Raw genomic sequence first — 227,402 nt, 5'->3', positions numbered from 1 at the left:
GGCGCCGAGATCGAACGCGATCCCGTGCGGCGAGGCCGCCGGCGGGGGCGCGGCGAGCGCGGCGGGCGAGGCGCCCGCGGGTCGGCGGTGATCCGTCACGGTCCTGGCGAACGTAGATCGGCGGGCGGGGCAGGCACAATCGCGGCCGCGCACGGCCGTCGACCGCACCGGTCGGCGATCACCCCGCCGCGCGGCCCACCGCGGCGTCGAGCGCGTCGCGCACCGCGCGCGCGAGGGCGTCGGGAGAGATCGGCTTCTCGAGCATGGTGCCCCCGAGCTTCTCGCCCGCGGCCGCTTCGGGGTAACCCGACATGAGGAGGGTGGGACGCCCGGGGCAGCGCGCCTGGAACGCGCGGACGAGCTCCGGGCCGCGCATCCCCGGCATCGAGACGTCGGTCAGGAGCAGGTCGACGCCGCCGCGGCCCGCCAGGATCCCGAGCGCCTCCTCCGCGGAGGCGGCCGGGACGACGACGTAGCCGCGCCCCTCGAGGACCCGGCCGAGAGCGCGCCGGACGAGCGGCTCGTCGTCGACGAGGAGCACGGTCTCGCCGCGGCCCCGCTCTGCGCGCGCCGGCTCGGGCGCCGACGCGCGTGCGGCGGGCTCGGCGGCCGGGGGCGGCGCGAGGCCGGGCTCCGCGCGGCGCTGCTCGAGCGCGGCGCTCGCCCTCCGGAGCGCATCCTCGAGCGCGACGAGGTCGAGGCGCCCGACGACGATCTCGGCAGCGCGCTCGAGGACCGCCGCGGCCTGGACGAGGCGCGCCTCGCCGCGTTCGTCCGCGAGCACGAAGACGCCGGCCCCGAAGGCGCGGCACTGGAACGGCAGGAGGAGCACGGCCCTCGGCGCGACGCCGCCCGGCAGCGCGCCCGCGCCCAGGCCCGCGTCGGCGCACGCCTCCGCGCCGGACAGTGGCACGACGACGCCCTCTCCGAGCGCGGTGAGGACCTCGGCCGCCGGCGTGAGGGCGACCTCGCCCGCCACCGGATCGCCCGACGCGACGTGGACGGCACGCGCCACGAGCCGGTCGCCTTCTCGCGCGCAGGCGAGCGTGAGCGACAGGTCCTTCAGGACGCTCATCCGCTCGAGGCCGGCGCGGAGGATGCCGTCCGGCTCCGACTCCGCCCTCACGTGCTCGGCGAGGAAGCCGAGGAGGACGGCGTCCGTCTGCGCCTCGGCGAGGCGATCGTTCTCGTCGTGCAGCGCGCGGAGCTCGGCCTCGAGCGCCTGGATCCGCGCGCGCAGATGGTCAGGCGCGGGCGCGTCCATGATGGCGATGCGACTCGGTCATCGTTTCCCCCCGCGCGTGGCGCGGCGCTGCATCGCTACCATGCTCCGTCGACGGTGCGTAGGGGTCGCGCGGGCTCTCCCCCGTGGTCATGCGACGCAGCGATAGTCCCGGAGCTCCGCGAACCCCGCGCGCGAGAGCGCATCCCGGATGAGGTCTCGCGCGCCCGGAGCGCCCACCGCCACGAGGAGCGGCAGCCCGCGGACCACGGCGACGTCCTCATGCGAGATCACCCGCGCGCCCCGGATGGTCCGTCCAATCTTCGCGCGGTCCACCTCGACGAAGAGCGAGGTGGCGATGCCGCGCTCGCGGAGCGCGTCGGAGAAGGCCTTGCCGGTCTCCCCGGCACCCCAGAGCGCCACCTCGGACACGCCGGCGAGCACGTGCTCCGCGAGGTGGGCGCACTTGAGCGCCACGTGACGGGCGAGCGCGTAGCGCGGGTCGGTGCGCGTCGCGCGGCCCGCCGACTCGCGCCAGTCGAGGACCAGCTCCGGGACGTTGGTGAGCCGGCCGCCGGCCGCCGAGAGGCGCAGCCAGAGATCGTAGTCCTCCGGGAACGCGCCGTCGCGCCAGCCTCCTGCCGCCGCGAGCGCGGCGCTCCGGATCGCCGTCGCGGGGTGGACGAGTGGCGCCTCGACGAGGAGGTCCCGCGCGACGAGCGCGGGCGTGACGAGCCCGTTCAGCCACGCCGCGTACCGCCGCATGCCGCCGCGCACCGTGGCGCGGGGGAAGAGGCGCACCCGCCCGCCGACCGCGACCAGCGCCGGATCCGCCTCGAGCGCAGCGCGCGTCAGCGCGAGGCGCCGCGGGTGGGCCACGTCGTCCGCGTCCATCCGCGCGATCACGTCGGCGTCGCACGCCGCGAGCCCGCGGTTCAGCGCGCGCGCGATGCCCTCGCCGGGGCCCCGCACCACGGACACGCGGCGATCGCGGGCGGCGAGCCGATCCAGGACCTCCGCGGTGCCGTCGCTGGAGCCGTCGTCGACGCAGACGAGCGCGAGGTCGCGCTCCGTCTGGCGAAGGATCGACGCGGCCGCCGCCCGCACCGTGGCGGCGGCGTTCCGGACCGGCATGAGGACCGCGACGCGCGGCATGGGCGCGCCCGGCGACGCTACGTCGTCCGGGCCTTCCGCTCCGCCTGCTCGCGCGGGAGCGCGCCGATCTCGGCGCACAGCCACTCGGCGGCGAGGATGTAGCCGCGCGGCCCGAGCCCGGCGATCACGCCTCGGCACGCGGGCGCCGTGAGGCTCGTGTGGCGGAAGCCCTCGCGCGCGTGGATGTTCGAGATGTGCACCTCGACGGCCGGGACCGAGAGCGCCTTCAGGCAGTCGTGCAGCGCGTAGCTCGTGTGCGTGAGCGCGCCGAGGTTCAGGATGAGGCCCCGCGCCTTCGCCCGGTGCTCCTGGATGAAGTCGAGGAGCGCGCCCTCGTGGTTCGACTGGAAGGCCTTCACCTGGACGGCCCAGCCGGCGCACGCGTCCACGACCATCTGCTCGATGTCGGCGAGCGTCGTGCGCCCGTAGATCTCCGGCTCGCGCTCGCCGAGCAGGTTCAGGTTCGGACCGTTCACGAGGAGGATCATCGCGCCGCCTTTCTCCGCGCCTTCGCGCGGCTCCGCGAGCCCGGACGGGCCGCCGAGCGCCCGGGCGCCGCCACGATCTCCGCGACCGTCGCCTCCACCGCGCCCGGCTCGACCCGGACGTCCCACTCCACCACCCAGCTCCCCGCGTCCGCCCGCGGCAGGACCCAGAGGAGCCCATCCTCCCCCCTCTTCTTGTCGAACGCCATGAGCTTCGTGCCGGCGCGGGCGATCGCGGCGGGGACGCGGGTCGGGAGGCCGACGCCGGAGAGCGCCGCCTCGACGGCGGCGACCGCGTCGTCGCCGACGCGCCCGAGCTGGCGGGCGAGGCGGAAGGCGAAGGCGAGGCCGATGGAGACCGCCTCGCCGTGCGTGTAGCGGGAGAGCTTGCCGGCCGCCTCCACGCCGTGGCCGAAGGTGTGCCCGAGGTTCAGGAGCTTGCGCGGTCCCTTCTCGCGCGGGTCCGCCTCGACCACGTCGACCTTCATCCGCGCGCAGGCGGCGATCACGGCGGGGTCGGGGATCGCGCCGCCGCTCCGCTCGGCGAAGGAGGCGAGGAGCGCGGGCTGGAGCGCGCCGTACTTCATGACCTCGCCCTTCCCGCTCGCGAGCTCGCGGGCGGGGAGCGTCGCGAGCGTCGCCGGATCGGCGAGCACCGCCTCGGGCGGGTGGAACGCGCCGACCGCGTTCTTCGCCAGCGGCAGGTTCACCGCGGTCTTCCCGCCGATCGCCGCGTCGACCATCGCGAGGAGCGTCGTCGGGACCGCCACCCAGGGGAGGCCCCGCATGTACGTGGCGGCGAGGAAGCCCGCGGCGTCGGTGACGGCGCCGCCGCCGAGGGCGACGACGAGCGAGCGGCGCGTCAGCCCGGCGCGGAGGAGCGCCGTCGCGGCGCGCTCGAGCTCGCCGAGCGTCTTCCCGCGCTCGCCGTCCGGCAGGACGTGGACGAGCCCGAGCCGGCCGGTGGCGGCGAGCCGCTCCCGGACCGCCTTGCCGTGGCGGGTCCGGAGCACGGGCGCGGAGCTGACGAGCGCGAGGCGATCGTGCTCCTCGGCGAACCCGGCGAGGAGCTCGGCCACGCCCCCGCCCACGCGGACCGGGTACTCGTGCCCGCCCTGGCGTGCGGGGATCAGCTCGACGACCTCGGGGCCGGCGCCGGTCTCCTCGGGGAGCGGCGGGTTCGAGCGGGTCACAGGGCCTCCACGATGCGGCGCGCGATGGCGTCGGGCGCGAGCCCGTCCACCCGGATGGTGAGGTGGGCGCGGCGGTACAGCGGGAGCCGCCGCGCCAGGAGCGCCTCCCAGGTCGCGGCGAGGGGCCGGCCGTCGCCGGCGCCGATCCGGCGCGCCGCCTCGGCCGGCGAGACGTCGAGGAACACCACCCGCCCCATGGCGAGGAGCCGCGCCGCGCTCGCGGGATCGCAGAACGCGCCGCCGCCGAGGTCGACCACCGCGCCGGGCGGGACCGCGCTCACGGCGTGCCGCTCCAGCGCCCGGAAGGCGGGCTCGCCGTCCTCGGCGAAGATGGCCGGGATCGACTTCCCCGCGCGGGCGGCGATCTCCGCGTCGAGCGAGACGACGGGCCGCCCGAGGAGCCGCCCGAGGGCGCGGGCGACCGTGGACTTCCCGGCGCCCATCATCCCCGTGACTGCGACGGTCTCACCGGATCCGAGCGGCATACGCCTCCACGGCCTTCTCCACGTCGGCGATCGCGTCCCCGCCGAACTTCTCGAGGAACGCGTTCGCGAGCTCCCACGCCACCACGGCCTCGCCCACGATCGCCGCGGCCGGGACCGCGCAGACGTCGCTGCGCTCATAGCGGGCCTGGGTCGCCTCGCGGGTCGCGAGGTCCACGGTGTCGAGCGGGTGGAGCATGGTCGGGATGGGCTTCATGTACGCGCGGACCCGGAGCGGCATCCCGTCGGTCATGCCACCCTCGAGGCCGCCGGCACGGTTCGACGGACGGTGGAACCCGCGCGCCGGGTCGTAGTGGATGGGATCGTGGAACTCGTACCCGGGGCGGCCCACCTGCGTGCCGTCGCCGACCTCCGCGGCGCGGATCGCCTGGATCCCGCACAGCGCGCCGACGAGGCGCGAGTCGAGGCGGCGGTCGGGGTGCACGTGGCTGCCGAGGCCGATGGGGAGCCCCTCGGCGTACACGTCGAACGCGCCGCCGATGGAGCCGCCGCGCGCCTTCTCGGCGTCGATGAGGGCCCGCCACTCCGCCGCGACCGCCTCGTCGTCGACGTGCAGATCCGAGGCCTCGATGGCGAGCTTCTGCGCGCCGTCGGGCGGCGCGTCGGCGAGCCGCGCCCTCGGCCCGATGGCGACGACGCGCGACGAGACCTGGATCCCGAAGCGCCCGAGCAGCGCCTTCGCGAGGGCGCCGAGCGCGACGATGGTGGCCGTGGAGCGGGCGCTCGCGCGCTCGAGCACGTCGCGCGCGTCGTCGAGGTCGTACTTGAGCGCGCCGGCGAGGTCGGCGTGGCCCGGGCGGACCTGCGTGAACTTCCGTCCGCCGCGCGCGTAGGGCGAGACGAGCTCCTTCCAGTTCTCGTGATCCTTGTTCCAGACCACGAGCGCGATGGGCGCGCCGGTGGTCACGCCGCCGCGGAGGCCGGCGAGGAACTGCGCCTGGTCGGTCTCGATCTTCATCCGGCCGCCGCGGCCGTAGCCCTTCTGGCGGCGGCGGAGATCGCGATCCACCGCCTCGAAGGCGACGGTGAGGCCGGCGGGGAAGCCCTCCGCGATGGCGACGAGGCCGGGGCCGTGCGACTCGCCGGCGGTGAGGTAGCGGAGGGTCATCGCTTCGCTCCAGATGATCCGGCCGCGGCGCTGCGCGCGGGGGCGGACGCGAGGGAGGGCGCGGCGGGGCGCGCGAGCGCGGCCGTCATGACCGCCTCGGGCGCGCCGCGCCCCGTCCAGAGGGTGAAGGCGAGCGCGCCCTGGCGGACCAGGATCTGCTCGCCGGTGACGAGCCGGGCGCCCGCGTCGGACGCGGAGCGGACGAACTCGGTCTCCCCGTACACGAAGTCGAGGGCGACCTGGCCCGGGCGGAACCGGAGGGCGGGGAGGCGCGTCGCGTGCCCGGCCAGGCCGACGCTGGTCCCGTTCACCACCACGTCGGCCGCGTCCGCCTCGGCGGCGAGCTCGCCCCAGGCGACGGCCTGGGCGCGACCCCCGTTCCGCGCCGGCGCCGAGCCGAGCGCGTGCACGAGGTCGGCGGCCGCCTCGAGCCGCCGCGCCACGACGCGGACCTCGGCGCCGAGCCGGAGCAGCGCCCACCCCGCGGCCCGCGCCGCGCCGCCCGCGCCGACGAGGAGCGCCCGCGCGCCCGCGCCGATGCCCGACGCCTCGAGGAGCCCGAGGCACGCCGGCGCATCGGTGTTGAAGCCCTCCCACCCGACGGCGGTGCGCCGCAGCGTGTTCACCGCGCCCACCTCCTCGGCGACCGCGTCGAGCGCGACGCACGCCGAGGCCGCGCGCTGCTTGTGCGGCACGGTGACGTTCAGCCCCTGGAACCCGAGCGCGTGGGCGCCGCGGAGCGCGTCGCCGAGCCCGTCCGGCGGCACCGGGAGCGCGACGTACACCGCGTCGAGGCCGGCGTCGGCGAACGCCGCGTTCTGCATCTCGGGCGAGCGGCTGTGCGCGACGGGGTGCCCGACGACGCCGTAGAGCGCGGTGCGGCCGGTGATCACGGCGCTGCCCCCGCGGCGACCTGATCGAGCAGCCGGAAGAACGAGGGGAAGCTCGTCGCGACGCACGCCACGTCGTCGAGCACGACCTCGTCGCCGCCGGTGAGGAGCTGGGCGATCGCCATCGACATGGCGATCCGGTGGTCGAGCCGCGTCTGGACCGGGACGCCCCGGAGCGGCGTCGGGCCGTCGATGGCGCAGCCGTCGTCGTACAGCTCGATCTTCGCGCCGGCGCGGGCGAGCGTCTCGCCCATGGCGGCGAGCCGGTCGGACTCCTTCACCCTGAGCTCCCGCGCGTCGCGGATCACCGTCCGGCCCCGCGCCTGCGTCGCCATCACCATCACGACCGGCAGCTCGTCGATGAGCCGCGGGATGACCGCGCCGCGGATCTCGGTGCCGCGGAGCTCCGCCGCCTCGACCGTCACGTCGGCGCGGGGCTCCCCCGCGATCTCGCGGGCGCCCTCGAGCGTGACCTTCGCGCCCATCGCCCGGAGCACGTCGAGGAGCCCGGTCCGGGTCTCGTTGACGCCGAGGTTGCGGACCGTGACCTTCGAGCCGGGGAGCGCCGCCGCACCGCAGAGGAAGAACGCAGCCGAGGAGATGTCGCCGGGCACGTCGACCCGGGTACCGCGCGGCCGCGCGGCCGAGACGGCCACCTCCAGCCCGTTCACCCGGACCGGCACGCCCATCCCGCGGAGCATCCGCTCCGTGTGGTCGCGCGAGCGCTCCGGCTCGACCACCGACGTCTCGCCCTCGGCGAACAGGCCGGCGAGGAGGATCGCGCTCTTCACCTGCGCGCTCGCGACCTCCATGACGTGGCGGGCGCCCCGGAGCGGGCCGCCGCGGATCACCACCGGCGGCAGCCGGTCGCCGTCGCGCGCGGACAGGTTCGCGCCCATCTTCCGGAGCGGGTCGATGACGCGCCGGACCGGGCGCTTGCGGAGCGAGGCGTCGCCGGTGAGGACGGCGAGCCCGGGGATCCCGGAGAGGACGCCGGTGAGGAGGCGCAGGCTGGTCCCGGAGTTCCCGCAGTCGATGACGTCGCCCGGCTCGCGGAGCTTCTCCGGGCCGACGACCACGATCTCGTCGCCCTCCTCGCGGACGGTCGCCCCGAGGGCCACCACCGCCTTGCGCGTCGAGTGGACGTCCTCCGCGTCGAGGAGCCCGCGGACGCGGGTCTCGCCGGAGGCGAGGGCACCGAAGAGGAGGCTCCGGTGCGAGATCGACTTGTCGCCGGGGACCTCGATGGTGCCGCGGAGGGGGCCCTTGCGGCGGCAGGCGAGCGGGCCGTTCGTGTGGGTCGTCAAAAGAGCTCCTCCCGTGCGGCGCGGGCGGCCTCGAGGGCGTTCCGGGCCGCCTCTGGCGAGTCCTGGATGGCGGCGAGGATCCGGGCGAGGTGGCCCTGGAGCCGGCGCGCCGCCTCGGGGACGTGGGCGTTCCGGCGCGCGACCTCGCCCTGGACGTCGAAGGGGAACTGCGCGAGCCGGGTCATGTCCTTGAGCCCCGGGCCGGCGAGCTCGCGCGCGAGCGGGCCGGCCTCCCTCGCCGCGGTCGCGAGCGCGGAGGCGACGAGGTACGGGAGGTGCGAGACCATCGCGACGGCGCCGTCGTGCTCCGCGGCGGTGCAGCGGACGACGCGCGCGCCGAGGGCCTCGTGGAACGCGGCCACGGCGTCGACCGCGGCGGGAGGCGCGTCGGTGATGACCGCCACCGCCCCGCCCTTCCACTTCTCCGCGGCGGCCGCGCCTCCTGCGTACCCGCCGTGCCCCCCGAACATCGGGTGCGCGCCGACGAACGCGACGGCGGACCGGACGCGCTCCCTGGCGAGGAGCACGATCCGCTCCTTCGCGCCGCCCACGTCCGTGAGCACCGCCCCGTCGGCGAGCAGCGCGGAGACCGGCGCGAGGAGCGCCTCGATGGCCGCGACCGGCGTGCAGAGGAAGACGAGCCCGGCGCGGGCGAGGGCGGCGTCGGGAGCGGCGGTCGCGACCTGCGCCACGCCGTCCGCGAGCGCCTGGGCGCGGACGTCCGCCCGCGGCTCCACCGCGACGACGCGGACGTCGGGCCGGACGGCGCGCGCCGCGCGGGCGAGCGAGGCGCCCATGAGCCCGAGCCCGACGACGCCGATCTCGGCGGGGACGCTCACGCGGACCGTCCCACCGCGGCCGCCACCGCGCGGACGCGCGCCATGAGGTCCACGAGCCCGTCCGGCGTGAGCGACTGCGGGCCGTCGGAGAGGGCGTGCGCGGGGTCGGGGTGGACCTCGACGAGGAGGCCGTCCGCCCCCGCGGCCACCGCGGCGAGCGCCATCGGCGTGACCAGGGAGCGCTTCCCGGTGCCGTGCGAGGGGTCGACCATCACCGGCAGGTGCGAGAGCTCCTTCAGCGCCGGCACCGCGGAGAGGTCGAGCGTGTTCCGCGTCGCCTTCTCGTACGTGCGGATGCCGCGCTCGCAGAGGATCACCCGGGCGTTCCCGCCGGCGAGCACGTACTCCGCCGCCATGAGCAGCTCCTCGAGCGTGGCGGAGAGCCCGCGCTTGAGCAGCACCGGCTTCCGCGCCTTCCCGCAGGCGCGGAGCAGGTCGAAGTTCTGCATGTTGCGCGCGCCGACCTGGAGCGCGTCGGCGTGCTCCTCGACGAGCGGCACCATCTCCGCGGTCATCACCTCGGTGACGACGGGGAGGCCGGTCTCGCCGCGCGCCCGCGCGAGCAGCCGGAGCCCCTCCTCCCCGAGCCCCTGGAACGCGTACGGCGACGTCCGCGGCTTGAACGCGCCGCCGCGCAGCAGCCGCGCCCCGGCGGCCTTCGCCGCGCGCGCGACGGCCTCCAGCTGCGCCCAGCTCTCCACCGCGCACGGCCCGGCGATCACGGCGACCGCGTCCGCCCCGACCCGCACCGCGCCCTCCCCTTCCCCGATCGTCACGACGGTCCGCGACGGGTGGGAGTCCCGCGAGGCGAGCTTGTACGGCGCGAGGACGCGGACGCACCCGGACACGCCGGGGAGCGCCTCGAGGGTCCCGGCGTCCGCGAGCCGGTCGTCGCCGATCACGCCGACGACCGTCCGCTCCTCGCCGCGCGAGACGCTGGGCCGCAGCCCGAGCGCCTCGATCCGCGCGGCGACGCCCGCGACCTCCAAGTCGGTGCAGCCCCTCTTCATGACGACGATCACCGGTGACTCTCTTCTGCAGGCGCGCGCGGGCGGGCTCAAGGCTTCCTGTGCAGGTCGGGCCGGAGCGCCTGGGCGCCGCGGAGGTAGACGTGGTTCCGCGGGCCGTCCGAGTCGACGTGGAGGAGCACGCGGATCACGCGGGCCATCGAGCCCGGCACCGGGATCTCCTGCGAGCAGATCATCGGGACGTCGTTCCAGCCCTGCACGCGCGCCGCCCGCGCCGGGAAGTCGGCGTCGAGGTCGTGCGTGACCGTGAAGATCGCCCAGACGATCTGGGAGGGCTGGAGGTCGTTCCGGCGGGTGATCTCCGCGCACAGCTCGACGACGGCGTCCTCGATGGCGTCGACGGTGTTCGCGGCGACCTGTGTCGCCCCACGGAGCCCGCGCATAGGGAGGGGGAGTCTATGGAATGGACCTACCCCTGTCCACCGAGGCGGGGGCTGCTCGGACGCGACGCCCGGCGACCCCGCGCGGGTCCAGAGGCGGGCGCTCGCAGCGCGGGCGGGCGGGCGCGATCCCGCCGGCGCCGGGCACCGGGAGGGCCGGCCGCGGGCACGGCCGCGACGGTCTTCGTGCAGCGGCGAGCCGACCTGCGCAACGTGCAGCGTGGGCGGGCGCCCCGGCGGCGCGTCCGCCCGGGCCGGCCACGGGGGACGTCGCGTGGCGAGGAGAGGGCTGCTCCGGCTCGAGTGGGACGCCATCGCGGGCGTGGTCGCGGCGGTGGTGGCGATCGTCCTCGAGCTGCTCCACGTCGCGGAGCCCTCGGTGCTCGCCGCCGTGGTCGTGGCGATCCTGGCGCTCATCCTGGTGCGGGATCTACGCCGCGAGCCGCGCGAGGAGCGCCTCCTCGAGGCCGTGCAGCGCGTCGAGAGCGACGTCGCGCGCGTGGTGTCGGCCCTCGTCCCGCCGGACGCGCTCCTCATCGGCCCGGGGCACCTCCGCGACGAGAGCGAGCGGTTCGCCCGGCAGGCGCGCGGCGAGGTCACCTACTTCAACGTGTGCCTGCTGATGTTCCGCCCCCAGTCGCTCTTCGACAAGCTGCTCGGGCCGGCGATCGAGAACGAGTCCGTCGCCGCGATCCAGTTCATCCTCGACCACGGCGAGCGCGAGAACTGGGCGCAGCACGTCGCGCCGAAGGTGGCCTCGTGCCGCGGGGGCTGGAAGGTGCGCGAGCCGCACTGGTGCACGCTCCGCGAGAGCGTGTCCTTCATCCTGGCCGGCATCGGCCCCGAGGCCCGGACGGAGGCGCTCCTCAGCTTCTGGGGAGAGCCGTTCATGTCGCGAACGGTGGAGCTGCAGGTGCCGCGGTACATCTTCCGGGTGCAGCGGCACTCGGAGCTCGTGGCGCGTCTCTCCGAGCTCGAGCGGCAGTACCGGATGCGCCGCGATCCGGCCGCGCCCGGGTGACGAGCCTCGCACGCGGCGGGCCGCCCGTCCTAGAGCGCCCGCCCGACCTGCATGAGCGCCGAGGAGAACGCGGGGGCGCCTCCGGCGACGTCGAAGAGCACCGCGCCGGTGAGGCTCGTCGCCTCGCTCAGCGCGATCTTCACCGTCGGTCCCACTCCGAGGGAGCCGCCGTGGGCGCGAACGTCGGCGACCGCCTCGGCGAGCAACCGCACGCGCACGCCGGCCTGGACCGCGGCGGAGACGCCGGCGTGGGCGTGCGGATCCCAGCGGCCGGCGTCGGTCATGCCCCAGACGGCGGCGCGCACCGTCACGCCGGCGAGCGGCCGCGCCGCGCCGAGCCCGACGCCGACCTCGCTGTGGCTCCACGCGTCGGGCGTCCCGATGAGGTCGAGGCTCGCGGCGAGCGCGGTCCGGTCCGGTCCGGCGTCCCGGAGCAGCAGCTTGAGGGAGGCGGTCGGGGTCGCGAGCGCCGGGCGCGCGGCGCCGACGGCGAGGCCGGCGTCGACGGTGAACCCCGTCCGCGGCCCGAGCGCCCAGGCGATCTGCAGCCGCGGGACCGCGTCGACGCCGCCGCCGTCCTCGGCCGGGGACATGCCGAGGGAGAGGTTCAGGTCGTGCCCGCCCGGCGGCAGGGTGTCCTCGAGGAAGGTCGCCTCCGCGACGAGATCGTCCGGCCTCGCGACGAGCGGCGCCGCCGCGGCGGCCGCGAGGAGCAGGAGGACGATCACCCAGCGCACCCGCCGGACGGCGCGCGACGCGCACCCGCACTCCCGATCGCATGCGTTGCGATTGCGACTCACTCTCAGCATGGCCGGCACGGTACCGGCCCCCGCGGGCGCAGATCAAGCCACGCCAGCGCGATTTTCGCGCCGAACCGGAGATGCCCGAGAACACTCGTCTTGAGACTTGATCGCGGTCAGTCGTGGCCGGCGGCGACGGCCTCGGCGAGCGCCACGGTCCGGCGCGCCGCCTCGACGTGCAGCGCCTCCACGAGCCGCCCATCGACCACGGTGACGCCCTTCCCCTCCGCCTCGGCCTCCGCGTGGGCGGCGATGATCCGGCGCGCCGCCTCCACCTCCGCGCTGGTCGGCGCGAAGATCCGGTTCGCCGCCGCGAGCTGCTTCGGATGGATGAGCGTCTTGCCATCGAAGCCGAGATCGCGGCCCTGCCGGCAGGCCGCCTCGAACCCGGCCTCGTCCGAGAGGTCGAGGTGGACGCCGTCGAGCGCGGCGAGCCCGCTGGCGCGCGCCGCGAGCAGGATGAGGCCGAGGCTCGGGAGCACCTCCGCGCGCCCGGGCGTGTGGCGCGCGCCGAGGTCCTTCACGAGGTCGCTCGTGCCGGCGACGAGGGCCGCGACACGCGGGCTCGCGGCGGCGATGTCGGCGACCGCGAGGACGCCGCGCGGCGTCTCGATCATGCACCAGAGGTCGAGGTCGGGCGCTCCGGCGGCGGCGAGCGCCCGCTCGGCGGCGTGCACGTCGTCCGGGCGCTCGACCTTCGGCAGACAGACGGCGTCCGCGCCCGCCCCGGCGACCGCGGCGAGGTCGGCCGCCCCCCAGGGCGTCGCGCCGCCGTTCACGCGCACGATCACCTCCCGGCCCCCGAAGCCGCCCGCCGACACCGCCGCGATCACCTGGGCGCGTGCCTCGTCCTTCGCGGCGGGCGCCACCGCGTCCTCGAGATCGAGGATGAGCGCGTCGGCATCGAGGGTGCGGGCCTTCTCGAGCGCGCGGGCGTTCGAGCCGGGGAGGTAGAGGACGCTGCGGCGCGGGCGGATGGCGGGCATCGGGAGACCTCCTCGGGATCGGGCGCCCGGCAGCCTGCCAGAGCGCACGGCGCCTGCGAAGCCCGCTTGTCGGTCGGCCCCGTCGAACGGATCGTCACATCATGCTCTCCGCCCTCGCCCTCGCGCTGCCCCTCGCGCTCGCCCAGTCGCCCGCCGGCCCCACGGATGCCAGCACGAGCGGCGACGCCGGACCGATCGGGCCGACCTCTCCCGCGCCGACCGTGGGGGCATCGCCCACGCCGCAGCCCGCGCCGACCCAGGGAGCGGCACCGACACAGCGGGAGGTGGAGAGCGCGGCGGGGGGGAGCGCGAGCGGAGGGAACGCTCCGAACGCCAGCGCGGCGCCGAGCGCGACGGCGAACGCGAGCGCGGGCGGGACGGGGAGCTCGTCCGCGACCCCGAACGGCGCCCCGAACGCGGCCGCGAGCGCCACGCCGACGCCGTCCCCGGCCGAGGGCGGCGGCGGGGCCGCCTCCAGCTCCACGGCGCGGCGCCGGGCGCCGAACGCGACGCGCCCGTCGACCGCGGACGAGGACCGCGCCGCGGCGATCCGGGACGAGCAGGCGCGGCTCGACGAGCAGGCCCGGACCGACGGCGCCGCGCGCGCCGAGATGGATCAGCTCCGCCAGCAGGTGAGCTCGCTGCAGACGGAGGTCTCGGGGCTGCAGCAGGGCGCGGCCGCCGATCGCGCGCGGGCCGATCAGCTCGAGGCGCAGCTCCAGCAGGAGCGCGCGCAGCGGGCGGCCGAGGCGGACGCGGCGGCGCGGTCGCCTGCGCAGCGCGCCGAGACCACCGGCGCGGCGCTCGGGGACATGGACGGCGCGCTGCAGTCGCTCGCCGCGGGCGACGCGTCCGGCCTCCAGACGGTGCTCGACCAGAACGCCGCGGCGCTCGAGGCGGCGCGCGCGGAGGCAGGGCAGCGCGGCGCGCAGGCCGAGGCCTCCCAGGCCGGCGCCGGCGCGGCGTACCTGCAGACGGCGCGCGACGCCCTCGCGCGCGGGGACCTGTACCAGGCGCGGCTCGCGCTCGGCATGGCGGCCCGGGCCGCAGCGAGCGCGAACGCGCTCGCGCGGGAGGGCGCGCAGGGCCAGGCCGGCGCGGGGCCGGCCCCGGCGCAGGCGAGCGGCACCGGGAGCGGCGCCATGGGCAGCGGCTACTGACGCCGCTACCCGGGCGGCCAGGTCATCGCCCGGCCACCGAGGACGTGCAGGTGGAGGTGGAAGACGGTCTGCCCGGCGAGGCGGTTCGCGTTCATCACCGCGCGCCACCCCGGCGCCGCGATGCCGCGCTCCTCGGCGAGCCTCGCGCCCACGCGGAAGAGCTTCCCCACGAGCGCCTCGTCCGCCTCGCCGATGTCGTTCATCGTCGGGATGTGCTTCCGCGGGACGACGAGCAGGTGCGTGGGCGCCTGCGGGTTGATGTCCTGGAAGGCCACCGTGTCGGCGTCCTCGTGGACCTTCTTCGCGGGGATCTCGCCCTTCACGATCTTGCAGAACAGGCAGTCGGACATTCGTTCACCTCGCGTCAAAAGAGCCGCTTCGTATCGAGCAGGATCGTCACCGGGCCGTCGTTCACGAGCTCCACGTCCATGTGGGCGCGGAAGACGCCGGTCGCGACCGGCAGCCCCTTCTCGCGCACGAGGGCGCAGCACCGCTCGTAGAGCGCGTTCGCGGCCTCGGGCGCCGCCGCGTCGATGAAGCTCGGGCGGTTCCCCTTCCGGCCGTCGCCGAGGAGGGTGAACTGCGACACCAGGAGAACGCCGCCCGAGATCTCGCCGACGGCGAGGTTCATCTTGCCGGCGGCGTCCTCGAAGATCCGGAGGTTCGCCACCTTGTCGGCGAGGAGCCGCGCGTCCTCGTCCCCGTCGTCGCGCGACACGCCGACGAGCACGAGCAGCCCCCGGCCGATCGAGCCGGTGACCCTTCCCTCGACGCGCACCTCGGCGCGCGACACGCGCTGCACGACCGCTCGCACGGCGTCCTTCATTGGCACGGGGTCGCCGCCGTTTCAACGGAGTTCGCGGCCGCCACGCACGGTGACAGCCCCAGGGGGCCGTGCTACAGACCCTCGCCGGCTCGTCCTCGCCCCCGCCCGACGCTGGCCGGGGCTCCATCGAGCGTCGGCCTGAGGCCTGGAGCCTCCTCGAGACCGCGCCATGCTGCTCCTCCGGGACGCCCAGAAGTCGGACCTCGCGAGCCTCGCCGCGCTCGCGAAGGTGCTGAACACGGTGAACCTCCCGCACGACGAGCGGGCGCTGGTCGAGATCATCGACCGGTCGGTCCGGAGCTTCGCGGGCAAGATCCGCGACCCGCTCGAGCGGACGTACGTCTTCGTCGCGGAGGAGCCTCGGTCGCGCCGGATCGTCGGCACGTCGATGGTGATCGCGCAGCACGGCACGCGCGAGTCGCCTTGCACCTTCTTCGACGTGTCGGAGCGCGAGCACTACTCGTCGACGCTCGACCGGCACTTCAAGCACCAGGTCCTGTCGCTCGGGTTCCACTTCGACGGGCCCACCGAGATCGGCGGGCTGGTCGTCGATCCGCACGAGCGCGGCGGCGAGGAGCGGCCCGGGAAGCAGCTCGCGTTCGTGCGCTTCCTCTACATGGCGATCTTCCGCGAGCGATTCCGGGAGACCGTGCTCGCGGAGCTGATGCCGCCGCTGTCGCGCGACGGGCGCAGCCAGTTCTGGGAGGCGTTCGGCGCGCGGTTCACCGGCCTCGACTACCAGGAGGCCGACAAGAAGAGCCGCGAGAACAAGGAGTTCATCCAGCAGCTCTTCCCGCCGGTCGACGTCTACGCGACCCTCTTCCCGCCCGCGGTCCGCCGGGCGCTCGGGAAGGTCGGTCCGGAGACGGAGCCGGTCCGCCACCTCCTCGAGAAGATCGGCTTCCGCTACGTGAGCCGGATCGACCCGTTCGACGGCGGACCGCACTACGAGGCGCCGCTCGCCGACGTGACGCTCGTCCGTGCGTATCGCCGGGCGAAGCTCCTCCCGGAGCCGCTCGAGCGCGACGGCGAGGAGCGCCTCGTCGGAGTCACCCGCAGCGAGGGAAAGGTGCGCTTCCGGGCGGTCCGTTGCGCGGTGCGTCTCGACGGCGAGAGCGTCCGGATTCCCGAGAAAGCGCGCGAAGTTCTGGGTGCCGAGCCGGGTGAGCGGGTGCACCTCGTCCCGTTCGAGTAGCGACCGACGAATCAGCACCCTTTCGGAGCGTCAGAAGGGTGGGCTAGAAGGCGGGCCCATGACCCTTCGTTCCATCCTCCGCGCCAGCCTCCTCGCGCTCGTGCTCGCCGCCCCCGCGGCGCGCGCCGGCGGCTTCTCGACCACGAACGTCCAGCTCCTGCAGGGCTACAGCTTCGACGACAACTGGATCGGTCATCCCGAGCACGGGAAGATCACCACGCTCACCCTCAACACGTTCTCGACCTGGGAGTACGGCGACAGCTTCGCCTTCGCCGACCTCATGCGTCGCGACGACGCCGGAGCCGAGACCTCGTCGGTCTACCTCGAGTGGCACCCGCGCCTCTTCGTGAACCAGCTCCTCGGGCAGAAGGAGCCGGCCCTCGGCTTCATCAGGAACTGGGGCGTCGCGGGCGAGGTGAACCAGGGGAACAACTTCTACGCCTACCTCGGCGGCGTCGGGTTCGACTTCGTCGCCCCCCAGTTCTGGGTCCTCGGCCTGAACGTCTACTACCGCTACGATCAGTACGCTCACCAGCAGTGGCAGATCAGCCCGTTCTGGACGGTGCCCTTCTCGGTCGGCCCGGTGCCGTTCCTCTTCACCGGCTTCGTCGACGTGAACGGGACCAAGTCGTTCACGGGCAAGAGCGGCGTCGAGATCTGGGCGCAGCCCGAGCTGCTCGTCGACGTCCTCGCGCCGTTCGGCGGCCCGAAGGGCAAGCTCTACGCCGGTACGGAGATCTACATCCACCGGGGCTTCGCGACCCAGGGCGACGTGAACGAGGTCGTGGACACCGCCGTCCCGCAGGCGATGGTGCAGTGGACGATCTTCTAGGACCCGCGTAGCTCGGCGGTGCCACGGGCCGCGTCCTCGAGAGAGGGCGCGGCCCGTCTCCGTTCCGGGGCTCCCGCGCGTCAGATCTTCACGAGCGTCGCGAGCCAGGCCTTCGCCGGACCGCCCTCGAACCGGTGCTCGAACAGCGCCGGCCGGATCCGGGTCGGCGCGAAGATCCCACGGAACGCGTCGCGGATCTCGTACTCGGAGATCCGCTTCGGGCCGTAGCCGGGCGGCTCCTCGTCCGAGAAGCAGAGGACGTGGAGGGTCGAGCCGGGCGACAGCACCTCCGTGAGCGACTCGGCGTAGGCCCGCCGCTCCTCCCGCTCGAACACGTGGAAGAGGCCGCAGTCGATGGCGGTCTCGAACCGGCGCCGGAGCGTCTCGAGGTGCTTCGCGTCGGCGACGCGGAACTGGGCCGGGAGGGCGCGCGCGGCGGCCTTCTCCTGCGCCTGCAGGATCGCCGTGGGCGAGGCGTCGACGCCGAGGACGCGGTGGCCGATCGACGCGAGGTGGAGCGCGTTCTCGCCGGTGCCGCAGCCCACGTCGAGGACGTCCCCGACGATCTCGCCCTCCTCCGCGAGCCGGACGATCTCCGGCTGCGGCCGCCCGATGTCCCACGGCGGGGTGCCCTCGCGGTAACGGCTCTCGAAGTCGCGGCGCGGCGTCTCGCTCACGACCCCTTCTTGTCCCGGCCGCCGCCCGCGCGCAAGATCCGCGTGCATGCCGTTCGACCCCGACTTCATGTCCCGCCCGGACGAGTTCGAGCGCGCGCTCGCCCTGGTCCGCTCCGTCCCGGACTGGCTCGCGTTCAAGGCGCGCTTCTTCCACGATCAGCCCTGGCCGCGGAGATCCGCCGAGGCGCTCGCCGCGGCGCGCGGCGACGGGAGCCCCGTGGTGGCCGGGGGCCGCACGTTTCACCGCGCGCCCCTCCCCGACGACCTCTCGCCCGACGCGCGCTACGCGTACTTCCGGGCGCTCGGCGTGGGCCTCGCCGCGACGTATCCGCCGAACGCGCCTCCGCCCTCGGACGCGCACGTCCGCTGGACCTGCCCGGCCTGCGAGGTCTGGACGGACGCGCCCGGCGAAGCGGCGTGCCCGCTCTGCGGACGGCCGCTCCTCGCGATGCGGCTCCCTCCGCCGCGGTGACCTGGCGGCCGTGGACTCGACCGGGCGCGGGCGTCGTGCTCTGCTGGTCGCGGAGACCTCGATGCCCCGCGCTCGACCCGTCCTCGTCACCCTGGCCGCGGCGGCCGCCCTCGCCGCGTGCGCGACCTCGGACCCGACCTGGCGCTACCGCGCCGAGGGCACGTTCGGGGACGGCGCGGCACCGGTCCACGTCGAGCCGCTCGCGGGCGGGCAGGTCGAGTACCGGGTGGAGAGCGCCTCGGTCGCCGATCCCGAGGCGAGCGTGGTCCGGGTCGTCCGCGCAGTCGGCGACGCGCCCGTCCGCGTGGATCTCGGGCGCGTCCGGCTCCGCGCCGGCGCCGGCGCCGACGTCCCCGTCGCGCGCGTCTGCCTCCTCGACACCCCGCCGCGCTGCTCCGACGGCGGCGCCGCCCGCGGGCAGGTGCAGGCCGTGACCCGGGGCGAGGCCGTGCGCGTGCGCGTGGACTTCGGCCCGCTCGAGGCGCTCGCCCCCGGCGGCGCGCCGAACCCCGAGCTCGCGCGGCTCACCCTCGTGGAAGAGGGCGTGTACGTCTCCGGCCGCGCCGTCCCGGTGTCGGTCCCGCTCGAGCGGATCCCGCGGCGCTGACGCGCCCTTGGGCGGCGACCGGCGGCCCGCCTGGGCGCTGCCGCGCGAGCCGCTTCCCGGCGCGCGCGGGCCGTGGTTACCTCCGCCCCCATGACCATCACGCGCGACGCCGGTTTCGGGACCCTCGCCATCCACGCCGGGCAGGCGCCCGACCCCACCACCGGCGCGGTGATGACGCCGGTGTACCTCACGTCCACGTATGCGCAGGAGTCGCCCGGGAAGCACCGCGGGTTCGAGTACTCCCGGACCCAGAACCCGACGCGGTTCGCGCTCCAGGACTGCGTCGCCGCGCTCGAGGGCGGCACCCACGGCTTCGCCTTCGCGTCCGGGTGCGCCGCGCTCTCGACGCTGCTGCACGTGCTCCGGTCGGGCGATCACGTCCTCTGCTCGGACGACCTCTACGGCGGAACCTTCCGGATCTTCGACAAGGTCTTCCGGCAGCTCGGCCTCGAGTTCTCGTACGTGGACATGACGGACCTGGGCGCCACGGAGGCCGCGCTCCGGCCGGCCACGCGGCTCGTCTGGATCGAGACGCCGACGAACCCGATGCTGAAGGTGGTGGACGTCCGCGCCGTCGCCGCGCTCGCGCACGCGCACGCGCGCGGCGCGAAGGTCGGCGTCGACAACACCTTCATGAGCCCGTACTTCCAGCGCCCGCTCGCGCTCGGCGCGGACGTCGTGCTCCACTCCGGGACGAAGTACCTGAACGGCCACAGCGACGTGGTCTGCGGGCTCCTCGTCACGAGCGACGGCGCGCTCGCGGAGCGGCTCGCGTTCTTCCAGAACGCCGTCGGCGCGGTGCTGCCGCCCATGGACTCGTTCCTCGTGCTCCGGGGCCTCAAGACGCTGCACGTCCGGATGCAGCGCCACGCGGAGAACGCGACCGCGCTCGCGCGCTGGCTCGAGCGGCACCCGAAGGTCGAGCGGGTGATCTACCCCGGCCTCGAGTCGCACCCGCAGCACGCGCTCGCCGCACGGCAGACGAGCGGGCCCGGCGGCATGATCACGTTCTTCCCGCGGGGCGATCTCGCCGCCTGCCGCCGCTTCCTCGAGGCCTGCCGGGTGTTCACCCTCGCGGAGAGCCTCGGCGGCGTCGAGTCGCTCGTCGACCACCCCGCGATCATGACGCACGCCTCCATCCCGGCGGAGACCCGCGCGGCGCTCGGGATCACCGACAACCTGGTCCGGCTCTCGGTGGGGATCGAGGACCTCCGCGACCTGCAGGCGGACCTCGAGCGGGCGCTCTCGGCGGTGTAGTCACAGCGCCGAGCGCGACCGCGAACCCGCCGCCCGTCCCCGTGGCCCGCGTCCGCGTGGACCCGGCCCGAGGCGCGACTACTCCGCGACGAGCACCGTCCCCGCCGCGCCGGGCGAGAGGACCGCGCGCGCGAGGTCGCCGGGGGCGAGCTTCCCGATGATGACGACCGAGCGGGCGCCGCCCTTCAGCACGTCGAAGGACTCCTCGAGCTTCGGGATCATGCCGCCCGAGATCGTCCCGTCGGCGACCATGCGCTCGAACTCGGAGCGGGTGATCCGCGGGATGCGGCTCGCGGGGTCCTTCACGTCGCGGAGCACGCCCGGCGTGGAGGTGACGAGGACGAGCGCGTCGGCGCGGAGCGCGCCCGCGAGCTGGCTCGCGACGGTGTCGCCGTTGATGTTCAGCGCCTGCCCGCGGTCGTCGCAGCCGAGGCAGGCGAGCACCGGGACGTAGCGCCGCTCGAACAGGTCGCCGAGGAGCGGCAGGTTGAAGCCGATCACGTCGCCGACGAGGCCGAGGTCCACCGGCTCCGGCCCCGCGCCCTGCATGACGCGGGGCGGCCGCCTTCGCGCCTGGACCATCCAGCCGCTCGCGCCGTGCAGGCCGACGCCCATGACGCCGTTCGCGAGGAGCCGGCCGCAGAGATCGACGTTGAGCTGGCCCGCGACGACGTACTTCATCACCTCGAGGGTCTTCTCGTCGGTGAAGCGGCGGCCGGCGACCATCCGCGTCTCGAGGCCGAGCGTCTTCTGGAGCGCGGTGGCCTGCGGCCCGCCGCCGTGGACGATCGCGACCCGGTTGAAGCCGTCGACGAGCGCGCGGAGATCCTTCGCGATGACGTCGAGCTCGGGGGAGTGGACGAGCTCGCCGCCGAGCTTCAGGACGATGGTGTGGGTCATGGGGGCCACGGGCCGGGGTCGGCGAGCGAGGCCTTCTCGTCGAGCCCGAGCATGAGGTTCATGTTCTCGATCGCCTGCCCCGCCCCGCCCTTCACGAGGTTGTCGGTCGCGCCGAACAGGGTCACGGTGCGGCGGCCGTTCCGCGGCGCGCCGGCCGCGACGCCGACCTCGGCGTGGTTCGAGCCGGAGACCGCCGCCACCTCGGGGAGGCGCTTCCGCGGCACGCGCACGAACGGCTCGCCCGCGTAGGTCTCGCGGTAGAGCGCCTCGAGGCGCGCCGGCGTCCACTCCTCCGGCAGCTCGACGAACGCGGTCGCGAGGATGCCGCGGACGAGTGGCGCCGAGACCGGGACGAACCGGAGCTGGAGGTCGCGCGCGCCGGCCAGGGCGAGCGTCTCGGTGATCTCCGGCACGTGCTGGTGCTCGAGCGGCTTGTAGGTGCGGAGGTTGCCGGCCCGGACCGGGTGGTGCGTACCCGCGGACGGCGCGACCCCGGAGCCCGACGACCCGGTGATCCCCTGGACGTGGACGACGCCCTCGAGGAGGCCGGCCCGCGCGAGCGGCAGGAGCGCGAGCTCGATCGTGGTCGCGAAGCAGCCCGGCGACGCGACGAAGCGGGCCTTGCGGATCGCCTCGCGGTTCAGCTCGGGCAGCCCGTACACGAAGTCCTTCAGCCGCTCCGGGCACGGATGCGTGTGCTTGTACCAGCGCTCGTACGACGCGACGTCCTTCAGCCGGAAGTCGCCGCTCATGTCGACGACCTTGACCGTCGGCGACGCCGCGGCGATCTCGGCGAGCTTCGACGCGGCGACCGTGTGCGGGAGCCCGAGGAGCACCACGTCCACGCCCTGCGCGGCCTCGCCCGGCGGGATCCCCTCGAACACGAGGTCCGTCACCTGCTCGAGCGCCGGGTCCGCCGCGGCGAGCGGCTCGCCCACGAAGTCGATGGAAGCGACCCGCACCAGCTCGACGTCGGGGTGCACGAGCAGACGCCGGATCATCTCGGCGCCGCCGTAGCCCGATCCCCCGACGACCGCGGCCTTGAAGCGCTTGCCCGTTGCCATGCCGGGCCCTTATACCCGGGGCGACCGCGCCCGGCCAGCGACCGTGACGGCGCGGCGGGGCGCACGCCCCCGTGATGAATGGAGAGCCGATGGCGTCTCGCATGGAGGACGCGCTCGCCTGGCTGGCGGGGCAGCGGGGGCCGATGGAGGCGCTCCTCGAGCGCCTCGTCTCCCAGAACTCGTTCACGCAGCACCGCGCCGGCGTCGAGGCGGTGGCGAACCTCGCGGCGGGCCAGCTCCGGACGCTCGGACTCGAGGTGAAGCTCCACTCGTCGCAGCGGTTCGGGCCGCACGTGCTCTTCGCGGACCGCGCACCCGGTGCGTCGGTGTTCCTGCTCGGGCACACCGACACGGTGTACGCGCCCGGCACGTTCGACGGGTTCCGCAAGGACGGCGACCGCGCCTTCGGCCCCGGCGTGTTCGACATGAAGGGCGGCATCGTCGTGATGCTCTTCGGGCTCGCCGCCGCGAAGCGGGCAGGGCTGCTCGAGAGGGTCCCGGTGAAGGGCATCCTCGTCTCCGACGAGGAGGTCGGCTCGCCGGAGTCGCAGCCCGTCACCCGGGCCCACGCCGCCGGCGCCGCCTGCGCCCTGTGCTTCGAGTCGGGCCGCCCAGGCGACCTGCTCGTCACCCGGCGGAAGGGCGTCGGGTCCGTCGTCGCGCAGGCGCGCGGCGTCGCCGCCCACGCCGGGAACGAGCACGAGAAGGGGCGGAACGCGATCTGGGCCATCGCCCGGTTCGTGGATCGGGTCCAGTCGCTCACCGACTACGGGCGCGGCCTCACGGTGAGCGTCGGGCTCGTCTCCGGCGGCACGACCAAGAACACCGTCCCCGCGGCGGCGCGCTGCGAGGTGGACCTCCGGTTCGAGACGGTGGCCGACGGCGAGGCGCTGCTCGCCGCGATCCGCGAGGCGGCCGCGGAGGCGGCGGTCCCGGGGACGTCCATCGAGATCTCGCAGGGCGGCTGGCGCGATCCCCTCGAGCGCACCCGCGAGTCGTCCGCGCTCGCGAAGGCTTACGGCGACTGCCAGCGCGAGAGCGGCCTCGGGCTCGGCGAGGCGCCGCTCGTCGGCGGCGGCTCCGACGCCTGCACGACCGGCGCCGCGGGCATCCCGTCCATCGACGGGCTCGGCCCCCGCGGGAAGGGCTTCCACACGACGGCCGAGGAGGTCGACCTCGGATCGCTCGTGCCGAAGGCGACGGCGCTGCTGCGGTTCCTCGCGACGCGGGCGTGACGGGATCGCCGACTCGGCGCCGCCGCGGTCCTCGGACGGAGCGTCCTCACCGCGCCGGGACGGGCGCCCCCGCCCTCGGCCGCGCGCGGCGCGGCCGGAACGCGGCGTCCGCGGCGCGGACCCGGTGCCGCTCGAGGGCCTCGCGGTGCGCCTTCGCCCGCTCCTCGAGCGCCTCGAAGCCGAACCCGGCGAGCCGGTGATCCTTCCGGCCGACCTTGCCGAGGAGCTTCCACAGGCCGCGCCGCGAGTCCGATCCGGCGAGGAGCGCCTCGAGCTCCCACACCCGCGACAGCTCCGAGTACCGGAGGAACCGCCCGTTCAGCTTGAACCGCCCCGCCCACTCCCCGGCGGCGGCGGCGAGGTCCTTCCAGGCGCTCGCGCCGGCGCCGAGCGCGTGCGCGACGTCCCGCAGGACGGCGCGGTCCTCCTCGAGCTCCGGCACGAGCCGCTCGAGGAACGCGCCCAGCTCGCCGTCGCGGTTCTCGTCCCGGCAGCGCCGCGCGAGGCGGATGCCGGCGAGCGAGAGCGCGAGGTGATCCTCGACGTAGATCGCGATGAGGTTCACGACTCACAAGATGGCCGCGGCGCGGCGCGACGGCCACTGGCGCCTGGCTACCCGCGGAGCCAGCGCCAGAGCGTCCGGGGGCCCGGCACGAGCCGCACCGCGAGCCGCCGGGCGGCGGACCGCGTCCGCCCTCCGCTCCGCTCGGCGAGCCCGTCGAGGAGCCGGATCGCGTCCCCGCGCCGCCCCGTGCCGGCGAGGGCGCGCGCGAGCGTGAGGGTCGTCTCGGCGTGCCAGGGCTCGAGCTGCCCGGCCCGCCGGAGCACCCGCTCCGCGGAGGCGTGCGCCTTGCGCGCGACGAGCCGGGCGCCGCCGCGGGACAGCGCCGCGACCGCGTCCGCCCGCCGGCCGCGCGAGACCTGCAGCCGCGCGACGTCCTCCCAGAGCGGCTCCTCGTCCGGGTACGCCTCCGTCGCCTGGGCGAGGACGGCGAGCGCGCGGTCGGTGAAGCCGGCGGCGAGGTGGCCCGACACCGCGGCGCGGAAGCTCGCGAGGGCGCTCGCGCGCTCGCCGCTCGCGGCGAGGAGCGGCGCGAGCTTCCCGTGCACGGTGGCGTCGTCCGGCCGCGCCTGGAGCACCGCCCGGTAGAGCGCGATCGCCTTCCGGCGCCGGCCACTGGCGCGGGCCCGGTCGGCGGCGATCACGGTCTCGGTGCGATCGAACGGCTTCGGCGCGGCCACGTCCGCATCCTACCGGAGCGCCCGACCGTCCGGGCGACGTCGCGCGGCGCGGGCACCGCGGGTGCGTGCGGAACCTACTCGACGCGCGCGGCGCCCCAGCAGGCGAGGATCCGCCGCCCGGCGGCGTCCCGGGCGGCGGCGTCGTCCGGGCGGTAGCGCGCGACCGTGAAGCGCGGCGCGCGCGCCGGCGCCTCGCGGAACGCCGGGTCGACGGCGATCCATGCCGCCCCGTCGCGGACCTCCGCCCAGGCGTGCCAGACGAAGCCGGCGCCGTCGTGCGCGACGCCCACCGCGACGCGCGCATCGAGCCCGCGGGCGCGGGCGAGCGCGACCCACGCCGCGGCCTGCTCCCGGCAGCTCGCGCCCGGCGCGCGCGGCTCCGGGGCCGCCGCCGGAGCCCGCGGGGCCGGCGGATCGACCTCGAGCCCGCAGAAGCGGCGCGCGAGCCGCGGATCCGCCGGGCCGGGCACGCGGACCTCGAGCCGGAGCGGCGAGGCCGGGAGCGCCGCGTGCTCGTCGCGGACGTACCGGGCGCGCTGCGCCGGGATCGCGATCTCCGCGGGCCATCCGTCCGCGCCCGGGACGATCCGCTCCACGACGCCGAGCACCTCCACGACGGCGACCTCGCCGTCCCGGCGCGCACAGGCGGGGGCCGCCGCGCCGCTCTCCTCGTCGAAGACCTCCGCGCACGGGTCGCCGCCCGCGCGGAGCCGATCGAGGAGGACCACCTCGGCGAGGGCCGCCGGGACCGCGCCCGGCACGACGCGCGCGGGCACCGGCGCGCCGTCCACCTCGACCGCGACCGGTCCGGCGACCCGTCCCGCGCCGTCGACCTCGACGTGCGTCGTCCGCGCGGCGATGCGGCCGCCGGCGGCCTCCCCGTGCGCGAGCCGGGACGCGAACCGGGCCCGGCACCGCGCACCCTCGCACCGGACCTCCAGCTCCGCGACGCCGACGTGGACGCCGCCGATCTCGACGCGGTACCGCGCGCTCCCGGCCGGCAGCGCGGCGAGGAGCGCGGCGGCGAGGACCGCCGTCACCGCCCCTCCGGCGCCGGCCGCCCGTCGCGGCCGGCCCGGGCCGCGGCGCGGCGCCGCCAGAGCACGACCGCGGCGGCGACGACCACGACGCCCCCCAGCACCACCCACGCCGCGCGGGTGTAGCGGTCGACGATCAGCACCAGCTCGTCGACGTTCCGGGCGGCGAGTCCGCCCAGCGCGAGGAGGAGGGCGTTCCAGAGCGCGGCGGAGATCCCGCCGAAGACGAGGACGGTCCGGAGCGGGATCCCGCACGCGCCCGCGGCGAGGAAGATGAAGGCGCGGACGCCGGGCAGGAACCGGTTCGCGACGAGCAGCGCCGGCCCCCAGCGCCGGTAGCTCACCTCGAAGCGGGCGAGCCGCTCCGAGGAGAGCGCCCCGCGCCGCGCGGCGCGCGCGTCGAGGCGCCGCCCGATCGACGCGCCGATCTGGTGATCGACGAACGCGCCCACCACGGCGCCCGCGGTGACGGAGAGGAAGGCGACCGGCCACGAGAGCTCGCCGTGGACGGCGTACCAGGCCCCGAGGACCACCACGAGGTCCCCGGGGAACGGCGGGAAGACGTACTCGATGAAGCTCGCGACGAACAGGATCGCCGGCGACGCCGGGCCCGTCCGCGAGACGGCCTCGCCGAAGGCGGCGGTCAGTCGCTGGAGCGTGCTCACCCGACCCGGATGTTAGCCGAGCGCCGCGCCGGCCGCTCGCGCCGGCGCGCCGCCCGGCGTCGTCAGACGGTCGCGCGGCCCGTCCGACCGCGGAAGAACCCGATGATGTAGAGCGCGATCGCCGCGATGAGGAGCAGGTGGATGGCACCGACGGTGACCTTGAACGCGAGGGCGACGATCCAGGCGACGATGAGGATGGTCGCGAGCAGCATGAGCATGTCCGGCCTCCCTTTCTCTCTGAAATCTCGAACCGCCGCCGCGGCACGGCTCGCCCGCCGCGCCGGGGCCCCTCCGCCGTGGCGGCCGGGCGCGCTGCATCCGTGCTAGCGTGCGCCCTCCGTGGACCACGCCGCCCGTGCCCGCTCGGCCCGTCGCCTCGTCCTCGCGCTCGCGGGGCTGTGGCTCGCGCTCGGGTACGTGAACGTGGCCCGCGGTGCCGCCCACGCCGGGGCGCGGTACCGGTTCTGGTCCTTCGAGCACCTCTGCTACTCCGACGTCATCGCGCTGCACGGCGACCGCTATCTCGGCGGCGGCCGCCCGGTGCCGTACCTCGAGGACCGCATCGAGTACCCGGTGCTGCTCGGGGCGGCGCTGTGGCTGCCGTCGTTCGTCCCGGGCGGCGCGCTGGTCCACTTCACGGTGACGTACGCCGCGCTCGCCGCGTGCCTCCTGGCGGCGCTCCTCGCGCTCGACCGGATCCCCGGGGCGCGCCCGGGGTGGCTCGGAGCGACCCCGGCGCTGGTCCTCTACGCGGGGCTGAACTGGGACCTCCTCCCCATCGCCCTCCTCGCGCTCGCGGCGCTCGCCCTCGCCCGCGCGCGGCCGGGCGGCGCGGGCGCGCTCGCGGCGCTCGGCGTGTCCGCGAAGCTCTTCCCGGGCGTGCTCGTCCCGCCCGCGCTCGTCGCCCTCGCCGCGCGCCCGCCCCGCGCGCCGCTCCTCCGGTTCGCCGGTGCGCTCGCCGTCACGCTCCTCGCCGTGAACCTCCCCGTCTATCTCGCCGCGCCGGACGGGTTCCTGTGGTTCTTCCGGTTCAACGCCGGCCGCGGCGCGGAGAACTCGATCTGGGACGCGCTCCACGTGCAGCGCGGTCCGCTGCTGGAGCTCCTCTCGACGGGGCCGCTCCTCGCCGCGACCGCCGCCGCCTGCGCCGCGACGCTCGCGACGGCCCGCGCCGGGCGGGACGCGCACCGCGCGGTCCGCCTCGGGGCCGCGCTCGCCCTGGTGGCCTGGATCGCGACGAACAAGATCTGGAGCCCGCAGTACGCGCTCTACGGCTTCCTCGCCGGCGCGCTCGCGGCCGCGCCGCTCCGCCTCTTCCTGATCCTCTCGGCGGTGTCGCTCTGGGACTTCTACGTCGCGTTCCACGTGCGGGCGCTCCGGTGGGAGCCGGCGTTCCGGGATCACGTCTTCCACCCGACCGGCGTCGTCCGGACGATCCTCTGGCTCGTCCTCGCCGCGTGGATCGGGCGAGAGCTGTGGCGTGCCGCCCGCCCCGCGCGCGGCGACGCGCGGCCGCGCCTCGCGAGCGTGAAGTCCGGGGCCTGAGGGCCGCCGGGCCCGCTCACGCGCCCGGCCGCTCCCGCTCCCCGGCCTTCTCCTCCGCCCGCTCGATCCGGTCGAGCACCCGCTCGGGATCGACGTCGCGCTCGAGCTCCGGCAGATCCGGGCTGCGCGACTCGTCCACGCCGAGCCGCTCCGCGATCGCGGCGACCAGCCGGATGAGGCGCGTGACCTCGTGCTCCGCGAGCAGGCTCACCTGCAGGTCGAGATCGGCGCGCTTGTCCGCCTGCGTGGCCATCCGGTTCTGCATCACGAGCACGAACGTCGAGATGAAGATCGCCTCCGCCGACGCGAACGTCGCGAGCTTCACGAAGTCCGGGTCGAAGCGCGGCACCGGGAGCACGCCGGCGTTCGCGAGCACCCAGGCGCCGAAGACCGCGAGGTGCAGGTAGACGAACGTCATGGACCCCGCGAAGCGCCCGATGGCCGCCGCGACCCGATCCGTCCGCGACTGCCGGCGCTCCTCCGCGCGGCGCCGGGCGAGGAGCGCCTCGATGTTCCTCTCGAGGACGTTCGCGAGCTCCTCGTCCGCTCGCCCGCCGCCCCGGCCTGCGTCCGCCATCCGGCCTCCGGTCCCGAATCTGGGCATCGGTCGGCGAACGGCCCCGCGCTCCGGCTTACCCCCCGGCTCGCCGGGCCCGGTCGAAGGCCGACCGGCGCGCCCATTCGTGGTTCGACGGGCTCACCACGAACGGCGCCGCCGTCAGTCAGTAGTCCTTCGACCAGATCAGGCTGCCGCTGCCGGACTGCGCGTTGCCGTAGCGAACCTCGAACGACCAGCGCGGCGTGATCTGGTACTCGACGCGGACCTCGTCCGCATTCTGGCCCTGGTCCGTCCGCGCGTCGAACCGGTGGGTGTAGCCGACGTAGATCCGATCCGTCACGTACTTGCCGGCGCGGAGCGCCGAGGCGTCGAGCGACACCGTGTCGAGCGGCAGCCGGTCCTGGATCACGTCGCGGAAGAGCTGCGTCGCGACGAGGGCGCCCGCCGTCGCCCAGCCGGTCTGCTCCTGGCCGAACGCCTGGACGCCGCCCGTCCCGGGCTTGAGCTCGAGGCGGCCCGTCGCGATGAGGAGCGCGATCTGCGAGTCGTCCATCGGCGGCTGGGAGCTGAGGCGGATCTCAGGATCCCCCACCGGTCCCGCGACGTTCACGGTGACCGTCGCGTCCGGGTTGTCGTACACCGCCTCGACGTCGAGGAGCGCGGCCTTGGGCGGGCCACCGGTGAACGTGACCTTCCCCCGCCGGATCGCGAAGCGGCGGCCGGAGATGGGCTCCACGTCCCCGCGCACCACCTCCACGGTGCCGGACATGTAGTCGTCCGAGCCGACCCGCTCGTACGTGACGTCGGCCTTGAGGTCGATCCGGACGAACGGGTTGTCGCCCTGCACCTGCACGCGCCCGGGCGCGACGACGCGCACGGTGAGCGAGAACGGGTTCGTCGCGACCGCCGGTCGCGGCGGCGTCGCGCGGCCGGGCCGCTCCTTCCGGCGCGGGCCGACGACGATGTCCGCGCGCTTGTCGAGCGGCTGGAGCGTCCGCGGCACGCGCTTCGGGAGCCGCACCAGCGCGCCGCGCGCCGCCGTGAGCTTCACGTCGAGCGCGTCCGGCTTCCAGGTCCCGTCGGCGTCGAGCTGCATCGTGAACGTCGCGATGTCGCTCCCGGAGCTGGACACGGTGAGGTTGGTGCTCTCGATGCTCCCCTGGAGCTTCCCGACGCCGGAGGACATCCCCCGGAGCGCGACGTGCGCCTCGACCTTGCCCTTGCCGCGGTGCGCGACGAAGGTCGGGACCTCCACCGCGTCGTCGGTCACGGTCGCGTCGAGCTCGATGCCGGTCCAGTCGCCGAACTCGGAGATCGCGAGCCGCCCGCCCTGGATCCGCGCCTTGCCGCGCGGCGAGAGCCGCTGGAGCGGGCCCTTCGCTGAGACGTCCGCGTCGAGGCGGCCGCTCGCGGCGCGGAAGACCGTCGGCGCCACCGCGGGCAGGAACCCGAGCTGGAGCGCGTCGGCCTTCAAGGTGAGCTCCGCCGGCGCGGTGCGCAGGGCGCCGGCGGGCATGTCGATGGAGAGCGGGGCCGCGAGCGACAACGCGGCGCGCAGCGTCCCGCCCGGCGCCGCCGCGAGCTCGATCGAGGCGTGCGCGCTCCCGCCGGCGGCGTCGAGGAGTGCGTGCGCGTCGCCGACCGGCGTCCCGGAGAGGGCGAGGGCGGTCCCCGCGAGATCGGCGGCGAGCCGCGGCGCCGCGAGCGTCCCGCGAGCGGTCACGGTCCCGCGCACCTTCCCCGAGACGGGTCCGTCCGGCCCGCCGGCGCGCGCGAGCGCGGCGCCGGGGATCTCCGCGTCGAGCGCGAGCGCGGCGGCGCGCAGGCCGTCGCGCGTGGCGAGCCGCTCGAGCGGCGCGCCGAGCGACGCCGTGAGCCGGACGACCTGCTCGCCCTGGAGCGCCACCTGGCCGGCGAGCGCGAGGCGCGCCGCGTCCGCGCGCGCCTCCACGTGGCCGTCGATCCCGGTCCACCGCTGGTACCGGCCGCCGGCGACGTCGACGGAGACCGCGCCGCGCGGCGCCGCGAGCGTCCCCTCCACGCGCGCGGTCGCGCTCAGCCGTCCCGCGAGCCGCTCCGGGATCCCGAGCCGGCCGGACAGCTCCTCGAGCAGGAGCCCGGGGACGGTCGCGTCGGCCGTGAACGGCGACGTGCGGAGGGCCGCGACCACGGGCGCGGGCCGGATGAGGAGCTCGGACAGGTCGAGCGGCAGCTCGCCGTGGCCCTCCACCGCCGGGCGGCCATCCAGCGTGGAGCGGACCGAGAGATCGAGCTTCTCGCCCGGTGCGTCGGCCGTGACGGTGATGCCGATCGCCGAGAGGTCGTCCCAGCTGCCTTCGGAGAGCGTCGCCTCCGCGCGGAGCGCGGGCGTCGCGACGGCCCCCTCCAGGCGCGCGTCGAGGGCGAGCTTCCCGGACGCCGGTACGTCCTCCACGCCGAGGGCGCGCAGCAGGTCCTCCACCGGGAGCGCCGCGGCGCGGAGGCGGACCGAGAGCCTCTCGCCCGGGCGGCCCGCGAGCGGCACCGGGAGCTCGAGCGCCACGTCGGCGGCGCCTCCGGCGGCGCGGCCGACCGCGAGCGACGCCGCGGCGCGCCGGGTGCCGCCGTCCCAGCGCAGGTCGCCCGAGGCGTGGAGGCCGGCGAGGTTCCGCCACGTCCCGTCCTCCAGCCCGACCGTCCCGGCCAGCACCGGCTTCCGGGTCGTCCCGGTCGCGCGGACGTCCGCCGTCACCGCGCCGGAGAGATCGAGGCCGACGGGGAGCAGCCCGGCCGGGAGGCCCTCGAGGCGGACCGCCGAGAGCCGGACCCGCGCGTCGAGCGCGCCGCGCGCGCCGAGGCCACCCGCGACGGCGATGTGCTGGGGCCCCGCCGCGAGCTCCAGCCAGTCGACGCGCGGCCCGGCGAGCTGGAGCGTGGCGGGCCGGACGAGCGCGTACCGCGTGCCGGGGTAGCCGACGATCAGCTCGTCGAGGAGGAGCGCCTCGCCGCGCGGTCCCTCGCGCCGGGCCCGCACGTCGAGCGTGACGGGATCTCGCCCGAGCCGCGGGACCGAGGCCGACGCCGCGAGGCGCGCCTCGCCGGCCGACACCGTGCCGCGGACGAAGAGCGCGCGGGCGACCTCGTCGCCGCCGGCGCGGAGCCGCTCCACCGTGGCGTCCACGGTCCCCGCTGGCGCGCGGAGCGGTCCGGTGACGTGCACCTCCGCGCGGGCGACGACGAGGCGGACACCGTCCGTGGCGAGCGCCGGCGCGTCCACCGTCGCGTCGAGCACCGGCGCGGCGGCGGTCCCGCCGAGCCGCGCCTCGATCCGGGCGCGGCCCTCGAGCGGCGTCAGCTTCGCCCCGAGGAGCGCCTCCACGTTCCGGAGCGCCGCCGCGAGATCCTTCCCGTCCGCGGTCACCTTCCCGCCCACGGCGCCGCCGGCGCGCCAGGTGCCGCTGCCGTCCAGCGCGAGCCCGGGCGCCGCGAGGGTGAGCCGCCGCACCGTCCAGGTCCCCGCGTCCACGGAAACGTCCGCCTCGCCGGGGCCGAGGGTCCCGCCGCGCAGGCGCGAGCGAGCGAGGGCGAGCGAGACGCGGCCGCGGAGGGCCTCGAGCGACGTCCCCGCCACCGCGCCGTGCGCGCGGACCGTGATCTCGCCGGCCGGCGCCGCCCCGTGAACGCGTGCGGGGTCGACGTGATCGAGGTCCACGTCGAAGCCGAGGGCGCGGGCGCCGTCCACCCGTGCCGCGGCCGCGACGTCGCCCCGGCCGGTCGGTCCCGGCGCGCGGGGCGCGAAGTTCACCGCCGCGGTGGCGACCCGACCGTCGGACTCGGCGTAGGCGGCGAGGGCGAGATCCGCGCCCTGCCCCGCGGCGGGGACGACGGCGCGCACCTCGGCGCGATCGACGGCGACCTGCAGGAGCGCGGCGCGGCCGGCGCCCGTCGCGAGATCGAGCTGGCCGAGCCCTTCGAGCACGGTGTCCCCGACGCGCGCCCGGAGCACGGTGACGCGCGCGGCCTGGCCGTCGCTCCCGCCGCGCAGCTCGAGGGAGAGCGGGCCGGAGATCGGAGAGGCGAGCGCGCCGCGGAGCGCGACGTCCACCCGGGTCCGGTCCGGGCCGACGAGGCCGCGGCCGTCCACCTCGAGCCCGCTCGCCTCGAGCCGCGTGTCGCCCGCGCGATCGACCCACCAGACCACGCCGTCGCGAATCTTGAGGCTGGCGATGCGGGCGGTCCAGCCGGGCCCGGCCTCGCGCGGCTGCTCCGCTCCGGGCGGCCGCGGCGGCCGCGGCGGCGACGGGTGCGCCGGCGCGAACGCGCGCGCGAGCGAGATGCCGCCGTCGGGCTCCTCCTCGACGAGCACCGCCGGCCCGTCGAGCTCGATCTGGAGCCCGATGGACCGGTTGCGGAGGTGGGTCACGTCGGCGAAGACCTGCACGCGGTCCACGTCGAGGACGAGGTGCCCGTCCGGATCGAACGCGCGGAAGTTCCGCAGCCCGATGCCCCCGCGCGAGAGCACGTCGACACCGCCCAGCTCGAGCCGCCCCGCGACCGCCGCGTCCGCGTAAGAGACGAGGAATCGCGCCACGAGCGGGCGGCCCGCGCCAGAGCCCGCGACGGCGACCACGAGCGAGAGCGCGACGCCGGCGACGGCGAGGATCGTGAGGACCAACCAGGCCACGGCCCGCACCGCCCAGAGCAGGGCACGGACCGCCCGCACTAGAACGCCTCCCCGAGCGAGAGGTGGATGGCGATCCACGGCTCGCGGTGCTCCAGCGGCACGGTGCCGATCACCGCGCCTGTGCTGTCCTTGATGGGCTCGCCCGCGTTCTCCACGCTCGGCACCGTCGGGAACCGGTGCGGGAACGAGACGCCCGGGGCCCAGTCGACCGGGACCTGCACGCCGACGTCGAGGCGGACCGGACCGAACGGCGTGCGGTAGCGCACTCCGAACCCGGTCGCCCACTGGAGCAGGGTCGGGTCGAGCACGGTGCGCCACTCCGAGGGGACGCCGGTGGGCTTCGAGACATTACCCGCGTCGAGGAAGACCGCGCCGCCGATCGGCCCGCTGATGTCGAAGCGGAGCTCGAGCGAGCCGTCGGCGAGCCCGTTGCCGCCGACCGGGATCCAGTCGCCGTTCAGCAGCATCATCGGCGAGAGCCGGTTCGTGTAGTACCCGCGCATGGACTGGGGGCCGCCCGCCATGAACCGAGCGACGATGGGCGGTGCACCCGACTGCGTGAGCGGGATGAGGGCGCCGACGCGCGCGCGGGCGGCGAGCACCACGCCCTCGCTGAGCGGCACGAAGAAGCGCCCCTCGGGTACGACGCGGAGGTAGCGATACCCGTAGCGCCCCAACCGGAAGCCCTCCTGGAAGGAGGTGAGGACGAACACGCCCTTCCGCGTGTTGATGGGATCGTTTCGCCCGTCCCACCCGACGCGCTGCTCGAGGTACGAGAGCAGGCAGACCGTCCCCTGGCAGTTCTGCAGCTGCGGTCCCGTCTGCCCCGGCACGGACGGCGTGGGGTTCTCCGCGACGTTGAAGAGCTGGTAGACCTCCAGGTTGTACGAGGGGACGAGCGTCCAGCGCCGCTGGATCCGCAGCGGGAACGAGAACCGGAGCCGCTCCGAATAGAAGTCGTACCCCTGCTCGAGCCCCCGCTCGAGCTCGAGCCGGACCGCGGCGTCGATGTGACGGCTCACCGCGCCGGGCTGGGAAAACTCGGTCGTCGCGAGCCCGACCGGGCCCTGCTTCGCGTTGGCCCTGAAGATCCAGGCGTACCCGACGCGCAGGTCGAGCTGGAGGCGGCGGAGGTCGCCGTAGAAGTTCCGGTTCGTCCAGCCCGCCGTGCCATGCACGTCCCACCGCGTGTTCGCCTCGACGCCCACGCCCGGTCCGGCGCGGATGGTGCGGAACGGCGCCTCGCGGACCGCGACCACGACGGGGATGACGCCGCGCTGGACGTCGGGCGTCCCGCGCGTGACGCGGACGCCGCCGAAGACGCCGAGGTCGAACACCCGCGTCTGCGCCTTCGCGAGCGCCTCGTCGGAGTACCAGTCGCCGGGCTTCACCGCGTCGAGCGCCTGGTCCCGGATCCGGTCCCGCGGGATCGCGGCCGTGCCCGCCACGAAGATGGGGCCGAACTTGAAGCGCTGCCCGGGCTTCACGGCGTAGCGCACCTCGGCGCCGTGCTCCGGCGGGTAGACGTGCGCTTCCTGCGTCACCTCCGCGTTGGCCCACCCGGAGTTCCGCAGCGTCCGGAGGATCTGCGCCTTCACCGCGTCGTACCCGCCGACGGTGAACACGTCCCCGACCGAGAGCGGCAGCTTCCCGAGCCGCGCGCGCGCGTCGGGCGTGTCGTCGAGCCCGGTCACGTCGAGCGCGGTGACGCGCACCGGCGCGCCCTCGTCGACCTCGATCACGACCTTCACGCGCCCCTTGCCGTCCGGCACGAGCCGGACGTCCTTCACCTCTGCGTCGTAGTAGCCGTTCGCGTGGTACAGCGCCTCGACGCGCCGCCGGTCCACCGAGAGCGCGTCGGGGTCGAGACGGATCGCCTGGTCCCAGGCATAGCGGCCCGACGCCTGCGTCGCGAGGCGCTTCCTGATGGTGTCCGGGGCGAGCGCCTTGGCGCCGCGGATCTCGAGCGCGGTGACGACCGGCTCGTCGGGCGTGCCCCGCGCGCGCATGCACCCGCTCCCGAGGGCGAGGACGAGGGCGAGGGCGAGCAGCGCGAGGTGCGGACGGGCCATCGGGGCCGCCCGATGATGGCACAGCGTCGCGGACCGCGCCGGTCCGAAACGGCGCGCGCCGGATGGGGCTCCGGAGCGGCGCGGGGGCCGCGGCCAGAGCGCGTCACGCCGGCGACGAGAGGAGCAGGCCGAGGTTCCGCTCCTCCCACGCCTTCGCGCGCCCGTAGTCGGGGTACGCCCGTTCGCGGCGGCGGAAGTCCGCGCCGTGCACGATGCGCCGCCCGTCCACCTCGCGCGCGGGCACCGCCTGGTGGAGCATCTCGTGGAAGACCACCGTCGCGACGTAGAACTCCGGCACCTCGGGGCGGTCCAGCGTCGGGTGGATCCGGATGATGCGCGCGTCCTGGACGTAGACGCCGGTCTTCACGGTCCGCCGGCGGCGGCCGCTGCGAACCGGCCCCCACCCGATACGGGCCTCGATGGCGCCGCCGAAGTGCTCGGCGTTGAGCCGGTCGTAGATCGCCTGGAGATCGTGCGTGCGGCCGCGCGGCTGCAGGCGATCGGCTCGCGGCACTGCGATGCGCTCGCGGTGCTGGCGGACGAACGCGTCGATGCGGCTTCCCGCGGCGCGCCGCCGCGCCGCGGCCCCGCCGCGCCCCGGTCCCGCGAACGCCGCGAGCGCGGTCACGACGTCCCCCGGCGCCTCGAGGAACATGTGGTGCACGCGGTAGTGGATCTCGCCCGGCGCGCGCCGGAACGAGACCATGGTCGAGCGGTTGTCGTGCACGGTGAGGCGCACGCGCTCGGAGAGGTGGACGGAGAGCTCGTCCGCGAGCCGGTGGGCGGCGGCGACGCGCGCCTCCCGCGGCTGCTGGACGAGCGTGAGCTGACGGTTCGACTCCGCGGGGCGCAAGCGGGAGCGATCCTACGGAAGGGGGCGCCCGCCCATCAAGGGCCGGCTGTGCGCACGCGCCACCAGCCCCCTGGTCGATCGGTAGCCGCCCCTCGTGCCCGTGCCCGTTCCCGTCAACGTGCCGGGCCTCTCCGTGCCCGTGACCCGAGGTCCCGTGGCCCGTGGCCCTTGTGTTCCCGACCTGTCGGCGTCAGCCCGCCTGCTCCCCCTCCTCCTCGGCGAGCAGGCGCTCGATCCGCGCGGTCTCGATCCGGAGCCCGATGACCTTCTCCTGGCTGTACGAGACCGCGCCCGGCGCGGCGCCCTTCGGCTTCTTCACGTACTTCGCGCGGGTGTACGCGACGTCCACCTGCGGCTCGCCGCGCGCGTCCGAGAAGTGCGCCGCGAGGTGCGCCGCGTCGAGCAGGGTCTCGCCGTCGGGCGGCCTCCCCTTCTCGATCCGGACCACCACGTGCGCGCCCTTGTGGCCGCGGGCGTGGAGCCAGACGTCGTTCCCCTTGGCGACGCGGACCGTCAGCCGGTCGTTCTCGGCGGCGCCCTTCCCCACCAGGATCGCGAGCCCGGCGAGCGAACGGAACGTCCGGTAGGGCGCGGCGGGCTCGTCGTCGCGCCGGCGGGCCGCGGGCGCCGGGCGCGGTCCGGCGCCCTGCTTGCGCGCGTCCTTCTCGAGCCGCGGGAGGTCGGCGAGCGCGGCCGCGTCGATCGCGGCGAGCAGCGCGCGCAGCCGCTCGATGCGCGTCCGGACCTCGGCGTCTCGCGCGGCGACCCGGGCGGCGCTGTCGACGATGCGGCGGTAGCGCCGGTAGTAGCGCTCCATGTTCGCCAGCGGCGTGAGCGCAGGGTCGATGGCGACCCTCACCTCGCGCGGGCCCTCCTCCGTCCACTCCGTGACGGTCACCTCGCGCGCGCCGCGCCGGACGAGCCGGAGGTTCGCCTTGAGGAGGTCGGCCGCGCGGCGGTCGCCCTCCGCTGCGGGTACGCGCGCCGCCTCGTCGGCGAGCTTCACGAGCGCACGCCCCGCGCGGGCGATCGCCGCGCGGACCGGCTCGCGGAGGCGGCGTCGTCCCTCCGCGACGAGCCGCTCCTCCTCGCGAGCGCGGTACTCGGCGTCGATCGCGGCGGAGAGAGGAAACGGCGCGCCCTCGACGGGGGTGAAGCGCTGCCGCGCCTGGGCGGCCTCGCCGCCGCCCGGGAGCGTGGGCGGGACGTAGGGCTGACCGCGGACGAGGCGGCGGCGCTCGGAGAGGTTCCGGCCCGCGCTCGCGCGGATGATGCCGTCGTCGCCGACGAGGAAGACGTTGCCGTGCCGGCCGGTCAGCTCTGCGACGAGCCGGATCGGCCCGGCGGAGCGGTCGAAGCGGAGGGCGACCACGCGGTCGCCCGGCCAGGCCTCGATCCCGGCGAGGCGCGCGCCCTCGAGCTCCCTCCGGAGGACCGCCTGGAACGCGAACGGCGTCTCCGGCGCGGTGGGGCGGCGCGCCACGACGTGGAGACGGGTGAGGTCCGGCTCGGCGGAGAGGAGGAGGCGCGCCTCTCCGCCCGCGCCGAAGAGCTCGAGCGTGAGCGCTCGCTCGGCGTGCACGCGGACCTGATCGACGCGGGCGCCGACGAGGGGCCCGAGCTCGGAGACGACGTCGGCGATCTCGCGGGCGGTGAGCGACACGGGAGAGAGGTAGCCGGAAAAAGCAGCGGCCGCCCGGAGGCGGCCGCGGCGCTACGCAGTTACTCGAAGAGCGGCAGTTACTTCTTGGCCTTCTTCGTGGCCTTCTTCTTCGCAGCCGGCTTCTTCGCAGCGGTCTTCTTCACGGCCTTCTTCTTCGCGGGCATCTTGTTCCCTCCTCGGAACGTCCATTCGATGTCGATGGACACTCTGGAATGGACAATGTTGAGCGGAGGTTAGCGCGGCGGGATCTTGCACGTCAAGGAAGCGACGCGTGTTTTTCTTGCTTCCGCGCGCGACCTGCGACGCTCCGCACCCGGATGGATCGCGATGCGCGCCGCGCGACGCGGATCGTCATTTCACCTTCCGTCACCAACCATTCACCAATCGTGATTGCGGCGCGCGCCCCCGGACCACGCCTTGACACCCCGCGGCGCCGGGGCTTCACTACCGGCGTCCCCACGCGGGAAAGGCCTCGAAAACATGCTCTCCCAGAAGCTCCTCGCCCTCACGAACCTCGGCGCCGAGTGGGTGCTTTGGCTGCTCGTGATCCTGTCGTTCGGCTCCGTCGCCATCATGATCGAGCGCACCGTGTTCTTCGTCGCGCGGCGGCCGCGGGACGTCGACGGGCTCGCGCGGCTGCTGCTCTCCGGGGATCTCGCGGGAGCCGCCGCCGCGGTCGGAAAGCAGGCGGGCATGGAGGCCGACGTGGTGCGCGCGGTCGTGTCGCACGCGGCGAAGGGCGCCGACGCGCTCCGCGAGGTGGTCGCCGCGACGATCGAGCAGGGTCGCATCCCGTACGAGCGGCGGCTCGCGTTCCTCGGGACGCTCGGGAACAACGCCCCCTTCATCGGCCTTTTCGGGACGGTGCTCGGCATCATCCGCGCGTTCGTGGACCTCTCCCGGAACCCGGGCGCAGCGGGCGCCGGGACGGTGATGGCGGGCATCAGCGAGGCGCTCGTCGCCACCGCGGTGGGGCTCATCGTGGCGCTCCCCGCGGTCGTCTCGTACAACCTCTTCCAGCGCGCGCTCCGCCGCACCACCCAGCGCGCGAGCGCGCTCGGGCACGCGGCGGTCGCCTCCCTCGAGGCGCGGCCGACCGGAGGGCGTTAGTCGTGGCGGGCACCAACGGCGGCGACGATGACGACCTCATCAGCGGCATCAACGTGACGCCGCTGGTCGATATCGTCCTCGTCCTCCTCATCATCTTCATGGTGACCGCGTCGTACATCGTGCGCGCCGCGATCCGCGTCGAGCTCCCCCGCGTCGCCCACGGCGGCGAGTCCGCCGGGACGCTCCTCACCGTGGTCCTCGCGAAGGACGGCACCACGTACCTCGACGGCGTCCGGCTCACCGACGAGGAGCTCGTCCGGCGCACGCGGGACGCGGTGGCGAAGGACCAGGACGCCCGGGTGCTCATCTCGGCGGACAAGGGCGCGCTCCACGGCTCCGTCGTGCACGTCCTCGACCTCGTGCGGGGCGCCGGCGCGACCCGGTTCGCGATCCACGTCGAGCGGGAGCGCTAGGTGACCGTCCGGGGTCCGGCGGCGGTGGTCCTCTCCGCGGCGCTGCACGGCGGCCTCGCGCTCGCGATCCTGCGCCTTCCGGCGGCGCCGCGGTCCGAGGAGGTCCCGGTTGAGCTCGTGGCGGTGGCGCAGCCGGAGCCGCCCGCTCCGCCGCCACCGGCGCCCGCTCCACCGGCCGCTCCCGCCGCACCCGCGCCCCGACTCGCGGCCCGCCCCCGCGTCCCGGCCGCGCCGCCGCCGCGCGCCGCGCCTGCCCCCCCGCCGCCGAACGCGCCGCCCCCGCCCGACGCCGCCCCGCCGTCTCGCGCGCCGCCGAGGATCGGCATCTCGATGGAGGCGACCACGACCGCCACCGGCATGGCGGCGCCCGCCGGGAACACGCTCTACGGCGCGATGCCGCGGACCGCGCCGGACCCGAAGGAGGTCCGGCCCTACCAGGCGGAGCGGTACGCGGCACCGGACGAGGTGACGACGCCGGCGCGGCCGTCGGGCGGCTGCAGCCCGCCCGACGACGAGTATCCCGCCGAGGCGCGTCGCGCCGGCGTCGAGGGGCGCGTCGTCCTGCGGCTCCTGGTCGACGAGCACGGCGCCGTGGCGGACGCCGTCGTCGTCGAGGATCCAGGGCACGGGTTCGGCGCAGCCGCGGTGGCATCGGTCCGGCGCCACTGCCGGTTCCAGCCCGCCCGGCGCGGCGACACGCCGGTCGCGAGCTGGATCCGGTATTCGTTCCGGTACGAGCTGCGGTAGCGAGCGGCTACGCCAGCACCGCCGCGCCGATCACGCCCGCGTCGTCGCCGAGCCAGGCGCGCTCGACCGAGAGGCCGCGCGCCGACGCCCGGAGCACCTGCTCCTCGAAGTGGCGTGTGACGAGGCGGGCGAGGTTCGGGCAGCCGAGGATCACGCCGCCGCCGAGGATCACGCGGGCCGGGTTCAGGATCGTGACGAGGTTCGCGATCGCGGTGCCGAGCAGCTCGCCGTTCTCCTCCCAGCGCGCGATCGCGTAGGGGTCGCCCGCGGAGAACGCGTCGTCGATGGCGCTCGCGTTGACCCGCGAAAGATCGCCCTTCACCCGCTCGCCGACGAGCGTCGGGACACCCGCCGCGAGGTCCTCGCGGACGCGCGCCGCGACGTTCACGCCGGAGACGTAGGCCTCGAGGCAGGAGAGCTGGCCGCAGCCGCAGCGGCGGATCGCGGTCTCGGGGCGGAGCGGGCGGACCTTCACGTGACCGAACTCGCCCGCGACGCCCTGCGCCCCGGAGTGGAGGCGGCCGCCGAGGATGAGGCCGGAGCCGACGCCGGAGCCGACGAAGACGAGGACGACGTCCTCGAGCCCCTTCGCCGCGCCGAAGCGCTTCTCGCCCCACGCCGCGACGGAGAGGTCGTTGGCGACCGTGACCGGGATCCCGAGGGCGCCCTCGAGCAGCCGGCCGAACGGCACGTCGCGCCAGCCGAGGTTCGGCGCGTTGATGACGACGCCGGTCGATCCCAGCACCTGGCCGGCCACCCCCACGCCGACGCCGCCGCACGCGTCGGGCGAGATCCCCGCCGCCCCGGTCGCCTCGCGGATCGCGTGGACCACGATCGCGACGACCGCCTCCGGCGCGCGATCCCGCAGGGGCTCCTTGTGCGACGCGACGATCTCGCCGCTGTCGCGGTCGACCACCGCGGCGCGCGCGTTCGTGCCCCCGAGGTCCACGCCGAGCGCAAGGGCGCGCACGGGATCAGGCCCCCACTTCGCGGAGCAGCTCGTCGACCTTGCCGCGGACGAGCGACTGGATCTCGGCGAGGCGCTCCGGCGTCTTCGCCTCGAACCGGAGCACGAGGAGCGGCTGGGTGTTGGACGCGCGCACGAGCCCCCAGCCGTCGGGGAACACGACCCGGACGCCGTCGACGGTCACCGCGTCGTACCGCGACTTGAAGTACTCCTGGGCGCGGCGGACCACCTCGAACTTCTTCTCCTCGGGGCAGTCGGCGCGCAGCTCCGGCGTCGAGTACGTCCTCGGCACGTCCGCGAGGAGCGCGGACATCGGCTGGTCGGTGTGGGTGAGGAGCTCGAGGAGCCGCGCCGAGGAGTAGATGCCGTCGTCGAACCCGAACCAGCGGTGCGCGAAGAAGATGTGGCCGCTCATCTCGCCGGCCAGGAGGGCGTGCTGCTCCTTCATCTTCGCCTTGATGAGGCTGTGCCCGGCCTTCCACATGATCGGCCGGCCGCCGTGCCTCGCGATGTCGTCGTAGAGGGTGAACGAGCACTTCACCTCGCCCACGATGGCGGCGCCGGGCTCCTCGGCGAGGAGCGCGCGAGCGAAGAGGATCATGATCTGGTCGCCCCAGAGCACGTTCCCCTTCTCGTCGACGGCGCCGACCCGGTCCGCGTCGCCGTCGTACGCGATGCCGACGTCGGCCTTCACCTCGAGGACCTTCTTCCTGAGCTGCTCCAGGTTCTTCTCGACGGTCGGGTCCGGGTGGTGGTTCGGGAAGCGCCCGTCCATCTCGAGGAACAGCGGGATCACCTCGAAGCCGAGCGCCTGGAAGAGCGGGACCGCGACCACGCCGCCGGTGCCGTTCCCGGCGTCGACGACGACCTTGAGCTTCCGCTTCCCGAGGCGGAGGTTCTGCCGGACGTACTCGCGGTAGGGCGTCACGAGGTCGTGCGCCGTCACCTTCCCCTGCCCGACCGCGAACTTCCCGGACTCCGCGAAGCGGCGGAGATCCTGGATCTCCTCGCCGTGGAACGTCGCGGAGCCGAGGCCGACCTTGAGGCCGTTGTACTCCGGCGGGTTGTGGGACCCGGTGATCATGCAGATCCCGTCCACGTCGAGCGTGTGGGCGGCGAAGTACGTGAGCGGCGTCGGGACGACGCCGAGATCCACCACGTCGACGCCCGTCGAGACGAGCGCGTCGATCATCGCCTTCGCGAACTTCGGGCCGGAGAGGCGGCAGTCTCGGCCGACGGCCGCGCGCTTGCCGCCCTTCTCCCGGATCCTGGTCCCGAGCGCCTTCCCGACGAGGCTCACGGCCTCCTCGGTGAGGTCCCGATCGACGAGCCCGCGGATGTCGTACTCGCGGAAGATGGTCGGCGACAGCTTCGGCATGAGGGTGGTCTCCGTCTCGAATGTCCGTCCCGCACCGTGACGGGGGCAGCAGCCCGAAACGGCACCGCCCGGCCACGGGACGGCGACCGCGCGGACGTATAACACCTCCCCGGGCGCGTGGCCGCTGGTTCCACGGCGGCCTGACGCCGCGCTCGAGCGTCACGGACGTGACGACGCGACGCGCCCGGAGGAGCTCTTCCCACCCCGGGCGGCCCGGCGCTCGAAGGCCGCGATCAGAGCAGCTCTTCTCGCCCGCGCCGCCCCAGCTCCTCGACCGCCTTCCGGACGTCCTGCGCGCGGTCGCGCCGGCAGACGAGGATCGCGTCGCCCGCGTCCACCACGATCACGTCCTCGAGGCCGATCACCGCGACCGGCCGGGCCTTCGTGGCGAGCACGACGTTGTTCCGGCCGTCGATCACCATCGCGTCGCCCTCGGCGACGTTGCCGAGGTGGTCCTGCTCCCGGACGTCCGAGAGGGCGGCGAAGCTGCCCACGTCGCTCCAGCCGAACTCCGCGGGGACGACCGCGATCCGGTGGCTCTTCTCCATCACGCCGTAGTCGATGGAGATGGAGGGGCAGTCGGGGAAGACGCGCTTCAGCGTCTTCGCGTAGGCCGGGGTGCCGAGCGAGGCGCGGATCACCTCGAGCTGCTCGCGGAGCACCGGCATCGCGCGGGCGATCTCCTCGAGGATGACGTCGGCGCGGAACACGAAGATGCCCGAGTTCCAGAGGTAGTTCCCGTCGGCGAGGTAGCGCGCCGCGGTCACCACGTCCGGCTTCTCGACGAACCGCTCCACCTTGTGGGCCTGGAAGCGCGCCTTGCCCTTCGCCCGCGCGGCGAGCCGGGGCCCGAGCTTCAGGTAGCCGTAGCCGGTCTCCGGGCGCGACGGGTGGATGCCGATCGTGGCGATGGACCCCGCCTCGGCGAGCTGGGCGGCCGCCGAGAGCGCGTCGCGGAACGCGTCGGGCCGCGCGATGTGGTGATCGGCGGGGAGCATCGCGATGACGCCCTTCGGGTCCTTCGCCGCGACGTGGAGCGCGGCGAGGCCGACGCACGGCGCGGTGTTCCGCGCGCAGGGCTCCACGATGAAGTTCTCCTTCGGCAGCGAAGGCACCATCCGCCTGGCAGCGGCCGCGTGCTGCGGCCCGCACACGACGTAGGTCTCCTTCGGCTTCGCGAGGGGCGGGAGCCGCCCGATCGTCGAGGCGAGGAGCGGCCCGTCGCCGGCGAGCGCGAGGAACTGCTTCGGGCGGCTCTTGCGCGACAGCGGCCAGAACCGCGTCCCCGAGCCGCCGGCCATGATCACCGGGTAGATCTTCACGAGTTCCTCCAGAGCGTGAGCAGCTCGGCGAGGACGCGCCCCGTGGCGCCCCAGATCACGTCCCCGCCGACCGAGAAGAAGTGCACGTCGAGCCTCAGGCCGTAGACCTCGCGCGGCTCGACCCGGTGCGCGCCGGGACGGGCGAGCGCCGCGAGGGGCACGTGCAGGATCTCCTCAACCTCCCCCGCCGCCGCCGCGTAGGGATACGGATATGGCACCGAAGCCACCCACGGCGTCAAGCGGAAGGCCGACTGGAGGACGAGGGTCTCGCTGAGGCGGCCCATCACGTCGGCGCGGGAGGGCTCGAGCCCGATCTCCTCGTGCGCCTCGCGGAGCGCGGCGGCGAGGGTCTCCTCCCCCGGCTCGAGGCGGCCGCCGGGGAAGCTCATCTGCCCGGCGTGGCGCCGCATCGCGGCCGGGCGGCGCGTGAGCAGCACGTGCACCTGGCCGTCCCGCTCGTGGAGCGGGACCAGAACCGCCGCGCGCGCGAACCCGGCCCGCGGGAGGTGGTCCGGCGGGATCCGATCCACCGGCGCCTCGCGCGCCTCGAACGTCGCGAGGGCAGCGGCGAGGTCGGCGAGGGTCACGGGGCGGCGGAGGCGTGCAGCGCCGCAGGCGGCTGCGAAGGACGGTCGTCGTTCTCGGGGAGGACGCCCTTCCAGACCAGGAACGCGATCGCGACGCCGGCCACGATGCGCCAGGCCACGAACAGGTACGTGGTCCGCGTCCGGAGCCACCCGAGGAGCCAGTCGATGACGAGGTACCCCGCGACGCCGGCGACCACCGTCCCGACGAGCGTCGCGAGCCCCCACCCGTCGCCGAGCCCCGGCCCCGCCTTCGCGAGCTTGAGCAGCTTGTAGCCGCCCGCGCCGACCGTGATGGGGACGGAGAGGAGGAAGCTGAACCGGGCCGCGGCCTCGCGCTTGAGGTCGAGGAGCATGCCCGCGGTGATGGTCGTGCCGGAGCGCGAGCTGCCCGGAACCAGCGCGAGCGCCTGGGCGCAGCCGACGAGGAACGCGTCCTTCGCCGTCACGTCGTCCACGCTGCGGACGTGCCGCGCGAGGCGCTCCGCCGCGAGGAGGATCACCCCGAGGACGACGAGGGATCCGGCGATGACGAGGTTTCCGAGCGCCTCGATGCGTCGCTCGAGGAGCTTCCCCAGGACTGCCGCCGGGATCGTCCCGAGCACGATGTACCAGGCGAGCCGGCTCTCGGCCGTCTCGAAGGGGCGCCGGCGGCGGAGCGAGCCCAGCGCGGCCTGGGCGAGCCGGTACAAGTCGGACCGGAAGTAGACGAGCACCGCGATGGTGGTGCCCATCTGGATGATCGTGGAGAACGCGCGGAAGCGGTCGTCGGACAGCGAGTGGCCGAGGAGCTCGCCGGCGATGAGGAGGTGGGCGGTGGAGCTGACCGGGAGGAACTCGGTCAGCGCCTGCACGACGCCGAGGAAGGCTGCGGAGAGGAGGCTCATCTTCGGACCGGGAACCTACCGCTCGCGGGCCGCGACGCCAAGCGACGCCGGGATCGTCGCGAGGGGCTGCCAGGCGCTCGGTCACAGGCCCCGGGGGCACCGATGTCTCCACCGGTCCCCCGAGGGCCTGAAGCCGCAGGCCTGACGGCCCTTCCTGCCTAGTACCGGTAGTGGTCCGGCTTGAACGGGCCGGCCGCGGGCACGCCGATGTAGGCCGCCTGCTTCTTCGTGAGCTTCGTGAGGCGCGCCCCGATCTGCTCGAGGTGCAGCGCCGCCACCTTCTCGTCGAGGTGCTTCGGGAGCGTGTAGACCTTCTTCTCGTAGCTCGCCCGGTTCGTCGCGAGCTCGAGCTGCGCGAGCGTCTGGTTCGTGAACGAGTTCGACATCACGAACGACGGGTGCCCGGTCGCGCAGCCGAGGTTCAGGAGGCGCCCCTCGGCGAGGACGAGGACGCGGTGGCCGTCCTCGAACACGAACGCGTCGTACTGGGGCTTGATGTTCACCCGCTCCGTCACCTTCTTCAGGCCGGCCATGTCGATCTCGTTGTCGAAGTGGCCGATGTTCCCGACGATGGCGCAGTCCTTCATCGCCTTCATGTGCTCGACGGTGATGACGTCGAGGTTCCCGGTGGCGGTGACGAAGACGTCCGCCTGCGAGACGACGTCCTCGAGCCGGACGACCTGGTAGCCCTCCATCGAGGCCTGGAGCGCGTTGATGGGGTCGATCTCGGTGACGACCACGCGCGCGCCCTGCCCGCGGAGCGCCTGGGCGCAGCCCTTGCCGACGTCGCCGTACCCGCACACGACGCAGAGCTTCCCGGCGAGCATCACGTCCGTCGCGCGGTTCAGGCCGTCGACGAGCGAGTGGCGGCAGCCGTACAGGTTGTCGAACTTGGACTTCGTGACGGAGTCGTTCACGTTGATGGCGGGGAAGAGGAGCGTGCCCGCCTTCTGCATGTCGTAGAGCCGGTGGACGCCGGTGGTGGTCTCCTCGGTGACGCCGGCGCAGTCCTTCGCGACCTTCGTCCAGCGGCCCGGGCTCGCCTTGAGCTCCTTCGCGAGGAGCTTCAGGACCACCGCGTACTCCTCGGAGTCGGACGCCTTCGGGGACGGGACCTTGCCGGCCTTCTCGAACTCGACGCCCTTGTGGATGAGGAGCGTCGCGTCGCCGCCGTCGTCCACGATCTGCGTCGGGCCCTTGCCGTCGCCGAAGTCGAGGGCGCGCTCGGTGCACTCCCAGTACTCCTCGAGCGTCTCGCCCTTCCAGGCGAACACCGGGACGCCGGCGGGCCGCTCGACGGTGCCGCCGCGCCCCACGACCACCGCCGCCGCGGCGTGGTCCTGCGTCGAGAAGATGTTGCAGCTCGCCCACCGGACGTCGGCGCCGAGGTCGGCGAGCGTCTCGATGAGGACCGCGGTCTGGATCGTCATGTGGAGCGAGCCGGTGATGCGCTGACCGGCGAGCGGCTTCTGGCGCGCGTACTCGCGGCGCACCGCCATGAGGCCGGGCATCTCCTTCTCGGCGAGCTCGATCTCCTTGCGGCCCCACTCGGCGAGGCCGATGTCCTTCACCTTGTACTCGAGCGGCGCGGGCGGGGGGACGGCGCGGACGGCGGGCTTCTTCTTCGCGGCGGAAACGGCCATCGTCGGTTCTCTCCTGTTCGGGAACGGCTTTTGGTCGGGGGGTTCTACCTCGCGGGTCGCTCGCCCGCACAGACGACGAGCCCGGGCCCCTTGGCGCCCGGCTCGGGCGGGAGGGAGCGGGCGGCGACCTGGACGAGACCGGCCTCGCGGAGGAGCGCGGCCAGCGCGGCGGGCTCGAAGCCGGGGCGGGCCTGGCCCATCCGCCGGCGGAGCTCCTCGTCGTCATGCCGGGCGGCGTCGATCACCACCAGGCGGCCGCCGGGCCGGAGGATCCGGGCCGCCTCGCGGAGCGCCGGGAGCGGCGCGTCGAGGTAGGCGAGGACCAGCGTCATGAGCGCGGCGTCGCAGCGGCCGGTCTCGAGCGGGAGCGCGGCAAGGTCGGCCTCGTGCAGCTCCACGTTCGGCAGGCTGGCGGTGCGCTTCCGGGCCGCGCGGAGCATGGCCGCGGACTGGTCCACCGCGACGACCCTCCGGACGCGCGGCGCGAGCTCGGCGACGAGCGCGCCGGTGCCGCAGCCGAGATCGGCGACGGTCCAGCCCGGCGGCAGGAGCGCGAGAAGCGCCTCGGTCCCGAACGCGCGGCCGTAGACCTTCGCGCGGAGCTCGTCCCATGCGCCGGCGGCGCCGGCGAAGAACCGCTGGGCGCCGTCGCGGCGGGCGCGCACCGCCTCGAGGCGGCCTTGGTCCTGCCGGACCACCGGCCACTCCTCGGTCTCTGCACGGGCGAGGAGCCAGAGCTTCCGCGCCACCGGGTCGAGCTCCGGGGCGAGCCCGTAGAAGACCTGGGTGCCCTCGCGCCGCGAGGTGAGCCAGCCGAGGTCCGAGAGGACCTTCAGGTGGCGGCTCACGGTGGACTGCGGGAGCGCCAGCACCTCCCGGAGCTCGAGCACCGACAGCTCGCCGCGCTCCAGGACGCGGAGGGCCCGGAGCCGGGTCGGGTCCGCGAGGCCGCCCATCCACCCGAGCAGGGCGTCGGGCGAGCGGGCGGGGTGCTGGGGAGCGGCTTGAGGCATTCGTCTATCCGGATGGACGGATATATGCCGTGCCGTGCGACCCGTCAACGGCGGCGAGACGAACGGCCCGACACCCGGCACCCTGGGTGGGGCGCAGCCCCCGCGAGCAAATAGCTCCGCCCGCTGGAGCAGCTCCGCCCGCCCGTAGAGCTGACGATTCATCACATCTCGGACCACCGCGACCGTCGCCGCAGGGACGCTCGTCTGTGTTGGCGAGCGGGGAAGGGGCTCTAGAAGAGGGGGACGGCCGGGGCGTGGCCGCAGGGGCGAGACGTCGCCGCGGGGATCGGCCACCAAGAAGCCTGCGTCGCGACGGCGGCGATGGGGTCCGGCCAGCCGGAGGCTTCGGGAGGCGCTCCGCCGCGCCCGACGGTCACGTCGGCCCGGTCAGGGCCGCGGCGGGAACTTCGGAGCGCGCACCCGCCGAGCCGCCGTCGCGGCGACCCGTCGCCGCGGTGGCCTTGGAGGCCGGCGCGTACCTGTCCATCCATGCATCGCCGAAGATCTTCCGTGCGGCGAGCAAGTTGTGCCGAGCGCAGAGGAGGCGAACGTTCTCGGTCGTCGACTTCCCGCCGAGCGCCTTCGGCTGGATGTGGTCGTACTGGAGACGGTGGCGCGAGCCGCAGACGCCGCCGTTCTCGAGAGCCCACCGACAGCAGCCGCCGTCCCGCACCCACACCGCCCGCTTCACCTCCGCCGGGATGTGGTCCGGTCTCGACGGCCGCTTCTCGCGCCGCGGCTTCTCGACCAGGCCCTTCCGCTTCTTGGCCCGGTCGAGCAGGAGATCGAGCGCGGCCTCGAGGATCACCTCGGTGCTCGCCCCCGGGTGTGAATGCGAGAGGGCATTCTGTGCCTCGGCAACCTTCGCCTCGAACCGCTTCGTGACGGTGAGGTGCATCCGACGGAGGTCGGCGGTGAGCGGCTCGAAGGTCGGCGGCTCCCTCCGGGAAACCGGGGCATTCACGGTCCGTGCGGCCACTTTGGCATCGACGAGTTCTGCCGGCGAACCGGGCGCAATGACGCGGGCGGTCGCCCGCGCGCCGAGCTCGAGCGCTGCGGCGGGTTCGGGGTCATGAGCCGGCGGCGGCGCCGCGATGCGAACAGTCGTCACGACCTCCCGGCGCGGCGGCCGCTCCACCGGCTTCAGCTCAGCGACGACCGCCCGCGCCTCCTGCTTCGAGAGGTGGAGGAACCGGGGGATCACCCCGTCCCGGTTCTCCGGCGTGAGCACCTGGGCGAGCTCGCCGACGGTGGAGAGGCACAGCTTGCCGTCCTCGAGCGGCTCGACCAGCTCGGGGAAGCGCTGGATGAGCTCGGCGGCGGTCTTCCGGTAGAAGGCCGCGCTCTTCGACAGCCCGAGCTCCCGGTTCAGGTAGGTGAAGAGGCTCGGGTAGCCGAGCTCGAGCCACAGCCGCTTCGCGTCGAAGCCGGCCAGGGCGACGAGGAAGGCCGCCATCGCGTGGTGCTCGCGGCGGAGGAGCTCGGAGAGGCGGATCGAGGAGTCGCGGGCGTTCATGCGGGCATCGTCTCACGCGTATTCTCACCCTCCGGAAACGCTCGGATTCGAGCACTGGCGCGAGAATTGGCGAGCCGCCTCGCGCCGGGGTTCGGACGCCGCTCGCGACGCGCAACGCGCGCGGAGCGCTGCGGGAGAGGCGTCCTCGCGTGGGCGCGACGCGCGATCCGCGAAAGCGCCGGAGACGTGTCAACCGCCCGACGCGATCGGTTGGGTTCCCCCGAACGCGCCCGCATCCGCGTCTCGCGCCGGGAGCTCGTCGTCATTGCGACGCAGGCTTCTTGGTAGCCGATCCACGCGGTCGACGTTTCCCCACCGCGGACCCGCCTCGGCCGGCCGGCGGGGCGGGGGCGCAGCCCCCGTCAGAAATGAAACCCGAACCCGAACAGGACGGTCTGCAGGCCGAGGAGCGACAACCCCCCCAGCGCGACGCCCAGCACGACGAACACGAACGGCACGTACACGAGCGCGCGGACCCAGGTCGAGCTCCACGAGACGTGGTGCAGCACCGGCAGCAGGAGGAACCCGAGCGCGAGCCCGAGGAAGGAGATCTGGAAGGTCGCGAGGCAGCTCAGCGCGAAGCCGACCCCGCAGAGGACCTCGAAGGCCTGGACCGCGAGGTGATCGGGATGGCTCCCGGCGAGCAGCGCGGCCGCGCTCGCCCGGAGGCGCGCGGCGACCGACGCGGGACGAAGCCCGGCGCGGGGTGCGCCCCGGTCGGCGGTGACGTGGAACACCGCCCGGCCGGTCAGGAGGTAGCAGACGACGCCCACCGCCGAGAGCGGGCCGAGCGTGCCGTACGCCGCCGTGCTCTGGCCGAGGAAGCGGACGAGCGTGAGCGGCTTCCGCCACAGGTCGAGGACGAAGCAGAGCACCGGGGCGAACAGGGTGAGGAGCGTGATCGCGAAGAGGTCTGCGCCCGCGAGCGACTGCAATCGCCCGCCGAGCACGGTCGTGGGGACCACCAGCTCGGTCCCCCCGAGCGCGATCGTGAGCGCCGCGCGCTGCCCGAACAGCGCCGTGAGGACCACGTTGGCGTCGATGACGAACAGGAAGTACAGCAGCGAGAGCGGCAGGTTCACCGTCGGGAACAGGACGTCGAGCTTCTCGACGATCGGGATGTTGCGCGACCGGAGCACCCGTCCCATCTCGCGGGAGAGGAGCTCGCAGGTGCCGCGCGTCCACTTCATGTGCCGGATCCGGAACGCGCGCACCGTCTCGGGGAAGTCCTCGTAGCAGACCACGTCCTCGGCGAAGCGGCCGCGCCAGCCTCGCTCCCGGGCGCGGAGGGCGAAGGCGAGGTCCTCGCTCACGAGCTCCGGGAAGCCGCCCGCCGCGACCCACGCCTCCCGGCGCACGAGCGCGCCGTGGCCGAGGAGCATCACGAAGCCGTAAGCGTTGCGGAGCGGCTGGTACCAGCGCCAGTGGATGCCGATGCCGACGCCGAGGGACCTCGCGAGCGCGCCGGGCGCGGCGGGGTTGCAGGCGTGGTTCGCCTGCACGAACCCGCAGGACGGGTCCGCGAGCAGCCGCGGCGCGAGGCGCCGGAGGAAGTCCGGTGGCAGGATCTCGTCCGCGTCGGCGAGCGCGAAGACCGGCTCCTGCGCCACGCCGTCGAGGGCATGGTTGAGGTTCCCCGCCTTGAAGCCGCGCCGGTCCCGCCGCCGGACGACGCGCACCCGGCGCGGAGCGCCGGCCGCGAACGCGTCGACCCGGGCGCGGTACGCCGGGTCGGAGCTGTCGTCGAGGAGGTACACCGTGAACCGGGGGTAGTCCTGCTCGAGGCACGACCGCGCGCTCGCCTCCACGAAGTCGTTGCAGGTCGTGTAGAGCACGGCGACGGCGGGCAGCTCGGCCGAGGGGAGCGCCGGCGGCGGCGGCGCGGCGCGGCGGCGATGGCGGATCGCGAACAGCACGACGGCCACGTTGAAGAACCCGTGGAGCCACGCGAGCTCGGTGAACGCGACGAAGAACGCCAGCGCACACCACTCGAGCGGGGTCTCCGCCGCGGCGAGGCACGCGGCGAGCCTCGGGTGGAACCACGCGAGCGCGAGGGACCAGGCCGCGAAGATGGACGCGTACAGCGCCGGGCTCGGCGCGGCGGCGGCGCGCGCGGCGTCGCTCGTCCGCGGCGCAGCGTCCGCGCCCGGGCCCCGCTCCTCCGCGAGCTCCGGCACGGCGGCCACCGCCGCCGCCCCGCGACCCGACCTCACCGCGGCCCTCCCGCCGAGACCGTGAGTCCGAGCGCGTAGACCGTCACCGCGGATCCGGCCGGGGGCCGCTCGTGGGTGAGCAGGAGCTGCGCCCGGACGTGCCCGCCCACCGGGAGGACGGCGCGGAAGAAGCCGGACGCGAGGTCGCCCTCGACCGTCCCGCCGAAGGCCCGGCCCGCGGCGACGCCGCCGCCGATCTCCGCGTGGGAGCGCGACTCCGCGACGATCGAGAGGGCACCGCGGACCTCGTTCTCGCCCGCGACACCGCTCCGGCCCCAGTAGGCCGCGGGCTCGATCCGGACGTAGGACCCGGCCGCGAGCGAAACGCCGGCGTGGGCCCCCGCCTCGACGAGCCCGTCCTCACGCGGCCCGGCCCAGCCGCCGAGCCGCACCGCAGAGCGCTGGCCGACCCCGACGACCTGCTCGCCGCGGAGGAGTCCTTGCGCGATCCCGCCGGGCAGGTCCCGGTAGCCCACCTCGAGCCGCGTCACGTTCCGGTCGCCCCAGCCCAGCAGGCCACCCAGGTACGCGGCCGGCACGTGCTCGTTGCGGCGCGCGAGGTCCGCGTTGTCGAGGCTCAGCGTGTCGTCGTACTGCGCCCAGACGCGGAGGCCGTCCGCCGGCTCGATGGCGAGCTCCGCGAAACGGACGCCCGCCTCCTCCGGGGCGTCCGCGCGCGTGGTGATGCCGCCGAGGACCGTCGCCTCGACGCGGGTCCGGACCTCCGTCGCGTCGAGCCCGGCCCGCGCGTCGGCGCGCCCGGGCTCGAGCGCGAGGGCCTGCTCGAAGGCGGCGCGCGCCTCGGCCCGGTGGCCCTCGGCGTAGAGCGCCTGCCCGAAGGCGACCTGCAGCTCGGCGCTGTCGGGCCGCGTCCGCGCGAGGACGTCGAATTGCCGGGCCGCCTCGCCGGGCTGGCCGCGCCAGAGCGCGACGTAGGCGAGCCCCTTCGCCGCGTCGAGCGTGCCGGGCTCCACCTCCAGCGCGCGCCGGAAGGTCCACTCCGCCGTCTCGAGGTCGCCGGACCAGGCGAGGGTGTAGGCGAGGCCGGTGAGGGCGGTGAGATCGCCCGGCCTCGCCACGAGCACGTCGTTGAAGTCGGCGCGCGCCTCGGCGTACTTGCCCTGGTGGGCGCGGACCTGCGCGCGCTCGAGCAGGACGTCGAGGCGGGCGGGCTCGATCGTGAGGAGCGCGTCGAGCATCCGCTCCGCGTCCTCGTTCCGGCCCTCCGCCGCGATCCGGCGGGCCGCTTCCAGCTCCGCGCCGCGCGGGCGCAGCGGGGGCACGGGCGCGGTCGCCGGCTTCGTCCCGTGGGTCGTCCGGCCTCGCTCCGCGCCCGGCGCGCGGCCGCGATCGCCGCGCGCGCCCGCGGCTGGAGCGCTCGCGGCCTGAGCGCCCGGGGCCGCAGCGCTGGCGGGATCGCCGCCGGTGGCCCTCGACGCCGGAGCCCCCGCGAGCAGGACCGCGAGCGCGGCCGTCCACGCATTCGTCCGTCGCATGCCCCGCCCCCCCGAGCAGCGCGCGATCCGGTGGGCGACGAGTGCCCGCCGGCTCCCTCGCCGATCGACCCGCGCAGGCATCGAACGTACACCCGCACGCAAGCGCGGACGGACGACCTAGGAGGTGCGAGACGAAAGGAGCGGCTCCGCCCGGGCGGCACCGGGCGGGTGCGGCACGAGAGCGCGCGGAGCCCGGGAACGCGAAAGGGCCCGCCCGTCTCCGGGCGAGCCCTCGCGTGTGGAGCCGGTACGAACGCCTACCCGGCGGCGCGGACCTTCGCGAGGCCCGCCGCGTCCGCGAGGGCCTCCTTCTTGTCCGTCTGCTCCCAGGTGAACGACTTCTCGGTCCGACCGAAGTGGCCGTACGCGGCGGTCTTCTCGTAGATCGGTCGGAGCAGGTCGAGGCCCTCGATGATCTGCCGCGGCTGGAGCCCGAACACCTCGCGGACGGCGCGGGCGATCTTCTCCTCCGGGACGACGGCGGTGCCGAAGGTCTCGACCATCACCGAGACCGGATCCGCCACGCCGATGGCGTACGCCACCTGGACCTCGCAGCGCTTCGCGAGCCCGGCCGCGACCACGTTCTTCGCGATGTGGCGGCCCATGTACGCCGCCGAGCGGTCCACCTTCGACGGATCCTTCCCGGAGAAGGCGCCGCCGCCGTGGCGGCCCATGCCGCCGTAGGTGTCGACGATGATCTTCCGGCCGGTGACGCCCGTGTCGCCCATGGGGCCGCCGATGACGAACCGGCCGGTCGGGTTGATGAAGATCTTGGTCTTCTTGTCGATGAGCTTCTTCGGGAGCGCCTTCGCGATCACCAGCTCCTTGATGGCCTCGTGGAGCTTCTTGTTCGAGACCTCCTCGGCGTGCTGGGTGGAGACGACCACCGTGTCGATGCGGGAGACCTTCCCGTCCCGGTACTCGACGGAGACCTGGCTCTTGCCGTCCGGGCGCAGGAAGTCGAGGCCGGCGCGGCGGGCCTTCGCGAGCTGCCGCGTGACGGCGTGCGCGTACTGGATGGGCGCCGGCATCAGCTCCGGCGTCTCGTCGCATGCATACCCGAACATCATGCCCTGATCGCCCGCGCCGCCCGTGTCGACGCCCTGGCCGATGTCGGGCGACTGCTGATCGACGGCGACGAGCACCCCGCACGTGTTCCCGTCGAAGCCCATCTCGCCCGCGGTGTACCCGATGCGCTTCACGACCTCGCGGGCGAGCTTCGGGTAGTCGACCTTGGCCTTGGTCGTGATCTCGCCCGCGATCATCACGTACCCGGTCTTGAGGAGCGTCTCGCACGCCACCCGGCCCTTCGGATCCTGGCGAAGGACCGCGTCGAGCACGGCGTCCGAGATCTGGTCCGCCATCTTGTCGGGGTGGCCCTCGGTCACGGATTCCGACGTGAAGAGGTAGTCGCTCATCGGCATGTTCGGGGTTCTCCTCGGGGGGACGGCGAAGGTACGCGCGCGGCGCGCACAGTGTCAATATCGCGGACGGCCTGCTGATTCCTCCGCCGGATCGGAGGGTGGCGCGGCGCCCGCGGCGGCGCCTGCTCGCCCGCCCGCCATCCAGGAGGAGCCGCTCCCGCCCGTCTGCCGCCACCGGGCGAGGGCCTAGCCCGACACCGGGCCGACCGCCGCCTCCTGCTCGACGAGCCCCGGGAACCGGCGCGCCATCTCCTCGCGGACCTCGCGCTCGATGTCGTCGGCGAACGTCATCCCGAGGATCCGGTCGAGGAGCACGCGGCCGTCGGACGCCTTCGCGGCCCGGATGATCCGCTTCACGACGGGGATCGACGGGCCGTTCATCGAGAGCTCCGTGACGCCGAGCCCGAGCAGGACCAGCGCGTTCACGGGCTCGCCCGCCATCTCGCCGCACATCGAGACCGGGACGTTCGCGGAGCGGGCCGCGTCGCAGATCGTCCGGAGCGTCCGGAGCACCGCGAGGTGCAGCGGCTTGTAGAGGTAGGCGACGTCCTTGTTCTGCCGGTCGATCCCGATCGTGTACTGGATGAGGTCGTTCGTCCCGATGCTGAAGAAGTCGCACTCGCGGGCGAGGCGGTCCGCGATCATCGCGGCCGAGGGCAGCTCGATCATGATCCCGACCGGCACGTCCTTCATCGGGACCCGCTGCTCGCGGAGCTCCTCGCGCGCCTCCTCGAGCGCCCGGCGCGCCGCGCGGAGCTCCGCGACGCCGGAGATCATGGGGAACATGATCTTGAGGTTCCCGTGCACCGAGGCGCGGAGCAGCGCCCGGAGCTGCGCCTTGAACATCTCCGGCTGGCGGAGGCAGTAGCGGATCGCGCGGAGCCCGAGCGCCGGGTTCTCGGCCGCGATCCGCATGCCCGCCGGGAGCTTGTCCCCGCCGAGGTCGAAGGTGCGGATGGTCACCGGCCTCGGCGCGAGCCCCTCGAGGATCCGCCGGTAGTTCTGGTAGTGCTCCTCCTCGCTGGGCAGGTCGCCCCGGGCCATGAAGAGGAACTCGGTCCGGTAGAGCCCGACCGCCTCGCCGCCGTGGGCGAGGAGGCTCGGCACCTCCTCGGCGAACTCGATGTTGCCCGCGAGCCGGATCGGCACGTCGTCGAGCGTGCGGGCGGGGAGATCGCGGGTCCGGAGGAGCTCCTTCTCCTCCTTCAGCCGCCGCGCGCGCGCCGCCTCGTACCCGGTGAGCTCCTCCGGCGACGGGTTGATGACGACGACCCCGCGGCCGCCGTCCACCACCACCCAGTCGCCGCGGTCGACGCAGGACGTGGCCCGGCCGGTGCCCACGACCGCCGGGACCTCGAGGGCGCGGGCGACGATGGCCGTGTGGGAGGTCTTCGCGCCCGCGTCCGTGACGAAGGCCGCGACCTTCCGCTGGTGCAGCAGGAGCGCGGTGTCGGCGGGCGAGAGGTCGTGCGCGACGATGATCGCGCCCTCCGGCGGCACCTCGTCGACGTCCGGCGCCTGGCCGAGGAGGTTCTTGATGACGCGCTCGCCCACGAAGTCGATGTCGGCCCGCCGCTCCTTGAAGTACTCGTCGGCGTGCTCGTGGAAGGCGCCCTTGATCTTCCGGAGGGCCCGCTTCACCGCCCACTCCGCGTTGAGCCGCTCCTCCCGGATGAGCCGCTGCGCCTCCTGGACGAGCATCTCGTCCTTTAGCATCATCCGGTGCATGTCGATGATGGCGGTGTGCTCGGCGCCGCCGAGCGCCTCCGCCTGCGCGACCTTCCCGCGCACGTCCTCGAGCTGGAGATCGGAGATCTCGAGCGCGGTCCGGAGGCGCCCCACCTCGTTGTCGATCTCCTCGGCTCCGAGCCGGCGCTTCGGGGTCCGGACCCTGCGGCGCTCGATGGTCCAGCAGCGCCCGATCGCGATGCCGGGCGACGCGGCGAGGCCGACGAGGATGGTCCCGGAACCGGTCGTCATTTCTCCCCGAAGCCGCTCTCGATCACCTTCGCGAGCGCCGCGAGCGCGGTCTCGGCGTCCTCGCCCTCGCAGGATACCGTGATCTGCGACCCCTTGGCGGCGGCGAGGGTGAGCACGCCCATGATGCTCTTCCCGTTCACCTGCATCCCGTCCTTCTCGACGTGGATCTCCGAGCGGTAGCGATTGGCCGTCTGGACGAGCTGCGCCGCGGCGCGGGCGTGCAGCCCGAGCTGATTCACGATCGTGAAGTTGCGCTCGACTCGGGCCATCCCTAGCTGCTCCCGTGCAGGTGGCCGAGGAGGAGGCCCGCACCGAACCCCATGAGCGTCGCCACGTACGCGGTGGGGAGGAGCCTTGCGCCCTTCGCGAGCGCGGCGTAGCCCGCGGCCGCGGCGATCGCGACGAGGGCGGCGGCGGCGGGGCCCGAGACGACCCCGGCGCGGAGGAGGAACACGGCCGCGGACGCGCCGCAGAGCCCGGCCCCCGCCGCCCGCAGGCGGTCCGCCAGGGCGGGCAGGGAGAGGCGGCCGATGGTCGCGACGAGCTGGTCGCCCCGGAGGTACCCGGCGCGGAACAGGCCGACCCGGAGGGCGAGGTGGATCGCGTTGTAGACCGCGAGCGCCGCGACGATCGCCGGCGCGCCGAAGAGGAGCGCCCCGAGCGCCGCGAGCGCGCCGAAGAACGGGCGGAGCGCGGTCCAGAAGAAGCCGTCGCCGAGCGCGGCGAGCGGGCCCTGCAGCGTCGCCTTGTAGGCGAGCGGACCGCGCTCCGGCTCGGCGCCGGAGGCGACGCGCTCCTCGTGGTGGATCGCCCCGCCGACGATCGCCGCCGCCATGTACGGGTGGCAGTTGAAGAAGCCGAGGTGGCGCCGGAGGGCCTCCTCGCGCCGGATGGGGTCGGCGTAGAGCGCGCGGAGCGCCGGATCGATCGCGTAGGCGAATCCGAGGTTCTGCATCCCGCGCCGGTTCCAGCTCGCCTGGAGGAAGAGGCAGCGCCAGAACACGCGCACGAGCGTGCCGGCGGGGACCTTCGCGGGCGCGAGCGCTGCCGCGGCCTCGGTCACCGGAGCCTCCCGACGGCGAGACCGGCGGCGGCCACCACGGCGCCCGCGGCGAAGAACCAGCGCGGCGCCGCCCGCGCCCGGAGCGCCTTCGCGCCGGACGCGCACGCGAACGCCGCGAACGCGAAGAACCCGACCTGGAGCGGCCCCGCCGCGTCCGGCGCGGCGCGCAAGAGCGGCGGAATGACGACCGCCGCGACGGCGGCCGCCAGCGGCGCGAGCACCGCCGCGATCGCGAAGGGGGCCGCGAGGCCGTAGAGGTTGCAGCGGACCGCCTCGCGGAGGTGGTGGCCCGCGAGGGCGGCCTCGGCGTGCAGCGCGATCCGCTCGTTCCAGCCCTCGACGAGCCGGTCGGCCTTCCGGCCGAGGAGCGCGACCGGCGCGGCGACGAGCACCGCGAGGATCCCGATCTCCGGGGTGACGCCCGCGCCGAGCGCGCGCCCGGCGAGGACCGCGCCTCCGGTGATCGCGGCGGTGCCGAGCGCCTCGTGCACCGGGAGCGCCGCACCGAGGTTCACCGCGCCGAGCCAGAACAGCTCGAGCGGTGGCGCGAGGAGGAGCCCGCCCGCCGCGTCCCCGAGCGCCCACCCCGCGACGGGCGCGAGCGCGATCGGCCGCGAGAGCATCGCCTGCAAGAACCCCTTTCGCTCCACCGCAGCCAGCCCGGCGACGAGCCCTAGGACGAGATAGCCCAAGCTCGATGAGTCTAACCTATCGGGCCGCGGCGTACCGGCGTTCGATGTCCTCCATCCCGGCGGGGGGCTCGGACGGGATCGCCCGCGCCTCCACGTCGAACCCTTCGGCGGCGAGGGCCCGCAGGGCGGCCACGTCGTCCCCGGACAGGAACACGGAGGGCGTGACCTGCTTCCGGCCGGGGCCGAAGTGCACGTTCCCGAGATTCACCTTCGGAGCGAGCGCCGGGGTGAGCCCGGCCGCCCGCGCCCGCGCGAGGCCGGCGACGTCGCGGACGAGCACGAGCACCTTCACCCGCCCCGTCCCGAGCGCGGCGAAGTCCACCCCCGCGACCGGCAGGATGCGGACCGGCAGCTCCGGCGGGACGCACAGCGTCATGGCGGCCTTGGCGAGGTCGCTCGCCGCCGCCTCGTCGTCGGCGACGACCACCTGGTCGATCCCGAGGCGAGGGACCCAGGCCTCGAGGATCTGCCCGTGGAGGAGCCGGTTGTCGACGCGGACGAGGGAGATCACTGGAGTGTGACGCGGGGGTGCGCCCCCGGATTCAAGCCGACCCGCGTCAGGATCGGGAGCTCCGGGCGCGGGTCCGCAGGAGCTCCGAGGCGAGCGTGATGTTCTTCTGGCCGTACCCGGTGACGAGCTCGGCGGCGGCCTGGAGGGAGACGTTCTCGGCCCGCGCGGTCGCGAGCTTCAGGATCATCGGCAGGTTCACGCCCGTGACCACCTCGAGCTTCTCGTCGAGGAAGGTGAGGGCGAGGTTCGCCGGGGTACCGCCGAACATGTCGGTGAGGACGAGGACCCCGTCGCCCGTGTCGGCGCGCTTCACGGCCTCTGCGAGCCGCGACCGCGCATCCTCCATCGAGGACCCGGCGTGGATCGACACCGGCTCGCACTGCTCCAGGCGGCCCACGATGCCCTCCGCCGTGGCGAGCAGCTCCTCCGCGAGCCTTCCGTGCGTGGCGACGACGAGTCCGACCATGTCCGTTGTCCGTCCTGGATCCGCTCGCGACCGGCCGCGAGCGCGCGCGTACCATAGCCGTCGCGCGCCCTCGCGGCCACAGTCCTCTGTCCGGCTGCGCTATTCCTTCTCCACGTCGCGGTGCCAGAGCCGCACGGGCTGGCCGCCCGCCTCGAGGCGCTCGGAGAGCGCCCCGGCGATCGCCACGGACCGGTGCTTGCCCCCCGTGCAGCCGATCGCGATCGTGAGGTAGCTCTTGCCCTCGGTCCGGTACCGGGGCAGCAGGAACCCGCACAGCTCGGCGACGCGGTCCAGGAACGCCTTCGCGTCCGCCTGGCCGAGGACGAACGAGGCGACGCGCGGATCCGTCCCGGGGAACGGCTTCAGCTCGGGGATGAAGAACGGATTGGGCAGGAACCGCACGTCGAGCACCAGGTCCGCGTGGGTCGGGATCCCGAACCGGTAGCCGAAGGAGACCACCGTCACCCCGAGCTTCGCGCCCTCGCCCGCGACGAACCGGCGCCCCACGAGCCGCTTCAGCTCGTGGACGTTCAGCGTGGTCGTGTCGATCACCTCGTCCGCGATGGCCTTCAGGTCGGCGAGCGCGAGGCGCTCCGTGGCGATCCCGTCGGGCACCGTGCCGCCCTCCCCGGCGAGCGGGTGCCGCCGGCGGGTCTCGGAGTAGCGGCGGACGAGCGACTCGTCGGACGCATCGAGGAAGATCACCTCGACGTCCGCGCCCTGCTGGCGGAGCTCCTGGATGACGCGCGGCGCCTCCACGAGGAACCGGCCCTCGCGCGCGTCCACGACGAGCGCGATGCGCGAGACCTCGCCGGCGGTGTGGCCGGAAAGCTCGAGGAGCTTCTCGAGGAAGACGATGGGGAGGTTGTCGACGCAGTAGAAGCCGGCGTCCTCGAGCGCGCGCAGGGCGGTCGACTTCCCCGAGCCCGACACCCCGGTGAGGATCACCACCTGCGGACCGCCACGAGCGGTTTCGGTCATTCGACGTCGAGCTCGCCGACCCGCCCGCCCGGAGCGAGGGCGATGGCGCGGTTGAGCCGCTCCTGGAACTCGCGGGCCGAGTGGTGGCCCTGGAGCTTGAGCAGGTGGTTACGGGCCGCGACCTCGACGATCGTGGTCATGTTGCGGCCGGGGCGGACCGGCACGATCAGCATCGGGATCTCGACGTCGAGGATCCGGAACTTCTTCTCCTCGACGCCGAGGCGATCGTACTCGACGTGCGGATCCCACTCGACCAGCTCGAGGACGATCTCGATCTTCTTGCGCTCGCGGATCGACGCGACGCCGAAGAGGTCCTTGATGTTGATGATGCCGAGCCCGCGGATCTCCATGTGGTGCTTGATGATCTCGGAGCCCGCCCCGACGACCGAGTCGGGCGTCCGCCGCTTCACGTCGACGATGTCGTCGGCGACGAGGCGGTGACCCCGCATCACGAGGTCGAGGGCGATCTCGCTCTTGCCGATGCCGGACTTGCCGAGGAGCAGGATCCCGACGCCGAACACGTCCAGGAGCACGCCATGCATGGACGTCTGCGCGGTCAGGATGTCCTCGAGGCAGTTCTGGACGGACTCGATGAAGTTCGAGGAGAGATGGGTCGTGCGGAGCAGCGGCACGCCCGCTTCGTCCGCCACGGCGCTCATCTCCGGCGGCACCTCGAGCCCCTTCGTCACGACGAGGCAGGCGATGTCCTGCGAGAAGAAGTTGCGGAGGACCGCGACCGCCCGCTCCCGCGGCAGCGTCCCGAGGTAGCTCATCTCCGTGTTGCCGAACACCTGCACCCGCTCCTTGTGCAGGTACTCGGTGAACCCCGCGAGCACGAGCCCGGGCTTCTGGATCCGGGACGAGCTGATGCGCCGCGAGAGCCCTTGCTTGCCCGCGACCAGCGTGAGCCGGAGGTCGAACTTCGAGTCGTCGAGGAGGGCCCCGACGCGGATGGCATCCATGCCGGACGGAGTGTAACCCAGCGAAACCCGGCCCCGCTACCTCGCCGAGCGCTCGCGGCGCAGGTGGTCGCCCGCGGCCCGCCGGGCCGCCAGCGGAGGGGCGCCGCGGCTTCGCCGGCCGGCCCGGCCGGGCGTCCAGGGCCGGGCCCGCCCCGCCGCCCGTCACCGCCGCGGCGCCGGCCGCGGGGCGACGGGGCCGCGCATCGCGGCGCCATTCACGGTGGGTGATCGAGCGCGGGTGCGATCCCGCGCCGGTCAGCGGCCGGCGCGAGGAGCGCCTCATCGAGGTCGCCGGCCGGACGCGGCGGGGGCGCGCGGCGCGGCGACCGTCCACCCCTACGGGGGCATGCCCGGAGACCCGGACCCGCACGCTCGCGTTGACGCTATGCTCCCCGGGTCACTAGATTGCCGCGCCGATGCAGCTCGAGCTCCTCTACCACGGTAACTGCTTCGACGGCTGCGCATCGGCGGCCCTCTTCGCCCGTTTCTTCCGCGAGCGCGAGGGGACGCGCCTCTCCGAGATCTCCTTCCGCCCCCTGCACCATCAGCAGGGAGATCCGTTCCCGAAGGACGCGTTCGCGGCGGACGTGACCGCCTGCGTGGATTTCCGGTTCTCGCCGCGGCTTCACTGGTGGTTCGACCACCACGCGAGCGCGTTCCCCGCCCCGGAGGACCGAGCGGCGTTCGAGCGGGACACCTCCGGCCAGAAGTTCTGGGACCCGACCGCCCCGAGCTGCACCGGGTTCATCGCCCGGACGCTCGCCGATCGCTTCGCCTGGCGCGCCGACGACCTCGCCGAGCTGGTGGCGTGGGCCGACGTCATCGACGCGGCGCGCTTCGACTCGGCCCAGACCGCGGTCCGCCTCGAGCAGCCGGCGCTCAAGATCATGACGCTGCTCGAGGCGACGAAGGATCCCTCCGTGCCCACCCGCCTCATCGAGGCGATGCAGCACCGGTCGCTCTCCGAGATCGCGGCGGAGCCCTGGGTGTCCGGCCCCCTCGGGCCCATCCTCGAGCGGCACCGGTCGAACATCGACGTCGTGCGCAGGCACGCGCGGGTGAGCGACGGGGTGGTCGAGGTCGACCTCGGCGACACCGCCGTCGAGGGCGCGAACAAGTTCATCGCGTACGACCTGTTCCCGGACGCGCGGTACACCGTCGTCGTCACGAAGGACGCGAAGAAGACCAAGATCTCGGTCGGCTCGAACCCCTGGGCCCGCGAGAAGCGCACCCACGACATCTCGAAGCTCTGCGAGCGCTACGGCGGCGGCGGCCATCCGGTCGTCGGCGCGGTGTCGCTCGGCCCCGACCAGCTCGCCGAGGCCCGCCGCATCGCGCGGGAGATCGCGGGCGCCCTGCGCACGCCATGACTCCCGGCCAGTACATCCTCGTCGTCGACGACGACGACGACTTCCGCGAGGCCCTCTCCGAGGTGCTCACCGAGGCCGGCTACCCGGTCCAGAAGGCGGAGAACGGCGAGGTCGCGCTCGGCAAGGTCTCCGAGGAGGCGCCCGGCATCGTCCTCCTCGACCTCAAGATGCCGGTGCTCGACGGCTGGGGCGTGATGGAGCGGATGCGCGGCGACGCGAAGAGCGCCGCGGTCCCCATCCTCATCCTCTCCGCGTACGGCTTCGAGTGGGAGGCCGAGCTCCTCGGCGCCCAGGGCTACATCCCGAAGTCGGTGGGGATGGACGAGATCCTCGAGCGCGTCCGGAAGGCGGCGGGACCGCCGCCGTTACGGCACTGACGAGCAGGCGCCGTGAACCGTGGCCGTGCCCGTACACGTGCCCGATCGCCCGTGCCCGTGACCCAGCTCCCGTGGCCCGTGGCCCCTGCCGCGTGAGACGTGCTTCGTCGAGCAACTTCCGGTGCCGGGCCACGGGCCACGGGCCACGGGAAGCGGGTGACGGAGAACGGAGAAGCCGGGCACGTTTACGGGCACGTTTACGGCGCACGGGCCCCGCGCCTACAGCTCGAACACCCTGAACCGCTTGTCGTCCATCAGCTTCCGGATGAGCGGCATCGCCACGTTGTAGACGGGGATCCCCTTCGGCGTCTTCCCCTCGAGCGTGCCGTGGTGGGCGTGGCCGTGGAACACCGCGACGGCGCCGAACGCCTCGCACGGCGCCGCGAGGCGGGTCGTCCCGAGGTACGGCCGGAGCTGCAGGTCCTCCCCCGCGACGGTGTCCGCGATCGGCGCGTAGTGCATGAGGACGATCTTCTTCTCGACCTCGAGCTGCGCGAGGGCCGCCTCGAGCTTCAAGGACTCGTTCACGGCCTCCTGGACGAACGCCTTGATCACCGGCTCGCCGAACGCCTGCAGCATCGCCTTGTCGAACCCGCCGGCGAAGCCCTTCACCCCGGCGATGCCGAGGCGGTGGTCGAAGACGGCGTGATCGCCGTCGAGCACGGTCACCTTCGCCTCGCCGAGGATCCGGACGATCTCCTTCACCACCCCGCCCTCGAAGTCGTGGTTCCCGAGCACGGCGGCGCACGGGACGCGCAGGCCCGTCAGCACCTCCGCGAGCGTCTTCACCTCGTCGACGAGGCCGTGATCGGTCAGATCTCCGGCGAGGACGAGGCCCTCCGCCTCGCCGTTCACCATCTTCACGAGCTCGCGGAAGCGACCGTGCTGGTCCTGCCGGCAGTGGAGATCAGCCACCGCGGCCAGGCGGAACGTCCCGTTCGCCGCCATCGATCGCGCCCCTCCCGGGCTCCCGCTCGACCTCGTCCCAGCGCCGCCCGTCGTGGAGGCCGAGCTCCTCGAGGTCGTGGCGATACTGGACGCGCGACATGAGCGGCCCACGGCAGAGCGGCAGCGGGTGGTCGCCCGCCCGGACGTTCTCCCGCTGCCGTCGCACGAGCTCCTCGACGAGCCAGTCCGGCACGACCGACCGCGAGGCCGGGTACGCGAACTGGAACAGCAGCAGGTGCGAGAAGAGGACCTCCCAGTACCGATCGAAGCGCGCGAGGAGGCGCTCCCAGTCCATGGTCCCCCCGCAGGCGTGCAGCAGGTGGTTCACGTCGGCGCCATCGTATCGCTCGCGCTCGAGCACGAAGCTCTTCGACCAGATCATCTCCTCGGGCGGCGCGAGCAGGACCTGCACGTCCATCACCCGGCCCGTCCGCGCGTTCTCGAACCAGAGGTCGTCGACCACCGCGACGCCGTTGCCGGACGAGAAGATGAGGTCGACGAACCACTCGCCCTGCCACGCCTTGCCGATCCAGCCCGGGTCGGTGATCTCGGTGCGGAAACCCGCCCTCTCGAGCACCGCGAACGCCTCGTCGAGATCGCGCTCGCGCAGGAAGAGGTCGAGGTCCTTCGTGTCCCGGAAGATGCCGGTGTACTCGAAGAACGCGTACGCGCCCGCCACCATGAACGGGACCCGTGAGGCGGCGAGCGCCCGGAGCGCCGTCGCCCTCGCGTCCAGCTCCTCCTGGCTCCGCTCCCTGCCGACGGACCTCGGGGCGAGGTCCTCGGTCGCACGTTCGCCCGCGCTCATGCGGAGAACTTGGGGCTCGCCGCGACCGGGCGCAAAGGCGGGGCGCCGTTGCCGGGCCGGCGGGCGCGCCCGCAGGTTGCGGTGTCGCCCTGCTGGACGACGGGAGGAGCATCGGATGTCGAGGATCGGGATCGCGGTCGCGGCGGGGTGCCTCGCGCTCGCCGCCTGCCGCAAGCAGGGCGGCGAGGCGGGCGGGCAGCGGCCGCAGGGCGGCACGCAGGAGGTGACCGGCACCGTGGCGCGCGCGGACGAGACGCGGCTCGTCATCCGGGCGCCCGACCGGCCGGACGTCACGCTGCGCGTGAGCGATCGGACGACGGTGAAGGTGGACGGGCAGCCGGCGTCGATCGACCGGCTCGAGGAGGGCACGTCGGTGCGCGCCTCGTTCCAGACGGGCCACGGCGGGCGCCCGACCGCGATCACGGTGGAGGCGCAGAGCCCGCTCGAGAAGGGCGGCACGACGGGCGGCGCGCACGCGCGGACGGAGAGCGGCGCGCACGGCGGCACCGGCTCCTCGCCCGCGGGCGACGGGCCGAACATGGGCCCGAACGCGCCCTTCGCGGGGCCGAAGCGCGGGAAGTGACGATCAGTCGTCGTCGTCCGGCGCCCGGTCGCCGCCACGGCGGAGCGTCCGGGCCGGGCCGGCGAGATCGGCGCGCGTGACGGTGTTCTCGCCGAAGCGATCGGCGAGCGCGTCGAGCGCCGCGTTGAGCTTCCGGCGTCGCGTCTCCTCGGGCGGCCGCGGGACGACGTCGGCGGCGAAGAGCCCGAGCTGCCCGCGCTCCTCGCCCCCGGCGAAGTCCGAGACCGAGATGCCGGTGAGCCGGACCGGCCGGGCGAGGTCGATGCGCTCGAGCTGCGCGCGCGCCGCCTCGTAGATCGCCCGGTCGTCGTCGGTCGGCTGCGGGAGCGTCACGCGCCGGGTGACGAGCTCGAAGTCCGCGTACTTCACCTTCAGGGTGACGACGTGGCCCTCGAGCGAGGCGGCGCGGAGCCGCCGCCCGACCCGCGCCGCCTGCGAGAGCAGCTCGCGCTCGAGCGCCACACGGCCGACGAGATCCTCTCCGAACGTGTCCTCGGCGCCGACGGACTTCGCCGCCTCGTCGGGCACGACCTCGCGCGGGTCGTCGCCCATCGCGAGCGCGCGGAGCCCGCGGGCGTGCGAGGCGCCGATCGCCGCCGCGAGCGCCGCCTCGGGCATGCGGGCCAGGTCGCCGATGGTCGCGACGCCGATCTTCCGGAGCGCCGCCTCGGTGACGTGGCCGACGCCCCAGAGGCGACCGACGGGGAGCGGCGCGAGGAACGCGGCGACGCCGCCCGCGGGGACCTCGACGAGGCCGTCGGGCTTGCCGAGGTCGGTCGCGATCTTCGCGGCCATCTTCACGTCCGCGATCCCGGCGGACACCGCGAGGCCGCACTCGTTCCGCACCGCGGCCTTGATGGCGCGGGCGATGTCCGCGCCGGCGCCGTGCAGCGCGCGGCTGGCCGTGACGTCGAGGAAGGCCTCGTCGAGCGAGAGCGGCTCGACGAGCGGCGTGTAGCGCCGGTAGATGCCGAACACCTGATCGGACAGCGCCCCGTACCGGTCGAAGCGCGGCGGGAGGTAGACGCCGTCCGGGCAGAGTCGCCGCGCGCGCGCGGTGGGCATCGCGGAGCGGACACCGAACCGGCGCGCCTCGTAGCTCGCGGCGCAGACGACGCCGCGGCGGCCCGTCCCCCCCACGATCACGGGACATCCGCGCAGGCGCGGGTCGTCCAGCTGCTCGACCGACGCGTAGAACGCGTCCAGGTCGAGGTGGACGATGGTCCGGGGACCGGGCGCGGGCATCGCATCCTCTATAGAGCGCCGCTCCGTCAGGCCCAACGGGGATGAAGCGACGCTTGACCCGCGTCAACCGAAACGATAAGTGCTTTCTCATGGACGGCTCGGTCGCCAGCAGGAGGGTCGGCCCGCCACGTCCCGGGATCGCGGAGCGGATCTGGGACGCAGCGCGCTCGGAGTTCTCGAAGCGCGGCTACCACGGCGCGCGGGTGCAGGGGATCGCGCGCGGCGCCTCCTGCAACGTCGCCCTCATCTATCGCCACTGGGCGTCGAAGCGCGCCCTCTACCTCGACATCCTCCGCTCGGTCTGGCTGTCCGCCGCGAACGAGATCTCCCGGCTCGTCGAGGACGGCGGGAGCGGGCCGCAGTCCGTCATCGGCGCCTACCTCGACGCGATGATGCGGGATCCGATGGGCGCGCAGATGCTCGTGCGCGAGTACCTCGACGGCGCGCCGTACCTCTCGCAGCTCACGACCGCGGAGCCGGCGCTGCTCGATCCGGTCCGCCGCGCCGCGGCGGTCGTCGCCGCCGGCGCGAACGACGGCGCGCGCGTCGACCCCGTGCTCACCGTCGTGACGGTCGGCGGCCTCGCCGCGCTCGTCGCTTCCGCGCAGGAGGCCGTCCGGCCGTTCGTGGCCGAGCCGCTCCCGCCGGAGGCGTGGCGGACGCACGTCCTCGACCTGCTCTCGCACGGCCTCGTCGGCGGGCGCGCCGACGGCGCCGCGAACGGCGCTCGCTGAGCTCGCGGCGCCGGCGCGCGCGGTGGACGCTTCACCGCCGCCCGGTTCGAGCATAGTCTCCGCTCGCATGAAGACCGACGTGGTGGTTGTGGGCGCCGGCCTGCAGGGCTCGGCGGTCGCGCTCCGCCTGGCTCAGGCCGGCAAGAAGGTCACCGTGCTCGAGCGCGCCATCCCCGGCGCCGAGGCGTCGAGCGCGGCGGGGGGGATCCTCTCGCCGGGAGTCGAGGCGGTCGAGCCTGGACCGTTCTACGCGCTGTGCGCCGCCTCGCTCGCCCGGTACGCGGCGTTCGCGCGCGAGGTCGAGGCGGCGAGCGGGCTCTGGGTCGGCTACCGCGGGGGCGGCACGCTCGAGGTCGCGTTCGACGACGCCCACGCGAAGGTCCTCGCCGGCCGCGCCGAGAAGCTCGACAAGGCAGGCCTCCCTGTGACCGTCCTCGACGATCGCGAGGTGCGCAGGCTCGAGCCGGGCCTCTCCCCCGCGGCGCGCGGCGCGCTCCACTTCGAGGACGAGGCGTCGCTCGATCCGCGCCTGCTCGGGCGCGCCGTCTACATCGCCGCCGCGCGCGCCGGCGCCACCTTCCTCACCGGCCGCGTGCGCCGGATCCTGCACGAGGGCGGCCGCGCCGCCGGCGTCGACCACGAGGCCGGCCGCATCGACGCGGACGCGGTGGTCCTCGCGGCGGGCAGCTGGAGCCTGCAGGTGGAGGGACACGGGCTCCCGCCCGGCGCGGTCCGCCCGGTGCGCGGCCAGATCGCCGTGGTCGAGACGCGCCCGCCGCTCCTCGCGCGCGTCGTGTTCTCGGGCAACGGCTACGTCGTCCCGCGCGCCGACGGCCGGATCCTGTGCGGCTCGACGATGGAGGAGGTCGGCTTCGAGAAGGCGGTCACCGCGGGCGGGCTCCGGCACGTCCTCGACGTGGCGCTCGAGATCGCACCCGCCCTCGCCGACGCTCCCGTCGTCGAGACCTGGTCGAACTTCCGCCCGGCGAGCCCCGATGGCGAGCCGATCCTCGGGGCCGGCACCGTGCCCGGCCTCTTCTACGCCACGGGCCACACGCGGAACGGGATCCTGCTCGCGCCCATCACCGCGGACGCCGTCACCGCGGCCGTGCTCGGGAAGGCGCCGCCGGTCGACCTCTCCCCGTTCTCGCCGGCGCGGCTGGGCGCCGGGCGGCCGCCGCGCGCGCACTGACGGTCGCAGGGAGGGGCCCCGGGAAGCAGGACGGCCCTGCCGGCGGGGCGGCACGCCCAGTGGACGTTGCCCGGTCGCTCCGCCGCGCCAACGTTTCCGGGCGGCATGCCCGGCGCGCCCGACCTGCGCGCGGTCCAGGACCGCATCTTCGACCGGCTCGCGCGGGGCCAGCTCCTCGTCCTCGTCGGCGCCGGCGCCTCCCGATGGGCGGGGCTGCCCTCCTGGCGTGAGGCGGTCTGCGCCCTCGCCGAGGACCTCGTCCCCGCGCTCCGCAAGAAGGTGCCGGGCGTCCGCGAGCGGTTCGCGCCGCCGTCGCCGCGCGACCGGATCCCGGTCGAGGCGCTCATGCGGATCCCGGAGGCCCACCGGTATCTCCGGGGCGAGGCGCGGCTCGTGGAGAAGCTCGCGGAGCTCTTCGACACGTCGCGGATCGACCCCGCCCGCCTCCCGCTCCAGCGGCTCCTCGTCCGCCTCTCGGCGTTCGTGCCGGCCATCTACACGACCAACTTCGACGACCTGCTCGAGAAGACCTTCACCTGGGCCGGGAGGCCGTGCCAGGTCGTCGCGGGCGCGGAGGACATGCACCGCTGGCGGTTCGACCGGGTGAACGGGCGGTTCGTGCCCCGGTTCCCGATCTACAAGCTCCACGGCACGCTCGGCCGGCCCGGGACGCTCGTGGTGAGCGAGTCCGATTTCCAGCGCAGGTCCGACCTCGCCTCGAACCCGATCGACCTGCGGTTCTGCTCCGACGTCGTCGGCCGCGAGCTCCTCCTCGTGGGGTACGGCTTCGCCGATCCGAACCTGCGGTGGATCTGGACCAAGCTGCGCGACCTCGAGGTGCTCCCGGTCGCCTGGTTCCTCGAGCTCGGCGCGTCGACGGACCTCGAGCTCGCCACGTTCGAGCTCGATCGCATCGTGCGCGTCGACCTCGAGGCCTCGGACCCGGACCACCCGCCCGAGCTCCTCGCCTTCCTCGAGGGGCTCGCCGCGCGGTGCGAGGCGGAGCTCGGCGCCTGAGGGCGGCCGACCTCCTCTCCTCTCCCCCGCCGAAGGTGCCCCCGTCTGGCGTGCCCGTCTCGCCCATGGCAAGCTCGCCCCGATGGTTCGGCCGCTCCGCCGCGCGGCGGGCCTCCTGCTCGCCGCGGCCTGCACCCGCTCCCCGACGCCCGCCCGCGCGCCCGCGGAGGCCCCCGCGCAGGCAACGGCCCCGGCGGCGCGGACCACGGCGCCCGCGGTCGCGAGCCTCATCCGCCCCAGCAGCCCCGGGCAGCCCCCGCGCCAGAGCGAAGGCGTCCGCCCGCGCCCATCGCCGTGCCTCCCGGACGAGCCGTACGCCGCGCCGTCCGCGCTCTCCGAGGAGGCGCTCGACGCCCTCGACGGCGGCGACTCCGAGCACGCGCTCGGTTGCGCGGACGAGGCCCTCCGGATCGCGCCGCGCCTCGTCTCGGCGCTCGCCGCGCGCGGCGGCGCCCTCGCCGCCTCCGGCAAGCTCGACGACGCCCGGCTCGCCTTCGCGCGCGCCCTCGCCATCGATCCCGACGATCCGCGGGCGCTCCTCGGCGCCGCCGAGCTGTACGTGCGGCGCCTCGGCGGCGCGCGCGACGCGCTCGAGGCGGGGCTCGAGTACGCCGTGCGCGGCGCGCGCGCGGCCGGCCGCCCACCGCACAAGGCCGGCGAGCTCGCCGCGCGCCTCGAGCTGCTCGCCGGCATCGCCGAGAACGACCTGGGCCGGAGCCACCTCGCCCTCGGCCACCTCGACCGCGCCGTCGCGGGGCGCCCCGAGGACGCCGATGCGGTCTACGAGCGGGGCGTCGCGCTGTTCGAGCTCTGCCGCTTCGACGAGGCGCAGCGGGCGTTCGAGCGCGCGCTCGCGCTCGCACCGGACGACGCGTGGACGCTGCACCAGCTCGGGCTCCTCGCGGAGCGGCGGGGCGACGCGAAGCGGGCCGACGCCCTCCTCGCGAAGGCGCGCGCGCTCGCGCCCGCGGACTTCAAGCCGGAGCTCGCCCTCGACGAGAAGGCGTTTCGCGCCGAGGTCGAGGCCGCCGTCGCCGCGCTGCCCGAGCCCGAGCGGAAGGCGCTCGCCCTGGCGCCGGTGGAGATCCAGGACCTGCCCGCGCCGGACGACCTCCTCGCGGTGGATCCGCCGCTCTCGCCGTCGATCCTCGGCCTGTATCGCGGCCCCGCCGAGGACGAGCCCTGCACGACCGCGGACGGGCCGCGCTGCCGGTCCATCGTGTTCTACCGGAAGAACCTGGTGCGCTTCGCCCGCGACCGGGGCGAGCTCACCGATCAGGTGCGCGTCACGCTGCTCCACGAGCTCGGGCACCTGCACGGCGAGAGCGACGACGAGCTCCGCGATCGCGGGCTCGAGTAGCTCCCGCCCGGCGCCTCGTCAGCTGCGGTCGGAGCCGGGCCCCTCGTCCTCGCGGACGTGGACCGCGTCCACCTCCGGCGGCTCGGGCGGCTCGGGCTCGGAGAGGTTCGCGAGGTCGTCGTCGGGGCCGGGGAGGTCGCCCCCCGAGTCCATCCCGAGCGGCGTCGGCGCGGCCCCGCCCACGTTCGACATCGGGACGAGCTTCTCGTCGTCCTCCTCGAGGAGCTCGCGGGTCAGGCGCTCGGTGGGGCGTGCGGTGGGCTCGCCCCCGTCCGGCGCGAAGTCGTCATCCGTCAAGCGTCGGCGCGGCATGCCGTGAACCTGGCCACTTCGGGCCCGGGACGGCAATGCCTCAAGCGCCGAGCGTGCGGTAGAGCGCCTCGTAACGTCCGGCGCTCCGCTCCCAGCTGTTGTCCTCCGCCATCCCGCGGAGGACGAGGCCGCCGAAGGCGCGCCGATCGCGGTACACGTCGAGCGCGCGCCGCACCGCGAGCGTCAGCGCGTGGGGCGAGTACTCCGTGAACTTGAAGCCGGTCCCGGCGTTCCAGCCGTCGTAGTCCACGACCGTGTCCTCGAGCCCGCCGACGGCCCGCACCGCCGGCACCGTGCCATAGCGGAGCGAGTACATCTGGTTCAGCCCGCACGGCTCGAACTTGGAGGGCATGAGGAAGACGTCCGCGCCCGCCTCGATGCGGTGCGCGAGCCCCTCGTCGAACCCGATCCGTGCCGCCATCCGATCCGGCCGGTCCCGCGCGGCGCGCGCGAACGCCGCCTCGTACCGCTTGTCGCCGCTCCCGAGGAGGACGACCTGCACGTCGTGATCGAGGATCGAGGGGAGCGCGGCCGCGACGAGGTCGATCCCCTTCTGATCCGCGAGGCGACCGACCATCGCGAGGAGCGGCACGCTCGCGCGGACGGGGAGCCCGAGCTCCTCCTGGAGCGCCGCCTTGCACACCGCCTTGCCGGCGAGGTCGTCCGCGCGGAAGTGCGCGGGGAGGTGCGGATCCGTCGCCGGATCCCACTCGTGCGTGTCGATGCCGTTCAGGATGCCGGTGAGGTCCTTCGCGCGATGGCGGAGGACCGCGTCGAGGTTCGCGCCGCCCTCGGGCGTCAGGATCTCCCGCGCGTAGGAGGGCGACACGGTCGTGAGCGCGTCCGCGAAGGTGAGCGCCGCCTTCATGAACGAGAGCTGATCCCAGAACTCCATCGCCTCGTAGCGGAACACGTCCCAGGGCAGCCCGAGCACCGGGACCACGCTCTTCGGGAAGACCCCCTGGTAGGCGAGGTTGTGGATCGTGAAGACGGTCCTCGCCGCGGACAGGGCGGGGTCCTGGCGGTGCTCGTGCCGGAGCAGGAACGGGAGGAGCCCCGTCTGCCAGTCGTTCACGTGGACGATGCGCGGCCGGAGCCGCATCGCGGAGGGGACGGCGAGGGCGGCGCGCGCGAGGTACGCGAACCGCTCGGCGTTGTCGGGGTAGTCGCCGCCGTCCTCGCCGTAGAGGCCGCGGCGCGACCCGAAGAAGTGCTCGTGCTCGACGAAGTAGACCGGCGCGCGCTCCTTCTTCACCCACAGCGTCGTCGCCTCGCCGCGCACGTGGATCGCGCGGTGGATGGGCTTGAGGCCCCACCGCACCGGATCGATGGAGCCGTACCGCGGGGTCACGACCGAGACCGCGTGGCCGCGCGCGGCGAGGGCTCGGGGCAGCGCCCCGGCGACGTCCCCGAGCCCGCCCGTCTTCGAGAACGGGGCGACCTCGGAGGCGACGAACAGGATCTCCATGCGCCTTGTTTATACGCGCCCGGGAGGATCCGGGGGGCCAGACGACGATGGGACGCGGGGGGAGCTAGCCCGCGACCTTGCGGAGGAACTCCGCGGCGTCCTCGGGCGGGACGGGGTTGATGTGGAACCCGGAGCCCCACTCGAAGCCCGCGACCTGCGTGAGCGCCGGCATCACCTCGATGTGCCAGTGGTAGCTGTGGCTCGGCGGGTCCCGGAGCGGGTTCGAGTGCACGATGAAGTTGTACGCGGGGTTCCCGAGCGCGGCGCGGAGCCTGCGGAGCGTGGTCCCGAGCGCCTGGGCGCACTGGCCGAGGCGCTCCTTCGGCTCCACCTCGTAGTTCGACTCGTGCCGCTTCGGGACGATCCAGGTCTCGAACGGGCTGCGAGGGGCCCAGGGGGCGAAGACCACGAACTCCTCGTTCTCGAAGACGAGCCGGCTCCGGTCCTTCCGCTCCTGCCCCACGATGTCGCAGAAGATGCAGCGCTCCTTGAGATCGTAGTGGCGCCGCGCGCCCTCGATCTCCTCGACGACCTGCCGCGGCACGACCGGCAGGGCGATGAGCTGCGAGTGCGCGTGCTCGAGGGAGGCGCCGGCGAGGTGGCCGTGGTTCTTGAAGAGCAGGAGGTACTTGAAGCGCAGGTCGTTGCGGAGATCGAGGACGCGCGCCTTGAACGCGAAGAGGACCTCCGTGAGATCCGCGACCGGGAGGTCCTCGAGGGCCTTGTCGTGATCGGGGCTCTCGATGATCACCTCGTGGGCGCCGATCCCGTTCATCCGGTCGTAGATCCCCTCCGCCTGCCGGTCGAGGTCGCCCTCGATCTTCAGCGCCGGGAACCGGTTCGGGACGACGCGCACCTTCCAGCCCGGCGCGTTGGCCGGCGCGAACGGCGGCCGCCCGGCCACGTAGACCTCGCGGGGCGTCTTGTCCTCGTTGCCGGCGCAGAACGGGCAGAGCGCGCCCTGGCGCGGCGCGGGCTCCCGGCCGACGTCGCTCGGCCGCCGCGCGCGCTCCGTCGCGATGATCACCCAGCGGCCGACGATGGGATCCCTGCGGAGCTCCGGCATCGCTCAGGCCTCCTGGGCGGCGGCGGGCGTGCTGGCCGCGTCGGCGCCGGCGGTCCGCACCGTCGCGCTCACGAGCGCCGCGAGCGCCATCAGCCCCGCGCCGCCCACGTACGGGGCGGCCTGCGACCAGGTCCCGAACGTCCAGGTCCCGGCCTCCGGCCCGATGATCCGGCCGAACGCCGCCGCCGACTCGCCGATCCCGAGCGTGCCGCCCTGCTCGTCCGCGCGGGCGAACCGAGAGAGGAGCGAGGACAGCGAGGGCTGCGCCAGACCGGAGCCGATGGCGAGCGGCGCCGTGGCGACGACGAGCCCGGCCACCTGGCCGGCGAAGGGGATCGCGGCGAGGCCGACGGCTTGGAGGGCCACGCCGACCACGAGCAGCCGCTTCTCGCCGAAGCGGCGGGTGAGCCGGCCGATGAGGCCGCCCTGCACCACCACGACGATCACGCCGATGTACGCGAACAGGTACCCGACGTGTTCCTGATCGATCCCGTGGCGCTTCTTCGCGAGCAACGCGTAGGTCGCCTCCATCGCGCTGAATGCGAGGACGGTGAGGAAGTAGACGAGGATCACCCGCCGGATGCCGGGCCGGCGCATCTCCTGGAAGAACGCGGTGAAGCGATTCCGGCTCGCCTCGGCGCGAACGGTCCGCTGCTCGGGCTCGGGGAGGATGAACCAGGCGGCGATGCCGTTCAGAAAGGCGAGGCCGGCGGCGGCCAGCCCGGGCGCGGACGGCGACACGTGCGAGAGCGCACTCCCCAGCGCCGGCCCGAGGACGAACCCGAGGCCGAACGCGGCGCCGATGATCCCCATCCCCTTGGCGCGCCCCTCGGGCGGGGTCACGTCAGCGACGAAGGCGCGGGCGATGGCGATATTCGCCGTCGCCGCCCCCGCGAACAGGCGCGACACGAGGAGCACCACGAAGCTCCCAGCGAGCCCGTAGATGAGGAACGCCGCGGCGGTCATGAAGATCGAGACGAGGAGGACCGGGCGGCGCCCGACCCGGTCCGAGAGCCGCCCCCAGATCGGGGCGAAGACGAACTGCATCGCCGAGTAGCCAGTCAGGAGCCAACCAATCGATTTCTCGGAGGCCCCCAGCGTCTTCGCGTACAGCGGCATCACCGGGATGACCATCCCGAAGCCGAGGAGATCGATGAAGACGATGACGAAGAGGATCGCGAGGGCGGAGCGGTTCTTCACGCGGGCGCGAGGATAACCCGTCATGGGACCCCGTGCAGGCTTTCGTTTCCCTCCCCTGGGCGCGGGACGGCGACCGCTCGCCCGCCCGGAAGGCGCCCGCGCGAGCGATACGGACGATCAGGCGACCACCCGATCGCGTCCCGCCCGCTTCGCCTCGTAGAGCCGCGCGTCGGCCCGGGCGAGGAGCGCCCCGCCGTCCGCGTCGTCCGGCGCGAGGACCGCGCAGCCGAGGGAGGCGGTGACCTGGAGCGCGGCCGGACCGGCGGTGATGGGCGCACCGGCGACCGCCCGGCGGATCCGCTCCGCGAGCTCGGCGGCCCCGGCGAGGTCCGCGCCGGGCAGCAGCGCCGCGAGCTCCTCGCCGCCGATCCGGGCGAGGAGGTCGCCCGCGCGAAGGACCGCCCGCGCCCGCGCCGCGACCTCCGCGAGCACCCGGTCTCCCGTGGCGTGGCCGTGTCCGTCGTTCACGCGCTTGAAGTGGTCGACGTCGAGGATCGCGGCCGCGAGCGGCGTGCCGGCCCGGCGGGCGCGCGCGACCTCGCGCGCGAGCGCCTCGTCGAACGCGCGGCGGTTCGCGAGGCCGGTGAGCGCGTCGCGCCGCGCCACCGCCGCGAGCGAGGCGAGCTCGCGCTCCTCGTCGTCGCCGGCACGGAGGTACCGCGCGAGACACGAGCCGAGCTGGATCCGGTCGCCCGGCGCGAGCGGCGCGCTCTCGATCTCCCGCCCGTTCACGAGCGTGCCGTTCGTGGATCCGAGGTCCACGACGCGGTGCCCGGCGCCGTCGGGGACGATGCGCGCGTGCCACCGGGAGACGTCGTCCGCGTCGAGCGGCACCTCGCAGCGCGCGTCGCGGCCGAGCACGACCTCGCCGTCGAGGGGGACGCGGAGCCCCGCCGCGGGGCCGGCGACGAGGACGAGGCAGAACGCGCCGGCGGCGGGGCGCGGCTCGCCGGGCGCACGGACGCGGGTCGGATCCTCGCGCATGGGCAAAGAGTTTACCCGGACACACCGTCCGCGAAAGCTCCCGGACGCCTAGACGCGCCAGTGAATCCGCTCGAAGTCGGGGTCCGGGACGGTGAACGCGACGAAGCCGTAGCGCGGCAGCCGCTCCACCTCGACCTCGCCGCGGAGCGCGTGCACGCAGAGCGCGACCCGGGCGCCGGGCTGCAGCTCGAGGGTGTCGAACGGCAGCGACAGCTCCGCCACCGACGCGAAGGCGACCTTCCCGACCTCCTCGCCCCGGCGTCGCCCGGGGCGCAGCTGCCCGTCCGGCGCGATGGGGAAGTCCACCCAGGTCTGCCGGTCGGCGGCGAGGATCACCACCCGCAGCTGGGTGGCGAGCTCCGCGCTCCGGCCCGGCGACTCGGCCGGATCGAGGCGCAGGTAGAGCGCCTTCAGGTCGAAGCCGTACCGGAGCAGGTGGAACGCCTGCGCGCCGCCGTACATCGAGCCGCGGTGCTGGCCAGGACGGTAGAGCCCGCTGCCCTCCCACTCGAAGTAGGTGGTCTCGCGCCCGTCCAGCGTGGGCGTGACGAGCAGGGTGGGCTCCCGGAGCGGCTTCGCCTCGACGCCGGTCGTCGTCTCCCCGCCGGCACGCTTGATGGGCGCGAGCGCCTCGGGCGGCGGGTTCGCGCCGCAGAGGAGCGCCGCGCGGATCACGTGGCCGCGGAACAGCCCGTCGAACTCGGCCGCGAGCTCGGTCGTGAAGTCCTCGCCGTACCACCAGTACCAGTCCGAGCCCTCCGCCGCGTACAGGTGCCGGCGCGCCTGCGCGAGGCGCTCGGGCGGGAGTCCGCCGGAGGCCTCCGCCTGCGCGAGCGCTTCGCGGGCGCGGCCGAGCGCCGTCCACGCCTGCCGGTCCTCCCCGTGGCCGATCCAGATCCGGTACGACGACTCGATCCACGATCCGGAGTGGATCCGCGGCACGGCCGGCCCCTCGGCGTGGAGCGTCGCCTCCGACATGGTGACGGTCTCGATCCGCTCGCTCGCCTCGAGCGCGCCGTAGAGGCCGTCGAGGAACTCCCTCCCGCTTTGCGGGTAGTGCTCCCAGGCGTTCTCGCCGTCGAGGAAGACGCCGACCGTCGCCGGCCCGCGCTGCCCGTCGCTCGCCCACGCATCGCCCACCGCGCCGACGTGCGAGAGGAAGTCCTTCACCGCCTCCCGGGGCGGGGTGCGCGCGTAGGTGAACCCGATCACGTCGGAGAGCGCGCGATCGCGGAACAGCATCGGGAGGTCGCCGCCGTTCCCCGCGGAGAACCGCCAGGGGCGGTACAGCGAGCGGAGCCGCCCGGCGTCGCTCGGGAGCGAGTGGAGGAGGACGCCCTCGTCGCTCGCCGCCCAGCGAACGCCCTCGCTCGAGAGGATCTCGAGCGCCTCCGGGGACACGGACCCCTCCGCCGGCCACATCCCCGCCGGCGCCCGGCCGAAGCGCCGCTCGTGGGACGCCATCGCCTCGCGCACGTGCCAGCGCGCGTCCTCCGGGTGCGCGAAGCGCGGGGGGAGCGGGAGCCCCGGGAGCGCCCGGCGGGCCGTGTCGGTGTCGCAGAGGAGCGGCAGGATCGGGTGGTAGTAGGGCGTCGCGGAGAGCTCGACCTGGCCGCGCTCCGAGAGCCGGCGCCAGCGCGGGACGATGTCGGCGAGGATCCGGCGCTGCGCGTCGAGGAGCGCGTCCAGGTCGGCGCGGCCGAAGTCGCGCCCCTTCTGCCGGAGCGCCGCCACGACGGGCTCGTCGGCCTCCGCGCCGAAGCCCATCCACGCCAGGTTGAAGAGCACCTGGAGGTCGGTGAGCTCGGCGTCGGAGAAGAGCGCCGCCTGCCGCGCGACGTCCACGCTCCGGAGGTCGCGGCCGCGCTTCTGGAGCAGGTCCCAGTAGCGCGGGAGCGGCTTGATGTTGGTGTCCCAGTCGACCATGAAGAAGGAGCGCAGGATGGTCTGGCGCTCCTCCGGCGCGAGGTCGGCGGCGGGGCGGACGGTCAGGTCGAGGAACCGATCCTGCGCGCGCCCCGCGACGTACTCCTCGAGCTGCTCGAGGAGGATCGGCGTGAAGTTGACGGTGCACCGGACGCCGGGGTGGCGCTCGAGGATCCACGCCATGTCGTAGTACGCCCGCGTCGCGTGCAGGCGGACCCAGGGCATGAGGAACTCGCCCGTCTCGGCGTCCCGGTACGGAGGCTGGTGCATGTGCCAGAGGAACGCGAGGCGGACGCGCTTCATCGGACGGCGACCCTAGCAACCCGGCACCGGCGCGCGCAAACGATCCCGCGCGGCCGGGGGGCGCCGCTCACCGGGCGCCCGCGAGCGCCGGCGGGTGGTGGAGCACCTGGACCACGATCCCCTCGGGCCCCGCCACGTACAGCGAGCGCGCGCCGTCGCGGTGCGTGCGGGGCCGCGCGACGATCCGCGCGCCGACCGCGTCGAGGTGCCGCTCCCAGACGTCGACGTCCTCCGCGCGCGCGACGAGCACGCCGAGGTGATCGAGGAGGCCGGGATCTTCGTCGCGGTCGACCCGGTGCAGCGCGACGTTGTCGCCGCCGCGCGTCAGGTACACGTTGTCCGGATCCGGCCGCCACTCGACGGTGTAGCCGAGCGCGCGGACGAAGAAGTCCTCCGCTGCGGCGAGGTCGCGGACGCGGAGCGCGGCGTGGCGCAGGCCGAGCGCGGGGGGAGAGGCGGGCACGCTCCGGACGTAACGCCGTCCGCGACCGGGCGCACCCCTCGTCCGTGCCCGCGGGGGCTACCTTCGCCCGCGCGGCGAGCGGGCGACGGCGCGCGGCGCCGCGGGGCGATCGGCGCGCGGCGGCGCGGGCGGCGCACCGGAGGCCGTCGAGAGGGGGCCGCCCTCGTTGCGAATCTTCCACTCCTCCCAGAGGTTCAGGACGAGCGACACGTCCGCGAGGGGCACCTTCTTCTCGAGGTGCGGGAACTCGGCGACGAACGCGTCGTGGAACTGCTGGTACCGGAGCGGAGTGAAGTACCGGAGGAGCGTCTCGCGCCCGTGCGCGTCGACGTCGAGGAACTCGATCCCCATGCCCGTGGTGAAGCCGGGGTCGTCGATCGCGACGACGTGGGCGATCTTCGAGCGGATCGGGAGCGGGCCTTCCGGCAGCGCGAGCTCCGCGTAGAGCTCGAGCCCCTCCCGGAGGAGGAACGTGGAGGCCACGAAGACGCCGCCCAGCCCGAGGTTCCGCGAGACGCAGAACGCCTCGAAGCGGAGGCCGTTCGCGCCGGGGATGAAGAGGCGGCAGGGCAGCTCGATGTCGATGCGCTCGTAGCGGCGGATCTCGCTCACACCCGGACGATATCACCTGGACGGGGGGCGAGCGAACGCCCGCCCGCCCGCCAGCTCCGAGGTCGGTGTGGCTCCTACCGCCCGCCGAAGAACTTGAGGCCCTTCGACTTGAGCTCCCCCATCTCCTTCGCGAGCCGGCCGAGCCGCTCGGTCTTGTCGGCGACCTCGCGCTGGAGGCGCGAGATCTTGCCGTCGCGCTCGGCGAGCTGCGTCGCGAACGACGCGCGCTCCGAGGTGAGCCGGCGGAGCGCCTCGGCGGCCTCGGCGGGGGTGCCCTCCGGGATGGGCGCCGCGGCCGCGGCGCGCGCGGCGGCGTCGGCGTCCGCGGCGCGCTTCACCGCGTCCGCGAGCTCCGCCTCGAGCGCCTGGAACTTCGCCGCGAGCTCGCTCCCCTCCGGCGCGTCGGCCGGCCGCCCCGCCGCCGCGGCCGCCTCGAGCCGCTCGACGTCCTTGCGCAGCGCGGCGAGCTCCGCGTTCCGCGCCGCCAGCTCCTCGCGGAGGCGCGCCACCTCGCCGGCCGAGCCGCTCGCGCCGTTCGCCTGCGCCGCCTGGAGCCGCTGCTCGATCTCGTCCTTCTCCCACCGGACCGCCTGGATCTCGAGCTCCAGCTCCGCCGCCTGAGCCTGCGCGGCGTCCGCCGCGTTCCTCGCCGCGAGCACGTCGTTCTCGAGCGCGGCGCCGCGGCGCGCGGACGCCTCCACGTCCTCGCGGAGGCGTCCGAGCTCGGCGTGCGCGCGCTCGAGCTCGTCCTGGCGCTCCTCGGCCGTGCGCGCGACGGTCCCGGCGTCCTCGAGGCGCGCCTCTGCGGCGCGCGCCGCCTCCTCCGCCCGCGCGCGCGCCTCGCCCGCGAGCCTCGCCGCGTCCTCGGCCGCGTCCACCCTGGCCCGCGCCTCCTCCGCCGCCCGGGTCGCCTCGGCCTCGCGCGCGCGCGCCGCCTCGTCGTCGCTCGCCCGGGCGCGCGCCGCCTCCTCCGCGGTCTCGAGCTGGGCCCGCGCCTCGGCGGCCATCGCCTCCGCGACGTGCAGCCGCTCCGCGTCGGCCTCGATCCGCGCGCCGAGCTCGGCGACCTGCGCCTCGAGGGCCTCGCGCGCCGCGGCGAGCTCGCGCTCCGCCACCGCGCCGCGCGCCGCCTCCGCGTCCGCGGCGCGCGTCGCGGCGGCGTCGGCCTCGGCGCGCGCCTCCGCGACGGCGGTCCGGAGCGCGTCCCGCTCCACCTCGAGATCGGCCATCGCCGCCCGGAGCGGCTCGAGCTCGCCCTCGACTCCCGCGAGCCGGGCCGCGAGCCCCTCGAGCTCGGCCCGGGCCGCCGCGAGGGCCGCGTCCGCCTCCGCCGCGGCGCGGCGGGCGTCGTCGCGCTCGGCCTCGGCGGCGGAGAGCGCGTCCGCGCGGCCCGAGGCGATCTCGTGCTCGGCGGCGAGCTCGTTCAACCGCCGCTCCGCCGCGTCGAAGGACGTCCGGGACGCGTCCGCCTCGGCGCGCGCCGCCTCGACCTCGTGCCGGAGCGCGTCGCGCTCGGCGCCGGCGTCCGCGAGCGCGATGGCGGCCCGGGCGCCGTCCGCCTCGAGGGCGGCGAGCCGGGCCTCGACCGCTGCGCGCGCGAGCGCCTCGGCCTCGACCTCCCGCGCCCGCGCGTCCGCGGCGTCCTCCAGCTCCCCGACGCGGGCCTCGGCCGACTCCGCCCGCGCCAGCGCCGCCTCGACCCCCGCGCGCGCGACCTGTGCCTCGGCCCGCGCCGCCTGGAGCGCCGCCTCGGCCTCGAGGCTCGCGCCGCGCCGCTCCGCGACGGCCGCCTCCAGCCGGGCGCGCTCCTCGTCGGCGCGCGCCACCGCCTCGCGGTGATGCGCCGCCGCCGCGCGCGCGTCGTCGAGCTCGCGCCCGCGCTGCGCGAGCGCCGCCTCGGACCGGTCGAGCGCCGCCCGCGCCTCGAAGACCTGACCCCGCTCCGACTCGAGCGCCTCCTCGAGGGCCTCGACCAGGGCCGCGAGCCGCTCCGCCTCGCGCCGGGCCTCGGCGATCTGTCCGTCGGCCGCGCCGCGCGCCCGTCGGACGTCCTCGAGCGCCGCGCGGTGCTCGTCGCGCTCGGCGCCGGCCTGGTCCCGCGCCGCGAGGGCCCCGTCCCGCTCGCGCCGGACCTCCGCGAGCGCCGCCTCGAGCCGGGCGAGCGCGTCGCGCGTCGATGCGGCGTCGGCGACCGCGGCGTCGCGCTCGCGCCGGGCGTCGAGCGCGGCCGCCTGCGCCGCCTCCCGCTCCGCCCGCGCCACGTCGCGCTCCACCGCCGCCTCGTCGCGCTGCGACGCGAACGCGTCGCGATCCGCGAGGGCCTCCGCGCGCGCCGCCCGCTCCGCCTCGGCGGCGTCGCCGGCGGCGTCCGCGCGCGCGAGCCGCGCTGCGACGCCCTCGAGGAGCGGTCGCGCCGGGAGCGCGACGACCGTGAAGCCCGAGAGCTCCGACGGCTCGTCCCCGCAGACCGCGACGTACGCGGCGGTGTCCGGCGTGCCGGCGAGCGTGCCGTCCATCGCCACGTCCGGCTCGCCCTCCGCGGCGATCCCGAAGATCCAGCCCACCGTCGCCGACTGCGCCGCGACCTCCACCAGCGGGAAGTGGTCCGACAGCGCGTTCACGAACGCCTCGTACGGCGGCGCGTCCGCGGGCGGCTCGCCGGCGAGCTCGGCGAGCCCGGCGCCGCCGGCGCCCACGGCGGTGACCAGCCGGCCCCCCGGCGAGAGGAGGCGCCGGAGCACCGCGACGCGGGCCGGGTCGGCCGCGAGCGGCGCGCCGTCGGCCACGAGGACGAGATCGAAGGTGCCGGGCCGGAGCTGCTCGGGGTCCGCTGCGCGGAACTGGACGAACGGGTGGTGGCCCGCGTCGCGGGCCGCCTCGAGGCCCTCCTCGTCCGGCTCGATGGAGAGGACCGCTGCGGCGCCTCGCTCTGCGAGGAGGAGCGCCGAGGCACCGGCGCTCACGCGCGCGGCACCGATCTCCAGCACCCGCCTTCCCTCGAGCAGCGGCTCGACGAAGCTGTAGCGCGCGAGCAGCTCGCCCGCGCCGTTCCGCGCGTGAAAGGAGATCATGGCCCGGCGATGTTACACCGGGACCGGCCGCGCGACCTCGGGCCCGCCCGGCCGGCTCGGTCCCGTATCGGCGGCGGGGGACGCGCTAACGCGCCGCGCCGGTCGGTCCCGCCGCCGCGCCGCCGTTCGTCGGGGGCGGGGTGGGGGTGGGTGCGGGTGCGCGCTGCCCCGGCTCGCGCTGCCGCGCGTTGCTCGCGCGGAGCGCGTTCATCGCGGCGTCGCGGGCGGCGTCGACGTCCTTGAGGAGCAGCTGCGCGTCCATGGCGTGCGACGACCGGGACCGCGCCGCGTCGCCGAGCTTGGCCGAGGCGTCGCGGAGCTCGTCCGTGGCGCGCTCGAGGAGCTTCTGCGCCTCGAAGTAGCCGGACTCGCCGCGCAGCGCGGCGAGGTCCTGCCGCTGCGCCTGCGAGACGCCGCCCAGGTGCTCGGCGCGATCGATGTAGGCGAGGCCGCGCTCGAGCCGGGACGGATCGCCGCTCCCGATGTCCTCCCGGGCCCAGCCGGCGAGGAGATCGTAGAGCGCCTGGTCGAGGGCGCTCCGGTCGTCGAAGGACTGCTCGGGCGGCGGCGCCTTCCCGGGCGGGAGGACGATGGGTGCGTACGCTTGCGCGAGCGCCGGATCGTTCGTCTTGAAGACCTGCCGCCCCGCCGGGAGCATGTAGCCCTTCAGCACCACGAGGCGCCCCTCGTCGGGCGCGAGGTACCACGTGCGCGCGTTGCGCTCGGACGCGAGCCACACCACCACCGCGAGGAGCGCGAGGATGAGCAGCCACGCGAGGAACCCGCCCCCGCCGCTGCGGCGCTGTTCGTCGGCCATCGAGTCGATCCTCTAGGTGCGCGGAACGCCCACGAAGGGCAGGTTCCGCATCTTCCCGTCCCAGTCCAGGCCGTAGCCGACCACGAACTCGTCGCCAATGACGAAGCCGCGGTAGTGGACGTCGATCTTCACCTGCGCCCGCGCCGGCTTCTCGAGGAGCGCCGCGATCCGGATGCTCGCCGGCCGGCGGGTCCCGAGGTTCTCGAGCAGGTACTTCATGGTGAGGCCGGTGTCGACGATGTCCTCGACGAGGAGCACGTCCTTCCCCTCGATGGGCCGGGTCAGGTCGCTCGTGATCTGCACGACCCCCGTCGACCGCGTGCCCTGGTACGAGCTGATCCCGATGAAGTCCACCGAGAGCGGCAGGTCGATGGCGCGGACGAGATCGGCGAGGAAGATGAAGCTGCCCTTCAGCACCCCGATGACGACGAGGTGCTTGCCCGCGTAGTCGCGGGTGATGGCAGCTCCCATCTCGGCGACGCGGGCCCGGAGGTCCGCCTCGGCGAGGAGGACGTCGATGGGCTGGCCGGTCCTAGACATAGGCGTTGTTCATGATCTCCCCGAAGCCGCCGCCGCCGGGGACGATGTACTGGTGCTCGTCGAGCCCGCGCTCCTCGTCCCAGCGCGTGCCGGGCACCGTCGCGAGGACGTCCGTCGGCGAGAGGCCGCGATCGAGGCGGATCGCGTAGATCCGCACGTCGGGGTGGGCCTTCGTCATCGTCCGGAGGTACTCGGGGGTGACGATGAGGTGGATGTTCACGATGCGGCGGGGCTTGCCCGGGACCTTCTTCTTGTAGGTGTCGATGGCGGTCGCGAGGGAGCCGCCCGTCGCGCCCATCGGGTCCGGGAAGAGCAGGAAGGCGTCGTCGACGTCGCCGCCGATCTTCATCCCGCCGATCCCGGCGCCCACCACCTCGTCGTTCTCGCCGAGCATGCGGCTCATGATGATGTGGTCCTGGCGGACCAGCGAGGGCTCGAGGGTCTCGTTCAGGAGGTCGTACACGAGCTGGGAGGGGACCGCGCCGGCGCGGGCGATGTTCACGGTGACCGCGCGCACGCTCCGGTCGATCACCTCGCCCTCGAAGATCGCCTGGGGCGAGCTGTCGATCATGCGCGTCGGCACCGCCACGCGGCGGCGGGGGAACTCGACGTTCAGGACCGTGCGGATGAGGTCCTCGTAGAGGAGCCGCACCAGCCGGTTGATCTCCGGCTGGCGCGTGTCCTTCGCGCACAGCGTCGCGAGCTGGCCGAGCAGGAACGGGTTCGCGATGATGTGGACGTTGTCGCCGTACCGGTGCTCGATCTCGCTCATCCGGTAGGGCACGTGGTCGTAGGAGAGGTCGCGCACGGGCCGGGAGCATAATGCTTGTCGCCCCCGCCGCCCCAGCCTAAATGAGCGGCCATGCCCGAGACCGCCTGGGAGACCCTTTCGCGCGCGATGGCCGAGATCCGCGCGCTGTCCGGCGCCTCCGCCCTGCTCCAGTGGGATCAGGAGACCTACATGCCGCCGAAGGGCTCCGGGGCCCGCGGCGACCAGCTCGCCGCGATCCAGGGCGCGCAGCACGAGCGGCTCACGGCGCCCCCGGTCGCCGAGGCGCTCGCGCGCGCCGAGGCGGAGCGGACCGCGGACCCCGATCGCGCCGCGGCGCTCCGCGTCCTCCGCTTCGATCACGACCGCGCGGCCCGGATCCCGGGAGACCTGGTCCGCGCCATCGCCCAGGCGCAGGCGGCCGGCGTGGACGCCTGGAAGGCGGCGCGCGACACCGGCGACTTCGGCCGCTTCGCCCCTGCCCTCGAGCGGCTCCTCGCGCTGCGGCGCGAGCAGGCGAGCGCGTACGGCGCCCCCGCGGGCGGCGAACCGTACGACGCCCTCCTCGAGGGCTACGAGCCCGGGATGCGGGTCGCGCGCCTCGAGCCGCTCTTCGCGCGCCTCGTGTCGTGGCTCGTGCCGCTCGTCGAGAAGGTCACCGCGCGACCGCCGCCGGACGACGCCTTCCTCCGCGGCCGGTTCGACCCCGAGCAGCAGTGGCAGTTCACGCTCGAGCTCCTCGACGCCGTGGGGTTCGACCGCGAGGCCGGGCGGCAGGACCGCTCGATCCACCCGTTCTCCCTCGGGCTCGATCCGGGCGACGTCCGGGTCACCACGCGGATCTTCGAGGACCTCCCGCTCTCGGCGATCTTCTCGACGCTCCACGAGGCCGGGCACGGGCTCTACGAGCAGCACCTGCCCGCGGAGCTCCGGCGGAGCGTCCTCTGCGCCGCGCCGTCGATGGGCCTCCACGAGTCCCAGTCGCGCCTCTGGGAGAACCTCGTCGGCCGCTCGCTCCCCTTCTGGCGCGCGTTCCTCCCGCGGCTCGCCCGCCGGTTCCCGGCGCTCGAGGGCGTCTCGCCGGAGGTCTTCTTCCGCGCGGTCAACCGCGTCGAGCGGTCGCTCGTCCGCGTCGAGGCGGACGAGGTGACCTACAACCTCCACATCGTCCTCCGGTTCGAGCTCGAGCTCGCGCTGCTACGCGGGAAGCTCGCGGTGAAGGACCTCCCCGAGGCGTGGGACGCCCGCTCCGAGCGGCTCCTCGGCGTCCGCCCCGCGGCGGCGCGCGACGGAGTGCTGCAGGACATCCACTGGGCGTGGGGCGAGCTCGGCTACTTCCCGACCTACACGCTCGGGAACCTGTACGCCGCGAGCCTGTTCGCCGCCGCCCGCCGCGGCGTGCCGGGGCTCGACGACGAGCTCGGGAAGGGCAACCTCCGCCCGCTCCTCGGCTGGCTCGCCGAGCACGTCCATCGCATCGGCCGGCGCAAGGAGGCGGAGGACATCGTGCGGGACGCGACGGGGAACGGGCTCGGCGACCGCGACTTCGAGGCGTACCTGACGGAGAAGTACGGGGCCTGATGGGCGAGCTCCCGAACCCGTAAACGTGCCCGTACACGTGCCCGGCCTTGCCGTTGCCGTGAACCGCGTCCCGTGGCCCCTGGCCCGCAACTCCGTGCCCGAGGAAGCGGTCGGGCACGGGTAAGGGCCACGGGAGGCGGGAGGCGGGCACGGGGGCGGGCACGTGTACGGCAACGGGCACGGGTGACGGTTCCGAGGTTGGACGGGTACGTCACCTCACCTCGATGACCCCCTGGAACATCCTCATCGCGCAGGAGAACCGGAGCTCGCCGGTCTTCTCCGGCGTGAGCTCGATCCGGACCTCCCGGCCGAGCGGCAGCGGCGCGTTCACACCCGCCTCGGGGATCACGAGCTCGGTCGCGCACGTCTGGTCGGTGGTCCGCGTGACCAGGAGCACGAGCTTCTCGCCCCTCCGCGCCGGGATCCTCCACGGCTCGTAGCCGTTCTTCGTGACGGTCATCCGGACCGGCTCGCCGGGCGCGGGGCCGCGGTGGCACGCGGCGACGCCGAGCGCGAGGAGCATCCCGAGCGCCGCCGGCCTCACGCGCCGCGTCCTCCCGCCGGCGACGTCGCCGCCGGCCCGCTCCCCGCGGCCGCTGCAGCGGGCCGCGCCGGCCCGAGCGCCGCGAGCACGTCCGCCAGGGGCGGGTGGTCCCCCGCCTCGGCGCTCGCGTACCGGTAGGCGATCTCCCCGTCCGGGCGGACCACGAGGACGCCGCCGAGCTGGAGCGCGTCTCCCTCCGTGCGGCCCTGGCGGAACCCGGCGCGCATCGCCCGGAGCGCGTGCAGCCAGGTCCGGCCGGAGAGGAGCGTCGCCACGACGCCGCGCCGGAACTCGAGGGCGCGGTAGGTCGCGAGCGTGGGGTCCGTGTAGAGGGGCGTGGTGAGACCGAGGTCCTCGCGGAAGGCGCGGGCGAAGTGGGGTGCACCGTTTCCGACGATCACCACCTCCGCGCCGCGGGCGTGGATCTCGTCCTTCGCGCGGTGCACCTGCACCGCCTGCTCGCGGCAGAAGAGTCAACCGAAGTGGCGGACGAAGACGAGCACGGCCGGACGATCCGCCCAGAGGCTCCGGAGCGGTACGGCGGCGCCGCGCTCGTCCAGGACCGGGAGGCTCGCGACCGCGGGATCGAGGCGCTTCATCTCGACAGCCCTCGCACTCCGGGCGCGCCGCCGCACCGGGTCTTCTGGGTGCTGCGGCGCACGCGCCCGCGTGCCGCGCGGGGCGCGGCGGCCGGTCCGGCGACGAGGACCGGCGCCGCGCCGCGGCGGTGGCTACCCCTGCGGCGACGGCTGCGCGGTCGACGACGCGGCGGGCGGCTCGCCCTGCTGCGCCGGCGCCGGCGCGGCGGCCGCGGCGCCGCCGACGACCAGCGCGGAGTCCTCGACGAACCCGGTCTTGCCGTCGGCGGTCTTCACGCGCCGGAAACCGCGGCTCGCCTGCTCGGCGCTCGTCACCGCGGCGCCGGCGGGCAGCGTCGCGAGGATGTGCGCGCCGAGATCCGGGCCGGTCCGGAGCACGACCTCGCGCGAGGTGGTCGCCGGGACCGTCGCGGCCTGGGTGGTCATCCGGACCACGGACTCCGGCGCGAAGGCGCTGCGGCAGCCGGTCACGGACAGGAGCGCGGCGAGCAGGGCCGCGCGGGCGAGGATGCTGGTCATCGTGGATGTCCTCCGAAGCGGCGCGCCAGGGTGTCCAGCGTTCGAACGCGCGCCTTCGGCACGGAGGGAGGATCCCCGCGCGGAAACGTGACGCCCCTGCCGCGGGCGGCCCGCCCCTACTCCGGCCCGAGCGTCACGCGCGGCGTCGGATCGATCCCGGTGAGCTCGGTCCAGGTGATCTCGCCGACGCGGCGGAGCGGGATCACGCGGTAGGTGCGGCTCCGCTCGACGGTCAGGTGATCGCTCCCCACCTCGCGGAGCCACCACTGCTCCGGCTGCGCGCCCGGCACCGCCACGAGGATCTGCCGGCCGATCCACGCCTCGAGCGGCCGCGTCATCGGCATCGGGCGGTAGCCCGCGTAGACCGTCTCCGGCGCGCCGCCGTCCGGCGCGGCGAGCCGCATGCCGGCGGCGAGGTGGAACGGCTGCGCGAGCGGCGCCCGCACGCGGCCGATCGGCCCGGCGGCGGCGACGATCTCGAGCTCCTCGCCGGGCGTGAGGTAGGTGAGCACGAAGGGCCCGGCGATCCCGGTGCGCGTCACGCGCCCGGACTCGTAGCCGCCCTCGGACCCCGCCGCGCTCGTCGCCTGGAAGAGGCGCGCGGCCCCGTCCTCCGGCGGCGGGCGCGACGCGGGCGCGGTGGCGCAGGCGGCGGCGGCGGCGAGGAGGAGGGCGGAGCATCGGGCGACGCGCATGTTCACCTCTCGTGTCCGCGCGCCGGAGCGCGCGCGGGCCCCCATGAAACCCCACGACCCGCCGCGGCCACAAGCGCGCCGCGCGTCCGCCGTGCTAGAGGACGGCGGTGCGCCTCGCGACGCTCGCCCCGGCCAAGGTGAACCTCGTCCTCCGCGTCGGCCCCGCCCGCGCGGACGGCTACCACGACATCCTCTCGCTGATGGTGCCGCTCGACTTCGGCGACGGCGTGGAGGTTCGCGTCTCGGCGGGGAAGGGGAAGGTCACCTGCCGCGTGCCGGGACACCCGGACCTCGACGGCCCGGGGAACCTCGCCGCGCGCGCCGCGGAGGCGTTCCGGGCGCGCTTCGGCGTCGACCGCGGGATCGCGATCCGGATCGAGAAGCGCACGCCAGTGACGGCCGGCCTCGGCGGTGGCTCGTCGGACGCCGCGGCGGTGCTCCGCTGCCTCGCGCGCGCCTTCCGGATCCGCGACGCGGCCGCGCTCGCCGAGGTGGGGCTCTCGGTCGGCTCCGACGTCCCGTTCTTCCTCGGGCCGGGCCCGGCCTGGGCGACCGGACGGGGGGAGCGGCTCCGCCCGGCGGACGTGGCGCCTCAGGATGTCGTGCTGCTCTACCCCGAGGACCCCGCGCTGGCGATCCGGGCCGGCGACGCCTACCGGTGGCTCGACGCGTCACGGCGCGGGGCGCCGACCCCGCCCCCGCTCGGGCGGCCGCGCGGCATCCGAGCGGGGTCGTTCCGGAACGATCTCCAGGAACCGTGCCTCGCCGAACGACCGGCGCTCTCGCCGCTCTTGGGGCTGCTTGTAGGGAGAGGCGCGACGAAAGCTATAATGTCGGGAAGCGGTCCGACCGTCTTCGGCCTGTTTTCCAGCCGGGGCGCAGCACGGCGGGCCGCCGCGGCGGTGACGAAGGAGGACGTGGGACCGCGCGTGCGGGTCATCGCGGCGCGGACGGTGCGACGGCAGCCGAGGGTCACGTCATGGAGATCACCGAGGTCCGCGTCTTCCCGGTCAACGAGGAGAAGCTGAAGGCGTACGTGACGATCACGCTCGACCACTGCTTCGTGGTCCGCGACCTCAAGGTGATCCACGGGAACTCCGGCCTCTTCATCGCGATGCCCGCGAAGCGCCGCAAGGACGGCACGTTCAAGGACATCGCCCACCCGCTGAACTCCGAGACCAGGGAGAGGATGGAGCGGACCATCCTCGCGGAGTACGAGCGCGAGGTGACGAAGGGTCCCGGCCCCCGGCCCACGGGGACGGATCCTCACGACGACTGACGGCGCCTCGCCGAGCGGCCCGGAGCGGCGCTCCGCTCGCCCGGGTCGACGCGCGTCGGACCCTTCCGGTATAAGGGGCGCCTTCTCGACGGTGCCGGGTCGGACCTTCGCCGGCGCCGTTCCTATTTTCGCGGCACGAGCGGAGCGCGCGACATGAACAACGGCCACCGGCCTGACTATCGGGTCTTCTCCGGCAACTCCAACCGGAAGCTCGCCGAGTCGATCTGCAGGGAGCTCGGGAGGCCGCTCGCCCGGGCGACGGTCGGGCGATTCTCCGACGGCGAGATCCAGGTCGAGATCGGCGAGAACGTCCGCGGGATGGACTCCTTCGTGATCCAGTCCACCTCGCCGGACGCGAACACGAACCTCATGGAGCTGCTCATCATGATCGACGCGCTGAAGCGCGCGTCGGCGGGCTCCATCAACGCGGTCATCCCCTATTACGGTTACGCGCGACAGGACCGGAAGAGCGCGCCGCGCGTGCCCATCACCGCGAAGCTGGTCGCCGATCTCCTCGAGGCGGCGGGCGCGACGCGCGTCATCTCGATGGACATGCACGCCGGGCAGATCCAGGGCTTCTTCAACGTGCCCTTCGATCACCTCTACGCGGCGCCGGTCCTCCTCGAGCACATGCGCAAGCGCTTCGACGGCGACTCTCAGAACGTCGTCATCGTCTCGCCCGACGCGGGCGGGGTGGAGCGCGCCCGCGCCTACTCGAAGCGGCTCGGCTCGACGCTCGGCATCGTCGACAAGCGCCGCACCAAGCCCAACGTCGCCGAGATCATGAACGTGATCGGCGAGGTGAACGGCAAGATCGCCGTGCTCCTCGACGACATGATCGACACCGCGGGCACCCTCACCCAGGCCGCGAACGCGCTCGTCGACAAGGGCGCGACCAAGGTCTACGCCTACGCGACGCACGCGGTCCTCTCGGGTCCCGCCGTCGAGCGGATCATGAAGAGCCCGATCGAGGAGGTCATCGCGACCGACACGATCCAGCTCCCGCCCGCGGCGGCGGCGTGCCCCAAGATCCGGACGCTCTCCGTCGCCGGTCTCCTCGCCGAGGCCGTCCGCCGCATCCATTCGGCGGACTCGCTCAGCTCGCTGTTCGTGTAGCGGGGTGAGCAGGGGGAGGCGCGAGCCCCCCTTTACGAGGGCGATCCGGGACCCGGGGCGATCGGCTCCGGGTTGCCCGGCACGGAATCGGGATCGACGAGCGGTGATCCCTCGCGGACCGTCGGACGCCCGGGGATCTCCTCCTCGTCCTCGGCCACCGGCGCCTGCTCGGGTGCTTCCCTGTCGAACGGCAGCTTCTTTCCGGGATCGGGGTTGGGCATTCGGTCGACCTCCTCCCCGGGAACGTTGACACGGCTCGGGTTTTCGTCTAATCACCCGCGTTCCCACAGGGTCCTTCGCAGTCCGGAGGGCCCCCACACACCACCCAGGGCCCAAGGCGGTTCAGCGCCACGGCCCCTCGCGCCCGTCCCGGACGGCGGCGAGTCCATTGGGAGGAAAGAAATGGCAGAGAACGTCCTCACTGCGGCGAAGCGCGACGGCAAGGGCAAGGGCCCGGCGCGCCGCCTCCGCTCCCAGGGCCTCATCCCCGCGGTCGTCTACGGTGGCAAGACCGAGCCGACGCACGTCTCGGTCGACCCGGCGGCGCTCCAGAAGGCGATCGAGACCCCGCACAAGCTCAACACCCTCCTCACCCTGAAGCTCGACGGCGCCGAGAAGCACGTCCTCTTCAAGGAGTACGAGGTCGACCCGGTCACGCGGCGCCTGCTGCACGCGGACTTCCTCGAGGTGAAGATGGACGAGCCGGTCCGCGTGACCGTGCCCGTCGTCACCACCGGCAAGGCGGTCGGCGTCACCGAGGGCGGCATCCTCTCGATCGCGGCCCACGACATCGTCGTCGAGGCGCTCCCGAACAAGATCCCGGTGAAGATCGACGTCGACGTCACCGAGCTCAAGATCGGCCGCTCGATCCACGTGTCGGAGCTGAAGGCGCCCGAGGGCTGCAAGTTCAAGTTCGCGACCGACTACGTGGTCGCCTTCGTCGCGGTGCCCGAGAAGGAAGAGGTCGTCGCCCCGGTGGCGGCGGTTCCGGGTGCTGCTCCGGCCGAGGGCGCTGCGGCGCCGGCGGCGGGCGCGGCTGCGGCGGCGGGCGGCGCGGCTCCGGCCGCGGGCGCGGCTGCGGCTCCGGCCGCGGGCGCGGCCAAGGGCGGCGACAAGGGCGGCAAGAAGTAGGGCCGCTCCTTGAAGCTCGTCGTAGGCCTCGGAAACCCCGGCGAAGAGTACGCCCGCACCCGCCACAACGTCGGCTTCCTCGTGGCGGACAGGCTGGCGGCGCTCGCCGGGGCGAGCTTCACCGCGAAGAAGTTCGCGGCGGAGCTCGCCGAGGCCCGCCTCGGGCCGGAGCGGGTCTGGATCATGAAGCCCCAGACCTACATGAACCACTCCGGCGAGGCGGTCGGCGCGGCGCTGCGCTTCTGGAAGCTCGGCCTCGAGGACCTCGTCGTCGTGCACGACGAGCTCGAGCTCGAACCGTTCCGGGTGCAGCTCAAGGTCGGCGGCGGGCACAGCGGGCACAACGGAGTGAAGAGCGTGAACGCCCACGTGGGCAGCCCCGAGTACGCGCGCGTGCGCGTCGGCGTGGGCCGCCCTCCCCCGCGGATGGATCCGAGCGACTACGTGCTCGGGAAGTGGGCGAAGGGCGACGACGAGGAGCTCGCGCTCTGCATCGAGCGCGCGACGGAGGCGGCCCGGCTCGCAGCCGAGCTCGGCGCCGCGAAGGCGATGAACCAGGTGAACCGCCGCGCCCGCGCGGCGGAGGGATAGAGAGAAGGGCAGCACCGAGATCCGCCGGCATGGGGCCGGCGGGCCGGAGTGAAGACTCCTCGCGGCGGGCGAACCGCCGCTACGAACCCGAGGGGAGCGACATGGCGGAAGCGAAGAATCTCGTGCGCGAGTACGAGACCATCTACCTGCTCAAGGCCGAGACGCCGGACGACCAGGTGGAAGAGATCAAGGAGCGCCTGCGCGGCGTGGTCGGCCGCGAGGGCGGGAAGGTCATCCGGTTCACGAACCAGGGCAAGCGCAAGACCGCGTTCCCGGTGTCGAAGAACGCCCGGGCGCTGTACATGCACTGCCTGTACATCGGGAAGCCCGGGCTCGTCGGCGAGTTCGAGCGCAACCTGAAGATGATCGACACGGTGACGAAGTTCCAGTCGGTGAAGCTCGCCGACGGCGTGGACTTCGACGCCCGCCAGGTCGAGGCGGACGTGAAGATCCAGCCGGTCGAGGACGAGACGAAGCCGCGCGAGGAGCGCGGCGAGTTCGTGCCTCCCGGTGAGGAGCCGTTCGAGGCCGAGGCGGCCGAAGGGCAGGAGGAATAGCCATGGCGCGTCCTGACATGGGTGGTTCCAAGATGGGCAACGGTGCGTTCGGCGGGTCGCGCCCGGGCGGCTTCGGCGGCGGTGGTGGGGGTGGCGGCGGCTACGGTGGTGGTGGCGGCGGCGGCGGGTACCGCGGCGGCGATCGCGATCGCGGCGACCGCGACGACCGCGGTGACCGCGGCGGCGACGAGGGCGGTGGGCGGCGCGGCTTCGGCCGGCGCAAGGTCTGCCGCTTCTGCGCCGACAAGGCGCTCAAGGTCGACTACAAGGACCAGGGCCAGATGAAGTACTTCCTCACCGAGCGCGGCAAGATCATCCCGCGCCGGATCAGCGGCAACTGCGCGAAGCACCAGCGCGAGGTGGCGACGGCCATCAAGCGCGGCCGCATGCTCGCGATCCTGCCGTACACCGTCGCCGGGACGTAGAAAGGAGCCCCCCGATGAAGCTCATCCTCCGTGAAGACGTGGAGAACCTCGGGAAGGGCGGCGAGGTGGTGGACGTGAAGCCCGGTTACGGGCGGAACTTCCTCCTCCCCCGCGGTCTCGCGGTCCTCGCGAACCCGAAGAACGTCCGCGAGCTCGAGCACCAGAAGTCCGTCGCCTCCGCCAAGGCCGCCAAGATGAAGGCGTCGGCCGAGGCGGTCGCGAAGCGGCTTGCCGAGACGCCGGTCACCCTCTCGCGCAAGGTCGGCGAGCAGGACAAGCTCTACGGCTCGGTGACCGCGCTCGACATCGCCGAGGCGCTCGCCTCCCGCGGCCTCCAGATCGACCGCCGCTCCATCGATCTCGCCGAGCCGCTCAAGACGACCGGCGACTTCGAGGTGCCGGTGAAGCTGCACTCCGACGTGGTCGGCAAGGCGAAGGTGAAGGTCCAGGCCGAGCCGGCGTAGTCAGCCCGCCTCGTCGTGCCTCTCGAGGGCCGGTCCCGCGCGCGGGGCCGGCCCTCTTCCGTTCTCGGCTCACGGCCCGGACAGCGGCACGAGCACGCCCGCCGGGGCGCCACGGGCGCCGATACCGTGTACGTGCGCGGCGGTCGGGCTCGCGAGGCCCGACGTGACGAGGAACCCGGTCACCTCGCCGGAGCCGTCGTCGACCGCGATGGCCGCGCCGCCGAACGCGGTGGTGGTCACCGGCGGCGTCTCCTGGGCGCCGTCGAGCGAGGCGAGCCGCGCCGCGCCGGTCCGGTCGAGCTGGCCGCGGATCTCGCCGTTCGGATGGGCCGCGGTGTGCGCGTTCACGTAGAGGTCGCCGGCGGCGAAGGCCGCTCGCACGTCGGCGGGGAGCGCCGCCGCACCGTCCGCCACGACCCAGAGGTCGGGGCCGCCCGACAGCGGCAGGACGATGGCTCCCGGCGTCCCGCGCGCCGCCTGGTGGAGGTGCGCCGCGGTGGCCGAGACGAGGCCCGAGGTGAGCGCGAACCCGCTCACCTGGCCGGTCGAGTCGTCGACGGCGAAGATGCTGCCCCCGAACGCGCTCGTCGTGACGGCCGGCGTCTCCTCCGAGCCCTCGAGCGTGGCGAGGCGGACCGTGCCGCTCCTGTCGAGCTGCCCCCGGATCTCGCCGTTCGGATGCGCCGCCGTGTGTGCGTTGAAGTAGAGGTCTCCGGCGGCGAACGCGGCGCGCTGATCCGCCGTGAGCGCCGCCGCGTCGTCCGGGACGACCCAGAGCTCGGGGCCGCCGGAGAGCGGGATGATGATCCCGCCTGGCGTGCCGCGCGCGGCGAGGTGAACGTGCGCGGCGGTGGGCGAGACCAGCCCGGACGTGATGAGGAAGCCCCGCACCTGGCCCGCGTCGTCCACCGAGAGGACGCCGGCCCCGAACGCGGACGTGGTGACGGCGGGCGTCTCCTGCGCGCCGTCCAGCGTCGCGAGCCTGATCGTCCCCGCCCGGTCGAGCTGGCCCCGGATCTCCCCGCTCCCGTGCGCGGCGGTGTGGGCGTTGACGTAGAGCTCCCCGGCGAGGAAGGCGGCGCGCTGCTCCGTCGTCAGCGTGGGGGCGGACTCCTGGACCACCCAGGTCTGGAGCGTGGTCGTCTGGGCGGGGTTCGGGTTCGTGCTCGACTTCGAGCTGCCGCATGCGAGGACGACCAGCGACGACGCGACCGCGATACGACCCCGGATCAGGCGTTTCATGCCGCTTTCGACACCCGGCGGTGCCGGCGCGGGCCGGCGCAGTTGGGGCGGTCGGCGCGACCGAGGGGGAGCGCCGCGCGGGGCCGGACGCCCGGAGGCCCATGCCGGGCGCGCAGCTCCGCGGCGCAGGGAAACGAGCGGGCGTCAGGGCGTCGGCGCGCCGGGCTCCGCCGCCGGCGCGTCCGGCGCGTCCGGCGCGCGGGCCGCGCGCAGTCGCGCGAGCCCCCGCCCGGCCTCGTCCGCGGCTGCGCCCGCCACGAGCCTCGCCGCCTCGTCCCGCGCGACCGCCGCGGCGAGCGCGAGCACGTCCCGGCGTGCCGCCGACCCCGGCACGTGGCGCGCGAACGCCGCCGCGAGATCGACGGCGGCGCGGTGCCGCCCCGCCTCGGCGAGCGCCCTCACCCGGTCCTGCACCAGGGCGCCCGACGCGCTCCCCGGCCCGAGGGCGAGGAGGACGTACCGCCCCTCGCCGTCGGCCGCCCGCACCTGGACGAGCGCCGGCGCGCCGGCCCGCGGCACGAGCGGGAGCGGCACGGCGAGGACCTCGCCCGCGCCGCCCGCGCCGGCGTCCGCCCAGCGGACCCGGTCCGCATTCCGGGGCGGCGCCAGGTCCACCTCGTCCGGCACCCACAGGCGCGCCGCGAGCGCGACGCCGGGATCCGGCACCGCGACCACGACCTGCGGCGCCTCGCCGGGCCCGCGCGCCCAGACGGCCCAGGTGTCCGGATCGTCCGTCGAGGTCTCGCCCACCGCGGCCGCGCCCTCGCCCAGCGCGTTCACCTCCGCGAGCTCGCGCCACTCCGGGTAGCGCTCCTCCCTCGCCGCGACCTTCTCGGGCGCGTCGTTCGGCTCGATCTCCTCGCCCGGGCCGGGGTCCTCGAGGCGGACCTCGAGCACGTACGGGTCCGTCGGCTTCTCCACCGGCCCCGTCGCCTCCTCGTGCCGCTCGCGGACGGTGAGGTAGTACGCGCCCTCGCCCACGGCCGCCACGAGGCGCTCCGGGCGCCCCGGGCCCCCGCGGTCCACCGAGGTGACGAGCGGCGCGGACGCGCGGCCCTCGGCTGCCGTCCGCTCGCGGTTGAGCGAGAGCGTCACGTCGAGGCCGCGGATGCCCTCGCCGGGCCGGATCCCGTGCCACTCGGCGACCAGGACCTTCCGCCCCTCGACGCGGGGGAGCTCGAGCCGGTACACGTCCGCGTCGCCGGTGGTCTCGGAGAGCTTCGCGCCGATGAAGCCGCGCACGACCGCGACGCCGCCGCCCGGCCGGCCGTCCTTCCCGGGCGGGAGCGGCAGCGGGTTCGCCTGCGCCGCGCTGTCGTTCGGCTCGTGCTCCACGCCGTCGAAGTGGTCGCTCGGCCGGAGCGCAGGGGGGAGCGCCCGTGCCACGCCGGGCGCGCGCGCCGCGAGCAGGTCGTAGACCTCCGGCCAGCGCCAGACGACGGCACCGACCGCGGCGAGGAGGAGCACCGCGGAGAGCGGCGCGGCCAGGCGGCTCCGCCGGAGCGCGGCGACCTGCCGGTCGAAGTCGCGGAAGTCCTCCCGGCGCGCGATGGCGAGCTGGCCGGTGATCTGCGGCGCGCCGGACGCCGCAGCCGCGGCCGGCCCCCGCGCGCGGGAGCCGGACGGCTCGGCGAGGGCGAGGAGCGCCGCGCGGAACGCGTCCGCGCTCTGGAAGCGGTCGTCGGGGCGCTTCTGCAGGGCGCGGTGCACCAGCTCCGCGAGCCGGCGGCTCGTCCCGGGGGCGACCTCCCCGAGCGGCGGCGGCGCGTCGTGCAGGTGCGCCGCGACCACCGCCATCGGGCTCGGCGCCACGAAGGGCGGCCGGCCGGCGACGAGCTCGTACAGGAGGCAGCCCACCGCATAGAGGTCGGCGCGCGCGTCCACCGCGTCGCCGCGGGCCTGCTCCGGCGCGAGGTAGCTCGGGGTGCCGACGATCGCGCCCGAGCTCGTGGTGGTGGCCGCGCCCTCGTCCCGGAGCTTCGCGATCCCGAAGTCGAGGACCTTCGCGAAGTCCTCCCCGGGCCGCGACTGCATCAGCATCACGTTCCCGGGCTTCACGTCGCGGTGGACGATCCCGGCGTCGTGCGCCTCGGCGAGCGACCCGAGGAGCTGCTGGGCGATCCCGACGGCGCGCGCCTCCGGGAACCGGCCCTCCTCGCGGAGCGCCGCGGCGAGGTCCTTCCCCGGGACGTACTCCATCGCGAGGTAGAACCCGCCCAGCGCCTCGATCTCGCCGAAGTCGAACACCGCGATGGTGTGCGGGTGCGAGAGGCGCGAGACGATGTGGGCCTCGGCGCGGAAGCGCGCCGCGGCGGCCGGATCCCGCGCGAAGTCGCCGCGGAGGATCTTCACCGCGAGCGCCTTGCCCATCCGGACGTGCTCGGCCTTGTAGACCGCGCCCATCCCGCCTTCGCCGAGGAGCGCGATGAGCCGGTACCGATCGGCGATCACCTGCCCGAGGAGGGCGTCCGTGCCGGTCCGCGCGGCCGCGCCGGGCCGGAGGTCCTGGCCGCACTTCGGGCAGAAGTTGAGGGCGCCCGCGCCCGGCTCGGCGAGGTAGCCGCAGCTCGGGCAGGGGGGAAGGACCTCGGGAATGGCGCTCGGCGCCGCCATCGGTCGAGCGCGAGAGTATCCGACCGCCCCGGCGCGCGAAACCCCCGGCGCCGCGGCGCCCTCGCCCGGCGAGCGTGGTACAAGGTCCGCGGCATGTTCACCTCGCTCCTCCTCGTCGCGCTCGCGGCGGCGCCGCGCCCGTTCACGGTGGACGACCTCCTCGCGCTCGAGCGCGCCGGAGATCCCGCGATCTCGCCGGACGGAGCGCTGGTCGCCTACACCGTCGCGCGCGCCGCGCCGGGGGGCGAGAAGCTCGTGTCCGCGGTCTGGGTCGTGCCCGCGAGGGGTCCTGCCGCCGCCGCCCGCCGGCTCACGTTCGGCGACGAGACGGTGGCCGCGCCGGCCTTCTCGCCCGACGGCAGGCGGATCGCGTTCCTCTCGAACCGCCGCGGCTCCGCACGGCAGGTCTTCGTGCTCGACCTCGCCGGCGGCGAGGCGGCGCAGGCGACGGACCTCCCGGGCGGCGTCTCCGAGCTGCTCTGGTCCGCCGACGGGAAGGCGCTCCTCGTCACGAGCGACGTCGACCCGGCCTGCGGCGCAGACGCCGCCTGCAATCGCCGCGCGACGGAGGCCGCCTCGAAGGCGCCCCACGCCGCGACGCGCCTCCTCTTCCGGCACTGGAACGAGTGGCGCGACCGCGTCCGCTCGCACCTCCTCGTCGTGCCCCTCGACGGCGGGGCCGTCCGCGATCTCACCCCGGGTGATCACGACGTGCCGCCGTCCGACCGCGGCGGTCGGCGGGACCTCGCGCTCTCGCCGGACGGGCAGCTCGTCTACTTCGTGAAGGTGTCGGATCCGGTCGAGGCGATCTCCACGAACGGCGACGTCTACGCGGTGCCGGTCGCAGGCGGCGAGGCTCGCCGCATCACGACGGGCGAAGGATGGGACGGCGTCCCCCGGCCCTCCCCGGACGGGAAGCGGATCGCCTGGCTCTCCATGGCGCGGGCGGGCTACGAGGCGGACCGGCTCCGGGTGATGGTCGCCGACGCGGACGGCAAGAACGCGCGCGACCTCACGGCGACGGTGGACGTCTCCGCGCAGGAGCTCTGGTGGGCCCGGGGCGGGAAGGTGCTCCGGTTCACCGCGCTCGTCGGGCCGCGGCACCAGGTGTTCGAGGTGGACGCCGCCGGCGGCTCGGTCAGGCCGATCTCTCGCCTGTCCGTGAACCTGAACGCGCTCGCGGTGGCGCGCGACGGCGAGCTCGCCGCGGCCACGGTCGACACGCTCACCGCGCCGCCCGAGATCGCGCTCGTCGCGCCGGCGCCGCGCAACGACCGCGCCCTCGCGGCGACCACGCTGACCGCCCTCGGCGCGCGCGCCCTGGAGGGGATCGCCCTCGGCTCCGTCCGGCCCCTCGAAGCGACGGGCAAGGACGGCGCGACCATCCACGGGCTCGTGGTCCTCCCGCCCGGCCATCGGGACGGCGAGCGGCACCCCGCGGTCGTGCTCGTGCACGGCGGGCCGCAGGGCGCGTGGATCGACGGCTGGAGCTTCCGCTGGAACCCGCTGCTCTACGCCGCCCGCGGCTGGACGGTCGTGCTGCCGAACCCCCGTGGCTCGACGGGCTACGGCCAGGCCTACGAGGACGCGGTCCGCAACGACTGGGGCGGGCTCCCCTACGACGACGTGATGCGGCTCACCGACGCCGCCGTCGCGGCGGGCCTCGCGGACGGCGCGCGGATGTGCGCCGCCGGCGCGAGCTACGGCGGCTACATGGTGAACTGGATCAACGGCCAGACCGATCGGTTCCGCTGCCTCGTCACCCACGCCGGCGACTTCGACACGCACGCCGCGTACTACGACACCGAGGAGCTCTGGTTCCCCGAGTGGGAGATGGGCGGCCCGGCGTACGAGAACGCGGAGGCCTACGACCGCTGGTCGCCTCGCCGGTTCGTCTCCCGCTGGAAGACGCCGACGCTCGTCACGCACGGCGAGCTGGACTTCCGGGTGACGGTCACGCAGGGCCTGTCGACCTTCACCGCCCTTCAGCGCCGGGGCATCCCCTCGAAGCTGCTCGTCTTCCCCGACGAGGGCCACTGGATCTCGAAGCCCCGGAACGCGAAGGTCTTCCACGAGGAGGTGCTCGGGTGGATCGAGCGCTTCCTCGCGGCGGGGCCCGCGCAGGCCGCGGCCGCGCCGTAACCCCCCGGAACCGCTTGTTCCCCCCGCCCCCCCTGCTATAGTCCGGACCCGCCGTGCTCAACTGGCTTCACAACATCATGTCCCGGGACCTCGCGATCGACCTCGGGACCGCGAACACCCTCATCTACATTCGCGGCATGGGCATCGTCTCGAACGAGCCCAGCGTCGTCGCGGTCCAGCAAGACGCGCGCGGCGGCCGGAAGGTCCTCGCCGTGGGCAAGGAGGCGAAGGAGATGCTCGGGCGCACGCCCGGGAACATCGTCGCCATCCGCCCGATGAAGGACGGAGTCATCGCCGACTTCGAGGTCACGGCGGCGATGCTCAAGTACTTCATCCAGACCGCGCACAACCGGAAGAGCTTCGTGAAGCCGCGCATCATCATCGGCATCCCCTCGGGGATCACCGAGGTGGAGAAGCGCGCGGTCCGCGAGGCGGCCGAGAGCGCGGGCGCCCGCGAGGTCTACCTCATCGAGCAGCCCATGGCCGCCGCCATCGGCGCGGGCCTCCCCATCACCGAGCCCTCCGGCAACATGATCGTCGACATCGGCGGCGGGACGTCCGACGTCGCGGTGATCTCCCTCGGCGGCATCGTCTACAGCCGCTCGGTGCGGGTCGCCGGCGACAAGATGGACGAGGCGATCATCCAGCACATCAAGCGCAAGTACAACCTCCTCATCGGCGAGCGCACCGCCGAGCTCATCAAGATGGGCATCGGGACCGCCTACCCGACCGAGGAGGAGCTGACGATGGACATCAAGGGCCGCGATCTCGTGGCCGGCGTCCCCCGCACGCTCACCGTCACCTCCACCGAGATCCGCGAGGCGCTCTCCGAGCCGGTGAACGGCATCGTCGAGGCGGTGAAGGTGACGCTCGAGCGGACCCCGCCCGAGCTCGCCGGCGACATCGCCGACCGCGGCATCGTCCTCGCCGGCGGCGGCGCCCTCCTCAAGAACCTCGACGTCCTCCTCCGCGAGGAGACCGGCCTCCCCGTCTTCCTCGCCGAGGACCCGCTCAGCTCCGTCGTCATCGGCGCGGGCAAGGCGCTCGAGGAGCTCGACATCCTGCGCCAGGTGACGGCCCACGCCTAGGCGCCGTCGCCGAGCTCCAAATTCCGGAAGCGACCGCGCGCCCGCCCTCCCGGCGGGCGTTCTGCTTCATGCCCATCGGAGGAGGGAGGCGAGCCGTGGCCCGCCTGTGTTTCTCTGCGGGGCGCGAAAGGTTTCGGGGGGAACGCGTGTTGTCTCCCCGTAGCCCGGCCCGCCACTCGTCCGAGGGGAAGACAAACACGTGCTGAACGCCCTACACCGGTTCCTGTCGCGCGATCTCGCCATCGACCTCGGGACCGCGAACACGCTCATCTACATCCGTGGCATGGGGATCGTCTCGAACGAGCCCAGCGTCGTCGCGGTCCAGCAGGACGCGCGCGGTGGCCGGAAGGTCCTCGCCGTGGGCAAGGAGGCGAAGGAGATGCTCGGGCGCACGCCCGGGAACATCGTCGCCATCCGCCCCATGCGCGAGGGCGTCATCGCCGACTTCGAGGTCACGGCGGCGATGCTCAAGTACTTCATCCAGTCGGCGCACAACCGGAAGAGCTTCGTGAAGCCGCGCATCATCATCGGCATCCCCTCCGGGATCACCGAGGTGGAGCGGCGCGCGGTCCGCGAGGCCGCCGAGAGCGCCGGCGCTCGCGAGGTCTACCTCATCGAGCAGCCCATGGCCGCCGCCATCGGCGCGGGCCTCCCCATCACCGAGCCCTCCGGCAACATGATCGTCGACATCGGCGGCGGGACGTCCGACGTCGCGGTGATCTCCCTCGGCGGCATCGTCTACAGCCGCTCGGTGCGGGTCGCCGGCGACAAGCTCGACGAGGCGATCGTCCAGCACGTGAAGCGGAAGTACAACCTCCTCATCGGCGAGCGCACCGCCGAGCTCATCAAGATGGGGATCGGCTCCGCGTACCCGACCGACGAGGAGCTCACGATGGACGTGAAGGGCCGCGACCTCGTGGCCGGCGTCCCCCGCACGCTCACCGTCACCTCCACCGAGATCCGCGACGCCATCGCGGAGCCGGTCCACGGCATCGTCGAGGCGGTGAAGATCGCGCTCGAGCGGACGCCGCCCGAGCTCGCCGGCGACATCGCCGACCGCGGCATCGTCCTCGCCGGCGGCGGCGCCCTCCTCAAGAACCTCGACGTCCTCCTCCGCGAGGAGACCGGCCTCCCCGTCTTCCTCGCCGAGGACCCGCTCAGCTCCGTCGTCATCGGCGCGGGCCGGGCGCTCGAGGAGCTCGACATGCTCCGGCAGGTCACGGCGGCGGCCGCGTAGGACGGCGCGCCGGCCGTCCGGGAAGCCCGTCCTTCCGTTCGTGGTTCGAGGCGATCACCACGAACGGAAGGACCTATGATGCGCGGCCATGCTCCCGGCCGCGCTCGCGCTCGCGCTCTCCGTCTCCGCCGCCCCCGACCTCCTCACCACCGCCGAGCGGACCGCGTTCGAGCGGACCGGCCGCTACGACGAGGCGGTCCGGCTCTGCCGCGCGTACCAGAAGGCCTTCCCCGGGAGGGCCCGCTGCTTCTCGTTCGGCACCACGCCGGAGGGGCGCGAGATGGTCGCGCTGGCGGCGAGCGGCGACGGCGTGCTCGACCCGGCGGGCGCCCGCGCGCGCGGCCGGCCGGTGGTCCTGTTCCAGGGCGGCATCCACGCGGGCGAGATCGACGGCAAGGACGCGGGCTTCATCGTGCTCCGCGCCCTCCTCGCGGCGAAGGGGCCGTCGCCGCTGTCGAAGGTGACGGCGGTGTTCGTCCCGGTCCTGAACGTCGACGGCCACGAGCGCTTCGGCCCGAACAACCGGCCGAACCAGCGCGGCCCCGCGGAGGCCGGCTGGCGCACGACGGCGCAGAACTACAACCTGAACCGCGACTACGTGAAGGCGGACGCGCCGGAGACCCGGGCGATCCTCGCGCTGCTCGGGGCGTGGGATCCCATCGTCTACGCCGACCTCCACGTCACCGACGGCGCGCAGTTCCAGCACGACGTCGCGGTGCTGGTGGAGCCACAGCTCGGGTACGCGGAGGCGCTCCGGACCGAGGGGAAGGCGCTCTCGGACGCGCTCCTCGCCCGGCTCTCCGCGGCGGGGCACCTGCCCGTCGATTTCTACCCGTCGTTCGTGAAGGAGGACGACCCCGCGTCCGGCTTCCACCGCGGCGTCGCGCCGCCACGGTTCGGGAACGACTACTGGGCGGCGCGGAACCGGCTCGGCATCCTCCTCGAGACCCACTCCTGGCGCCGGTACGGCGAGCGCGTGAAGACGACCGCCGACTTCCTCCGCGCCCTCCTCGACCTCGCCGCCGAGCGGGGTGCCACCTGGCGCCGCGCAGCGGACCGGGCGGACGGGGACACGGCGGCCCTCGCCGGGAAGCCGCTCGCCCTCGCCTGGACCGCCGACGAGCGCCCGGAGGCGGCGACGCCGATCCGGTTCCGCGGCTACGCGTACACGAAGCCGACCTCGCCGATCACCGGCGCGCCGGTGATCCGGTACGACGAGACGCGGCCCGAGACCTGGGCGCTCCCGCTGTACGAGCACGTGGCGCCGAGCGTCACCGTCACGCTCCCGCGCGCCGGCTGGATCGTCCCGTCCGCGCGCGCCGCGCAGGTCGGGGCGATGCTCCGGCTCCACGGCGTGCGGCTGGAGCGGCTCGCGGCGGCGCGGCCCGGCCTCGACGTCGAGGTCTTCCGCGCGACCGAGGCGAAGTTCGACGCCGAGCCGTTCGAGGGCCGCCACCGCGCGGCGGTGAGGGGGGCGTGGTCGCGCGAGCGGCGCGACGTCGGGCCGGGGTCGCTCTTCGTCCCCGTCGCGCAGCCGGCGGCGCCTCTGGCGGCCCACCTCCTCGAGCCGGCCGGCCCGGACGCGCTCGTCGCGTGGGGGTTCTTCGACACGGTGTTCGAGCGGAAGGAGTACGTCGAGCCGTACGTGCTCGAGCCGTTCGCGCGGGAGCTCCTCGCGCAAGATCCCGCCGTCCGCGCCGAGTTCGAGGCGCGCCTCGCGGATCCGGCCTTCCGCGACGATCCGAAGGCGCGGCTCGAGTTCTTCGACCGGCGCCATCCGGTGTACGACGCCGCCTACCGCGTCTACCCGGTGCTCCGGATCGACACCGCGCCGTGAGCGCGAGGCGGCGCGACTCCTCCCGATCGTGACGGCGGTCACGCCGCGTCTGGCGAACGCGCCAACGCGTCGGCTTCTCCCGACAGCGCGCGCCGCAACCTCGCGACTCCGCGTGTCCGCGCGCTGGCCGCATCCATGCAGAAGGGAGAGAGCGTGGGTGGCGCGCCGCGGTGGCGGCCCCCGAGGACCTCGAAGCTCAACGCCTCACCTCACGGAGAACGCCATGAACAAGAAGATCCCCTCCCTCGTCGGCGCCGGCATCGGTCTCGCTCTCTTCCTCGCCATCGCGCTCCTCCCCGCGCTCCTCTACGGCGGCTACGCCGGCCTGCTCCTCGCCGGCGGGATCGTCGGGACGCCGGTCGAGCCCACCTTCCTCGTGCGCGCGCTCATCGTCTTCGGGATGGTGCTCGGCGTGACGGCGGTCGGGTCGCTCTTCGCGGTGATGGGCGCGGCGGCTGGCGCGGCGGTCGGCGCCATCACCTCCGTTGCCAGCAAGCGTCCGGTCGCCCAGGAGCAGGCGGGCCGCTAGGGGGCCGGGATCCGCCACGGGCGACATGGACGCACACGAGCCCGGTCCTCACGGCCCGGGCTCGTGCCTTTCCGTCGCACCCGCGCGCGTCCGCGCATCTCCTTTCCCGCGGGACGCGATCTCACGCAAACCGTGCGATCTCCCCGCGCTTGACCGACGACAAAGCAACGAAAGAACGGGTGCTTAGAATGACGGCCTTTTTGGGCATCAGGGCACACCCGTTGCACTTCTGGACCGAGCCTATGCGAGCCACCTTCCTAGCCTTTGCGCTTCTCCTCTCCACCTCCGCCTTCGCCGAAGAGGCGAAGCTGCCGGCCGGCGCCGACAGCTGCCTCGAGTGCCACAAGAAGGGCGGCGACGGTCCCGAGTTCAAGACCGCCGACTTCCTCAAGTCCGTGCACGCCCAGAACGGCGTCGGCTGCACCGACTGCCACCAGGGCTACGCGATGGGCCCGCACGACGGCGAGGCGAAGGTCGCCCCGGCGGACGAGGCGAAGGTCGCGCGGCTCGCGAAGGCGAGCTGGGGCGAGGGCGATCACAAGGAGACGGTGAAGTCTCCCCGTGCCTACCTCGCCTGCGCGAACTGCCACGACGGCGAGGTGGCCGCGTTCTCGGGCTCGATCCACGGGAAGTGGCTCCGCGAGGACGGCAAGGTCTCCGGCCCGGTGTGCGCCTCCTGCCACGGCGAGATCCACGCCGCCCAGCCGCTCGCGAAGTTCGACCCGAAGCCGGGCACCCGCGAGGCGATCCCGGCGGATCGCCGCGCGATGGCGAAGCGGTGCGAGAGCTGCCACGGGAACGAGGAGTTCTCGAAGGCGGCCGGGCTGAACGCCGAGGCGGCGTCCACCTACCACGATTCGATCCACGGCCGGCTCGTCCGCGTCGGTAACCGGTTCGCGCCGTCCTGCACGAACTGCCACGCCGCGCCGCTCGCCGAGGGCGGGTCGCACGCGATCCTCGCCAAGACCGACCCGAAGTCGATGGTCTCGGCGCAGCGGAAGAAGGACGCCTGCGCGCGCTGCCACCAGGGCGCGTCCGACAGCTTCGCCGCCCTCATCGCCCATAAGCCCATCCAGGAGATCGGCGGGCACATCGTCCCGCACATCATCCACGTCGCCTTCTCCTGGCTCACGACGCTGACCCTCGTCTTCTTCGCGTTCCACGTCCTCATCGACTTCCTCTACGAGCTCCGCACCCGGCTCGCGGCGAAGAAGGACGGCCACGAGCACGCGGTCGACCAGGTCCGGTCGGTCATCCGCTTCGACATCCACCAGCGCTTCCAGCACTGGTTCATGCTCTCCGGCGTGATCCTGCTCGGCATCACCGGCTGGCCGCTCCGCGGCGCCGGGACGTTCGGGTCCGCCCCGCTCCTCGCGGGCAAGGACGCGGCCCCCTACTCGCAGGCGTTCATGCGGATCTTCGGCGGCGCGGAGGGCGCGGCGACGTGGCACCGCGTCGGCGCGGTCCTCATCATGATCTCCGCCGCCTACCACCTCTTCTACCTGACGTTCCTCGCGTCGAAGAAGCGGCTCCCGATGTCGATGCTCCCGCTCCCCAAGGACGCGCTCGACATGCGCGACAACATCCTCTTCATGCTCGGCGTGAAGAAGGAGCGGCCCAAGTTCGACCGGTACATGTACCTGGAGAAGTTCGACTACTGGGCGGTGTTCTGGGGCATCGTGATGATGGTCGGCACCGGGTTCGTGTTCTGGTTCCCGGCCTTCTTCGCCGCCTACGCGCCGTCGTGGCTCATCACCGCGGCGCTCATCATCCACGGCGAGGAGGCGACGCTCGCGATCCTCTTCCTCTTCGTGGTGCACTTCTACAACGTCCACCTGAAGCCCTCGATCTTCCCGATGAACTGGGCGTGGCTGAACGGCCGGATCTCGGTGGAGACGCTGAAGCACGAGCACCCGCTCGAGTACGACCGCCTCAAGCCGGACCTCGACAAGTAGCCGAGCGACCGATCGCGTGAAGACGACGGGCCGCGCCTTCGAAAGGCGCGGCCCGTTTGTTTTCGTCCGTACCGGGGCCCTCGCCCGGCGCGTGGGCTCGGGGCCCCCCGGACCCCCCGGGCGCTCGCTCCGTCCCGGCCTCGTCCGGCCGGGCCTGCGCTCGAGGCAAGTTTCGTGACCGTAGCCAGACCGATCTAGAATCGCCCGTCCATGAGACGACCGTGGTCACGGAACGCGAAGACGCTCGCGGGCGGGCTCGCCGGCCTCGCGGTGTTCGCGCTCGTGATGGGCGCCCTCCGGTTCAAGCGCTACGTCGACGAGGATCCGCGGCTCTGCGCGACGTGCCACCGCGCGAGCCCCGAGTTCGCGCTGTGGATGGGCGGCAGCCACCGGGCGGTCTCCTGCCAGAAGTGCCACCACTCCACGCCGGAGCAGGGGCTCGCGATGCTGCGCTCCTTCCTCGCCGGCAAGAAGCCGAAGGGGAAGCACGCCGACGTCGAGGTGGGCGCGTGCGCGTCCTGCCACTTCTCCCACGACCCACGCTGGCCCCAGGTCGGCGGCTCCCGCGGGCACAGGATCCACGTCGAGGAGAAGAAGATCGCCTGCGTCCGCTGCCATGCGGCGAGCATGCACGGCTTCGAGCCGGTCGCGTCGAAGTGCCAGGAGTGCCACCCGGGCCACTCCGTCGGCGTCGAGAAGATGGCGGGGCTGCACTGCTTCGCCTGCCACGAGTTCCTCACCGACGAGCCGGGCCTCCGGCCGACGCGCCGCGACTGCATGCGGTGCCACACGGCGCAGGGCATCCACGCCCCGATGAGCGGCTCGGAGGCGAAGATGGAGTGCGCCACCTGCCACAAGCCGCACCGTCCGAAGGGCCAGACCCTCGCGGCCTGCGGCGAGTGCCACACGAAGGAGGCGATGGCGAAGGGCGGGCTCCACGCGAAGGCCGTCCACGGGAGGTGCCTCGACTGCCACCGGCCCCACGTCTGGACCGCCGACGCCACGGGCTGCGCCCGCTGCCACGCGCAGGCGTCGGCGCACGCGGGCGGGAAGGACTGCCTCGCGTGCCACTCCTTCCAGGGCGCGCCGCTCCCGCGGCTGTACCCGCCGTGAGCCCGCCGTGACGCTCCGGCTCAAGCTCTTCGTCCTCATCGCTGGCGTCATCATCTTCGCGATGTCCGGCGTGACCGCCGTCGCGCTCTGGCGCGAGGTCGTCCGCGGACAGGAGCTGCTCGCGCGCGAGGGCGTGGCGCTCGCCTCGAGCGCGGCGAACGCGGCGGCGCACTGGGTCCGCCCCGACGGGGTGGACCCCGGCGGCGACCGCGCGCTCCCGATCATCGTCGACAGGCTCGTGTCCTCGGCGCGGAGCCCGCTCGGCGTGGATCGCCTCGACCGCGCCTGGATCGTGGACCGGCGCGGCAAGGTCCTCGCCTGCCTCTCCCGCACAGGAGAGCCGTGTCCCGAGGGCGTGCCGCCCTCCGAGTTCCAGACCGCCGACTGGCCGCTGCAGGCGCTCGCGCGCCTCATCCAGCCGGAGGGGATCATCGCCTCCGCCCCGATCGTCCGCCCCGGCGGCGAGCTCGTCGGCGCGGTGCGTGTCGACTTCACGCACGAGGAGGTGGTCGGCAACGCCCGGAACCTCGCCTGGGGCGCCAGCATCGTCGCGGCGTTCTGGATCTTCCTCGGCCACGTGCTGGCCGCGATCTTCATCCGGCGCGTGACGCAGCCGCTCGTGTCGCTCGCCGAGGCGGCGGAGTCGCTCGCCGAGGAGCGCGGGGTGCGGCTCGAGGAGCCGGAGGACCGGGAGCTCGCGGATCTCGTCCGCGCCTTCAACCACATGTCGGCACGCCTCGACGACCGTCGCGCCGAGAACCAGAAGCTCATCGCCGAGCTCGAGGAGCGGGTCGCCCAGAAGACGCGCGAGGTGCTCCGCGCCGATCGGCTCGCCACCCTCGGCGGCATCGCGGCCGGGTTCGCCCACGAGATCGGGAACTCGCTGAACGTGATCCGCGGGTACGCCGCGGTCACCGCCCGGGAGCTGCCCGGGGACTCGCCGCACCGCTCCGACGTCGAGGCGATCCGACGCGAGGTGGTGCGAGCCGCGGCGCTGATCGAGCGGTTCCTCGTGTTCGCGCGGGCGCGGACCGTCCAGCCGCTGGTCCAGCCGGTGGAGCCCATCCTCCGCGAGGCGGCCGAGGTGATCGGGCCGGCCGCGGCGCAGGCGAAGGTGGAGCGGACCATCGAGATCGAGCCGGGGCTCCCGGAGGTGCTCGCCGACGCCGAGCTGCTCCGGCAGGCGTTCCTGAACCTGTGCGTGAACGCGGTCCAGTCGATGGGCGAGAAGGGCGGCGGCCGGCTCACGGTCCGCGCCCGGCGCGCCCCCGACGGAGGGGTCCTCGCGGAGGTGCAGGACACCGGCCCCGGGATCCCGAAGGACGCCGCGGCCCACGTGTTCGAGCCGTTCTTCACGACGAAGGCGAACGGGACGGGCCTCGGCCTCGCGATCGTCCGCCAGGCAGCGGAGGCGCACGGCGGCACCGTCGAGGTGGAGAGCGCACCGGGCCAGGGCGCGCTCTTCCGGGTGCGGCTCCCGGCGGCGCCGGCCGCGCCCGCCGGGGCGAGCGAGCCCGCGGCCGCGGACCTGAAGGCCGGAGGCACGTGAGATCCGCATGAGCGCCCCCAAGCCCAAGCTGATGGTCGTGGACGACCTCGACAGCGCGCGCCAGATGATGAAGCGCACGCTCGCGCGGTCCTACGACGTGTTCGACTTCCCTGCCGTCGCCGAGGCGCTCCCCGCCGTCGAGCGCGCCGACTTCGACGCCATCGTGACCGACCTCCGCATGCCGGGCATCGACGGCATCGAGGGCCTCCGCCGCTTCAAGGAGAAGGTGCCGGAGATCCCGGTCATCCTCGTGACCGCCTTCGCCACCGTGGAGACGGCGGTCGAGGCGATGAAGGCGGGCGCGTTCGACTACCTCAAGAAGCCGTTCGAGCCGGAGGAGCTCGAGATCGTGGTCGCGCGCGCCGTCGAGCACGCCCGCGTGAAGAAGGAGAACGCGAAGCTCCGCTCGGCGCTCCAGGGCGCGTTCAGCGTGCACGGCATCATCGGGAAGTCCCAGGCGATGAAGGACGTCGTCTCCATGCTCGAGCGGATCGCGCCGTCGGACGTGCCGATCCTCATCGAGGGAGAGTCCGGCACCGGCAAGGACCTCCTCGCCCGCGCGGCCCACGCGCTCTCCGGGCGCGCGAGCGGGCCCTACGTCGCGCTCAACATGAGCGCGATCCCGGAGAACCTCGCGGAGTCCGAGCTCTTCGGTCACGAGAAGGGCGCCTTCACCGGCGCGGACCAGGCGCGCCCCGGGTTCTTCGCCGAGGCCGAGGGCGGCACGCTCTTCCTCGACGAGCTCGGGCTCCTGCCGGCGCCGCTCCAGCCGAAGCTCCTCCGCGTCCTCCAGGACGGCGAGTACATGCCGGTGGGCAGCCGCAAGCCCCGGAAGGCGAACGTCCGGGTCATCGCGGCGACGAACGAGGACCTCGCCCGGAACGTGAAGGCGGGGAAGTTCCGCGAGGATCTCTACTTCCGGCTCCGGGTCGTGCCGCTCCGGCTGCCGCCCCTCCGCGAGCGCCGCGAGGACGTCCCGCTGCTCGTCGAGCACCTCGTGCAGAAGCACGCGCTCCGCCTCGGGCGCCCGCCGCTCGCGCCCGACCCCGACGCGATGCGCGCGCTCCTCGATCATCCCTGGCCCGGGAACGTCCGCGAGCTCGAGCACGCGATCGAGCGCGGCCTCCTGCTCGCCCGCGGCGACGCGATCACGCTCGCGGACCTCCCGCCGGAGCTCGCGGCCCCGGCCCAGGAGGCGGCGAACGGCGGCGAGGGCCGCTACCGGAAGGCGCGCGACGTCTGGGAGAAGCGGTTCCTCGAGGACCTCCTCCGCGAGGCCGGGGGCCAGGTTGCGAAGGCGGCGGAGCTCGCGGGAGTCCACCGCTCGACCTTCTACGAGAAGCTCGCGCGCTACGGCCTCGTCGAGAAGGACGGGAAGGCGTGATGGTCCGCCGCCGGGGCGGCGCGCCGCTCCGGCTCCGCCGGGCCACGCTCGCGGACGCGGCGCTCCTCGCCCGCGTCCGGCGCGCGAGCGTCCGCGGCCTCGCGTCGGGCGCCTACTCGTCCCGCCAGATCGCGCTCTGGAGCCGCCTCGGCGCCGTCTACGACCGCTGGACCCTCGGCCCCGGCGGCGAGCGCGCGTTCGTCGCGGAGCGGTCCGGCCGCGCCGCGGGGTGGGCGGCGTTCACGCTCGGGCCGCCGGCGGAGCTGACCGCCCTCTTCGTCCGGCCGGCCGAGGCGGGCCGCGGGGTCGGGACCGCCCTCCTCGCCCGCGTGGAGGCGGAGGCGCGCCGGCGCGGGGCGGGGCGGCTCGTCGTGCAGGCGTCGCTGAACGGCGCGGCCTTCTACCGCGCGCGGGGGTTCCGGGGGACGCGCCGGATACGGGTACCGCTCCCGGACGGCGAGGGGCTCGAGGCGATCCGGATGTCGAAGCGGCTCGGGCGCGACGGCTCGCTCTAGAGCCGGCCGCAGGGCCGGCGGAACGGGCAGCGGCGGCAGCTCTCCCGCGCCTCGCTCATCGGGAACGCGTCGAGCCGCGCCAGGTTCCGTGCGGGATCGGCGAGCATCGCCTTCATCCCCTCGATCGAGGTCCGCATCGCCGTCTGGCAGCCCTCGAGCGCGGCCGGATCGGCCGCCACCGAGACCCGCTCCGCCGCCTCGCCCTCGCCGACGAGGTACACCAGCCCGGGCACGACGGCGTCCGCGGGCACGCCCCACTTCCGCTGCGCGTAGAGCGCGTAGATCCCGACCTGCGTGTGGTCGACCCCGCGCTCCTTGCCCGTCTTCCAGTCGAGCACCTGCACCCGGCCGTCTGCGTCGCGGTACGCGAAGTCGATCGCGACCCAGATCTTCGTCCCCTCGAAGTCCCAGGAGTCGAGCTCGTCCACCGTGAGCCAGCGGTCCCGCGGCGTGCGGCGAATCTCGTCGAAGGCGGCGCTCGCGTAGAATCGCCGGAGCCCGCCGTCGATGGTGGCCTCGTAGAGCTTCTTCCAGTCGGCGCCCGCGACCGGCTCGCCGTACTCGTGCTCGACGAGGCCGACGATCTTCGAGGCCTCGCGCCAGTACGCCTTCTCCCGCGAGGTGGACCACTCGGCCCGGGCGCGGGCGCGGGTCCGCTCGAGGAGCTTCTCGAGCGTCCAGAAGGTGCCGGTCACCCGCGCCGCGGAGAGCATCTGCTTCAGCGACGCGTGGACGACCGAGCCCGCCCACTGCCAGCGCGAGGAGAGCTTCTTCAGGACGTACAGCTCGCGGACCTCGGAGCCGTGCGCCGCCTCCCAGCCGCCCCAGCTGCCGTAGTACGTGTAGAAGTACGCCCGCCGGCACTCGGCGAACTTCTCGTGGCGGGACTTCGACCAGGAGAACTCGTTCTGGAGATCGGCCATGGCGGGGCGCGTGCGGCCAGGCGGCCACACGCTGCCCCGAATCTACCCCGCGGGTCCGACAGGGCGTTATGCGCGGGGAGCCTACAGCGTCTCAGTGCCCCGCCGGCGCGGTCGGCGCCGCGCCCGGATGCATCGCCGGCGGCGGCATCGCAGCCGGCGGCGGCGTGGGCCCCGGCGCGCGCGCCGGCATCGGCGGCCTGGGCGCCGCCGGCCCCTTCTTCCCGGGCGGCTCGCCCGGCGGCGGCCGCACCTCGACCGGGCCGATGGGGAGCGCCGCGAGCTGCGGCGACACCACCTCCGGCGTTCCGACGAGGACGAGCGTCGCCCGCGCCGGATCCAGGACGCGGTCGGCGACGCGGCGCACGTCCTCCGCGGTCACCTTCTTCACCGCGTCGGCGTAGCCGTTCCAGTAGTCGTCCGGGAGCCCGTACACGACGAGCTCGGCGATCCGGCCCGCGACGCCGCCCACCGTGGCGAAGTCCGCGGGGAGCGAGCGGACCAGGGCCGCCTTCGCGTCGGCGAGCTCCTCGTCCGCCACCGGCTCCTTCCGGAGCCGGTCGAGCTCCGCCAGGATCTCCTTCAGCGCGGGGCCGGTCACGTCCGCCTTCACGTTGCCGCGCACGACCGAGACGCCGGCGAGCCGTCGCGCGTCGGCGCCCGCGCCGAGCCCGTACGTGTAACCCTTCTCCTCGCGGAGGTTCCGGAACAGGCGGGACGAGGTGCCTCCGCCGAGCACCTGGAACAGCACGGTGGCCGGGACGTAGTCCTTCGAGGCGCGCTCCACGCCCGGCATGCCGAGGAGGAGCGCCGACTGGGGCGCGTCCGCCTTCTCGATGAGCACCGTCCGGTGCGGCGCCGCGAGCGGTCCCTGGCGGGGCACCGGCGAGGGGCCGCCCTTCTTCCACTTCCCGAGGGTCCGCTCCAGCACCGGCCGGAGCGCGGCCTCGGTGACGTCGCCCACGACGACCAGCTCGGCGCCGTCCGGCCGCCAGAGCCGCGCGTGGTACCGCGAGAGGTCCTCCGGCCGCGTCGCCGCGACCGAGGCCTCCGTGCCGAGCACGTAGTGCGCGTACGGGCTCCCCGACCCCCAGAAGACGTTCGTGAACGCCTTCGTGGCGACGGTCTGCGGCTGATCGCGCTGCTGCAGCAGCGTGACCTTCCGCTGATCCTGCACGCGGAGGAAGTCCTTCCGCGGGAACGCGGGGTTCATCGCCACGTCGGCGAAGATCTCGAGCAGCTTCGGGACGTGCCGTGAGAGCGATGCGCCGGAGACGAAGGCGGAGTCCTGCGTCGCGCCCGACGAGAGGCTCGCGCCGAGGAAGCCCACGTCGTCCGAGATCCGGGTGGCGCTCCGGGTCCGGGTGCCGCCCTCGGTGAGCATCGCGGCGGTGAAGCTCGCCAGCCCGGGGAGCTTCGGCGGGTCGTGGATGCCGCCCGCGTCCACGACGAGGTGGAGCGCGACGATGGGCAGCCGGTGCCGCTCGACGAGGCGGACCTTGAGGCCGTTCGCGAGCGTGAAGTGCTTCTGGGCGGGCAGCTCCAGCTCCGGCGCAGGACCGAGCTCGGGGGGGCGCGACCGGTCCGGGCCGGGCGGCGGCTGCGGGGCGGCCTGGGTCTGCTGCGTGGCCTGCGCCGGGGCGGCCTTCTGCGGCTCGGCGGGCGGCGGCGGGCGCGGCGCTGCGCAGGCGAGCGCGAGGGCGAGCGGGAGGAGGCGGAAGGTGCGGCGGGTCATCGGGCGCTCCCCTCGGCGGCGGCGGCGGCCGGCGCGGGCGCGCCGGTCTTCGGGACGACGTTCAGGACCACGCGCGCATCCTTCCGGAGGAAGGTCCTCGCGGCCTCCGACACGTCGGCGGCGGTGGCGAAGCGGTAGCGCTCGAGATCCTTCTCGAGGAACCCCGGGTCGCCGGCGCGCAGGAAGTAGTTCGCGAGCGTCGCGGCGCGCCCGCCGAAGCCACCCACCGGCTCGAGCCCGAACACCGCGCCCGCCTCTATCTTGTTCTTCGCGCGCTCGAGCTCGACCGCCGTCGGCGGCTCCTTCGCGATGCGGGCGATCTCCTCGTCGATCTCCCGCTCGAGGCGATCGAGCGGCACGCCCGGCTTCGGCGTCGCGACCACGAGGAACATCCCGGCGAGCGCCTGGCTCGACTGGCCCGCCGAGACGCTCTGCGCGATCTGCTCCTCCATGACGAGCCGCTTCACGAGGCGCGCGCTCTTGCCGTCCGTGAGGATCTGCCCGAGGAGGTCCAGGGCCGCGTCGCCCGCGGCGAAGACCTTCGGCGTCTGCCAGGCGACGTACAGCCGGGGAAGCTGCACGCGGTCCTCCATCGTGACGCGCGTCTCCTGCGCGAGCGGCTTCGGGTCCGGGAGCTGGTGGAGGGGCTTCGTCTTCCCCGGGATCCCCGCGAACCACTTCTCGACGAGCGCCCGCGTCCGCGCCGGGTCGATGTCGCCGGAGATGGAGAGGACGGCGTTCTCCGGCCCGTACCACCGCTCGAAGAAGTCGCGGACGTCCTGGAGCGTCGCCGCCTCGAGGTCCTCGTGCGAGCCGATGGTCATCCAGTGGTACGGGAACTCCGGGTTCCAGAGGTTGGAGAGGATCTTGTCGTAGGCGAGCCCGTACGGCTGCATCTCGTAGCTCTGCCGCCGCTCGTTCCGCACGACGTCGCGCTGGTTGTCGAGCTTCGCCTGGTCGAGGGTGGGGAGCAGGAACCCCATCCGCTCCGAGCCGATGAACAGCATCTGCTCGAGGGCGTTCGACGGCACCTGCTGCCAGTACACCGTCGTGTCCTGGGCCGTGGAGCCGTTCGCGTCGCCGCCCGCGGCGTCGACGAGCCGGTCCTCGAGCCCCTTCGGCAGGTGCTCGGTCCCCTGGAACATGAGGTGCTCGAACAGGTGCGCGAACCCGGTGCGGCCGGGCTTCTCGTCCTTCGAGCCGACGTCATACTGAACGTGAACGCCCACGAGCGGCGCGCCGTGATCGACGTTCAGGATCACGGTGAGCCCGTTCGCGAGCCGGAACATCTCGTAGGGGATCCTCGGCGTCTCCGTCGCGGTGGCCGCGGCGGTCGTCGCGCCGGGCGCCGGCGGGGGCGTGGAGGCCGGCCCTGCCGCGAGCGCGGCGGCGAGGGCGGTGACGAGCAAGGGACCGGAGGTCATGGCGGCCCGCGTTATAAGCCCCGCCCGTCGCGGCGTCACGTTCCGGAGCGAGCGGCCGCCCCGTCGTCCGGCCCCCCGGGAACGTCCCGTCCCTGGAGGAGCGGGAGGCCCATCACCTCCCTCTCTGCTCCGCGCGCACCCGCTCGACGCCCGGCGGCCGCCACCCCGCTCGCGGAGTGAACTACCGGGTGCGCGGCTAGGTGCTTGGGCGGACAGGGGAACCGGCGGGTGACGCCCTGAAGGCGCGCCATCCGCCCGTTGCTTCGTCAGGCTGGCGGGCTATCCTCCAATGAAGATGACGAGCACGGTCGCCGCCCCGCCGCTCCGGATCCTGGTCGCCGAGGACGACCCGGCGGTGTCCAAGCTGTACGGGGCGTATGCGCAGAGCCGCGGCCACGCCGTGACCTTCGCGCGCGACGGCGCCGAGGCCCTCGTCGCCGCGGCGACCGAGCGCCCGGACGTCATCCTGCTCGACGTCGCGATGCCGCGGCTCGACGGACGCGACGCGCTCAAGGCCCTGAAGGAGAACCCGGGCACGCGCAGCATCCCGGTGCTCGTCATCACCGCCTTCGGCGGCGATCAGGCCATGCGCGACCTGCTGCTCGAGCTCGGGGCGTGGGACGTGCTCGAGAAGCCCGTCGATCTGCAGATCGCCTTCAACAAGGCCGAGCGGCTCGTCCCGCGGTAGCGCCCCCGCTCGGGCGCCTCAGCGCGCGGACTCGATCCGCATGCCCTTCGGGATGATCACGATCCCGCTCTCGGTCACGTGGAAGTGCTTGCGGTCCTTCTCCAGGTCGTAGCCGATGGTCGTGTGCGCGGGGATGTCGACGTGCTTGTCGATGATCGCCCGGCGGATCTTGCAGTGCCGGCCGATGTTCACGTTCTCGAAGAGGATCGAGTCCTCCACGGTCGAGTAGCTGTTCACCCGCACCTTCGGCGAGACGATGCAGTGGTGCACGTGGCCGCCGGAGATGATGCAGCCCTCCGAGACGAGCGAGTCCGTCGCGCGGCCGACGCGGTGCTCCTTCTCGTTGTTGAAGACGAACTTGGCGGGCGGGTAGTTGTACTGGACCGTGAAGATCGGCCACTGGTCGTTGTAGAGCGAGAAGATCGGGTCCACCGCGACGAGGTCCATGTTCGCCTGGAAGTAGGCGTCGATGGAGCCGACGTCGCGCCAGTAGCCGCGCTCCCGCTCGGTCTGCCCGGGCACCACGTTCCGCGCGAAGTCGTACACGTAGACGCGCTTGCGCTGGTACATCGACGCGACGATGGACTTCCCGAAGTCGTGGGCGCTGTTCGGGTCGCCGGCGTCGCGCACGATCTCCTGCACGAGCGAGTCGGTGGTGAACAGGTAGTTGCCCATCGAGGCGAGGCAGCGGGTCGGGTCGCCCGGGATCGTCTTCGCGTCCGCCTTGGGCTTCTCGGTGAACCCGATCATCCGCCCCTCGGCGTCGACCTCGATGATCCCGAACTCGCTCGCGTCCTCCTTCGGGATGGGGATCGCGGCGACGGTGAGCTCGGCCTTCCGGTCGAGGTGGAAGTCGAGCATCTGCCGCACGTCCATCCGGTAGACGTGATCGGCGCCGAAGACGAAGGTGTACTCGGGCTCCTCGTCGGTGATGATGTTGAGGTTCTGGTAGATCGCGTCCGCGGAGCCCTCGAACCACTTCGGGCCGACCCGCATCTGCGCGGGCACGAGCTCCACGTACTGGTTCAGGAGCGCGGTGAGCCGCCACCCGCGCTGGACGTGCGTGTTGAGCGACTCCGACTTGTACTGGACCAGCACCTTCATCCGGAGGATGCCGGAGTTCGCGAAGTTCGAGAGGACGAAGTCGATGATGCGGTAGCGCCCGCCGAAGGGGACGGCGGGCTTCGCGCGCTCGCGGGTGAGCGGGTCGAGGCGGCGGCCCTCGCCGCCCGCGAGGATCATCGCGAGGAACTTCGCCATCTCTTGACTCCTGGTGTGTGAGCGGGTGTCGAGTCGATGCTACGCACCTCGCCGGGGTGGGGCAAGGAAGCAGCCGACGGTTCGGGAGCCGCGTCGCGCCCGCCCCGCGCGTCGCGAGCCCTCACTCTACGTCGGACCCGCGCGCCGGCCGCGCGACCGCATGGGGCGTCGGCGATCAGCCGAGCCACGGCGCATCGGCCACCGCCTTCACGGCGTGATCCGCGCCGGGCGTGGGCCCCGCACCGCGGCGCCCGCAGCGCCCGCGGCGGGCACGGGCGCCGCCCGGCCGAAGCGCGCGAGCACGTCGGCGATCTCGGCGTTCACCTGCCGGAGCAGGTCCGCCTTCTCGCGGAACGGGAGGAACGCGCTCTTGAAGCCCTGCACCAGCACCGTGCAGAGGTCCTCGAGCGTGAAGCCCATCTCCCGGTGCGCGATGAGCAGCTCCTTCGTGCAGGTGGTGTCGGTGACGAGCCGGTTGTCGGTGTTCACCGTCACGCGCAGCCCGAAGTCGAAGTAGAAGCGGAGCGGGTGCGCCGCGAAGTTCGGCACGGAGCCCGTCTGCACGTTCGACGACGGGCACATCTCGAGCGGGATGCGGTGGTCGTTCACGTAGTTCAGCAGATCGCCCGACTCGCGCAGGCGCACGCCGTGCCCGATGCGGTGCGCGCCGCACCAGTGCACCGCCTGGGCGATGGACTCCGGGCCGAACGCCTCGCCGGCGTGGATGGTCACGTTCACGTTGTTGTCGAGGATGAGCTGGACGGCGTCGCGGTGCCGCCGCGCCGGGTGACCCTCCTCCGCGCCGGCGAGGTCGAACCCGACCACGCCCTTCCCCTTGTAGGCGACGGCGAGCTCGGCGAGCCGGACGCTCGTCACCGGATCCATGTGGCGGATCCCGCAGATGATCACGTTGGACTTGATGCCGGTCTCGCGCTTGGCGACGCGCAGGCCCTCGAGCACCGCGTCCACGATCGTCGTCGGCTTGAGCCCCTGCCGCGTGTGGAGCACCGGCGAGTAGCGGACCTCGAGGTAGCGCACGTTCTCGGCGGCGCAGTCGGTCGCGAGCTCGTGAGCCGCCCGGTAGAGCGCCTCCTCCGTCTGCAGCACCGCGAGGGTGACGTCGAAGGCGGTGAGGTAGTCCTCGAGCGACTCGCAGATCTGCCCCATGTGGATGGCCTTCGCGAGGCCGTCCGTCGTGTCGGCCGGGAGCTTCACGCCCTGCTGCTCGGCGAGCTCGAGGATGGTGGCGACCCGGAGCGAGCCGTCGAGGTGACAGTGGAGGTCGGTCTTCGGGAGCGCGCGGACGAGCTCCTCGGTCACCGGCGGAAGCGCCTCTCGCGTGGGGCCGGACATGGGGGAAGCATACGCCTCGCCCCCGCCGCCCGGCTCGCCCGCCGCCGCCCCGGCGGGGTCGCCTCTCCCCCGGGGACCGCGCCCGGGCCGGGCGCGGGATCAGTCGTCCTTCCCGGCCTCGTCGGGCGCGCCGAGGCTCTCGAGCCGGGAGTAGAGGCGGCGCCGCGTGATGCCGAGGAGCCGCGCCGCCGCCGCCTTGTTCCCGCCGGTCCGCTCGAGGGCGGCGTGGAGGAGGTCCCGCTCGAACGCGTCGAGGTCGAAGCCCTCGCCGAGGACGTCCGCGGCCCGGCGGGACCGCCCCGGTGACGCCGGCGCGAGGTGCTCCGGACGGAGCTCGTCCTCGCCGGCGAGGATGAGGGCCCGCTCGAGCGCGTTCTCGAGCTCGCGGACGTTCCCCGGCCAGGCGTGGGCGAGGAGGCGGTCGCGGGCCGCGGCGGACAGCTTCGCGGGCGGGACGCCCCGCGCCGCGAGGAACCGCTCCGCGATGGGGAGGACGTCCTCCCGGCGCTCGCGGAGCGGCGGCACGTGGATCGCGAACACGTTGAGGCGGTAGTAGAGGTCCTCGCGGAAGCTCCCCGCGGACACCGCCGCCTCGAGGTCCCGGTTCGTGGCCGCGACCACGCGGACGTCGACCTGGCGCTCCTCCGTCGCGCCGACCGGGACGAACCGGCGCTCCTGGAGGAACCGCAGCAGCTTCACCTGCGTCGCCTGGGTGACCTCGCCGATCTCGTCGAGGAAGAGGGTGCCGCCGTCCGCGGCCGCGAGGTGGCCGGCCTTCCGCGCCACCGCGCCGGTGAAGGCGCCCTTCTCGTGCCCGAAGAGCTCGCTCTCGAGGAGCGTCTCGGGGAGGGCCGCGCAGTGCACCTCGACGATGGGCGCCGCCGCGCGCCGGCTCTCGTAGTGGATGGCGCGCGCGAGCTGGCTCTTCCCCGTCCCGCTCTCGCCGAGGAGCAGGACCGTCGCGTCGGTCGCCGCCACGCGGCGCGCGGCGGCGAGGACCGCCTGCATCGCCGGGCTCTCAGCGACCAGCGACGGGGTGAGCTCGGCGAGGAGCCGCGCGCTCCGCCGCTCCGCCTCGCGCTGCGCCGCGAGCCGCCTCACGCGGAGCCGGAGCTCGTCCATCGCGAACGGCTTCAGCACGTAGTCGGCCGCGCCGGCCTTCATCGCCTCGACCGCGCTCTCCGCGCTCGCGTGCGCGGTCATGAGGACGACCTCGGGCGGATCGGCGAGCGCGCGGGCGGCGCGCAGGACCGCGATCCCGTCCACCTCCGGCATCCGGAGATCCGTCACGACCACGTCGAGCGGCCCGGCGGAGAGGCGGGCGAGCGCCTCGCGGCCGCCGCCGACGCGGTCGACGGCGTGGCCGTCCCGCTCGAGCGCCTCGGCGAGGAGCCTCCCGAGCTTCGCCTCGTCGTCCGCGATGAGCACCCGGGCCATGACGTCCTCCTACGCCGCGCGCGGCAGCCGGAGCTCGAAGGTGGTGCCGGGCCCGCCGGCGGCGAGCGCGAGCGACCCCCCGTGCCGTTCGACGAGCCGGCGCGACACCGCGAGCCCGAGCCCGGTGCCGCCCTCGCGCGCGCTGGCGAACGCCTCGAAGAGCCGGTCGCGTACGCCCGGGTCGATCCCCGGCCCGTCGTCCTGGATTGCGAGCCGCACCTCGCCGCCCGCCAGCTCGCCCCGGAGCTCGACAGAGCGCGCCCCGGCCTGGGCGGCGTTCGCGAGCAGGTTCGCGAGCACCTGCCGGAGACGGGCCGGGTCCGCCCTCACCGGCGGCAGCGCGCCGACGGCGACGGTCACGGAGAGGCCCGGGTGCAGCGCGGCGCTGCCCCGGGCCGCCTCCCCCGCGAGCTCCGCGAGATCCACCGGCTCGGGCCGGAGCGCCGGCTCGGCGGACAGCTCGAGGAAGTCCTGCGTGAGGCGCCGGAGCCGCTCGACCTCGCCGAGCACGTCGTCGAGCCCCTCGCGATCCCGCGCGCCGAGCGCCGCGCTGGCGCGCTCGCGCACGAGCTCGACCGCGGCGCGGATGATGCCCAGAGGATTCCGGATCTCGTGGGCCACCGCGGCGGCCATCCGCGCGAGCGCGTCGCCCCGCGCCGCGCGCGCCGCCGCGTCGCGCCGCTGCCGCTCGGAGCGGCTCCACCGCGCCGCGGCCACCGCGAGGGCGAGCGCGCCGAGCGCCGAGAGGCCCACGCCGAGGAGGAGCGCGCGCTGGAGCCGGGCCCGGGCCGCCGAGAACGCCTCGCCGACCTCGAGCGCGAGCACCGCCCGGGGGCGCCCGTCCGGACCGCGGACCGGGAAGTAGGCGGTCTCGACCTCGAGCGCGCCCACCGCGTAGCCGCGCGCCACCGTCCCCTCGCCCCCGAGCGCCGCCTCGACGCGGGAGGCGTCCACCCGGAGGAGGTCGGCGGTCTCGCCCGCCGGCCCGGTCGCGTCGGCGAGGACCACGAGCGCGGGGGAGAGCACGTAGGCGCCGTCGAGCCGGTTCGCGTCCATGATCGCGTGGAGCTCGGCGGCGCTCGGGTCGCGGTCGCCGATCAGGCGCGCGGCGGTCTCGCCGGCGCCGCGGAGGCGCTCCTCGAGCACGCGGTCGAGGGCGGCGCCCGCCGCGTGGTGGAGCGCGAACGTCGCCGCGAGGGAGCCGGCGAGCCCGAGGAGCGCGGCCGCGATGGGGGCGAGGGCGCGGGACATCAGAGGAGCCCGACGGTGTAGGCGAGGCCGAGCATCGGCGCGACCTTCGTGTACGCGAAGTCCGGCACGTTCGAGAACGCCTTCCGGGCGCTCGCGGAGACGCGGAGCGTCCAGCGATCGGCGAGGTCCCACTCGAGGAGCCCGACCGCGTCGACGAGCTGATCGGCGCGCGTGACCCCGAGGGCGGGATCCGCCACCCGGTAGGTGCGGAGCGAGAGGGCGACGTCGAGCCCGAGCCGCACGTTCCGGCCGGCGGCGACGCGGAACGCTGCGCGTGGCCCGGTCTCCCACCAGGAGAGCGCGGGATCGCGCACGCCGTCGAGGCCGAGCCGCCAGGCGAGCGCGAGCGTCGAGCGCGGGCCGGTCTCGAAGGTCACGTCCGCCTCGCCGAGCTGGCGGAGGCCCGAATACGGCGCGTCGGTGACGGTCCGGAACGACTCGAGGCGCGCGAGCCACCCGAGCCCTGCGCTCGCGCGGGCGCCGAGCGCGAGCCGCCCCTCGCCGAGGAACGCGTTCGCGGAGAGGTACGGCGCCCCGCCGAGGTCCCGGTACTCGTACGCGTACTCGGCGAGGAGGAACTGGCGGCCGCGGCCCGCCTGGACCCCGGCGGCCGCGCCGAGGCCGGCGATGTCGAACGCGTCGTAGTGGAGCTGATCGCGGACGTGCGCGGTCGCCTGGACGAAGGGCCCCGTGTCCCCCATCGGCGCGAAGCGGCCGAGCGCGGTGAGCCCCGCGGAGCCGTCGCCGGCGCGGGTCGCGCCGGGCGCGCCGTCCGGGGTGAGGTCGACGTTCGAGTCCCAGCCGGACTCCGCGAGGAACGAGAGGACGAGGCGGCCGTCGCGCCTCGCGAGCCGCGCGAGCCCGAGCGCGAGCGGCGCGAGGTGACGGTCCACCGCCGAGGCCTCCAGGAGCCGCGCGGCCTCCTCGGAGCGGCCAGCGCGCATCGCGACGAGACCGCGGAAGAAGCGGGCGGCGTCGGCGTGGTCCGGGTCCTGCTCCGCCTCGTCGAGGAGCGGCGTCGCGCGCGCGTCCTCGCCCAGCTCGTAGAGGCAGATGCCCTCGAGGAGCGCGGCGGAGCCGTCCGGTCCGCCCGAACGCGCCTCCTCGAAGGCGGCGACCGCGCCGCGCCGGTCGCCGGCATCCATCAGGCCGACCCCGCGGTCGAAGGCGCTCGTCGCCCTCGCCTCGCGGCAGAGCGACTCGAGCGCGCCGCGCGTCCCGGCGTCGCCGGGCTCGAGGCCGAGGGCGGTCCGGAGCGCGGCGGCGGCGGTGTCCCGGTTGCCGGCGCGTCGCTCCGACTCGCCGACGGCCCGGTACTCGGCCGCCGCGGCCGGGTCCGGCGCGGCGGCGGGCGCGACCGGCGCGCACGGATCCGGCCCGGCGGCGACGAGGAGCGCGGCGATCGCCGGGGCGAGCATCAGCGCTCCCCCTGCGCCACCGGCCCGAGCTTCGCGAGCTGCTCCCGCGCCACGGCGGCGCCGTGCCGATCCGCCCTTCGCCCCGCGAGCGCGAGCGCCTCCTCGCAGTAGGCGCGGGCGAGCACCGGGCGCGTGTCGCGGGCGAGCGCGTCGCACCGCGCGAGGTACCAGTCCACCGATTCCCGCGCCGGCTCGCGCGCGAGCGCGGCGGCGATGTCCTCCCGGACCCGCGCCGCCTGCTCGGCGATGCGCGGCCCGGAGCGCGCGCCGACGCCGGCGAGGAGCCGGTCGGCGCGGAGGTAGAGCCGGGCGTCGTAGCACGCGAGCGCGTGGAAGTAGTCGAGGAGCGGGGCGCGCCCGGAGGACGGCGCGCCCGGCCCCTCGAACGCCTCGAGCGCCTGCTCCGGGCGGTCGAGCTTCACGAGCGTCGCGGCGGCGTAGCCCGCGGCGCCCGGCGCGCCGAGGCGCTCGGCGACCCGGAACTCGACGAGCGCTTCGGCGAACTTCTCCTCGCGGAACAGCCGCGCGCCGGCGAGCAGGTGCTCGTCGGCGCGGGGCGCGGTCGCCGTGATCGCGAGCCCGAGGAGGGCTACGGCGGCATGGAGCATGGGGCGGCGGCTACCGTCCGTGGACCGTCGCGGGCACCGGCATGGTGACCGGCGGCGTGCCCGCCGGCTGGCTGTGCGTGTCGCGCGCGGAGTTCGCGCGGGCGTGGCCGGCGGCGGCGTGGCTGTCGCCGTTCGCCGAGGCCGCGGCGCTCGCGGCGGCGCCGTGGGCGGCGCGGTTCGCCGCGTCCGCGTGCGCGTCGTCGGTGTCGGCGCGCCCCTGCTTGTCGGCCTGACCGTGCGTGGCGCGCTCGGCGGCGCCCTTCTTCCCGAACGCGATGTTGTCGTGGACGTAGCTCGCGCGGTCGGACGCGGTCGTCGGCAGCGTGGGCGGCTTGGCGGGGACGTCGGCCTTGTCGGCGAGGGCGTCGTCGGCGGCCCGGGTGGCGTCCGCGTCCTTCGCGGCGTCGGCGTCGTCGGCGAGCGCCGGCCGCGCCAGGACGAGGGCGAGGGCGGCTGCGGCGAGGGTCAGGATCCTCTTCATGGCTTCCTCCGGTCGTGCGCTCCGTGCGCAGCGACCGCCCGAAGAGCAACCGGCGTGCCGGGCCGAAATTCCTGCGGAATCCGGCGCCGGTCGCGGCGGTCGCGTCCCTCCCCGTACGGTGGAGTGTACCGGTTCGTACGGGCCGAGCACCGACCGGGCGGGGCAGCGCCCGCCGCCCCGCCCTCCGGGTGCGGAGCCAGGCTCACCGGCTGCCGACGAGCCGCACCGGGACCCACCCCCGGACGGCGTTCACGAGCCAGACCCGCGACGCCGCGAGCGCCTCCGCCATCGCGATGGGCCGCTCCCGGACCTCGCCCCGCGCGAGGAGGTGGGCGCGGTAGACGCCCGGGAGGAGCCCCGCCGCCACCGGCGGAGTGACCCGCTCTCCGCCGAGCTCGCACACCACGTTCCCGATGGTGAACTCCGTGACGTCGCCGTCCTCGTTCCAGAGGAGGACGTCGAACACGCCGGGCCGGGCGCGGCGCGCGCCGTCGTAGAGGGAGCGCTCGGTGGTCTTGTGGAACAGCAGCGGCGCGTCGCGCGGGACGGGCGCTGCCGCGAGCGCCACCGGCACGGGCTCCGCCGCCACCGCCGGGAGCGGGCCGCGCTCGACCGCGACCGCGCCCTCCGGGGCGAGCCGGAGCCGCACCCGCCCGTCGCCGCCCCGCGCGGCCTCGGCGCGGAGGGCCTCCGCGAGCCGGGCGTCGTCGTGCACGAAGCCAAGGTGCCGCGCCGACGCGGAGATGCGGGCGAGGTGGCGGTCGAGGAGCGGATACGCCCCGCGCTCCAGGCGCAGGGTCTCGACGAGCTCGTACGGTGGTCCGGGGTCGGCGAGGAACGCGCCCTTCGCGAGAGCCTCGTCCCACTCCGCCGCGGCGGACGACGCCCAGGTGATCCCGCCGCCCACGCCCGCCACGGCGCGCCCGCGGGAGAGATCCAGCTCGACCGTGCGGATCCCGACGTTGAACACCGCGTCTCCGCCCGGCAGCACAACGCCGATGGCGCCGCAGTACGCGCCGCGCGGCGACGCCTCCTCCCGGGCGATGAGCCGCATCGCGCTCGCCTTCGGCGCCCCCGTGACCGAGCCGCACGGGAACGCGGCCGCGAGCACGTCCGCGAGCCCGGCCGACGGCCGCAGCCGGGCCTCGACGGTGGAGGTGAGCTGGAAGACGGTCCGCAGCCGCTCGACGTCGCAGAGCGCGGTCACCCGGACCGACCCGATGGTCGCGACGCGTCCGAGATCGTTCCGGAGCAGGTCCGCGATCATCACGTTCTCGGCGCGGTCCTTCTCGGACGCGGCGAGCGCGGCGGCGCGGGCCTCGTCCTCGGCCGGGGAGCGGCCGCGCCGCGCCGTCCCCTTCATCGGTCGCGCGATGATCCGCCGGCCGGCGACCGCGAAGAACAGCTCGGGGGAGGCCGACACGATCGCGCGGTCGTCGCCGAGGGCGAGGCACGCCCCGAGGCCGCCGCCCTGCGCTGCCCGGAGCCGCGCGTAGAGCGCGAGCGGATCGCCCTCGAAGGGCCCCGCGAGCCTGAAGGTGTGGTTCACCTGGTACGCCTCGCCCGCCGCGATCGCCTCCCGCAGCCGCGCCACCGCGCCGGCGTGATCCCGCTCCTCGACGTCGGGGACCAGCGGACCGAGCCGGGCCGGAGCACGCGGCTCGGGGCGCGGGGCCGGCGCGTCGTGCAGGCCGAACCAGACGAGCGGCCCCGGCCCGGGCGGACGCGTCACGAGCGCCCGGTCCAGCGCCGGCGCGGCCTCGTAGGCCAAGAAGCCGACGGCGTGGGCCCCGGCCGCGGCCGCGCGCTCCACGGCGCGGAGGGCGGGTCGCACCTCCTCGAGCGTCGAGGCCACGACGACATCCCGCGGGCGACCGAACGCGAGCGGCGGGAGGAACCCGTCGAGATCGAGGACCGCCGAGCCCGGCTCCACGAACACGCTCCTCCGCCGCTACTCGTCCGCGACGAGGAAGCGGCAGACGACCCGCCGGTCGCCGGAGTCGAAGCGCACCGTGGCCTTCGCCTCCATGCCGGCGCCCTCGCAGGAGAGGACGATCCCTTCCCCGAGCGAGGCGTGCCGGACGCGGGCGCCCCGCTGGAACGGCGCGCCGCCGCGGGACGGGCGCTGGTCGAGGTCGTACTCGACGGTCGGCTCGCCGGAGATCCGCTCGCCCCGGGCGGAGGGCCCGCCGCGCGGGCCCGGAGTCGAGGGGCGCGCCGGCCCGATGCCGTCGTCCCCGTCGAGCTCGATGTGCGGCTCGCCCTCGAGCGCGCCGGGGTGGCGGCGGACCACCGGCGGCCGCGCCAGCGGCGGCGCCGCGGCGCGCGCCTCGCGGGCCCGCACCTCGCGCGCGACCGCCTCGCCGAAGAGCTCGGGGGGGAGATCGCGGAGGAAGCGCGACGGCTCCATCTGCCGGTACGACGGCCCGCCCTCGCCGTACCCCATCCGCCGCCGCGCGAGCGAGAGCGTGAGGCGCGCCTTCGCGCGGGTCATCCCGACGTAGCAGAGGCGCCGCTCCTCGTCCAAGGCCTCGTCGCGCTCGACCGGCGTCTGGTCCGACCAGGGCCGCTCGTACGGGAGCGTCCCGTCCTCGAGGCCCGCGAGGAAGACCGCCTCGAACTCGAGCCCCTTCGCCGCATGGAGGGTCATGAGCGCGACGCGCCCCTCGGGCGTCTCGGCGTCCGCCTCGCCGAGCAGCGCGATCTGCTCGAGGAAGCGCGCGAGCGGCGGCGGCCGGACGTCGTCGGGATCCGTCGGGGGCGCCTCGCCGAGGAGCGCCTCGTCGAACTCGCGGGCGGCGGCGACGAGCTCGGCGAGGTTCTCGGCGCGCTCCACCGCCTCGTCGGAGTGGTCCTCCTCGAGGCGGGCGAGCAGGCCCGACCGCTTCAGCGCCTCCTGCACCGCGATGCCCGCGTCGAGGGCGGGCACGTCGGCGTGGAGCGAGGCCACGATGTCGTGGAACTCGCCGAGCGCGGCGCGCGCGGCGGGCTTGAGCTCGGCGACGGCATCGCGATCGGCGATCGCCTCGTAGAGCGGGATCCCCTTCGCCGTCGCGTGCGCGCGGAGCCGCTCGACGGTCTTCTCGCCGATCTTCCGCGCCGGGCGGTTCACCACCCGCTCGAGGTCGATGTCGCTCGCGGGGTTGAGCGCGAGGCGGAGGTAGGCGGCCGCGTCCTTCACCTCGGCCCGCTCGTAGAAGCTCGTCCCGCGGACGATGACGTACGGGATCCGCGCCGCGCGGAGCGCCGCCTCGAGGGGCCGGGACTGGGCGTTCGTCCGGTAGAGGACGGCGATCTCGTCCCCGGGCGTGCCCCGCCCGCGCTCGGCGGCGACGCCGCGGGCGATCCGCTCGGCCTCGGCGTGCTCGTCCTCGCCGACGAGGAGCGCGAGGGCGGCGCCCGCGTCGCGATCGGTCCACAGCCGCTTCTCCCGCCGCCGCTTCGCGCGGGAGATGACGGCGTGCGCCGCGTCGAGGATCGTCCGCGTCGAGCGGTAGTTCTGCTCGAGCTTCACGACGCGCGTGCCGGGGAAGTCCTGGTCGAAGCCGAGGATGTTCGACACGTCCGCGCCGCGCCAGCGGTAGATCGCCTGGTCGTCGTCGCCGACCACGCAGACGTTCCGGCGCGCCCCGGCGAGCGCCTTCATGAGCCGGTACTGGGCGGGGTTCGTGTCCTGGAACTCGTCCACGAGGACGTGCCGGAAGCGCCCCGCCCAGCGGGCCCGCAGCGCCGCGTCCTCCTCGAGGAGGCGCGTCGGCATGACGATGAGGTCGCCGAAGTCCGCCGCGCCGGCGCGGAGCAGGGCCGCCTGGTACCGCTCGTAGAGCTGACGGGCGAGCTGCCCCTCGACGTCGTACGAAGAGACCTCGACCTCCGCCGGCCGGAGCGCCGCGTTCTTCCAGCGGTCGATGCGGGAGAGCGCCTCGCGCGCAGTGAGCGGCGAGCCGTCCTCGACCCCCATCTCCGCGAAGAGCCGCTTCACCAGCCGCACCTGGTCGTCGGTGTCGTAGATCGCGAACGACGGCGGCAGCCCCGCGCGCGCGGCCTCGCGCCGGAGGAAGCGGGCGCCGAAGGCATGGAACGTCTGGACCCAGAGCTCCTGGGCGGCGAGCCCGAGCAGCGCCTCGAGGCGCTCCCGCATCTCGCCCGCGGCCTTGTTGGTGAAGGTGACCGCGAGGATCTGCCAGGGGATCACGCCCTCGTCGCGCACCAGCCGGGCGATCCGGTGGACGATGACGCGGGTCTTGCCGGAGCCGGCGCCGGCGAGGACGAGGAGCGGCCCGTCGCCGTGGAGGACGGCCTCGCGCTGGGCGTCGTTCAGGTCCTGGAGCAGGTCCTCGGACATCGGGCCCGGGAAGATAGTCGAATCGGGGCCGGGGTGCTCCCCCCGCCGTCGCTACCGGGCCGCGCTGACGGGCGAAGGCGCCGGCGCGGCCGGCTGCTTCGGGCGGCGGGGCGGCGGGGCGGAGCGCAGCCTCGGCGCGTCGTACCGGTAGTCGTACTCGCTCCGGTCGACGAGCTCGAGCGCCGGAGGGCCCTTCTCGCCGCCGCCGGCGCGGATCGACTTGGTCCAGACGAGCCGCCTCGGGAGGAGCGTCGCCGGGTCGGTCACGAGGAGGAGCTCGCTCTCGAGGGCGAGGTCCGCGAGCGGCTCGTCCGGGGGTGCATCGGGGGCGAGACGCGCCGCGATCTCCGCCCGCGCGCGCTCCAACGCGGCGGGCTCCGGCGTGGACCGGAGCGTCACCTCCACGCAGCGCGCCTCACGCTCCGCGGCGGCGCACGGCACGCGGCGGCGGACCTCGAACTCGACCGCGCTCGCGGCGCGCACGCCCGGCACGAGCGGCAGCTCCGCCTCCGTCTGCATCACGTACGGCGCCGCGAGCTCGAGATCGGCCCCGATCCAGAACCCCACCGCCAGGTTCCAGAGCTCCTCGGACTCCGCCCGCATGCCGGCGAGCCCGAGGGCGATCGCGCGCTCCCCCTGCTCCGGCGGGATCTTCGCGTCCGCGAGGAGCTGGGTGAGGACCGGGCGCATCGCCTCGACGTCGTCGAGGCCGACGAACTCACCGTCGAGCCCGACCCGCTGGAGCACCCGCTCCGAGGCGCGGATCGCGGCGTCGGCGACCGCGCGCGGGAACGGCAGATCGCCCTCCCAGCGCGTCCGGGAGGTGCGCACGGAGAGCCCCTCCGCCTCGCGCTCGACACGGGACGCGTACCGGGCGACGAAGACGGTCGGCCGCGCGCCGGTGCGCGAGCGGGTGCGCCGGTAGGTGACCTGCGCCTCCGCTGGCGCCGTCCACCCGAACCGGAGCCTCACCACCTCGGGACCGCGGGCCTCTGACGGCGGAGGGGCCTCGTCCGGCGCCGCGCCGGGCGCGCCGGCGCGCACCGGGGGCGCGGCGGCGAGGGCGACGGCGAGGGCGGCGATCCAGCGCAGGCGAGGCGGCACGAGGGGCTCCGGGCGGCGCGAGGCTACCACGGGTGTCACACCGGTCGAGCCCGGTCCTCACGAAGGGCAGGCGGACGCTCCGCGTCCGCCCGGGGCGCGGGCGCGGGGACCAGGGACCCCGCGCTCGCCCCCGGCAGATCCCGCGCTGCGCTGCGCACGCTCGCGCGGTACATTCGGGCCGTGCCGCCGCCGGTCCGCGTGATCCCCCTCGGAGGTCTCGGAGAGATCGGGATGAACTGCCTCGCGCTCGAGGCGGACGGCCGGATCGCGGTCGTGGACTGCGGGATCCTCTTCCCGAACGAGAACATCGGCGTCGACGTGATCGCCCCGGACCTCGCCTGGCTCCGCGAGCGGAAGGACCGGGTGGGCGCGATCTTCCTCACCCACGGTCACGAGGATCACGTCGGCGCGCTCGCGTTCCTGCTCCGCGACGTGCCGGTGCCGGTGTACGGGACGCGCTTCACCCTGGAGCTCCTGAAGCCGCGCCTCGCGGAGGCGGGCGTGTCGGCGGACCTCCGGCAGGTGACTCCCGGGGACGTCCGGCCCGCGGGGGAGGCCTCCCCCATCGAGGCCGAGTTCATCGCGGTCACCCACTCCATCCCCGACGCCTGCGGCCTCGCGCTCCGGACCCCGCAGGGCACGATCCTCCACACCGGCGACTTCAAGATCGACCCGGCGCCGGTCCGCGGGCCCGCGATGGATCTCGCCCGGATCGAGGCGCTCGGGCGCGCCGGGGTGCGGCTCCTCCTGTCGGACTCGACCAACGCCGAGCGCGAGGGCACCTCGCTCTCGGAGTCGCAGGTGGGGCCCGCGCTCGAAGCCGCGTTCGAGCCGGCCCGCGGCCGCATCTTCGTCGCCTGCTTCGCCTCGAACGTGCACCGGATCCAGCAGGTGGTCACCGCGGCGCGGGCCTTCGGCCGCCGGGTCGCGTTCCTCGGGCGGGCGATGGAGACGAACGTCCGCCTCGCCCAGGCGCTCGGGTACCTCGAGATGCCCGCCTGGATGCCGGTGGGGTTCCCGGAGGCGCGCGAGCTCCCGCCGCGGGAGCTGTGCGTCCTCACCACCGGCACGCAGGGCGAGCCGCGGAGCGCCCTCGCCCGGCTCGCGCGCGGGGAGCACCCGGACCTCGAGATCTCCCGGGGCGACTTCGTGATCCTGTCGTCCCGGTTCATCCCCGGGAACGAGGTCGCGGTCGGGCAGGTCGTGAACGACCTCTGCCGCCGCGGCGCCGAGGTCGCCTACGAGGGGCTCGCGCCGCTCCACGTCTCCGGCCACGCGCAGGCCGCCGAGCAGCGGCGGATCATCCAGCTCGCCCGGCCGAGCCACTTCGTGCCCATCCACGGCGAGTACCGGCACCTCGCGCGCCACGCCGCCCACGCGGCCGCCGAGGGCGTGCCGGCGAGGGACATCCTCGTGGACGGCCAGGTGCTCGAGCTCGACGACCTCGGCGCGCGCGTCCTCGAGGAGCGCGTGCCGGTGGGCCGGGTCTACACGGATCGCGACGCGCTCCTCGGCGCCGACATCGGCGCGCTCGTGGTCCGGGACCGTCGCCTCCTCGCCGACGCGGGGCTCTGCATCGCGGTGCTCGCGGTGGAGAAGGCGAGCGGCGCGATCGTTCGCGGCCCCGAGCTGTTCGCGAAGGGCGTGGCGGGGTTCGAGGGGGCGGAGGACGAGCTCCGGGGCGAGGCGCTGCGCGCCCTCGACGAGCTCTCGCCGCAGGCCCGGATGGACGTCCTCGAGGTGCAGGAGACGCTCCGCGTCGCCGTGCGGCGGTGGTTCCGGCGGGCCACCGGCAAGAAGCCGACGGTGCTGCCGGTGGTGCTGGAGCTCTAGGGGATCGCGGGCGCGCGGCCTCGCGCCCCATACACGGGAAGGACCTTGCGCATGCCGAGCTTCGACGTGGTTTCGGAACTGAACATGATGGAGGTCGAGAACGCCTTCAACCAGGCGCGGAAGGAGCTCGCCCAGCGCTTCGACTTCAAGGGGACGCAGACCGACCTCGAGCGCGACAAGGACCTGAACATCCTCCTGAAGGCGAACTCGGAGGGCCGCGCCGAGGCCGCGCTCGGCGTCCTCATGGAGAAGCTCGCGAAGCGCGGCGTGCCGCTCGAGGGGCTCGATCCCCAGAAGCTCGAGCCGGCCTCGGGCGGCCACGTCCGCCAGCTCGTGAAGCTCAGGAAGGGCCTCAAGCAGGAGGACGCGAAGAAGATCGTGGCCCTGATGAAGGAGTCGGGCCTGAAGGTCCAGGCGGCGATCCAGGGCGAGGCGGTGCGGATCACCGGGAAGAAGAAGGACGACCTCCAGGCCGCCATCCAGGCGATCCGCTCCGCGTCGCTCGGCGTCCCGCTCCAGTTCCAGAACTTCCGCGAGTAGCGGCGGCCCTCAGGGCGCCGGCGCCAGCGGCGGCGGCATCGGGGGCGGGGCCGGCGCGCGGTCGTCTCGACCGAGGACCTTCCCCCACTCGAGGCGGCCGGTGAGCTGCATGATCACGAAGAGGGTGAGGATCGCGCCCACCGTGATCGCGAGGCCGGTGAAGCCGCTCCAGAAGAAGCTCACCGAGAACAGGACCAGATAGAGGAGCTGGGCGACCCCGACCTCGCCGAGGGCGAGGCGCCAGCCGACGAAGAGGCGGGCGTAGGAGACGACCAGGGCGACGGAGACGACCGCCGCGAGGGCGAACGCGGGCGCGACCTCGGCGTGGTCGATCGTGTACGCGAACAGCAGGTGGAACGCGAAGAAGCCGCACGCGAGCAGGAAGTAGTTCACCGGGTGGATCGACCGGCGCCGCGCGGCGAGCAGGATCCCCACCACGAAGAAGAAGAAGAGGAGCGAGATCGGCGCGAAGAAGGTGATCTTCGCGGCGAGCGGCCCGGGGTTGAGGCGCCGGGGCAGCTCGATGCCGACCGGCGCCGTCCCGACGATCTGCCCGAAGCGCCACGTCCCCTCCCAGCCGCCCGGCGTGCGGCGGTGGGACGAGGGCGAGAGCGTGCCGGCAGGGAAGTCCACCTCGCGGAAGTCGGTCTCCACCGCGAGCGCGAAGTTCCGCGCTCGCCCGGACTCCGGCCCGAGCCCCTGGCCCGCCACGCCGTAGCCCCACCGCTCGGTGCCGCGCGTCCGGTACGCCACGGTGAAGGTCTCCGCCGCGCCCGCCTCGAGGCGGCGCGAGAACCGGGCGAAGCTGGCGTCGAACGCGACCTCGACGGGAGCGCCGTCCGCGCCGGTGACCGCGAACCCGTCGTAGATCACGCCCGCCGTGACCGGGAACGCGAGCTCCACCGCGCGGGCCTCGGCGGAGTCGTTCCGGAAGGTGTAGCGGCCGGTGAACTCGACGCCGTAGGTCGGGAACCAGAGGAGGCCCTTCCGCCGGTGCTCGAGCGCCAGCCTCACCCGGACGTCGGAGGCGTCGAGGGGGAGGCTCCGGGTCGTGGTGACGTCCTCCTCCTTCTCGACCTCGAAGTACCGCTTCGTCTTCTCGTCGAAGCGCTGCTCCCGCGTCCGGGCGCGGTGCTTCTCGACGCCCACCGCGCTCGGCGGCGCCTGCTCGAGCGGCGGCCCCCAGAGCGTGTGCACCTCCGACTTGAGGCCGCCCTCCGTGGCGCCGCTCCGGAAGGCGAGCGTCGAGCCGAGGATGACCCAGGCGGCGGAGCAGCAGAACCAGATGAACCCGATGGCGAGGAGTCGTCGCATGCGCGGCCCGGAGAGCAAGCGCCGGGCCGGCGGCCACGTTCTCGCGAAAACGGGCGCTTTCCGGGGGCGGTGGCGGAGCGGACACGCCGGGACGTGGCCGTGAGGACGCGCCCGCCGGGCCGTCCGGGGGAGGGGCGCCGCTGCGTTGCCCGCCCGCACCGGACCTGTTAGATCCGCGCGGCTCATGGCCCAGACCCGCGTCTACATGCACACCCTCGGCTGCCCGAAGAACCGGGTCGACAGCGAGGTGATGCTCGGCACGCTCGCCGAGGCGGGGTACCGGCTCGTCCAGGACCCGGCCAAGGCCGAGGTCATCGTCGTCAACACCTGCGGCTTCATCGAGAGCGCGAAGGAGGAGTCGGTCGAGGCCATCGTCGAGCTCGCCGACCAGAAGCGCGCCGGCTGCTGCAAGAAGCTCGTCGTGACCGGTTGCCTCGTGCAGCGTCACGCGGACGAGCTCGCGCGGGAGCTCCCCGAGGTGGACCACTTCCTCGGGACCGGCGCCTACCAGGACGTGGCCCGGATCGTCTCCGACGCGCAGGCGAAGCGGCTCGTCGTCCCGGACCCGGACTTCGTGCACTCCGCGGCGAGCCCGCGGGTGAACTCGCTCCCCTCGCATACCGCGTACCTCAAGATCTCCGAGGGCTGCGACAACGCCTGCGCCTTCTGCATCATCCCGAAGCTCCGCGGCCCGCAGCGCTCCCGGCCCATCGACGACGTCCTCGCCGAGGCCGCGGCGCTCGCCGCGCAGGGGACCGTCGAGCTCTCCCTCGTGGCGCAGGACCTCACCGCGTACGGCTACGACCTCCCCGGCAAGATCCGGCTCCATCACCTGCTGCCCGAGCTCGCGAAGGTGGACGGGATCCGCTGGATCCGGCTCCACTACGCGTACCCGCGCGACGTGCCGGACGCGCTCGTCGACGCCGTCGCCAGCGAGCCGAAGATCGTGAAGTACCTGGACATGCCGCTCCAGCACAGCTCGGACCGGCTCCTCCGCTCGATGAAGCGCGGCCGCGACTCGGTGTTCCTCCGCGAGCTGCTCGCGCGGCTCCGCGCGCGGATCCCGGGCATCGCGCTCCGGACCTCGCTCATCGTCGGCCTCCCCGGCGAGACCGAGGACGACTTCGAGAACCTGGTCCGGTTCGTCGAGGAGCAGCGCTTCGAGCGGCTCGGCGTCTTCGAGTTCTCGCCCGAGGAGGGCACCCCCGCCGCGGAGATGGCGGCGCAGGTGCCGGACGAGGTGAAGCGCGCCCGGTTCGAGCGGGTGATGGGGATCCAGCAGGGGATCTCCCGCGACCACCAGCAGGCGATGATCGGGCGGAAGCTCGAGGTGCTCGTCGAGGGCCGCGCGGAGGAGACGGAGCACCTCCTCGCCGGCCGCCACGCGCAGCAGGCGCCGGAGATCGACGGCATCACCTACGTGAATGACGGCGTGGCCTACCCCGGCGAGATCGTGACGCTCGAGGTGACCGACGCGTCCGAGTACGACCTCGTGGGGCGGGTGATCGCCCGCGATCCCGCCCGCGCCGCCGGAAAGCTGCCCGCGGCGCCGCGCCCGCCGCGGGCGGGCGGGAAGCGCGGCGGGCTGCCGGTCGTCGGCTGATCGCGCGGCGCCGGGGTCGGTGCGCGTCGCGCGGAGACGTGCTTACCTCTCCGCGTGCCCGCCCGTCTGCCGCCCGCGCTCCGCCACCGCGACTACCGGAACTACGCGACCGCCCAGCTCCTCTCGAACGCCGGCACGCAGATGCAGCAGGTCGCGGTGGTGTGGCAGCTCTACGTCTTCACGCGCTCGCCGCTCGCCCTCGGCATCCTCGGCTTCTTCCGCATCGCGCCCATCCTCCTGTTCGCGCTCGGGGGCGGCGTCGTCGCCGACGCGTTCGACCGCCGGCGGCTCATGATCTTCACCCAGTCGACGCTCGCGGTGGTCTCGGCGGTGCTCGCCGTCACGACCGCGCTCGGCGTCGGGTCCCCGCCGCTCCTCTACGCGCTCGCCGCGGTCGCCGGCACTGCCGTCGCCTTCGACGCCCCGGCGCGGCACTCCCTCGTCCCGGCGCTCGTGCCGCCGGAGGACCTCTCGAGCGCGATGTCGGTCGGCTTCACCGGGTGGCAGGTCGCCAGCGTCGCCGGGCCTGCGATCGCCGGTGTCCTCCTCGCGTGGAAGGGGCCGGTGCTGATCTTCACCGTCGACGCGATCTCGTTCCTCGCGGTGATCGCGGTGCTGCTCACGATGAGCCACCGCGGCGCGGCGCGGCCGGAGACGCAGGTCGGCCTCGAGGCGGTGAAGGAGGGCATCCGCTTCGTGCGGCGCCAGCCGGTCATCCGGACCACGATGCTGCTCGACTTCTTCGGGACCTTCTTCGGCGGGTCCCTGCTCCTCATGCCGATCTTCGCGAACGAGCTCCTGCACGTCGGCCCGCGAGGCCTCGGCGTCCTCTACGCGGCGCAGCCCGCGGGCGCCGCGCTCGCCGGCATCTTCCTCGCGACGCGGAGCCTCCCGCCCGCGCAGGGGAAGCTGATCCTCTGGGCCGTCGCGATCTACGGCGCGGCGGTGGCGGTCTTCGGCGCGTCGCGCAGCTTCCCGGTCTCGCTCCTCGCGCTCGCGATCTCGGGCGCGGCGGACACGGTGAGCACCGTCATCAGGCAGACGCTCCGCAACCTCCTCACCCCGGACGCGCTCCGCGGCCGGATGACGAGCCTCAACATGATGTTCTTCATGGGCGGCCCGCAGCTCGGCGAGGTCGAGGCCGGCGCGGTGGCGCGCGCGTTCGGCCCGCGGATCTCGGTCGCCTCGGGCGGGCTCCTCTGCGTCGCCGTCGCGGCGGTCACCGCCGCGATCTCGCCCGCGCTCCGACGGTACCGGCGCGGGTGACCGCGGCCCTCAGTGGCCCCCGTACTTCTTCTCGCCCGCCGGGATCCGGACCGCGAGGACGTTCTCCGGTCGCGGCAACGGGCACGTCGCGTACGGCGTGAAGGCGCAGGGCGGGTCGTACGCACGGTTGAAGTCGAGGACCACCTTCCCGTCCTTCGGGGCCGCGGCCACGAGGAAGCGGCCCGCGCCATAGGTCTCCTTCGGCGCGGTCCGGTCCCTGAACACGAAGAAGAGCTCGCCGTCCTCGAGCGTCGGCTCGAGCGCCACGGTCTGGCCGTCGACGGTGAAGCGGGCCCGGCCGGGCGCCTCGCCCGCCTGCGGCGGCCCGGCGACGCTCGGGATCTCCACCTTGCGGGGCGCGGGGTACGCCTCCCAGGTCGCCTCGATGCGCCAGCGCGGGTCCGGCGGGAACGCCTCGACGCCCTTGAACCCGGTCCGGACCGGGCTCTCCGCGTCCCAGACCCGGATCGCGAGCTTCCCGCCGCGGTCGATCACCGCGACGCGCTTCGCGCCCACGGTGAGCCGGTCCGGCCTCGGCGCCTGGTCCGTCGCGAGCGTCTTCTCGGTCACCGCCTGCCCATCCTCGCCGTAGCCGTCGGCCGGCGTGGCCCGGAGCGTCACCCTCCCGCCCTCGAGCACGAACGTCCCCGGGAGGCCCGGGATGACGTTCGGCCCGTCCGCGAGCCAGTGCAGGCCGGCGAGGGCGAGCCACCCGTCCGGCGCCCGGAGCCGCGCCTCTCGCGCGTCGTGCCAGGCCTTCCAGTCCGCGGCGAACGCCGGATCGACCGGCGGCGCCGACGCGCGGGAGCACGCGAGGGCGACCGCGACCACCCCGAGCGCGATCCGGCTCCCGGCGCTGCTCCCACGCGAGGTCTCCGCGCTCACCGCCGCCGCCCCCCGCCGCCGAAGATCCCGCCGAGGATCCCGCGCATGATCTCCCGGCCGAGCTGGGTCCCGGCGGCGCGCATCGCGCTCTGGGCCATCTTGCCGAGCATCTGCCCCGCCTGGTCCCCGACCGTCGGCGCCGGCCGGCCGCGCGGGAGCGGCGGCGGCGACCCCTCCTCGCGCGCGACGGCGCGCGCGGTGAGCCGCTCGTACGCGCTCTCGCGGTCCACCGGCGTGTCGTAGCGCCCGCGGAGCGGCGACGCGGCCATCACCTGCGCCCGCTCCTCAGGGGTGAGCGGCGCGAGGCGCGAGCGCGGCGGCACGACGAACGCCCGCTCCACCGGCCTCGGCGTGCCGGCGGCGTCGAGGAACGACACCAGCGCCTCGCCCACCGCGAGCTCGGTGATGGCGGTCCCGACGTCCAGACCCGGGTTCGCGCGGAACGTCTCGGCCGCCGCCCGGACCGCCTTCTGGTCGCGCGGCGTGAACGCGCGGAGCGCGTGCTGGACGCGGTTCCCGAGCTGGCCGAGCACGGCGTCCGGCACGTCGAGCGGGTTCTGCGTGACGAAGTAGACGCCCACGCCCTTGGACCGGATGAGGCGGACCACCTGCTCCACCTTCTGCCGGAGCTCGTCCGGCGCGTCGGTGAAGAGCAGGTGCGCCTCGTCGAAGAAGAAGACGAGCCGCGGCTTCTCCGGGTCGCCGACCTCGGGGAGCTGCTCGTACAGCTCGGAGAGGAGCCACAGGAGCAGGGTCGCGTAGAGCGCCGGCGAGCGGACGAGCTTGTCCGCCTGGAGCACCGTCACCTGCCCGCGCCCGGAGAGGTCCTGGCGGAGCAGGTCCTCGAGGGCGAGCGCGGGCTCGCCGAACAGCCGGTCGCCACCCTGCGCCTCGAGCGCGAGGAGCGCGCGCTGGATCGCGCCGACCGAGGTCGAGGACACGTTCCCGTACCGCGCCCGGAGCTGGGCCGCGTTGGTGGAGACGTGCTCGAGCATCGCCCGGAGGTCCTTCAGATCGAGGAGGAGGAGCCCGCTCTCGTCGGCGACGCGGAAAGCGATCTGGAGCACCCCCTCCTGCGTCTCGTTCAGGCCGAGGACACGCCCGAGGAGGAGCGGGCCCATCTCGGAGATGGTCGCGCGGAGCGGGTGGCCCGCCTCGCCGAAGACGTCGAGGAAGACGACGGGGCACGCCTGCGGATCGAGCGCGAGCCCGAGCGCCTTCGCGCGCTCCTGCACCTTCGCCGCATCGCCGCCCGGCCGGGCGAGGCCGGAGAGATCGCCCTTCACGTCCGCGAGGAAGACCGGGACGCCGAGCCGGCTGAACCCCTCGGCGAGGACGCGGAGCGTGACGGTCTTGCCGGTGCCGGTCGCGCCGGCGACGAGGCCGTGACGGTTCGCGAGCTGGGGGAGGAGCGAGAGGTCCTGCTTACCCTTCGCGACGAGGATGGGATCGGCCATGGGACACAGGATAACCGGGGCGGGGCGCCGTCCCCCGGTCACGAACGCGGCGCCGACCTACTTCGTCGGCGCCGTCACCCGCCGCGCGTCCTTCGGGATCTTCACGTCGAAGGCCGAGTCCGCGAGCCCCTGGTTCCGCTTCACGTCCTCGAACCTGATCTCGTTCACGTTCCCCGCCCCGTCCACGACGCGCGTCGCGAGGACGTCGCCGCCCTCGCCGACGGTGAGGGCGATGGAGTCGACCCGCGGGTCCGCGACCTTCGGCCGGAGGACGAGCGCGCCGGAGCCGTCCACCGACAGGTCGAACTCCTTCGCGAGGTCGCCCTTCCCGAGGAGGAACGTCACCGCCGCGCTCATCGCGGACGAATCGAAGTGGTCGTCCACGTAGACCTGGTTCTCCTCCGGCTCGAGCTGCACCAGGCGCGTGCCCTTCACCGCGATCGTCTTCTGGGTGGGGCTCGTGTAGTCCCAGCGCATCATCCCGGGCTTCTTCACCTGGAGCGTACCCTGCGACACCTGGCGGCGGCCGAAGCCCGCGTACGTGTACGTCTGCTTGAAGCGCGCCTGCAGGTCCTTCGTGCGCTCGTAGGTGGCCTGGACCTTCCGGGCGAGCGCCTGCGGGTCGGAGACGGCGGCCGTCGCGACGGGCGCATCGAACGGCGAGGCGGCGAGGAGGAGGAGGAGGGCGAGGCCTTTCATGGCGGTCCTTGATAACAGACGGTCCGGGCCCGCGGGGCATTCACGGCGAGCGGCGACGGTCCGCTCTCCTTGACGCGGGGGGGCTCCCGGGGGATCCTCCCCGCCTCCGATGCGCCCCGCCCTCGCCGTCCTCGTCGCCGCGCTCTCGCTCGCCGCCTGCAAGGGGCCCTGCCAGGAGCTCGGGAACCGCCTCTGCCGCTGCGTCGGATCGGGCACCACCCGCGACACCTGCGAGCGCCAGGTCCAGAACCAGATCAGCAGCGCCAACCCGGGGAAGGACGTCGAGGACATCTGCAGCGCGCGCCTCGACACCTGCATCGAGCCCCAGGGCGCGGACTTCTGCGCGTGGGTGCAGACCGAGTGCGGGAAGGCGTCCTGCGGCCTCTCGGTCGAGGACTTCAACAGCACCGACGTCTGCCCGAAGCCGGCGCCGGCGACGCCCTAGGCCCGCACCCCGAGGTACCGCCGGATCCCGGCGCTCGGGGACGCGGTCGCGCCGAAGCGGCCGGCGATCTCGGTCCCGCAGGCCGCGCAGGCCCCGCCCTTCATCCGGACCGCCCGCACCGCGTGCCAGTCGCGCTCGATGACGCGCGCCTCGCAGGTCGGGCAGAAGGTGGTCTGGCCGTCGGGGTCGTGCACGTTCCCGGTGTAGACGTACCGGAGGCCCTCCGCCCGGGCGATGGCGCGGGCGCGGGTGAGCGTCGCCGCCGGCGTCCGCGGCCGGTCCATCATCTTGAACGACGGGTGGAACGCGGTGAAGTGCAGGGGCACGTCCACGCCCATGTGGTCGCGGATCCACACCGAGAGCGCGCGCGTCTCCTCCGGCGCGTCGTTGAGGCCCGGGATCATGAGGTTCGTCACCTCGACCCAGACCTTCTTCTCCTTCGCGAGCCACTCGAGCGTGTCGAGCACCGGCGCGAGGTGCGAGAGCGTCCGCTTCGCGTAGAAGTCCTCGGTGAACGCCTTCAGGTCCACGTTGGCCGCATCCATGAGCGGGAAGATCTCCTCCCGCGCCGCGGGCGACACGTAGCCGGCGGTGACGAACACGGTCCAGAGCCCCGCCGCGCGGGCCGCCCGCGCGACGTCGATCGCCCACTCCGCCCAGATCACTGGGTCGTTGTAGGTGAAGGCGATCGCGGGGGCGCCCTGGGCCTGCGCGAACGCGACGACGTCCTCCGGCGTGAGGGTGTCCTCCGCGCGGAGCTCGTCGAGGCGCGCCTTCGAGATGTCCCAGTTCTGGCAGAAGCGGCAGCCGAGGTTGCAGCCCGCGGTCCCGAACGAGAGGACTGTCGTCCCCGGGTGGAAGTGCGCGAGCGGCTTCTTCTCGATCGGGTCGACGGCGAACCCGGTCGAGGTGCCGTACGCGAGGGAGACGAGCTTCCCGGCCCGGTTCTGCCTCACGTAGCAGAACCCGGCCTGGCCCTCGTGCAGCACGCAGTCCCTGGGACAGAGCGTGCACCGGACGCGGCCGTCCGCGATGGGCTCCCAGTAGCGCGCCTCGTGGATCACGCTGAGATTGTAGCGCCGGGCGCGGGGAGCGCAGCGGACGGCCAGGCGGGGCCCCTCCCGCCGGTGCGGCCGCCGGCGCATGCTCGATCGCCGCCCCGCGCGGTGTTATTCAAGGGACCCCGGCGGGCGCCCCCTCGCGCGCGCCGGCCACTCCAGGACGGAACCGACGTGACCTTCCGCGAAGCCCTGCAGCGCCGCCCTCTCGTGTTCGACGGCGCGATGGGCACCCAGATCCAGCGGCACCAGCTCAAGGCGGCCGAGTTCGGCGGGAAGGAGGGCGCGAACGACCTCCTCACGCTCACCCGCCCCGACCTCATCGAGGACATCCACGGCCGCTACTTCCGCGTGGGCTGCGACGTCGTCGAGACCAACACCTTCGGGTCATCGCGGCTCAAGCTCGACGAGTACGGCGTCGGTCACCGGACCTACGAGGTGAACTTCCGCGCAGCGATCCTCGCGCGCCGCGCGGCCGAGCGCTTCTCGACGCCGGAGCACCCCCGCTTCGTGGCAGGCTCCATCGGCCCGACCGGCATGCTCCCGTCGTCGTCGGATCCCGCGCTCGGGAACATCACCGCCGACGCGCTCGAGCGGATCTTCTTCGAGCAGGCGCGCGGCCTCGTCGAGGGCGGCGTCGACGCGATCATCGTCGAGACGCAGCAGGACATGCTCGAGCTCCGCGCCGCCGTCCTCGCCGTGGACGCGGTGCGGCGCGACCTGGTCCGGGACGTCTTCCTCATCGCCCAGCCGACGCTCATAGACGCGAACGGCCGGATGCTCCTCGGCACCGACGTCGGGAGCGCGCTCGCGACCCTCGAGCGGCTCCCGGTGGACGCCATCGGCCTCAACTGCTCCACCGGCCCCGCCGAGATGCGGGGCGCCGTGAAGTACCTCGGCGAGAAGTGCTCGCACTACGTCTCGGTCCTCCCGAACGCCGGCATGCCCGAGAACGTCGACGGGCACGCGGTCTACAAGCTCTCGCCGGACGACCTCGCCGACGCCCTGGCGTCGTTCGTCGCGGAGTACGGCGTGGACATCGTCGGCGGCTGCTGCGGGACGACCCCGGAGCACATGCGGAAGGTGGTCGAGCGCGTGCACGCGATCAGCGCGCCGCGCCGCGTCCGCCCCGCGCCCGCCGCCGAGCTCTCCTCCGCGATGAAGGCGGTCCCGCTCGCGATGGAGCCGCGCCCGCTCGTCGTCGGCGAGCGCCTCAACGCGCAGGGCTCGAAGAAGGTGAAGGAGCTGCTCCTCGCCGACGACTACCCGGGGCTCCTGCAGATCGCCCGTGGCCAGGTCGAGGCGGGCGCGCACGTGCTCGACGTCTGCGTGGCGCTGAACGAGCGCGACGACGAGGGCGCGCAGATGCGGACCCTCGCGAAGCTGCTCTCCCAGGCGGTCGACGCGCCGCTCATGATCGACTCGACCGAGGCGGACGTGGTCGAGGGCGCCCTCAAGGTCTACCCGGGCCGCTGCATCGTGAACTCGGTGAACCTCGAGAAGTCCGGCGAGCGCGTGAAGAGGATCCTTCCCCTCGTGCGCCGCTACGGCGCGGCGGTGGTCGCGATGACCATCGACGAGAAGGGGATGGCGCAGACCGCCGACCGGAAGGCCGAGATCGCCCGGCGGATCGTGGCCGTCGCCCGCGAGTACGGGCTCCCGAACGACAGCCTGGTGTTCGACGCGCTCACCTTCACGCTCGCCACCGGCGGGGAGGAGTACCGCAAGAGCGCGATCGAGACGATCGAGGGCATCCGGCGGATCAAGGCGGAGAACCCGGGCGTCCTCACCACCCTCGGCGTGTCGAACGTCTCCTTCGGCCTCGCGAAGAGCGCGCGCGAGGTCGTGAACTCGGTGTTCCTCTACCACGCGGTGAAGGCGGGGCTGGACCTCGCCATCGTGAACCCGAAGGACATCCGCCCGTACCCGGCGATCCCCGAGGACGAGCGGGTGCTCGCCGAGGACCTCGTCTTCGACCGCCGCCCCGACGCGCTCGCGCGGCTCATCGAGCACTTCGGCGCGAAGGGCGCGCCGGAGAAGGCGGCGGTGGACCCGCTCGCCGCGGCGGGCGCGAAGAGCGCCGAGGAGCGCATCCACCTCCAGATCCTCCACCGCAGGCCGGAGGGGATCGAGGCGCTCATCGACGACGCGCTCACCCGCCGCCCGGCGGTCGCGGTGCTGAACGAGGTGCTCCTCCCGGCGATGAAGGACGTCGGCGACCGATTCGGCGCGGGCGAGCTCATCCTCCCGTTCGTGCTCCAGTCCGCCGAGGTGATGAAGAAGGCCGTCGCCCACCTCGAGCAGTTCCTCGAGAAGAAGGAGGGCGCGACGAAGGGCAACGTGGTCCTCGCCACCGTGTACGGCGACGTGCACGACATCGGCAAGAACCTCGTGAAGACCATCCTCTCGAACAACGGCTTCACCGTGCATGACCTCGGGAAGCAGGTCCCGGTGGCGACGATCCTCGAGAAGGCGGTCCAGGTGAACGCGGACGCGATCGGCCTCTCCGCGCTCCTCGTCTCCACCTCGAAGCAGATGCCGTTCTGCGTCGAGGAGCTGCACCGCCGGAACCTCACCTTCCCGCTGATCATCGGCGGCGCCGCGATCAACCGGCGCTTCGGCTACAAGACCCACTTCGCCCAGGACGGCGCCCCGTACGCGGGCGGCGTCTTCTACGCGAAGGACGCGTTCGAGGGGCTCGAGATCGTCGAGGGCCTCGTCGATCCCGCGCGCCGGGACGCGGTGAAGCACGAAGTCCTGCAGAAGGCGATCGCGAACCGCGACCGGCCCGCCGACGCGGTGCTGGCCCCGGCGCCGACCCGCAGGTCCGGGTCGGTGCCGCCGGCCGCGCGCATCCCCTCCCCGCCGTTCTGGGGCGCGCGCGTCGTGCCGGCCGGCCAGATCGCGCTCGCCGACGTGTGGCCGCACCTCGACCTCGCCGAGCTCTTCAAGCTGCAGTGGGGCGTGAAGGCGAAGGGCGCCGAGTACGAGAAGCTCATCCGCGAGGAGTTCGGGCCGAAGCTCGAGGAGCTGAAGGCGGAGGCCCAGGCGAACGGCTGGCTCGTGCCGAAGGTGGTCTACGGGTACTTCCCGTGCCACGCGGACGGGAACGACCTCGTCGTCCTCGACCCGGCGCACCGGAAGGACGAGCTCGCGCGCCTCAAGCTCCCGCGCCAGCCCGACGACCGGAACCTCTGCCGCGCCGATTTCTTCCGTGAGGAGCGCGGCGCCGACGTGTGCGCCTTCCAGGTCGTCACCGTCGGTGACGCCGCCTCGAGGCTCGCGGAGGAGGCGCAGGAGAAGGGCGACTACACCCGCGGCCTCTTCCTCCACGGCCTCGCCGTCGAGACCGCCGAGGCCCTCGCGGAGTACTGGCACCGCCACGTCCGGACGGAGCTGGGCCTCCCCGACGGTCAGGGGAAGCGCTACTCCCCCGGCTATCCGTCCTGGCCCGAGCTCTCCGACCAGCGGCAGGTCTGGAAGCTCCTCGAGCCGGACCGGACCATCGGCGTGTCGCTCACCGAGGCGAACCAGATGGTCCCGGAGCAGTCCACGTCGGCGATCGTCCTGCACCACCCCGACGCGATCTACTTCCTGGTGCGCGGGCTCTCGCTCGCGGCGGGGTGACTCCTCCCGGGCCTGCCCCCGCCCGCCCGCACGGCGCCCCGCGGCCCGGTGTGTAGCTTTTCCGTCGTGGGCCCTCCGGACCCGCGAGGGATCCATGGCGCGCCTCCTCATCGCCTCGAACCGCCTGCCGGTCACGGTCCACGCCGCCGACGGCGCGCTCTCCGTCGAGCGGAGCTCCGGCGGGCTCGCGACCGGCATGAAGGGGCCGCACGAGCGGCTCGGGGGGTTGTGGATCGGCTGGCCCGGCGACCTCGACGGCCTGGACGCCCGGCAGCGGGCCGAGGTGGACCGGCAGCTCGACGCGCTCCGTCTCTCGCCGGTCCAGCTCTCCAGGGACGAGATCGCCCGCTACTACGAGGGCTACTCGAACGCGGTGCTCTGGCCGCTGTTCCACTACGAGACCGCGCGTCTCCCCCCCGAGGTAAAGGACTTCGACGCGTACCAGGCGGTGAACGAGAGGTTCGCCGACGCGATCGCGGCGCGGCACGAGCCGGGCGACCTGGTCTGGATCCACGACTACCAGCTGATGCTCGTCCCGCAGCTCCTCCGCGATCGGATCCCGGACGCGCGGATCGGCTTCTTCCTCCACATCCCCTTCCCCTCGTCCGAGATCTTCCGGATCCTCCCCGACCGCGAGCGGATCCTGGAGGGGCTCCTCGGCGCGGACCTGCTCGGCTTCCACACCGCCACGTTCGTCCGCCACTTCGCGTCCTCCGCCCTCCGGCTCCTCGGGCTCCCCACCGACGTCGACCGGATCCGGCTCGGCGCGCGGGAGGTGATCCTCGGCGTCTTCCCGATGGGCGTCGACGCCGCGCAGCTCGGCGCGGTGGCCGCGAGCGAGAAGGTGCAGCGGCTGGCCGACGAGACCCGGGCCGGCGCCGAGCGCCTCCTCGTCGCCATCGACCGGCTCGACTACACGAAGGGGATCCCCCGGCGCCTGCTCGCGTTCGACGCGCTCCTCCGGGCCCACCCGGAGCTGCGGGGCACGATCCGGCTCGTGCAGGTCGCGGTCCCGTCCCGCGAGAACGTCGAGGCCTACGCCGAGTACCGCGCGGAGGTGGACGCGCTGGTGGGCCGGATCCACGGAGAGTACGCGACGCCGCGCTGGTCGCCGATCCACTACCTGCACCGCAGCCTCTCGCAGGACGAGATCGTCGCGCTGTACCGCGCCGCGGACGCGGTGCTCGTGACGCCGCTGCGCGACGGGATGAACCTCGTCGCGAAGGAGTTCGTGGCGTCGAGGTCGGACGGCGACGGCGTCCTCGTCCTCTCGGAGTTCGCCGGCGCCGCGGCGGAGCTCGCCGAGGCGGTGCTCGTGAACCCCTTCGACGTCGAGCGCACCGCGGCCGCGCTCCACCGCGCCCTCGACATGCCGGAGGAGGAGCGCCGCACGCGGATGGCCGCGCTCCGCGAGCGCGTGCTCGGCTACGACGTGCACGCCTGGGCGCGGGCGTTCGTCTCGCGCCTCGAGCGGACGCGCCCGAGCGTCCCCGCCGACCTGGCGCCGTCCCCGGCGGCCGCGCTCCGCGCCGCCATCGACCGCGCCGCATCCGCGCCGCGCCTCGCCCTGCTCCTCGACTACGACGGCACGCTGGTCCCGTTCGCGACGACGCCGGAGCTCGCCGCGCCGGACGCGGAGCTGCTCTCGCTCCTCCGCCGGCTCGCGGCGCGACCGCGCACGGAGGTGCACCTCGTCTCCGGGCGCCCGCGCCGGACCATGGAGCGCTGGTTCGGCCCGCTCGACGTGGGGCTCCACGCGGAGCACGGGGTCTGGAGCCGCTTCCCGGGCGCCGCCTGGGAGGGCGCGCCGCTCCCGGACATGCCATGGCGGGACAGCGTCCGCGCGATCCTCCGCGAGTTCGCCGAGCGGACCCCGGGGTCGCTCGTCGAGGAGAAGACCGCCGGGTTCGCCTGGCACTACCGGGGCGCCGACCCGGAGTACGGCGCGGCCCAGGCGAAGGACCTCTCGCTCCACCTCTCGACGGTGCTCTCCAACGTCCCGGTCGAGCTCCTGCCCGGCGACAAGGTGGTGGAGATCCGCGTGCACGGGATCCACAAGGGCCGGATCGCGACGGAGGTCGCGCGCCGCTCGCCGGAGGGGACGCTCCTCCTCGCGATGGGCGACGACCGCACCGACGAGGACCTCTTCGCCGGGCTCCCGGGCGGGAGCGTCGCGATCCACGTCGGCCCCGCGCCCAGCCGGGCGCCGCTCCGGATCCCCGACGTGCGCGCGGCGCGGCGGCTGCTCGCCGCCCTCGCCGACGCGCGCTGAGGCGCGTCACGGGAAGTGGAGCGCGAGGCCCCCCGGCGCCGGGACGAGCTCGACGCCGCCGCCACGGTTCGCCCGGTGGAAGACCCAGGGCACGGCGAAGCCCACGCCCCCGCCCGCGACCGCCCCGACGGCGACGTCGGTGAGCCAGTGTGCGTCGCCCGCGACGCGCAGGTAGCCGACCCCGGTCGCGAGGACCATGCCGGCCGCCCAGATCCATGGCGCGCTCCGGTACCCGCGCATGGTGGCGACGGTCGCGGTGGCGGTCGCGAGCGAGAACGCGAGGGAGGTGTGGCCGGAGTAGAAGCTCTTGTTCCGCGAGCCCGGCATCGAGAGGTCCCCCGCCGCCGGGCGGCGGCGCGCGAAGGTGTCCTTCGCGAGGCCGTTGAAGGTGGTCGCGATCGTGACCGCCTCCGCCACGACGATCCCGTCCTCCATGAAGGTCCGCGGCGAGCCTCCTTCCCCGTACGCGGCGAGCGCGAGCGCGGAGGCGGCGCCGAGCGGCATGATCCCCGACACGAGCACGTCCGAGGCGTGGCGCGCGATCGCCGGATCCTTCCAGCGGAGCGCGGAGCGCGCGTCCTGGTCGAAGTCATCGGCGACGCAGAGCCGGCACTTCGACGGCGCGAGCTGGGGGAGGGCGAGCCCCAGGGCGGACGCCCCGGTCAAGGCGAGCACCGGGAGGTCGATCTTGAGATCGACCTTCAGCGGGTGAGGTTGTGCCTGGGCAACCGAGGCAGCGAGTAGGAGGGCGCCCGCAACGAGCGGGCGAGCGAGGCGTCGCACGCGGTGAACGTTTGCTCACTGCGGCGAAATGGCAACCTGCGCGATCGTGTCCCCCGCAGGGCGAGCGCCCGTGCCGGGGCGCGTCCCTCCCGGCGGGCGGCCGTCACGTCCGCGGCGGCGCCGCGACGACGACGTCACCGAAGGGCTTCACCTGCCCCTCGATCTCCTTGCGGTCGCCGACCACCACCACCGTCATCCGGGAGCCGTCGAGCCACGTCCGGGCCATCGCCTGGACGTCGGCGGGCGTGACCGCCTTCACGGTCGGGACGTACTGCTCGAGCCAGGTCTCCGGGAGGCCGTGCAGGTCGACGAACCGGAGCCGCTCGATGAGCCCCTCCCGGCGCGAGACCTCCAGCACGTACTGGCCCGCGAGGTACGCCTGCACCGCCTGGAGCTCCTTCGCGGTCGGGGGCTCCGCGCGGAGCCTGTCGATCTCGCCGAAGATCTCCTTCAGCGACGCGCCGGTGACGGCCGTCGTCACGTCCGCGACCTGCACCCAGTACCCGGGCGCGCCGGCCCGCACCGACACGAGGCTCCGGGGCGAGTAGGTGTAGCCCTTCGCCTCGCGGAGGTTCGCGGTCATCCGCGACGAGAAGTAGCCGCCGAGGAGCGTGTTCGTGACGACGAGCTTCAGGTAGTCGGGGCTCCGCGGATCGAGCACGGGGAGGCCCACGTACAGCGTCGACTGGACCGCGCCCGGGCGCTCGACGAGGTTCACCTCGCGCTTCGAGGCCGGCCGCGCCGCGACCGGCTGCCGAGGCGCCCCGCGCGCCCAGCCGGCGAACGCCTCCCGGATGGCGGCCTCGGTCCGCGCCGCGTCGAAGCGGCCCGCGACGTACAGGTGCGCGCGCCCCGCGCCGAAGCTCGCCGCGTGGAACTTCACGACGTCGGCGCGCGCGTAGCCCTTCACCTGCTCCGGCGTCGGCAGCAGCCGGCCATACGCGTGGCCGGGGTACGTGAGCGCGAGGAACCGCTCCTGCGCGAGCGTCTGCGGGATGGTGCGGGCGATGGTGATCTCCCGGATCCGGTCGGTACGGACGCGCTCGAGCTCCTTCTCCGGGAAGGCGGGGTTCCGGGCGACGTCGGCGACGAGCGCGACGAGGTCCGGCGCGAACTCGGAGAGCACGGTGCCGCCGACGGTGGTCTCGTCCGCCGTCACCGCGGTCTCCACCGAGCCGCCCCACCGCGCGGCGAGCGCGGCGAGCTCGGGCGCGGAGCGCGTCTTCGTACCCTCGACGAGCATGTCGGCGACGAGCTTCGCGAGCCCGGTCTCGGTGGCCGCCTCGTCGCCCGTGCCGATCCGGACGGCGAGCTGCACGGTCACCTTCGGCATCTGCCCGACCGTGACGAGCGTCACCTGCAGGCCGTTGTCGAGCGTGAAGCGCCGGAGCGCCGGGAGCCGGAAGGCCGGGGTCGGGCCGGGCGGCGGCGGGCTCTCGCGCGGGGCCTCGGCGGCGGGGTTCCCGGGCTCGGCGGAGAGCAGGATCGCGACGGCGGCGGCGACGAGCGCGTGCATGGTGGTCTCCCTAGCCCTTGGTCTTCACGACGAGGACGGTGCGGTTCGTCTTCCGGAGGTACTCCCGGGCGACCTTCTGGACGAGCTCGGGCGTCACCTTCTCGAGCTCGTCGGGGATCCGCGTCACCCTCGCCGGATCCCCGTCGAAGAGGGCGGCCGACGCGAGCAGGTCGGCGAGGCCGAACCCGCTGAAGGACTCCATCTCGCCGTACAGCGCCGAGCGCGCCTTCACCTTCGCGCGGGCGAGCGCCTCGGCGTCCACCGGACGGTCCATGAACGGCTGCACCGCCTCGTCGATCGCGGCGAGGAGCTCGTCGGGCCCGTGCTCCCTGTCGTGGAACAGGTAGACGATCTCCAGCATCGGCCCCTGGTAGTCCCATGCGTTCCCGAGCAGGTTGACGCCGCCCTCGACCTCCCCGGTGAGCCCCTTCTCCTGCACGAGCTTCTGGTGGAGGGCGGCGTCGCGGCCCTGGACGAGGAGCTGGTCGAGGATCACGAAGGCGGCGTGCTCGGGCGTGCCGCGCTCGGGGACGTGCCACGCCACCGCGAGCGCCGGGCGCTCGGCGAGCGCGTCCACCTTCTCCGCCCGCTTCTCCTTCTCCTGCCTCGGCTCCGAGAGATCCGGCCGCGGCGGCTGCGTCGCCGGCGGGATCGCGCCGAAGTGCTTCGTCACGAGCGCGAGCGCCTCCTTCGGATCGAAGTCGCCGACGAGGGCGAGCGCGGCGTCGTTCGGCGCGTAGTAGGTCTTGAAGAAGGCCTGGACGTCCTCGAGCGTCGCCGCGTCCAGATCGGCGAGGTCGCCGTAGAAGTTGTGCGCGTTGTGCCAGTTCTCGTTCGCGAGCTGCGGCATGTCGAGCCACGGGAACCCGCCGTAGGGCCGGTTCAGCACGTTGACCCGCACCTCGTTCTTCACCACGCCCTTCTGGTTGTCGAGGTTCTCCTGGTTCACCGCGAGGCCGCGCATCCGGTCGGCCTCCGCCCACAGGACCGTGTCGAGCACGTTCGACGGGACCACCTGGTAGTAGTTCGTGAAGTCGAAGCGGGTCGAGCCGTTCAGGTTCCCGCCGTTCGACTGCACGAGCTTGATGAACTCCATCTTCCCGAGGTTCCTCGAGCCCTGGAACATCATGTGCTCGAAGAGGTGGGCGAAGCCGGTCCGGCCCTTCGGCTCCACCCGGAAGCCGATCCCGTAGTAGACGCCGACGGCGACCTTCGGGACCGAGCGATCGGGCGAGAGCGCGACGCGGAGGCCGTTCGGCAGCGTGTGGTACTCCACCGGGATCGCCGGCGCGGCAGGCGCGGCGGAGGCCGCGGGCGCGTGAGCGCGGGACCCGGCGCAGGCGAGCGCGACGGCGGCGAGGGACGCGGCGACGATTCTCATGTCGATCACCTCGGGAGGGCGGGAGCGCCGACGACCCATACGCGTCACCGGACCCCCGGTAAACGTATCGTTCGGGGGGCACGGGACGGGACCGCTGGAGGTGAAGGAGGCGAGGCGCGAGGTGACGAGCCCCCCGCATCGGTGCCGCGCGCGACGCGTCGAGCGGCCCGTTCCGCCGGCGACCGCCCGTTGCTGCGCTGCTACCGGGTTTCACCGATCTGCGTTGCGTCTCCCTCGCCGATCGAAGCGCCCAGCGGTTCGCGTTCCCGACCCGGACGCGTGCTTCACGGGCCGATTGCGATGGCGGCCGGGAGCCGTGTCGCACGACTACGGGACACGTCGCCTGAGGCACCCCTAAGAAGTCTCACAGCAACCGCTTGTCAATCCGCCTGCACCTTGATACATCGTATCACGTCGGCATTCCCCCTCCCTCGCCGACACCGAACGCCCGGCGGCTCCCATTCCCCGCCCGGGCGTTCTTCTTTTCTGGGAGCCGAGCTGCGCCGTCTCACCTCCGCGCCGGCAGCTGGGCGCGGAGGTCGAGCGGCACCGGGATCCCGGCGAGGTCGGCGGTCCCGGAGAGGCCCACGTCGACCGCCCCGCCCCGGACGAGGTCGCTGGCCGCGCGCCCAACCTCGGCGAGCTCCACCTTCAGCGGGATGCTGACGACGCTCTTCCCGCCCGCGGGGACGAGCTGCATCGCCCGGCCGTCGCCGCGCGCCACGGCGTTCCCGGCGATCGACAGCGCGTAATCGAGCCGGCTCGCCGGGATCGGGAAGGCGTTCGGGTTCTTCACCGCGACGCGGACCTCGAGCCCCACCTCGCCGAACGAGACGTTCCGGATCGAGAGCCCCTCGATGGCGAAGTCCGGCAGCCGGGGAAGGGCCAGCCGGTCCTCGTGCGAGATCGGGAGGTCCACGACCCCGAGGGGCGTCTGGATCCCGAGGGTTCCGGACAGCCGGTAGGAGACCGCGTCGCGCCGCCCGAGGAGCGCGGCGATCCCGGGCACGTCACGGAAGCGCACCCGGACCGGGAACGTGACCGGCGCCTTGCCGTTCGCCGGGATGGTGAGCCCGCCCGGCATCTCGCCGGTGGCGACCCGTGTGCCCTCGACGTCCACGCCGTACCCGAGGCGCGCGACCTTCGCGCCGAAGCCGTTCGGGTTCTCGACGTCGAAGGTGAACCCGACCGTCGCGCCCTCGAGATCGAGCGCCTGGAGCGCGGCGCTCCGGAAGGTGAGGTGCGGCCGCTGCACCGCGCCCTCGGCGATCTTCGAGAGCTCGGCGCAGCCGGCGAGGAGGGCGACCGCGACGACGAGGAGCGCACGGGCGCCGATCGAGCGATGGGAAGTCATGCTTCGAAGGTACACCGCGACCCGAGCGGCGGTCGACGCCGGCCGGCCGGGACCCCGCGAAACGATCCACGCCTCTTCCACACGCTCCTCCCCCGGGTTTTCCACGTCTTCCACCGACTTATCCACCGGGTTCCGACAATGAAATCGGTCAGGCCCCGCTGCTAGAGTGCGCGCCGCCCATGGCCGAGTTCGATCCCGCCCGACGGTCCTCCGAAGCCGCCGTCTCCCCCCTCCGCTCGGCCCGCGATCTCCCGCACAGCCTCGAGGCGGAGCAGGCGGTGATCGGCGCGATCCTCACCGAGGACACCGCCTTCGATCAGGTCGCGGCGGTGCTGAAGCCGGCGGACTTCTACCTGCTCGCGCATCAGCACGTGTACGGCGTGTGCGAGGAGCTCGCGCGCGAGGCGAAGACGCTCGACCCGGTCCTCGTCCAGCAGCGGCTCGACGCGAAGGGGCTCCTCGGCGCGGCGGTGCCGCACGACCTGCCGCTCTCCCTCGCCCGGGCCATCGGCACCGCCGCGAACGTCATCCACTACGCGCGAACGGTGCAGGACCTCGCGCGGCTGCGGCACATGATGCTCACCGCGCAGAAGCTCGTCGAGCGTGGGTACGAGGCGGGCGCGAACGTGCAGCCCTTCCTCGACGCCGCCCAGCAGGAGGTGTTCGGGGCGGCGGCGGGCACCACCGTCGACACGCTCAAGAAGATCTCCGAGCCGGTGCTGCGCGCGCTCGAGAACCTCGAGGCGGTCCAGAAGCGCGTCCAGGCCGGCCTCTCCCCCATCACCGGCGTGCCCACCGGGATCGGCACGCTCGACAAGAACACCCTCGGCCTCCAGCCCGGCACGCTCACGGTCCTCGCGGCGCGCCCGTCGGTGGGCAAGACGGCGTTCGCGCTGAACATCGCGACCCACGCCGCGGTGAAGGCCGGGAAGCGGGTCGCCTTCTTCTCCCTCGAGATGCCGTCCGACCAGCTCGCGCTCCGCATGCTCGCGTCGGAGGGCAAGCTCGACTGGCGCCGCCTCTCGCAGGGCCAGCTCTCGACGCACGACTGGAACAAGCTCGCCACCCAGGCCGACCGGATCGGCGCGGCGAGCATCTGGCTCGACGACAACTTCGTCCTCACGCCGGTCGAGCTGCGATCGAAGTGCCGCAAGCTCAAGCGCGAGAACGGCGGGCTCGACCTCGTGATGATCGACTACCTCCAGCTCATGCACGCACCGTCCGACCGGTCGAACCAGTCGCGCGAGCAGGAGATCGCCACCATCAGCCGCTCGCTCAAGTCGCTCGCGAAGGAGCTCGAGTGCCCCATCGTGGCGCTCTCGCAGCTGAACCGTGGCGTCGAGAAGCGGAAGGGCGAGCCGCCCATGCTCTCCGACCTCCGCGAGTCGGGCGCGATCGAGCAGGACGCCGACATCGTGATGTTCCTCCACCGGAACGAGGAGGAGAACAAGGACGTCCAGCAGGGCAACTCGCAGGGCGACACGCTGAACGTGCAGCTCATCGTCGCGAAGCAGCGCCAGGGCCCGACCTGCACGATCGACCTCGTCTTCTTCAAGACGACGACGTTCTTCGCCGAGATGGAGCGGCGGCCGGGGGCGTAGGGGCGCGGCCGGGCACCGCCGCACTGCCGAAGATCGGCCGCTTCCCCGGAGATCTTCCCCCGCCCGCCGACGTCTCCAGTACGGAACCGCCGGGGCGCTACTCATGGTGAACGCAGGCAACGGGCCCCCTCACCCTGGCCCTTGTATGTCGGGGAGAGTCATGGGAAACCGCTTGGCTGCACGGCAGATCGATCGGCCCTTGGTGGCGAACACCGCGGGAGAGCATGAGATCGCCGTGCAGCCATCTCACTCCCGAGCCCGAACGGTTGCCAGAGCCAAGAGCTCGAATCCTGCAAGGACGGGCCGACGGAGTGGTCAACCGGGACGGGTGCTCATGGGCGAAGCGTTCGTCGGCATCGACGTGTCGAAGGCGCGGCTCGACGTGGCGGTGCGGCCTTCTGGCGAAGTGTGGGCGGTCACGAACGACGAGGCGGGCTTCGCGACGCTCGTCGAGAGGCTGAAGCCGCTCGAGCCGAAGCTCGTGATCGTCGAGGCGACGGGCGGGTACCAGGCGCCGCTCGTGGCAGCGCTCACGGTGGCTGGCATCGCCGTGGCGGTCGTGAACCCGCGCCAGGTGCGGGACTTCGGTCGCGCCACGGGCCAGCTCGCCAAGACCGACGTGCTCGACGCCGAGGTGATCGCGCGGTTCGGCGAGGCCCTCAGGCCAGAGCCGCGGCCGATGCCCGACGAGGAAACGCAGGCGCTGCAGGCGGTCGTGCTCCGGCGCCGGCAGCTCGTCGACATGATCACTGCGGAGTCGAACCGCCTCGCGACCGCGCTCCCGGTCGTTCGTGGCGACATCGAGGAGCACATCACCTGGCTGCGCCGGCGCCTGAAGGACGTCGACGACGACCTGTACGGCTCGATCAAGAAGAGTCCGCTCTGGCGTGTGAAGGAGCAGATCCTGCGCTCTGCGCCCGGGATCGGCCGCGTGAGCACCTGCGCCCTCGTCGCCCAGGTCCCCGAGCTCGGACGCCTCAACGGTCGCAAGATCTCGGCGCTCGTCGGGGTCGCGCCATTCAACCGGGACAGCGGCACACTCCGCGGAAGGCGCGCGATCTGGGGCGGGCGCGGAGCCGTGCGCCACACGCTCTACATGGCCACGCTCACCGCGATCCGGTGCAGTCCGACGATCCGGGCCTTCTACGACCGCCTCCTCGCGGCCGGAAAGCCGGCAAAGGTCGCCCACGTCGCCTGCATGCGGAAGCTGCTCGTTCGCCTGAACGCGATGATGCGCGACGGCGCGCCCTGGACGGAGGACGCGCCAGTCACCGTTGCGGCTTGACGTTCAACACGGTTGCTCTCCCCCGGTGGGGGAGAGGGGAAGATCTCCGGGGAAGTCTGGCTGGCTGGTCCCCGCATCGACCTGCGCTCCACGTGACCCGTGGCGGTGCCGTCCTGGCGAGGTGCTGCTGCGGATGGGGGGCCGCCCGCAATGCCGTGCGTGCCTCGGCTTACGGCCACTGAGATCGCGTGAGCAGGCGTGAGATCGCGGCCCCGGCGTCGCGTCCTTGCTGCCTTCATTCGCCAGCAGCCACGATCGCCCACTGAAGCGGAGACAGCCGGGACGGGCCTTCGCGCCGGCGCGCAGGGACCGGGCGTTTCGTACGGACCGGGCCGCAGTACTTCAGCCGGCCTGTCACGGATCGTGACAGCCGCCGAGCGGTACGCGCACGGGGCGCCGTCGTGAACGCCGTCGCGGCTGGCACGAGCGGACGTGCGCCGGCCCCGCGCGCACGGCCTCGTCCGATCATCTGCCCCGCCAAAGTCCCGCGTCCCGAGCACCGCCGTGAAGGACCGGCCCGGCCCACGGAGCGGCCCGCCCAAGCACGCGGAACCCGACCGCCCGGGGGAGAACGGGCCTCGCCCTACCGAGGAGTGCGTGGGCGCCGGAAGTCGCGACCCCGCGAGATCCCATCCCGCGCGGCCGCGTCCAGATACCGCTCGACCACCCGCTTCCCCCCGCGCACCGCCTCCTCGAGCGTCGCCCCGCGCGCGAGGAGCCCCGCGATCGCGGAGGCGAGCCGGCAGCCGGTGCCGCGGGCGGTGCCGGCGCGCCGGCGGCCGGCGAGGCGCGTCACCTTGCGGCCCTCGACGAGCAGGTCCACCGGCGCGCCCGCGCGGTGACCGCCCTTCACGAGCACCGCGCGGGCGGGGAGGAGCCGGGCGGCAACGATCGCGGCGTCGTCGGTCGAGACGTCCGCGCCGGTGAGGAGCGCGAGCTCGGGGAGGTTCGGCGTCGCGAGCCGCGCGCGCGCGAGGAGCGGCGCGAGCGCCTCGCCAGGTGGCGCGCCGCCCGTATCGAGGAGCGGCGCGCCCGAGGACGCGGCGAGCACGGGGTCCACCACGAGCGGGACCCTCCCGAGCGGTCGCTCCGCGAGGCGCGCCGCGAGGACGCGGGCGAGCCCGGCGGTGCCGAGCATGCCGGTCTTCACCGCGCCCGGGCGCCGCCCGCCGTCGAGGAGCGCGTCGATCTGGGCGAGGAGGAAGACCTCCGTGGTCGGGGCGAAGCCGCGGCCCCCGCGCGGCCCCTGAGCGGTGAGCGCCGTCGCGACCGCCCAGCCCTCCGCGCCGACCGCGCGGAGCGCCTCGAGATCGGCGACGAGCCCGGCGCCGCCCGTGGGATCGAGCCCGGCCGCGACGAGGACCCGCGGCCTCGCCTTCCTCGTCACCGCCGCCCGCTCCGCGCCGCGTCGACGAGGCCGCGATAGAGCGCGGCGTGGCGCGGCTCGTGCCGGAGGACCGCCTCGGGGTGCCACTGGACGCCGACCGCGAACTCGAGGTCAGGGAGCTCGATCGCCTCGATCACGCCGTCCGGCGCGCGCGCCGAGACGAGCACGCCCGAGCCCGCATCGCGCACCGCCTGGTGGTGCGTCGAGTTCACCGGGAGCGGACCCGCGCCGACGAGCTGCGCGAGCTGCGTCCCGGGCTGGACCGAGACCTCGTGGGACGGGACGTCCTTCGGCGGCGGCTGCTCGTGCCCGCGGATGCCCGCGTCCGCCGCGAGATCCTGGTGCAGCGAGCCGCCCTGCACGACGTTCAGGAGCTGCATGCCGCCGCAGACGCCGAGCACGGGCAGGCGGGCGGCGAGGGCCGCCTCGAGCAGGTCCTTCTCGAACGCGGTCCGCTCGGGCTTGAGGACGCCGCACACGTCGCGGCGGGGCTCGCCGTAGAGCTCCGGCGGCACGTCGAAGGCGCCGCCGGTCACGACGAGGCCATCGAGCAGCGCGAGGTAGGCGGCGGCGACGCTCCGGTCGTGCGGGAGGAGGACGGGGAGGCCGCCGGCGGCGAGCACGGCGTCGACGTACCCGCGCCCGAGCTCGTACCGGTTCCGCTGCTCGTCCGCGTCGAGGGTGAGGCCGATCCGCGGCCGCTTCGTGCTCATCGCCGGGCCTCCTCGCGCGGAGGGCGCGCGGCCCGCCCCGCCTCGAAGCGCGCCGCGAGCGCCCGAGCGTTCGCGGCCGGATCGCCCGCCCCGAAGAGCGCGTCGATCACCGCCGCGCACGCGGCGCCGGCGCGGGCGACCTCGGAGATGGTGTCGAGCCCGATGCCGCCGATCGCCACGACCGGCGCCGGCAGCGCCCGCGCGACCTCGGCGAGCGTGGCGAGCCCCCGCGGCGGCACGGCGAGGACCTTCGTCCGGGTGCCGAACACGGGCCCGAAGCCGACGTGATCGGCCCCGCCCGCGAGCGCGGCGCGCGCCTCCTCCAGCGTGCGCGTCGTGCGCCCCACGAGGAGGTCCGGCCCGAGGAGCCGGCGCGCGTCGGGCACCGGGAGATCCTCGTCACCCAGGTGGACGCCATCCGCCCCGGCGAGGAGCGCGAGATCGGCGCGATCGTTCACGATGACGAGCGCCCGTCCGGCCGCCAGGGCCACGATCCGGCGGGCGATGTCGAGGATCTCGCCGGCGGGCCGGTCCTTCACCCGGACCTGGACGACCGAGGCGCCTCCCGCGATCGCGGCCTCCGCCTGCGAGACCGCCGCCGCCCCGCCGACGATGGCGTACAACCCACCGAGGCGTGCGCGCCGCGCGGCGCCCCCCGCGGCGTCGGAAACCGGCATGGCGACAGCGGTAACACGCGCTTGACGGGGCCGCAAGACGGCGCCTATTTTCCGCCTCCCCGGACGTCCCGGGCCCCCGAGATCGAGAGAAATGGCCGACTTCGAGAACAAGCTCGTCGACAAGCGCGTTGCCCACCGGTACGTGAGGAAGGGCAAGCTCGACGAGAAGGACTACGAGAAGCACCTGAAGGGCCTGCCCGACCTCGCGGATCAGGCGGTCCCCGTGGAGGCCTCGATCGAGGGCGACGATCTCGACGACCTCGACGACGTGGACGATGCCGACGAAGGCGAAGACGAGGGCGGCGCGGGCGGCGAGACCGCCCAGCCGTAGCGGCGCGGTGCGGCTCGCCCGCGCGCTCCTCCTCACCGTCGTCGCGGCGGCGCTCGTCCTCGCCGCCCTCTCCCTCGCGCCCCGACTCGACGGCACGCTCGCGGCCACCGCGAGCGCGCGCTCCGACACGCCCGCGCCCCTGCGCGGCGGGTTCACGCTCCCGCGCGCGACCGAGGGCTCGCAGGCGAGCCGGCGCACGCCGGTCGTCGTCGCGGTCGAGAAGGTCCGCGGCGCCGTCGTGAACGTCTCCGCCGAGGAGCTCGTCCGCATCCGCGTACCGTCGCGGGGGAGCTCCGCGCGCGACCTGCTCTTCGGCGATCTCTTCGAGCGGCCCCGCTACAGGAAGGGCTACCAGGTCACCTCGCTCGGCTCGGGCGTGATCGTCTCGCCGGAGGGGTACGTCCTCACGAACAACCACGTCGTGGAGCGCGGGGCGCGCTTCCGCGTCGGGCTCCTCGACGGCCGCGAGGTGATCGCGAAGGTGGTCGGGACCGATCCGTCCTCCGACCTCGCCGTCCTGAAGCTCGACACGAAGGACAGGCTCCCCTACGTCCCGGTCGGCCGCTCCGACGACCTGATGATCGGCGAGACGGTGATCGCCATCGGGAACCCGTTCGGCCTCTCGCACACCGTGACGACGGGGGTCGTCTCGGCGGTCCACCGGAACTTCAGGGCCGGGGACCGGACGCTCTTCGACTTCATCCAGACCGACGCGTCCATCAACCCGGGCAACTCCGGCGGCCCGCTCCTCGACATCGACGGACGCCTCGTCGGCGTGAACACCGCCATCCTCGGCGATCGCAACGCCGGCATCGGCTTCGCGATCCCCATCGACCGGGCCCGCCGGATCGCCGAGGACCTGGTCGCGCACGGCGAGGTGCGCGAGGGCTACCTCGGGATCGTCGTCGCGGACCTCCCGCCGAAGGAGGGCGCCGCGGAGGGCGCGAGCGGCGGCGTGGTGGTCACCGCGGTGGATCCCGGCTCGCCGGGCGATCGGGCCGGCGTGCGAAAGGGCGACGTCGTCGACGCGGTCGAGGGCTTCTCGATCGAGACCGCGGAGGAGTTCCGCTTCCGCGTCCGGGATCTCCCCATCGGCGCGACGGCGCGGGTCGACCTGACGCGCGGTCGCCAGAAGACCACCGCCGCGGTGACCGCGGTCGAGCTCGGCCCGCAGCACGCCGCGGACCTGGTCGCGCGGCGGGTGGGGATCCAGCTCGGCGACGAGCGCGTGCGCGGCGGCTCGGTCGTCGTGGTCCGGTCCGTCGCGCGCGGCTCGCCGGCGGACGAGGCCGGGCTCCTCGCCGGCGACCTCGTGCGCGAGGTGAACTCCAGCGAGGTGGCGACCGTCGACGACTTCCGGAAGGCGGCCGCGCGGGCGCGGCGGAGCGGGCAGCTCGTGCTGCTCGTGCAGCGCGGCTACGCCGCGGAGCGGATCGCGTTCGACTTCGACTGAACGAGGAAGACGGCCATGACGGACGAGACCCCCGGCGCCATCGACTTCTACACCTTCGTGCTCTCCCTCGCGTCGAGCGCGTTCGTGCACCTCGGCGACGCCCCGCACCCCGAGACGGGTGAGCCCGCCCCGGCGGACCTGCCGCTCGCGAAGCAGACGATCGACATCCTCGCGATGCTCCGCGTGAAGACGAAGGGGAACCTCACCCCCGAGGAGGAGAAGTTCATGGAGAACCTCCTCACCGATCTCCGCCTCCGGTACGTGACGAAGAAGGCGCCGAAGGTCGGCTGACGGGCGCGCGCCCCCTCACCCGTCGACGGGCGCGGGGCTCACCACGAGCGGCTCCCGCCATCGGCCCGGGCGAGGAACACCGCCGCGAGCGGCGGCAGCGTGAGGGGAACCGACGCCGGCCGGCCGTGCCACGGCAGGTCCTCCGCATCGACGCCGCCCCAGTTCCCGGCGCCCGACCCGCCGTACTCCCGCGCGTCGCCGTTCAGGACCTCCCGCCAGAAGCCGCCGAACGGCACGCCGATCCGGTAATCGGCGCGGAGGACCGGCGTGAAGTTGAAGACGGCGACGAGGGGCGGGTCGGCCTCCCCGCCGCGCCGGAGCAGGGAGACGACGGCGTTCTCCGCGTCGCCGCAGTCGATCCACTCGAAGCCGCCCGGCGCGCAGTCCCGCGCGTGCAGCGCGGGCATCGCGCGGTACAGCCGGTTCAGGTCCTTCACGAACGCGGAGACGCCCGCGTGCCGCTCGTCCGCGAGGAGGTGCCAGTCGAGGCTCTGCTCGTGGTTCCACTCGCGCCCCTGCGCGAGCTCGCCGCCCATGAAGAGGAGCTTCTTGCCGGCCTGCACGAACATCCAGGCGTAGAGGAGCCTCAGGTTCGCGAACTTCGCCCGGTCGTCGCCCGCCATCTTGCCGAGCAGCGAGCCCTTCTCGTGGACGACCTCGTCGTGCGAGAGCGGCAGGACGAAGTTCTCCGAGCCGGCGTACATCGTCCGGAAGGTGAGCTCGTTGTGGTGGTACTTCCGGTGGATGGGGTCGTGCCCGAGGTAGCGCAGCGTGTCGTGCATCCACCCCATGTCCCACTTGAGCCCGAAGCCGAGCCCACCCACGTAGAGCGGCCGCGACACCATCGGCCAGGACGTCGACTCCTCCGCGTACGTCTGCACGTCCGGGTACTCGCGGTAGACGTCCTCGTTCATCGCGCGGAGGAACGCGATCGCGTCGAGGTTCTCCCGGCCGCCGTACGCGTTCGGGATCCACTCCCCCGCCTTCCGCGAGTAGTCGAGGTAGAGCATGGAGGCGACCGCGTCCACGCGGAGCCCGTCCGCGTGGTACGCGTCGAGCCAGAACATCGCCGCAGACTCGAGGAAGCTCCGGACCTCGTGCCGGCCGTAGTTGAAGATCTCGCTCTTCCAGTCGGGGTGGTGCCCCTGCCGGCGATCGGCGTGCTCGAAGAGGTGCGTCCCGTCGAAGTAGCCGAGGCCGTGCTGATCGGACGGGAAGTGCGCCGGCACGAAGTCGAGGATCACCCCCACGCCCGCCTGGTGGAGCGTGTCGACGAGGAACATCAGGTCCTGCGGCGCGCCGTAGCGGGACGACGGCGCGAAGAACCCCGTCACCTGGTAGCCCCACGATCCGTAGAACGGGTGCTCCATCACCGGGAGCAGCTCCACGTGCGTGAAGCCCATCGCGACGGCGTGCTCGGCGAGGAGCGGAGCGATCTCGCGGTACGAGAGGAACCGGCGCGGCTCGGCGGGATCGCGCCGCCACGAGCCGAGGTGCACCTCGTAGATGGAGATGGGGGCGTCGAGGGCGTTCCGCGCCGACCGCGTCCTCATCCACTCGGAGTCGCTCCACGAATAGTCGAGGTCCCACACCACCGACGCCGTGCTGGGCGGCGTCTCGTGACGGAACCCGAACGGGTCTGCCTTGTCGACCGCGTACCCGTGGAGGCGCGAGCGGACGTGGAACTTGTAGACGGTGCCCTGGCCGAGGCCCGGGACGAACCCGGCCCAGATCCCGGAGCCGCCCTCGCGGGACAGCGGGTCGCGGTCCGGCACCCAGCCGTTCCAGTCCCCGACGACGCTCACGGCGTCGGCGTTCGGCGCCCACACCGCGAACGCCACGCCGGCCTGGCCGCCGACCGTCGCGAGGTGCGCGCCGAGCACGCGGTATGCGCGGAGGTGCCGGCCCTCGTTCCAGAGGTGCAGGTCCTGGCCGGAGAGGATGGGGCCCCGGTCGCGGATCGCTGCGGGTGCGCCGTTCATGGTGGGGCTCATAGCGCCTTCCGGGCCCGCCGGCCCACTCCCGGGTGGTCCGCCCCGACTCCGCCCGCGCCGGGCGCGCGGCGGCGCCTACAGGCCGGCCTGCAGCATCGCCTGCGTGAGGAGCCGGATGAGCTCGCGGCGCAGCACGCGGCGCGTGCGCGACAGCGCGTTCGGATCGTGGCGCGCGCGGTGCGACACGTTCCGCCGTGCGGCCTCGACGACCCAGGCGATGCGGCGCGGCTCGAGCTTCGGCGTGCGGGAGCCGGGCGCGAGGAAGAAGCCGAGGCCGCGCTCGTCGAGCGTGGCGTGGAGCGCGCGGCGCGCGCGGGAGACGAGGGTGAGATCGACGACGTTCGGCACGTCGCGATCTCTAGGATCGATCTCCGGGGCGATCCATTTTTCGCCCGGGAAGCCTAGAACTGGATCTTTCCGGCGAGCCTGGATCGCACGATCGACGCGCGCTCGGCGATATCGCGCACGAACGGCAGCGTCGCGAGCGGTTCACACCCAGTCAATCGCGCGATCTCCGCCACGTTGTGCGGGACCGACGGATCGTCCTCCGCGACGGTGCGGTTCAGCACGATCCCGGCGAGCGGGATCCTGCGCGCGCGGAGCGCCTCCACCGTGAGCGCGACGTGGTTCACCGTCCCGAGCCCGGCGCGCGCGACGACGAGCGCGGCCAGCCCGAGCGCCCGGGCGAGGTCCGCGTACGTCTCGCGCTCCGTGAGCGGGACGAGGAGCCCGCCCGCGCCCTCCACGAGGACGGCCTCGTGCCGCGCCGCGAGCGCGCGGGCCGCGTCGACGATGCGCGCGAGGGAGACCGTCTTGCCCTCCACCCGCGCCGCGACCGCCGGCGCGAGCGGCGCCGCGAAGGTGTACGGGCAGATGACCTCGAGCGGCTCGGCTCCATCGCACGCGGCGCGGAGCCGGTCGGCGTCGGAGGGCTCGCCGGGATCGTGCCCGGACTGCGCCGGCTTCATCCCGATGACGTCCAGGCCCGCGGCGCGCGCGTTCCGGAGGATCGCGCACGCGACCTCGGTCTTCCCGACGCCGGTGTCGGTGGCGGTGACGAAGAGGCCTCTCATGTCGCCTCGAGGGCTGCGCCCCCGCCCCGCCGGCGAAGCCGCCGGGGCCCCACCCCTGCTGCGCGGGGCCCGTGATCGCGCGCGGCCGCGTTCGCGGCGCCGCGCGCGCTCCGCGCGTCGAGGGGCTCCGCCCCTCCCCCGCCGCGCTTCACGGTCAGGTTCATTCAGATCCTCGCGGTCACGGCCTCGATGGCCGCGATCGTGATCCCGGCGAGCTGCTCGAGCTCGGCCTCCGTCATCGCGAGCGGCGGCATGAGGACGACGACGTTCCCGAGCGGCCGGAGCAGGGCGCCGTGCTTCCGCGCCTCCAGGATCACCTCGTGCCCGGCGCGGAGCGGGTACGCGTACTCCTCCTTCGTGGCACGATCCCGGACGAGCTCGATCCCGACCATGAGCCCGCGCTGGCGGATCTCGCCGACGTGCGGGAGCCGCGCCGCGGGCTCGAGCGCGCGCGCGAGCGCCGCGATCTTCGCGGGCAGCCCGGCGACGATCTTCCGCTCCGTGAAGAGCTTCATCGACGCGGTCGCGGCCGCGCAGGCGAGGGGGTTCCCCGCGTAGGTGTGACCGTGGAAGAAGGTCTTCTTCTCCTCGTATGGCGCGAGGAACGACTCGAACACGCGCTCGGTCGTGATCGTGGCGGCGAGCGGCAGGTAGCCGCCCGTGAGCCCCTTCGCCATCGTGAGGATGTCCGGGACGATCCCCTCCTGCTCCACCGCGAAGGTGGTGCCGGTCCGCCCCCACCCCGTCGCCACCTCGTCACAGACGAGGAGCGCGCCGTGGCGATCGCAGATCTCCCGCATCCGGCGGACGTACCCGGGCGGCTGCGCGATCATCCCGTCGGCGCCCTGCATCACCGGCTCGAGGACGAGGGCGGCCACCTTCCCCTTCCGCGCCTCGAAGATCGCCTCCACGTCGTCCGCGCACGCCATCCCGCAGGTCGCGCGCTCCTTCCCGAGCGGGCAGCGGTAGCAGTACGGCTGCGGCGCGTGGTGCACGTCGAAGAGGAGCGGCTTGAAGATCCGGTGGAACAGGTCGATCCCGCCGAGCGACACCGACCCGATGGTGTCGCCGTGGTATCCGCCGCGGAGCGCCACGAACTCGGTCCGCGCGGCGTCGCCCCGGAGCTGGTGATGCTGGTAGGCCATCTTGAGCGCGATCTCCACGGCGGTCGCGCCCGCGTCCGAGAAGAAGATCCGCGTCAGGCCAGCGGGCAGATGCCTCGCGAGCTCCTCGGCGCACTCGATCGACGCGGTGGACGCGAGGCCGAGCAGCGTCGAGTGCGCGACCTTCCCGAGCTGCGCCTCGACCGCGCGATCGATCTCGGGCACCCGGTGGCCGTGGACGTTGCACCACAGCGACGAGACGCCGTCGAGGTAGCGGTTCCCGAGGGTGTCGACGAGGAAGACGCCGTCCGCGGCGTCGACGATGATCGGCTCCTCGGCGAGCCAGTCCTGCATCTGGGTGAACGGATGCCAGAGGTGGCGGTGGTCCGCTTCCCACAGGCGGCGATGACGCGCTGCGCGGCTGTTCTCGTCCATGGCGCGGGGAGGCTAGCGCACCCCCGTCCCGGCGTCACGGGCGCCCCCGGACCCGCGAGCAGCCGGCCACCTGCCCGCCCGGGCCCGGGAGGGTGCGCTCGGTCCGGCGCTCCGGACGCTCGGGTCCCGCCCACCGCGCTCCGGATTCGCAGTACGCTTCGGCTCGTTGATCCGGTGGAGCGTGGGCGCGGCTCCCGGCGCACTAGCGGAGGGACGCGGATGATCGACGAGCACGCCGGCGTGCACGGTCAGCGGACCGCCCCGGAGGGCCGGAGCGCATCGGACGCGAAGGTGCACCGCCTCGCGGAGCTCCTGGACATGTCCGTCGTCCAGAAGCTCGCGGAGGCGAACTACGTCGCGAACGGGATGCCCATCGGCATCATCGACGCGCGCGACGGCGCGATCCTCGTCGGCTGCGGCTGGCAGGACATCTGCGTCCGGTTCCACCGCGCGTACCCGGAGTCCGCCCGGCTCTGCGAGGAGAGCGACGCGTACCTGGCGGCCCGCGCGTCGGGGATGGAACCGCACGAGTACGCCTGCAAGAACGGCCTGCGCGACATCGGGATCCCCATCGTCGTCGCGGGGGAGCACCTCGCGACCCTCTTCCTCGGGCAGTTCTTCTACGAGGGCGAGACGCCGGACCGGGACCGGTTCGTCCGCCAGGCGCGGCAGTTCGGCTACGACGAGGAGGCGTACCTCGCCGCGCTCGACCGCGTGCCCGTCTTCAGCCGCCGCTCGGTGGAGAACATCGTCGCCTACGACCTCGCGTTCTCGCGCTTCATCGCCCACCTCGCCGAGGAGCGGGTCGTGAGCCAGCGGGCGGCGTCGGCCCAGCGCGAGAGCGAGGAGCGGCTGCGGCTCTTCGTGGAGCACACGCCTGCCGCCGTGGCGATGTTCGACCGCCACATGAGGTACCTGGCGGTGAGCCAGCGCTACGTCAAGGACTTCCGCGTCGACGGAGACCTCGTCGGCCGCTGCCACTACGACGTGTTCCCCGAGATCCCGGAGCGCTGGCGGGAGGTCCACCGCCGGTGCCTCGCCGGCGCCGTCGAGCAGTGCGACCAGGAGGCGTTTCCGCGCTCGGACGGGTCGGTGGACTGGATCCACTGGAAGATCCACCCGTGGCGCACCGCGACCGGCGAGATCGCCGGGATCATGCTCTTCAGCGAGGTGATCACCGAGCGGAAGCGCGCGGAGGAGGCCCTCCGCGACAGCGAGCGGCGGCTGCGCGCGCTCGCCGACTCGATGCCCCAGCTCGCCTGGACCGCGCGGCCCGACGGCTACATCACCTGGTACAACCGGCGCTGGTACGAGTACACCGGCACGACGCCGGCGCAGATGGAGGGCTGGGGCTGGCAGAGCGTGCACGATCCCGCGACGCTGCCGGACGTGATGCGCCGGTGGCAGGAGTCCATCGCCACCGGCACCGCCTTCGAGATGGAGTTCCCGCTGCGCGGCGCGGACGGGAGGTTCCGGCGGTTCCTCACCCGCTGCGAGCCCCTGAGGGACGCCGCCGGGCGGGTGGTGCAGTGGTTCGGCACGAACACCGACGTCACCGCGCTCGTCGAGGCCCAGGAGGCGCTCCGTGAGTCCGACCGGCGGAAGAGCGAGTTCATCGCCGTGCTCTCGCACGAGCTGCGGAACCCGCTCGCCCCGATCCAGAACGGCCTCTACCTGCTCGAGCGCGCCGCCCCGGGCAGCCCGCAGGCGACGCGCGCCCAGGAGATCATCCGGCGCCAGACCGGGCACCTCACCCGGCTCGTCGACGACCTCCTCGACGTGACCCGGATCTCGCGCGGCAAGATCCAGCTCGAGCGCAGGCGCATCGACGTGCGCGAGATCGTCCGCCGGGTCTGCGACGACCACGCGCCGCTGTTCGCCACCCGCGGGATCGCGCTGCGCGTCGACCTCTGCCCGGGCTCGCTCTGGATCGAGGCGGACGAGACGCGGATCGCGCAGGTGATCGGCAACCTCCTCCAGAACGCCGCCAAGTTCAGCCGCGACTCCGGTTCGGTCATCGCGAGCGTGGACGCGGCCGGGGGCTTCGCGGAGCTCCGCGTGGCCGACGAGGGCGTCGGCATCGCCCCCGACCTGCTCCCTCGCGTGTTCGAGCCGTTCGTGCAGGCCGAGGGCGGCCTCGCGCGCGCGAACGGTGGCCTCGGCCTCGGGCTCGCCCTCGTGAAGGGCCTCGTCGAGCTGCACGGCGGCTCGGTGCGCGCGGCGAGCGACGGGTCGGGCGGCGGAGCGGAGTTCGTCGTGACGTTGCCGCTCGTGGCGCCGGCGGCGCCCTAGGCGGCCCCCTCCCGCGACGCCGCGGCCCCCTGCGCTACCGCCCCCGGTGCGGCCCCGTCCGCCGGCCTTCGCGCTGCTCGCGCGAACCGGACCCGACCGGCGCGGCTCCCGCGGTCGAAGGCGAAGCGCCCGGCTTCCGCCGGGGCCGCATCCCGGGTCCGAGCCACTCGCCGGGCTTGAGCCTGCCGGTCTTCCGGAGCGCCTTCTCCACGAGCGGGCGGTTCTTCGGATCGCCCCAGCGGAGGAGCGCCTTCTGCATCCGCTTCTCCTCCATGTCGCGCGTCACGTGGACCGGCTTGCCGGTCATCGGGTGATAGCCGGACCAGTAGATGTCCGAGGCGAGCGTCATTGGCGTCGGCATGAAGTCCTGCACCTGCTGCGGCTTCCAGCGGTTGTCCTGCAGGTACTCCATGAGCTGCACCGCCTCCTCGAGCGAGGAGCCGGGGTGCGAGGAGATGAAGTACGGGACGAGGTACTGCTCCTTCCCGGCCTCCTTGGTGTACCGCTCGAAGTCCCTGCGGAACCGCTCGAACGACGCGACGGCGGGCTTCTTCATGACCTTGAGGACTGGCTCGCACACGTGCTCGGGCGCGACCTTGAGCTGGCCCGACACGTGGTTCGCCACGAGCGTCTTGAGGTACCGGGCGCCGTTCTTCTCGTCCGCCTGGGCGAGGTCGTAGCGCACGCCCGAGCCGACGAAGAGGTGCTTCACGCCCTTCACCGCCTTCGCCTTCGCGTAGAGGTCGATGAGCGGGCCGTGGTCGGTCTCGAAGAACTGGCAGACGGTGGGGAAGACGCAGGACGGCCGGCGGCACGCCGCGTGGGCCTCCTCGCTCGTGCACCGCATCTGCCACATGTTGGCGGTGGCGCCGCCGACGTCGGTGATCGTCCCCTTGAAGCTCTCCTTCCGCGCGAGGGTCTCGATCTCCCGGACGACGCTCGCCTCGGACCGGGAGGCGATGTCGCGCCCCTGGTGCTCGGTGATGCAGCAGAACGCACACCCGGCCGCGCAGCCGCGGAGGATCTGCACCGACCAGCGGATCTGCTCGAGCGCGGGGATGTGCGCACCGCCGTATGACGGGTGGGCCTCACGGACGTACGGGAGCTCGGCGATCCGGTCGAGCTCCTCGGTGGTCGGCGAGGGCATGGGCGGGTTCACCACCACGAACCGCGCCTTCTCGCCGCGGCCGTGCGGCTGCACGAGGATCCGCGCGTTCTCGCCGTTGTGCTCGAGGTGGTAGAGCCGGCTGAACTCCGCGAACCGCCGCTTGTCGACGGTGATCTCCTCGTACGCCGGCAGCTCCACCACGCCGCGCTCGCGCCCCTCGAGCATCGCCATCGCGAGGTCAGGCACGGCGAGCGCGGTCCCGGGCACGTCGACGAGCCCGCAGATGTCCTCGCCGGAGGCGAGCCGGCGGGCGATCTCGAGGATGGGCTTCTCGCCCTGGCCGTACACGAGGAGGTCGGCGCCGGACGGGACGAGCACCGACGGGAGGACCCGGTCGTCCCAGTAGTCGTAGTGCGCGATCCGGCGGAGCGACGCCTCGATGCCGCCGATGACGATGGGCAGCGTCGGCCCGAACGCCTCGCGGAGGAGCCGCGCGTACACGGTGGTCGCGCGGTCCGGCCGTCGCCCGGCGACCCCGCCGGGCGTGTAGGCGTCGTCGGACCGCGGCCGCTTGTGGGCGGTGTAGTGGTTCACCATCGAGTCCATCGCGCCCGAGGTGACGCCCACGAAGAGGTTCGGCCGGCCGAGGCGAACGAGGTCCTTCGTCGTCCGCCAGTCCGGCTGCGCGACGATCCCGACCCGGTACCCCGCCGCCTCGAGCACGCGCCCGATCACCGCGGCGCCGAAGCTCGGGTGATCCACGTAGGCGTCCCCGGTCACGAGGAGCACGTCGAGCCCGGTCCAGCCGCGCGCCCGGACCTCGGCCGGCGCCGTCGGGAGGAAGACCTCGGGGCCGGGAGGGGGCGGGCGGGCGCGCGCCTGCTGGACGACGGGGAGCCGGGTCATGGCGGGCGGATACATGGCCGTGTCGCCAGGCGAAATCAAGGGAGGCGCGCCTTTCTCACCCCGGGCGAGCGAGGTATCATCCGGGCCTCGGAGCGCCGGCCAGCCGCCCCCCCGCCGCCGGCAACACCGCACATGCCCGACCCGCGCAGCGTGATGAAGGAGTTCCGCCTCCTCGACCAGAAGCGCCTCGCCGAGGGGCTCACGCCGGACGAGGAGGTGCGCCTCGCCGAGCTGCGCGACCTGGTGGGGCCCGACCTCCCGGCGGCGCCGCGCGGCTTCGACGTGAACGCCGCGGCCGCCCGGCTGCGCGACTCGCTCCTGCCCGCCGGGCTCAGGAACCGGCCCCCGCCCCCGCCCGAGCTCGACGAGCCCGAGGCGGCGCCCGATGCCGAGCCCACGCCGGCGTCCTCCACGGCCGCCGACCTGCTCGCGGGCGCGTATGCGGCCGAACCGTTCGCGCCGCTCGAGGGCGTCGCGGCCGACGCCGCCGACGCGCTCTTCGATCCCGCTTCGCTCGGCGTCGAGCCGCCGGCCGGCGGCGCCTTCGCGGCGGGCCCGCAGGGCTACGCCGATCCGGGCGGATGGGACCCGAACGCCGCCGCCCACGACCCGAACGCGTACGCCGACCCCTCCGCGCAGGCGTTCGATCCCAACGCGCAGCCGTACGACCCCAGCGTCTACGCCGACCCGAACGCCGCCGCCTACGATCCGAACGCGTACGCCGCCGATCCCGCCGCGCAGGCGTTCGATCCCAACGCGCAGCCGTACGACCCCAGCGCCTACGCCGACCCGAACGCCGCCGCCTACGATCCGAACGCGTACGCCGCCGATCCCGCCGCGCAGGCGCTCGATCCCAACGCGCAGCCGTACGACCCCAACACCTACGCCGACCCGAACGCCGCCGCGCACGATCCGAACGCGTACGCCGACCCCTCCGCGCAGGCGCTCGATCCCAACGCGCAGCCGTACGACCCCAGCGCCTTCGCCGACCCGAACGCCGCCGCCTACGATCCGAACGCGTACGCCGCCGATCCCGCCGCGCAGCCCTTCGATCCAAACGCACAGCCCGGCGAGCCGGGCGCTGAGCCGTTCGATCCGAACGCGTACGGGGACCCGAACGCCGCGGCGTACGCGGCCGATCCCGCGCCCGCGGGTCTCGATCCCGCTGGCGTCTCGCTCACGACGCCGGCGTGGCACCCGGACGCCTCTGCCTGGGCCGATCCCGCCGCGCTCGAGGTTGCGCCGCCGGCGGCTCCCGGGCTCGAGGACGAGCCCGCGCCGGAGCCGCTCCTCGCCGCCGCGCCGGGAACGGACCTCCCGCCCGAAGGATGGGATCTCGCCGCGCCGCCCGCACCGCGCGTCGACCTCCCCCTCGGCGAGTACGACGAGATCGCGGCCGGCGGAGGCGCCGCCGCGCTCGAGGCGCTCCTCCCGTTCGACCTCGCCGCCGACGCGGCCATCCCGCCCGGCGCGGTCCCGGAGGGCTTCGGCGCGCCGCCGGGGGAGTACGACGACACCGCCGGGTTCTCGCTCGACGCCGGAGCGGAGGCGCCCGGGGAGGCGGTGCTCGAGACGGTCGCGCTCGAGGCATCGGCCGAGGGGACGACGCCGCCCGCCGAGGGCGAGTGGCAGCCCGACGGCGCGCTCGACCAGGGCTTCGAGCTCGAGTCGGGCGGCTCCTTCGACGCGACCGCCGACGCCGCCGCGCCGGAGTGGGCCGTCGGGAGCGGTCCCGCGCCGTGGGCCGCCGTCGCGGAGCCCGCGCCGGCGACGCCGGAGGAGATCGCGCTGGGCGGACTCGACGGCGATCTCGCCGGGCCGGAGCCGGAGCCGAGCTTCGACCTCGCCGGTCCCGCGCCCGAGCTGGACCGCTCCGCGCCGGACCTCTCCGCCGGCACGGAGGACCTCGACCTCATGGCCCCGGCCCCGCCGCTCCACGCCGCGCCGGGGGCGAGGCCGTTCGACGAGGCCACCCTCGAGCTGAACGCGGCGCCGCCGCTCGACCTCGCGCTCGAGGCGCCTCCGGCGGGCGACACGGCGACCGTCGATCTCGCGGAGGAGTCGGCCGCGCTCGAGCTCGCCGCCGCGCCTGACCTCGAGCTCTTCGCGCCGGACGTCGCCCCCACCGAGGCGCCCGGCGCGCCCGCCGCCCCGTTCCCCGCCGTCGAGCCGCACGCCGGCGACCTGCCGGCCCTCGATCTCGCGACGGACGACGGGATCCCGGAGGTCACCGACGTCGAGGAGATCCCGACCATCGACGGCGAGGAGATCCTCGAGGAGATCCCGGCGGACGACCTCGGCGCACCGGCGGCGTCGCTCGACTTCGACCCGCTCCCGGCGGAGCCGGAGGCCGCTGCGCTCGCTCCGGTGGGGCCGGCGCCGTCGCCCGTGCGCGCCGTCGCCCTCCCAGACGTCCCGCCGCCGGCGACGCCCGCGACGCCGGCGACGCCCCCGGCCGCGCGGCTCCCGCAGCCTTCGGCCGCGCCCGTCGTCACCGCGCCCATCCTCGCGCCGCCTGTCGTCACCCAGGCCCCCGTCGCACCGGCGGCGACGGAGGAGGAGGAGATCGTGGACGAGGTCGAGGTCGCCGACGAGCCGGCGGCGGCGCCCGGGAGCGTCGTCGAGGGCGCGCAGCGCGTCGTCGTCCACACGATCGAGGGTCAGGTGAAGCGCGGCGTCCTCGAGGACGCCGATCTCGTGGCAGCGTCCCTCGCGCTCGCGCAATCGCCGGGCGCCGCGGGCGAGACCCTCGCCACCGAGAAGGTGAAGGCGATCTTCTTCATGCTCGCGCCGGGCGAGAAGCCGCCCGCGCCCGAGGGACGGAAGGTGCGGGTCACGTTCCGGGACGGCCGCCAGGTGGCGGGGTTCAGCCCCGACTACCGCGAGGACGCGGTCGGGTTCTTCATGATCCCCGCCGACACGCGGACGAGCACCGCGCGGATCTGGGTGTACCGGGCGGCGGTCCGCGCCGTGGCGGTGAGTTGACGAGCGGGCGAGTCGTGACGCTCCCCGTCCCGAGGGCCGGGGAGCGCGCAGCGCCGCTCGCGGCCGCTTAATTCATCCAGCGGGGCGGCTCGTCCTTGCCGTTCTTGTGGACGACCTTGAGGTGCTTGCTCTTCCTCTTGAACTCGCGCTCCGCCCACCAGTCGCGCGCCTGAAGCCTCCAGCGCCGGGTCGGGAGCCGGCCGCGCGCGAAGATCCACGCGAGCCCGAGCGCCGCGAGGTGCGGCACGAAAAGGCCGACCCCCGGGATGCCGCCGGTGGCGAGCCCGTACAGCAGCGTGCCGACGACGACCATGAGCCCGAGCGTCCGGCCCGTGACCGGCAGCACGCCCCAGATGTTCACCTGCTGGTCCGGGTAGATCATGGCCCACGAGAAGAGGAGCGCGTTCGCGACCGGCCACACGCCGAGGTGCGCCGCCCGCGCCGGGGGCCATACGATCGCGACGGCGGTCGCCACGACGCTCCCCGCGAAGGCGAACCCGAAGAAGCGGCCCAGGAACCGCGCCTCGCCCCACGCGTACGCGAGCTGCGAGCCGGTCCACCAGATGAGCATCCCGCCGAACAGGAGGCCGAGGACGTCGCCGCGAGGCTGCACGAACGCCCAGCTGACGAGTCGCCACAGCTGGCCCTCGCCGATCGACACCGGGTCGAGGGCGGCGAGCCCGGACAGGCCGGTGATCCACCCGACCAGGGTGCCGGCGAGGAGCAGGACGATGACGAGGCCGACCGCGGGCGGCACGCGTCCACCGAACGTGAATCCGCCGGGGAGGCGAGGTGAGCGGCTCGGACGCACGGCGATCTAGGCTCCCTTCCGCTCTCGGTAGAAGAGCGTGATGCTGAGGCAGTGGAACTCGCGATCCGAGCTCTGCGTCACCTGCTTGTCGACGACCTCGACGCCCGGGTTCGCAGTGAGCCACTTCGTGATGTTGTCGCCCATCGCTTCGCGATCCCGCGCCAGCGTCGTCGTGAACACCTTCACGCCCGTGAAGTCCGCCATCCTGACCCTCCGTCCGACCGGACCCTACCCCCCGCGGCGGAGACCGGCAAGAACTCGGGCCTGCCCGCTCAGAGCGCCTCCAGGACGACCGCGACGCCCTGCCCGCCCCCGATGCAGGCGGCCCCGATCCCGGCCTTCGCGCCGCGGCGGCGGAGCTCGTAGAGGAGGTGCATCGTGATGCGCGCGCCGCTCGCGGCGAGCGGGTGGCCGAGCGCGATCGCCCCGCCGTCCACGTTGGTCCGGTCGCGCGGCAGCCCGAGCGCCTTCTCGACCGCGAGGTACTGAGGCGCGAACGCCTCGTTCACCTCGAAGAGATCGAAGGCGTCGAGCTTCGCGCCGCTCCGGGCGAGCGCGTTCCGGATCGCCGGCACCGGCCCGATCCCCATGATCGTCGGGTCGACGCCGGCGTGGCCCCAGTTCACGAGCCGCGCGAGCGGCCGGAGGCCCCTCCGCTCCGCGTAGGCGCGCGACGCGAGGACGAGCGCGCCGGCACCGTCCGCGATCCCGCTGGCGGCGCCGGCGTGGATCACGCCGTCCGCCTTGAAGACCTTGGGCAGCTTCCCGAGGCTCTCGAGCGTCGTGTCGGGGCGCGGGTGCTCGTCCCGCGCGAAGGGGATCGGGCCCTTCCTCGTCTTCACCTCGACCGGCGCGAGCTCCTCCTTGAACCGGCCGCCCTCGTCCGCCGCCGCCCAGCGCCGCTGCGACGAGACGGAGTACGCGTCCACCGCGTCCTGCCCGATCTCGTACTGCTCGGCGAGCTTCTCCGCGGTGAGCGCCATCGGCAGCCCCGCGTACGTGTCGGTGAGGGCCGACCAGAGCATGTCCTCCATCTGCGGCGCCTTCCCGAGCGGGAACCCGAAGCGCGTCCCGCGCAGGACGAGCGGCGCCTGGCTCATCGACTCGGTGCCGCCGGCGAGCACCACCTCCGCCTCGCCCATCTCGATGAGCATCGCCGCCTGGATCACCGCCTCGAACCCGGAGCCGCAGAGCCGGTTCACGGTGAGCGCAGGGACGGAGTCCGGGAGGCCCGCGCGGAGCCCGACGTGGCGGGTGAGGTAGATCGCGTCGCCCGAGGTCTGGGCGACGTTGCCGAACACCACGTGGCCGTAGTCCTCGGGCGGGGCGCCCGCCTGCGCGATCGCGGCCTTCGCCGCGTGCACCCCGAGATCCGTGGCGCTCCAGTCCTTGAGCGTGCCTCCGAAGGTCCCGAACGGGGTCCGCTTCGCGGCGAGGAAGACGACGTCCTTCTGACCGGCCCGGTTCATCGAAGGTCCTCCGTCACCTCTTGATAAGGCCTGCCGCGAGGCCTTTCACGGAGACGACCAGGATCGCCAGGGCGAGCAGGACGTTCAGGATCGCGACGGCGGTCCCGGCGCGGTCACCGCGGCGGCCGGCGCGGAGGGCGGCCGCGGCACGGGGGACGTAGCGGACGAGCATGTAGACGGCGAAGAGCGCCGCGACGGCCTGGAGGAACATGCGCCGATGCTACGCCGGGCCGGGGACCCGCGCGGGGAAGATCGGCCCGCCGGCGGCGGCTCAGGCCTCGACCGCGGGGGTCGGGTCCCGCTTCTTGCCGAGGATCCGCGCGAGCACGATGCCGACCTCGTAGAAGACGATCATCGGCACGGCCATCATCGCGAGGTTCAGCGGGTCGCCGGTCGGCGTGATGATGGCCGCGAGCGTCACGTTCACGACGATGGCGATGCGGCGGTACTTCGCGAGGAACCTGTAGTCGACGAGCCCGATCATCGAGAGGAACGCGATGACCACCGGGACCTCGAAGACGATCCCGAAGCCGAGCAGCATCGCGAGCACGAGCCCGAGCTGCTCGGAGAGCGACAGCATCGGCATGAGGGTCGAGTCCTCGGCGAACGCGAGCATCGCCGGGAACGCGGGCGGCATGACGAGGAAGTAGCAGAACGCGGCGCCGCAGTAGAACAGGAGCGTGCCGAAGAACACGAACCGCGACGCGATCCGCTTCTCCTTGCGGTAGAGGCCCGGCGCGATGAAGCGCCAGAGCTGGAGGAGCACCCAGGGCGCCGCGACGAAGATCCCGCCGTACAGCGCGACCTTGATGTAGACCATCATCGGCTCGATCGCGCTCGTGTACACGAGCATCTGCTTCCCCTCGGGGAGCGCGTTCCGCACCGGCGCCATGAGCCAATGGACGATCGACGGGACGAACCAGCCGACCGCGAGCATCCCGAGCGCGATGCCGTAGACCGAGCGCAGGAGGCACGTCCGCAGGTCGCGGAGGTGCTCCATGAAGGTGAGCTTGACCTCGTTCTCCGGCTCGGGCGCGGGGAGCTTCGGTGCGGTGGCGCTCATGGCTTCTCGGCGGCGGAGACGGCCGGCGCGCTGGTGACCGCGGCGGCTTCGGGCTTCGGGGCGGCGGCTTCGGCGACGTCGGCGCCGGGCTCGGCGAGCGCGGCCTCGAGGCCGGGCACGTTCTCGGACGTGGCGGGCGGCGGCGGGCCGGCGGGACCGGGCACCGCGGCCGGGACGGGCGGGACGAGCGCAGGTCTCGGCGCGATCTTGGGCTCGTCTCGGACGTCGCGCAGGATCTCGTCGAACTTGAGCTCGGACTCGACCTGCTCCTTCAGATCCTCGGTCGCGCGCTTGAACTCGCGGAGCCCCTTCGCGACCGTCTTGGCGGCCTCCGGCAGCTTGTCGGGGCCGAGAAGGATCAGGGCGAGCACCGCGATGATCACGAGCTCGCTGAAGGACAGACCGAACATGCGCGCACCATATAACACGGCGCGGGCGGCCGGGCTTCCGGCGCTTCCCGTTGCGGCACCGGTCCGCGGCGCCTAACGTCCCCGCGCATGGCCTACTGGCTGCTCAAGACCGAGCCCGGCGCGTACGCCTGGGACGACCTCGTGAAGGACGGCAAGACCGCCTGGACCGGGGTGTCCAACCCCCAGGCACAGGGCAACCTGCGCGCCATGAAGCCGGGCGACCGGGCGATCATCTACCACTCGGGCGAGAAGCGGGCGGTGGGGATCGCCGAGGTCGCGAGCTCCGCCTATCCGGACCCCACGGCGGAGGAGAGCGATCGGGTCTGCGTCGACGTGCGCGCCCTCGAGCCGCTCCCGGCCCCGGTCCCGCTCGAGGCCCTGAAGCAGGAGCCCGCCTTCGACGGCTCGGTCCTGCTCCGGCAGGGACGCCTGTCGGTGGTGCCGCTCGCCCCCGCGGAGTGGCGCGACCTCGCGGCCCTCTCGGAGATCATCGCCAAGACCGGCGGGCTGCGGCGCAAGAACCGCTTCTAGGGGGTCCGACGCACGAGCCCGTCGCAGGCAGCGATCGTGCGTCAGATCTTGAAGCGCCGCACTTCCCCGCGGAGCACGTCTGCCTGGCTCGCGAGATCGACGATCGCCGTCTCGAGGTCGCGCACCGAATGGGTCTGCGCCTCGGCGACCTGCTTGATCTGGACGACCGCGCTCATCACCTGCTCCGACCCCTTGGTCTGCTCCTTCTGAGCGCGGTTCAGGTGGTGGACCATCTCCGAGATCGACTCGATCGCGCGGGTGATCTGCTTCGAGCCGCGGGCCTGCTCCTGCGACGAGCGCTCCACGTGCTTCGTGATCGCCTTCATCTTCTCGGCGCTCTTCATGATCTGCTCGGAGCCGCGCGCCTGCTCGGCGGTGGCGCTCGCGATCTGCTGCACCGTCTGGGCGATCCGGTGGATCGCCATCGTCACCTGCTTCGACCCCCGCGCCTGCTCGATGGTCGCCCGGGCGATCGCCTTCACCATCTGCGTCGACTTGTGGGACGAGTCCTGGATCTTCTTGAGCGCGGTCTCGGTCTCCTGGCCGAGCCGGACGCCCTCCTCGACGTTCCGCACGCCGCGGTCCATCGCGGTGACCGCGAGCCGTGACGACTCCTGCACCGCCCGGATGAGCTCGCTGATCTCCTTCGTGGAGGCGCCGGTGCGCTCGGCGAGGTCCTTGATCTCGTCGGCGACCACGGCGAAGCCCTTCCCGTGCTCACCGGACTGGGCGGCGAGGATCGCCGCGTTCAGGGCGAGCAGGTTCGTCTGCTCGGCGACGTCGTCGATCACGTTCAGGATGTTGCCGATCGCCTGGGTCTTCTTGCCGAGCGCCTCGATGACCTGGGCGGCCTCCTTCGACGACTCCTTGATCTTGTCGATGCCGGCGAGGGTGCGGGAGAGCGCCTCGGCGCCCGACTCGGCGTCGCGCTGCGCCTGCTCCGAGAGCTTGGCGGTCTCGTTGGCGTTCGTCTCGACCTGCGAGATGGAGACGTCCATCTCGTTCATGGACGAGCTCGTCTCCTCGGTCGTCGCCGAGAGGTCCTCGATGTTCTTCGCGACCTCCTTGATCGAGTAGGTCATCTGCTCGATCGCGGCGGTGGTCTCCTCGACGCTCGCGGCCAGGGCCTGGATGTTCTCCGCGACCTCGTCGTTCGTCGCCGCCATCTCGAGGATCGACGACGACGACTCCTCGGCGCTCTGCGCGAGCACCTCGACGTTGTCGGCGATGCCCTTGAGCGACGCGATCATCTCGCCCATCGACGAGGACGTGTCGACCACCCGCGCCGACACGGTGCCCGCGCCGGAGGTGACCGCCGCGCCGGTCTTCGAGATGCGCTCGATGACGGTCGCGACGCCGCCGGTCACGGTCTGCACCCGGGAGAGCGTCACGGCGAGGTTCTCGCCGATCCGGTTCAGCGACTCGGCGAGCGTACCGAGCTCGTCCTCGCCGAGCGGTTCGGCGCGGGCGGTGAGATCGCAGTCCGAGACCCGGCGCGCGACCGCGCTCATCTCGTCGAGCGGCCGGAGGACGGTGCGGGCAACGAGGACGTAGACCAGGGCGGAGAGCGCGACGCCGCCCGAGAAGAGCAGCGCGAGGATGCGCCAGGCGACGTCGCGCACCTGCATCTCGAGGTCGTCGGAGCGAAGCGCGAGGAGGACGAACCCGACGCGCCGCTCCTCCTCCCCGCCGTTCGGCGCCGGCACGCGGAGCGTCACCGGCCGCGTGAAGGCGACCTCGTCGCCGTAGGTGAAGCTCGTGCTGACGAGACCGCGGGCGACGTGCTCGGAGACGACCTTCTCCGCGGAGGCGTGGAAGGTCGGCGCCATCCGCGCGCCGGCGATGGTGAGGTTGTCCCGGAGCACGACCGCGTACGAGAAGGACACCTCGTCCCAGCTCTCGGAGACCTCGGCGGCGACGGAGTCGTCCTGCTTCGCCGCGAGCGCCGGCGCGATCTCCGCCGCGTACACGCGGGCCGCAGACTCGCCGCGGTGCACCATCGCGTGCTCGAGCGCGCCGCGGACCGTGCGGTTCACGAGGACCGCGGTGACCGTCCCGGCGACGAGGAGCGCGAGCGCGATCGAGAGGAAGAGCGCGCGCTTCACTCCCAGCTTCGCGACGGTCTGGATCATGTGGGCGGGGTGCGGGGCGCGCCCTTCGGGGGCGGGGGCTCGCACGTCCGGCGATGCTACCGGCCAGCCCACCCCGAGGCAACTCGCCGGAGGGCGGGACGGGGCCGGGCCCGGCGAGCCGCGCGGGCTCCCGCGGGCGCACTGGCCCCCACCCGCGCCTACTGCGTGAACAGGTCCTGGACCTCGACCTTCTGCCGCTGGGGCTCGCCGTCGGCGGGCAGCGCCGGCTCGGTGCCCTCCTTGAACGGCTCCTTCACGCCGCGTGCGTTCTCGGCGACCGCCTTGCCGGTGTCCGGATCGATCTTCACCTCGACGATCCCGCTCGGCGCCTCGAACTCGGGCTGGGGGCGGTTCTCGAGCGCCTTCGACATGTAGTCGAGCCAGATCGGCAGGGCGGCGTGTCCGCCGGTCTCGTAGCGGCCGAGGGGCGTCTCGTTGATGTCGTAGCCGAGCCACACGCCCGTCGCGAGGTCGTGCGTGAACCCCATGAACCAGGTGTCGAAGGAGTCGTTGGTGGTCCCGGTCTTCCCGGCGGCCGGCTTCCCGAGGGCGGCGGCGCGGGCGCCGGTGCCGACGGTCGCCACCTCCCGCATGAGCCGCACGAGGATGTACGCGGTCCGGGGATCCATCACCTGCTCGCGCGGCCGGGTGACGTCGGCGACGCCCGCCGCGAGCCGCTCGTCGAGCGGCACCCACGGATCGCGCCAGTCGGCGTGGTCCTCGAGGACGTTCCCGTCGCGGTCGAGCACGCGCTTCACGAACAGGCTCGGGCGCTTCTCGCCGTAGCGGTCGAAGAGCGCGTACACGTTGGTGAGCTCCCACAGGTTCACGCAGGAGGACCCGAGCGCGCTGCCGAGCTCCGGCTTCACCGGCGTCGTGAGCCCGAGCTGCTTCGCCCAGTCGCCGAGCGCCGAGATGCCGACCTTGTTCCAGAGCGCCTCCGCGGTCTTCACCGCGGGGATGTTCATGGAGTTCACGAGCGCGGTCCGGAGCGTCACGTCGCCCTTGAAGTCCTGCCCGTAGTTCTGCGGCTTCCAGCTGTTCTCGTCGTCGCGGAAGACGATGGGTGCGTCGGTGAGGATCGTCGCCGGCGTGAAGTCGAGCTTCTCGATGGCCGCGGAGTAGACGATGGGCTTGAACGCGGAGCCCGGCTGCCGGCACGCCTGGAAGGCGCGGTTGAACTCGGACGCCTCGAAGTCGTAGCCGCCCACCATCGCGGTCACGTACCCCGACCACGGATCCACGGAGACGAGCGCGCCCTGGAGCTTCGGCTCCTGCTCGAGGGTGAAGAGCAGGTCCGCCTCGGGCACGTCCTTCGCCTTCCCCGCCGCGAGCGACGCCTCGCGCTGCACGAGCTCCTTCCGCTCGACGCGCCGGAGCACGACCACGTCGCCGACCTTGAGCGCGAACGAGACCCGGCTGACGAGCGCCTCCTGGTAGTTCACCTCGGGGTTGGGCTTGCGCGCCCAGCGCATGCCGGAGATCGGGAGCAGCCCCTTCGAGGCGCCGACCTGCACCTCGGCGTGCCCGGCCTTGTCGTCGACGCGCGCCACGACGCCGACGCAGTAGTCGCCGACCTGGAGCGCGCCCGCCGGCCAGACCTTCGCGAGCCGCTCCTCGAGCGCCGCCCGCTCCGCCCCGGCCACGTTCGCGACCGGGCCGTAGTAGCCCTGGCGGTGATCGACCTCCATGAGCCCCTTCAGCATCGCGGCCTGGGCGGCGCGCTGCTTCTCGAGGTCCATCGCGGTCTCGACCCGGAGCCCGTCCGCGAGGAGGCGCTCGTTGCCGTAGCGGTCGACGATCTGCCGGCGGACCGTCTCGACGTAGAACGGCGCGGTCTCGCGGAAGACGTCGTCGACGCCGTGGACGTGGACCTCCGCGGCGGCGGCCTTCTCGCGCTCCGCCTGCGTGATCATCCCCTCCTCCGCCATCCGGCGGAGGACGTACCGGCGCCGCTCGCGCGCGGCCTCGGGGTGCGAGAACGGGGAGTACCGCGACGGCGCCTGCGGGAGGCCCGCGATGAGCGCGGCCTCCTCGAGCGTCAGGTCCTCGACGTTCTTCCGGTAGTAGTTCTCCGCGGCGGCCTGGACCCCGTAGCTGTGGTGCCCGAGGTACACGCCGTTCAGGTACATCCAGAGGATCTGCTCCTTCGTGAACGCGCTCTCGAGCCGGCGCGCGAGGATGAGCTCGCGGATCTTCCGGCGGAGGCTCTTCTTCGTGCCCTGCTCGAAGCCCTCCGCGCTGATGAGGATCGCCTTCGCGGTCTGCTGGGTGAGCGTGGAGCCGCCCTGGATGCGGCGGCGGAGCACGAAGGTGTTCACCGCGGCACGGAGCGTCCCGAGGACGTCCACGCCGCCGTGTTCGAAGAAGTGCTGGTCCTCGGAGGCGACGAACGCCTGGACGAGCCGCTTCGGGATGCGGTCGTACGGGACGACCTTGCGGCGCTCGGCGAAGAACTCGCCCGCGATCTGGCCGTCCGCCGAGATCATCTCGGTGATGATGGGCGGCCGGTACTTGTCGAGGGTCGGGATCTCCGGGAGCCCCTTCGAGAAGTGCCACCACCCGACGATCCCCGCCACGACCGCCGCGTTGACGAGGGCGATGCCGAGGAAGAGGGCCCAGCGCAGCGCTCGCCGCCACAGCGGGCGGCGGGGCGGGAGCCCGTGCAGGACGACGCGGGATGGGACGTCCTCTTCGGGTTCGGGGGCCTGGCTCGGGGTCTCGGTCATCGATCTTGCGAATCTATGCGGCCTCAGGACCTTTCTTCAACGCTCCGGTCCGTCCTTCGCGGCCGGGCGGGCGCTCGGTCTCGCCGCCGCGGCGCCCTCCGGGGCCTTGAGGTTCGCCCGCGAGAGCACCTCGACGAGCTCCGCCGGGAGCGGCGCCTCGAGCCGGAGCGGCGCGCCGGTGCGCGGATGCGGGATCTCGAGGCGCCAGGCGTGCAGCCCCATCCGCCGGAGGCCCCAGCGCTGCCGCGCGGTCCGGTTGAAGGCGAAGTCGCCGTACCGGCGATCGCCCGCGACCGGGTGCCCGACCGCCTCGAGGTGGCGACGGATCTGGTGCGTGCGGCCGGTCTCGATCGCGACGGAGAGGAGGGAGAGCTCCTTCGCCGCGGACACGACCCTCCAGCGGGTGAGCGCCTCCTGGAAGTTCACGCCCCGCTGCGCCTTCGACTTCGCGGTCTGCTCGTGCTCCGACAGCGGGAGGTCGATCGTCCCCGCGTCGCGGGGCATCTTCCCCTTCACCAGCGCGAGGTAGCTCTTCTTCATGCCGTCGCCGCTGGTGAAGATCTCGGTCAGGCGGACCATCGCCTTCCGGTGCTTCGCGACGAGCACCACGCCGGAGGTCTCCCGGTCGAGCCGGTGGGCGGGAGAGGGCCGGAACTCCGTGGGCGGGAGGTCGTCGGGCGTCTTCAGATACGCCCGCGCCATCTCGACGAGCGTCGCGCCGGTGATCCCGGTGCCCGGGTGCGCCGCGAGCCCGGCGGGCTTGTCCACCGCGAGCACGTCCTCGTCCTCGTGGAGCACGCGGAAGGTGACCTTCACCGCCCCGGGCGCGCCGCCCTCCTCGGCGGGGGCGAGGAGCCGCTCCTCGTCGCCCCGGATCACCACCACGTCCCCGGCCGCGACGAGCTGCTCCGCCTTCCCACGCGCGCCGTTCACCCGGATCTTCCGGGTGCGGAACATCTTGTAGACGTGGGAGAGGGGGACGCCCTTGAGCGCCTTCCGGACGAGCTTGTCGAGCCGCTGGCCCGCCGCGTCCTCGGAGATCGTGAGCTGGATCACGGCGTCTATGTAGCAGGACCGAGGACCGCCGCGCGCGCTAGATCAATTCGAGCTGCGTCTGCTCCTTGAGCGGCTCCGCCCGGATCCCTTCCTTCCGGAGCGCCGCCGCGAGCTCGTCCTCGTGGCCGTGGACCGTGAACACCCGGCCCGCCCCGGTCGCCTTCGCGTACCGGACGAGCGACGGGAAGTCGGCGTGGTCGGAAAGGGGGAACGCGGCGTCGACGCCCTTGAAGAAGCGGCTCCCGTCGATGGCCCAGCCGGTGAGGATCGCCGTGCGCCGGCGCCGGACGCCGCGCATCGCCGGGCTCCGCGCGAGGTGCGGCGGGCACACGACGACCTCGTCGAAGCCGGGGCCCTCGTCGGGCGCGAGGGCCTTCACGTTCGGGAAGGGCACGCCGTGCGCCTCGTACACCTTGTTCACCGCGTGCACGACCGGGTGCACGCGGCACGGGACGCCCGCATCGGAGAGGTACTTCAGGATCTCCTGCGCCTTCCCGAGCGCGTAGCCGAGGAGCACCGGCGTCGCCCCGTCGGAGCGCGCGTCGTCGACGAACTTCCGGACGGCGAGGAGCGTCTCGTCCTTGGGCGGGAAGACGTAGCGCGGGTGCCCGAAGGTCGACTCGACCACGAGCACGTCGCACGGCATCACCTCGGCCGCCTCCGCGGCGTGGGTCGGCTCGGTGCAGAGATCGCCGGTGTAGCCGAGGGCGACGCCGTTCCTCGTCACGCGGAGCTGCGCCGAGCCGAGCACGTGGCCGGCGGCGAAGAGCTCGAGGGTGAGCTCGCCGAGCCCGAACGGCGCCCGGAAGGAGGCGGGCAGGTGCTCGGTGGGCCGCCGCTTCGGCTCGCCGAGGCGATGGCGCATGAGCGCCAGCGTCGCGTCCGTGGCGATGGTGCGATCGTGGCGGCCGATGTGGTCGCCGTGCGCGTGCGAGACGAACGCGCACTCCACCCGGCGGGTCGCGTCCAGGTGGAGGGACGAGCCAGTGACCCTCAGCTCGCCGCGGTGGAGCTCGATCGGTGGCCGCCTCATCGGACGGCCCTTCTACACCGGGCGGCCGACAGCGCTCAAAGGGCCTCGCCGCAACCCGCCCTCCGGCCGCCCGGACGCCTCTCCCGATCTGTCAGCCCTCCGGGGGATGATGCGCGCGCTTCGCCGGCCGGAGGGGTCGGCGCCATCGCGAAGAGACATCACGCACGAGGAGGGCCGGATGAAGAGGACCGTCGACGTCGGCGAGCGGCTACCGCTGCTCCAGAGCATCCCGCTGTCGCTGCAGCACCTGTTCGCCATGTTCGGCGCGACGGTGCTCGTGCCGTTCCTGGTCGGGCTCGACACCTCGGTGACGCTCTTCACCTCGGGCGTCGGCACGCTCCTCTACATCTTCATCACGAAGGGCAAGATCCCCGCCTACCTCGGGTCGTCCTTCGCCTTCATCACCGCGCTCACGGCGCTCCTCGGCGTGACGCCCGGCCAGGTGGCGCCGGACGAGCGGATCGCCATCGCGATGGGCGGGTGCGTCGCGGTCGGCGTCATCTACATCGTGGTCGCCCTCGCGATCGGCGCCTTCGGCACGAAGTGGATCGACTACATCCTGCCGCCCATCGTGATCGGGCCGGTCGTGATGGTGATCGGCCTCGGCCTCGCCGGCGTCGCGGTGAGCATGGCGACGAAGGGGGCGACGCAGACGTACCACGCGTCCTTCTTCTGGGTCGCGATGGCGGCGCTGGCGATCGCGGTCACGGCCGCCGTCTTCTTCAAGGGGTTCCTCGGCGTCATCCCGGTGCTCATCGGGATCGTGGGTGGCTACGCCGTCGCCGCCGCGGCGGGCCAGGTGGACCTCTCCGGGGTCACCGCCGCGCGTCCGTTCGCGGTGCCGCACTTCGTGCTGCCGAAGTTCCAGCTCGGCTCGATCCTGCTCCTCGCGCCGATCTCGCTCGTCGTCATCACCGAGCACATCGGCCACCTCATCGTCACGAACAACGTGGTCGGCCGCGACTTCGTGAAGGACCCGGGCCTGCACCGGTCGCTCGCCGGCGACGGCGTCGCGACGGCGTTCTCCGGCCTCCTCGGCGGTCCGCCGAACACGACCTACGGCGAGAACATCGGCGTCATGGCGATCACCCGGGTGTTCTCGGTCTGGGTGATCGGCGGCGCGGCCGTGATCGCGGTGGTGATGTCGTTCCTGCCGCCCGTCGGCGCCCTCATCCGGTCCATCCCGGTCCAGGTGATGGGCGGCATCTGCATCCTGCTCTTCGGGATCATCGCCTCCGCCGGCATCCGGATGCTCGTCGAGGCGGGGATCGACTTCTCGCAGAAGCGGAACCTCATCATCGCCTCGGTGATCCTCGTCATCGGGATCGGCGGCGCGAAGGTCCATCTCGGCGGCCTCGAGATCAGCGAGATGTCCCTCGCGACGTACGTCGGCGTGATCCTGAACCTGCTGCTGCCGCGGGCGATGGAGCACGAGGAGATCGCTGACGCCGTGTCCCACGCGCCGGACGTGTAGCGACAGGTAATCAACTCGCGCAGATCGGCCTCCGGGTCCGGCGTGCCCAGGCGCGCCGGATCGCGGAGACCCGTCGCGCGGTGTACCGCGAGTCCGGTACCATCGAGGAATGTCCGAGTTCATCGAGAACCCGCGCCGCGCGCCGAGAGCGCCGGTGCCCTGCGACGCGCGCGTCGCGGTGCCGGCGGCGGGGTTCTTCTCCGCGCCGACGAGCGACGTCGGCCCCGGCGGCTGCCAGCTGAAGACGCCGGTGCCGCTCCCGCCCGGCGCCCGGGTCTTCCTCGAGCTGAAGCACGACCTCGTCCCCGCGCCGTGCGCGGTGACGGGACGCGTGGCGTGGTCGGCGCCCGGCGAGGCCCCGCGGGCCGGCGTCGCGTTCGACGCGGCGGCGTCGACGGCGGCGGGGCGGTTCTTCGACTCGCTCGCGGAGGCACACCCGGACGCGGTGGCGGCCTCCGCCGCGCCCGACCGGATCCCCGCCGACGCGCCGCTCGCCCCCGCCCCGCCGCCGGACGGCGAGGTGGGCCTCCTCCCGGACGAGGTGACCGTGCTCCGGAGCGTGGGCGCCGGGATCGTCGCGGACGCGTTCCGGGACGGTGCCGGGGACCGCTGGCCGCGGCTCGTGAACCCGCTCTTCGCGCTGCTCGGGCGGCGCCTCGTCGTCCTCGGGCCCCCGGATCCGGCCGCGGCCGCGGCCTGGGCCGAGCGGCTCGACCGCGCCGCGACCTAGCGGATCGCCGGGGCCGGATCGCGGAGCAGGAGGTAGTAGAGCCGGCCCGGCTGCTTCATCCGGCCCGCGGCGTTCTCGGCGTACGCGCCGGTCCCGAGGTAGAGGTCGATCCGGGCGCTCGTGCGGATCGCGCCGCCCGCGTCCTGGTCCAGCACGAAGCGGGAGAACGGCCGCATCGCCGCGCCCGTCGCGTCCACCGGCCGCTCGGTCTCGACGAACGCGAGCGCGCTCTTCGGGAACACCCGCGCGTCCGCGGCGACGGTGCGATCCGGCGTGACCGGTACGCCGAGCGCACCGGTGGCCGCGTCGGCAAAGCGGAAGAACACGTAGGACGGGTTCGTCGCCAGCACCTCGGCCTGCGCCGCGGGGTTCGCGGCCAGCCAGGCCCGGATCGCCTGCATCGACACGTCCTCCCGCCGGAGGGCGCCGCGCCGGACGAGCTCCGCCCCGACCGCCTCGTACCGGTGCCCGTTCTTCCCCGCGTACGTGACCACGCGCGAGGTGCCGTCCGGGAAGCGCACCACGCCGCTGCCCTGGATCTCCACGAAGAACGCGTCCACCGCCGAGTCGACGAAGCAGAGCACGGCCTTCGGGTCGAGCGCCCCGCGCGCGATCTCCGCGCGCGTCGGGTAAGGGACGAGGCGGCCCGCCTCGACCCGGCCGACGAGGTCGTCGGAGAGGGCCTGCGGGAAGTCCTTGGCGCGCACCTGCACCAGGTCGTCCGGCGCGCGGTGGAGCGGCACCTGGAACGGGCCGTCGCGCACGAGCGACCCGCGGAGCTCGGGCAGGTAGTAGCCGGTGAAGAGGACCTTCCCGGTGCCGTCGCCGGTCGAGCGGAAGACCCGGAACTCGCGCCGGAGGGTCGCCGCGAGCGCGTCGGGCGTCGGCCGCGCCAGCGCGATCTCGCGGAAGCGCGCCAGCGTCGCCTGCACCTTCTTGATCGGGACCCGCTCCTTCCCGAACGCGAGCATCCGACCCGGATCCGCTTGCGCGAGCCGCGCGAGCGCGGTGAGCGAGCGCGAGAGGGCGTCCTCGAGGCCGGCGTAATCCAGGTCGTCGCCGAAGGCCGGGAACGCCTCCGGGGCGAGCTCCTCGAGCGCCTTCTCCGGCGTCCGGGCCGGCTCGGGCGGCGGCGGGGGTGGCACCGTGCGGCAGGCGGCGAGGAAGGCGAGCGCGAGGGCGACGGCGGCGAGGCGGCGCATGTCCCGGCGACCGTACCGCGGGCCGGGCGGGCTGTCGAAGCCGCGCGCGGGGCGGCTCCGCGCCCTCAGGGCGACGCGCGCTCGCCCGCCGTCTCGCCGCGCGCCTCGAGGGCGCCCCCCACCTCGCCGGCGACGACGCCGAGGACGATGAGCGCGCCGCCGATCCAGTCCGCGCGCCCGAGCGGCTCTCCGCCGTACAGGTGGCTGAAGAGCGCCGCCGCCACCGGCTCGAGGGAGAAGATGAGCGCGGCGCGCACCGCGGTGGTGTGCCGCTGGCCCCAGTTCTGGACGAAGAACGCCACCGCCGTCATGAGCACGCCGGTGAAGGCGACCGTCCCCGCGAAGACCCCCGCGCCGGCGGCGTGGAAGTAGGCGCCCTCCACCGGCAGGAGCGCGACCGCGCCGGCGAACGTGACCGCCACCTGGGCGAGGGTGAGCGGCACGAGCGGGTGCCGCGGCGCCCACTCCGCCGTGAAGACGATCTGGAGCGCGAACGCCACCGCGCAGGCGGCGCTCAGGGCGTCGCCGAACCGGACCGAGTCGGCGAGCTCGTCCGCGAGCGGCCGCGTGAGCGCGAGGAGGCCCGCCACCGCGAGCGCGACGCCGACCCAGGAGGCGACCCGCACCTTCCGGCCCAGCAAGAACCTCGCGAAGAACGGCACGATGAGCACCGCGAGGCCGGTGAGGAACCCGGAGCGCGCGGGCGTGGTGTAGCGGAGCCCGATCGTCTGGAGGACGAACCCGGCGAGCATGAACAGCCCGAGGAGGAGACCGTGCCGGAGGAAGCCCGCGCCGACCCGGTCGCGGCGCCAGAGCGCGACGGCGCCGAGCACGACCGCCGCGGTCGCGAACCGCGCGGAGAGGAAGACGCCCGGCGACGCGACGTCGAGCACGCGGTTCACGAACAGGAACGTCGTGCCCCAGGCGAGCGTGAGGAGGAGGAGGGCGAGATCCGCCATGCGGGGCGCGGCGGCGGGCGGTCAGGCCGCGGGCCGGTCCTCCCCGCCCTCGGTCTCGAAGCGGTGGTGGAGCGCCACGGGCCTCCGCGCCTTCCGCATCCGCATGTTGAGGAGCTCCACCACGAGCGAGAACGCCATCGCGAAGTAGATGTACCCCTTCTCGACGTGCTTCCCGAACCCCTCGGCGACGAGCATCACGCCGATGAGGATGAGGAAGGAGAGCGCGAGCATCTTGATGGTGGGGTGGCGCTCCACGAACTCGCCGATGGCGTTCGCGAACACGAGCATCACCCCGACCGCGAGGATCATCGCGGCGACCATCACCGGCAGGTGCTGCGCCATGCCGACCGCGGTGATCACCGAGTCGAGCGAGAAGACGATGTCGAGGACCGCGATCTGGGCGATCACCGCCCAGAACGCGCCCTTCCCCGCGGGCGGCGCCGCCTCCGGGGCGTGCTCCACCTCGAGCTTGTCGTGGATCTCGAAGGTCGCCTTGGCGATGAGGAACAGGCCGCCGCCGAGGAGGATGAGGTCCCGGCCCGACACGCCGCGGCCGAGGACCGCGAAGAGCTCGCGGGTGAGCCCCATCACCCAGCTGATGGCGAAGAGGAGCCCGAGGCGCGTCAGGAGCGCGAAGGCGAGCCCGACGCGCCGCGCGCGGGGCTGCTGGCCGGCCGGCAACCGCCCGGCGAGGATGGTCAGGAAGACGACGTTGTCGATCCCGAGGACGATCTCCATCGCGGAGAGCGTGGCGAGGGCGATCCAGGTGTCGGCCTGCGAGAGGAGCGCGAGCATCGGCCCCTTCGAAACCACGAACCGCAGGGCTTGTCGAGGATCGCCGCGCCTATCCCGCGAGGCGGTGGCGCCGGAGCCCGCCCTGCTCCTCGCGGACCACGTCGCCACGGGCCTCGAGGAGCTCGAGGTTCGCGACGGTCTCGGAGATGGTGAGGAACGCGTCGCCGGGCCGCGCCGAGGGGAAGAGCGCGCGCGAGATCTCGTACGCCGTCCTCGGACCGTCCCGGAGCACCTCGCGGATCCGCGCCTGGCGCCGCTCGTAGAACCCGAGGAGCGCGTCGATGATCGCGCGGTGCCCGGAGAAGGGCGGCCCGTGCCCGGGCAGGACCAGGTCGAGGTCCAGCGCGCGCATCCGCCCGACGCTCTCCACGTAGGCGAGGAGCGGGCGGAAGTGTCCGTCCCGGCCGTCGGGCCCGAGCTCGATGAGCGGGTTCGGGGAGACCTTCTCGAGCAGGTGGTCGCCGGAGAAGAAGAGCCGCCGCTCGCGGTCGTGGAGGCAGAGGAGGCCGGGGGTGTGACCCGGCATGTGGAGGACCTCGAGGCGGAGGTGGCGCGTCTCCAGGATCGTCCCGGGCTCGAGAGGGCGGACCTCGGCGATGCGCCGAGCGAGCCCGAACCCGCGCTCGCCCTCCGTCGCGACCGCGGCGAGCGTCTCCGCCGGTACCCCGAGGCGCGCCAGGTGCGCGGCGTAGAGCGGCGCCCGGTCGCGCCAGCGCCAGCCCGCCTCCGCTACCTTCGAGACGTCCGCCGGGTGCGCGAACACCGGGATGGAGCCGCCGTGACGCTCCTGGACGAAGCGCGCAGCGCCGTAGTGGTCGACGTGGCCGTGCGAGAGGACGATCCGGGTCACCTCGTCGAAGCGCCGCCCGATCCGCGCGAACCCGGCCTCGAGGGCGGCGTGCCCCTCGGGTGACCCGAGCCCGGAGTCGAACAGCAGGATCCCGCCGTCCCGCTCCTCGATCACGTAGACGTTCACCGGCCCGCCCGCCTGGGGGAACGGGATCGGCACCGGGATCCGGTGGACCCCGAGCCCCGCCAGCTCCGCCTCGGTCACGCCCGCCTCCGCCCGCCCTTCCCCGCGTGGATCCGCGATCACCGCGACGCCTTCACCTTCGCGGCGAGCGCGGGCAGCGCCTGGAACAGGTCCGCGACCAGCCCGTAATCGGCGATCTGGAAGATCGGCGCGTCGGGATCCTTGTTCACCGCGACGATCACCTTCGAGCCCTTCATGCCGGCGAGGTGCTGGATCGCGCCGCTGATCCCCGCCGCCACGTACAGCTCCGGCGCGACCACCTTCCCGGTCTGCCCCACCTGCCAGTCGTTCGGCACCCAGCCGGCGTCGACCGCGGCGCGGCTCGCGCCGACCGCGGCGCCGAGCGCGTCGGCGAGCGCCTCGATCGCCTTGAAGTCGCCCTTCGTGCCCCGCCCGCCCGCGACGACGATGCGCGCCTCGGTGAGCTCCGGCCGCTCGCTCTTCACCTCGCGGAACCCGGCGTGGCGCGTCCGGAGCGACGATGCGTCGACCGTCACCGGCACCGGGTGCACGGCGCCGGGCGCTGCCGCCTTCTGCGCCGGCGCGAACTCGGTCGTGCGGACGGTGAACACCTTCACCGGCGTCGCGATCTCCACCTCCGCGAGGACGTTCCCCGCCCACATCGGCCGGCGGAAGGTGACGCCGCCGCCGTCGCCGCCGAATCCGAGGACCTCGGTCGCCATGCCCGCCCCGAGCCGGGCGGCGACGCGGGGGAGGAGGTCCTTCCCCTGCGCGGTCGCCGCGGCGCCGACGTGGCTCGCGCCCAGCGCCTTCGCGAGGTCGGCGATCACCGGCGCGAGCGCCTCCGCGATGGGGTGCTCGAGGACCGGCGCGTCGGCGACGTGCACGTCCACGCCGTAGGCCGCGAGGTCCGCGCCGAGCGCCGATACGCCCTTGCCGAGGAGCGCCACGTGGACCTTCCCGCCGGTCCGGCGCGCGATCTCCTGCCCCGCCGCGAGCGCGTGGAAGGTGGACTTCCGGATCGCGCCGCCGCCGTGCTCCGCCACGATGAGGACGTTCGACATGGAGACTCCGATCACCTGAGCGTGGGCGCGCGAACCGCGCCGAAGTCGAAGAGCCTAGAGGGCCTTCGCCTCTTCGTGCAGCTTCTTCCAGAGCTCCTCGACGTCGGCCACCTTCACGCCACCCTTCCGCGTGGGCGGCTCCGCGAGCCGCCGCACCACCACCTTCGGCGCGAGGTCCACGCCGAGCGACGCCGCGGCGATCTCCTGCAGCGGCTTCTTCTTCGCCTTCATGATCCCGGGGAGCGACGCGAAGCGCGGCTTGTTGAGCCGGAGATCGGTGGTCACCACCGCGGGGAGGGAGAGGACCAGCGTCTCGACGCCGCCGTCCACCTCGCGCACCACCGTGAGGGACCTCCCGTCCGCGCCGAGCACCAGCCCCGGGTCCTTCTTCTGCTCCGCCTCGCTCTCGAGGCTCGCCTCCTTCGAGGCGAAGGTCGCCTGCGGCCAGCCGAGCCGCTCGGCGAGGTACTGCCCGGCCTGGTTCTGGTCGTCGTCGATGGACTGCTTGCCCATGAGGACGAGGTCCGGCTTCTCGGCGAGGACCACCTTCTGGAGCATGGCGGAGACGACGAACGGATCGAGGGCGCCGTCGTGCTTCACGAGGATCGCGCGGTCCGCCCCCATCGCCAGCGCGGCCCGGAGCTCGGTCTGGGTTCGATCGCCCCCGATGGAGACCACCGCGACCTCGCCGCCGTGGCGCTCCTTGAGCCGGAGCGCCTCCTCGACCGCGATCTCGTCGAAGGGGTTGAGCTTGTAGTTCACTCCCTCGGTGACGATCCCCGCGCCGTCGGGGCGCACGCGGATCTTCGACTCGGGATCTTCCACACGCTTCGCGGTCACCAGGATCTTGAGCGCCATTCCGGTTCCCCTGATTTGCGAGTCGATTCGGGAGTCTCGCAATCTTGCGCAGCGCGGCAGGGGCCTGCAACCGAAAAACCGAGAACCCGGCCGGCCGGGCCTCGACCCTCAAGGGACGCTTCTTCGCTTCCTCTTCAAGCGAGAGAGCGTTAGGAAATCGCGTCCCCCCGGACTTCACGGCGGGGCGTTTTCTCCATCCGTGGCCACCGAACCAAGGAGACACAGAATGCGTAAGTCGCTCGCCGTCGCGATCGCCGCCGTCCTCTTCGCCGTGCCGGCCGCCGCCCAGAACAAGGCGACCGAGTCCGCCATCAAGGGCACCGGCCGCTACGGCACCGCTGGCTGCGGGCTCGGGTCGCTGGCCTTCGGCAACACGCCGGGCGCCGTCCAGATCCTCGCCGCCACCACGAACAGCCTCTTCGGCACGCAGACCTTCGGCATCACCACCGGCACCTCCAACTGCGGGACCGGCCTGTTCGCCGCGGGCACGATGAACTTCGTCGAGGCGAACCGCGAGGCCCTCGCGAAGGACATCTCGCGCGGCCAGGGCGACGCGATCGGCGCCCTCACCGTCATCAACGCCTGCCAGGACTCGTCCGCCGTGGGCGCCGCGCTCCAGAAGAACTTCAGGTCGATCTTCCCGAGCGAGACGGTGTCGAACGAGGACGTGACGAAGGCGATCCTCCAGACCCTGCAGGCGGAGAAGAGCACCGGCTGCTTCCAGCACAGCTAGCCCGCGCCGGAGACGGATCCTCGAGGGGAGCTCTCGAAAGAGGGCTCCCCTTCGTCTACCCTGTGGCGCTCCCATGCGCCGCGTCCTGCTGACGGTCCTCCTCGCCGCGCCGCTCGCGGGCGCTCGCGCGGAGGTGGACGCTGCGAGCGCGGGCGCCGCCGGGAGCGCGGCTGACGCGAGCGCGACGGCGAGCGCCGTCGCCGCCCCTGACCCGACCTACCTCCAAGAGCTCGTCGCCCGGGCGCGCGCGCTCCGGCTCGCCGAGGATCCCGGCTGGCTCCGGCTCGGCCGGTGGCGGCCGCGGCTCCTCGGCGGGTGGAAGAGCGAGGTCGACGGACGCGCCTTCTTCCGCGCGCCACACGGGCAGACCGATCCCGCCGCCGAGCTCGAGGCGACGCTCGCCGGGTTCCTCGACGCGACGAAGGTCCAGGACGAGCTCGACGACGCGCAGTGCCGGTTCCCCGCGCGGCTCCTCTTCCTCGACGCGCGGCTCGGGCTCGACCCGCGCCGGCTCCCGCGCCGCGCGTGCCCCCGCCGCGACGAGTTCCTCGGACGCGTCGAGCCGGTGGGCGCGACGCTCGTCTTCTCGTCCTTCTACCTGAACAACCCCGCGTCCGCGTTCGGGCACACACTGCTCCGGCTCGACAAGGCGCCCGAGGCGCGCTCGGGCAAGCACTACGAGCTCCTCGACTACGGCGTCGACTACGCGGCGACCGTCGACACCGGGAACGCCATCCTCTACGCGGTGAAGGGGCTCTTCGGCCTCTTCAAGGGCGAGTTCAAGTACTACGCGTACTACTACAAGGTCCGGCAGTACGGGGACTACGAGTCCCGCGATCTCTGGGAGTACGACCTCGACCTCTCGCCGCAGGAGGTGAAGCTCCTCGCCGCGCACGTCTGGGAGCTCGGCGGCACGTGGTTCCAGTACTGGTACCTCGACGAGAACTGCAGCTACCACGTGCTCGGCGCGCTCGAGGCGGCCGCGCCGCGCCTCCACCTCCTCGACCACGTGAACCCGTGGGTCGTGCTGCCGTCCGACACGGTGAAGGCGCTCTACGCGAACGCGGGGCTCGTCCGGCGCGTCCACTACCGCCCGTCGGTCCGCACGCAGTTCGAGGCGCGGGCACGGGACCTCGACGCCCGCGCGCTCGCCGCGGTCGCGGCGCTCGCGGACACCCCGGGCGCGTCGCTCCCCGACGTGGCGCCGGCCGAGCAGGCGCGGATTCTCGACGCCGCCGCCGACCTCGTGGACCTCCGGCACTTCCGGGAGCTGCTCCAGGGCGCCAATCCGGAGGCGGCGCGGCTCCGCCAGGCGCTCCTCGAGCGCCGCGCGGCCCTCGGCGTCCCGAGCGCGCCGCTCGAGATCCCGACGCCGGAGCAGCTCCGGCCCGACCGGGGCCACGGCTCGTTCCGCCTCGGCCTGGGTGGGGGCGCCGCGCGGGACGACGGCGGCACCGTCGCGCTCGACTTCCGGCTCGCGCTGCACGATCTCGGCGATCCGCCCGACGGCGAGCCGCCGCTCGCGAACATCGAGTTCCTCCCGACGCGGCTCGTCTGGTCGCCGGCCGCGGGCCGGCTCGACATCGACGACACGTCCCTCGTCCGTGTCATCTCGTTGAACCCGGTGAACCGGTTCGACACGCGCCCGTCCTGGCGCATGCGGGTGGGCGCGACCACCGTGCACGATGGCGGCTGCGATCATTGCCTCGCGGGCGCCGCGGAGCTCGGCGGCGGCTTCGCGGCGGCCGACCTCGCGGGCGCGCTCGACCTCCTCGCCACCGCGGACACCGAGCTCCTCGTGTCCCCCCGGCTCTCCGGCGCGGGCGGGTCGTGGTTGCGGCCCGGGATCGGGCCGTCGCTTCTCGCGCGCCTCCGGCTCGGGCGCGCCGCGGTCCTCCTCGGCGACGCGCGCTGGCGCGTCCTGCCCGGCGCCGAGCCGCGGACCACCTGGTCCCTGTCCGCGGGGCTCCGCCTCAACGTGGTGCGAGACCTGTCCCTCGCGGTCGAGTCGCGGTGGACGCCCCGCGACGCCGCCCTCACCGCGCTCGTGCTGGCGTACTTTTGACGGGCGCGCTCCGGCGCGCCCGGCATGCTGACCACGCTCCTCGAGCACTTCGGCTACGTCGCCGTCTTCGCCCTCCTCGTCGCGGGCGGGCTCGCGGTGCCCGTCCCCGAGGAGGCGATCCAGCTCGGCGCCGGCGTGCTCTGCCACGAGGGGTACCTCCGGCTCCAGCTCGCGATCCCGGTCGCCTGGCTGGGGATCGTGACCGGCGACTTCCTCTGGTTCTCGCTCGCCCGGCGCCACGGCCCGGCGCTCCTCGCCCGCAGCTCGGTGGCGCGGGTGCTCACGCCGTCGCGGCGGGCCTGGCTCGAGGACCACTTCGCCCGGCATCCGATGATCACGGTCGCAATCTCGCGGCACATGTCGGGGCTGCGCCTGCCGGCGTACGCCCTCGCCGCGACGCACGGGGTGCGCCCGGTGCTCTTCGTGATTGCGGACGGGCTGTCCGCGATGGTCTCGGTGCCGCTCGTCGTCTCCGCCGGGTACTTCTTCTGGCACCACCTCGCCCAGGCGAAGGCGGACGTCCGGCGCGTCGAGCTCGGGATCCTCCTCGCCGTGGCGATCGCGGTGGCGGTCGCGGTGTTCCTGCGCCGACGCCGCACTCGCGCGCGCGGCTGACCTTCGCGGAAGGGAGCGCCGTTGCCCCGTTCGCGCTGGCCTACGGCGCCGCGCCGCCCCGGCGATCCGCCCACCCGCGCACGAGCACCATCTGCGTCGAGGTCGCGAAGCGGCGCTTCGTCTCCGCGTCGACGAAGCCGAACTTCGCGTAGAGGCCCTGGGCGTCGCGCGTGTCGAGCTTCACGAACGGACAGCGCCGGACGGCGGGGTGGTCGAGGAGGAGCGCGAACAGCCGCTTCCCGACCCCGCGGCCCCGCCAGGCCTGCGCGACCACCACGTCGTAGATCCACGCGTAGCGCCCGTCCGAGTGGGCACGCGCGCTCGCGACGAGGGCGCCGTCGGGAGCGCGCGCCCCGACCCACGCCGACGACGCGAGCTGCGCCGGGCCGATGCCCTCCGGCCGGAACCCTTCCCACCAGTACTCGCCCCGGAGCAGCGCCTCCGTGGCGGCCGCGTCCTCCGGCCCGAGCGCGGCGTGGAGCGTCACGCCCTCCGCCGCGAGGAAGGGCGGAGCCGGGACGCGCGGGTTCGCCTCGCGGACCGCCTCGATCGCCCGCGCGTCGCCGGGCGCGCCCCGCGCCCAGAGGGCGGTCAGGATCCGGCCGATCTCCTCGGGCGCCTTGTTCTGGAGGAGCTTCTCCTTCCCGTCCACGCGATCGAGCGTGACCTTCACGACGAGCGTCCCGGCGAGCTCGCCCGCGTACTCGGGATCGGCGGGGTCGATCGGGTCGTATCCGCCCTCGGGCTGCCGGCGCGCCATGAGCCCCTCGAGCGCGCGCGCCTTCTCGTGCGGATCGGTGACCTCGACGAGCGAGCCGTGCACCTGGGCGCTCCGGTAGAGCGTGGAGGCGGAGCAGGCGTGGGTCTGGTGCGTGAACGTGCTCGGCAGCCGGGCGACCACCTCCTCGGCGGAGACGACCGCGGGCCGGCCGAGGCAGAGGACCTTCTCGCCCGTGCGCGCGCCGTGGAAGTACACGCCGTCGTCGAGCACCGCGGCGTCGAGCGCGCGCAGGACCGGCGCTCCGTCGGGCGTGGTGGTGGCGAGGTGGACCACCTCCGCGCGGCGGAGGAGCGCGAGCGCCCGCGCGGGGTCGCTCCGGAAGATCGGGCGTCTCATCTCCATGCGCCCGATGGTGTCCGACGCCTGGTCTGGCGAAAAGGTCCAGTTCCGATAAAGTCCGTGGACCAGTGCGCACCGCCGCGACATGGGACCTCCCCCTCGCGCTCGACCGCCGCGACCCCGCCCCGGTCCAGGTGCAGATCGCGCGCGGGCTCGCCGCCCGGATCCGGGCCGGCGCGCTCCGGCCGGGCGCGGCGCTCCCGTCCTCGCGCGCCCTCGCCCGCGCGCTCGGCGTGCACCGGAACACGGTGCTCGCCGCGTTCGGCGAGCTCGCGGCCGAGGGGTGGATCGAGACCACCCGCGCGAAGGGGACCTTCGTCTCGCGGGAGCTGCCTGCCCGCGCACCGAGCCCGCTCTTCCCGCGCGCGCCGCACGCGCCGGCGCGCGCCGGGTTCCCGCTCCCGCCCGGCCCGGCCACGCTCACGCGCACCGGCCCACCGCCGGGCACGTACCAGCTCCTCGGCGGGATCCCCGATCCACGGCTCGTCCCCGCGACCCTGCTCGCCCGCGGCTACCGCCGCGCGCTCCGCCGGACCGAGCACCTCTCCTACGGCGACGCGCGCGGCCACCCGCGGCTCCGGGCCGCCCTCGCGCGGATGCTCGGGGAGGCCCGCGGCCTCGCCGTCTCGCCCGACGCGCTGCTCGTCACGCGCGGCGCGCAGATGGCGGTCGCGCTGGCGGCGCGGGCGCTGCTCCTCCCCGGCGACGCCATCGCGGTCGAGGCGCTCGGGTACCCGCCGGCCTGGGAGGCTCTCCGGCTCGCCGGCCTCCGCCCCGTGCCCTTCCCGGTGGACGCGCGCGGCCTCGACGTCGACGCGCTCGCGGCGCGCGTCCGGACCGAGCGGCTCCGCGCGGTCTACCTCACGCCGCACCACCAGTACCCCACGATCGTCACCCTCGCGCCGGCGCGGCGCCTCGCGCTGCTCGACCTCGCCCGCCGCGAGCGGCTCCTCGTCCTCGAGGACGACTACGACAACGAGTTCCACTACGAGGGCCACCCGGTGACGCCGCTCGCGGCCTCGGATCCGGCCGGCGTCGTGGTCTACGTCGGGACGCTCTCGAAGGTGCTCGCCCCGGGCTTGAGGATCGGCTTCGCCGCGGGACCTCCGGACGCCATCGAGCGGCTCGTCGCGCACCGGCACGTCCTCGATCGCCAGGGCGACCTCGCGGTGGAGGCCGCGGTCGCGGACCTCTTCGAGGACGGCGAGGCGCAGCGGCACGTCTGGCGCACGCGCCGGGCCTACGCCGCGCGGCGCGAGGCGCTCGCCGCCGCCCTCCGGGCCGAGCTCGGCGGCGCGCTCTCGTTCGCGCTCCCGCCGGGCGGGATGGCCCTCTGGGCCCGCGTCGCGGCGGGCATCGACGCGGATGACTGGGGCGAGGCGGCGCTCCGGGCCGGCGTCGCGGTCCAGGTCGGGCGAACGTTCGCGTTCGACGGGCGCGCGCGGCCGTACCTGAGGCTCGGGTTCGGGCGGCACGACGAGCGGGAGCTCGGGGAGGCGGTCCGGCGGCTCGCGTCGGCGCTCCCCTCGGCGCGCCCACGAGCTCCGCGGGAACACCCACCGTCACGCTCCCGCACCTGAGCACCCCGCGGAATTTACTCCGAGAGATGGTCCCTTCCGGATAGCCTGCTGGCTCTCGCTCACCGGCCGCTCGAGATCCGCCCGCCTCCCTGGAGACGCATGCCCGCTCGCCACCGCACCGCCGCCCTCGCGCTCCGCGCGATCTGTGTGCTCGCCGCTGCCGCCGCCGCGACGGCAGCGCGCGGACAGACGCCGGAACCGGCGACGGAGTCTCGATTCCAGCTCGCGTTCGGCGTCGGAGCCGGGCTGTCGTCGCTGTCCCGGACCTCCGACGGACCGGAGCGGACCCCCGAGGCCGTGTTCGGGGCGAACGCACGCGCCGTCGCCGGCCCGCTCGTGGCCGGCGCCATCATCGAGGGTGGCACGATCGTGTGGGACGCCGACTTGCTGTTCGGCGGATACCTCGGCCTCCGCGGGAGGCTCGTCGGAGACCACGTCCTCGTCGTCGCGCTCCAGGCTGGGCGTCACCACTTCGAGCGCTGCTCGCTGTGGACGCCGTGCGAAGCGGGCAACCTCCCCTTCGCGGGCGTGCGGATCGACCTCGAGCGCTCGGATGCGGAGGGCCCGCGGGCGCTCGCGCTCTGGCTCTCGCTCGCCCAGGACGCGCGGCGCGTGTCCGTCCCTTCGACGCCGCCTCCGGGCGAGACCGGGATCCGGTACGGCGGCACCGTGCTCTTCGCGGGCGTCTCGTTCCGGGTCGGGGCGCGCTGGTAGCCGCCGCGCGCTACCCCTCGTACCGCCGCGCCCGCTCCGCCCCCGACAGCACCCGGAGCGCGCCCTCTGCCAGCGCCCGCAGCTCGTCCTCGCCCGGGAAGAGGAACACCGGCGCGATCCAGTCGATCCGCCGCCGCACGCCCTCGACGATCGGCGCGAGGTGGACGAGCCCACCGGTGAGGAGGATCGCGTCGAGGTCGCCCTCGAGCGCGGCCGCCAGCGCGGCCGCCGCCTTCCCGGTCTGGTAGCAGAGCGCCTCGACGAGGAGCCGCGCCTGCGAGTCGCCCGCCTCGCCCCGGCGGAGCGCCTCCCGGACGTCGCGGGTGCCGAGGTACGAGTAGAGGCCTCCGTCGCCGAAGACCCGGCGCTTCACGTCCGCGGCGGTCGCACCCTCGGCGAAGCAGAGGTCCACGAGCGCGGTCGCCGGGAGCCCGCCGGCGCGGTCGCCGGAGAACGGCCCCTCGTCCATCGGGTTCACGACGTCCGCCATCCGCCCGCCCCGGAGCGCCGCCAGCGAGATCCCGGTGCCGAGATGGGCCACGACGAGCCGGAGCGCCTCGAAGGACCGGCCCTGCTCGCGCGCGAACCGCCGCGCGACGGCGCGGATGTTGAGCGCGTGCGAGAAGCTCCGCCGCTCGATCCCGGCGAGCCCCGAGACGCGGGCCACCGGGTCGAGCTCGTCGACCGAGACCGGATCGACGACGAGCGCCGGGCAGCCGTGCGGCGCGGCGAGCGCGTGGGCCATCGCGGCGCCGAGGTTCGAGGCGTGCTCGCCGCGCTCGGCGCGCTCGAGGTCCGCGAGCATCCGCGCGTCCACCGCGTAGGCGCCGGAGTCCATCGGCGGGAGGAGCCCGCCCCGGCCGACCACCGCGGCGAGATCGCCCGCGCAGACCTCGGCGCGCTGGAGGAACCCGACCGCCGCCGCGACCCGCGCCGGCAGCTCCTCCCAGGCGCGCCGGGCCGGGCGCTCGAGGAGCTCCGGGTGGACGAGCTTCTCCTCGTGGAGGAGGGTCCCCCCGCGGTACAGGGCGAGCTTCGTCGAGCCCGAGCCCGGGTTCACCGCGAGGACGAGCGGCTCGGCGGCCGTCATCTCGACCCCCGCGCCGCCGCGACCGCGCCCAGCGCGATGGAGTAGAGCTTGTCCTCGGCGCGCTCGACGCGCGACGGGATGAGGACCGGCGCCCGCGCCCCGACGATCACGTGCGCGACGTGCCGGTGGGCGAGGTAGGTGAACGCCTTCCCGAGGGCGTTCCCGGTCTCGATGGTCGGCACGAGCAGGACGTCGGCGCGGCCCGCCACCGGGTGGTCGATCCCCTTCTCGCGGGCGGCCTCCACCGAGAGCGCGTTGTCGAGCGCGAGCGGACCGGAGACGAGGCAGCCCGGGAGCTCCCCGTCGGCGTTCATCGCCGCGAGCGCCGCCGCGTCGCGGGTGTGGGGCATCGCGTCGGTCACGCCCTCGACGGCGCAGAGGCACGCGACCCTCGGGCGGTCGTGGCCGAGGCTCCGGAAGAGCGCGACCGCGTTCAGCGCGATCTCGCGCTTCTGCGCGAGGGTCGGCGCCACGTTCACGCCGCCGTCGGTGATCCCGAGGAGGCGCGGTTCCGGCGAGAGCGGGTGGTCCGCGACGAGCACGTCGGAGAGCAGGCGCCCGTCGCGCAGCCCGCCGGTCCGGTCCAGGATCGCGCGGAGGAGGTCGGCCGTCTGGAGGCGGCCCTTCATCAGGATCGCCGCCTCGCCGCCCCGCACCATCGCCACGGCGCGGCGCGCCGCGTCGGCGTCGCTCGCGGCCGGCTCCACCGCGAAGAGCGCCGGATCCTCGCCGAGGGCCGCGAGCCGCCGGCAGATCCCGTCCCGGTCGCCCACCAGCACCACGTCCGCGATCCGCTGCCGTCGGGCGAGGGCCGCCGCGCCGAGCGCGGTGTCGCTCTCGGCGGCGGCGACGGCGAGCCGGAGCGGGCCCACCGAGCGGGCCTCGGCGACCAGGCGCTCGAGGGTGGGGATGGGAATCATCTCGGCCCTTCCGGTATCATGCCGCGTTCACGGTTCCGAGCGGATGCGAGCGCCGGCCCGGCTACTTAGCCACGGACGGGGCGCCCCGCACGTCCGAAGCGCGCGGGACCGCCACGAGAGGAGAGACCCGAAGTGACGGAACGGCGGCTTCTTTCCGGCGACGAGGCGGTCGCCGCGGCGGCGAAGGACGGGGGCGTCCACCTCGGCACCGGGTACCCCGGCACCCCTTCGACCGAGATCCTGCAGGCCTTCTCCGAGCTGGGCGGCCGGGCGCAGTGGGCGCCCAACGAGAAGGTCGCGCTCGAGGTCGGCCTCGGCGCCGCGTTCGGCGGCGCGCGGGCGCTCGTGACGATGAAGCACGTCGGCGTGAACGTCGCCGCCGACCCGCTGTTCACCGCCGCGTACACCGGCGTCTCCGGCGGCCTCGTCCTGGTCTCCGCGGACGACCCCGGCCTCGCGTCGTCCCAGAACGAGCAGGACAACCGGCACTACGCGGAGGCCGCCGGCCTCCCGATGCTCGAGCCGTCCGACTCGCAGGAGGCCTACGACCTCGCCCTCGCGGCGTTCGAGCTCTCCGAGCGCTGGCAGCTCCCGGTCATCCTCCGGATGACGACGCGGGTCTGCCACTCGAAGTCGATCGTGACCCGCAGGGCCGGCCTCCCCGCGCCGAAGGCGCCGGCGTTCGTCCGGGACATCCCCGGCCGGGTGATGATCCCCGGCTACGCCCGCCCCGCGCACCGGAAGCTCCGGAAGAAGCTCGAGGCCCTCCGCGTCTTCGCCGAGTCGTCGCCGCTCAACGTCTGGCGGCAGGGCTCGAAGGCGCTCGGCGTCGTCACCGCCGGCATCACCGCGCGGCACGTCCGCGAGGCGGCGCCGGAGGCGAGCCTCCTCGAGCTCAAGACCGTCTACCCGCTGCCGCTCGAGAAGATCCGCGCCTTCGCGGCGAGCGTCGAGCGCTGCGTCGTGATCGAGGAGGGCGACCCGATCTTCGAGACCGCCATCCGAGCCGCCGGGATCCCCGTCGAGTCGAAGGACCCGTCCTACCGCTTCGGCGAGCTCTCGGTGGAGCGCGTCCGGCGGATCCTCGCGAAGGACACGGGGCCCGAGCCGGAGCCGCCGAAGGGCAAGCCGCCCGAGCTCTGCCCGGCGTGCCCGTACCACCCCGTGTACTCGACGCTCCGGAAGCTCGACTGCATCGTCGCGGGCGACATCGGCTGCTACACGCTCGGCGTCCTCCCGCCGTACCAGGGGATGGATACCTGCGTCGCGATGGGCGCCTCGCTCGGCGTGGGCCTCGGGCTCCGGCACGTGCTCCCGGAGAAGGACGCGCGCCGGGTCGTCTCCCTGATCGGCGACTCGACGTTCATCCACTCAGGCGTGAACGGCCTCATCGAGATGGTCTACAACCCGCCCGCGACCGGGCACGTGCTGATCGTGCTCGACAACGGGACGACGGCGATGACGGGGCAGCAGGAGCACCCCGGCACCGGCCGGACCCTCGACCACGAGCCGACGTCGAAGGTGTCGATCGAGGGGCTCGCCCGCGCCGTCGGCGTCGCGAACGTCGACATCGTGGATCCGGTCGCGGATCCCGCGGGGTTCGAGAAGCTGCTCTCCGAGCGGCTCGCCACCCCGAAGCTCTCCGTGATCATCGCGCGCCGCCCCTGCATCCTCGCCGCCGCCGACATCCGCAAGTACGAGAAGGCCGCGGACGAGAAGCGCGCCGCGATGTGCTCCGCGTGCGTGGAGGCCGGCAATGTCTGACCGGATCATGAACGTCGTCGTCGCCGGCCTCGGCGGCCAGGGCGTCATCAAGGCGTCGGACATCCTCGCCGACGCCGCCTTCCGCGCCGGCCTCGACGTGAAGAAGGCCGAGATCCACGGCATGAGCCAGCGCGGCGGGTCGGTCACCTCCGACGTCCGCTTCGGGAAGGAGGTCCTCTCCCCGATGATCCCGGCCGGCGAGGCGGACTTCCTCCTCGTGCTCGCGCCCTCCGAGATCCCGGTCACGAGGCCGCTGCTCCGCAAGGGCGGCCTCCTCGTCCCGCCGGACGCGATCGACGACGCGAAGCTCCCGAACAAGCGGAGCCTCAACGTGGCGCTCCTCGGGATCCTCGCGCGCGAGCTCGACCTCCCGGAGGATGCGTGGCTCGCCGCGATCCACGCGGCGCTCCCGGAGCGGCTCCACGCGGTGAACGACGCGGCCTTCCGGCTCGGCCGCGAGACCGTCGTCCCCCGCTGACCTCGAAGCCGCAGCGAACCCACCGCCGTCGCGAGGTGCCCACGTGAAGACCCAGTGGAACGACGCCGGCAGCGCCTTCCACCCCGCGAGCGCGCCGGACTTCCTCCCGCGCCGCGAGCTCGAGAAGCTGCAGCTCGCGCGGCTGCGGGCGGTGGTTCGGCGCGCCTACGAGAAGGTGCCGCTCTTCCGGCAGCGCATGGAGGCGCGCGGCCTGTTCGCCGACGCCGTGAGGGCGCTCCCCGATCTCGGGAAGCTGCCCTTCACGGTGAAGTCGGATCTCCGGGACACCTACCCGTTCGGCCTCTTCGCCTCTCCGATGGAGGACGTGGTCCGGCTCCACGCGTCCTCCGGCACCACGGGGAAGCCCATCGTCGTCGCGTACACCGAGGCGGACCTGCAGGTGTGGACGAGCGTGATGGTCCGCTCCTTCGCCGCCTGCGGCCTCGGGAAGGGCGACGTCATCCAGAACGCCTACGGGTACGGCCTCTTCACCGGCGGCCTCGGGGCGCACTACGGCGGCGAGGCGCTCGGCGCCACGGTGATCCCCATCTCCGGCGGGAACACCGAGCGCCAGCTCATGGTCCTCCAGGACTTCGGCGTGTCCGCGATCTGCTGCACGCCGTCGTACATGGTCCACCTCATCGAGCGCGCCAAGGAGGCGAAGATCGGGTTCGGGCGGCTCCGGGTCGGGGTCTTCGGCGCCGAGCCCTGGTCCGACTCGATGCGCGAGCACATCCAGGCCGAGGCGGGCATCCGGGCCCACGACATCTACGGCCTCTCCGAGATCGTCGGCCCAGGGGTCGGCATCGAGTGTCTCCACCGCGACGGGCTCCACCTCTTCGAGGACCACTTCTACCCGGAGATCGTCGACCCCGAGACCGGCGCGGTCCTGCCCGACGGCGCGGAGGGCGAGCTCGTCCTCACCACCCTCTCGAAGGAGGCGATGCCGATGATCCGGTACCGGACGCGGGACATCACCGCGATCCACCCGGAGCCGTGCGCTTGCGGGCGCACCATCCGCCGCATCCGCCGCATCGGCCGCCGCTCCGACGACATGTTCATCATCCGCGGCGTGAACGTCTTCCCGTCGCAGGTGGAGACCGCGCTCCTCCAGGTCGAGGGGACCCTGCCGCACTACCAGATCGTCCTCTCCCGGGAGAAGGGGCTCGACGAGATGGAGGTGCAGGTCGAGGTGACGCCGGAGGTCTTCTCCGACGAGATCCGCGGCCTGCAGGCGCTCCAGGAGAAGCTCGCGACGGCCATCGATCACGTGGTGGGCCTGCGGGTGAAGGTCACCCTCGTCGCGCCGAAGACGCTGGCGCGGAGCGAGGGGAAGGCGAAGCGCGTGTCCGACAGGCGGAACATCTGAGGCAGGAGGGGCGCCCCATGCAGATCCGTCAGCTGTCTTTGTTCCTCGAGAACCGGCCCGGCCAGCTCAAGGTCCCGGTGAAGGCCCTCGGCGACGCGGGCATCGACATCCTCACCATGTCGCTCGCCGACACCCAGCAGTTCGGGATCCTGCGCCTCGTGGTGAGGGACTGGGAGCGGGCGAAGAAGGTGCTCGAGGACGCCGGCGTGGTCGTGAACGTCACCGACGTCCTCGCGGTGGACGTCCCGGACCGCCCGGGCGGCCTCGCGACCGTGCTCGAGGCCTTCGAGAAGGCCGGGCTCGGGATCGAGTACATGTACCCGTTCGCGACCCGCGAGCGCGGCAAGTACGCGACGCTGCTCTTCCGGCTCGAGGATCCCGAGCGCGCCGCGCGCCTGCTGCAGCAGCAGGGCGTCCGGCTCGTGCCCTCCTCCGAGCTGTTCTCGCGCGCGGGCTAGCTTCGAGATGAGCACCACGGCCGCGACCTTCGCCCGCGGGGCGCTCCCGCCCGGCTTCGAGAACCGCCTCCACGATCCCGCCGAGGCGCTCTCGCGCGACGCGCTCGCCGCCCTGCAGGCGGCGCGCCTCCGCGAGGCCGTCGCGCGGGCGAGCCGCGTCCCGTTCTACCGTGCGGCCCTGGCGAAGGCCGGCGTCTCCGCGGAGGACGTCCGCTGCGCCGGGGACGTGCGCCGGCTCCCGTTCACGGTGAAGGACGACCTCCGCCAGTCCTACCCGCTCGGCCTCCTCGCCGTGCCGCGCGAGCAGGTGGCCCGCATCCACGGCTCCTCCGGCACGACCGGCCGGCCGACCTTCGTCGCGTACACGAAGACCGACCTCGAGCTGTGGGCCGGCCTCGTCGCGCGGTTCCTCGTGGCGGGCGGGCTCCGGCCCGAGCACACCGTCCACGTCGCGTTCGGCTACGGGCTCTTCACCGGCGGCTTCGGCCTGCACTACGGGATCGAGCGGGTCGGCGCCGCGGTCGTGCCCGCCGCAGGGGGGAACACCCCGCGGCAGGTCCGGCTCATCCAGGACCTCTCCGCAGAGGTCCTCGTCTGCACGCCATCGTACGCGCTCCACATCGGCGAGGTCGCCGAGGCGGAGGGGCTCCACCCGAACGACCTCCCGCTCCGGTTCGGTCACTTCGGCGGCGAGCCCTGGACCGAGGAGATGCGCGCCGCCATCGAGCGCTCCCTCGGCATCCTCGCCTTCAACAACTACGGCCTGTCCGAGGTGATCGGGCCCGGCGTGGCGGGCGAGTGCGGCGTCCGCGACGGGATGCACGTCCAGGAGGATCACTTCCTCGTCGAGTGCCTCGACCCCGAGACGCTCGAGCCGGTGCCGGACGGCGAGGTGGGCGAGCTCGTCTTCACGACGCTCACCAAGGAGGCGATGCCGGTCCTCCGCTACCGGACGCGCGACCTCGCCTCCCTGGATCGCCGGCCGTGCCCCTGCGGCCGGACCGGCGTGCGCATGGGCCGGATCGTCGGGCGCTCCGACGACATGCTCATCATCCGCGGCGTGAACGTGTTCCCGTCGCAGATCGAGGAGGCGCTGCTCCGCGTCGAGGGGACCGCGCCACACTACCTCATCGAGATCTCGCGCCCGGGCGCACTCGACGAGGCGATCGTGAAGGTCGAGGTCCGTCCCGGCGACTTCAGCGACGAGATGCGGCAGATGATCGAGCTGAAGGACCGGATCGATCGCGAGATCCACGCGGTGACCGGGATCCGGATGGCCGTCGAGCTGGTCGCGCCGGGGTCGCTCGAGCGGAGCGCCGGGAAGGCCCGGCGCGTGCTCGATCACCGGAAGGCCAGCTAGCAGGCGCCGCGCTCAGTAGGCGAGGAGCGCCTCGAGCAGCTCCCTCCCGGTCCCGGTCGCGCCGTCCGTCACCCGCTCCGCGGTGAAGCTCACCAGGATCGCGGTGGACGTGCCGGCCGCGCCCGCGCCGTGGCGGCCCACCGCGGCGGGCAGGCTCTCCGCGACGGCGCCCGCGAGGTGCGCGTAGAGGAGCACGTCCGCCGCCGGCGCCGGGGTGAGCCCGGCGGTGTAGGCGGGAGGGAGCGCGGACCCGTCCGCGGACACCGCGAAGCTCCGGCCCGCGGCCGGCCCCCTCGCCGCGCCGTCCACGACGAAGTCGCGATCCTGCAGGAACGCCGGGTAGACGTCGACGACGCCGAACACCTCGCCGAGGAGGGTGCTGCCGCCGCCGGCGCAGGCCGAGGTCCACGGCGAGACCAGCACGAGGCGGCGGCCGCCGGCGTCGAGGAAGTCGCGGACGGCCCGCTGCGCGGCGTCGCCGAGGAGGTCTCCGGAGCAGCCCCCCGCGCCGCGCGCGCCGGTGTACCAGACCACGGCCTCGTAGCGGACGAGCAGGGCGGGGTCGGGGACGCCCACCCGGGCGACGTCGCAGCCGTCGTTGCCCGCGAGCGTCGCGCCGAAGAAGGTGTCCGAAAGCCCGTCCCCGCCGTCGTCGTCCACGACGAGCACGGGCGTGGTCGCCGCCACCGTGATCGGGAGCTCGCGCTCGACCGCCGGCCCGGGCCCGGTGAGCCGCACGCGCACCGTGAACCCGGCCGGCGCCGCGGAGAACGCCGCATCCACCCGGACCTCCAGCGCGGCGTCGCCGGGAGGGCAGCCCGCGGCGGCGGGGACGCCCGCCACCGCGATCCCGTCCGGCCGGGTCGCGGGGACGAGGGCGAGCTCAGCCGCGCCACCGCCCTCGAAGGCACCGCAGGCGACCGCGGTCGCACCCCCGCCGCGGGCGACGCTGAGGTTCTTCGGCGTGAGCGAGAGGTGGCCCGCGGGCCCGCCGCCGCCGCCCCCGCCGCACGCGGCAGCGAGGCCGAGGACGGCGAGAGGCAGCGCGCGCAGGCGGGGCGGGCCGGGCACGGCCCCATGCTACCCGCCTGCGCGCTCGCCGCGGCTGCCCGGATGGGCGGCTAGAACGCGAACAGCGAGCCGAGCTCGACCTGCGTCGAGTCGCGCCTGAACCGGTCCTGCGTGTTCGTGACGTACCAGGTGACCTCGGTCGAGACCCGCCAGCGGCTGCTGAGCGAGAGGATCACGCCGCCCGAGACCTGCTGGTTGCGGTTGATGACCGTGGCGGTCGTCGGCAGATCCGCCTCGCGCGGCTCCTCGATGCCGTAGCCGCCGACGAGCTGGACGATGGGGAGCGGCGTCACGATCGCCTGCGCCCAGAAGCCTTCGGTCCGGACCGGCGAGACCGCGGTGCTCTTCCCGGACGCGTCGGTGGTGATCTTCACCTCCGGCGCGATCGACGAGTAGACCCCGAGCGCCTCGCCCAGGAAGGCCGCGCCGACCACCGTGAGGTACGGGACGTCGAGGCGCGCGTCGACGGAGGCGCCCCAGCTGTCGATGGTCGAGTCGCGCCCCGCGCCGTCGAGGAAGTACACCTCGCGCCCGTACCGACCGGAGGCGCCGACCTCGAGGAGCGGCTTCCCGCCGGGCTTCACCGCAAGCGCCACCCGGCCCTCGGCGTCGGGGATCCCGGAGCGCTCGCCCACGAGGACGCCTGCCGACCGCGGCTTGTCGTACGGCGCGAGCGCGGCGACCTGCGCGGAGAGGACGACGGGGCCGCTCGTCTCGGCGGAGAGCCGGACCTGCGGCGCGCGGCGGAAGAGGAACCCGGCGCCGGCGAAGCGCGGCACGGCGAGGTGCGCGAGGCTCGCGGCGAAGTGCGGGCCGGTGAAGATCCCCCAGGTCTGCCCGACGGTGAGCGTGAGGTTCGAGAGGTCCTTCCAGGTGGCGGCCACCCATGCGTGGCGGAGGCGCACCGCCGGGAGGGAGTGATCATCGCTCGCGAGCGGGCCCATGAAGTCCATCTCGACGAGGCCCTTCGCCTTCGCGCCGGCGAGAAGGCCGTCGGTGGGGAGGCCGAGCGCGGCGCGGATCCGGCTCTGCCGCGCGGAGACGCCCGCCGCGTCGCGGCCGCTCACCGCGAAGAGCGGGAGATCGGTGGTGCCCGTCGCCGTCGGGTTCACGCCGCCGAACGTCCGCCAGGCGTGCGTCTGGAGCCAGCCGGACCACTCGACCGTGACGCCCTCCTTCGGCGGCGGCGTCGCGACCGCCGGCTTCTGCGGCTTCTCCGGGGCCACGGGGGGCGGCTGGGCGCCCTGGCCCGGCTCCGCCGCGGGCGCGGGCGGTGCGGGGGGCGCCGGAGGAGCGGCAGGAGCGGGCGGGGTCGCGACGCCGGACGGCGGAGTGGCGGCGGCCGGCGCGGGCTCCGGCGCGGCGGGCGGCGGCGTGTTCTGGGCGGCCGCGGCGAGCGGCAGGGCGAGGCAGAGCGCGGCGAGGCGACGGTTCATTCGTTCTCCTGGGGGTGGACGGCTCAGGCGGCGGGTTGGGCGGAGCGGGGCGCGGCGGAGCGTGCGGGACGGGTGGCGAGCGACGCGAGGACGGTCACCGCCGCGGAGATCGGGAGCGCGATGACGAGCGGATCGACGACCGCCCAGATCGTGCCGGAGACCAGGCTCGGCCGGCCGGCGAGCGCCTTCGCGATCCCGAAGGCGGCGGCCTCCTTCTCGTGGAAGAGGAGCGTCCACACGACCCAGGCGACGGTGCCGGAGAGCATGCCGGCGACGGCGCCCGCCTTCGTCGCGCGCCTCCAGAAGAGCGCCGCGACGAAGAGCGGCAGGAACGACGCCGCGCACATCCCGAAGAAGAGCGCGGTCGCGACGGCGATCACGTTCCCGCCGAGGTTGAAGGCCACGAGCAGCGTCACGGCGAACCCGACCACGATCCCGGCCTTCGCGATCGGGACGGTCCGCTCCTGGTGCGCGCCCTTCATCGCGACCTCCTGGTAGAGATCGCGGCCGATCGCGGTGCCGATCACGTGGAACTGGGCGGAGAGCGTGGACATCGCCGCCGCGACGAGCGTCAGCATGAAGAGGTAACCGAACCACTCCGGCATCGCGCTCTGGGTGTAGGTCGGGATGAGCTTGTCGACGTTGAACTTGCCGGTGGTGGGGTCGGTCACCGCCGCGAGGGCGATCTTCCCGGTGCGCTCGAAGAAGTAGACGTTCGTGAGCGCGCCCACGAGGAACGCGACGCCGGTCATGAAGAGGATGAAGATCCCGCCCGGCACGAGAGCGCGGTTCAGCTCCTTCCCGCTCTTCACCGTCATGAAGCGGAGCGTGAGCTGCGGCTGCGCGAGGACGCCGATGCCGACGCCGAGCACGATCGTCGAGACGAGCTGCCACCAGATCGGCGAGAAGAGCGCGGGCATCGCCGTCCAGCCGCGGTGGCCGCTCGCCTGGAGCGCGGGGGGCACCTTCGCGGCGAGGGCGGTGAGCTTCCCGTGGGCGGCGGCGCCGCCGGTCTGCCCGTACGTCGCGAAGAGGAGGAGCGCCATCCCCGCGAACATGAGGACCGCCTGGAAGGCGTCGGTGTAGACCACGCCCTTCAGCCCGCCGAAGAGCACGTAGGCGATGGTCACCGCGGCGAAGACGAGCAGGGCCGTCGAGTAGCCGAGGTGGAGCTGCACCTCGAGGAAGCGTGCCCCGCCGATGAGCACCGCCGCCGCGTAGAGCGGCATGAGCAGCGCGATGGTACCGCCGACGAAGCCCTGGATGAACTTCGAGTCGAAGCGGCGGCCGAGGAGCTCGGGGAAGGTGTGGGCGTCGAGGGCCGCGCCGAGCCGGCGCGTCGGCCGGCCGAACACGACGAAGGCGACGAAGACGCCCACGAAGATGTTCGCGGCGGTGAGCCAGAGCAGCCCCATCCCGTAGAGCGCCGCGACGCCGCCGAAGCCGACGATCGCGGACGTCGAGATGAAGGTCGAGCCGTAGGCGAGCGCCATCAGCACCGGGTGGATCTGCCGGCCGCCCACGAGGAAGTCGGCGGCGCTCCGCGTGTTGCGGTAGCCGAGCCAGCCGAGGAAGACGACGATCGCGGCGTAGACGAGGACGACGGCGACGAGGAGGGGCGTGTTCACGGTCGGTCGCTCCTACACTTCGTCGATCTCGACGGCCTCGCCCGGCGGATGGCGCGGCTCCGGGAGCGGAGCGTCGTCTTCGTTCCAGTGGAGGAGGCCGTACACGACGCAGAGCACCGCGCTCGCGATCGTCGCGACGAACGCGGCGGTGACGCCCGCATCTCCGAAACCGAGCATCGGGACCTCCCTCGCGGGACTGCGGCGAACGGCCCCAGCGATGGTACCGGGCCCCGCCTGGGTCATACAACCGATTGACCGGTCGGCTGCGACCCACGCCGAGAGGTGCGGTCCGCCCCGCCCGGGAGGACGCGTCGCGTCATCCCAACGGCGTGACCTGGGCAGGCGTGACGCGCTCCCGGTGCTTCCTTGACTTCACTGCCACCCCGGCAGAAGAAGGGAGACGATTTTCCAGACATTGCTTGCTTCACGTTGCGTGGACGCCCCCGGAGGAGCCCGCATGTTGCTTCGCCCCAAGGCAGCCCTGACCATCGCCGTCGCCCTGCTCGCCACCTCCTGCAGAGACGTGAAGCAGGAGGCGCCGTCCCAGCAGATCGTGATCGCGACCTTCTCGTCGCCCACGATCCCTACGCCGAACGATCTGGTGCTCCAGGCGGTGCCTACGCTCCCCGCCGGCCTGCAGAAGGAGCTCCTCCAGTCGTTCATCGACCAGGGCGGGTTCCCGAACGATCAGGAGGTCCCGGTCACCGTCCCGATCAAGGCGCTCGCGTTCGACGCCGGCACGAACAAGTACGCGCCGGCCGCCGCCACACCGACCGTGGACGTCGCGACGATCACTCCCCAGACCGCGGCGGTGCTGAAGGTGGACGGCGGCCAGGTCCAGGTGGTCGACACCGAGGCCGGCCCGGCCGCGCCCGGGGTCATCACGATCCGGAAGAAGGCGGACGCGAGCGGCAGCCGGCGCTGGGCGCCGGGGCGCTACGTGTTCGCGCTCCGCGGCGGCGCGAGCGGCGTGAAGACGACCGACGGCGTGGCCGTCTCGGCCGACTCCGCCATCGCCCTCACCATCCCGAACAAGGACCTGAAGATCTCGGAGAACCAGCCGCCGGGAGGCCTCCCCGCGCCGCTCGTGACGCAGCTCGAGACGGTCCGCGGCCTCCTCTGGAACCCCGTCGACTGGGCCCCGGCGAGCACCACCCCGAAGACGTGGGCGCCGTGCGCCCCCGGCAGCGCCGGATGCCAGACCGGCACCATCAGCCCGGCCTACGCCGCCGTGGACACCGCGTTCCCGCACGCCGAAACGGCGAGCATCGCGACGTTCGAGATCGCGCCGGCCGCGGCCGCGGCGCCCCTCACGGACGCCGGCTCCGGCCAGGTCCCGCTCCCCTCGAACCTCCTCCTCGACGGGTCCAAGCCGGTCCCGGGCACGAACGGCACCCGCTTCCTCGTGAAGAAGATCCCCGCGTTCGGCCCCGCCGCGGACGGCCTCGCCACGCTCGACGGCTTCTCCACGACCGGCATGGTGCTCGCGCCGCTCACCGGCCCGGTCGACGCGGCGACCATCACCAACGCCACCGTGTTCGCCTTCGAGCTGCCGGACGGCGCGGGGAACCCGCGCGCCCTCCGCGACGTCGCCGGCGCGCTCGGCGCCGGCCAGCCCGCCACCGCCGAGATCCTCATCCAGCCGCCCGATCTGAACCGCCCGGCCGGCGGCAAGCAGGCGACCACCGCCATCGGCATCCAGCCCGGCGTCGCGGTGCCGATCCCGTCGCCCGCCACGATCGTCTTCGTCCCACCGCTCAAGGAGAAGAAGAACTACGCCATCGTGATCACCGACGGGGTGAAGGACCTCGCGGGCAACCCGCTCAAGCGGAGCACGCTCGGGAACCTCCTCTTCACGTTCACCTCGCCGCTCGTCGTCGACGGCAAGTCGCAGATCCCCGGCGTCTCCGACGCGGACGCGGCCGGCCTCCAGGCGATGCGGAACGGCCTCACCCCGCTGATCACCGCGATCGGCCCGCTCACCGGCACGAGCCTCACGAAGGACAACGTGGTGATGGCGTACACGGTCCAGACGCAGACCGTGACCGACACGAGCGTGAAGCTCTCGGCCTTCCCCTACGACCCGAACGCCGACGGTAACCCGGCCGACAGCGAGGCGTTCACCACCAGCGGCGCGGCCGCGTTCGACCCGGCGACCGTCGGCATCGACGCCGCGACCCAGGGGGTCCTCTTCTCGCACGTCGACTCGTTCCTCACCGCGAATGTGACGACGGTCGACGCCATCGATCCCGCCACCGGCGCGCTCAACCCGGACACCACCAAGTGGGCCGGGACCGCCATCCCCGCGCTCGTCGCCGTCCCGAAGCTCACCGGCTGCGCGCTGCCGGCCTCGCCCTGCGTCGCGCCCCTCGTCGTCTGGCACCACGGCCTGAACGGCGGCCATCTGCAGATGCTCACCGTCGCCGACTCGCTCGCCCAGCGGGGCTTCGTCGTCGTCGCGATCGACGCGCCGTACCACGGCGACCGCGCCTTCTGCGAGAAGAACTCCGACTGCACGACGGACGGCACCGCCGACGGCGTGTGCACGCCGGACCAGGCGAAGAAGACCCAGGGTGACGCGGTGCCGCCCGGCACCTGCACGACCGGCCACCTGCGCGCCGGCACCAATCTCACCACCGTCGCCTCCGGCAACTACTTCATCTCGGCGAACTTCTTCCGCATCCGGGACGGCTTCCGCCAGCACCTCATCGACCAGGGCGCCCTCGTCCTCGCGCTCGCCCGCCCGCCGGCGGCCGCCGGCTTCCCGCAGCCCACGAGCGCGGTCGCGGACGCGCTCGCCGCGAAGGGCATCGTCGTGGACCCGACGAAGGTCTACTACGAGGGCCTCTCGCTCGGCGGCATCAGCGGCGGCCCGATCCTCGCTACGAACCCGCGCTTCGCCCGTGGCGTCATGAACGTCCCCGGCGCCCCGCTCGTCGACGTCTTCACGAACGCCCCGGCGTTCGCGCAGGAGGTCGATCAGATCTTCCTCGGGCTCGGGATCGACCGGTCGAAGATCGCCACCGATCCGAACGTCGCGGCGCGCTACCTCCAGACGCTGATCCTGGCGAAGTGGATCCTCGACCCGGCGGATCCGCTCAACTACGCCGCGAACGTCCGCACGAAGCTCGCCTCGCCGCTCGACCCGCTCGCCGCCGTCGGCCTCGCGCACACGACGACCGACGTCCTCGGCCAGCTCGCGAACTGCGACCAGGTGGTTCCGAACGCGACGACGGTCGTGAACGGCCGGCCGCTCCCGTACGGCGACCTGCTCCTGAACCGCGCGGGCGTCCCGACGACCCTCTTCACGAAGGCCGATGGTGCCGGGGGAACGCCGGGCACCTGCGTCTCGCACGGCGTCCTCGCGGACACGCTGCTCCCGACCTCCATCGGCAAGCCGGTCCGGGATCAGGCGGCGGACTACCTCCTGGCACCTTCCACCCCCGCTGCGACGATCCAGCTGCAGTAACGAGGTGACGCCATGCGCAAGACGACTCTCCTCGCGATCCTCGCCCTCCCCGCCCTCACGCTGGCGAACGGCTACGACGTCCCGAACGTGAACCCGCGCGACCTCGCCATGGCGGGGTCGCTCGTCGCCGCGCAGCGGGACGCGGCCGCGACGTACCAGAACCCGGCGGCGCTCTCGAAGATCGAGGGGCTCGACCTCTCCCTCGCGGGAACGTTGCTCAACATCGACACGACCTGGAAGGCGCCGGCGGGCTCGCCGCTCGCGGGCTCCCCGGACGCCTCGACGAAGTTCGCGCCCGCGCCGCCCGTCTCGCTCTTCGCCGCCTACGGCACGAAGCTCGGCGACCGCGGCGCAGGCATCGGCTTCGGGATGAACGTCCCCGGCGGCGGCAACGTCTTCTGGGAGGACGACTGGGCCGGGCGCGGCCGCATCATCACGGTCGACCGCAAGCTCTACGGCTTCTACCTGACCGGCGGGTACGAGCTCATCCCGCAGGTCCGGCTCGGCGGCGGCGTCAACTACATCTACACGACCGAGTACCTGAAGCAGGGCGTGCAGCCGGATCCGAACGCGTTCGGCGAGCTCGCCACCACGGGCGGCGGCTTCGGCTACCAGCTCTCCGGGGAGTTCACGCCGCTCGCGGACGTCCCGCTCACCTTCGGCGTGGACTACAAGCACAAGGTCCGGATGAAGCTCACGGGCGACGGCCACTTCGTCGTCCCGGACGCGCTGCTCCAGCCGAACCCGACCAACCCGGCAGCGATCCCGCCCATCGACCAGGGCGTCACGCATGTCCTCACGTTCCCGAACGTGCTCGCCATCGGCGCCGCGTACCGTCCGGTGAAGCCGCTCCTCGTCACCTTCGGCTACACGTTCAACCGGTACATCGTCTACAAGTCCGACGTCTTCGAGGGGGACAAGGGCACGACCATCTCGGTCCCCCGGAACTACACGAACGGCTACACGTTCCGGCTCGGCGCCGAGTACGCGCTCAACCCGCGCCTCGAGCTCCGCGCCGGCGTCCTCCGGGACATCTCCGGCTTCGACATTCGGTACTACTCGCCGACACTCCCCGACACGCACTCGTGGGCGGGCGCCCTCGGCGCCGGCTACCAGATCCGCGACGGACTCGCGGTGAACGCCGCGTTCTTCTACGCGTTCTTCGATCGGGTGAGCCAGACGGGCAACCTGGCGATGCAGGGGATCTACGACACGAACGTGTGGATCGCGTCGCTCGGCGTGAACTGGCGCACGGATCTCGGCGGCGCGAAGTAGGATCGCCGCCCCGGGACTGAAGCGAACGAGGCCCCCTCGCCGCGCGGCGGGGGGGCCTCTCTCTCTTCGGCCCGCGGCGCTACGCCGGCTCCTCGTTGTACTTCTTCGCGGCGCGCTCGCCGAGCGCGGTCAGGATCGAGCGCGCCAGCCCGCGCCGGTACAGCTCGGCCGGGAGCGCCATCCCCTCCCGCTCCTCCGGCTGCGGCCCGGGGAGGAGCCGGTTCACGAGCCCGAGGGTGCGGACGATGAGACCGGGGAAGAGGGCGTGCGCGAGGCGGAGCAGCTTCGCGGGGACCCCGATCACGACCACCCGCTCGCCGTGCTCGACCGCCCGCACGATCCGGCGCGCGGCGCGCTCCGCGTCGAGGGTGATGAGCGGCAGCGACGAGACGAGGGAGAAGAGGCTCGCCTCGGCGTAGCGCTTCCCCTTCACGAGCGCGTGGCCGAAGGAGCCGGTCCGCATGAGCCCCGGCACGATCGTGACGACCGACACCCCGTGCTTCGCGGCCTCCGCGCCGAGCGCCTCCGACCAGCCGCGGAGCGCGAACTTCGCGGCGTCGTACGGCGCGAGGTGCGGGATCCCCACCGCGGCGCCGATCGAGGTCACGTTCACGATCGTCCCGCGCCGGCGCGCCCGCATCCCGGGGAGGACCGCCTCCGCCGCGTGGACCGCGCCGTAGAACATCGTCTCCATCGCGCGGCGGTAGTCCTCGAGCGTCATCGCCTCCGACGGGCCGACCTGGATGATCCCGGCGTTGTTCACGAGGAGGTCCACCGGGCCGAGGTTCTCCTCGACGTCGGCGACGAGGGTGCGCATCCCCTCCTCGTCGGTGACGTCGCCCGGGAGCGCGGTCGCGTCGATGCCGCGCGCCTCCAGGCCGGCGCGCGCCCGCTCGAGCTCCTCCTCGTCGCGCGCGGTGAGCACGACCCGCATCCCGCGCTCGCCGAGCTGCCGGGCGAGCACGAGCCCGAGGCCGCGCGAGCCGCCCGTCACGAGGGCGATCGCCCCGGCGAGCGGCGTTCGCCGCCCGAGCCTCCGCGCGAGGACGTACCCCGCGCCCCCGAGCAGCATCGTCCAGCCCAGCCATCCGACGCGACGCATCGAGAGCACCTCCGTGCGGAACGTTGGGCACGGGCACACTCCCGCGCCGCCCGCACGACATCCAGCCACCTGCTCGTCCCTCGGGCGCGGGACCTCCGGTTCGCCAGTTGCACTGCGCGTGGCGCCCGGGCGCCCTGGCAGTGGCCTGCCCACCTGGCGCCGGCAGGTACGTGCGTTCCGCGCGTTCCGGCCGGCGGGTACCTACCGACCCGCGGGACCGACGGGTACCACCGGCGGGACCCACACGGTGAGTCCCGACCACGCAGCGCGATCTCGCAACAGGTGCTCCATGTCCCACTCCTCCTCTCTCGCCACGAAGCTCGCCCTCGCGACCAGCGTCGCGTTCGCGCTGATCCTCGGCGGATTCACGTTCACCTCCGCGTCGTTCACCTCGCGAACGGTCGGCCGCGTGACGCGCGACGCCCTCGGCGCGCGCGCCGCGCTGGCCGGCGACATGGCCGCGGTGTACGACGACGCGCTCGCCCGCACCGCCCGCGATCTGATCTCCGTGTTCCGCGCGTCGTACCCGTACGGCGTGCACGCGGACCCGTCTGCCGGCGTCACCTACGACGGCGCGCCCCTCCCCGGGCTCGTCTCGGACGGCCGCCCCGTCGCGCTCGACTTCGGGACGGTGGACCGGTTCACCGCCGTGACCGGCTCGGTCGCGACGGTCTTCGCCCGCCAGGGCGACGACCTCGTGCGGATCACGACGTCCGTGAAGAAGGACGACGGCGCGCGCGCGGTCGGGACGGCGCTCGCGAAGGACCACCCCGCCCGCGTCCTCCTCCTCGCGGGCCAGCCGTACTCGGGGAAGGCGGTCCTCTTCCACCGCGACTACCTCACGCGCTACGAGCCGATCCTCGAGGACGGCCGCGTGGTCGGCGCCTTCTTCGTGGGCGTGGACTTCACCGAAGGGCTCGCCGCCCTCCGCGCCCGGATCCGGGCGCTCCGGAGCGGCGCGAGCGGGTACGCCTTCGTCGTCGACGCCGGACAGGGTGACGGACGCGGGCGACTCCTCGTGCACCCGCACGCCGAGGGGGAGCGCCTCGGGCTCGCCGGCGACGGCGGCCGCGCCCTGCTCGACGCCGTCGCGGCGGGCCCCGCCGAGCTCATCGTCCGGCTCCCGGGCGCGGACGGGGCGGTGCGGCCCCAGGCGGTCGCGTGCGTCCCCTTCGCGCCGTGGCAGTGGGCCATCTGCGCCGCGGTGGACGAGGACGAGCTCACCGCCGACGGCCGGCGGCTCGCGATCCTCCTCGCCGCCGGCGGCGCGCTCCTCGCGGCCGTGCTCGTCGTCGTCGTGCTGGCCGTGATGCGCCGGCTCGTGCTCCGGCCCCTCGCGGCGGCGAGCGCCTTCGCCGGCGCGGTCGCCGACGGCGAGCTCGGCCGCGAGCTGCCGCCGTTCGCCCGCGACGAGCTCGGCGCCCTCGCCGAGGCGCTGAACGAGATGGTGCGCCGTCACCGGGGCGTCGTCGGGACGATCCGAGGGGCCTCCGAGACGGTGGCCGAGGCGTGCCAGGCGCTGTCCGCCGCGACCGAGCAGGCCGCCCAGGGCGCCTCGGAGCAGGCGGGCCACGCGGAGAGCGCCGCGAGCGCCATCGAGGAGGTCGCGGCGCGCGTCGACGAGGCCGCCCGCGGCGCGGGCGAGACGGACGCCCTCGCGCGCCGCTCGGCGGAGGACGCGCAGAGGGGCGGGGACGCCATCCGCCGCGCGCTCGACGCGGTACGGGAGATCGCCGAGCGCACCGCCGTCGTGGACGAGATCGCCCACCAGACGAACCTGCTCGCGCTCAACGCCGCCATCGAGGCCGCCCGGAGCGGCGTCCACGGCCGCGGGTTCGCGGTGGTCGCCGCCGAGGTGCGGAACCTCGCGGAGCGCAGCCGCGTCGCCGCCGCGGACATCGGGGCGCTCGGCGCGTCCACGATCGAGGCGGCCCGCGCGGCGGGCGATGCGCTCGAGAAGGTCCTGCCGGACGTGCAGCGGACCAGCGCGCTCGTCCGCGGGATCGCGGGAGCGACGCAGGAGATCGCGACGAGCGCCGCGGACGCGACCCGATCGATACGCCAGCTCGAGAGCGTGGTGCAGGCGAGCGCGTCGTCGACGGAGGAGCTCGCCTCGACCTCCGCGCGACTCGCCGAGGAGGCGGAGGCGCTCCGGAGGGCGGTCGAGTACTTCCGCACGGGAACCGCAGCGGAGAGCGCCCACCCCCGACCGCCGACCCCGACCCGCGCGCTGCGCGCCGCCTGACGTCGGCCGCGGCGCCGCGAGGACCCCCTCGACGCCGAGCTGCCGACCACGCCGGTCGCGACCGGCGTGGTCGGCGACGGCGCATGTCCCACGGCGCCACGACGAGCTGAGGTGGGGGCCTGCCGGGGACCAGATGCGGATGGGGCGCTCCGGTATCAAGCTCAGGCTTCAACCACCCACGGTGGACCCTGGCCGTCCGTGTCTCGCGCCCTCTCGCACCTCGCTGAACCCGCCCGATCCGTCCCGCGCCCGCGCCGCGTCCCGACGCCGTGGGCCGCCGGAGCGCTCCTCGCCGCCGCGCTCGTGTCGCCCGCGCTCGCGGGGGCGACCGAGCGGTTCGCCCTGGTCGCCGGGAACGACTTCGGCGCGCCGGGCCGTCCGCGCCTCTGGTACGCCGAGCGGGACGCCGAGCAGTTCCGCGACACGCTCGTCGAGCTCGGCGCCTTCGAGGCGGACCACGTCGTGCTCGTGAAGGGCAAGGGCCGCAACGCCTTCGAGGAGGCGCTCGCCGCCATCGACCGGCGAATCGCTGCGGAGCGGGCCCGGAGCGAGGCGACGCTCCTCGTCGTCTACTTCTCCGGCCACGCGGGTCCGGCCGGGATCGAGCTCGGGCCGGAGCGGATCCCGTTCCAGGAGCTTCGCGACGTCGCCTCGCGGTCGAGCGCCGACGCGAAGGTCGTGATCGTGGACGCCTGCGAGGCGGGAGCGCTCACGCAGGTGAAGGGGGCGGTGGCGATCCCGACCGTCCAGTTCGCGCTCCCGGAGCGCGACGTGCAGGGCACGGCGTTCGTCGCGTCGACGGCGGTGGGAGAGGCGGCGCAGGAGTCCGCGCGGCTCCAGGGCAGCTTCTTCACCCATCACCTCGACGTGGCGCTGCGCGGCGCCGGGGACGCCGACGGGGACGGGCGCGTCACGCTCGCGGAGGCGTTCCGCTACACCGCCGCGCGGACGGTGCTCGCCACCTCGACGACGGCGAGCGGCCCGCAGCACCCGACCTACGAGTTCAGGATGTCCGGCCGCGGCGACGTGGTGCTCGCGGACCTCCGGCGCGCCCAGGCCCGGCTCCGCCTCCCGCCGGACCCGGGCGCGCTCTACGTGCTCACCGGTCCCCGCGCGCTGCTCGCGGAGGTGCCGGGCCTCGACGAGCCGCTCGCCCTCGCGCTGCCCGCGGGGCGCTACGAGGTCGAGCGCCGCGGCCGCGACGGCCGCGCCCGGGCCGAGGTCGACCTCGCCGCGGGCGACGACCGGACGCTCCCCAGGCTCACGCCGACGCGTTACGAGCTCGCCCGCGCGAAGGGCGGTCCGCTCCCGAGCGAGTGGTTCGCCGGCTTCGGCGTGGCGACGCTCGGGATGCCGGGCGCCGGGACCGCACCGGCCGCCCGCGTGGGCTTCCGCCGCGAGGTCGGCCCGATCGCGCTCCGCACCCACGCCGACCTCACGTTCCAGGAGGCGAACGACCGCGGGCTCCGCTACACGTCCTCGCGCGTCGGCGCCGCGATGGCGGGCATGCTCCCGGTGATCGGCGCGAGGAACCTCCTCGAGGCGGGCGTGGAGGTCGGGGGCGGCTGGACGACGCAGGGGCTCCGCGACGGCCGCGACTTCTCGACGCCGGATGCGACCGCCGGTCTCGCGGTGGTCGCGTCCCGGCCGCTCGGCCGACTTCGCCTGGCCCTCGACGCGGGCGCGGGCGGGCGGCTCTTCAACCTGAACGGCCAGACGGCGCTGCGGCCGTACGGGATCGGCACCCTCGTGCTGCTCTACGGGATGTGACGCGTGACGCGGCTCTCCACCGTGGTGCTCGCTGTCGTCGCCGCCGCGGCCGGCGGCGGTTGCCAGCGCACCGTCTACGACGCCGAGGGCGTCCCGCGCCTCGGCGCCCTCCTCTGCGCGGATCCCGGCACGCACGCGTGCGAGGCGCTCGGCGTCTGCGCGCGCGACGACGACGCGCAGCGCTGCGAGGCGGACTGTCACCCGTGCGCGACGGACGTCCCCGGCGCGAGGGCCATCTGCGTCGCGAACGCCTGCGCGTACGAGTGCGCGGCGGGCTCCCTCAAGTGCGCCACGGGCTGCTGCCGCGCTGCGGCGATCACCGCGGGCGGGGATCACGCCTGTGCGGTGACGGCCGGCACCGGCGAGCTCCTCTGCTGGGGCGCGAACAACGACGGCCAGCTCGGGATCGGGGACCCGAGCGGGGCCGACCAGCCCACGCCGGTGAAGGTCGCGCTGCCCGCGCCCGTCGTGTCCGCCTCCGCCGGGACCGCCCACAGCTGCGCCGTGGTCGAGGGCGGCGCCGTCTACTGCTGGGGGCGCGCGTCGTCGTTCCTGAGCGGCGCGGAGTACGTCTTCTCGCCGGAGGAGGTGGCGGCGCTCTCCGGCGCGACGGCGATCGCGGCGGGGGGCGGCCACACCTGCGCCCTCCGTGGCGGGGGCGCAGTCCGGTGCGCGGGCGCGTGGAACCCCGGCGGCCTCGCTGGCGAGCCGGTCGCGAGCGGCGCCACGGCGATCGCGACCGGGGACGGGTTCAGCTGCGCGCTCGTCGCCGGCGCGGTGCAGTGCTGGGGCGCGAACGATCACGGCCAGCTCGGGGCCACGGGCGACGTCGCGCAGCCCGCCACGATCGCGCTCGCGGGCCCGGTTTCGATCCTCGCGCTCGGGAGCGATCAGGGCTGCGCGGCGACCGCCGATCCCACCGCGCCCGTGCGCTGCTGGGGCCTCCGGATCGGCCTCTCGAGCGACCTCGCCACGCCGTACGCGCTGGACGACGTGCGCTACTCCGTCTCCGCGCTCGCGGGCGGCGCCGCGCACGGCTGCGCGCTGCGCGCTCCTGCCTCGGACGGCGTGGAGTGCTGGGGGAACACGGCGGCGAGCCCCGTCATCGGCGGGACCGCGCTGGTCGTGGGCGCGCCGGTGCGCGTCGCGGTCGCGAGCCCCGCCTCCGCGATCGCCGCCGGCCTGAGCCACACCTGCGCCATCGACGGCGCCGGCGCCGTCGTGTGCTGGGGGCGCGGCGACCGCGGCCAGCTCGGGGACGGACGGAAGGTCGACGCCGAGATCCCGGTCGCGGTGGTCAGCCGGTAGCGCCGCTCGAACGGGGGCAGTGCCCGCTCGCTCCGGGTCCGCGTCGGATCGGCTTCCGGTTGCGCCGGCCGGACCTGACGCCTAGTCACGATCGGGATGGACCGCGCCCGCGATCGGCGCGGGGAGGAGACATGGACGCCGAGGTGCGGGAGGAGCCACGCGCGGGAGGACCGGCGAAGACGCCGCCCGCCGAGGGCACGAAGGAGAAGCGCGGCGCGCTCCGACGGCGCGTCGCGATCGGCGTCGCCGTCGTCGTGACGGTCGCCCTGCTCTACTGGCTCCACGCCCGCCGCTACGAGGACACGGACGACGCGCAGATCGACGGCTACGTGGGCGCGGTGAGCTCGCGCGTCCCCGGCACGGTGACCGCCGTCCGCGTCGAGGACAACCAGCGCGTCGAGGCGGGCGCCGTGCTGGTCGAGCTGGATCCGACCGACCTCGAGGTCGCCGTCGCGCAGGCGCGGGCGGCCGTCGCCCAGGCGCAGGCGGCGTTCGCCGCCGAGCAGCCCAGCGTCTCGATCACGGAGACGAGCAACCTCGCGGCGGTCCGGAACGCCGAGGCCGACGTCGAGTCGGCGAGGACCGATCTCGAGGCCGCGCAGCGCGACGCGGAGCAGGCGGACGCGAGCGCCAGGCTCGCGGAGTCCCAGCTCGCCCGGGCGAAGCAGCTCGTCGAGGGCGACAGCCTCGCGCCCGCCGAGTACGACCAGCGCTCGGCGTCCGCGGACGTCGCCCGCGCCGCCGCGCAGGCGTCGAGAGAGCGGCTCGCGGGACGCCGGGCGCGGCTCGACGCAGCGCTCTCCCGCCAGCGGGAGATCCTCCAGAACGCACCGCGGCAGCTCGTGAGCCGCCAGGCCACCGTCCAGGTCCGCCAGGCGAACCTCGAGCTCGGCGAGGCGCAGCTCCGGCAGGCGCAGCTCAACCTCGGGTACGCGAAGGTCCTCGCGCCCGCCGCCGGCATCGTCGGGAAGCGCACGGTGAACGTCGGCGACCGGATCCAGCCGGGCCAGCAGCTCATGGCCCTCACGCAGACCGGTGAGCTGTGGGTGACGGCCAACTTCCGGGAGACGCAGGTCCGCCTGATGAAGGCGGGCCTGCGCGCCGACTTCCACGTCGACGCGCTCGACCGCGACTACCGGGGCGTCATCGAGAGCTTCGCCGGCGCGACCGGCTCGCGCTACAGCCTCCTCCCCCCGGAGAACGCGTCGGGTAACTACGTGAAGGTCGTGCAGCGCATCCCCGTTCGCGTCCGGATCGACCCCGGGCAGCCGGAGCTGGAACGGCTCCGGCCCGGCATGTCGGTGGAGGTCGCGGTCGAGGTGCGGTGAACGCGGCGGACGCCCCTCGGACGACGAGCGCGCCATGAGCCAGGACTGGGAGGAGCGAGGCTTCACCGGCGGCCACAATCCCTGGGTGGTCGCGATGACGGTGACGCTCGCCACCTTCATGGAGATCCTGGACACGTCCATCGCGAACGTGTCGCTGCCGCACATCGCGGGGAACCTCTCGGTCAGCCAGGACGAGAGCACCTGGGTCCTCACCTCGTATCTCGTCTCGAACGCGATCGTCCTCCCCGTGAGCGGCTGGCTCGCCACGCGCTTCGGCCGCAAGCGCTTCTACATGACGTGCGTGGCGATCTTCACGACCAGCTCCTTCCTCTGCGGGATCGCGCCGAACCTGGGCGCCCTCGTGTTCCTTCGCGTCGTGCAGGGGATGGGCGGCGGCGGGCTCGGCCCGAGCGAGCAGGCCATCCTCGCCGACACGTTCCCGCCGCAGAAGCGTGGCATGGCGTTCGCCATGTACGGCATGGCGGTCGTGCTCGCGCCCGCGATCGGCCCGACGCTCGGCGGGTACATCACCGACCACTTCACATGGCGGTGGATCTTCTTCATCAACATCCCCGTCGGGATCGTCTCGCTCCTCCTCACGACGCGCGTCGTGGTCGACCCGCCGCACCTCGCCGAGGCACGCCGGCGGGCGGGGCGCATCGACTACGTCGGGCTCTCGCTCATCGCGGTGGGCCTGGGCGCGCTCGAGCTCGTGCTCGACAAGGGCCAGGAGGAGGACTGGTTCGTCTCGAGCCTCATCACGTCGTTCGCCGTCGTGTCGGCGGTCGCCCTCGTCGCGTTCGTCGTCTGGGAGTGGCGACAGGAGAGCCCGGTCGTCGACGTTCGCCTGTTCCGGAACCGGAGCTTCGCGACGGCCAACCTGATGATGCTCGTCCTCGGCATCGCCCTCTTCGGCTCGACGGTCCTCCTGCCCCAGTACATGCAGGTCTGGATGGGGTACAGCGCGCAGCAGGCAGGCGAGGCGCTGTCGCCGGGCGGGCTCGTGGTGATCATGCTCCTCCCGCTGGTCGGGCGACTCGTCTCGAAGGTGGACGCGCGCTGGCTGATCGCGTTCGGGTTCGCCGTGCTGTCGGCGGCGCTCTTCCACATGACGTACACGCTCTACCCGGGGATCGACTTCCGCACGGCGATCCTGATGCGGGCGTTCCAGTCCGTGGGGCTCGCGTTCCTCTTCGTGCCCATCAACACCATCGCGTACGCCGGCCTCCCGGCGGAGAAGAACAACGCCGTCTCCGGGATCGTGAACCTGTCGCGCAACATGGGCGGCGACGTCGGGATCGCGTTCGTGACGACGCTCATCGCCCGCAGGTCGCAGTTCCACCAGGCGCGCCTCGCCGAGGGCGTCACCGCCGGAAGCCAGACCGTCCTCGCACGCCTCGCCGGGATCGCCCGCGGCCTGGAGCACGCCGGGAGCACCTCGGCGGACGCGGCGCGCCAGGCGTACGGCGCGCTCTACCGGCAGCTCGTGCAGCAGGCCCAGACGCTCGCCTATCTCGACGCGCTGTACATCCTCGCCTGGTTCAGCGCGGCGATGGTGCCGCTCGTGTTCCTGACGCGCCGCGTGAAGGGCGGGAGAATGGGCGGGCACTGAACAGGAGCGGAGCCCCGAGGAGCGGTGGCGGCGCGGGGCACCCGATCTTCTTCACCGTTGGTGCATGTCGCCGCACGACGTGCGTCATTGTGGGTTGAGCCGCGATTCATGCGGCATCCGGGCACGCACCCGGGCTCGGCCGTCGACGCCCGGGCGGTGCCGCTGCCGGTAGGGACCTGGCGCGCCCCGGTCATTCCTACCCACCCGTTCTCTCGCGGGGAGACCGCCGAGATCTCGCGGCGCCAACGGTCCTTTTTCGACAGCCTGACGCGGTCGGCCCGTTCACCACGCGTCCGCACGATCCGCCGACGCGGGTCGCTCCGACCCCGCGTGTCACGACCGACCTCACGCCGCCGGAAGGGGCCCGTCGCTTGCAGCGCCAACCTGCGGGAGGCGCTCGCCCTGGCGCCGGAGGGGAGCTTCGATGCTCGGCACGAAGAACGCGACGACCGCGAAGAAGCTGGTGCTCCTCGTGCTCGTCTCGCTGCTCTCCCTGGCGGCCGTCATGGTGACGTCCACGGTCAGCCTGCGGAGGAGCCTCGACGGCGAGAAGATGCTGCAGTCGCGCAGCCTCGTCGACGTCGCGTACGGGGTCATCGAGCACTACCACGCGCTCGCGAAGCGAGGCGTCCTGCGGGACGAGGACGCCAGGGCCGCCGCCATCGCGGCCATCCGGGAGCTGCGCTACGAGGGGCAGGGGTACTTCTGGATCAGCGACCTCCGCTCGAAGATGGTGATGCACCCCTTCAGACCCGACCTGGAGGGGACCGACCTGTCGAACGAGCGGGATCCGACCGGGACGCGGCCGTTCGCGGAGTTCTCGGCGACGGTGCGCCAGCGGGGCGAAGGTTACGTGGAGTACCTCTGGCCGCGGCCGGGCGTCGGCGAGCCGGTGCGGAAGATCTCCTACGTGAGGGGGTTCGAGCCCTGGGGCTGGATCGTCGGGAGCGGCGTGTTCCTCGACGACGTCGACGCCCTCTTTCGCGCGCAGGCCGCGCGCTTCCTCGCGATCCTGGCGGCGATCGCGTGTCTGTTCGGCGTCGTCGCCTGGCGCATCGCGCGCAGCATCCTCGCGCCGCTCGGCGCGGAGCCGGCGGTCGTCGCCGACATCGCGAACCGGGTGGCGGACGGCGACCTCGACATCCCGCTCGAGACCGCCAGCGACGGCTCGAGCGTGCTCCACGCGATGACGCGGATGGTCAGGCGGCTCAAGCGCGACGTGCAGATGGCCGAGGAGGAGCTCGCGCGCGCCTCCAGGCTCGACGGCATCGGGCGCCTCGCCGGGGGCATCGCGCACGACTTCAACAACCTGCTCGTCGTGGTGCTCGCCTGCGTGAACACGCTCCGCGAGGCGCTCGGCCCCGACCACCCGATGCACCAGGAGGTCGCCGAGATCGACGAGGCCGCGCACCGTGCCGCGGCGCTGACCCGGCAGCTGCTCGCGTTCGGCCGCCGCGACGTGATCCAGCCCGTGACCCTCGATCTGAACGGGATCGTGTCGGAGGCGAGCCGGATGCTGCGGAGGATCGTGGGCGAGGACGTGACGCTCGCGATCTGCATCACGACCGAGCCCGCCGTCGTGGTCGCCGACGCGGCCAGGCTCCAGCAGGTGATCCTGAACCTCGTGGTGAACGCCCGGGACGCCATGCCGCGAGGGGGGACCGTCACCATCGAGACGCACTTCGCCAGGATCGACGCCGGGCACGCGGTGCTCCCGCCCGGCGACCACGTCGTCCTCGCGATCCGCGACTCCGGGTGCGGGATGTCGGCGGAGGTCCGGCAGCACCTGTTCGAGCCGTTCTTCACGACGAAGCGGGAGGGACGGGGGACCGGGCTCGGCCTGGCGACGGTGTTCGGCATCGTCAAGCAGGCGGGTGGACACATCGAGGTGGAGTCCGCGCCGGGCGAGGGCTCGTGCTTCCGCGTCTATCTCCCGCGCGCGCAGGGGCGCTCCACGGCCGAGGGCGACGACGCCACCGCGGCCTCCCGCGCACCGGGCGGGGAGAGCATCCTGCTCGTCGAGGACGAGCCGTCCGTGCTGAAGCGCGCCGCCGTCATCCTCGAGCGCGCCGGGTACCACGTCGTCACGGCGAACGGCCCCGAGCAGGCGATCCTCCTGCACGCACGGTGTCCTGGTGCCTTCGATCTCCTCCTGACCGACGTGATCATGCCCGGGATGAGCGGCCCTCAGCTCGCCGACCGCCTCGTCGCGAAGACTCCGGGGCTCCGCGTCCTGTTCATGTCCGGCTACACGGACGAGTACGTCTCGCGGGACGGCACCCTGCTGGACCGGATCCGGATCGTGGAGAAGCCCTTCGACTCGGGAAGGCTGCTCGCCGCGGTGGGCGAGGCGCTCGACGCGACTCCGGCCGCGGCGGCACGGAGCGCGTAGCCGGTCCAATCGCGGCCGCGGCTCGACGGCCTTCCGCTCTGGCGGGTGGGACCGCGCCGCTCCTCGCTCCGGGCTGACGCCGCGGCATTCACCAACGGTCTGACGGCGACGATCGCCTCGCCCCCGGCCTGGATCGCCTCATAGATCGAGCGGGCATTCGGTACCAGGTCGAACCTCGGACCGAGGTGACGCTCCGCGCCGGGCCACCCTTCCAGCCCGCCGAGGATGCTCCCCGTCGGCGTGCCGCCGCCGAACGAGATGGTCCCGATGCCCGACCTCGCCTCCCTGAGCGAGATGCCCGGAAGCGTGTCGAGGCGCAGCGACGTCACCGCCTTCCGAAACCCGCCGGAAAGGATGAGCACGCGCTCGTTCGTCACGGCGTAGACGGTTCGCGAGCGGCGCCACGCATCGAAGAAGAAGCGACCGACGGTGATGTACGCGCCCATGAGGACGAACGGCACGCCCCACAGCGCGAAGAACAGCGGAGCTCCGTCCTGCAGCACCGCTCGCTCCCAGAACAGGGCGAACCCAGCCCAGAGCAGGCTGAAGGGGACGACGACCGCGTCCGACGAACGGAGCCGCAAGCCTCCGACCGGCGCGCCGCTCCAGATCAACTGCTCGCCTCCGCCGAGCTCCTTCGAGATCTCAGCGGGGATTCGCCCGCCAAGCTGCGTCGGCCCATACGCTCGTGACACGCGGCGCCCTCCGTTTGAAGGCGGAACCCGATTCGCATCCTGAGTCTGTCAGCCGGGAGAGGAGCGCTCAAGGCTCGCGGGTTTCCCCGACAATCAGACGGCCCGCCAGACCGTGCCTGGGGGCGGAATCGAACCACCGACACGGGGAGTTTCAGGCCGCGTGCGCGAGTGGCCAAGGCCGCGGTAGAAGGCAGAACAAGCCGCGGAAGAGGGCGAGTGTAGCGTCGGTGTCCCGGCTACTCGGGGCGGACCCGGACTCTGGGGGCGCGGTACGCACCTCGGCGAGGTGCCCGCATTCTTGCTATCGGAGATCACGTGTGATCTACATGGCTTGCGCCCACCCGAGTGGGCGCAAGGTCTGTCGGTGAGCACTAGTATCTTGAGTCCGAGATGGCGACTGCGGAACAGGTCAAGGCGCTGCTAGAGAGTCACGCCGAAGGCGATGACGAGCGCTTCTACGCTGTCGCGATGCAGGTGGCGGCGTACGAAGCCCGGCAGGGCCATGGACGTATTGCTCAGGACCTCCGCGCGAAGATCGATTCAGCACTCGCGAAGGGCGCCGCTCGTGATTCGAGGCCGGTTCCGGTCGCCCAGCCTCGCGGCGACCTCGCAAGCCTCCTGTCGGCGTCCTACCCGAAGGCTCGGCTTTCCGATGTCATTCTCGACGAGAAGACGAAGGGGCGACTGAAGCGCGTCGTATCCGAGCAGCGGCAGCACGAGAAACTCCGGGTTCATGCCCTGCGCCCCCGAAACCGGCTGCTCCTTGTCGGACCGCCGGGGTCGGGGAAGACGCTCACTGCATCCGCGCTAGCTGGCGAACTCTCACTGCCGTTGTTCACGATCCTGCTCGACGGACTGATCACCAAGTTCATGGGCGAGACGTCGGCGAAGCTCCGACTCGTGTTCGAGTCGATCGCGAGCACTCGCGGCGTCTACCTGTTCGACGAGTTCGACGCCATCGGGGGAAAGCGGTCTTCTGCGAACGACGTTGGCGAGATCCGGCGTGTGCTGAACTCGTTTCTTCAGTTCTTGGAGCAGGAGGACTCTCGGAGCATCGTCGTAGCGGCAACGAATCACCCGGAGCTTCTCGACCCTGCGCTCTTCCGCCGGTTTGACGACGTCCTCGAGTACACGCTCCCCACGCTCGAGACGGCCGAGGCGGTGTTCAAGGCAAAGCTCGCTCTGTTCGACACCAGTCCTGTCGACTGGGACGTCGTTCTCCGCCGCGCGCACGGCTTAAGTCAGGCCGAGATCACGCTCGCATGCGAGGACGCAGCAAAGGAGAGCATCCTCCGCGACCAAGAACAGCTCACCACCGAGGTGTTGCTGAGTGCTTTGGACGAGCGGCATTCAGCGCGCCGTAGTTAAATGGCGCCATGGCGCGCCGAGAGCGGCTTCCGCATCTTTTCCACGTCGCTCGCACCAAGCCACTCCCGTACAAGTCGCCGTTTAGCGCCCCGAGTCCGCTTCCTCCGGAACGGAATCGGGCGATGCACGCCGCTCTCCTGGAGCGGTGCCTCGCTGCCGCAGCTGCAGGCGTCGCTGAACGCGTCCGGAAAGCCCAAGCTGTCCCCGGTCTACCGGCGGCAACAGGTACGTACCTCGAGTTCGTCGGCGAGCCTGGTCACCTGCTCAACCTCAAGAGCCTCGAAGCACAACGACAGGGCATCGAGGTGGTCGCGGTCCACACGGACGAGGTGCGTCGGGGCGACCGGAGCGTCGAACTCGAGCGAGCCACCGTGTTCGTTCCGCACGGGAAGGTGGCCTACTTCGAGGGGAAGGTCCGCCAATACGCGACGGAGACGGCTCCGGTCCGGAAGCCCGGTGCTGAGCCGAAGCCGAAGAACTTGTCGCTCGTCGCGAGCATCACCGACGTTCGTCTTGCAGTGCTCGATTCACTATGGACGGATGACCCCAAGCTCCTACCAAAGGGCGGACGAGCGACCTGGTGGGAAGTCTGGCTTCGGGACGATGGCGCCGAAGTTCGAGAACGGTTTGCGGCTGCGGTGCGCCCCCTCGGCATCGAAGTGGGCGAGACGGTCCTCACGTTTCCGGACCGGACCGTCGTTCTCGCTCGCGGGACCAAGGAACAGCTTTCCGCCTCAGTTGAAGCGCTCGACCTGAT

201 protein-coding genes (2 of these 201 cut by a window edge) are annotated in these 227,402 nt (G+C 73.9%); 76 read left to right on the top strand and 125 right to left on the bottom strand.

What is annotated here, in order from left to right:
* From AMOR_RS13780 to aroH, 12 genes are all read right to left on the bottom strand, one after another.
* Window positions 1-99, bottom strand: the 5' portion of a protein-coding gene (locus AMOR_RS13780; protein WP_248362034.1) for a DUF4303 domain-containing protein. It extends 1,032 nt beyond the left edge of the window; only the first 99 of its 1,131 coding nucleotides appear in the window; the start codon lies at window positions 97-99; its stop codon lies off the left edge, out of view.
* Between the two features lie 79 nt (window positions 100-178).
* Window positions 179-1,264, bottom strand: coding sequence for a response regulator (locus tag AMOR_RS13775; protein WP_248362032.1), 1,086 nt, complete (start codon window positions 1,262-1,264; stop codon window positions 179-181).
* 108 nt (window positions 1,265-1,372) lie between these two features.
* On the bottom strand, window positions 1,373-2,377 hold the full coding sequence (locus tag AMOR_RS13770; RefSeq protein WP_248362029.1) for a glycosyltransferase family 2 protein: 1,005 nt from the start codon (window positions 2,375-2,377) through the stop codon (window positions 1,373-1,375).
* Between the two features lie 17 nt (window positions 2,378-2,394).
* Entirely contained in the window at window positions 2,395-2,865 is a 471-nt protein-coding gene (gene aroQ, locus AMOR_RS13765; RefSeq protein WP_248362027.1) for a type II 3-dehydroquinate dehydratase, read from the bottom strand.
* Window positions 2,862-4,055 carry a 3-dehydroquinate synthase gene (locus AMOR_RS13760; RefSeq protein ID WP_248362024.1) on the bottom strand — a complete coding sequence of 398 codons (1,194 nt, stop codon included), beginning with the start codon at window positions 4,053-4,055 and terminating at the stop codon, window positions 2,862-2,864. Before AMOR_RS13760 ends, aroQ begins: the two co-directional genes overlap by 4 nt.
* Window positions 4,052-4,540, bottom strand: a complete 489-nt coding sequence (locus AMOR_RS13755) for a shikimate kinase (protein WP_248362022.1) — start codon at window positions 4,538-4,540, stop codon at window positions 4,052-4,054. Before AMOR_RS13755 ends, AMOR_RS13760 begins: the two co-directional genes overlap by 4 nt.
* Entirely contained in the window at window positions 4,521-5,666 is a 1,146-nt protein-coding gene (aroC, locus tag AMOR_RS13750; RefSeq protein ID WP_248362019.1) for a chorismate synthase, read from the bottom strand. Before aroC ends, AMOR_RS13755 begins: the two co-directional genes overlap by 20 nt.
* Window positions 5,663-6,559 carry a shikimate dehydrogenase family protein gene (locus tag AMOR_RS13745; RefSeq protein ID WP_248362016.1) on the bottom strand — a complete coding sequence of 299 codons (897 nt, stop codon included), beginning with the start codon at window positions 6,557-6,559 and terminating at the stop codon, window positions 5,663-5,665. Before AMOR_RS13745 ends, aroC begins: the two co-directional genes overlap by 4 nt.
* Complete coding sequence (aroA, locus tag AMOR_RS13740; RefSeq protein WP_248362013.1) at window positions 6,556-7,863, bottom strand: 3-phosphoshikimate 1-carboxyvinyltransferase; 1,308 nt, start codon at window positions 7,861-7,863, stop codon at window positions 6,556-6,558. Before aroA ends, AMOR_RS13745 begins: the two co-directional genes overlap by 4 nt.
* Window positions 7,860-8,702, bottom strand: a complete 843-nt coding sequence (locus AMOR_RS13735) for a prephenate dehydrogenase (RefSeq protein WP_248362011.1) — start codon at window positions 8,700-8,702, stop codon at window positions 7,860-7,862. The genes aroA and AMOR_RS13735 overlap by 4 nt, the downstream gene beginning before the upstream one ends.
* Window positions 8,699-9,724, bottom strand: a complete 1,026-nt coding sequence (gene aroF / locus AMOR_RS13730; protein WP_404800957.1) for a 3-deoxy-7-phosphoheptulonate synthase — start codon at window positions 9,722-9,724, stop codon at window positions 8,699-8,701. The genes AMOR_RS13735 and aroF overlap by 4 nt, the downstream gene beginning before the upstream one ends.
* A gap of 35 nt (window positions 9,725-9,759) precedes the next feature.
* Window positions 9,760-10,113: a chorismate mutase gene (gene aroH, locus AMOR_RS13725; protein ID WP_248362005.1), complete on the bottom strand. Its 354-nt coding sequence runs from the start codon at window positions 10,111-10,113 to the stop codon at window positions 9,760-9,762.
* A gap of 271 nt (window positions 10,114-10,384) precedes the next feature.
* Here aroH and AMOR_RS13720 point away from each other — a divergent pair, with 271 nt between their 5' ends.
* Window positions 10,385-11,131 (top strand): hypothetical protein, encoded by a 747-nt coding sequence (locus AMOR_RS13720; protein ID WP_248362002.1) that lies wholly within the window; start codon window positions 10,385-10,387, stop codon window positions 11,129-11,131.
* Between the two features lie 29 nt (window positions 11,132-11,160).
* Here the strand turns inward: AMOR_RS13720 and AMOR_RS13715 are convergent, their stop codons facing one another.
* The gene (locus AMOR_RS13715; protein ID WP_248362001.1) at window positions 11,161-11,859 is read right to left on the bottom strand and encodes a hypothetical protein; all 699 of its coding nucleotides are present in this window, start codon (window positions 11,857-11,859) and stop codon (window positions 11,161-11,163) included.
* A gap of 188 nt (window positions 11,860-12,047) precedes the next feature.
* Window positions 12,048-12,917 carry an HpcH/HpaI aldolase/citrate lyase family protein gene (locus tag AMOR_RS13710; RefSeq protein WP_248361998.1) on the bottom strand — a complete coding sequence of 290 codons (870 nt, stop codon included), beginning with the start codon at window positions 12,915-12,917 and terminating at the stop codon, window positions 12,048-12,050.
* A gap of 101 nt (window positions 12,918-13,018) precedes the next feature.
* On the opposite strand from AMOR_RS13710, the gene AMOR_RS13705 reads away from it, so the two are divergent.
* Window positions 13,019-14,077: a hypothetical protein gene (locus AMOR_RS13705; protein ID WP_248361995.1), complete on the top strand. Its 1,059-nt coding sequence runs from the start codon at window positions 13,019-13,021 to the stop codon at window positions 14,075-14,077.
* A 5-nt stretch (window positions 14,078-14,082) separates the two neighbouring features.
* Here AMOR_RS13705 and AMOR_RS13700 read toward each other — a convergent pair whose 3' ends face one another.
* Both AMOR_RS13700 and dtd read right to left on the bottom strand, forming a co-directional pair.
* Complete coding sequence (locus AMOR_RS13700) at window positions 14,083-14,427, bottom strand: histidine triad nucleotide-binding protein (RefSeq protein ID WP_248361992.1); 345 nt, start codon at window positions 14,425-14,427, stop codon at window positions 14,083-14,085.
* Between the two features lie 14 nt (window positions 14,428-14,441).
* A complete protein-coding gene (gene dtd, locus AMOR_RS13695) occupies window positions 14,442-14,891 on the bottom strand; it encodes a D-aminoacyl-tRNA deacylase (RefSeq protein WP_248361989.1) in 450 nt (149 codons plus the stop codon).
* Window positions 14,892-15,072: 181 nt separating this feature from the next.
* Between dtd and AMOR_RS13690 the strand changes: the two genes are divergently transcribed.
* Window positions 15,073-16,098, top strand: coding sequence for an arginine N-succinyltransferase (locus AMOR_RS13690; protein WP_248361986.1), 1,026 nt, complete (start codon window positions 15,073-15,075; stop codon window positions 16,096-16,098).
* Between the two features lie 58 nt (window positions 16,099-16,156).
* Window positions 16,157-16,930 carry an ion channel protein Tsx gene (locus tag AMOR_RS13685; RefSeq protein WP_248361983.1) on the top strand — a complete coding sequence of 258 codons (774 nt, stop codon included), beginning with the start codon at window positions 16,157-16,159 and terminating at the stop codon, window positions 16,928-16,930.
* Window positions 16,931-17,010: 80 nt separating this feature from the next.
* Here AMOR_RS13685 and AMOR_RS13680 read toward each other — a convergent pair whose 3' ends face one another.
* A complete protein-coding gene (locus AMOR_RS13680; RefSeq protein WP_248361980.1) occupies window positions 17,011-17,607 on the bottom strand; it encodes a class I SAM-dependent methyltransferase in 597 nt (198 codons plus the stop codon).
* A 46-nt stretch (window positions 17,608-17,653) separates the two neighbouring features.
* Here AMOR_RS13680 and AMOR_RS13675 point away from each other — a divergent pair, with 46 nt between their 5' ends.
* The 3 genes from AMOR_RS13675 (at window position 17,654) to AMOR_RS13665 (ending at window position 19,943) form a co-directional block, all read left to right on the top strand.
* Window positions 17,654-18,079: a hypothetical protein gene (locus tag AMOR_RS13675; RefSeq protein WP_248361978.1), complete on the top strand. Its 426-nt coding sequence runs from the start codon at window positions 17,654-17,656 to the stop codon at window positions 18,077-18,079.
* A gap of 61 nt (window positions 18,080-18,140) precedes the next feature.
* A complete protein-coding gene (locus tag AMOR_RS13670) occupies window positions 18,141-18,686 on the top strand; it encodes a hypothetical protein (protein ID WP_248361975.1) in 546 nt (181 codons plus the stop codon).
* A 90-nt stretch (window positions 18,687-18,776) separates the two neighbouring features.
* Window positions 18,777-19,943 (top strand): cystathionine gamma-synthase, encoded by a 1,167-nt coding sequence (locus tag AMOR_RS13665; RefSeq protein WP_248361973.1) that lies wholly within the window; start codon window positions 18,777-18,779, stop codon window positions 19,941-19,943.
* A gap of 78 nt (window positions 19,944-20,021) precedes the next feature.
* Here the strand turns inward: AMOR_RS13665 and argB are convergent, their stop codons facing one another.
* Window positions 20,022-20,843, bottom strand: a complete 822-nt coding sequence (gene argB, locus AMOR_RS13660; protein ID WP_248361970.1) for an acetylglutamate kinase — start codon at window positions 20,841-20,843, stop codon at window positions 20,022-20,024.
* A complete protein-coding gene (gene argC / locus AMOR_RS13655; protein WP_248361967.1) occupies window positions 20,840-21,907 on the bottom strand; it encodes an N-acetyl-gamma-glutamyl-phosphate reductase in 1,068 nt (355 codons plus the stop codon). Before argC ends, argB begins: the two co-directional genes overlap by 4 nt.
* An 89-nt stretch (window positions 21,908-21,996) precedes the next feature.
* On the opposite strand from argC, the gene AMOR_RS13650 reads away from it, so the two are divergent.
* Entirely contained in the window at window positions 21,997-23,142 is a 1,146-nt protein-coding gene (locus AMOR_RS13650; RefSeq protein ID WP_248361965.1) for a M20/M25/M40 family metallo-hydrolase, read from the top strand.
* 46 nt (window positions 23,143-23,188) lie between these two features.
* On the opposite strand, the gene AMOR_RS13645 is transcribed toward AMOR_RS13650, so the two are convergent.
* The 5 genes from AMOR_RS13645 to AMOR_RS13625 all read right to left on the bottom strand — a co-directional run bounded on the left by AMOR_RS13645 (window position 23,189) and on the right by AMOR_RS13625 (window position 26,304).
* On the bottom strand, window positions 23,189-23,707 hold the full coding sequence (locus AMOR_RS13645) for a hypothetical protein (protein WP_248361962.1): 519 nt from the start codon (window positions 23,705-23,707) through the stop codon (window positions 23,189-23,191).
* A gap of 47 nt (window positions 23,708-23,754) precedes the next feature.
* Window positions 23,755-24,384 (bottom strand): tetratricopeptide repeat protein, encoded by a 630-nt coding sequence (locus tag AMOR_RS13640; RefSeq protein WP_248361959.1) that lies wholly within the window; start codon window positions 24,382-24,384, stop codon window positions 23,755-23,757.
* 74 nt (window positions 24,385-24,458) lie between these two features.
* Entirely contained in the window at window positions 24,459-25,424 is a 966-nt protein-coding gene (locus AMOR_RS13635) for a transglutaminase domain-containing protein (protein WP_248361956.1), read from the bottom strand.
* The gene (locus AMOR_RS13630; protein WP_248361953.1) at window positions 25,421-26,086 is read right to left on the bottom strand and encodes a DedA family protein; all 666 of its coding nucleotides are present in this window, start codon (window positions 26,084-26,086) and stop codon (window positions 25,421-25,423) included. Before AMOR_RS13630 ends, AMOR_RS13635 begins: the two co-directional genes overlap by 4 nt.
* A gap of 62 nt (window positions 26,087-26,148) precedes the next feature.
* Window positions 26,149-26,304, bottom strand: coding sequence for a DUF5670 family protein (locus AMOR_RS13625; RefSeq protein ID WP_248361950.1), 156 nt, complete (start codon window positions 26,302-26,304; stop codon window positions 26,149-26,151).
* 121 nt (window positions 26,305-26,425) lie between these two features.
* Between AMOR_RS13625 and AMOR_RS13620 the strand changes: the two genes are divergently transcribed.
* Window positions 26,426-27,631, top strand: coding sequence for a hypothetical protein (locus AMOR_RS13620; protein WP_248361947.1), 1,206 nt, complete (start codon window positions 26,426-26,428; stop codon window positions 27,629-27,631).
* Between the two features lie 16 nt (window positions 27,632-27,647).
* On the opposite strand, the gene AMOR_RS13615 is transcribed toward AMOR_RS13620, so the two are convergent.
* The 6 genes from AMOR_RS13615 to AMOR_RS29650 all read right to left on the bottom strand — a co-directional run bounded on the left by AMOR_RS13615 (window position 27,648) and on the right by AMOR_RS29650 (window position 37,647).
* Window positions 27,648-28,208, bottom strand: a complete 561-nt coding sequence (locus AMOR_RS13615; RefSeq protein ID WP_248361945.1) for a DUF1003 domain-containing protein — start codon at window positions 28,206-28,208, stop codon at window positions 27,648-27,650.
* Between the two features lie 145 nt (window positions 28,209-28,353).
* Complete coding sequence (locus AMOR_RS13610; protein ID WP_248361943.1) at window positions 28,354-32,892, bottom strand: translocation/assembly module TamB domain-containing protein; 4,539 nt, start codon at window positions 32,890-32,892, stop codon at window positions 28,354-28,356.
* Window positions 32,892-34,925, bottom strand: a complete 2,034-nt coding sequence (locus AMOR_RS13605) for an autotransporter assembly complex protein TamA (RefSeq protein WP_248361941.1) — start codon at window positions 34,923-34,925, stop codon at window positions 32,892-32,894. Before AMOR_RS13605 ends, AMOR_RS13610 begins: the two co-directional genes overlap by 1 nt.
* 103 nt (window positions 34,926-35,028) lie before the next feature.
* Entirely contained in the window at window positions 35,029-35,778 is a 750-nt protein-coding gene (locus AMOR_RS13600) for a hypothetical protein (protein WP_248361939.1), read from the bottom strand.
* Window positions 35,779-35,968: 190 nt separating this feature from the next.
* A complete protein-coding gene (locus AMOR_RS13595; RefSeq protein ID WP_248361937.1) occupies window positions 35,969-37,441 on the bottom strand; it encodes an NFACT RNA binding domain-containing protein in 1,473 nt (490 codons plus the stop codon).
* Between the two features lie 77 nt (window positions 37,442-37,518).
* Window positions 37,519-37,647, bottom strand: a complete 129-nt coding sequence (locus AMOR_RS29650) for a hypothetical protein (RefSeq protein ID WP_256468130.1) — start codon at window positions 37,645-37,647, stop codon at window positions 37,519-37,521.
* A 274-nt stretch (window positions 37,648-37,921) separates the two neighbouring features.
* Between AMOR_RS29650 and AMOR_RS13590 the strand changes: the two genes are divergently transcribed.
* Genes AMOR_RS13590 through AMOR_RS13580 form a run of 3 tightly spaced genes read left to right on the top strand, consistent with a single transcriptional unit; the run spans window position 37,922 to window position 39,711 of the window.
* Window positions 37,922-38,551, top strand: coding sequence for a MotA/TolQ/ExbB proton channel family protein (locus AMOR_RS13590; RefSeq protein WP_248361935.1), 630 nt, complete (start codon window positions 37,922-37,924; stop codon window positions 38,549-38,551).
* Window positions 38,552-38,553: 2 nt separating this feature from the next.
* On the top strand, window positions 38,554-38,964 hold the full coding sequence (locus AMOR_RS13585) for an ExbD/TolR family protein (RefSeq protein ID WP_248361933.1): 411 nt from the start codon (window positions 38,554-38,556) through the stop codon (window positions 38,962-38,964).
* The gene (locus tag AMOR_RS13580) at window positions 38,965-39,711 is read left to right on the top strand and encodes an energy transducer TonB (protein ID WP_248361931.1); all 747 of its coding nucleotides are present in this window, start codon (window positions 38,965-38,967) and stop codon (window positions 39,709-39,711) included.
* 7 nt (window positions 39,712-39,718) lie between these two features.
* Here the strand turns inward: AMOR_RS13580 and AMOR_RS13575 are convergent, their stop codons facing one another.
* The 19 genes from AMOR_RS13575 to hprK form a co-directional block, all read right to left on the bottom strand.
* Window positions 39,719-40,681: an ROK family protein gene (locus tag AMOR_RS13575; protein WP_248361929.1), complete on the bottom strand. Its 963-nt coding sequence runs from the start codon at window positions 40,679-40,681 to the stop codon at window positions 39,719-39,721.
* Between the two features lie 4 nt (window positions 40,682-40,685).
* Window positions 40,686-42,056, bottom strand: coding sequence for a phosphomannomutase/phosphoglucomutase (locus AMOR_RS13570; protein WP_248361927.1), 1,371 nt, complete (start codon window positions 42,054-42,056; stop codon window positions 40,686-40,688).
* Between the two features lie 233 nt (window positions 42,057-42,289).
* Window positions 42,290-43,378, bottom strand: a complete 1,089-nt coding sequence (locus AMOR_RS13565) for a mannose-1-phosphate guanylyltransferase (protein ID WP_248361925.1) — start codon at window positions 43,376-43,378, stop codon at window positions 42,290-42,292.
* Window positions 43,375-43,965 carry an NUDIX hydrolase gene (locus AMOR_RS13560; protein WP_248361923.1) on the bottom strand — a complete coding sequence of 197 codons (591 nt, stop codon included), beginning with the start codon at window positions 43,963-43,965 and terminating at the stop codon, window positions 43,375-43,377. The genes AMOR_RS13565 and AMOR_RS13560 overlap by 4 nt, the downstream gene beginning before the upstream one ends.
* A complete protein-coding gene (uppP, locus tag AMOR_RS13555; protein ID WP_248361921.1) occupies window positions 43,962-44,849 on the bottom strand; it encodes an undecaprenyl-diphosphatase UppP in 888 nt (295 codons plus the stop codon). The genes AMOR_RS13560 and uppP overlap by 4 nt, the downstream gene beginning before the upstream one ends.
* Before the next feature lie 158 nt (window positions 44,850-45,007).
* Window positions 45,008-46,492: an adenosylhomocysteinase gene (gene ahcY / locus AMOR_RS13550; RefSeq protein WP_248361920.1), complete on the bottom strand. Its 1,485-nt coding sequence runs from the start codon at window positions 46,490-46,492 to the stop codon at window positions 45,008-45,010.
* Between the two features lie 44 nt (window positions 46,493-46,536).
* Window positions 46,537-47,505 (bottom strand): ArsR/SmtB family transcription factor, encoded by a 969-nt coding sequence (locus AMOR_RS13545; RefSeq protein ID WP_248361918.1) that lies wholly within the window; start codon window positions 47,503-47,505, stop codon window positions 46,537-46,539.
* Window positions 47,506-47,878: 373 nt separating this feature from the next.
* The gene (locus AMOR_RS13540; RefSeq protein ID WP_248361916.1) at window positions 47,879-49,021 is read right to left on the bottom strand and encodes an HNH endonuclease; all 1,143 of its coding nucleotides are present in this window, start codon (window positions 49,019-49,021) and stop codon (window positions 47,879-47,881) included.
* Window positions 49,022-49,383: 362 nt separating this feature from the next.
* Window positions 49,384-51,234 carry a glycosyltransferase gene (locus AMOR_RS13535; protein ID WP_248361914.1) on the bottom strand — a complete coding sequence of 617 codons (1,851 nt, stop codon included), beginning with the start codon at window positions 51,232-51,234 and terminating at the stop codon, window positions 49,384-49,386.
* Entirely contained in the window at window positions 51,231-52,730 is a 1,500-nt protein-coding gene (locus AMOR_RS13530; protein ID WP_248361912.1) for a tetratricopeptide repeat protein, read from the bottom strand. Before AMOR_RS13530 ends, AMOR_RS13535 begins: the two co-directional genes overlap by 4 nt.
* 257 nt (window positions 52,731-52,987) lie before the next feature.
* Window positions 52,988-54,154, bottom strand: a complete 1,167-nt coding sequence (gene metK, locus AMOR_RS13525; RefSeq protein ID WP_248361910.1) for a methionine adenosyltransferase — start codon at window positions 54,152-54,154, stop codon at window positions 52,988-52,990.
* A 186-nt stretch (window positions 54,155-54,340) separates the two neighbouring features.
* Window positions 54,341-56,134: a phosphoenolpyruvate--protein phosphotransferase gene (gene ptsP, locus AMOR_RS13520; protein ID WP_248361908.1), complete on the bottom strand. Its 1,794-nt coding sequence runs from the start codon at window positions 56,132-56,134 to the stop codon at window positions 54,341-54,343.
* On the bottom strand, window positions 56,131-56,403 hold the full coding sequence (locus tag AMOR_RS13515) for an HPr family phosphocarrier protein (protein ID WP_248361906.1): 273 nt from the start codon (window positions 56,401-56,403) through the stop codon (window positions 56,131-56,133). Before AMOR_RS13515 ends, ptsP begins: the two co-directional genes overlap by 4 nt.
* A gap of 2 nt (window positions 56,404-56,405) precedes the next feature.
* Window positions 56,406-57,197: a PTS system mannose/fructose/sorbose family transporter subunit IID gene (locus AMOR_RS13510; protein WP_248361904.1), complete on the bottom strand. Its 792-nt coding sequence runs from the start codon at window positions 57,195-57,197 to the stop codon at window positions 56,406-56,408.
* Complete coding sequence (locus tag AMOR_RS13505; RefSeq protein ID WP_248361902.1) at window positions 57,194-57,889, bottom strand: PTS sugar transporter subunit IIC; 696 nt, start codon at window positions 57,887-57,889, stop codon at window positions 57,194-57,196. The genes AMOR_RS13510 and AMOR_RS13505 overlap by 4 nt, the downstream gene beginning before the upstream one ends.
* 16 nt (window positions 57,890-57,905) lie before the next feature.
* Window positions 57,906-58,400 carry a PTS sugar transporter subunit IIB gene (locus AMOR_RS13500; RefSeq protein WP_248361900.1) on the bottom strand — a complete coding sequence of 165 codons (495 nt, stop codon included), beginning with the start codon at window positions 58,398-58,400 and terminating at the stop codon, window positions 57,906-57,908.
* 46 nt (window positions 58,401-58,446) lie between these two features.
* Window positions 58,447-58,866: a PTS sugar transporter subunit IIA gene (locus AMOR_RS13495; RefSeq protein WP_248361898.1), complete on the bottom strand. Its 420-nt coding sequence runs from the start codon at window positions 58,864-58,866 to the stop codon at window positions 58,447-58,449.
* Window positions 58,867-58,965: 99 nt separating this feature from the next.
* The gene (gene rapZ / locus AMOR_RS13490) at window positions 58,966-59,847 is read right to left on the bottom strand and encodes an RNase adapter RapZ (protein ID WP_248361896.1); all 882 of its coding nucleotides are present in this window, start codon (window positions 59,845-59,847) and stop codon (window positions 58,966-58,968) included.
* Window positions 59,844-60,809 carry an HPr(Ser) kinase/phosphatase gene (gene hprK / locus AMOR_RS13485; RefSeq protein ID WP_248361894.1) on the bottom strand — a complete coding sequence of 322 codons (966 nt, stop codon included), beginning with the start codon at window positions 60,807-60,809 and terminating at the stop codon, window positions 59,844-59,846. Before hprK ends, rapZ begins: the two co-directional genes overlap by 4 nt.
* A gap of 416 nt (window positions 60,810-61,225) precedes the next feature.
* On the opposite strand from hprK, the gene AMOR_RS13480 reads away from it, so the two are divergent.
* Window positions 61,226-62,179, top strand: coding sequence for a DHH family phosphoesterase (locus AMOR_RS13480; RefSeq protein ID WP_248361892.1), 954 nt, complete (start codon window positions 61,226-61,228; stop codon window positions 62,177-62,179).
* Window positions 62,176-62,556 carry a response regulator gene (locus tag AMOR_RS13475; protein WP_248361890.1) on the top strand — a complete coding sequence of 127 codons (381 nt, stop codon included), beginning with the start codon at window positions 62,176-62,178 and terminating at the stop codon, window positions 62,554-62,556. The genes AMOR_RS13480 and AMOR_RS13475 overlap by 4 nt, the downstream gene beginning before the upstream one ends.
* A gap of 219 nt (window positions 62,557-62,775) precedes the next feature.
* On the opposite strand, the gene AMOR_RS13470 is transcribed toward AMOR_RS13475, so the two are convergent.
* Window positions 62,776-63,504 carry a metallophosphoesterase family protein gene (locus tag AMOR_RS13470; RefSeq protein WP_248361888.1) on the bottom strand — a complete coding sequence of 243 codons (729 nt, stop codon included), beginning with the start codon at window positions 63,502-63,504 and terminating at the stop codon, window positions 62,776-62,778.
* Window positions 63,464-64,312 carry a nucleotidyltransferase family protein gene (locus AMOR_RS13465; RefSeq protein ID WP_248361886.1) on the bottom strand — a complete coding sequence of 283 codons (849 nt, stop codon included), beginning with the start codon at window positions 64,310-64,312 and terminating at the stop codon, window positions 63,464-63,466. Before AMOR_RS13465 ends, AMOR_RS13470 begins: the two co-directional genes overlap by 41 nt.
* 115 nt (window positions 64,313-64,427) lie before the next feature.
* On the opposite strand from AMOR_RS13465, the gene AMOR_RS13460 reads away from it, so the two are divergent.
* Window positions 64,428-64,895, top strand: a complete 468-nt coding sequence (locus AMOR_RS13460) for a hypothetical protein (RefSeq protein ID WP_248361885.1) — start codon at window positions 64,428-64,430, stop codon at window positions 64,893-64,895.
* 3 nt (window positions 64,896-64,898) lie between these two features.
* Here AMOR_RS13460 and AMOR_RS13455 read toward each other — a convergent pair whose 3' ends face one another.
* Window positions 64,899-66,140: a DNA polymerase IV gene (locus AMOR_RS13455; protein WP_248361884.1), complete on the bottom strand. Its 1,242-nt coding sequence runs from the start codon at window positions 66,138-66,140 to the stop codon at window positions 64,899-64,901.
* Between the two features lie 89 nt (window positions 66,141-66,229).
* Here AMOR_RS13455 and AMOR_RS13450 point away from each other — a divergent pair, with 89 nt between their 5' ends.
* From AMOR_RS13450 to AMOR_RS13435, 4 genes are all read left to right on the top strand, one after another.
* Window positions 66,230-66,874, top strand: a complete 645-nt coding sequence (locus AMOR_RS13450) for a TetR/AcrR family transcriptional regulator (protein WP_248361882.1) — start codon at window positions 66,230-66,232, stop codon at window positions 66,872-66,874.
* A gap of 67 nt (window positions 66,875-66,941) precedes the next feature.
* Window positions 66,942-68,066, top strand: a complete 1,125-nt coding sequence (thiO, locus tag AMOR_RS13445) for a glycine oxidase ThiO (RefSeq protein ID WP_248361880.1) — start codon at window positions 66,942-66,944, stop codon at window positions 68,064-68,066.
* 105 nt (window positions 68,067-68,171) lie between these two features.
* Window positions 68,172-69,083 carry an SIR2 family protein gene (locus AMOR_RS13440; protein WP_248361878.1) on the top strand — a complete coding sequence of 304 codons (912 nt, stop codon included), beginning with the start codon at window positions 68,172-68,174 and terminating at the stop codon, window positions 69,081-69,083.
* An 82-nt stretch (window positions 69,084-69,165) separates the two neighbouring features.
* Window positions 69,166-70,443 (top strand): metallopeptidase family protein, encoded by a 1,278-nt coding sequence (locus AMOR_RS13435; RefSeq protein WP_248361876.1) that lies wholly within the window; start codon window positions 69,166-69,168, stop codon window positions 70,441-70,443.
* Between the two features lie 18 nt (window positions 70,444-70,461).
* Here AMOR_RS13435 and AMOR_RS13430 read toward each other — a convergent pair whose 3' ends face one another.
* The 12 genes from AMOR_RS13430 to AMOR_RS13375 all read right to left on the bottom strand — a co-directional run bounded on the left by AMOR_RS13430 (window position 70,462) and on the right by AMOR_RS13375 (window position 84,013).
* A complete protein-coding gene (locus AMOR_RS13430; RefSeq protein WP_248361874.1) occupies window positions 70,462-70,755 on the bottom strand; it encodes a hypothetical protein in 294 nt (97 codons plus the stop codon).
* Window positions 70,756-70,795: 40 nt separating this feature from the next.
* Window positions 70,796-72,223, bottom strand: coding sequence for a glycogen synthase GlgA (glgA, locus tag AMOR_RS13425; RefSeq protein ID WP_248361871.1), 1,428 nt, complete (start codon window positions 72,221-72,223; stop codon window positions 70,796-70,798).
* Between the two features lie 64 nt (window positions 72,224-72,287).
* Complete coding sequence (locus AMOR_RS13420) at window positions 72,288-73,289, bottom strand: galactose-1-phosphate uridylyltransferase (RefSeq protein ID WP_248361869.1); 1,002 nt, start codon at window positions 73,287-73,289, stop codon at window positions 72,288-72,290.
* A gap of 3 nt (window positions 73,290-73,292) precedes the next feature.
* Window positions 73,293-74,489, bottom strand: coding sequence for an MFS transporter (locus AMOR_RS13415; RefSeq protein WP_248361867.1), 1,197 nt, complete (start codon window positions 74,487-74,489; stop codon window positions 73,293-73,295).
* 117 nt (window positions 74,490-74,606) lie between these two features.
* Window positions 74,607-75,473 (bottom strand): GGDEF domain-containing protein, encoded by an 867-nt coding sequence (locus AMOR_RS13410; RefSeq protein ID WP_248361865.1) that lies wholly within the window; start codon window positions 75,471-75,473, stop codon window positions 74,607-74,609.
* Window positions 75,474-75,521: 48 nt separating this feature from the next.
* A complete protein-coding gene (locus AMOR_RS13405) occupies window positions 75,522-77,702 on the bottom strand; it encodes a glycoside hydrolase family 57 protein (RefSeq protein WP_248361862.1) in 2,181 nt (726 codons plus the stop codon).
* A 67-nt stretch (window positions 77,703-77,769) separates the two neighbouring features.
* A complete protein-coding gene (locus AMOR_RS13400; RefSeq protein WP_248361860.1) occupies window positions 77,770-78,165 on the bottom strand; it encodes a VOC family protein in 396 nt (131 codons plus the stop codon).
* A 57-nt stretch (window positions 78,166-78,222) separates the two neighbouring features.
* A complete protein-coding gene (locus AMOR_RS13395) occupies window positions 78,223-78,777 on the bottom strand; it encodes a PilZ domain-containing protein (protein ID WP_248361858.1) in 555 nt (184 codons plus the stop codon).
* Between the two features lie 74 nt (window positions 78,778-78,851).
* The gene (locus tag AMOR_RS13390; RefSeq protein WP_248361856.1) at window positions 78,852-81,848 is read right to left on the bottom strand and encodes a methyltransferase type 11; all 2,997 of its coding nucleotides are present in this window, start codon (window positions 81,846-81,848) and stop codon (window positions 78,852-78,854) included.
* Window positions 81,849-81,933: 85 nt separating this feature from the next.
* Window positions 81,934-82,665: a zinc ribbon domain-containing protein gene (locus AMOR_RS13385; RefSeq protein WP_248361855.1), complete on the bottom strand. Its 732-nt coding sequence runs from the start codon at window positions 82,663-82,665 to the stop codon at window positions 81,934-81,936.
* A 12-nt stretch (window positions 82,666-82,677) separates the two neighbouring features.
* Entirely contained in the window at window positions 82,678-83,205 is a 528-nt protein-coding gene (hpt, locus tag AMOR_RS13380; protein ID WP_248361853.1) for a hypoxanthine phosphoribosyltransferase, read from the bottom strand.
* A complete protein-coding gene (locus AMOR_RS13375) occupies window positions 83,198-84,013 on the bottom strand; it encodes a uracil phosphoribosyltransferase (RefSeq protein ID WP_248361851.1) in 816 nt (271 codons plus the stop codon). The genes hpt and AMOR_RS13375 overlap by 8 nt, the downstream gene beginning before the upstream one ends.
* A gap of 54 nt (window positions 84,014-84,067) precedes the next feature.
* Here AMOR_RS13375 and AMOR_RS13370 point away from each other — a divergent pair, with 54 nt between their 5' ends.
* The gene (locus AMOR_RS13370) at window positions 84,068-85,555 is read left to right on the top strand and encodes a carboxypeptidase M32 (RefSeq protein WP_248361849.1); all 1,488 of its coding nucleotides are present in this window, start codon (window positions 84,068-84,070) and stop codon (window positions 85,553-85,555) included.
* 211 nt (window positions 85,556-85,766) lie between these two features.
* On the opposite strand, the gene AMOR_RS13365 is transcribed toward AMOR_RS13370, so the two are convergent.
* The 4 genes from AMOR_RS13365 to AMOR_RS13350 all read right to left on the bottom strand — a co-directional run bounded on the left by AMOR_RS13365 (window position 85,767) and on the right by AMOR_RS13350 (window position 87,912).
* On the bottom strand, window positions 85,767-86,099 hold the full coding sequence (locus tag AMOR_RS13365; RefSeq protein ID WP_248361847.1) for a cupredoxin domain-containing protein: 333 nt from the start codon (window positions 86,097-86,099) through the stop codon (window positions 85,767-85,769).
* The gene (locus tag AMOR_RS13360; protein ID WP_263657643.1) at window positions 86,096-86,698 is read right to left on the bottom strand and encodes a SelL-related redox protein; all 603 of its coding nucleotides are present in this window, start codon (window positions 86,696-86,698) and stop codon (window positions 86,096-86,098) included. The genes AMOR_RS13365 and AMOR_RS13360 overlap by 4 nt, the downstream gene beginning before the upstream one ends.
* Before the next feature lie 132 nt (window positions 86,699-86,830).
* Window positions 86,831-87,217 carry an SH3 domain-containing protein gene (locus AMOR_RS13355; RefSeq protein ID WP_248361843.1) on the bottom strand — a complete coding sequence of 129 codons (387 nt, stop codon included), beginning with the start codon at window positions 87,215-87,217 and terminating at the stop codon, window positions 86,831-86,833.
* 116 nt (window positions 87,218-87,333) lie between these two features.
* On the bottom strand, window positions 87,334-87,912 hold the full coding sequence (locus AMOR_RS13350; protein ID WP_248361841.1) for a hypothetical protein: 579 nt from the start codon (window positions 87,910-87,912) through the stop codon (window positions 87,334-87,336).
* 107 nt (window positions 87,913-88,019) lie between these two features.
* Here AMOR_RS13350 and ispE point away from each other — a divergent pair, with 107 nt between their 5' ends.
* The 3 genes from ispE to AMOR_RS13335 all read left to right on the top strand — a co-directional run bounded on the left by ispE (window position 88,020) and on the right by AMOR_RS13335 (window position 90,307).
* On the top strand, window positions 88,020-88,940 hold the full coding sequence (gene ispE / locus AMOR_RS13345; RefSeq protein ID WP_248361839.1) for a 4-(cytidine 5'-diphospho)-2-C-methyl-D-erythritol kinase: 921 nt from the start codon (window positions 88,020-88,022) through the stop codon (window positions 88,938-88,940).
* The gene (gene spoVG / locus AMOR_RS13340; protein WP_248361837.1) at window positions 88,892-89,191 is read left to right on the top strand and encodes a septation regulator SpoVG; all 300 of its coding nucleotides are present in this window, start codon (window positions 88,892-88,894) and stop codon (window positions 89,189-89,191) included. The genes ispE and spoVG overlap by 49 nt, the downstream gene beginning before the upstream one ends.
* Window positions 89,192-89,344: 153 nt before the next feature.
* Complete coding sequence (locus AMOR_RS13335) at window positions 89,345-90,307, top strand: ribose-phosphate pyrophosphokinase (protein ID WP_248361835.1); 963 nt, start codon at window positions 89,345-89,347, stop codon at window positions 90,305-90,307.
* Between the two features lie 32 nt (window positions 90,308-90,339).
* Here the strand turns inward: AMOR_RS13335 and AMOR_RS13330 are convergent, their stop codons facing one another.
* The gene (locus AMOR_RS13330) at window positions 90,340-90,528 is read right to left on the bottom strand and encodes a hypothetical protein (RefSeq protein ID WP_248361833.1); all 189 of its coding nucleotides are present in this window, start codon (window positions 90,526-90,528) and stop codon (window positions 90,340-90,342) included.
* A gap of 181 nt (window positions 90,529-90,709) precedes the next feature.
* Here AMOR_RS13330 and AMOR_RS13325 point away from each other — a divergent pair, with 181 nt between their 5' ends.
* The 5 genes from AMOR_RS13325 (at window position 90,710) to rplI (ending at window position 93,475) form a co-directional block, all read left to right on the top strand.
* Complete coding sequence (locus tag AMOR_RS13325; protein ID WP_248361831.1) at window positions 90,710-91,438, top strand: 50S ribosomal protein L25/general stress protein Ctc; 729 nt, start codon at window positions 90,710-90,712, stop codon at window positions 91,436-91,438.
* Between the two features lie 9 nt (window positions 91,439-91,447).
* Entirely contained in the window at window positions 91,448-92,029 is a 582-nt protein-coding gene (pth, locus tag AMOR_RS13320) for an aminoacyl-tRNA hydrolase (RefSeq protein ID WP_248361829.1), read from the top strand.
* A gap of 101 nt (window positions 92,030-92,130) precedes the next feature.
* Window positions 92,131-92,586, top strand: a complete 456-nt coding sequence (locus AMOR_RS13315) for a 30S ribosomal protein S6 (RefSeq protein ID WP_248361827.1) — start codon at window positions 92,131-92,133, stop codon at window positions 92,584-92,586.
* Between the two features lie 2 nt (window positions 92,587-92,588).
* Complete coding sequence (gene rpsR / locus AMOR_RS13310) at window positions 92,589-93,011, top strand: 30S ribosomal protein S18 (protein WP_248361825.1); 423 nt, start codon at window positions 92,589-92,591, stop codon at window positions 93,009-93,011.
* A gap of 14 nt (window positions 93,012-93,025) precedes the next feature.
* Complete coding sequence (gene rplI, locus AMOR_RS13305) at window positions 93,026-93,475, top strand: 50S ribosomal protein L9 (RefSeq protein ID WP_248361823.1); 450 nt, start codon at window positions 93,026-93,028, stop codon at window positions 93,473-93,475.
* A gap of 69 nt (window positions 93,476-93,544) precedes the next feature.
* Here rplI and AMOR_RS13300 read toward each other — a convergent pair whose 3' ends face one another.
* Entirely contained in the window at window positions 93,545-94,717 is a 1,173-nt protein-coding gene (locus AMOR_RS13300; RefSeq protein WP_248361821.1) for a CHRD domain-containing protein, read from the bottom strand.
* Between the two features lie 144 nt (window positions 94,718-94,861).
* On the bottom strand, window positions 94,862-97,330 hold the full coding sequence (locus tag AMOR_RS13295; protein ID WP_248361819.1) for a protein kinase domain-containing protein: 2,469 nt from the start codon (window positions 97,328-97,330) through the stop codon (window positions 94,862-94,864).
* Window positions 97,331-97,423: 93 nt separating this feature from the next.
* On the opposite strand from AMOR_RS13295, the gene AMOR_RS13290 reads away from it, so the two are divergent.
* The 10 genes from AMOR_RS13290 to AMOR_RS13245 all read left to right on the top strand — a co-directional run bounded on the left by AMOR_RS13290 (window position 97,424) and on the right by AMOR_RS13245 (window position 110,679).
* Window positions 97,424-99,472, top strand: a complete 2,049-nt coding sequence (locus AMOR_RS13290; RefSeq protein ID WP_248361817.1) for a dipeptidyl-peptidase 5 — start codon at window positions 97,424-97,426, stop codon at window positions 99,470-99,472.
* Window positions 99,473-99,525: 53 nt separating this feature from the next.
* Window positions 99,526-100,560, top strand: coding sequence for a rod shape-determining protein (locus AMOR_RS13285; RefSeq protein WP_318653869.1), 1,035 nt, complete (start codon window positions 99,526-99,528; stop codon window positions 100,558-100,560).
* A 199-nt stretch (window positions 100,561-100,759) separates the two neighbouring features.
* Window positions 100,760-101,797 carry a rod shape-determining protein gene (locus AMOR_RS13280; RefSeq protein ID WP_248361815.1) on the top strand — a complete coding sequence of 346 codons (1,038 nt, stop codon included), beginning with the start codon at window positions 100,760-100,762 and terminating at the stop codon, window positions 101,795-101,797.
* Window positions 101,798-101,885: 88 nt separating this feature from the next.
* Window positions 101,886-103,634, top strand: a complete 1,749-nt coding sequence (locus AMOR_RS13275) for a M14 family metallopeptidase (protein WP_248361813.1) — start codon at window positions 101,886-101,888, stop codon at window positions 103,632-103,634.
* 223 nt (window positions 103,635-103,857) lie between these two features.
* Window positions 103,858-104,163 carry a hypothetical protein gene (locus tag AMOR_RS13270; protein WP_248361811.1) on the top strand — a complete coding sequence of 102 codons (306 nt, stop codon included), beginning with the start codon at window positions 103,858-103,860 and terminating at the stop codon, window positions 104,161-104,163.
* Between the two features lie 242 nt (window positions 104,164-104,405).
* The gene (locus tag AMOR_RS13265) at window positions 104,406-106,118 is read left to right on the top strand and encodes a cytochrome c3 family protein (RefSeq protein ID WP_248361809.1); all 1,713 of its coding nucleotides are present in this window, start codon (window positions 104,406-104,408) and stop codon (window positions 106,116-106,118) included.
* Between the two features lie 210 nt (window positions 106,119-106,328).
* Entirely contained in the window at window positions 106,329-107,231 is a 903-nt protein-coding gene (locus AMOR_RS13260; RefSeq protein ID WP_248361807.1) for a hypothetical protein, read from the top strand.
* A 7-nt stretch (window positions 107,232-107,238) separates the two neighbouring features.
* The gene (locus tag AMOR_RS13255) at window positions 107,239-108,780 is read left to right on the top strand and encodes a sensor histidine kinase (RefSeq protein ID WP_248361805.1); all 1,542 of its coding nucleotides are present in this window, start codon (window positions 107,239-107,241) and stop codon (window positions 108,778-108,780) included.
* 7 nt (window positions 108,781-108,787) lie between these two features.
* The gene (locus tag AMOR_RS13250; RefSeq protein WP_248361803.1) at window positions 108,788-110,164 is read left to right on the top strand and encodes a sigma-54-dependent transcriptional regulator; all 1,377 of its coding nucleotides are present in this window, start codon (window positions 108,788-108,790) and stop codon (window positions 110,162-110,164) included.
* On the top strand, window positions 110,164-110,679 hold the full coding sequence (locus AMOR_RS13245; protein WP_248361802.1) for a GNAT family N-acetyltransferase: 516 nt from the start codon (window positions 110,164-110,166) through the stop codon (window positions 110,677-110,679). The genes AMOR_RS13250 and AMOR_RS13245 overlap by 1 nt, the downstream gene beginning before the upstream one ends.
* Here the strand turns inward: AMOR_RS13245 and AMOR_RS13240 are convergent.
* The 3 genes from AMOR_RS13240 to AMOR_RS13230 all read right to left on the bottom strand — a co-directional run bounded on the left by AMOR_RS13240 (window position 110,676) and on the right by AMOR_RS13230 (window position 114,758).
* On the bottom strand, window positions 110,676-111,632 hold the full coding sequence (locus tag AMOR_RS13240; protein ID WP_248361800.1) for a PD-(D/E)XK nuclease family protein: 957 nt from the start codon (window positions 111,630-111,632) through the stop codon (window positions 110,676-110,678). The two genes, AMOR_RS13245 and AMOR_RS13240, sit on opposite strands and share 4 nt — an antisense overlap.
* Before the next feature lie 61 nt (window positions 111,633-111,693).
* Window positions 111,694-113,334: a M16 family metallopeptidase gene (locus tag AMOR_RS13235; protein ID WP_248361798.1), complete on the bottom strand. Its 1,641-nt coding sequence runs from the start codon at window positions 113,332-113,334 to the stop codon at window positions 111,694-111,696.
* Window positions 113,331-114,758 (bottom strand): M16 family metallopeptidase, encoded by a 1,428-nt coding sequence (locus tag AMOR_RS13230; protein ID WP_248361796.1) that lies wholly within the window; start codon window positions 114,756-114,758, stop codon window positions 113,331-113,333. The genes AMOR_RS13235 and AMOR_RS13230 overlap by 4 nt, the downstream gene beginning before the upstream one ends.
* A 295-nt stretch (window positions 114,759-115,053) precedes the next feature.
* Here AMOR_RS13230 and AMOR_RS13225 point away from each other — a divergent pair, with 295 nt between their 5' ends.
* Window positions 115,054-115,446 carry a response regulator gene (locus AMOR_RS13225; protein ID WP_248361794.1) on the top strand — a complete coding sequence of 131 codons (393 nt, stop codon included), beginning with the start codon at window positions 115,054-115,056 and terminating at the stop codon, window positions 115,444-115,446.
* A gap of 18 nt (window positions 115,447-115,464) precedes the next feature.
* Here the strand turns inward: AMOR_RS13225 and glgC are convergent, their stop codons facing one another.
* From glgC to AMOR_RS13175, 10 genes are all read right to left on the bottom strand, one after another.
* Window positions 115,465-116,706, bottom strand: a complete 1,242-nt coding sequence (gene glgC, locus AMOR_RS13220; protein WP_248361792.1) for a glucose-1-phosphate adenylyltransferase — start codon at window positions 116,704-116,706, stop codon at window positions 115,465-115,467.
* A 207-nt stretch (window positions 116,707-116,913) separates the two neighbouring features.
* The gene (gene add / locus AMOR_RS13215) at window positions 116,914-118,059 is read right to left on the bottom strand and encodes an adenosine deaminase (protein ID WP_248361790.1); all 1,146 of its coding nucleotides are present in this window, start codon (window positions 118,057-118,059) and stop codon (window positions 116,914-116,916) included.
* Window positions 118,060-118,158: 99 nt separating this feature from the next.
* On the bottom strand, window positions 118,159-119,496 hold the full coding sequence (locus AMOR_RS13210; protein ID WP_248361788.1) for a sigma-54-dependent transcriptional regulator: 1,338 nt from the start codon (window positions 119,494-119,496) through the stop codon (window positions 118,159-118,161).
* Window positions 119,497-119,505: 9 nt separating this feature from the next.
* On the bottom strand, window positions 119,506-120,747 hold the full coding sequence (locus AMOR_RS13205; RefSeq protein WP_248361786.1) for a sensor histidine kinase: 1,242 nt from the start codon (window positions 120,745-120,747) through the stop codon (window positions 119,506-119,508).
* Complete coding sequence (locus AMOR_RS13200; protein WP_248361784.1) at window positions 120,747-122,165, bottom strand: hypothetical protein; 1,419 nt, start codon at window positions 122,163-122,165, stop codon at window positions 120,747-120,749. Before AMOR_RS13200 ends, AMOR_RS13205 begins: the two co-directional genes overlap by 1 nt.
* On the bottom strand, window positions 122,165-122,773 hold the full coding sequence (locus AMOR_RS13195; RefSeq protein WP_248361783.1) for a hypothetical protein: 609 nt from the start codon (window positions 122,771-122,773) through the stop codon (window positions 122,165-122,167). Before AMOR_RS13195 ends, AMOR_RS13200 begins: the two co-directional genes overlap by 1 nt.
* A 10-nt stretch (window positions 122,774-122,783) precedes the next feature.
* The gene (locus AMOR_RS13190; RefSeq protein ID WP_248361781.1) at window positions 122,784-123,254 is read right to left on the bottom strand and encodes a hypothetical protein; all 471 of its coding nucleotides are present in this window, start codon (window positions 123,252-123,254) and stop codon (window positions 122,784-122,786) included.
* 202 nt (window positions 123,255-123,456) lie between these two features.
* A complete protein-coding gene (locus AMOR_RS13185) occupies window positions 123,457-125,187 on the bottom strand; it encodes a chorismate-binding protein (RefSeq protein ID WP_248361779.1) in 1,731 nt (576 codons plus the stop codon).
* Between the two features lie 18 nt (window positions 125,188-125,205).
* Complete coding sequence (locus tag AMOR_RS13180; RefSeq protein ID WP_248361778.1) at window positions 125,206-127,599, bottom strand: ATP-dependent helicase; 2,394 nt, start codon at window positions 127,597-127,599, stop codon at window positions 125,206-125,208.
* A gap of 51 nt (window positions 127,600-127,650) precedes the next feature.
* A complete protein-coding gene (locus AMOR_RS13175) occupies window positions 127,651-128,703 on the bottom strand; it encodes a hypothetical protein (protein WP_248361776.1) in 1,053 nt (350 codons plus the stop codon).
* Window positions 128,704-128,883: 180 nt separating this feature from the next.
* Here AMOR_RS13175 and AMOR_RS13170 point away from each other — a divergent pair, with 180 nt between their 5' ends.
* Window positions 128,884-130,536, top strand: a complete 1,653-nt coding sequence (locus AMOR_RS13170; protein ID WP_248361774.1) for a ribonuclease J — start codon at window positions 128,884-128,886, stop codon at window positions 130,534-130,536.
* 51 nt (window positions 130,537-130,587) lie between these two features.
* The gene (locus AMOR_RS13165) at window positions 130,588-131,076 is read left to right on the top strand and encodes a YajQ family cyclic di-GMP-binding protein (protein ID WP_248361772.1); all 489 of its coding nucleotides are present in this window, start codon (window positions 130,588-130,590) and stop codon (window positions 131,074-131,076) included.
* 9 nt (window positions 131,077-131,085) lie between these two features.
* Here the strand turns inward: AMOR_RS13165 and AMOR_RS13160 are convergent, their stop codons facing one another.
* A complete protein-coding gene (locus tag AMOR_RS13160; protein WP_248361770.1) occupies window positions 131,086-132,390 on the bottom strand; it encodes an inner membrane CreD family protein in 1,305 nt (434 codons plus the stop codon).
* Window positions 132,391-132,574: 184 nt separating this feature from the next.
* Between AMOR_RS13160 and rimO the strand changes: the two genes are divergently transcribed.
* Both rimO and AMOR_RS13150 read left to right on the top strand, forming a co-directional pair.
* Window positions 132,575-133,993 (top strand): 30S ribosomal protein S12 methylthiotransferase RimO, encoded by a 1,419-nt coding sequence (gene rimO, locus AMOR_RS13155; RefSeq protein WP_248361768.1) that lies wholly within the window; start codon window positions 132,575-132,577, stop codon window positions 133,991-133,993.
* A 54-nt stretch (window positions 133,994-134,047) separates the two neighbouring features.
* The gene (locus AMOR_RS13150; RefSeq protein WP_248361766.1) at window positions 134,048-135,259 is read left to right on the top strand and encodes an MFS transporter; all 1,212 of its coding nucleotides are present in this window, start codon (window positions 134,048-134,050) and stop codon (window positions 135,257-135,259) included.
* 9 nt (window positions 135,260-135,268) lie between these two features.
* On the opposite strand, the gene AMOR_RS13145 is transcribed toward AMOR_RS13150, so the two are convergent.
* The 3 genes from AMOR_RS13145 to AMOR_RS13135 are packed head-to-tail and all read right to left on the bottom strand — an operon-like array spanning window position 135,269 to window position 138,300.
* Entirely contained in the window at window positions 135,269-136,144 is an 876-nt protein-coding gene (locus AMOR_RS13145; protein WP_248361764.1) for a DUF1684 domain-containing protein, read from the bottom strand.
* On the bottom strand, window positions 136,141-137,601 hold the full coding sequence (locus AMOR_RS13140) for a helicase HerA-like domain-containing protein (RefSeq protein ID WP_248361762.1): 1,461 nt from the start codon (window positions 137,599-137,601) through the stop codon (window positions 136,141-136,143). The genes AMOR_RS13145 and AMOR_RS13140 overlap by 4 nt, the downstream gene beginning before the upstream one ends.
* A gap of 57 nt (window positions 137,602-137,658) precedes the next feature.
* Entirely contained in the window at window positions 137,659-138,300 is a 642-nt protein-coding gene (locus tag AMOR_RS13135) for a LolA family protein (RefSeq protein ID WP_248361760.1), read from the bottom strand.
* A gap of 109 nt (window positions 138,301-138,409) precedes the next feature.
* Here AMOR_RS13135 and AMOR_RS13130 point away from each other — a divergent pair, with 109 nt between their 5' ends.
* On the top strand, window positions 138,410-138,745 hold the full coding sequence (locus AMOR_RS13130) for a hypothetical protein (protein WP_248361758.1): 336 nt from the start codon (window positions 138,410-138,412) through the stop codon (window positions 138,743-138,745).
* On the opposite strand, the gene amrS is transcribed toward AMOR_RS13130, so the two are convergent.
* Window positions 138,742-139,809 (bottom strand): AmmeMemoRadiSam system radical SAM enzyme, encoded by a 1,068-nt coding sequence (gene amrS / locus AMOR_RS13125; protein WP_248361756.1) that lies wholly within the window; start codon window positions 139,807-139,809, stop codon window positions 138,742-138,744. The genes AMOR_RS13130 and amrS overlap by 4 nt on opposite strands.
* 168 nt (window positions 139,810-139,977) lie before the next feature.
* On the opposite strand from amrS, the gene metH reads away from it, so the two are divergent.
* Window positions 139,978-143,430 carry a methionine synthase gene (gene metH / locus AMOR_RS13120; protein WP_263009843.1) on the top strand — a complete coding sequence of 1,151 codons (3,453 nt, stop codon included), beginning with the start codon at window positions 139,978-139,980 and terminating at the stop codon, window positions 143,428-143,430.
* A gap of 94 nt (window positions 143,431-143,524) precedes the next feature.
* Window positions 143,525-145,702, top strand: a complete 2,178-nt coding sequence (locus AMOR_RS13115; protein ID WP_248361754.1) for a bifunctional alpha,alpha-trehalose-phosphate synthase (UDP-forming)/trehalose-phosphatase — start codon at window positions 143,525-143,527, stop codon at window positions 145,700-145,702.
* 6 nt (window positions 145,703-145,708) lie between these two features.
* On the opposite strand, the gene AMOR_RS13110 is transcribed toward AMOR_RS13115, so the two are convergent.
* The 4 genes from AMOR_RS13110 to AMOR_RS13095 form a co-directional block, all read right to left on the bottom strand.
* Entirely contained in the window at window positions 145,709-146,485 is a 777-nt protein-coding gene (locus AMOR_RS13110; RefSeq protein ID WP_248361753.1) for a phosphatase PAP2 family protein, read from the bottom strand.
* 103 nt (window positions 146,486-146,588) lie between these two features.
* Window positions 146,589-148,001: a M16 family metallopeptidase gene (locus AMOR_RS13105; protein ID WP_248361752.1), complete on the bottom strand. Its 1,413-nt coding sequence runs from the start codon at window positions 147,999-148,001 to the stop codon at window positions 146,589-146,591.
* A gap of 10 nt (window positions 148,002-148,011) precedes the next feature.
* On the bottom strand, window positions 148,012-149,382 hold the full coding sequence (locus tag AMOR_RS13100; RefSeq protein ID WP_248361750.1) for a M16 family metallopeptidase: 1,371 nt from the start codon (window positions 149,380-149,382) through the stop codon (window positions 148,012-148,014).
* Between the two features lie 508 nt (window positions 149,383-149,890).
* Complete coding sequence (locus AMOR_RS13095; protein ID WP_248361748.1) at window positions 149,891-150,736, bottom strand: LEA type 2 family protein; 846 nt, start codon at window positions 150,734-150,736, stop codon at window positions 149,891-149,893.
* 179 nt (window positions 150,737-150,915) lie between these two features.
* Here AMOR_RS13095 and dnaB point away from each other — a divergent pair, with 179 nt between their 5' ends.
* Together dnaB and AMOR_RS13085 are read left to right on the top strand one after the other, a co-directional pair.
* A complete protein-coding gene (dnaB, locus tag AMOR_RS13090) occupies window positions 150,916-152,337 on the top strand; it encodes a replicative DNA helicase (protein ID WP_248361746.1) in 1,422 nt (473 codons plus the stop codon).
* A 334-nt stretch (window positions 152,338-152,671) separates the two neighbouring features.
* A complete protein-coding gene (locus tag AMOR_RS13085; protein WP_248355018.1) occupies window positions 152,672-153,622 on the top strand; it encodes an IS110 family RNA-guided transposase in 951 nt (316 codons plus the stop codon).
* 583 nt (window positions 153,623-154,205) lie between these two features.
* On the opposite strand, the gene thiD is transcribed toward AMOR_RS13085, so the two are convergent.
* From thiD to thiE, 3 genes are read right to left on the bottom strand one after another with little or no spacing between them, the layout of a single operon-like run.
* The gene (thiD, locus tag AMOR_RS13080; protein ID WP_248361744.1) at window positions 154,206-155,009 is read right to left on the bottom strand and encodes a bifunctional hydroxymethylpyrimidine kinase/phosphomethylpyrimidine kinase; all 804 of its coding nucleotides are present in this window, start codon (window positions 155,007-155,009) and stop codon (window positions 154,206-154,208) included.
* Window positions 155,006-155,722 carry a gamma-glutamyl-gamma-aminobutyrate hydrolase family protein gene (locus tag AMOR_RS13075; RefSeq protein WP_248361742.1) on the bottom strand — a complete coding sequence of 239 codons (717 nt, stop codon included), beginning with the start codon at window positions 155,720-155,722 and terminating at the stop codon, window positions 155,006-155,008. Before AMOR_RS13075 ends, thiD begins: the two co-directional genes overlap by 4 nt.
* Window positions 155,719-156,399 carry a thiamine phosphate synthase gene (gene thiE, locus AMOR_RS13070; protein ID WP_248361740.1) on the bottom strand — a complete coding sequence of 227 codons (681 nt, stop codon included), beginning with the start codon at window positions 156,397-156,399 and terminating at the stop codon, window positions 155,719-155,721. The genes AMOR_RS13075 and thiE overlap by 4 nt, the downstream gene beginning before the upstream one ends.
* Window positions 156,400-156,490: 91 nt before the next feature.
* On the opposite strand from thiE, the gene AMOR_RS13065 reads away from it, so the two are divergent.
* Genes AMOR_RS13065 through AMOR_RS13055 form a run of 3 tightly spaced genes read left to right on the top strand, consistent with a single transcriptional unit; the run spans window position 156,491 to window position 158,474 of the window.
* Entirely contained in the window at window positions 156,491-156,730 is a 240-nt protein-coding gene (locus tag AMOR_RS13065; protein ID WP_248361738.1) for a hypothetical protein, read from the top strand.
* 7 nt (window positions 156,731-156,737) lie between these two features.
* Complete coding sequence (locus AMOR_RS13060) at window positions 156,738-158,183, top strand: trypsin-like peptidase domain-containing protein (RefSeq protein ID WP_248361736.1); 1,446 nt, start codon at window positions 156,738-156,740, stop codon at window positions 158,181-158,183.
* A 15-nt stretch (window positions 158,184-158,198) separates the two neighbouring features.
* Window positions 158,199-158,474, top strand: coding sequence for a DUF1844 domain-containing protein (locus tag AMOR_RS13055; RefSeq protein WP_248361734.1), 276 nt, complete (start codon window positions 158,199-158,201; stop codon window positions 158,472-158,474).
* A gap of 38 nt (window positions 158,475-158,512) precedes the next feature.
* Here AMOR_RS13055 and glgB read toward each other — a convergent pair whose 3' ends face one another.
* From glgB to bioA, 4 genes are all read right to left on the bottom strand, one after another.
* A complete protein-coding gene (gene glgB, locus AMOR_RS13050; RefSeq protein ID WP_248361732.1) occupies window positions 158,513-160,456 on the bottom strand; it encodes a 1,4-alpha-glucan branching protein GlgB in 1,944 nt (647 codons plus the stop codon).
* 87 nt (window positions 160,457-160,543) lie between these two features.
* Entirely contained in the window at window positions 160,544-160,816 is a 273-nt protein-coding gene (locus AMOR_RS13045; RefSeq protein WP_248361730.1) for a hypothetical protein, read from the bottom strand.
* A gap of 53 nt (window positions 160,817-160,869) precedes the next feature.
* The gene (gene bioD, locus AMOR_RS13040; RefSeq protein WP_248361728.1) at window positions 160,870-161,541 is read right to left on the bottom strand and encodes a dethiobiotin synthase; all 672 of its coding nucleotides are present in this window, start codon (window positions 161,539-161,541) and stop codon (window positions 160,870-160,872) included.
* A gap of 164 nt (window positions 161,542-161,705) precedes the next feature.
* The gene (gene bioA, locus AMOR_RS13035) at window positions 161,706-163,079 is read right to left on the bottom strand and encodes an adenosylmethionine--8-amino-7-oxononanoate transaminase (RefSeq protein ID WP_248361726.1); all 1,374 of its coding nucleotides are present in this window, start codon (window positions 163,077-163,079) and stop codon (window positions 161,706-161,708) included.
* 219 nt (window positions 163,080-163,298) lie between these two features.
* Between bioA and AMOR_RS13030 the strand changes: the two genes are divergently transcribed.
* Window positions 163,299-165,371 carry a PocR ligand-binding domain-containing protein gene (locus AMOR_RS13030; protein WP_248361724.1) on the top strand — a complete coding sequence of 691 codons (2,073 nt, stop codon included), beginning with the start codon at window positions 163,299-163,301 and terminating at the stop codon, window positions 165,369-165,371.
* A gap of 34 nt (window positions 165,372-165,405) precedes the next feature.
* Here the strand turns inward: AMOR_RS13030 and AMOR_RS13025 are convergent, their stop codons facing one another.
* Complete coding sequence (locus AMOR_RS13025; RefSeq protein WP_248361722.1) at window positions 165,406-167,385, bottom strand: YgiQ family radical SAM protein; 1,980 nt, start codon at window positions 167,383-167,385, stop codon at window positions 165,406-165,408.
* A gap of 132 nt (window positions 167,386-167,517) precedes the next feature.
* On the opposite strand from AMOR_RS13025, the gene AMOR_RS13020 reads away from it, so the two are divergent.
* Complete coding sequence (locus tag AMOR_RS13020) at window positions 167,518-170,370, top strand: DUF6982 domain-containing protein (protein WP_248361720.1); 2,853 nt, start codon at window positions 167,518-167,520, stop codon at window positions 170,368-170,370.
* A gap of 67 nt (window positions 170,371-170,437) precedes the next feature.
* Here AMOR_RS13020 and AMOR_RS13015 read toward each other — a convergent pair whose 3' ends face one another.
* The 6 genes from AMOR_RS13015 to tatB all read right to left on the bottom strand — a co-directional run bounded on the left by AMOR_RS13015 (window position 170,438) and on the right by tatB (window position 174,123).
* Window positions 170,438-171,127 (bottom strand): rhomboid family protein, encoded by a 690-nt coding sequence (locus AMOR_RS13015; protein WP_248361718.1) that lies wholly within the window; start codon window positions 171,125-171,127, stop codon window positions 170,438-170,440.
* Window positions 171,128-171,187: 60 nt separating this feature from the next.
* Complete coding sequence (locus AMOR_RS13010; RefSeq protein WP_248361716.1) at window positions 171,188-171,385, bottom strand: hypothetical protein; 198 nt, start codon at window positions 171,383-171,385, stop codon at window positions 171,188-171,190.
* 68 nt (window positions 171,386-171,453) lie between these two features.
* The gene (locus AMOR_RS13005; RefSeq protein ID WP_248361714.1) at window positions 171,454-172,650 is read right to left on the bottom strand and encodes an acetyl-CoA C-acetyltransferase; all 1,197 of its coding nucleotides are present in this window, start codon (window positions 172,648-172,650) and stop codon (window positions 171,454-171,456) included.
* Between the two features lie 13 nt (window positions 172,651-172,663).
* Window positions 172,664-172,861: a hypothetical protein gene (locus AMOR_RS13000; protein WP_248361712.1), complete on the bottom strand. Its 198-nt coding sequence runs from the start codon at window positions 172,859-172,861 to the stop codon at window positions 172,664-172,666.
* Between the two features lie 60 nt (window positions 172,862-172,921).
* A complete protein-coding gene (gene tatC / locus AMOR_RS12995; RefSeq protein ID WP_248361710.1) occupies window positions 172,922-173,713 on the bottom strand; it encodes a twin-arginine translocase subunit TatC in 792 nt (263 codons plus the stop codon).
* Complete coding sequence (tatB, locus tag AMOR_RS12990; RefSeq protein ID WP_248361708.1) at window positions 173,710-174,123, bottom strand: Sec-independent protein translocase protein TatB; 414 nt, start codon at window positions 174,121-174,123, stop codon at window positions 173,710-173,712. The genes tatC and tatB overlap by 4 nt, the downstream gene beginning before the upstream one ends.
* Before the next feature lie 87 nt (window positions 174,124-174,210).
* Here tatB and AMOR_RS12985 point away from each other — a divergent pair, with 87 nt between their 5' ends.
* Window positions 174,211-174,654, top strand: coding sequence for an EVE domain-containing protein (locus AMOR_RS12985; RefSeq protein ID WP_248361706.1), 444 nt, complete (start codon window positions 174,211-174,213; stop codon window positions 174,652-174,654).
* Window positions 174,655-174,695: 41 nt separating this feature from the next.
* Here AMOR_RS12985 and AMOR_RS12980 read toward each other — a convergent pair whose 3' ends face one another.
* From AMOR_RS12980 to AMOR_RS12965, 4 genes are all read right to left on the bottom strand, one after another.
* Window positions 174,696-176,786, bottom strand: a complete 2,091-nt coding sequence (locus AMOR_RS12980) for a methyl-accepting chemotaxis protein (protein ID WP_248362513.1) — start codon at window positions 176,784-176,786, stop codon at window positions 174,696-174,698.
* 158 nt (window positions 176,787-176,944) lie between these two features.
* The gene (locus AMOR_RS12975; protein ID WP_248361704.1) at window positions 176,945-179,515 is read right to left on the bottom strand and encodes a penicillin-binding protein 1A; all 2,571 of its coding nucleotides are present in this window, start codon (window positions 179,513-179,515) and stop codon (window positions 176,945-176,947) included.
* Between the two features lie 36 nt (window positions 179,516-179,551).
* Window positions 179,552-180,571 (bottom strand): RluA family pseudouridine synthase, encoded by a 1,020-nt coding sequence (locus tag AMOR_RS12970; protein ID WP_248361702.1) that lies wholly within the window; start codon window positions 180,569-180,571, stop codon window positions 179,552-179,554.
* A 37-nt stretch (window positions 180,572-180,608) separates the two neighbouring features.
* The gene (locus AMOR_RS12965; RefSeq protein WP_248361700.1) at window positions 180,609-181,604 is read right to left on the bottom strand and encodes an MBL fold metallo-hydrolase; all 996 of its coding nucleotides are present in this window, start codon (window positions 181,602-181,604) and stop codon (window positions 180,609-180,611) included.
* 178 nt (window positions 181,605-181,782) lie between these two features.
* Here AMOR_RS12965 and uraA point away from each other — a divergent pair, with 178 nt between their 5' ends.
* Both uraA and AMOR_RS12955 read left to right on the top strand, forming a co-directional pair.
* Window positions 181,783-183,078: a uracil permease gene (gene uraA, locus AMOR_RS12960; protein WP_248361698.1), complete on the top strand. Its 1,296-nt coding sequence runs from the start codon at window positions 181,783-181,785 to the stop codon at window positions 183,076-183,078.
* 109 nt (window positions 183,079-183,187) lie between these two features.
* A complete protein-coding gene (locus AMOR_RS12955) occupies window positions 183,188-183,808 on the top strand; it encodes a PilZ domain-containing protein (protein WP_248361696.1) in 621 nt (206 codons plus the stop codon).
* Here the strand turns inward: AMOR_RS12955 and mltA are convergent.
* The 6 genes from mltA to AMOR_RS12925 all read right to left on the bottom strand — a co-directional run bounded on the left by mltA (window position 183,805) and on the right by AMOR_RS12925 (window position 189,680).
* Window positions 183,805-185,010 (bottom strand): murein transglycosylase A, encoded by a 1,206-nt coding sequence (mltA, locus tag AMOR_RS12950; RefSeq protein ID WP_248361694.1) that lies wholly within the window; start codon window positions 185,008-185,010, stop codon window positions 183,805-183,807. The two genes, AMOR_RS12955 and mltA, sit on opposite strands and share 4 nt — an antisense overlap.
* Before the next feature lie 65 nt (window positions 185,011-185,075).
* Window positions 185,076-185,969 carry a DMT family transporter gene (locus tag AMOR_RS12945; protein ID WP_248361693.1) on the bottom strand — a complete coding sequence of 298 codons (894 nt, stop codon included), beginning with the start codon at window positions 185,967-185,969 and terminating at the stop codon, window positions 185,076-185,078.
* 21 nt (window positions 185,970-185,990) lie between these two features.
* A complete protein-coding gene (locus tag AMOR_RS12940) occupies window positions 185,991-186,764 on the bottom strand; it encodes a TerC family protein (RefSeq protein ID WP_248361692.1) in 774 nt (257 codons plus the stop codon).
* Window positions 186,765-186,813: 49 nt separating this feature from the next.
* On the bottom strand, window positions 186,814-187,860 hold the full coding sequence (locus AMOR_RS12935; RefSeq protein ID WP_248361691.1) for an MBL fold metallo-hydrolase: 1,047 nt from the start codon (window positions 187,858-187,860) through the stop codon (window positions 186,814-186,816).
* Complete coding sequence (locus AMOR_RS12930) at window positions 187,857-188,822, bottom strand: electron transfer flavoprotein subunit alpha/FixB family protein (RefSeq protein ID WP_248361689.1); 966 nt, start codon at window positions 188,820-188,822, stop codon at window positions 187,857-187,859. The genes AMOR_RS12935 and AMOR_RS12930 overlap by 4 nt, the downstream gene beginning before the upstream one ends.
* A gap of 54 nt (window positions 188,823-188,876) precedes the next feature.
* A complete protein-coding gene (locus tag AMOR_RS12925) occupies window positions 188,877-189,680 on the bottom strand; it encodes an electron transfer flavoprotein subunit beta/FixA family protein (protein WP_248361687.1) in 804 nt (267 codons plus the stop codon).
* 226 nt (window positions 189,681-189,906) lie between these two features.
* Between AMOR_RS12925 and AMOR_RS12920 the strand changes: the two genes are divergently transcribed.
* From AMOR_RS12920 to AMOR_RS12910, 3 genes are all read left to right on the top strand, one after another.
* A complete protein-coding gene (locus tag AMOR_RS12920; RefSeq protein WP_248361685.1) occupies window positions 189,907-190,413 on the top strand; it encodes a DUF3015 family protein in 507 nt (168 codons plus the stop codon).
* Between the two features lie 73 nt (window positions 190,414-190,486).
* Window positions 190,487-192,478: an Lnb N-terminal periplasmic domain-containing protein gene (locus AMOR_RS12915; RefSeq protein ID WP_248361683.1), complete on the top strand. Its 1,992-nt coding sequence runs from the start codon at window positions 190,487-190,489 to the stop codon at window positions 192,476-192,478.
* Between the two features lie 24 nt (window positions 192,479-192,502).
* Window positions 192,503-193,093: a DedA family protein gene (locus AMOR_RS12910; RefSeq protein ID WP_248361681.1), complete on the top strand. Its 591-nt coding sequence runs from the start codon at window positions 192,503-192,505 to the stop codon at window positions 193,091-193,093.
* Between the two features lie 40 nt (window positions 193,094-193,133).
* On the opposite strand, the gene AMOR_RS12905 is transcribed toward AMOR_RS12910, so the two are convergent.
* Window positions 193,134-194,216 carry a GNAT family N-acetyltransferase gene (locus AMOR_RS12905; protein ID WP_318653868.1) on the bottom strand — a complete coding sequence of 361 codons (1,083 nt, stop codon included), beginning with the start codon at window positions 194,214-194,216 and terminating at the stop codon, window positions 193,134-193,136.
* A gap of 65 nt (window positions 194,217-194,281) precedes the next feature.
* Between AMOR_RS12905 and pdxR the strand changes: the two genes are divergently transcribed.
* Both pdxR and AMOR_RS12895 read left to right on the top strand, forming a co-directional pair.
* Window positions 194,282-195,793, top strand: coding sequence for a MocR-like pyridoxine biosynthesis transcription factor PdxR (gene pdxR, locus AMOR_RS12900; protein WP_248361679.1), 1,512 nt, complete (start codon window positions 194,282-194,284; stop codon window positions 195,791-195,793).
* A gap of 99 nt (window positions 195,794-195,892) precedes the next feature.
* Entirely contained in the window at window positions 195,893-196,507 is a 615-nt protein-coding gene (locus AMOR_RS12895) for a hypothetical protein (RefSeq protein WP_248361677.1), read from the top strand.
* Window positions 196,508-196,517: 10 nt separating this feature from the next.
* On the opposite strand, the gene buk is transcribed toward AMOR_RS12895, so the two are convergent.
* Entirely contained in the window at window positions 196,518-197,597 is a 1,080-nt protein-coding gene (buk, locus tag AMOR_RS12890) for a butyrate kinase (protein ID WP_248361675.1), read from the bottom strand.
* Window positions 197,594-198,517 carry a phosphate acyltransferase gene (locus tag AMOR_RS12885; RefSeq protein ID WP_248361673.1) on the bottom strand — a complete coding sequence of 308 codons (924 nt, stop codon included), beginning with the start codon at window positions 198,515-198,517 and terminating at the stop codon, window positions 197,594-197,596. Before AMOR_RS12885 ends, buk begins: the two co-directional genes overlap by 4 nt.
* A gap of 132 nt (window positions 198,518-198,649) precedes the next feature.
* Here AMOR_RS12885 and AMOR_RS12880 point away from each other — a divergent pair, with 132 nt between their 5' ends.
* Genes AMOR_RS12880 through AMOR_RS12860 form a run of 5 tightly spaced genes read left to right on the top strand, consistent with a single transcriptional unit; the run spans window position 198,650 to window position 203,946 of the window.
* Window positions 198,650-200,281 (top strand): thiamine pyrophosphate-dependent enzyme, encoded by a 1,632-nt coding sequence (locus AMOR_RS12880; protein ID WP_248361671.1) that lies wholly within the window; start codon window positions 198,650-198,652, stop codon window positions 200,279-200,281.
* Window positions 200,274-200,759, top strand: coding sequence for an indolepyruvate oxidoreductase subunit beta (locus tag AMOR_RS12875; protein ID WP_248361669.1), 486 nt, complete (start codon window positions 200,274-200,276; stop codon window positions 200,757-200,759). The genes AMOR_RS12880 and AMOR_RS12875 overlap by 8 nt, the downstream gene beginning before the upstream one ends.
* Window positions 200,760-200,802: 43 nt before the next feature.
* Entirely contained in the window at window positions 200,803-202,128 is a 1,326-nt protein-coding gene (locus AMOR_RS12870) for a phenylacetate--CoA ligase family protein (protein ID WP_248361667.1), read from the top strand.
* Between the two features lie 17 nt (window positions 202,129-202,145).
* Window positions 202,146-202,586 (top strand): amino acid-binding protein, encoded by a 441-nt coding sequence (locus AMOR_RS12865; RefSeq protein ID WP_248361665.1) that lies wholly within the window; start codon window positions 202,146-202,148, stop codon window positions 202,584-202,586.
* 7 nt (window positions 202,587-202,593) lie between these two features.
* A complete protein-coding gene (locus AMOR_RS12860) occupies window positions 202,594-203,946 on the top strand; it encodes a phenylacetate--CoA ligase family protein (RefSeq protein WP_248361663.1) in 1,353 nt (450 codons plus the stop codon).
* A gap of 12 nt (window positions 203,947-203,958) precedes the next feature.
* On the opposite strand, the gene AMOR_RS12855 is transcribed toward AMOR_RS12860, so the two are convergent.
* The 4 genes from AMOR_RS12855 to AMOR_RS12840 are packed head-to-tail and all read right to left on the bottom strand — an operon-like array spanning window position 203,959 to window position 208,258.
* Window positions 203,959-205,017 carry a hypothetical protein gene (locus AMOR_RS12855; RefSeq protein ID WP_248361661.1) on the bottom strand — a complete coding sequence of 353 codons (1,059 nt, stop codon included), beginning with the start codon at window positions 205,015-205,017 and terminating at the stop codon, window positions 203,959-203,961.
* Between the two features lie 50 nt (window positions 205,018-205,067).
* Window positions 205,068-206,453 carry a hypothetical protein gene (locus AMOR_RS12850; RefSeq protein WP_248361659.1) on the bottom strand — a complete coding sequence of 462 codons (1,386 nt, stop codon included), beginning with the start codon at window positions 206,451-206,453 and terminating at the stop codon, window positions 205,068-205,070.
* A gap of 23 nt (window positions 206,454-206,476) precedes the next feature.
* A complete protein-coding gene (locus AMOR_RS12845; protein WP_248361657.1) occupies window positions 206,477-208,081 on the bottom strand; it encodes a sodium:solute symporter family protein in 1,605 nt (534 codons plus the stop codon).
* A 12-nt stretch (window positions 208,082-208,093) separates the two neighbouring features.
* On the bottom strand, window positions 208,094-208,258 hold the full coding sequence (locus tag AMOR_RS12840) for a symporter small accessory protein (protein WP_248361655.1): 165 nt from the start codon (window positions 208,256-208,258) through the stop codon (window positions 208,094-208,096).
* Between the two features lie 280 nt (window positions 208,259-208,538).
* On the opposite strand from AMOR_RS12840, the gene AMOR_RS12835 reads away from it, so the two are divergent.
* Window positions 208,539-211,550: a hypothetical protein gene (locus AMOR_RS12835; protein ID WP_248361653.1), complete on the top strand. Its 3,012-nt coding sequence runs from the start codon at window positions 208,539-208,541 to the stop codon at window positions 211,548-211,550.
* A 12-nt stretch (window positions 211,551-211,562) separates the two neighbouring features.
* Window positions 211,563-212,825 (top strand): OmpP1/FadL family transporter, encoded by a 1,263-nt coding sequence (locus AMOR_RS12830; RefSeq protein ID WP_248361651.1) that lies wholly within the window; start codon window positions 211,563-211,565, stop codon window positions 212,823-212,825.
* Window positions 212,826-212,904: 79 nt separating this feature from the next.
* On the opposite strand, the gene AMOR_RS12825 is transcribed toward AMOR_RS12830, so the two are convergent.
* On the bottom strand, window positions 212,905-213,927 hold the full coding sequence (locus tag AMOR_RS12825; RefSeq protein WP_248361649.1) for an SDR family NAD(P)-dependent oxidoreductase: 1,023 nt from the start codon (window positions 213,925-213,927) through the stop codon (window positions 212,905-212,907).
* Between the two features lie 289 nt (window positions 213,928-214,216).
* Here AMOR_RS12825 and AMOR_RS12820 point away from each other — a divergent pair, with 289 nt between their 5' ends.
* The 8 genes from AMOR_RS12820 to AMOR_RS12785 form a co-directional block, all read left to right on the top strand.
* On the top strand, window positions 214,217-216,172 hold the full coding sequence (locus tag AMOR_RS12820) for a methyl-accepting chemotaxis protein (RefSeq protein ID WP_248361647.1): 1,956 nt from the start codon (window positions 214,217-214,219) through the stop codon (window positions 216,170-216,172).
* A gap of 198 nt (window positions 216,173-216,370) precedes the next feature.
* A complete protein-coding gene (locus tag AMOR_RS12815; RefSeq protein WP_248361645.1) occupies window positions 216,371-217,942 on the top strand; it encodes a caspase family protein in 1,572 nt (523 codons plus the stop codon).
* A 3-nt stretch (window positions 217,943-217,945) separates the two neighbouring features.
* Complete coding sequence (locus AMOR_RS12810; protein ID WP_248361643.1) at window positions 217,946-219,250, top strand: RCC1 domain-containing protein; 1,305 nt, start codon at window positions 217,946-217,948, stop codon at window positions 219,248-219,250.
* A gap of 131 nt (window positions 219,251-219,381) precedes the next feature.
* Entirely contained in the window at window positions 219,382-220,578 is a 1,197-nt protein-coding gene (locus AMOR_RS12805; RefSeq protein ID WP_248361641.1) for an HlyD family secretion protein, read from the top strand.
* Window positions 220,579-220,612: 34 nt separating this feature from the next.
* The gene (locus AMOR_RS12800) at window positions 220,613-222,190 is read left to right on the top strand and encodes a DHA2 family efflux MFS transporter permease subunit (protein ID WP_248361639.1); all 1,578 of its coding nucleotides are present in this window, start codon (window positions 220,613-220,615) and stop codon (window positions 222,188-222,190) included.
* Between the two features lie 424 nt (window positions 222,191-222,614).
* Window positions 222,615-224,582, top strand: coding sequence for a cache domain-containing protein (locus AMOR_RS12795; RefSeq protein ID WP_248361637.1), 1,968 nt, complete (start codon window positions 222,615-222,617; stop codon window positions 224,580-224,582).
* A 1,085-nt stretch (window positions 224,583-225,667) separates the two neighbouring features.
* A complete protein-coding gene (locus tag AMOR_RS12790) occupies window positions 225,668-226,645 on the top strand; it encodes an AAA family ATPase (protein ID WP_248361635.1) in 978 nt (325 codons plus the stop codon).
* Between the two features lie 122 nt (window positions 226,646-226,767).
* Window positions 226,768-227,402 carry the start of a S8 family peptidase gene (locus AMOR_RS12785; RefSeq protein WP_248361633.1) on the top strand. 1,744 nt of this gene lie beyond the right edge of the window, so the window shows 635 of its 2,379 coding nt (coding positions 1-635); its start codon is at window positions 226,768-226,770; its stop codon lies beyond the right edge, outside the window.

Origin of the sequence: Anaeromyxobacter oryzae, from assembly GCF_023169945.1 — a bacterium.
Classification (GTDB): Bacteria; Myxococcota; Myxococcia; order Myxococcales; family Anaeromyxobacteraceae; genus Anaeromyxobacter; species Anaeromyxobacter oryzae.
Note: the sequence above shows the minus strand (reverse complement) of the source record. Positions and strands in the feature narration are given on the sequence as shown.

Excerpts from the sequence above, each read along its gene's own strand:
- hprK (WP_248361894.1), bottom strand. The coding sequence starts at position 60,809 with ATGGATGCCATCCGCGTCGGGGCCCTCCTCGACGACTCGAAGTTCGAC.
- AMOR_RS13030 (WP_248361724.1), top strand. The coding sequence starts at position 163,299 with ATGATCGACGAGCACGCCGGCGTGCACGGTCAGCGGACCGCCCCGGAG.
- rapZ (WP_248361896.1), bottom strand. The coding sequence starts at position 59,847 with ATGACCGAAACCGCTCGTGGCGGTCCGCAGGTGGTGATCCTCACCGGG.
- AMOR_RS12985 (WP_248361706.1), top strand. The coding sequence starts at position 174,211 with ATGGCCTACTGGCTGCTCAAGACCGAGCCCGGCGCGTACGCCTGGGAC.
- rpsR (WP_248361825.1), top strand. The coding sequence starts at position 92,589 with ATGGCGCGTCCTGACATGGGTGGTTCCAAGATGGGCAACGGTGCGTTC.
- AMOR_RS13210 (WP_248361788.1), bottom strand. The coding sequence starts at position 119,496 with ATGGCCCGGGTGCTCATCGCGGACGACGAGGCGAAGCTCGGGAGGCTC.
- AMOR_RS12830 (WP_248361651.1), top strand. The coding sequence starts at position 211,563 with ATGCGCAAGACGACTCTCCTCGCGATCCTCGCCCTCCCCGCCCTCACG.
- AMOR_RS13355 (WP_248361843.1), bottom strand. The coding sequence starts at position 87,217 with ATGACCAGCATCCTCGCCCGCGCGGCCCTGCTCGCCGCGCTCCTGTCC.
- AMOR_RS12940 (WP_248361692.1), bottom strand. The coding sequence starts at position 186,764 with ATGCTCGCGCTCCTCTCGCAGGCCGACACCTGGATCGCCCTCGCCACG.
- AMOR_RS13335 (WP_248361835.1), top strand. The coding sequence starts at position 89,345 with ATGAACAACGGCCACCGGCCTGACTATCGGGTCTTCTCCGGCAACTCC.
- uraA (WP_248361698.1), top strand. The coding sequence starts at position 181,783 with ATGAAGAGGACCGTCGACGTCGGCGAGCGGCTACCGCTGCTCCAGAGC.
- AMOR_RS13200 (WP_248361784.1), bottom strand. The coding sequence starts at position 122,165 with ATGCTCGCCCCGGCGATCGCCGCGCTCCTCGTCGCCGCCGGGCCGGAT.
- hpt (WP_248361853.1), bottom strand. The coding sequence starts at position 83,205 with ATGTCTAGGACCGGCCAGCCCATCGACGTCCTCCTCGCCGAGGCGGAC.
- AMOR_RS13025 (WP_248361722.1), bottom strand. The coding sequence starts at position 167,385 with ATGACCCGGCTCCCCGTCGTCCAGCAGGCGCGCGCCCGCCCGCCCCCT.
- AMOR_RS13420 (WP_248361869.1), bottom strand. The coding sequence starts at position 73,289 with ATGCCGGAGCTCCGCAGGGATCCCATCGTCGGCCGCTGGGTGATCATC.
- AMOR_RS12825 (WP_248361649.1), bottom strand. The coding sequence starts at position 213,927 with ATGCGTCGCGTCGGATGGCTGGGCTGGACGATGCTGCTCGGGGGCGCG.
- aroH (WP_248362005.1), bottom strand. The coding sequence starts at position 10,113 with ATGCGCGGGCTCCGTGGGGCGACACAGGTCGCCGCGAACACCGTCGAC.
- AMOR_RS13325 (WP_248361831.1), top strand. The coding sequence starts at position 90,710 with ATGGCAGAGAACGTCCTCACTGCGGCGAAGCGCGACGGCAAGGGCAAG.
- AMOR_RS13180 (WP_248361778.1), bottom strand. The coding sequence starts at position 127,599 with ATGTCCGAGGACCTGCTCCAGGACCTGAACGACGCCCAGCGCGAGGCC.
- AMOR_RS12860 (WP_248361663.1), top strand. The coding sequence starts at position 202,594 with ATGAGCACCACGGCCGCGACCTTCGCCCGCGGGGCGCTCCCGCCCGGC.
- AMOR_RS13195 (WP_248361783.1), bottom strand. The coding sequence starts at position 122,773 with ATGCTCCATGCCGCCGTAGCCCTCCTCGGGCTCGCGATCACGGCGACC.
- AMOR_RS13130 (WP_248361758.1), top strand. The coding sequence starts at position 138,410 with ATGCGCCCCGCCCTCGCCGTCCTCGTCGCCGCGCTCTCGCTCGCCGCC.
- AMOR_RS13540 (WP_248361916.1), bottom strand. The coding sequence starts at position 49,021 with ATGAACGCCCGCGACTCCTCGATCCGCCTCTCCGAGCTCCTCCGCCGC.
- AMOR_RS13440 (WP_248361878.1), top strand. The coding sequence starts at position 68,172 with ATGCCCGGCGCGCCCGACCTGCGCGCGGTCCAGGACCGCATCTTCGAC.
- AMOR_RS13235 (WP_248361798.1), bottom strand. The coding sequence starts at position 113,334 with ATGACCCGCCGCACCTTCCGCCTCCTCCCGCTCGCCCTCGCGCTCGCC.
- add (WP_248361790.1), bottom strand. The coding sequence starts at position 118,059 with ATGTCCGGCCCCACGCGAGAGGCGCTTCCGCCGGTGACCGAGGAGCTC.
- AMOR_RS13190 (WP_248361781.1), bottom strand. The coding sequence starts at position 123,254 with ATGAAGAGGATCCTGACCCTCGCCGCAGCCGCCCTCGCCCTCGTCCTG.
- argB (WP_248361970.1), bottom strand. The coding sequence starts at position 20,843 with ATGACCCACACCATCGTCCTGAAGCTCGGCGGCGAGCTCGTCCACTCC.
- AMOR_RS12915 (WP_248361683.1), top strand. The coding sequence starts at position 190,487 with ATGCGCCGCGTCCTGCTGACGGTCCTCCTCGCCGCGCCGCTCGCGGGC.
- rimO (WP_248361768.1), top strand. The coding sequence starts at position 132,575 with ATGGCCCAGACCCGCGTCTACATGCACACCCTCGGCTGCCCGAAGAAC.
- AMOR_RS13605 (WP_248361941.1), bottom strand. The coding sequence starts at position 34,925 with ATGGCCCGTCCGCACCTCGCGCTGCTCGCCCTCGCCCTCGTCCTCGCC.
- AMOR_RS13160 (WP_248361770.1), bottom strand. The coding sequence starts at position 132,390 with ATGCGACGACTCCTCGCCATCGGGTTCATCTGGTTCTGCTGCTCCGCC.
- AMOR_RS13650 (WP_248361965.1), top strand. The coding sequence starts at position 21,997 with ATGGCGTCTCGCATGGAGGACGCGCTCGCCTGGCTGGCGGGGCAGCGG.
- AMOR_RS13295 (WP_248361819.1), bottom strand. The coding sequence starts at position 97,330 with ATGGCGGCGCCGAGCGCCATTCCCGAGGTCCTTCCCCCCTGCCCGAGC.
- AMOR_RS13625 (WP_248361950.1), bottom strand. The coding sequence starts at position 26,304 with ATGCTCATGCTGCTCGCGACCATCCTCATCGTCGCCTGGATCGTCGCC.
- AMOR_RS12835 (WP_248361653.1), top strand. The coding sequence starts at position 208,539 with ATGTTGCTTCGCCCCAAGGCAGCCCTGACCATCGCCGTCGCCCTGCTC.
- AMOR_RS13545 (WP_248361918.1), bottom strand. The coding sequence starts at position 47,505 with ATGCCTCAAGCCGCTCCCCAGCACCCCGCCCGCTCGCCCGACGCCCTG.
- AMOR_RS12875 (WP_248361669.1), top strand. The coding sequence starts at position 200,274 with ATGTCTGACCGGATCATGAACGTCGTCGTCGCCGGCCTCGGCGGCCAG.
- AMOR_RS13405 (WP_248361862.1), bottom strand. The coding sequence starts at position 77,702 with ATGAAGCGCGTCCGCCTCGCGTTCCTCTGGCACATGCACCAGCCTCCG.
- AMOR_RS12930 (WP_248361689.1), bottom strand. The coding sequence starts at position 188,822 with ATGTCGAACGTCCTCATCGTGGCGGAGCACGGCGGCGGCGCGATCCGG.
- AMOR_RS13685 (WP_248361983.1), top strand. The coding sequence starts at position 16,157 with ATGACCCTTCGTTCCATCCTCCGCGCCAGCCTCCTCGCGCTCGTGCTC.
- AMOR_RS13275 (WP_248361813.1), top strand. The coding sequence starts at position 101,886 with ATGCTCCCGGCCGCGCTCGCGCTCGCGCTCTCCGTCTCCGCCGCCCCC.
- AMOR_RS13770 (WP_248362029.1), bottom strand. The coding sequence starts at position 2,377 with ATGCCGCGCGTCGCGGTCCTCATGCCGGTCCGGAACGCCGCCGCCACG.
- AMOR_RS13300 (WP_248361821.1), bottom strand. The coding sequence starts at position 94,717 with ATGAAACGCCTGATCCGGGGTCGTATCGCGGTCGCGTCGTCGCTGGTC.
- ptsP (WP_248361908.1), bottom strand. The coding sequence starts at position 56,134 with ATGACGACCGGTTCCGGGACCATCCTCGTCGGCCTCGCCGCGTCGCCC.
- AMOR_RS12945 (WP_248361693.1), bottom strand. The coding sequence starts at position 185,969 with ATGGCGGATCTCGCCCTCCTCCTCCTCACGCTCGCCTGGGGCACGACG.
- AMOR_RS13495 (WP_248361898.1), bottom strand. The coding sequence starts at position 58,866 with ATGGTCGGACTCGTCGTCGCCACGCACGGAAGGCTCGCGGAGGAGCTG.
- bioD (WP_248361728.1), bottom strand. The coding sequence starts at position 161,541 with ATGAGAGGCCTCTTCGTCACCGCCACCGACACCGGCGTCGGGAAGACC.
- AMOR_RS13460 (WP_248361885.1), top strand. The coding sequence starts at position 64,428 with ATGTCGAGGATCGGGATCGCGGTCGCGGCGGGGTGCCTCGCGCTCGCC.
- AMOR_RS13475 (WP_248361890.1), top strand. The coding sequence starts at position 62,176 with ATGACTCCCGGCCAGTACATCCTCGTCGTCGACGACGACGACGACTTC.
- AMOR_RS12920 (WP_248361685.1), top strand. The coding sequence starts at position 189,907 with ATGCGTAAGTCGCTCGCCGTCGCGATCGCCGCCGTCCTCTTCGCCGTG.
- AMOR_RS13710 (WP_248361998.1), bottom strand. The coding sequence starts at position 12,917 with ATGCCCGCCATCCGCCCGCGCCGCAGCGTCCTCTACCTCCCCGGCTCG.
- AMOR_RS13675 (WP_248361978.1), top strand. The coding sequence starts at position 17,654 with ATGCCGTTCGACCCCGACTTCATGTCCCGCCCGGACGAGTTCGAGCGC.
- AMOR_RS13670 (WP_248361975.1), top strand. The coding sequence starts at position 18,141 with ATGCCCCGCGCTCGACCCGTCCTCGTCACCCTGGCCGCGGCGGCCGCC.
- AMOR_RS13055 (WP_248361734.1), top strand. The coding sequence starts at position 158,199 with ATGACGGACGAGACCCCCGGCGCCATCGACTTCTACACCTTCGTGCTC.
- AMOR_RS12965 (WP_248361700.1), bottom strand. The coding sequence starts at position 181,604 with ATGAGGCGGCCACCGATCGAGCTCCACCGCGGCGAGCTGAGGGTCACT.
- AMOR_RS13755 (WP_248362022.1), bottom strand. The coding sequence starts at position 4,540 with ATGCCGCTCGGATCCGGTGAGACCGTCGCAGTCACGGGGATGATGGGC.
- AMOR_RS13315 (WP_248361827.1), top strand. The coding sequence starts at position 92,131 with ATGGCGGAAGCGAAGAATCTCGTGCGCGAGTACGAGACCATCTACCTG.
- AMOR_RS13430 (WP_248361874.1), bottom strand. The coding sequence starts at position 70,755 with ATGCCGCGCCGACGCTTGACGGATGACGACTTCGCGCCGGACGGGGGC.
- AMOR_RS13075 (WP_248361742.1), bottom strand. The coding sequence starts at position 155,722 with ATGAGCACGAAGCGGCCGCGGATCGGCCTCACCCTCGACGCGGACGAG.
- spoVG (WP_248361837.1), top strand. The coding sequence starts at position 88,892 with ATGGAGATCACCGAGGTCCGCGTCTTCCCGGTCAACGAGGAGAAGCTG.
- aroQ (WP_248362027.1), bottom strand. The coding sequence starts at position 2,865 with ATGATCCTCCTCGTGAACGGTCCGAACCTGAACCTGCTCGGCGAGCGC.
- AMOR_RS12865 (WP_248361665.1), top strand. The coding sequence starts at position 202,146 with ATGCAGATCCGTCAGCTGTCTTTGTTCCTCGAGAACCGGCCCGGCCAG.
- tatC (WP_248361710.1), bottom strand. The coding sequence starts at position 173,713 with ATGAGCGCCACCGCACCGAAGCTCCCCGCGCCCGAGCCGGAGAACGAG.
- AMOR_RS13225 (WP_248361794.1), top strand. The coding sequence starts at position 115,054 with ATGACGAGCACGGTCGCCGCCCCGCCGCTCCGGATCCTGGTCGCCGAG.
- metK (WP_248361910.1), bottom strand. The coding sequence starts at position 54,154 with ATGCCGATGAGCGACTACCTCTTCACGTCGGAATCCGTGACCGAGGGC.
- AMOR_RS13065 (WP_248361738.1), top strand. The coding sequence starts at position 156,491 with ATGGCCGACTTCGAGAACAAGCTCGTCGACAAGCGCGTTGCCCACCGG.
- AMOR_RS13470 (WP_248361888.1), bottom strand. The coding sequence starts at position 63,504 with ATGGCGGCGAACGGGACGTTCCGCCTGGCCGCGGTGGCTGATCTCCAC.
- AMOR_RS13245 (WP_248361802.1), top strand. The coding sequence starts at position 110,164 with ATGGTCCGCCGCCGGGGCGGCGCGCCGCTCCGGCTCCGCCGGGCCACG.
- ahcY (WP_248361920.1), bottom strand. The coding sequence starts at position 46,492 with ATGGCCGTTTCCGCCGCGAAGAAGAAGCCCGCCGTCCGCGCCGTCCCC.
- rplI (WP_248361823.1), top strand. The coding sequence starts at position 93,026 with ATGAAGCTCATCCTCCGTGAAGACGTGGAGAACCTCGGGAAGGGCGGC.
- AMOR_RS13590 (WP_248361935.1), top strand. The coding sequence starts at position 37,922 with ATGCTCTCCCAGAAGCTCCTCGCCCTCACGAACCTCGGCGCCGAGTGG.
- AMOR_RS12805 (WP_248361641.1), top strand. The coding sequence starts at position 219,382 with ATGGACGCCGAGGTGCGGGAGGAGCCACGCGCGGGAGGACCGGCGAAG.
- AMOR_RS13390 (WP_248361856.1), bottom strand. The coding sequence starts at position 81,848 with ATGATCTCCTTTCACGCGCGGAACGGCGCGGGCGAGCTGCTCGCGCGC.
- AMOR_RS13705 (WP_248361995.1), top strand. The coding sequence starts at position 13,019 with ATGCTCTCCGCCCTCGCCCTCGCGCTGCCCCTCGCGCTCGCCCAGTCG.
- dnaB (WP_248361746.1), top strand. The coding sequence starts at position 150,916 with ATGGCCGAGTTCGATCCCGCCCGACGGTCCTCCGAAGCCGCCGTCTCC.
- AMOR_RS13350 (WP_248361841.1), bottom strand. The coding sequence starts at position 87,912 with ATGCGCGTCGCCCGATGCTCCGCCCTCCTCCTCGCCGCCGCCGCCGCC.
- AMOR_RS13615 (WP_248361945.1), bottom strand. The coding sequence starts at position 28,208 with ATGGCGGACGCAGGCCGGGGCGGCGGGCGAGCGGACGAGGAGCTCGCG.
- AMOR_RS13085 (WP_248355018.1), top strand. The coding sequence starts at position 152,672 with ATGGGCGAAGCGTTCGTCGGCATCGACGTGTCGAAGGCGCGGCTCGAC.
- AMOR_RS13530 (WP_248361912.1), bottom strand. The coding sequence starts at position 52,730 with ATGCGACGGACGAATGCGTGGACGGCCGCGCTCGCGGTCCTGCTCGCG.
- aroC (WP_248362019.1), bottom strand. The coding sequence starts at position 5,666 with ATGACCCTCCGCTACCTCACCGCCGGCGAGTCGCACGGCCCCGGCCTC.
- AMOR_RS13690 (WP_248361986.1), top strand. The coding sequence starts at position 15,073 with ATGCTGCTCCTCCGGGACGCCCAGAAGTCGGACCTCGCGAGCCTCGCC.
- AMOR_RS13385 (WP_248361855.1), bottom strand. The coding sequence starts at position 82,665 with ATGGCCGACGAACAGCGCCGCAGCGGCGGGGGCGGGTTCCTCGCGTGG.
- AMOR_RS12850 (WP_248361659.1), bottom strand. The coding sequence starts at position 206,453 with ATGAACCGTCGCCTCGCCGCGCTCTGCCTCGCCCTGCCGCTCGCCGCG.
- AMOR_RS13270 (WP_248361811.1), top strand. The coding sequence starts at position 103,858 with ATGAACAAGAAGATCCCCTCCCTCGTCGGCGCCGGCATCGGTCTCGCT.
- glgA (WP_248361871.1), bottom strand. The coding sequence starts at position 72,223 with ATGGAGATCCTGTTCGTCGCCTCCGAGGTCGCCCCGTTCTCGAAGACG.
- thiO (WP_248361880.1), top strand. The coding sequence starts at position 66,942 with ATGAAGACCGACGTGGTGGTTGTGGGCGCCGGCCTGCAGGGCTCGGCG.
- AMOR_RS13455 (WP_248361884.1), bottom strand. The coding sequence starts at position 66,140 with ATGCCCGCGCCCGGTCCCCGGACCATCGTCCACCTCGACCTGGACGCG.
- AMOR_RS13115 (WP_248361754.1), top strand. The coding sequence starts at position 143,525 with ATGGCGCGCCTCCTCATCGCCTCGAACCGCCTGCCGGTCACGGTCCAC.
- AMOR_RS12925 (WP_248361687.1), bottom strand. The coding sequence starts at position 189,680 with ATGGCGCTCAAGATCCTGGTGACCGCGAAGCGTGTGGAAGATCCCGAG.
- uppP (WP_248361921.1), bottom strand. The coding sequence starts at position 44,849 with ATGAGCCTCCTCTCCGCAGCCTTCCTCGGCGTCGTGCAGGCGCTGACC.
- AMOR_RS13205 (WP_248361786.1), bottom strand. The coding sequence starts at position 120,747 with ATGTCCCGCGCCCTCGCCCCCATCGCGGCCGCGCTCCTCGGGCTCGCC.
- AMOR_RS13775 (WP_248362032.1), bottom strand. The coding sequence starts at position 1,264 with ATGGACGCGCCCGCGCCTGACCATCTGCGCGCGCGGATCCAGGCGCTC.
- AMOR_RS13570 (WP_248361927.1), bottom strand. The coding sequence starts at position 42,056 with ATGCCGAAGCTGTCGCCGACCATCTTCCGCGAGTACGACATCCGCGGG.
- AMOR_RS13265 (WP_248361809.1), top strand. The coding sequence starts at position 104,406 with ATGCGAGCCACCTTCCTAGCCTTTGCGCTTCTCCTCTCCACCTCCGCC.
- AMOR_RS12910 (WP_248361681.1), top strand. The coding sequence starts at position 192,503 with ATGCTGACCACGCTCCTCGAGCACTTCGGCTACGTCGCCGTCTTCGCC.
- AMOR_RS13005 (WP_248361714.1), bottom strand. The coding sequence starts at position 172,650 with ATGAACCGGGCCGGTCAGAAGGACGTCGTCTTCCTCGCCGCGAAGCGG.
- AMOR_RS13250 (WP_248361803.1), top strand. The coding sequence starts at position 108,788 with ATGAGCGCCCCCAAGCCCAAGCTGATGGTCGTGGACGACCTCGACAGC.
- bioA (WP_248361726.1), bottom strand. The coding sequence starts at position 163,079 with ATGGACGAGAACAGCCGCGCAGCGCGTCATCGCCGCCTGTGGGAAGCG.
- AMOR_RS13330 (WP_248361833.1), bottom strand. The coding sequence starts at position 90,528 with ATGCCCAACCCCGATCCCGGAAAGAAGCTGCCGTTCGACAGGGAAGCA.
- AMOR_RS13700 (WP_248361992.1), bottom strand. The coding sequence starts at position 14,427 with ATGTCCGACTGCCTGTTCTGCAAGATCGTGAAGGGCGAGATCCCCGCG.
- tatB (WP_248361708.1), bottom strand. The coding sequence starts at position 174,123 with ATGTTCGGTCTGTCCTTCAGCGAGCTCGTGATCATCGCGGTGCTCGCC.
- AMOR_RS12790 (WP_248361635.1), top strand. The coding sequence starts at position 225,668 with ATGGCGACTGCGGAACAGGTCAAGGCGCTGCTAGAGAGTCACGCCGAA.
- buk (WP_248361675.1), bottom strand. The coding sequence starts at position 197,597 with ATGACGGCCGCCGAGCCGCTCGTCCTCGCGGTGAACCCGGGCTCGGGC.
- AMOR_RS13010 (WP_248361716.1), bottom strand. The coding sequence starts at position 171,385 with ATGGCGGACTTCACGGGCGTGAAGGTGTTCACGACGACGCTGGCGCGG.
- AMOR_RS13435 (WP_248361876.1), top strand. The coding sequence starts at position 69,166 with ATGGTTCGGCCGCTCCGCCGCGCGGCGGGCCTCCTGCTCGCCGCGGCC.
- AMOR_RS13665 (WP_248361973.1), top strand. The coding sequence starts at position 18,777 with ATGACCATCACGCGCGACGCCGGTTTCGGGACCCTCGCCATCCACGCC.
- argC (WP_248361967.1), bottom strand. The coding sequence starts at position 21,907 with ATGGCAACGGGCAAGCGCTTCAAGGCCGCGGTCGTCGGGGGATCGGGC.
- AMOR_RS13000 (WP_248361712.1), bottom strand. The coding sequence starts at position 172,861 with ATGTTCCTCCAGGCCGTCGCGGCGCTCTTCGCCGTCTACATGCTCGTC.
- AMOR_RS13020 (WP_248361720.1), top strand. The coding sequence starts at position 167,518 with ATGCCCGACCCGCGCAGCGTGATGAAGGAGTTCCGCCTCCTCGACCAG.
- mltA (WP_248361694.1), bottom strand. The coding sequence starts at position 185,010 with ATGCGCCGCCTCGCCGCCGTCGCCCTCGCGCTCGCCTTCCTCGCCGCC.
- thiE (WP_248361740.1), bottom strand. The coding sequence starts at position 156,399 with ATGCCGGTTTCCGACGCCGCGGGGGGCGCCGCGCGGCGCGCACGCCTC.
- AMOR_RS12975 (WP_248361704.1), bottom strand. The coding sequence starts at position 179,515 with ATGACCGAGACCCCGAGCCAGGCCCCCGAACCCGAAGAGGACGTCCCA.
- AMOR_RS12895 (WP_248361677.1), top strand. The coding sequence starts at position 195,893 with ATGCCCGCTCGCCACCGCACCGCCGCCCTCGCGCTCCGCGCGATCTGT.
- AMOR_RS13140 (WP_248361762.1), bottom strand. The coding sequence starts at position 137,601 with ATGGCCGATCCCATCCTCGTCGCGAAGGGTAAGCAGGACCTCTCGCTC.
- AMOR_RS12820 (WP_248361647.1), top strand. The coding sequence starts at position 214,217 with ATGTCCCACTCCTCCTCTCTCGCCACGAAGCTCGCCCTCGCGACCAGC.
- AMOR_RS12905 (WP_318653868.1), bottom strand. The coding sequence starts at position 194,216 with ATGGAGATGAGACGCCCGATCTTCCGGAGCGACCCCGCGCGGGCGCTC.
- AMOR_RS13095 (WP_248361748.1), bottom strand. The coding sequence starts at position 150,736 with ATGACTTCCCATCGCTCGATCGGCGCCCGTGCGCTCCTCGTCGTCGCG.
- AMOR_RS13410 (WP_248361865.1), bottom strand. The coding sequence starts at position 75,473 with ATGCGCGAGGATCCGACCCGCGTCCGTGCGCCCGGCGAGCCGCGCCCC.
- AMOR_RS13290 (WP_248361817.1), top strand. The coding sequence starts at position 97,424 with ATGTTCACCTCGCTCCTCCTCGTCGCGCTCGCGGCGGCGCCGCGCCCG.
- AMOR_RS12885 (WP_248361673.1), bottom strand. The coding sequence starts at position 198,517 with ATGATTCCCATCCCCACCCTCGAGCGCCTGGTCGCCGAGGCCCGCTCG.
- AMOR_RS13105 (WP_248361752.1), bottom strand. The coding sequence starts at position 148,001 with ATGCACGCGCTCGTCGCCGCCGCCGTCGCGATCCTGCTCTCCGCCGAG.
- glgB (WP_248361732.1), bottom strand. The coding sequence starts at position 160,456 with ATGAACGGCGCACCCGCAGCGATCCGCGACCGGGGCCCCATCCTCTCC.
- AMOR_RS12980 (WP_248362513.1), bottom strand. The coding sequence starts at position 176,786 with ATGATCCAGACCGTCGCGAAGCTGGGAGTGAAGCGCGCGCTCTTCCTC.
- AMOR_RS13465 (WP_248361886.1), bottom strand. The coding sequence starts at position 64,312 with ATGAGCGCGGGCGAACGTGCGACCGAGGACCTCGCCCCGAGGTCCGTC.
- AMOR_RS13230 (WP_248361796.1), bottom strand. The coding sequence starts at position 114,758 with ATGACCTCCGGTCCCTTGCTCGTCACCGCCCTCGCCGCCGCGCTCGCG.
- AMOR_RS13260 (WP_248361807.1), top strand. The coding sequence starts at position 106,329 with ATGAGACGACCGTGGTCACGGAACGCGAAGACGCTCGCGGGCGGGCTC.
- AMOR_RS12800 (WP_248361639.1), top strand. The coding sequence starts at position 220,613 with ATGAGCCAGGACTGGGAGGAGCGAGGCTTCACCGGCGGCCACAATCCC.
- glgC (WP_248361792.1), bottom strand. The coding sequence starts at position 116,706 with ATGGCGAAGTTCCTCGCGATGATCCTCGCGGGCGGCGAGGGCCGCCGC.
- AMOR_RS13450 (WP_248361882.1), top strand. The coding sequence starts at position 66,230 with ATGGACGGCTCGGTCGCCAGCAGGAGGGTCGGCCCGCCACGTCCCGGG.
- AMOR_RS13135 (WP_248361760.1), bottom strand. The coding sequence starts at position 138,300 with ATGAAAGGCCTCGCCCTCCTCCTCCTCCTCGCCGCCTCGCCGTTCGAT.
- AMOR_RS12955 (WP_248361696.1), top strand. The coding sequence starts at position 183,188 with ATGTCCGAGTTCATCGAGAACCCGCGCCGCGCGCCGAGAGCGCCGGTG.
- AMOR_RS12840 (WP_248361655.1), bottom strand. The coding sequence starts at position 208,258 with ATGCTCGGTTTCGGAGATGCGGGCGTCACCGCCGCGTTCGTCGCGACG.
- AMOR_RS13370 (WP_248361849.1), top strand. The coding sequence starts at position 84,068 with ATGCCCGAGACCGCCTGGGAGACCCTTTCGCGCGCGATGGCCGAGATC.
- AMOR_RS13165 (WP_248361772.1), top strand. The coding sequence starts at position 130,588 with ATGCCGAGCTTCGACGTGGTTTCGGAACTGAACATGATGGAGGTCGAG.
- AMOR_RS13480 (WP_248361892.1), top strand. The coding sequence starts at position 61,226 with ATGCAGCTCGAGCTCCTCTACCACGGTAACTGCTTCGACGGCTGCGCA.
- AMOR_RS13100 (WP_248361750.1), bottom strand. The coding sequence starts at position 149,382 with ATGAGAATCGTCGCCGCGTCCCTCGCCGCCGTCGCGCTCGCCTGCGCC.
- AMOR_RS13515 (WP_248361906.1), bottom strand. The coding sequence starts at position 56,403 with ATGGCCCGAGTCGAGCGCAACTTCACGATCGTGAATCAGCTCGGGCTG.
- AMOR_RS12795 (WP_248361637.1), top strand. The coding sequence starts at position 222,615 with ATGCTCGGCACGAAGAACGCGACGACCGCGAAGAAGCTGGTGCTCCTC.